Genomic DNA, 230686 nt, shown 5'->3' on the forward strand with positions numbered 1-230686 from the left:
ACTCGATTTCGCTGCATACCAACATTTGGTAAGATATGTTTCTCGTTCAGAGTTAGAACCGATTATTAACTACCAATTACCAGCATACTACTTTGACATTCGCCGCGTGTTAGAAGAAGAAGGAAACAGCATCACTAAAGGAGCGTTTTTTGTTGCAGGAGTAGGAATTATAACCTCTGCACGTAGAGATTGTTTGCCTATGCTTGCTGACGAACGCGTACGTATGGAAGGCATTTCTACTGCTATTATTTTTGCTGTGGTTGACAATTGCGTTGAAGCAAGTGTACGTAGTAGCAATCCTGCTGTCGATGTTAATTCTTTTTGTAAAAAAGTTTTTGGGCGCGACTATGCTGGTGGAAAACTAGGAGCAGGAGCCGCTAAAATTCCAATGGGAATACTCGCCATCGATTCATTACCAATAGAAATGAAAGAAGAAGCTTGGGAAACGTACCGCAAAATTATTATGACTAAGGTTTTTCGAGTTTGTGAAAGCGAATAGATGCGTTAATGTGAGGAAAAAGATATGAGTTTAGAGGAAAAATGGCAAAAAGCTGCTAAAGAAACGCGTGTTATTCGTTCGCGATTACAAAAGTTATCAAATACAGAAGCAACAACTTTAAGTTATATATTTTTAGCTCCATCGGAAATAAACGCTGGAGATACCGTTGTACGCGAAGGTAAAATAGTTGTTGACAAACCCGCAATTATACTCCCTAAAAACCTACCACAGTTTTTTGGTTTTGATTTTCAAGATGAATTGGGAGCTAATGATGATAGCGTACGTTCATTTTTAATTATAAGAGGGATTCAGTATCCTTCTTTGAAATATCAAAACGAAATCTCGACAATTGATGTGTTTGAAGGTAGCGTTGATACAGCAATTTCTCATTTTGGAAATGACTTAGAACGCAAAGAAGATATAGAGACAGCTCTTTTAATTGGAAACTCAGAAAGTTGGCAATTTTCACTGCTTATATATGTTTCGGTGTTGATACAACGCTCATTGCCAAGAGACTTAGATAATTTGTTTGATCAATTCAAGGAGTTTTAGTTAAGGATTTAACTGCGAACGAAAAACGTCTTCAATTTGATCCCCATCCCCCATTTTAGCTTTATCAGCTGTTCTTTTAGATGGTGCCTTTGTAATAATAGCACGTAGAGGCGCTTTTTGTGGATGTCCGCGAAAAGAAAAATCAAAACATTTGTTTTGTGTTTATTATATTGATTGTCACGGACATCCACAAGATTGTTCCTACTTGTCGAGACCACCGATTTTTTCGTATCTTCCAATAACTCAGCCACGTTTATAAGCATTGTGTTCTCTTCGTCGTTGGCTTACCGATTCTTCCGATGTACCCTCTGTTACCACCTCATACAAAATAGCTTTTTTGTCACCGTGTTTGCGCAAAATACGTCCTAAACGTTGCACATGCTCGCGAACACTTGCACTTCCCGATAAAATAATGCCGATACTTGCCGAAGGTATATCAACTCCCTCATTTAGAACCTTTGATGTCGCAATGATGCTATAGATACCCTCGCTAAATTTTTTCAAAATATCTTTTCGTTCTTTGATTTTCGTTTGGTGAGTAATAACTGGTACAAGAAAACGCAGTGATATTTTATATGCTGTTGCATTGTCATGAGTAAAAATTAGAATGCGCTCTTTATGATGCTTTCGTATTAGATATTCTAACGTTTTCAATTTTGAAGGCGTTGCTTGCGCTATTTGCTTTTGCCTACGATAAGCAACAAACGCTCTTCTTCCTTCTTCCGTGCGATGTGTAATTTGGATAAATTTTTGCCAACTATTTCTACCCATTTGAATATAATTACGCCTTAAAAAACTCAAATATAGAGTTCGGTTCTTTTGATATTCTTCGCGTTCCTGCGCTGAAAGACGTGCTGTGACTTCGACAACGTCGTAGTCTGCAAGATATGGACCTGCCATCTCATTAATTTCTTTACGAAATACACATGGGCCAATAAGGTAGTTTAAATCGTTGTGTCCACCATCAAGTCTTTCTGGAGTAGCACTTAGACCTAGGCGGTATGGTGCAAGTATAAATTCCGCACCTAGGCGATATGTTCGGCCAGGTAAGTGGTGGCATTCGTCAAAAATCACTAAACCAAATAAATTACCTATCTTGTCAAAGTGAATGTAGGCCGAGTCGTATGTGGTAATTGTGATAGATGCTGGCTCATAGTTGCCACCTCCTATGAGACCAACTGGTATATTGGGAAAACTGTTTTTGACGTTATCGTGCCACTGGTGCATTAAATCAATGGTAGGAACAACAATGGCTGTACTACGCTTTACGTGAAGCATTGCTAAAATTGCCACAAAAGATTTTCCTGTTCCTGTTGGTAGAACTACGTAACCACGTTTGCGAAATTTTTCCCATGATTCTATTGCTTGTTGTTGATGGATAAAAGGTGTACGATCTAATTTGAGATCCATCGGTAAAATTTCGTATTGTCGTGCTTTGTCTTCATAGGGTATTTTCTCATTATAAAGGATTGTAATTAGTTCATGGTATTTGAATGCAGGCAAGCGAAAACAATCTGTACGATGATCCCATTTGCATCCCGGAATAGATTGCACAATAAAAGAACTCTCCGAATTCACAGCAATAGAAAGCGTTCCTTGGTAAAAAGAAATCGTGATCATAAAGCACCATATAGAGGAAAAGAATTTTGTGTTGTATTATAAAGTAGTAGATGTATAATCTACCAAAATTTGACTTAATTGACAACCAAAGTAACTTGGGTTAATAACTATGATACGTTTAATAATATGTAGTTTCATCGTTGTTTGTAGTTGCGCAACTACCAAAGACATCAATCAGCAAGGCATTACTTTAGCAAATGAAAAAAAATACCCGCAAGCACTGCAAAAGTTTTTAAAGGCACATGAACAGCAACCTGATAGATTTGAAACCTGTCTAAATGTTGCTCAAATGTATATTATGCTTCAGGACACTAAACAAGCAATTGTTTACATTGATAAAGCTCTAGATTTAAATGCACAACTTTTGGATATCCATCTTCTTAAAATGCAAGTTCTTTTTATACAAGGCGAAAAAGTACGAGCAATAGAAATTTTAGATACTTTAGCGAAAAAACACCGTGATAGTCCTCGCTTATATACATTATTATTGTCTATGGGTGATGAGGCTCTTAAACAAAAAAAGTGGAAAGATAGCTATAAATGGTATCAAAAAGCAATTGATATAAATCCACAGCAAAGTAAAGGATATATAGCTCTTAGTCGCGCTTTGATTTTTAAAGGATCTGACTCTGAAGAAAGTTACGGAAACTTTGTTACATCAATAGACAGTCGCAATGAACAGTTTAATAAAGCTAAGTCTACTTTGCGAAAAGCAGTGTATGTGAATAATGATGATTTTGATGCCCACTTGATGTTAGCCATGATTGCTATGCAAATGAAGGACTATAGTGAGGCGCAAATTGAATTTGCCGAAGCATTGCGTGTTGAGCCAAACAATATTATTGCACTTACCTCTAATAGCTTTAATGAAAATCAAATGGGAAATATTTCAAAAAGTATGGAATATTTAAAGCGCGCAAAGCAACTATATCCTGAAAGAGTAGAACCGTTGTTCTTAGAAGCAACTTTGTTTATTCAGCAAAGTGAATTTTCGCAAGCAGTTTTAGTATACATTGGAATTTGGACGAAACATCCACGATTACGTAATAACGTGGTACAAAACTTTCAAGTAAATATGAGTAGTTACTTTCCGTGGATAGTTGAGTTACTAAATCATAGTAATCAAAAAATTGCGAATTTTAGTTTGGATATTTTAAAAGAAATAACTAAACAAGATTTTGCACGAGATACTACAAAATGGCAGGTGTGGTACAAAGAGAAAGGGAAATATGAAAACCAAAAAAATTAAAATCATGGCTTCATATGATTGGAGCATGTGTTATGCGGTATCTGAATTTTTTAAATTTTTAGATCCGGTAGTTCATTACAAAGGTGAAAAGTATCGTTTAGAGTTAGGCCGTGTTATTGCAAAACCACTTCTTTGTGGAAAAAATTTAAACGAGGAAGTTGATTTTGTTGTGGATCGTACGATCCACTGGAATGACTATTACAAATGTTGGGCACAACAAGCTATTAATTCACAGATGAGCATTGTAAACCATAGCAATACGTTTCAAAATCACGATAAGCACAGCACTTATGATCTTATGGCACGTGCTATGCATCCCAAGGATAGTTTTCCTACTACTGTTCTACTTCCACAATTTTATCCATACACCGAAGAGCTTGAAAAACACGATCAATGGAAAGATCTTCAAGAGTATATAATGAAATACACAAAGTTTGGCCATGATGAAAATCTACGCGAAACAGACTGGGATAAAATTCATAGTCAAATGGAGAGAGCAAATCATTTCAGAAACCAAGGGAAAATTGTTCGCGCTCAATATTATGACAAAGGCAACTACCTGAAAGATGCGATGGAGACATATTTTGATAATAAATTTCCTATTTATTTAAAGAAGGCTTTTGGTGGTGGTGGAAGCGATGTTTTTAAAATAAATAGTATGGATGAACTGTATCAAAAATATGATGAAACAGATGGACGCACATTTCATCTTCAAGAAGCGATAGAGGACTATGATTTGTTTGTACGCTGTATTGCTGCTGGTCCACAAGTTTTACCAATGCGCTTCCAACCAGAGCACCCTCATCACCAACACTACAGCGAAGAAAAAATACAAATGGAAAAAGAAATGTACAAACGTCTTCGTAACTATGTACTTTTTATCAATTCTTACCATCGTTGGACATACAATTCTTATGAAGCATTAGTTAAAAATGGCAAAATACACCCTATTGATTTTGCAAATGCATGTCCAGATAGCCATTTCACATCGCTTCATGTGCACTTTCCTTGGGCTGTTTGCGCATGTTTGAAATGGTTTTCTTATTGTGCTGTTACTGGAAAAGATATGCGTATTGATCTAGAACAAAAGAAATATCTTTCTGTTTTGAATGATCCAGGGAAAAGTGGTGAAGAGAAGTATGAATTTTACTCTAAAATAAACGAAGAGTATTTTGAAACAGAAGATTTTGAAAAATTTTGCAATGAAAACTTTTCCGATATGGATGAGAAAATGTTGCAGTTTTATGATCAAAGAATCGATGATGTCATACGCTACGCGATTTACTACAGCGATTTTCCGAAGAATGAGCACGAACAATTTTTTAACTACTATAAGCAAATGATGGAAGAAAATTTTCGCGCTAATCCTAAAGAATATTTGACAACAGTGATGTATAGCTAGGTTTTGTTGCGCGAAAGAAATATTGTCTTTTTGCGATGCCGCCTTTGCAAGGTATCGCAGAAAGACAGATTACTTTTGCGCAAGATTTTACATACTAAATTCGTTAGGACATTGATTGCGAAAATGTCCTTGGTAGGCAGCTTTGCCCAATGTACGTTGGAAAATAAATTGGCAAATACGTACTCCGGGAACAATTTCTAAAGGAACGGGACCAAAGTTACTCATTTCTAAAACTTGGTGGTTGTCAATGCCTGGTTGCATGAAGCTTGCCGAGATGTGTATAAGCAGACCTATTCTAGCAAATTTACTTCTTCCTTCTAACCAACCACATATATGATCGCACAGTTTAATGCGTTCAACCGTTATACCTAAAATGGTTTCTCCAGGCATCAACAAAAAAGTCTCTCCTTCGTCAAGCAAAACGCCTTTTGTTGCTTTGCGATAGTCGACTTCGTTTACAACGCGAATTACTTTTTTTGGTTTGTCAAAGACGCGAAAAGAATTACTTAAATGTAGATCGACAGATGCTGGCCCGACAAAATCCTCATTAAACGGTGAAATTTCGATATTTTTTGCTGCAACCTCTTTTAATATTTCGTCGCGTGTTAAAATACTCATTTTTTAGAATTATCCTAAAGTAAGGGGCGCCCCAAGAAGGTCATGCCTTTTAAAGCAATCGTTTGTCTAAATTTTTTGAACGATGAAACGCAAGTTTCTTTATCATAAAATATAGAATAAATAATGTGCGATTGCAAGAACAAAGGGAGAGACAAGGGAGTGGACTTGTGAAAAGGGTGTTGATTTTTAGGTGTAAGACATAACTTAGTTATTGTAGTTATTGATTAATAGTGGTATAAGCAAACAGTTCTACTTATACCACTTAGTTTTATCCAAAACTATTCCGCTGAGCTAGGCACTTGTGATACGTGCGAGGTTTGAGCAGTATTTATTGTTTGTTCTTTGTTTGTAGAGGCAACAATTATTTCGTCTATTTTTTTACTTAGTTCATCAACTTTTTTACTTAAATTTTCTACATCGTTCTTACTCGGTATGTTCATTTTTTTTAACAAGTTAGAAACCTCTAAAGTTTTTTCAACGTCACTGATGGTTTCTTTTGTTTCGCGATAGCCTTTTTTTAGCATGTGATTTGTCCACTCGCTAAGATCTTTTTCTGTTTCGGAACCTTTGTTTATAAATTGTTTCATTTTCTGTTGAGCTTGTTCTTGGCATATACTAAGTGCTCCAAGGGTGGCTAATCCTAAATGTTTTAACTGTCTCTTAAAATTTTGTTGGACCTCGCAAGATTTTTGTAGTAATTTTTGCGATATATTCTGTTTATTTTGTGTTATATTATGGGTAGTGTTCATAGTACGATTCCTATCAAATTAATCTAATAACTTATGTTTTACGTTGATAATAAAATTATAACGCAATGCGTCATGGAATGCAAGAAAAAAATATAGACTTTAATTTATCTTGACACTAAATTGACCTCTATTTTATAATTTAGTTAAAATAAAGGTGTATAATGAACCCAATTTATTCTGTGTAGTAGTATTTAGAACATTCTTTCACACAATATCCTGATACACCAAATACTATTTCTTCAATTTTATTGGCCTCTAGAGGCACAATTTATTTAGTACTATCTTGCTTTTGAGGAATATATAACTCATGTTCAGACGAAAAAATACTATACTGGGCCTCGATATCGGTACTTCAAGCATAAAAGCAATTGAAATGACTTCCGCAGGTGGCGGTGATTTTTGTATTACAGGTTACGGTCAAGTAGCTGTCACTGATGTAGAAAATCCACTCAATGATATTAAAGAACTTCTGCATACAAGTGGCATTAAATCTAAACGTGCCATCACGGGAGTTTCAGGACGAGAAGTTATCGTTCGCTACATATCCATGCAGCCAGTGGACAAGGAAAACTTAGCTGAGGCTGTACGCTTTGAAGCCGACAAATACATACCTTATGATTTGGAAGAGGTTGTTCTTGATTCACAGAGATTGGACGACGACACGACGATAAATGTAAGTACTTCAGGGGAAATGAAGGTACTTCTTGTGGCTGCAAAGCGCAGTCTTATCGAAGGGCGTGTTGGTTTACTACGTAGTTCAGAGCTTCATCCATCAGTTATTGATGTAGACTCTTTTGCTTTAGGGAATGCCTTTGTATTAAAAAGTATGCTCTCTCCAAGAGCAGAGGTTGAAGGAAAAATTGTTTCACTTGTTGATATTGGATGTACGAAAACAAATATCAATATTATGATTGGCAATACTTCTTTTTTTACGCGAGAAATTTATCTTGCAGGGAACGAATTTACAGAAGAAATTCAGAAAAGACTAGAGGTAACAACAGAAGAGGCAGAGGGTTTAAAAAGAGAACCTGGTATCTTTGCTCTTGAAGTGCAAGAAGCTGTTGCTCCTGTAATTGAGGACCTTGCAAATGAAATTACCCTTTCATTCGAATATTTCGAAGGACAATTTGAACGAGAGGTTGAAGAAATATTTGTATCTGGAGGTGGAAGCCAGTTATTTTCCCTTGAACCAGATTTTGAAAGAATTTTTGGAAAAAGAATTAACCGTTGGGATCCAACAGAAAACTTTGAGATTAGAGAAGATCAAGTCGATATAGATGCTTTACGAGCGAATTCTTCGCAATTAGCTATCGCCATAGGCTTAGCTTCACGAATTTATCAAAATAAGGTGTAAGTTATGATTACAATCAATCTACTTCCTCCAGAAGAGAGAGAAGCTCCCCCAACATCGGCAGCGCGTTTATTAGTAGTTGCTGCAAGTGTTCTTATTGCACTAGTGGCAGTAGTTTTTTATGGGATGACTCACTACATAGATTTACCAAATATGCAAACGGCTCTTGGTAACAGTCAAAAAGAATTTAGAGAGTGGAATGCCAAACAAATTCCACAACGCCATACCGAAGCTTTTCAAGTAGCTGGTGTATTAAAAAAGCGCGAAGATACTATTGAGAACATTCGCTTACTCAAAAGTGAAATGGCGCGCAAGTTAACAGAGTATGCAGAAATTATAGATACTCACGGGCGGTCTTGGTCTGGAGATTTGCACGTAAAAAAAGACGATGTTGCTGGTGTAAGGCGACAGCCACTACGTGGTCCTATTATTCCAACTTCGACTGTAACTATTCCTACATACCAGTGGGCGTATAAGGCCGGAACTGCGAGTGACAATTTTCAAATTGCTATTGACTACTACAAAGCTATTCAGAATCACACATCTTTTTGGCGCGATTTTGTGGGTATTAAAACGCCTGAATACGATTTACAAGAAGAGGACGCTAAAATATTCAAGCCTCATTTATGGTATCAGTTTAATATTCAGATGACGATGAAGATGGATAGGAAACAAAAATGAATAAACTAAGCGAAAAGCAAATCAACCTAGTTATTGTAGGTGCCGGCGTTTTGGTTGCTATCATTTTCTTTACTATGCGACACTTCGACCAAAACGAAATAGAAAGATTAAAAGTTGAGAAGCAAAATGTAGATTCGCAAACACTACAACTAAAAAACAAAGAGCGCCAAATAGAAACAAAAAAACAAGAACTTTATTTAATGCGCGCAAACACCGATGCCGTAAAAAGACTCTTGCCACAGGACAAGAAAGTAACGGAATTCTTCGAACTTATGGAGCAATTTCGCGTTCAAAATGAAATACAGGCTTTTGAAAAAGTAAAAAAAGTGGCTTCTTTTTTTGAAATAAACGATGACAAAGAAGATTCCGCTGGGCAAGCTGCCGTACAACAACCAGTGCGACGTATTGTAGCTCCTACAGCGTCTAATCCATTTGTAGAAGATGCTTATCACGTTGAATTTCAAGGGTCATTTAATGATCTCGGAGAGCTAATTAGTAAAGTTGAGTCGCACGAACGTTTCTTTAGTGTTAAAGAACTCAAAATCGAATTTGCCGATGGTAAGTTAGAGGTAGACCAAAACGAGAAAGAAATGACTGGTAAAGTACAACTGGTTGTGACCACTTTTACCTTTGAAAACCCGGATCAAACTCTTGACGAAAAACTCGCGAGAATTTTGGACAAGTACGAGCCATCAACTTTACTTAAACAAAAAGTAAGCGAGCGTCGTGAAGAACTTCTCAAACGCTATGTGTATCAGTGGGGTACTTTTGAACTTATTCGAGACCCATTTTACCCTTTTCGTGCTATAGAAGTTGTTCCAGAACCAGTAGAAGGTGGTGGAGAGATTGATGGTGGACCTATCGATGTTAGCGAAGGAGAGGAATTAACTGAAGCGTATAATAAAGTGAATAATTTATACAATGACATTTTAAATCCGCTTTCGTTGGAAGGTGATTGGATAAAACTACATCAAACACTCGAAGAAAATAATTTTGAAATAAATTTGAAAAGATTAAATCTCGCAACATTTCCTGGTGATTTTGATCCCGATGGACAAAAACACAAAAAATTAACCAAAATCGCCGAAGATCTTGGTGTTTGGAAAACATATATCGATGAAAGAATTGAAGATGCCAAGATAAAACAACTTATTGCTACAATTAGTGATAATGTAAAAGCTGTTGCCGTTGTGTATAAAAAAGCGCGAAAAAAAGGCGACTCAGTTGAACTTCTTCAAGAAGTTGTTAAAAGGCACCAAAAATTAATGCCAGACCTTCTTGAACACCGTGACAAAGAAAACCAATACAAAATATTGGCCACTGCGCGCAAGAAACTGGAGTTTTACTACAAAAAAGCTAAAATTCAACTTGAACTTATCGATAAAGTTAAAAAACTTGAACTAACAGGGGTTATCTATCAGCCAAGTAAGAATAGACCTTCTGTTGCTTTTATCAACAAAAAGCCAGTAAGAGTTAAAAATCTTTTGAGCTCCGGTTTTGTTGTCAAAAAGATCAATAATGGTTGGGTTGTTTTAGATTACAAAGGTGAAACAGTTCCGTTGAGAATGAAATCTTTGGGGAAGCAAAACTAAGGAAATCTTAGAACATGTTCTATTTGGGTATGGTTTTACAATGAACAATGTGTATCCGAAAACGCGAACATCTGGCTTTGTTTGTTATGTGAGGAGTAGAAGCATTTAAAATACTTCTACTCCTCACTTACTACAAGCAAAAACGTTGATAGTTCATAAATGCTTCTTGGAAAGAAACCTTGACGACTATATGGTTTTTTGTATAATCTTTAGTTATAAATATTTATTCCTAATTCAAAAAAGCGGTTATGTTAACAGATTACTTTTGATATTTCTGACAAAATTCGTTGAATTTTAATTTTTTTGAAATAAGTTTTTCTGTTTTTACAACCTAAATAATATGGGTTTGACTGTCGAAGCATTTGTGTCTTCAGCAAAAACTTCAAATAATAAGTATTAAGTTTCTTTGAAGGTTTACTCCTGGCAAATTTCTGGGATAGAAATTATAAATTATACTGATAAAAACAGTGGGAGAAACTTAAAACATTTATACCTTAGAAAGGCAGGAAATAGTTCATGCGTTTTTGCTATATTTTTGCGATCATAATGAGCAGCTTACTTACTCTCCCGATACAAGCACAAAGTGCACCCCCTCAAGCTCGTAGTGAACTTATTTCAATAGACGTGCGAGATAAGCCATTTTCGGACATAATCGAAGGGATAAGAGAGCAAACAAATAAAAATATCATATACGATGATGAAATTAAAGATGTCTATGTTACTATTAAGCTCGTGCAACTACCGTGGTTAATGGTATTAAATACAATTGCCAAAAGGCATAACTGTCTTGTAGAGGAATTAGATCTACAGGTAATCAAAGTATCAAAACCTGCTGTTGTCAGAATGGAATTTAGTGGGGCTGACATTCGCGATGTTATCGATCAAATAGCAGGGTTAGCGAATAAAAATATTATTATATCAGAGGCAGTAAAAGGCCCAGTAAATCTTCGACTACATGATGTGGCATGGAGAGACGCGCTTAACGCTATTGTAAAAAATAGTGGTTATGTAATTGTAGAAGAAAATAATATTTTACGTGTAGTTCGTCCAGAAGATATTGAAACACAAACAGAAACAGCTATTTTTAAATTGCGTTATATTCGTCCTAAATCTCCTTTTGTTGCGCAGATGCAAACTAATTTTTTGAGACAAGAAAATACTGAAATTGGCGAAGGTACTGGAGTTCAATTAAGTAACTTTAGTTTACTAAACGCTTTGCAAACAGTAATTACTGCAAACAAGGGAAAAATAACATATGACAGTGGTACGAATACACTTGTTATTACAGATACAAAGCCAAAACTTGACAAAATGGCCGAAATAATAAAGCAACTTGATAAAGAACCAAAACAAATCTTCATTGACGTAAAATTTGTACAAACACAAAACAGCGATGTATTTAACTTTGGTTTGGGATTTGGTGACACTGGTATTGAAATTACCCACACATTTCCTGATTTATTAAGCCGTTTACCATTTACTAATGGTGACAGTGGTTTTGAAGATGTCATTGCTTTTGCAACAGATGCTCAGCGTGATGAAGGAATTCCTAACGACGCAAACATTGAAGCTCTTCAAGCAAATGGCGGTCCTATCAATGAAGTAGGACAGCTTGATTTTAAAAATACTCAATTTGTTTTCAAATTATTTAAACAAGATGTAAAAACGAAAGTAATTCAAGCACCAAAGTTAATCACTCTTGATCATCATGAAGCGACTATTTTTGTTGGTGATACTATTTCCTTTGCCAAAACAGAATTTGTTGAAAATGACAATGGAAACTTATCTGTTCAGCTGGTAGAGGCTGATGATTCACCAGTTACCGAAGGTTTCCAGCTTCTTGTGGTGCCTCACGTAATACCTGATACAAACAAAGTACAATTGACAGTTGTACTATCAAATACTCTTCTAAGTGGACAAGACGACAACGCAGGTATCGCTGGTTTTAACCTTTTTGCTGCAGGTGATGTTGAGATTCTTCTCCCGCAATTGACAGAGCAAGTAGTTGTTACTCACATGATTTTGGAATCCACTCAAACAGCAATCGTTGGGGGTTTATTACAAATCACCGAAACAGAAAATGTGAACAAAGTTCCTTTTCTCGGCGACCTACCAATGCTTGGTTACTTCTTTAAACGCAAAGATATCAATAAACAAAAAGATGATTTATTTATTTTTATAACACCTCGTATAGTTGAAAGTGCCCAAAACACACAACAAAAATTGCGAGTTGATATAAACGATTATCGAAAACGAGATGAACAAAAGTTCAATAATATTTGGGGTGGTGGTAATAAGTAGATATAGCTTCTAAATTTTATATTATGCATAACCACCAATGAGAAAATATATAACTAAGTGGCCTGACAAAAATAAGTGATCTGACAAAATGTAGTGGTAAATATTTTTTGTCAGGTTACTTATTAGTCTGTTTTTAGGTATAACAAACTATAATGCTAAAAATAACTATTATTTTTGACAGGTCACAACTTAATAAGTAAATACTGAAACTTTATTTTCAATTTTGTAAAGTATTGTCGCTTAAGATAGAACTGAAAATAAAAGCTACTTGACCAGTCACTAGTTACATATTTAGACTACTTCGTTTTGCAGTTCTACATTTCTTGAAGGCAAACCAAGAAATCCTTTCCTAATGAATGCAAAATTTACAACATCTTTCTTATCTCACACCCAAATAGCATTTCTTTAATAACTAGAACTAAGGAAAAAATATGACCAAACGCATTATGCTCATAAATGTAAATGAACCAGAAGAAAACAGAATTGCCGTTATTGATAATGATCGCCTAGAGGAATTGTACATAGAGAGAGCCTCATCTTTAGGTCATGTAGGCAACATATACAAAGGAAAAGTAGTAAATATAGAGCCTTCTATTCAAGCTGCTTTTGTAGACATAGGTGAGGGACGTAATGGTTTTTTGCACGTCTCTGATGTCATGCCTATTTATGGGCACATGAACAATAAAAATAGACAGTACGGAAGAAATCCTCGCCGTAGACGCGAAAAAAAGATTCAAGACCTACTAACGAAAAATGCAGAAGTATTAGTGCAAATTACCAAAGAAGGAATAGGGACAAAAGCTCCCACATTAACAACGTATCTCTCTCTCCCAGGAAGATATATTGTTTTAATGCCTTCCATAAAAAGATCTGGTGTTTCACGTAAAATAATCGATGAAAAAGTACGCCGACGTTTGAAAAAAGCTTTAACCGAACTAGAACCACCAAAAGGCATGGGGTACATTATTCGTACAGCTGGATCTGATAAAACAAAACACGAATTGGGTAGAGATTTGAATTACTTGTTAGATCTGTGGAAAGTTATTACGCGCAGAGCTAAGCATTCCACAAGCCCAGCAACAATCTATCAAGAAAGTGACCTTGTAACGAGAACACTACGCGATATCTTTACCGATGATGTAGAAGAGATTATTGTCGATAGTGAAGAGGACTACCAAAAAGCACTCGACTTCATGAGTTTAATTTCTCCTGACGATGAAGATCGCGTCCAACTTTACAAAAGTCATACCCCTCTTTTTCATGAATATCGAATCGAAGCAGAAATCGAAAAAATCTATAAAAAACATGTCCCGCTTAAATCTGGTGGCCACCTAGCTATTGAACAAACTGAGGCGCTAGTCGCTATAGATGTTAACTCAGGAAAATATACAGGTGAAGAGGACATTGAAGAGACTGCATTACAAATTAACTTAGAAGCAGCAGTCGAAATTCCACGTCAATTGCGTTTGCGCGATTTAGGTGGTGTTATTATCAATGATTTTATTGATATGAAAGACGAAAAAAACAAAGAAATAGTAGAAAGAGTTTTTCGCGACGAAGTACGTAAAGATCGAGCGCGAAATCGTGTCGCAAATATTAGTCCTTTTGGTATTATTGAAATGACACGCCAAAGACTAGGCCCTTCATTAAAGAGCTATACGCATAATGTTTGTCCTTATTGTGATGGACATGGATGGATTAAAAACTTGGAAAGCATGAGTTTACTGATTATGCGTAAAATCAAACTGGGCGCTTTATCTGGAAATATTCATAAAATTGTTGCAACAATGAATCCCGAAGTTGCTCTAGATTTAGCCAATAGAAAACGCAAAACTCTTCACGAACTAGAGGAAGAAACTCGAATCTCTATTGTTATAAACCCGTGTGATTCGTTTTCAATTGAGAACTCAAAAGTAGAATATTTTAATCGCACAGGATTGCCAATTCAATTATAAGCTAAATGCTATTTCGACATGTTTAGATAACAAAACAGCAGATACAAAGATGGGCTCAACTGAGAAGTATTAAGCCCAAATAAAAAGCCCGCTTTTTTTAAGCGGGCTTTTTATTTGGGTATCTTTTTTACTATTTTTCTTCAATAAAATACACAAAACCATTATCGCTAATCACAGCTATTTTTTGGTTAATAATAAATGGTGAGCAGTTGATAGCACCAATAATGTTAACTTGCCAAACTAATTTGCCTTCTTTTGAAAAGGCCAAGACTTCTCCCGCCACTGAGGTAAAATAGACCTTTTCTTTCGTAATCAAAGGAGAGGAGGTAACTTTACCAGTTATTTTTTTTCGCCATTTTGTTTTACCAGATAGAATGTCTACTGCATATATTTGGCGCTCACTGTTTCCAAAGTAGAGAATGTTGTTATCAATGACAGGTTGGCTGTAGATTTTTCCTGAAGTTTTTATTGACCATTTAAGACGCCGGCGTAATAAATCAATAGCATATAGATGATGATCAGCGAAATATAAAGTGTTTTTAAAATATAAAGGGGTTGTTGTTACAGCGCCTTCTGTTGCGAATGACCATTTTTTTTGTAAAAAAGAGATGTTGTCTTGTTTTGCTAATCCCAGTTCGTAGACATACCCATCTTTACTACCAATAAAAATACTATTCTCGTGGAAATATGGGTTAGAGGAAAATGAGTTTCCTTTAAATTCAGAATATTCTAAGTATGATTTCTTTCCTGTTTTTATGTCTAAAGCAAATATCGTTTTTCCATAACTAAAGAAAATAGATCCCTTACCAACACATGCTCCTATATATTTTTGGTGATTGTTTATTTTGTCCGATTTCCAGATAGGCCAACCTGTTATATTGTTAATTAGCTGTGCTTGTCCGTTGTTTATTGAAAAGAAATGTTGTTTATCAACAGCGACAAGAGGTGTGTGTGCAGTGTTATAAGCAGCAATACGATAATTGATTTTATTATCTTTTGAAAATAGCTCGTGAATAGAACCATCTGTTGTTGTTATAAATGTGCGTTTGTCTTTGGTTTGTAAAACTTTATTATGTGACGCGAAGGCAAACCTTTTCTCCCATAATTGTGTTGGCGTTTCTTTCTCTAGTGTAAAGCAGTGGGCGATATAACTATTATTGTCTGAAGTCACTGTAAAGAGTGTATCCCTAGTTTTTTGAATAGGCATTGCAACATTTTTATTTTTGTAAGTGAGTTGCCATTTCTTTTGTATGACGTCAATACGCTTACTGAAGAGCTGAATATCCACAGCAAAAAGTTTTTGCGATGAAATTGTTAGCGACCTTCCTAAATTAGAAAATTGCATGAATGTTTTAGAATCGTTCAATAAAATAGATGAGGTTCGATTTAACGGAAAAATAGATTCTTGTACATTTTTGGGATTTAGTGCAAATAATTTGAGATGCTTATTCGTCGCTACAGCTAAATTCCCGCAAGACATTGCTGCTGGAGTTGTCATTTCTCCTTCTACCTCAATGGTTTTTAACAATTGTGCACTTTGTGGTGTGATTTTGTAGGTATTTATATAACTACGAGAGTTTTCCGTGGTAAAGGTACAGAGATATGGAGAAACAGCAATTGTAGAAGCACATGGCTTTTTTTCATAGGGAATAGTGTAAGTAAGCTGTCCAGTATTTTTATTGTAAACATAAATGTTTTTATGGCAGGGAATAAAAATCAAATTTAATTTTTTGTCTATTGTCGGTGCATATACAGGAGTTTCTCCTGTACGATATCCTCCGAGTATGTTTCCGTTTTGTACATCTATTTCTAAGCAGTGGTTGTCGTAAGTGCCTAAGTAAATTCGTTGTTTGTGTAAAGTCAATTGAGAACTAACAATTCCTGGAATTTTTAGTTCCCATAATACTGTACCATCATTTGTTTTGAGCATAGAGAGTATGCTTGGCGTTTTTAGTAGTAGTACGCGGTCAGCTATTTTCATGTTGAAGTTTTGCTTCGGCCCTGCAAGAAATATTGGTTGAATAGAATTGTTTATACAGCTTGTTACCCATTTTGTTTTTCCATTTTGACCATCAAAACAATACATATGGTTTTTAGCAATAGCAAAAAAATTTGTTTGCGTTAGAGAATTACTTTGTTTGTTTACTTCTCCGAGTGAAAGAATTTGTATATCTAGTTTTTTGGACAATTTAGGAAGTTGTGTTTGTTTGTAATCGGGTAATTTGTCTATGTATTTGTACGTTTCTTGTGCGAATTTGTGTTTACTTAAATTGAGCTTATCTTGTAATATTTCGATATCCTTTTTCGCCCAATTTTTTTGAAAGCGTATTTTTATATTGTCGATCGTCAACTGTGCGCTCTCAAAATCATTACTTGCAATTGATTTTTGAGCTTTTTGTAATGCGTTATCGAAAGTATTTTTACGTGCAGTGATTTGTTGTTGCTGTACTATTTTTTCTTGCAATGTAGAAATGCGTTTGTCTTTGTAGTCACCTAAAAGATTTGCTTCCTCTAACCAAGAAGCCGATTCTTCTATTTTTTCTTGGTTGAGAGAAATTTGTGCTTTTCGTATTAGAATATCTTGTAAACTTTTTTTGACACTAGTGACATGCTTACTTTCTGGATAATTTTGTAAAAATACGCGGCTTTTTTTCTCAGCTTCTACATTTTCTTGACGTTCAATTAATTGCAATATGACAGAAAAATCTTTTTTGTCTGTGCTATTGTTTAAATACAGTATAGTAAAAATACCTACTAGCACAATGGTTGCGATAATAAAACTTTTAATAACTAGTTGATTCTGCTGTTTATCTTGATCGATATCAAAATTTTGTTGAGGTTGCGTTGTTGATAATGGTGGTGGTGGACTTAATTTACTCGGTGGAGTTTCGTTTTCTGTTATTTTGCTAGGAGGTATTGACAATTCTTTGGGAGAGGAACTTTGTGGCTGATGCTTATGTATATTTTTTTTTGTGTCTTTATTTTTTTCTAAAGAGAAAGTTGTGATGTCTTTTTCTAGCTTAGTTGGTGGGGGAGTATTTTCTTCTAACTTACTTGGTGGGGGAGTATTTTCTTCTAACTTACTTGGTGGGGGAGTATTTTCTTCTAATTTACTTGGTGGAGGGGTATTTTCTTCTAATTTACTTGGTGGAGAAGTGTTTTCAGTGTTTTGTGGAATATCTTTTCCTAAATGTATTCTTCGCCATTTTAGAGCATTTGTGTCTTCTTTTGTGATTTCAGATTCTTGCTTTTTCCATTTTTTGGCAAAATCTTCTTTGGACAAAGAACTTAGTTTACTTTCTACTTTTTCCCACGCACCTTTTTCGCCTTTTAGAAAAAAAATTTCTTTTAAGGGTAAAATTGTCTCTTTCACTGAATAAATAGCTCTTTGTGTGATTAAGCTTTTTTCATATAGTTCCTGCGACACTATTTTTTCGTCAATTGCTATTTGACAAATTAAACTATCGTTGACCCTAGTATTAAAAAATTCAACTAGAGATAATAGCTGGCTCAAACGATTTTCACTAAAAACTTTTTTGTATTGAAATATTTCGAGCAACGTTTTTGGGAGCTTATTGTTTTTTAACTTCTCTTGTAATTCACAAAGAGATTTTAGTTTTACTTGAGTTAAGAATTCATGTCGAATAATGAGGTCTTTTAAAAAACTTTCTGTTATTTGCATAAGTAGCCTTGCTCCATATTTCAAGTCTTTCGATTATTTTTTCTTTTCTAACTTTAGCTTGACGTCTTCTATTCCTGAGCCTTTGATTTCATCTAGTACAGACATAATAAGTCCCCAATCAACAGATCTATCAGCAGCAAGAAGAACATCTTGTTGTACGCTTTGCGAAACTTTTTGTTGTAGGACTGTTTTTAACTCGGACAAAGAGACTTGTTGTTTGCCGACAAAGATCTGCCGCTTTCTATCAATAGAAACAGTCATCTTTTTTTCTTGGTACTTTTTGGTATTTTTTGCATCCGGAACTTTGATATTTGCGATTTCGTGGACCGCAAAGGTTGCTGTTACCATAAAAAATATAAGCAATAAAAATGTAACATCAATCATTGGTGTTAAGTCTACATGAGTGTCTTCGTCATCATCAGTGCTCCAACCAAAGCTTAAATCGCGACTGGAAATAACATCCGAACCTGTAGATGATGGCGCAAAATAAGACTCGAAAATGCTCAGAGAAGACGCCTTTACCCATTTTTTAAGTTCTGCACTGCTTACATAATCATCTGCTTCAATGCGCGCTTCTAGAATCCACGTTTTGATGGTAGCTAGAGGTAGATCTTTATATATTTTTTGTGAATCGCGCTTTTTTAAATTCCACTTTACTTCGGCCATTTACGAGGAAACCTCCTTGCGTCTACGTACTAAACGAATAAACTTTGTAAGGCAATTGTAAGTGTCGCGTTCAAAACTACGGATACGGGTTTTAAAGTAAGCGTGCACAAAAATAATAGGAATAGCAACCATCATACCTGCAGCAGTGGTGAAAAGCGCTAATCTAATTCCATTTGCCATTGCTTTAGGATTACCTAAGCCTGCGCCTGCTATGACTTCGAACATCTCAATCATTCCAAGAACAGTACCAAGAAGGCCAAGCATTGGAGTACCTTTAGCGATTGTTGAAAGAATATTTAAATTTTTGTTTAAAGTAGGAAGTGCGTTTATTTGTACTTCGTCAATTAATATCAAACGAATATCCTCAACACTTTCTTCTTTGTGTTTTATCCCTACTCCAAGAATGCGCGGAATAAGCCCCGATGTTTTTTGGCAGTGTTGTTGTGCTTCGTCCCATTTTCCAAGTTTAAGAGAATTTTCTAGGTTAGGAAGAAATGTGTTTAAGTTACACTTTGCTTGGTTAAAACTAATTAATCTTTCGATGGTAAAACCTAGTGCGACAACAGAACAAAAAATAATCACATAAAGAGTGACACCCCCTGCTGCTAATACTTCATTCATGATATTTCCTTAACGTTTGTAGTAGTTTCCATTGTTTTGTGCTGCAAGCGATTCTAAAAAATCTTCCGCTTGGTGCGACCCTAAACCTATAGTATGAATAGTTATATTTTTCTCTTGGTTCCAATGATCAACAGTTTGCAAAATTCTTTTTGGATCTACAATTTCTCCTTTAGTAGGATGACCATCAGTAATAAAAAATATGGTATCCCTATGAGCGCGAGCAATTTTAAAAGCGATGCGTAGACCATCGTACATATTTGTTGCGCCGCCGCTTTTCGCGTCGTTTAGCCATCCATCAGCTTGCTGTTTATTTTCTTCTGTAGCTGCTTGTCCACTATTTTGCCACTGATTTGCCTTATCTGAATAAAGAATAATGTTAAAACTCTCACCGGACTTTAAGCTATGGTAAGCATTTTTGAGTTGTAATCTAGCCTCTCTAATATCCATGCTACCGGAAACATCTAAAACAAAAATTATGTTTTTCGCAAAAATACGTACTCCGTAAAACATTCGTGGTGTTAGTGGACCATACTTACTACGCTTAACTAAATTATTGCCAATATTTTGCTTCTCTTTGTTTGCTTTTGTATTTTTGTCACGTATTTTATCGTACTGTTCTTTTATATATTCAGATTCATCATAGCCGTCTTCGACAATGTTATCCAAATCGTTTTCGATATCTTCAATATTTTCAGACAGATCAGGCTGGTAATTTTCAGGAGTATCTTCCGAATTTTCAGTGCTTTGGGAAGGAGCACTTTCAAAAGATACTTCGATAATATCTTCTCCCTCACTTCCACTAGCGGGCATCATTGCAATATAAATAGCGATTAGAAAAAAAATATGAGCGACTGTTGAAATCCCCATACATCTCAGCGATTTTTGATCCCAAAACTTACCTTTAGTAGGTTTATCTTTTTCACTCATTAGTGGCTCCTTAGATATATGTGGGTATAAAATTTATTCGACTTTGATTGTGCAAAAGAAATATTCTTTTTATGTGATGTTCGACTACGAAAGAGCTGCTAAGTCAATTGTACGAGGTTTTAGGAGAGCGAAGCTCTCTTACTATTAACTTAAGAAAAAAGTATTCTTTTCTGTTATTCCTGTTTTTACACATGTGCGAAAACAGAGGATTCCTTGGGTTAACAGTAGTTGAGTTTCGCTGTTCGGATCGAGATCAGGATCAACTTTACTATTTTCGTAAAATTTAAATGTCGACACGCCCACTTTACGTTAAAAAAACCTTATTAGAAGCTAAAGTGTCCGAAATTTTCATTCTTAATTAATTTTGTAACAGGCTCTAAGCTTTAACCTTCTTTGGGGTAATAAATACAAAAATCAAAATACTAAGTAACATAATATACGAAACCAGTAGCCAATCGCTTGTTTGCATTTTTTGGGAATATCCGTATTTAGGCCTTGGGTATGTAAAAACTGCTGCAGTGGTAACATATTCTTTTGCTTGAGGTTGTAAGGCTTCTACTATGCTTTTTTCTGCTACCCAAGACTTATCTTTTTTCACGAGAAGCTTTAATTGTAGCGACTTATCTTTTGCTATTTTGGCAATGGGATCACCTTTTTTAACGGCGTCTCCTAGAGCCCAATAACGTTTTTCTGCTGGATGTTTTTGTGCAGAAACATTGTAATAACCCCACGCTTGTTTACCACGCACATTTTGTACAATAATAAAACCTGGTTCATCCATGCAGCTTTGAATTGCAACAATTACACCATCCTCAATACTAACTACTGATTGTTGAGCGCTGCCTTTAATTAATAATGATTTTTCTGCGGTATTGAAAGTGATCTCTGGAATTTCACTTTGTGGAAGCAGTGGCCAGTTACCAACTCCTTGGCTCTTTTCAATTATTTTAATTGTACCTAATAAAGTTTTGCTCATTACATTACCTGCAAGGTCTTGCAAATTTTCCATGTATACAGAATAGTCACCTGCTGAAAAATCTTCGGTAATTAGTAGTTCTGCAGAACAGTTTTTATCTTTGTGTTCTATAATCTCAAAAACATGAGAAGTACTTTCGATATAGATTTTTGGTGTTACATTTTGAGAGATTCCCGAAATAGAGTCTTCATAAGTCGCAACAATACTTACAATTCCAATTTGTAATTCTTGAGGAGTGATTTGAATATTTTTAACGACAGGTGGAGTATTGTCAAAGATAAATTTACGAATGTTACTTTTGCCTTCATTTCCCAGTACATCTTTGCTTACAACATGAAGACTATGTACCCCTTCTTCGGAAATTGTTCCTTGCCACTGCCATTTATTATCTTTGTTTTGTAGATTGGCAATTTGTTTGTCTCCGTCATACAAAACAGCGCTTTCTATTGCTGAGGAGTCTTCTATTTTTGCATCGATAACTATAAGGTTTTTATTGGTAATACTTTCATTTTCTGAAATGGTTATTTGCGGAGGATTTGTGTCAATGCGTATGGCAAACTCTTCTTCTTTAGCTTGACCATTTTCTGATTCTAAGAGTAAAGTAAGAGTGTAAAGACCATCATCTTCTGGACGCCAAGAGATTTCATAGTGATCTCCTTTGTCTTCGACGTCGGCACGAACATCTGGATTGTCCGAAAGATAGCACACTATGTTTGCTGCATTTGTCTTTATTTTACAAACAACTTCATCGTTACTCGTTGGTGGAAATGATTGTAGTATTTCCAGTGTAATCTCTTCGGCTTTTGTTTCTAATGTGATTTGCTTTTGAGATACATTTTCTGCAGTATCTACCGCTTCAATATCAATAACATAAGACTCTCCGGTTTGTATGGTCCATGTGAATGGACTTCCTGAGTTATATGTTTGTACTTCATCGTTGATTTTTAAGTGAATACTATACTCAAATTGATCTTTTACACTTAGAGTGATTTGTCCTTGGTCTGTTGAAATTTGTTTTGCACTCGCGACTATTTCAGGAGCGTTATTATCTACTTTACATACCAATACTTCGCTAATGGTTTTTTGCTCTTTGTTTAAAAGAGTAGCTGTTAACTCATGTGCACCATCATCGACTAACACTGAGTCCCATTCACACTGCCATTTTTCTTCAGAAAGGATACCCTCTCCTATTTTTTGACCATCACAAAGAAATTCTACTGCTTCGGCTTTGCCTTCTACTTGTAATAGTACTTTGCTTTTTGTAAAAGCATTTGCAGGGGTCATGATTACTACTACACTTTGTTGTTTTTCTTCTACTGTTTCTTTTACTTCTTGCGCGTAAAGTGCGCTTAAAAACAGTAGTGATACCAATATGTATTTCACCTCTATCTCCTAAATTTTCAAAAGTGGGGCAGTCTTTATCTTTTGTTATTGCAATTCTGTCGTGCCCTACTCTTTTGTAAACTCACGCGCATTAATCGCTAGTTCACGTAGTTTTTGTTGTAAGCTTTGCCTAGGAATACCTAGAGTATTTGCTGTTTGAGTAATGTTTCCTTGGTGCTTTTTTAGTTTTTCAACGATAAAAACTTTTTCAAATTCTCTTACAAATGCTCTTTTGGCATTTTTAAAGGAGCATTTGTTTGTATCTATATAGTTTTGCCACAAATTAAGAATAGTATCGCTAGATGGGGAACTATAGCTTTTTTTGAAGTTTCCTTGCGTTATATTTTCTGGTAAATCCTGTTCTGTGATTTTGTTACTATCAGCCAAAACCACCATTTTTTCGATAGTATTTTTTAATTCTCTAACATTTCCTGGCCAACAATAATCTATTAAAAACTGTAAGCCTTTCGGAGATATATTTTCAATGTTCTTTTTATGCTTTTTGCAAAAAAGTCGCAAAAAATGTTCTGCTAGTAGAGGAATGTCAGTAGATCTTTCTCGAAGAGGAGGCATGACAACATCCACTACTTTTATGCGGTAGTATAGGTCTTCTCTAAAGTTTTCTTCTTCAATTTCAATATCAAGATCTTTGTTGGTTGCTGAAATAAATCGTACGTCAGCTTCGACGCTGATATTTCCGCCTAATCGTTCAAATATACGATCATTGAGAACACGCAACACTTTTGCTTGCATGTTGACTCCCATGTCGCCTATTTCATCTAGAAATAATGTTCCTTTATTGGCTTCTTCTAGTTTCCCTTTACGTTCTCGCGCATCGGTAAAAGCCCCTTTTTCAGTACCAAACAATTCACTTTCAATTAAATTTTCAGGAACAGAGGCACAGTTGACGGGCACAAATTTTCCCTTGACGCGTGAACTGCGTTTATGAATTTCGCGTGCAACAAGTTCTTTTCCCGTACCGTTTTCTCCGGTGATAAGTACTGTAACATCAGTATTTGCTACTTTTTGAATCATGTCATACACACGTTGCATCGCTTTTGACTCTCCGATGAGCTCGCCAAAAGAGTCTTGTAGATTAATTTTTTCTTTAAGTTGTATATTCTCGCGAAGTAATGATAGTTTTTCCAATGCATTACGAGTTATAATACGTAATTCTTCTACATCGTATGGTTTGGCGATGTAATCGTAAGCCCCTTTTTTCATAGAATCTACAGCTATTTTTTCTGATCCGTGAGCAGTAACAACTATTACAAGAGGTGGATTTTCTAATTCGTTTATTTTTTGTAAAGTTGTTATGCCGTTCATTTGTGGCATATTCAAGTCTAAAAAAGCGATATCGGGAGCAAAAACGGGAATTTTTTCTAAGGCAACAATGCCATTCTCTGCTTCTTCTATTTCATATTTTTCTTTACTTAGTGCTTTTTTCATTCCGAAGCGAGCGTTGTATTCATCATCTATTATAATTATCTTGGGGTTCATGAATAACTCTTTGCAAGTTTCGCCATGAGTGATTTTTCTACACGCCTATACCACTGAGCCATTCGAAAATTAGACCAAACATTGAGACGCGTGTATTTTACGATAGCAATAACTTCATTTCTCGATATTTTTACAGGATTATCTTTGTCAAATAGTTGTTCGTTTGCTGTTGCTTGCTCTAAGGTTTTGATGGCCATCATTAGTGGTAGAAAACAAAAAACGCGCGCCTTTAATGCTCGCTTTGGTAGAGCACAAGAGTAAAGCAAAGCATTATCCAGGTGCGATTTTGCACGCTCTATGATGGTATTCATTAATTTATAAGCATTTTCGCGGGATGACTTCTTGAGTAAATTTCCATCAGTTAATGATAACTCTGCTAAAAGATCTCCAGGTAAATAACACCATCCTCGTTGATAATCTACAACTGAATCTTTGATAATATTTGTCAGCTGTAATCCTAGACCAAAAGAAGTGGCTTTTTTTTCCATAAAAGCATATTTTTTCTTTGATATACACGAGTAATGATTGGCAAACAAACCATTGAGAAGATGTCCTACAGTCCCTGCGACATAGTAACAGTATGTTTCTAAATCTTCTACTGATTGCAGAAATGTGACAGAGCTTTTTTGCAATTTTCGCGCTGAGTACTCCCCCATTCCCTTAGTCATCTCATTTACCCATTTTCGAATATTACTGCGCACAGTTTCTGAGAATTCCCAAAAACACTGCAAAACATACAGTGAATAGTGCAGTAGTGTTATATCTACTTCATTTCCGAGTACCTCTTTGCGACAATCTTTCTCGAATTTAGAATAGATAGACTCTTGCCAGTTAGCTACTGTAACTAGTTTGGAGAAGTCATCTAGTAATTCTTTTTTTCGTATTGCTGGCAAGTCGGCGTTGTCTTCAATAGTGTCAGCTATACGGCACAGTAAATACGCAATGAGAACTTCAAATTGTAGAGGTTGCGGAAGACGAACAACATTTACAGCAAATGTTCGTGAAACTTGAGGGAAAATGAGCTTGCAAAAAACGTATTTATCCACTTCTTTATTTTGTTGCAAGTGTTGTTCCAGGGTGTTAAAGTCCACGAATTATAGCCTTTCTAAATATGATCCAGGAAAGTCCTCTTTTATTTTTTCGAAGAGTTGCTCCTGTTTTTGTTCATCCTCTAACATTGCATATGCACTTCTAGCAAAGAAAATTTTGTTCTGCTTTTCGGCGTTTTCTGCTAAGTTTTTCCATTCTTCTTTTGTCAAAGGAGAGAACTCATCTATTTTTTTTGCGAAAAAGAAATCTCCCATTTCAACCATTTGTGGTGTAAGTTTTTTTAATTCTTCTGTATCTTTTATCTTACGAAAACAATCAATTGCATCGTTTAAGTCGCCATTTGCCAAGAACTGTAGGCCAACAGCTTTTACCTTGTCTTCTGCTGTTTGTTTACCATAAATTATTGGTCGCTTGTCGAGAACGCTTGGTAGCTTTGCCATATTAATTTCCTTTTGAAAATTCGCGTAATGTAGGAGTTTGTAATACAATTTATGATTATAGCAGTCTGAAGGATTACGGTCAAGTTTTACACTGGTGTTTCGTGTTTTAGTGGGTTACTTATTTGCGCTTTTTTCTCCAACATACCAATCTTTCGTGGTTTGATACTTTCCGCGTTGATCGCGTCGCCATGGAATGCTTTTTGGTGGAGTTTTTTTCTTTTTGGTATTGATACCTTTGTATTTTTTACGATCCCAGTCTTCCATGTTTTGTGTGTTGTAGGTGCGTGCCATTGTTCGCCATGGAAGTCTTTCTCTTGTTGGTAATTGTGATATATCTGGAAGACCATAGTGTTGTGGGTTAGCAATCTTCCATTTGTTTTGCTCTTTCATTAACAAAAAAGCGGCTTCTAATTTTTGTAGTTTCACCGATACTTTTGCTAAATCCTGGCGTTGTGGTAAATCAGGGGTAGGTGTTTCTACTTTCTCGATCTCTACTTGTCCAACTAAACTAAAAAGGTTTCCTGCAAGTGCCCATGCAAATATAAATTGATCAAATGAAAACTGTGCTTTTATATAGTCAGCAAAACAAAAGTAAAATGCATCGGGGTCATCCGCCTTGACGGCTTTTTTTAGAAAATCGAATGTTTGTTGTGGAGTTTCTAGTTGTGAATAGTCTTCTTTGGCAATTTTTGTTGCCCCACAACCGACCATAAAAATTAAAGATAGTAAAATCAGTACTCTCATCTTTTTCTCCTACGCTTTTTTTGGCGCTTGTTCTTTGTCCCACCACTACCCTCTTTTAAAGATAATAGTTGGTCGCGTAATTTTGCTGCCAATTCGAAATTGAGTTCTTGGGCAGCGAGCATCATTTGTTGTTCTAACTCATTTATTTGTTCTTGTGTATTATAGCCACTTGTTGACTCGCGTACAAGGTTATCTAGCTCTGATTGTGTTTCTTGGATTTCTTCGATACCAGATAAAATTTCTTTGTGGATATCCCGAGGAGTAATACCATGTTTTTTGTTGTATGCTTCTTGTATTTTTCTTCTACGCCCTGTTTCTTCCATGGCATTTTTCATTGCAGAGGTAATTTTATCCCCATAAAGAATAACTTTTGCACGAGCATTGCGTGCAGCACGTCCCATTGTCTGAATAAGCGCTGTTTCTGAACGTAAGAAACCTTGGCGGTCTGCATCGAGAATCGCAACAAGAGATACTTCTGGTAAATCAAGACCTTCTCGTAATAAGTTAATTCCTATGACCACATCGTACTTTCCTTTGCGCAAATCTTGTAAAATAGTAACGCGTTCAAAAGCATCGATATCACAGTGTAAATAAGCTACCTTGATGCCTGCATCTTTCATGTAGTCTGTTAAATCTTCAGAAAGACTCTTTGTTAAAGTAGTTACTAAGACGCGTTCGTTTGATTTGGCTTTTTCTTGGATGCGGGCAATGATATCTTGAACTTGGTTTTCTGTAGGTATAACTTCTACCACTGGATCGAGAAGCCCTGTGGGTCGAATAATCAGCTCTATTGGTTGGTGTTGGCTTTTTTCTAGTTCATAGTCGTTAGGAGTAGCCGATACAAAAACCGTTTGCCCAGTTACTGCTTCCCATTCGTCTAATTTTAAAGGTCGATTATCAAGTGCAGATGGTAAGCGAAAACCGTGGTTGACAAGATTTTCTTTACGAGCGCGGTCTCCGCGATACATACCTCGTATTTGTGGAAGAGTAACGTGTGACTCGTCGATAAAAGTTAAAAATCCTTGTGGTGCATAATCAAGTAAGCACGCTGGCCTATCTCCAGCTTTACGACTAGAAAAATGTCGCGAATAATTCTCAACACCAGAACAATAACCCACCTCGCGAAGCATCTCTAGGTCATGCAAAGTTCGTGTTTCTAAACGACTAGCTTCTAAAAGTTTTTGCTGATCTTTTAAAATTTTTAGCTGATGTTTAAGTTCTGTTTGTATACGATCTATAGCTTTTTCTACTTTTTCAGCAGGGGTAACAAAGTGTTTGGCTGGAAATATGCTGACTGATGTCACTTCCTTGAGTACTTCTTTGCTAACGGGTTCTATATACACGATCTTTTCAATAGTATCGCCAAACATTTCAACGCGTATAGCTGTGTTTTCATCGCTTGGGTATATTTCAATAGTATCTCCGCGAACGCGGAAAGTCCCCCGTGAAGTTTCAATATCGTTACGCTCATACTGTATATCAACTAGTTGTCTCAATAGAAGATCGCGTTCTATATCGCTGTTTTTCTCAATACGCACAACCATACTACGATAGTCTTCAGGATCTCCTAATCCATATATACAAGAAACAGATGCCACAATAATCGTGTCAGGGCGTGATAGTAAAGAGGATGTTGAAGATAAGCGCAGTTTATCTAGTTGCTCGTTAATAGACGATTCTTTTTCGATATAGATATCGCGTTGGGCGATATATGCTTCTGGTTGATAAAAATCATAGTACGATACAAAATACTCCACAGCATTTTTTGGGAAAAAACTTTTAAATTCAGAATACAATTGAGCAGCCAGGGTTTTATTGTGCGACATGATAATCGTAGGGCGTTGTAATTTTTGAATTACATTAGCCATCACAAAGGTTTTGCCGCTCCCTGTAACTCCCAATAACGTTTGGTATTGTTTTTTTTCCTCTATACTTTTTGCCAGTTTCTCAATGGCTTTAGGTTGGTCTCCCTGAGGAAGCCAATCACAGCATAATTCAAACATATTTTTATCCTTAGTGACCACTTATCGATTATGTATCGCAAATATAATACAATATTTTAATCCAAGTTGCGACCTATAAAGTTGTTGTACTCTTGCTCTTGCAAACTCGATGCGCGCGATTCGAATCTCGTGAGACGTAGTCGTAGGAGACACAAAGTAAAAAGAAGTGCAGTGGTTTAAAACTTTAACGTGGAACACAACTACGGATTTCAAAAATCGAATTAGATACATCGATTTTTTGTATATTTTGCTGACAGAAAAAATGCAATTTTAGTTGAATAAAACAATAGTTATAACTTAAGTTGCGACCTAAAAATAACAAGAAAAAGTGAAAGCGAGAACAAAAAGGACAACTTTTAACTCAAATCCATAAGAGGTAACAGCATAAATTTTCTTTGGAAAAAAAGAAGTGATCTGACTAAAAGTAGTTTCAATCCTTTTACGGGTAACCTTTTGAATAAACTCAGTAGCCCCGGAAAAAGCCCTTTTAGAATTTTTCTTTCTCTGAGGTAAGATAGAGACATTAAGAGCTTCAGAAACAATATCTTCGAAAGAGTAATCATTGTAAGATTTATCAACAAAAACAAAAGAGTTTTCAGGGATATCTTGAGTGCTTGTGTTATCTCATCACAGATACAGAAAACAATTATAATTTCTTTTTCCATGACTTTCTCCTTCTTGTTTTTCCTACTTTAAGAGAAGAGTCGTTATAACAGTATAAAAAAACGATGTGTGCAATTCGATTTTTGAGGTTCGTGGTCGTGGATCGATATTCCATGTGCGAAAATTAGACTATTAACTTTGAAAGTATACAAATTATTCTATAGAGTAGTTTTTTGATTTTCTCTTTTTCTTTTGAGTCTATTATTTGGGCTATCTTAGCAACATCGAATACTGCACTACATTCATTTGCTGATGCTCTTGCTATAGAGAAAACCTTGCTTTCTCTTTTTTGCTAAATTTGGCATTGCCTTCTGCTATATTAAGAGGGACTCAAGGCGATGCTCTTTTTAGCTGATCCTTTAAATAGCTGTAACCTGATGGCATTTTCTCCATCACATTAAATGTTTCTTTTGTATATTCTAGTGATACTTGATATACATCTAATTTTTCATGATTAAAATTCATTGCATTACCCTTACTTCGTGCCATGTGCCACGACTGCGTCTCACGAGATTCGAACCGCGCACATCGAATTTGTAAGAGTAATTATACCAGACTGTACGATAACTTTTATAGGTCGCAACTTGGGTTAGTTATAACAATTGACTACTTGTTCTCTTATTTTATATTTGTAATTGACTACATGCTCTTGTTAAGATTTGCAAGTAAGAGACCTGAATTTAAAATTTGAGTTTTAAGTGGTCTGACAAAATTAGTTCTCCGCTTGGTGCAGGGCTTTTGTGGGGTTACTTAGTATATTGATTTCTTAATTATATGGGGTTTTGATGAAAATACTCATAACCGGAACAGCCGGCTTTATTGGTATGCATCTTGCGCGTTTTTTATTAGAACGCGGTGAACAAGTTTATGGTATAGATAACCTAAATGACTACTATGATGTTTCGTTAAAAAAAGCACGTAATAATGTTTTACAGCAATATGATAATTATCATTTTTTTGAAATATCCCTTGAGGATAAAGTAAGTGTTGATAAAGTTTTTTGCGATCAGGATATCGATTGTATCGTACATCTCGCTGCTCAAGCAGGAGTTCGCTATTCTCTAGAGAATCCGCAATCTTATATAGACACAAATATTACAGGATTTTTGAATTTATTAGAAGCTTGTCGTCATAATAACATTCCTAGAATTGTTTACGCTTCATCATCAAATGTGTATGGTAAAAATGAAACGTATCCTTTTTCCGAAAAACAACGTGTGGATGAGCCTCTTAGTTTATACGCGGTGAGTAAGCGTTGTTCTGAATTAATGGCCTATTCGTATAGTGAACTATTTGATATACAGACTATTGGTTTGCGTTTTTTTTCGGTGTACGGTCCATGGGGACGACCAGATATGGCTTTGTACATTTTTACCAAGGCAATTTTTGAAGATCGAGAAATATCTATATTTAATCATGGGAATATGGAAAGAGATTTTACATTTGTAGATGATATTGTAAAAGGTGTTTCCGCGTGTCTTTATGTTGACGATATTCAGAAATATGAAATTTTTAATCTCGGAAATCATCGCTGCGAAAAACTCATGGACATGATTTCCATGATCGAAAAATTTATTGGTAAAGAAGCACAGAAAAAGTTTTTGCCAATGCAGCCTGGTGACTCAAGGAAAAGTTATGCTGAGATTGATAAAGCTAAAGAAAAATTAGGGTTTGAGCCTTCAACAACTATTGAAGAAGGTATTCCTCAATTTATTGACTGGTATTGTAAATATCACAACATAACACGTTGATCTTTAGGTTTAATATAATATATTGCTAGTCTTACTCTTTAAAAACAGGGTTTAAAATAATAAAGAACTTAGGTCTAGCACACGTTTTCAAGGTTTCCTCGCTCTAAATATCACAATAGGATTATCGACATGTTATTTAATGATTTGCGTTTTTTTCTGTTTCTACTTGTATTTTTTTCCTTGTACTTTGTACTTCGAAGTAAGAGGGATAAGAAAATTGTGTTATTAATAGCCAGTTACACCTTTTATGGTTTGTGGGATTGGCGGTTTAATTTTCTGTTGCTGTGGTCCACTATTATTGATTTTTATTGCGGTAAGTATATGGATAGTCAGAATAAAAAGAAATTGCTATGGTTTAGCATTTGCAATAATCTTATTATCCTTGGCTTTTTCAAGTACTATAATTTTTTTCTAGATTCTTTTATTCAGCTAAGCCATCAGTTTGGTTTTGATGCTTCTCCACATACTTTAAAAATTATTTTACCTGTTGGAATTTCCTTTTATACTTTTCAAACAATGTCCTATACGATAGATATATATCGCGAAAAAATGAAGCCAACCGAGAGCTTACTAGATTTTTCATTGTTTGTTTCTTTTTTCCCCCAACTAGTTGCCGGACCTATCGAAAGAGCCTCTAAATTATTACCCCAAATTGAAAAGCTTATTTCTCCAACACGAGAGCATCTTATTGCTGGTAGTATTCTGATTTTTACTGGTTATATTCGCAAAGTTCTTATTTCTGATAATATAGCACCTATTGTTGATGATTATTTTAAAAACTACGAAACGTTGTCTTCGATTTATTTACTTGCAGGTTTAATATTGTTTTCTTTTCAAATCTACTTCGACTTTTCAGGTTATAGCAGTATTGCTAGAGGTCTTGCAAAAATATTGGGAATAGATCTGATGATTAATTTTAATCAACCTTATTTTTCGCAAAATATTTCAGAGTTTTGGAACAGATGGCATATTTCTCTCTCTAGTTGGTTACGAGACTATGTTTATATACCACTAGGCGGCAATCGCAGTGGAGAAACAAGAACATATATAAATTTGATGATCACTATGATGGTTGGTGGCTTGTGGCATGGACCAAGTTGGAATTTTGTCTATTGGGGAGCTTTGCACGGTTGCTACCTTGTTGTGTACAAAATGATGTTTCGTCCAAAAGAGAACGAACAACGCCGGTCACTATTGTTTTCAGTTCTTTGCGCGGTATTTATTTATTGTCTAGTTCTTATTACTTGGCTGCCATTTCGTGCACCAGATATAAAAACAACACACCATTTCTTATATAATATGGTAATGTGGTCAGGAGAGATAGATATAAACATTATCTGGTTATTGTCACTACTTTTTAGCGTACTCATTCTGATAGATTTACCTATATACATAACAAAAGACCATACTTGTATTCGTCGCCTTCCTATTTGGTTTTTAGGAGCGGTTCTTTTTCTTGGAAGTATTGCTGTTCTTATTACTATGGTGCTTAACGTTAATTCGGTTCGTCCTTTTATTTATTTCCAGTTCTAGGGATAAAAATGAATTCACAAAAGAAGAAAGCTATTCTTAAACATTTTATGTTATTTTGTATAACACTCTCAGTTACTTTTGTTGTTTTAGAATTTGTGTTTCGCAAGTATACACAGACAAAAATGATTCCTTACATTGAAATGCGTAAATATTCAGAAATGCTTTTACAAAAAGCGCAAAATTATTCTCACGAGCATATTCCCAATAAAAAAGCAAGTCTCATGGGGGTTGAAATTGCCACCAATAATTTAGGCTTTCGCGGAAAGAACTTTACTTTAGAAAAAGGGATTGAGAAGCGTGTTTTTCTCTTGGGTAGCTCAATTACCATGGGATGGGGAGTTAAAAATGAAAATACCTGTGCTTCGCAACTGCAGAACTTGCTAAATAAAGATAAAGAGTCTTATCTTGTCGTAAATGGTGGAGTTGCGAATTACAACACTGTAAGAGAATCTTTATTTTTGAAAGCAAAAATAAAACAAATAAAACCTGATATTGTCGTATTGCATTATTTTGTGAATGATGCTGAAAAGCTAAAAGATACCGCAAATAGCGCACTGAGTAGAAATTCGTATCTTTTTGCTTATATCGCAATGCGCATTGAGGAAGCTTTAGTTTTTAATAAGCAAAAGTTTAAAACACTAGAAGATTATTACACTAGTTTATATAGTGACGATTCTACTGGATGGAAAGCTGCACAACAGGCGATACAACAAATAAAACAAACTACTGATTTAAACAACGCAAAATTGATTGTTGCTCTGCAGCCAGATTTGAGAGATCTTTCTCTGGACAACAAAAAATATCTACAAAAAATAATTAGTTTTTTGAAAAAGGAAAATATTGCATTTGTTAATTTATTTCCGGCATATCACAAAAATTTTTCAGAAAACGCCAAAAGTATATGGATTAGTAAAGACGATGCCCATCCTAATAAAGAAGGTCATAGAGTAATTGCCGAAGAATTATTTTCGGCTATACGATAGTATTGTAAAGGAATATATATGCAATTTTTATTACGTAATATGTGGTGGATTTTACCTATAGTTATCGCTGTTGTTTTAGTTCTTCTTATTTTTACTGATGCTGGATCAATGCTACCTTTTAAATATGATTTTTTTTAAATAGGAACTGTTAATGAAAAGAAAAAAGATTTTCTTAGTGCTTTCAGTATGGTTAGGTATTTTCGCGCTCGCTGAAATAAGCGTACGTATATATTGTTACGCTAAAGGTCGCTTGATGCCTGTTGTCAATTCATTAGAAAATGAATGGGAGTGGGTTGAAAAGCATTTAGACCCAGATGCTGAGTTTTCAAGTTCACTTGTTTTCGATTCGAGTATTGGTTGGCAGAATAAACCAAAATACAAGAGTGAAGATGGCAAAATACAGTTAAACTCACGTGGAATGCGTAGTACAAAAGAATACGCGAAAAAAAAATCTACACTAAAAAGAATTTTAATTCTCGGAGATAGCTATACATTCGGAAGTCATGTTGCTAATAACGAGATATACTCTCATTACCTGGATGAAAAACTTCCTGATTATGAAGTACTAAACATGGCTATCCAAGGAAGTGGTAATGATCAACACCTTTTAGCATACCAAAAATATGGAAAAGAATACCAAGCCGATGTTGTTGTTTTTGGTTTTTTTGTGCTGTCTTATTTTCGAAATTTTCTTTCTTTTAGAGGATATGCGAAACCGCATTTTACTATTGAAAACAATAGTTTAGTATTGCAGAATTCACATATAATTCCACCTGAAGAACTCATTTCTCAATACCGGTCAGGACAGAAAACTTTTGGCAAGTGGTATGATAGTTATTTGTACAATGGGCTTTATCGTGCTATTTATAAGGCAAGTACCAGAAGATTAAATGAAAAGGCTTATGGCTGGAAAGTTCTTTCACTGATCATGGAAGCGTACTACAAAGAAGTGACTGAATCGGGAGCACGACCTTTATGGTTGATTATTCCCAATAGAGATGTATATAAAGAAAACTATCGTTATGAAGCAATACAAGATCTTTGTGAACAAAAGTGTATAAAGATGAATATGCCATATATTCGATTAGATAAGAAATTTTTAACCGTAGATAAAAAAATTGTTTTTCGTCCTAAAAATGTAGGTGGGCATTTTACTCCAGAAGGTCACGAAATGGTAGCAGATGCTATTCGCGATTGGGTAAAAAAATAGTATCCTTGTTTAGGTATGAATAAATGAAAGATCTACTTATTAACAAAATAAAGAATCGTGAAGCGTCTATTGGAGTTGTTGGTCTGGGTTATGTCGGTTTGCCTTTGGTTCTTAGGTATTTAGATGCTGATTTTTCTGTCGTTGGCTTTGATATTGATGAAGAAAAAAATAAAGCACTGCAAAGTGGAAAAAGCTACATCAATCATATTGATGCTGAAGGAATATTAGAAAAATACAAACAAAAAAAATTCTACGCTACTAGCGATTTTTCTTGCATCAAAGATGTTGATGCTATTGTGATTTGTTTACCAACACCTTTGTCTAAACACCGCGAACCAGATTTGTCGTACATTGTGAATTCTGCTGATGTGATTATTTCTCATATGAGACCAGGACAAGTTTTATCACTAGAAAGTACCACTTATCCAGGAACAACAGACGAAGTACTTGTGCCCAAGTTACAATCAGCAGGCTACACAATAGGTGAAGATACATTTCTAGTGTATTCTCCCGAACGTGAAGACCCAGGAAATCCGAAATATAATACACGCACAATACCTAAAATTTGTGGTGGAACAACTTCAAGTTGCTTGGAAGTGGGGGTCACTCTTTACAATGTTGTTATCGATCAAGTTGTTCCTGTGTCGTCGACACAAGTTGCAGAGTTTGTCAAAATTTTAGAAAACACTTATCGCGCTGTGAATATTGCTTTAGTCAATGAATTAAAAGTATTAACAGATCGTATGGGCCTTGATATCTTTGAAATTATCAAAGCGGCCTCTACTAAACCCTTTGGTTTTAGCCCTTTTTATCCTGGACCAGGATTAGGAGGACATTGTTTACCGATTGATCCTTTTTATTTGACGTGGAAAGCAAAAGAGTTTGAATTTAATACGCGTTTTATCGAGTTGGCAGGAGAAGTAAATTCATCAATGCCTGATTATGTTGTTCAAAAAGTAGGGCTCGCACTTAATAGCCATGAAAAATCTATCAAAAGTTCTCACATTTTAATTTTAGGAATTGCTTACAAAAAGAATGTCGACGACACACGCGAATCTCCTGCAGTGGTATTGATTGATAAATTAAGTGAACTAGGAGCGAATGTACAGTACTCTGATCCATATGTTCCCGATTTTCCGAAGTTACGTAAATATCACTTTGATATGAAAAGTGTTGCGCTTACACATGAGAATGTTCAAAAATTTGATTGTGTGCTTATTGTGACCGATCACGATAAATTTGATTGGCAACTTATCGAAAAGTCCGCAAAACTCATTGTCGATACGCGCGGAGTTTTAAAATATAACAATAAAAATATATTTTTAGCGTAAAAACAACAAATACTTTTAAGTGGCCTGACAAATTTGAGTGAGTAATCCTCCAGCAGGTCACTTAGTCCAAACAATTCATTTTTCAATCCAAGAGGTTTTCCATGGAACATTCGTTTGCACAAAATCTAAAAAGATTTTTTACTAATTCAGGTTTTATCGCATTTTTTATAGCAGTGCTTTTATCTCTTTATGTTGGTCAAACTATATCTCCAACATGGACAACAACGAAGGTCGAGATTGATGCCAAAGAAGACGGAGATGGTAATTTTTATTACATTTACCGTGAAAAGAAACAGCTTTTGTTGCCCCCGAGTGATGAACCTATTTTAAGCAAAGAGAATCTTGCACGATTGAATGCAGAAGGTAAAGAGCCTTCAAAGAAAGAAGAAGTTGTGACTGAAAAAGATGCTTCTGGTAAACTCTTATATTATAAAGTTACAGCTAAACGTCATTGGCAAATATGGTCGCTTCTTCCGGCTTTTATTGCCATTATTTTGTGTTGGTGGACAAGAGAACCAATAACAGCTCTTGGTAGTGGTATTATTTGCGGAGTGCTACTTGTAGGTGATATCAATATTTTTACCAGCGCCTTGCTTCCCAATATAGGGAGTAAAGATGCGGCCGCTATTTTGATTCTTTACCTATGGTTTTTGGGAGGGCTTCTTGGTATATGGGCGAAAACTGGAGCATCGCTTGCTTTTGCGGAATATGTCACTCATAAATTTGTGCGTGGTCCAAAATCTGCAAAGCTCGTGGCATGGTTTTTAGGTGTTATTTTTTTTCAAGGAGGCACTATTAGTGCTGTTCTAGTAGGAACCACTGTTAAACCAATCGCTGATAAAGAAAGAGTTAGCCATGAAGAACTTTCACTTATTGTCGACTCGACCTCGTCGCCCATAGCAGCGCTCCTCGCTTTTAATGCTTGGCCTGGTTACGTGCAGGCATTTATATATGTATCGGGTGTGTCATGGTTGGCAACAGAACAAGACCGCATTGCCTTTTTTTTCCGTAGTATTCCTTACAGCTTTTATGCCATTTTCGCGGTAATTTCGACTTTTCTCATCAGTATAGATAAGTTTCCAAGTAAAAAGTTGCGTTTAGCAAGAGAGCGTGCTAAAGAGACAGGAGAACTTGATGCTCCGGGAGCAGAGCCACTTAGCTCTAAAGAGCTAGAACTAACAGAAGTGCCTGAAAATTATACTCCACATCTCGTCGATTTTATGCTACCTCTATTTACAATACTTGGTATTGCAGTTGGTTCTTACATATACACAGGGACACCAGAAATCTTATCGGCATTTGGTATTTCGCTAGTTTTAGCAATGTTTTTGGCATGCTTTCGCGGTATGAAACTTCGCGATGTAGTTGAAGGCATGGCTAGCGGTTGGAAAGGTGTCGTTCTTGGAAGCATTATTTTATTACTCGCCATTTGTATTGGTAATGTAAGCAAAAACGCTGGTGGAGGCGCATATCTTGTAGATCTACTTGGCTCTGGCGTTCCTTATTACTTACTTCCTGGAATATTACTTGTGATTTGTATTGTCATTTCTTTTTCAACAGGAACAAGTTGGGGGACAATGGCGGTAACTTTTCCACTCGGAATGCCATTATCTTATGCGGTTGCACTTAGTAATGGTTTAGCGAATCCTGAATTTTACATGATGATTTGTTTCGCCACCGTATTAAACGGCTCTATATTTGGTGACCAATGTTCACCGATTTCTGATACTACGATTCTGAGCTCAATGTGTACAGGATGCGATCTTATGGATCATGTAAAGTCTCAAATCCCTGTAGCAGTGACTTCTGTACTTTTGGCTTTGATTTGTTGGACAGTTTGCGTCGTACTATACGCTTAGTACAGAGCTTTATAAAAAAAATCTATATTATACATCAGAAAGGACATCATTGATGGAACAGGCACTAGCACAACTTTTAGATGAAATTTGGGAATGGGAAATAAAGAATGATCCTCTAAGCGCTACTTTTTATGGAGATCATCGCTATAATAATGTGCTTCCGTCTTTTAAACTAGAGGCTATTGAAAAACAAGCAAATGAAAACAAAGATTTTTTGGATAGGCTACAACAAATTGACGCAGAAAATTTAAGTCATTCAGACGAAGTGAACCGCAAAATTATGGAGCAACTTCTCGACGAAAAGTTACAAAGTTTTTCTTTTCAGATGCATTTGATGCCAATAAGCCAGATTCATGGTTTCCATGTTTATCTACCAGAACTTCCCAATTATACACCATTTGAAACAGAGCAAGATTACGATATATATATCGAACGTCTTCGGAATATTCCGCAGTTTATAAATGAGCATATAGAGCTTATGCGTATAGGTTTAGAAAAAGGTTATAGCATACCTAAAGTTGCATTGTCTTCTTGTTTGAAAAGTGTCACCACTCAAATGAATCAGGATGTTGCTGAAAGCCCTTTATTTCGTCCTTTTTTGCAAATGCCTGAGACTGTAAAACAATCCCAAAATATGACGTCTAATGCAGAGAAAGCGATAAGCGATATTCAAAGTAGTTATGAGGGTTTTGTACAGTTCTTGACAAATGAATATATGACAAATACGCGAGAGACAATTGGAATTTCAGACATTCCGGATGGAAAAGCTTGTTATGAATTTTTGGTGAAATCGCAAACGACCTTGGATGTGACACCGCAAGAAGTGCATGATATTGGTTTACAGGAAGTTGCGCGAATCCAAAGCGAAATGCTTGGGATTGTTGAAAAAGTTAATTTCGATGGTAACTTAGAGCAGTTTTCGAAGTACTTGCACAACGAAGAACGTTTTTATGCTAAAACGGAAAAAGAATTATTAGCAGAAGTGAGTCTTATCCTAAAAACAATGGATGGAAAACTGCCGCAATTATTTCATCATTTGCCTCGGACGCCTTACGGAATTAAGAAAGTTCCAGAGCAAATTGCACAAAGAATGCCAACAGCGTACTATATGCCAGCACCAGGAGATGGAAATGGAGCGGGTTTTTATTTTGTCAATACTTACAATTTAAAATCGAGACCTCTTTACGAATTAGAAGCGCTATCTTTACATGAAGCGGTTCCTGGGCATCATTTGCAGATTGCTATCCAGCAAGAGTTAACTAATTTACCAAAGTTTCGCCGCTTTGCAAGATTTTTGGGATTTTTAGAGGGTTGGGCGCTGTATAGTGAAAAACTCGGAAAAGAAGTAGGCTTTTATGAAGATCCTTATAGTGATTTTGGGCGATTGTCTTTTGAAATGTGGCGCGCATGCCGTTTAGTTGTCGACACTGGTTTGCACTATTTGGGATGGAGTAGACAACAAGCTATTGATTATTTGTCCGGTTATTCTTCTTTAACAAAACACAATATTGAAGTAGAAGTTGATAGATATATTTCACTTCCTGGACAGGCTGTTTCATATAAAATGGGGGAGCTCAAGGTAAGTGCTTTACGCAAGTTAGCAGAAAACGAATTGCAAGAAAATTTTTGTGTACGAGAATTTCATCATATTTTCTTAAAGGAAGGTGCTATTCCGCTCAATATTTTAGAAGATAATGTGAAACAATATATTGCAGATAATAAGTAACTCTAGTTGGTAAAACATTTGTTTTACCAACTAGGGCTATTTTTATAAGAATAGGTGTAGTGCGTACGAACTACTGGTAATTCACGATCATAGATAGTTTTTATTGCTTTGCTTTGTTGCTCGTGCGGGTGAACCTGTATGAAATAACAATCTTTGTTACTATGGTTTCGTACTTTAATATCTGTGTATTCTTGCGCTTGCAAATCAAGATTTGTAAATATAGTAAATATAAGACTTGTTAAAGAAAAGATTGCCAATGCTCGTAACATCTGGAGCCTCCTATTTTTTATGGGTTAATTTTAGCAGTCTAGTGGTGACAAGATTAAGTTTCAATTTGTAAGTTCTTGTCGCCTCACTTAGATACTTCGACATGTTTTAATAAATGTCAAATTTTTTATTGGAAAACATATGTTCACTCTTTTTATTCGTAACTTGTTAATGGTTTTTGCGTCTGTATTTGGAAGTGTTTGCGCAATATTTGTTGCCATGGCTTTTTCTGAAGCAACAAATATTTTTCCGCAACAAAATTTATATGTATCCCTTTCTGTTTGTATTTTCTTAACATTGATATCTCTTATTGCGCTTTACGTAATGGCAAAAAGAAGTAGCTCCCCCAATGATATGGAACTTTTAAAATGGTTGCTCAGTGGTCTTGCTACCACTTTTTTTCTTGTGGCAATGCTAACATATATGCTTATTACTACTTTCAAGGAGGAGCTTCTGTGAAATATCCCAAATTATTATTATTGTATTTACTTCCTAAAAACCTACTGAGCTACATAGTTGGTGTTTTCATGAGTTTAAAGTTGCCACAATTTATTCTAAAACCGATTATTAAAACTTTTTGCCGTGCATATCGAGTGAACATAGAAGAGGCTCAGCCAGCAAAATATCGTTCTTTTAACGAATTCTTTACACGTGCACTCCGTGCTGAATGTCGACCGATAGACCAGCATGTTGAGAATATTGTTTCCCCTGTTGATGGTATTATTGGTTGTGGTGGAGAAATTACTGATGAAACTTTAATCCAAGCAAAAGGTAGAAATTACTCTTTAGGTGCGTTTGTTGCCAATGAAGAGTATCGCAATTTGTTTCTCGGAGGTACTTATTTGACTATATACCTCAGTCCTAGTCACTATCATCGTATTCATACACCTATTGCAGGGACAGTGGAGTCTTTAAACTATATACCTGGAAAATTGTATCCTGTAAATCCTTTTGCTATTAATAATATTGACCATATTTTCTCTAAAAATGAGCGCCTTATCTCATTAATGGATTCTCCTACAAGTGGCAAAGTAGCTGTAGTAAAAGTAGGTGCAACAAATGTGGGAAAAATAAAAGTGGTTTATGATACTATTACTTCCAATAACTTTTGGCGTAAAGGTGTATACAAAACATATGAAAATGTCCATTTAGAAAAATGCGAAGAACTAGGACGATTTGAACTAGGATCTACAGTTGTTTTACTTTTTCAAAAAGGAAAAGTAAAATTAACATGCACAGAACCAGATAGTAGCGTGCGTCTAGGGGAAAAAATAGCAGAAATTTGTAAGTAAAAAATGATTTCAATTATTTTACCAGTGTACAACGCGGCAGAATTCATTTGCGATGCCGTTGGTAGTATACAAGACCAAACGTATCGTGATTATGAGCTTATTATAATAGATGATGGCTCTACTGATACCACAGCGAATCTTTTGCAACAATTGCAAAAACGAGATACACGTATTCGTATAATCACATCTAAAAAAAATAAAGGTATTGTTGATGCCCTAAACACTGGAATAAGAAATGCTTGTTATCCTTATATAGCGCGTATGGATGCTGATGATTTTTGTTACCCTCAGCGTTTAGAACTTCAATATCAATTTTTGCAAGATAATCCTCAAGTTGGGGCGGTCTCGTGTTTGGTTAAATGTGAAATGTTATCTGAAAATAAGGGAATGCAGAACTTTGTTGCGTGGACAAATACTTTGCTGAGCGACAATGATATATACCGCTATCGTTTTGTAGAAACACCGGTTATTCACCCAAGTGTAATGTTTCGCAAACAATTGATAGACAAATACGGTTACTATAATGATAACTCTTTTCCTGAAGATTATGAACTATGGCTGCGATGGTTACATCATGGTGTGCGAATTCAAAAAATAGCGCAATGTCTTTTTGTATGGAATGATCCACCAACAAGACTTACGCGAACCGACGCGCGTTACAAAGAGCAGGCATTTTACGCATGTAAAACTCATTACCTTGCGAAGTGGTTATCTAGAAAAAATATCAACAATATTGTGATTTGGGGAGCAGGTAAAAAAGCGCGACAGTATATAAAACTGCTTAATAACTACGCGGTCACTATTGAAGCCTATATCGATGTCGATGCTAAAAAAATAGGCAAATTGATACAAGGAAAACCAGTTTATCACTACAAAGAAAATTTTTGCGAATATAAAAACCACTTTATACTTTCTTATGTAGGGAATAGAGGCATTCGCAACAAAATTACTGATTATTTGGAGCAGCATGAACTGGTAAATGGTAAAAATTTCTTACTTATGGCATAGGAAAAATATGAGCGCACATATTGAAACACTGGTTATTCATACTACAGGAAAAGCCACATATGAAATCACTAGCAAAGTACAAGACGTAGTTAAACGCAGCAATATAAAAAAAGGTGTCGCGACGGTTTTCATTCAACACACAAGCGCTAGTTTAATTATATATGAAAATGCCGATCCAACAGCTCGCGTGGATTTGGAAAATTATTTTGATAAACTAGTGCCTGAAAATTTACCATACTTTACTCATACTTACGAAGGCAGTGATGATATGCCGAGCCATATACGTATGGTATTAACAAGAACTTCCGAAACTATTCCTATCGAAAATGGCCGTTTGTGTTTAGGAACTTGGCAGGGAATTTTTGTTTTCGAACATCGTCGTCGCGAACATGAACGCAGTGTTGTAGTCTGTGTTCATTAGCATGTATCCTTATTTCAAAAGAGAATAAATTATGATACCTTTTTCTGAAGCTTCAGAACGATCCCAAGCATATAGACTCCGCAAACTAGCGATGGAAGCTCTTAAACATTATCCCTTAGCAATTCAAAAAGTGCATTTCATTCAAAATGGTGAGAACGCTACTTTTCAGGTGCTAGATAAGAGTAATAATAAATATCTTTTGCGTATATTCCGTTATGGCTATCACACAACAGAAGCAATTAAAGAGGAACTTGATTGGTTAATCGCTATTGGAAATACCACAAATATAAAAGTGCCGCAACCCATAAAAACAATAAAAGAAAAGTGCTTTGTTACTATAAAACATCCTGCGATGACCTACGCAAGACACTGTGCTATTTTTAAATGGGTAGAAGGGCGTTTTTTGTGGAAGTATACAAATACTTCTTACATGAAAAAACTTGGGCGGCTTATTGGCAAATTGCAACAGACAGGCAGAAAACAAAAAATACACCATCGCAATTATTGGACAGTGGACGGATTAATTGGGAAAAATGCTAAGTTTGGAAATCTTGAAGATGTCATTGGTATTCCTAAAAAACAACACGATGAGCTTCTCAGGGCGCGCAATGACATGTATAAAAAGCTAAAAGAATACGAAATAAATAATCCACAGCAATCTGGCTTTATGCATGGAGATCTCCACTTTGGAAATTTTGTGGTGCACAAAGGAGAATTAGGCGCAATTGATTTTGATGATAGTGGTGTTGGTCTTCATCATTATGATTTGGCTATACCAATGCGTTCACTAGCTTACTTTACAGAACATGAAAAACGCGATGATATAGAGCTACTCTCCTCAGCGTTATTTGAAGGGTATGCGGAGTTTATGCCATTTACTGAAAATGACGTCCAAAACGTTGTTGTTTTTCAGGCCGTTAGGCAATTAGTTATGCTACCTTGGCTACATTCGCGTTCAGATGTTGCAAGATTGCGAAAACGTATTCCAAAGGCAGCGAAAAACGCTCTTGACTATATAAAAAAGAATCTCTAGGGCAAGAGATTCTTTGAAAATTTATTTCGTAATTATTCACGCATTTGCTATGATAAAAGTGCATCGAGTAATTTTTTAGATAAAAGGTCAGAATTATGCTTTCAGAAAACGAACAAGTAGAGTTACCTCCCGGGTACGAATTTGTTAAACAAATAGGACAAGGAGGACAAGCAATTGTATGGATGGTACGCAATGATAATGCGCCGAAAAATAGGCGATATGAAGCTCTTAAATTGTTAGATTCTCGTAGCGAAAAAGCAAGCATTCGTTTTGATAAAGAGATGGAAATTCTCTCTGGGCTAAAGCATAAAAATATTGTTCGCGTTTTGAAAATGAATCCTAAAAGTCATTATTTTATCATGGATTACTATTCTAATTCTCTCGATCGCTACATGAATAAAGCAAATTATTCTTTATATACCGCTGTAGAAATTTTGCAACAAGTTACTGAAGGCGTTGCTTTTGCCCATAAATATAATATTATACACCGCGATTTGAAGCCAAGTAATATACTCCTATCCAAAAAACTCACACCAAAAATAGCCGATTTTGGCGTTGTTAAGATTATAGAGGAAAATGCAGAGCCGTTTACCGCCACAGAAGATGTTATTGGTAGTGCTCCGTACATGTCACCAGAACAGTGGGAACAAGATATGATAGACGAGCGTACCGATATTTGGGCGTTAGGTGTCATACTTTATCAAATGATAACAAGGCAATTACCTTTTCCTAACGTGTCAGGGTACCGCTTAGCAAAAGCAATTATTATGGAGCCAATTGTTATCCCTGATAATATGCAAAAAGATCTCAACAGATTAGAACATATGCTTATTCCCATATATCAAAAAGCAGTAATGAAAAAACCCAACGATCGCTATCAAAGTGCTAAAGAAATGGCAAGTGAGATTCGTAAAGCTTTACGGAAATACTCAACAACTAAACTCAATGAAGTACAAGAAGGCTATGTTTTTGTTGCTGATACAAGTATGAAGTATGTAAAACACTACGAAAATATGTTTGCCAAAATGCACCTGAAGATCATTATCGTAAAAGGATGCCGCGATTTGGTTGAAAAACTAAAAGACATCCCACACCCCAACTTTTTACTACTTGATAGTAAGATACCCAAAAGCTCTGTACTAAAAATGATTGCTATTTTTCGTAAAAAAAATCTATTTATTCCGATCATTATTAGTCGTAAGATTCAAGTAGAGCGAAAAATTCGCCTTAGTTTAAGTGATTGTCTAACATACCAAAAAGTGCAAGAGTTATATCGCGCTAAAAGCTAAAGATTCCAACATTTACTTCCTCTAAACATTAAAAAATATGCACACAAAATATCACTGTCATGGCGTGTCTATTTTTGGACTGACGAAATCGATATTATTTTATATAATTATATATCTGTCGTGAATTCCGTAGATGGAATTTACAATGGTCTGTAGTTGTTTTATGTATTTCAAATACAAGTAAATTATAGGGGAAGAGTATGCGTTATTTTGCTATATTGTTAATCGCGATGTGCAGCTTTTTATATGCAGATGCTGTAGTTTCTTACGCGTGGGAAAAAGATGTTGCGCAGTCGCAAATAGGTCCACAAGCAATAGTTGTTGACGACAACGGAATATATGTGCTGTGTAATTTTTCGCAAAATGTGTTATTGTTTTCACACCAAGGAACATTAGTGGAACAAATTCCTTACAAAGCCGAAGGATGCGGACTTGCAGTCGGCCCAGATGGTGAGCTTGCCGTATTTTCGCCACTCACCAAAACAATTACTTGGATACGTGGTGAACTAACAGGTTTGACGAAAACAGTAGATGAGTTACCTGCTGTTAGCGAAGTGTGGAACGAGAACGGAAGTTGGTGGGCGCGTTGTGGATGGCAGGTTGTTGCTGTAGATGCACAAGGTATGACAACTTCTTTGTGCCAAAAATCTTTTGTTAGCGAGCAAAAAGTAATTATGCAACAAGGAGCAGACGTCGATCTAGTATTCACATTTGCAGAGAACGCCACAAATGTAAAACCAATTGCTCATGCTTCAGCGGGCACTTTGTACGTTGATGTTTTAGTAGATGGCCAACACCAAATATTTCTATGCGGTTCTCAAGCAGAAATGTTTAAAAGTAACACAATTAAGTCATCACAACCAAGTATTTTTAGCCATTATTATGTATATAATAATCATTTGTATCAATTGTTTTCTACGAAAAATGGATTTCAAATTACCTGTAAGCAAATGTCAAAAAATACTTGTAGTGGTGTGACAACTCAAAGACACCAAGAACAAATCACACCAAATGAAACCATTTCCGCAACCGACGCACCAACATACATAGATGTTCTTTTTCAAAATGAAGGTGTAGTAAAACGCGTTAAACTACAAGACTATCTAAAAAATGTAGTTTCTGCAGAAATCTATGGAAGTTGGTCACTAGAAGCACATCGTGCAATGGCAGTTACCGCACGTACTTACGCTATAGGACGTAAAAGACACTCCAACGCAAATGTTTGCACCACAACCCATTGCCAAGCTTGGAAAGCAGACGTAACAAGTAAGGCAACTCAAGGTGTAAATGACACTAACGGGGTTCTTATCTACCACAAAGGACGCGTAATTTCCGAAGCGTTGTATTTTGCACATTGTAATGGCAAAACGCGCAACAGCGAAGAAAAATGGAATTATAATCCTTACTTACGTAGTAAAAACTGCGCCTGCGGCAAAAAATCATACTACGGCCACGGAGTTGGAGCTTGCCAATACGGCTTACAAGCTTACTCTCAGCAAGGTTGGTCATATAGTCGAATTTTGGAACACTACTTTACCAACAGTGTTGTGAAATAGAAACCTGTCGTAAGACAGTGTATAATGAATCTTGGTTGTTTTGCCAAGATTTATTATACCGTGGTAGGAATCTTTAGCTGTTGAAGTTGGATAAGCGCTATTATCCTAATTTCAAATAAGAATAACTTAGTTTTAAAATCTATCTAAGGAGAGCTATAATGAAAAGTTGTAAGCAGAAAATACTGTTTTTTGTTCTTTTCTCTTTTTGGGCTAATATTTTTGCTCAATCTCCTCTTCAATTAAAAAAGGATGCTTTTGCAACTTTAACAAATATTTTGACCACTGATCCGATTGTTCAAAAGGCAATAAATACAGCACGTCTCTCTATTCAGAAAAGCTTGACATTTAAAGAACAACCGCTCTTCATTGACAGTTTTAGAATTTCTGCTAAAGATGGTCCAAAAGTTTTTTCAAATAGCAAAAGAGCAGCTACCACACTAGTAAATGCAATCGCTAAAAATACTACTCCACAAGACATCAAAGATTCTTTTCAACAAATAGTTGATTCTTTAGTTTTATCGGACAAACAAATAGCTGATCTTTCGTTAAAAACGGCGCAGGCAATGATAGGCGTTTTCGAAGTAAAATCGAATCTTTTTGGTCAGTCCGTAGGAAAATTTACAAGCGGAGAACAGGAAACTAACGCACCAAAAGCAATAGCGTTTTTTGACCAATCATGGCGGCTTTCGCAGAAAGCGGTATTTAATAAGCTTAAAAATATAACAATCACTAGTTTTAGTGATTCTCCAGACCCTTTTGATCCAACAAGCGAGCAAAATATATTGGATGTAACTATTCGTATCGAGAAACTTGCTCCTAAACAATTTCTTAGCATTACTCAAGTAATCAAAGATTCCTCGAATAACATTGTCCACACCATAGTTACAAAGAATCAGGTTTTTAGTCGCTCTGTAGATATTCAAGCAAAAAGTATTTGGGATGGACGTGATAATCAGGGAAATATTGTAACTCCAGGTGATTATACTTACGTTGCATATGGACAATTATTTGTTTTTAGGAATGGGTTGCCTGTAAACAAAGAACTTTCTTTTCCTGTTATCGGGAAAATTAAGGTTGCAAGTGGGACTACACTTCCTGTTGATGAGCATACAGTCGCATTATGGAGGTTTGATGATGAGGGAGGAACAACAATAAGTGATATTAGTGGGAATGGTCATACTGGCACAATTGTTGGACCTACTTTTGTAACAGGAAAAGATGGAGGAGCATTAAGTTTTGACGGAGTAGACGACCATGTGATTGTTGCTCATAGCAACAAGCTTAACTTTTTTGATAGTGATGATTTTACTCTTGAGTGTTGGATAAAACCTGGCGATGCTAAAGATGGAACATGGTTTGTTAAAGGAAGAATTGGCATCGACTTTAATTGGGGGCTAAGAGATCGTGGTAATGGCGATTTAGTTTTTAGAAAAACTCCAGAAGATCCAATTATTGGTATAGAACCAATAGTAAATGATAGTAGAGGAAAATTTACATACTTTGCTATAGTCCAAAAAGAGGGTCAAATTATTTGTTTTGTTAACGGTGAACTATACCAAACAAATAATTTTACAGTTGCCAACGCAGATGTGAACAACGAGCCGCTATTTTTTGGTGGTAGTAGTCCAACAACAAATTTTGGAAGATTTACCTTCGATGAATTTAGAATATCTAATATTGCTCGTACAGCTTCTGAGATTGCAGATCACTTCGAAATAAATAAACCTTTGCTACAAAAAAAATAAATCAATGAGTATGTAAGTAAACAAAATAACCTATGCATTGAAACCTGCCTATACAACCTATTTACAATAAAAGAGTACATGGTCTAAATAAAAAATAAAATGTATTGCCGTTTTTTCTCCGCGAAAAGTATTATTATGTAAATAATAATACTTTTGTGAAGGAGATAAAAATCATACTATGGCCGACGGAGTCGGAGCTTGCCAATACGGCTTACAAGCTTACTCTCAATAAGGTTGGTCATATAGTCGAATTTTGGAACACTACTTTACCAACTGTGTTGTAAAATAGAAACCTGTCGTAAGATAGTGTATAATAAATCTTGGTTGCGTTTCGCCAAGATTTGTTATTGTTCTATGTGTCTCTTCTTGCAGTTTACTCCACATATATTTGATTTTGGTAAGCCAAGTCCATTTCCGAAAACTTTCTAGTATAAAAATAGAACTTTTGTGAATTGTAACAATATTAAAAGCTTTGAAATGAGTTCAGGCTCGAAAAAACATTTTGACCTAATCTAAAAAAAATACCACATCTGCCATTCTTTTTGCCATCCAGTAAAAAATACGCCGAACATGCTTCTCTGATCAAGATAAGGAATAATACCGTTTAGTTTTTAGTATTTTGCCAAAGAAGTCATCAATCGCTTGAATCGCATTAAAATTATCAAAATAAAGTTAGAAATTTTTTAGAAATTATTGCCGCTTTTAACATGAAATGAGTATATAAAACAAATATGTTTGCAAACATATTTCACAAATAGAAGAATTACTATTATTTTTGAAGTCAACCCACTATTTATTGTCTAATAGTTTTAAGAGGAAAAAATGGTAATAAGAAAATGTGTTGTAGTTGTACTGTTATTAATTTTAATGGTTGAAGGCGTTTATTTATATCAACAACAGCAAGAAATAAATGTTTTATCTGAACAAGAAAAATAACTACAAGCAGAGAAAGGGTTCTATGAATCAGCAAAAAAAAGTAGTTATTTACAACATAGTAATCGCTGTTCTATTGGTGATTTATATAGTATTAACTACCTTGATATTTATCAATCATAAAAAAATAGCAATACTCAAACAAAAGATTGTGCAAACGAAAAATAAAACCAAAATACAAAATAATGAATCTAGCACTTATATAAAAAATAATAAAACTGTACACAGTAAGAAAAACAGTGGAAATATTAATACAACGATCAAAAAACATCAACAAAAAATGCAAGAACAAAAACCAGATAGTGAAGCCTATTTTAAATTAGGTGTTCTATATTTCGCAAAAGCAGGTAAAGAACAACAAGCGATCGATTGTTTTCGCAAAACACTTAATCTAAAACCTAATCATTCAAAAAAAGCAGCAATACAACTGTGGATAAACTTATTACAAAAAAAGCTGAATAAGGGGAATAAAAATTGAAAAAATGGCTAGTAGCAATAGTTATATCACAACTCCTGCTGGGAGGATTATCAGCACAAGCATTAAGTTCGATAGAAGTTTCGGACATTGATGTAAAACGCGACGGTTTTTTCAGTCCAGTAATTACCTTAATTTTCGATGATGACACAACAGATACGATTTCAGCCCGAGAAATCAATCTAGTGAGTTTACAACCAAGTGGTTTTGTTGAGTTTGTAACGACTCCATTCTCTGGAGGAGGGCTACGTAGAGAAAACAATGTTGCTGATACAACAGTAACAGCAAATTGGACAGTGACTATAGGAGGAGTCACGGAGACAGCAAGTTCAAATGTAAACGTGTTAGGGGAACTAAGTGAAATTGAAGTCCCTGATATTTCATTGAATAGAAGTGACATTAAACTTCCATTTTTGATACTAAAATATACAGATGAAACGGAAGACATAGAGAATCCTCTTGCAGTCGGTTCTTTTGGAGGTCGTCTTTATTTTGATTCGTTTGCAGAGCCAAATATTGTGAGAATAATTGAAGATCCATTTAGTCTCGATGGTTTTGGAAGAAGCTCAAATGTACCCGACACCTTAGTAACAGTAAATTGGAGTCACACAGATGGTGTGTTTAAAGAAACAACATCAACTATTGATGTCAAAGGCCAACTTGATGAAATAGAAGTAACCGATATTAATATAAATCGTGATGATATCTTACTTCCAACTCTTACTTTAAAATATACAGATCAAACAGAAGAAAACGGTCAGCCATTGCAAACAGGTTCAACAGGAGGACGACTGTTTTTTGGTTCGTTTGCTGAGCCAGATATTATAAGCATACTTGAAAATCCATTTGGAGCAAGTGGTTTTAGAAGAAATGCCAATGTACCTGATACCTTAGTAACGGTAAACTGGAGATACACAGATGGTGTATTTAAGGAAACAACTTCAACAGTTGATGTTAAAGGACAAGTGCGCAAGATTTTTGTCGATGATGCTCGTTTGGTACACGGGGAGAGACTAAAACCTTCTATGGAGGTTGAATTTACCGACAATACTGGAACAACAGTGAACAATGCACTTAATAATTTAGCAAGTTTATTACCAGATAATATTGTACGTGTTGTGAGTAGTCCTTTTGATGGAAGTGCAATTGTAACTGTTTCATCTTCATCGCGCGGGAATGTCAAAGCAACTTGGAATTTTACTGATGGTGTTCTTGCTACAGTACAATCAACTATCCGCGTTACAGGAAAAAGAGACAATCTTGTCCAAGAGAACAAAGACGAAGACAATGGTAACAATGGCGATGATGACCAGTCAGTAGTTACTACTGAAACCAGTGAAAATAATCGTAGCACAAGTAGTGGAAACCCGGCAACACTAGTACAAGGAAAAGCTTCGACAGCAAGTAGAAAAGGTTGCGGAGATTGCGATACAAAATGTACAACAAAAGAAGCTATAACGCAGCTCCCTTCGCAAAAGAATACAGGTGATCCAATACATATCAATTCTTTGGAATTTTTTCTTGAAGCAGTTGATTTACAAATACCAGGACGTGGCATGGATTTTGTTATGCGTCGCACTTATCACAGCCGCAGTAACTTTGATGGACCACTCGGATTTAATTGGGATTTCGAGTTTAATCGACGCTTTGTGCCTGATCCACAAGATCCAAATATTTTAGTACTATACGATGGACAAATGCGTGGTAATCCTTATGTAATTTCTGGCGATGATGTTATTTCCCCAGACTATCATTTTAATAAGGTTGTGAAAGAAGATGATGGGCGGCTATCTCTACGTAATCGCACAGGGACAATTACTCGGTTTTTGCCCATAGGTAACAGTGTGACCTCTGGAAAAATAGACGAGATCGTTACGCGTTGTGGTAATCGCCATAAATATACTTATGACTCTAACGGCGATTTAGAAAAGATAATTGATTCGCTAAGCAGAGAAATTGAGTTCTTTTTTAATAATGATGGGCGTTTAATTCGCATCAGAGATTTTTCAGGTCGCGAAGTAATTTATACTTACAGTAGTGAAGGTGACTTAATTTCTGTTCGTAGTCCTGTCGTTACGGGAACATCAACGGGAAATGACTTTGCTCAAGGAAAACTTTGGCAATATACATACTCCACAGGTTTCGATGATCCTAAAATGAATCATAATCTTTTAACCATAACTGCCCCAAATGAACAAGGAACAAATATAAAACGCACTACAAATTTTTATTCATCTGATGATCGCATCATTATGCAAGAATGGGGTGGAACAGTTAACGGTGTGCCAGCAGGTGGAAGTGTTACTTATGCAAGAGAAATTCTTAACGAAGGAATAGATCCTGCAAACCCTGATCTTGAAAGAGAAAAAGTTACTTGTATAGATCGCAATTCTAACGAAAGAATCTATTTTTACAACAATGCAAAACTACTTATTCGCAAAGAAGTAAAAACAAGAGGTGTACGCGAAAACGAACCGCAAGCGTTTATAACGCAGCACAAATATTCTGACACAGGTTTACTCCTCGAAACGATTTTTCCAGAAGGGAATAAAACCGTATATGAATATTCGAATAGTACCGATAAATTTCAACAAAGCAATATGATTTCAGTAACACAAATTCCAGACGCTGCACGTGGTGGTGACCAAGCATCCATTAAAGTAGAATATGAATATGACCCTGTTTACAATCAAGCGATAAAAGTAGTTTCGCCAAGGGGTTTGGATAATAACTACATTCCACAAAATGGTGGCGTAACAAGCAAAGAACGTTACACAACCGAAATGATTCCTGATTACTTTGAAGCAAACCTTGATGATCAGGTATGTTTTTGTGGATTAACATTACAGCAAATCATTGACAAATACGATATTGATATTAGTAGTGTGCAAGATAGGATCAATCAAGGCGACTTAAATGGAAATCTTCGTATAGATGGAATATGTGGCAATATGATTGTCAAGCGCTTACCAAATGTAAATTTACGTAGTGAATCTCTACAAAGCGTAGAAGAAGGATCATTAGTTCAAGAAATAGAATATCGCTATAGTTTTAACCGCTTTGGCCAATTAGAATCAGAAGAAACGCCAGAAGGTGAAGTAACTCTGAGTATCTTTTATCCAGAAACAAATCCAAGCGGAATTCCAGGTGTCAATCGTACAGGCAACAATAATGCTGGCGAACCTTTTGATACAGGTACTGGGGGTTACCTACAAAAAATTATTGTGGATCAGTCCCATTCAGCACGTTATAGAGGGAATTCTTTACCAACTCAACTTACTTCTGAATTTGCGTACAACGAAGTCGGAAATATGATTTCAATACTCGATGCACGCGGTGTAAAATCGGTGATGGAGGTAAATCAATTAAACCAAACTGTTGAAGTTATATCCGCTTCTGACGTATCAGCATCTACCGAAGATTTAACAGCTTTTGCCTACAAAACAAGATTTTTTTATGACAGTAATAATAATGTGATTGAATCGCAAATCGAAATACGTGATTCTAATAACCCCGATTTACCAAATTTTTTACCAACGAAATATAAATATGACATTTTAGATAACGTAATTGAAACAGAAGAAACAATAAGTAACAGTGAAACACGTATCACTCAAATGCGTTATGATGCCAACGAAAATGTTAACGAAATAATATCCTCGGAGGCAGTAAATGGTAACCAACCTAATAACATCACTAAATTTATTTATGATGAAAGGGATATTGTTTTTTCAACAACATCGGGTGTTAACTCTTTAGAGGAGAGAACTTTAATATTTAATGTTGATAATAATGGAAATGTAACAACAACGATTGACGCCGAGGACAATAACGGTGATGGTGAAGGAGATGCATCAACAATTATTCTAGATGGATTTGACCGTGCAAAACGAGTGATTGATGCGGTTGGCAACGAATCCATTATGACATATGATCCAGATAGTAATATAATTATGACCGAAGTTTTTGGACCAACATCTGGACCAAGTCGTAGCGACAATGATACTTCAGGCAATGTTCTTCTTGCAAAAACAGAAGCACTATACGATGAAATATCGCGCGTATTCCAAAGCGATGCTCATTTGTTTGTTTCCGATAACGTAAGTACTGTTCGTCCTGTAGTTTTAAATGATAACGATGTCTCTCCAGGAGATGGCAAAGTAACATCATTTATCGATTATGATCGTAATTCGCGAGTCACATTTACTACAAGTCCAAGTCCACAAAATGAAGCTGAAATAACAACGATAAAATACGATGGGGCGCAACGCCGAATTCAAGTAATCGACGCTGAAAATAATGAGCAACTCATTGAGTACGACAAAAACAGTAATCCGATACGCATTACAAGTATAGATGTAAACCCTACAGGGCGCGTTACGAATGAAACATTTACAAATATCAATGTATATGATTCTTTGAACCGTATCGCAAGAACGACAGACAATATTGGGCAAACGAATTATTTTACTTACTCAAGCCGTAATCTTCTTATTCGTACTGCCGATGCTCAAGGTCCACAAATTGCTGACCCACTGGGTTTATTTGCTGGCAATATCAACGATGAAGGTAACATTAGTGAAACCAAGTATGATGGTTTAGCCAGAGCTTTTGAAAGTATTCGTGAATTACGTATAGATGGCGAAGGAGGCAATCCTCTTGATTTATCCAATCCATCAAATACTGATGGTAAAATTACAGAAACCACCACTTACGATCAAAATTCAAGAGTACTCAGTGTAACAGACGACAATGGCAACACTACTGGTTATCAATATGATAACTTAAATCGTTTAATCAAAACAGTTTATGCTGATATACGGGAAACAACAATAGAGTATGATAAAGACAGTAATATCATTCGTACTACTGATAACAATAATAATGTCTGTGATTATACGTTTGACGCTATTAACCGTACAATTGAAAAAAACATTTCTCGTTCTGTAAGTAATAATATAGAAGGAACAACGCTACAAACTTTCGAATATGATGGTCTTTCGCGTTTAGTTACCGCAACGGACAATAACGACCCTAATGATGTAAACGATAACAGCACTGTTCTACGCAAGTATGATTCACTAAGTCGTTTGGTGGAAGAACAGCAAAATGGCAAAGTCATTTCAATGAACTGGCGTGAAGGCGGTGACTTGGCTGATTGCACCTATCCAAATGAAAGAGTAATTTCTTATACACAAGACAAACTAAATCGCACGAAAACTATTGGCGATACAGGCGAAAATCCTATCGCTACTTACGATTACATTGGTGGTCGTGTTTTAGAACGCGTATATAAAAACAATACCAGATTAACCATGCTCAATGATACAAATGATACCAATATTGGTTATGACAACTTACCACGATTAGCACAAATGCGTCATTTAAAAAATGGTAACAACGAACTCATTACTGGTTATGCTTATGGTTACAATCGCGTCAATTTCAAAGAACATAAAGTAAACTTAAAAAATCCACAATTTAGTGAATTATATAAGCTTGATTCGCTTTATCGCGTTGTTGATTTTAAGCGCGGAACTCTTGCTGCTGGAAATGACTCAATAAATGGAACTGCATCTCAAACCCAGGACTGGCAATTAGACGGTGTTGGTAACTGGGCAAATACCACTGTTGATGGCACAGCACAAACGCAAACAGTAAACGAAGTGAACGAATACGATTCTTTTAATGGAGTTACTTTTGTTCACGATGATAATGGAAATCTTACCGATGATGGCGAAAGGCTCTTTACTTATGACGCTTTAAACAGAATAATTGAAATAAATAGCAAAGAGGACAATCGTGTAATCGCTACATATAAATATGATTTCTCGAATCGTCGTATTGAAAAGAATTTCCAAACAAAGACTGCAGGAGAATGTAATACAAATCAAGGTGAATCAACACCTGATGCAAATACACTTCTTTTGTATCATTACAACAACGAAACAGGACCAATAGTCGATAGCTCTGACAACGGCTTAAATATTACTAATACCAGAAATACCAGTCGCGATGATGGGTTATTTAACACAAGAGCTTTACGTTTTAATGGTAAACGTTTGACTGTTCCATTATCAAATGCAATTGATAATATTCAAGATCAACTAACTGTAGAAACGTTTGTTTTTCTCGATCCAACAACTCCAGAAGAAGAACTAGAGTTAGGTGGACCGTTAGTAAAACGCAAGCAAAGTTACCGTTTGAAGATAAACAAAACCTCACGTAAACCAGTATTTGTAATCGATACTGTCAATTCAGATGGAACTACCACAACAAGAACAAGGGTGCGTGGAGATATTGAAATTCCGCTGCGAACTTGGGTACATCTTGCTGGCATTTATGATGGACAGACTGTAAAATTGTTTGTAAACGGTGTTGAGCAGCAGAAGGTGAAAAACGTTAGCGGAAACATTGCTATTGATCCAACAGTGAAAACGCGTTTAGGTAATGGTCAGTTTTTTGGCTTACTAGAAGAAACGCGCATTTCAAATGTTGCTCGTATTGGCTGTGATCCGGGTGAAATTGTTACGCAAGATATTCGGCGTAATTTCTTTTACAGTGGTTGGCGTGTAATTGAAGAAAGACAACAGACAGGAGAAGCTGGACAACAACTCGGAGACGAAATTGTGTCGAGGCAGTTTGTTGATGGTAACGGAATAGATGAACACCTCCAATTACGGGTTTTTAACGGCGAGAATTTGGGGGAATTCGAAGAACTATATTTTCATGAAAACGCGCGCGGGGACGTTGTTGCTTTGACGAACGACATTGGCGATGTTGCACTGTCGTTAGAATACAGTAGCTATGGCGTACCGTATGTTGTCGATGATGCTGGAGAGCTGGAGGAATTTGGTGATTTTGAGAGTGTAGTTTATGGTTTTCAAGGGCGAAGAATCGACCAAGAGACTTCGCTGATGTATTACCGTAATAGGTATTATAATCAAGAGCTTGGTAGATTTCTTCAGCGTGATCCACTAGGATATGTTGATAGTTTTGGGCTTTATGAGGCTTTTGGTGGTAATCCTTTCAACTACTCTGATCCATTTGGTAAAGAAGATAGTTGGCTTGGTAGTTTGTGGAGCGGAGTAAAAACAGCAACTTCTTTCGTTGGAAGAACGCTTCTTGGTGCTGGAGCAGCTCCTACAGCTTACGTAATGGATTCACTTGGCTTCAAAGAATCGGCAGAACTAGTATACGACAATCTCACTATACGATCTGAGTATAACGCTGCAATGAGTAGTGATTATGTTGCATATATGGCAAATTATTTTAATGACGAGCAGGCTAATGCAATAAATGCAACATTCACGACAGCAGGAGCTGCATGGGGAGGTTGGACTGCTGAAGGCCTATCAATTGGTGGAGCAGGACCTACAGGTGGGGTTAGCCTTGCTTTATCTCCAGCTTTTGTTGCTGGAGGAACTGCTGCTGGAGCTGGTATCGGTTATGGAGCAGGGCTAATATTCAATACTATCTGGGGTTCTATAAACTATATGATGGGTGAAGGTAGTGGAGGTTCAAACAATAGTACAAGTCCTCATAATCCTTGTCCTGATATTTCTTTTACACGAAGACAATTGCAAAAGAAATTTGATAAACATGCTAGTGATTTTCTTGATTCGAAAAAATACCCACTGAATTCAAATGGAACTATAAGAATGAACAATCAGTCCTTAAGCGATTTTGAAAAGGCAATTGTAGATCATATGAAAGATAAAGATACAATACAGCAAGGTGTATATGGACTTAATAGAGATCCTGTTTTCTATAATAAAAAAACGCGTAACATAATTGTTAAGAATAAAAATAACGATTTTGTAACCGGATTTAAGTTAGACAAGAGAACTAAACAGTATAAAAACTATGTTAAGAATGGATTCTTAAAGTAAAGATCAGTAGTAGCTGAATCATATGATTCAGCTACTACTAATTGCCTACTGTTAAATATCAGCTTTTTGAAAAAAATTAGAAAGACTACTTTATTTACAAATGAAAAAAATAAAATCTAAAACACTCAATAAAATAAAAAGTAACACAGAATATTTTTGTTGTGCTTTTTTCTTAGACAACAAAATAGAGCATAAGTTGAACAATAGTCATTTTTATAACTGTAGTTTTCGCCAGGATGTTTACTTTGGAAATTTAGAAAATTGCTCATTTAATAATTGTAATTTTTCAAATAATGTTCAAATAAATTTTGAAAATATACATTTAGTCCGAATTCCTTGTTGGGTATATTCTCTTCCTGTAACATTTTTAAATTTAAACGGTTGTGGATTACCAAATTTAAAATTAGAGAGTTTAAAAACACTAACGAGTTTAACTTTAGCTAGTAATTGTTTAGAAAAAATTTATCCAGAACTGATGGAGTTAAAGCAATTGCAATATATAAACTTAGATTATAACAAAATCGTAGATATTCCATCTCAGATCAAGAATCTTAAAAATATTAAATCTATATCTCTTAGCTACAACGATATTGGTAGGATTTCTTCAGATTTCATGACACTAAAAAAAATAAATTACTTAAATTTAGCGGTTAATGATCTTAGAAGGTTTCCATTAGAAATTACAGATTTTCCTAAATTGACTTATCTGGATATCGGCAGTAATGAAATTAAAGAAATACCTAAAGAAATTGGACAATTGAAAAATTTAACGCATCTAGATCTTTATGAAAATGATATAGAAAAATTACCAGAGACACTAAGAAATTTAAAAAAATTAATTTTTTTGAACCTTGGGAAGAATAAATTTACTACTACATCTAAAGATAAAGTAATGTCTTATGTTCATCCAAAATGTAAAGTATTATTTTAGCCAGAATTGTCTATTCTGGTGCCAGACTCAGAATAGATTGATGTTAATTCTTTATTTTGCAACTACTTATAGTTACAATTGTAGCAAATGGATTTCTTAAAATACAATTTTTTTTAAAAACTTGAAATTACAAATAGCAAACAAAAGCGCACATTAAATCGTGCGCTTTTTTTATTATATTCAAGAATTACGAACCAGTCCTATTTTTTCCCTAATCTCATTTATAGCATTCCATATTTTTTGGTTTTCATCTTCTTTTTTTGGTTTTGGATAACCAAACAATTCTTCAACAATATCTAACTTTTTAGCCAATAAAATCAAGACATGTGCAGGGGGAGAAGTTTTATTTCTTTCCCAAGCAGATATAGCAGCAGGAGTAACATTATATTCATCAGCAAGTTGTCGCTGAGAGATATTTTGATTTATCCGACCTTCTCTTATTATCTTTCCGATATTTATTTTTTCCATAGCAGCACCAAATAAATAATTTATATTTATCAATTTATTATTGACTACAGTAAATTATTTGTTACCATAAAACAATATTTTATTTACATTAATCAATTTTAAATTGCCATACAGGCAAAAAATAAACCTTTTCAATCTGGGAAATCTTGGCGGATTACAGAAAGAAAAGGTTCTTAAACAAGGAGCAAAGGAAATGTCAGAGACATTAACCACTTGCGACCTTTGGCTAGGAGGCTATATTCTGAGTGAATCAGACGCCGAGCTAAAGGACGTACAAGTATCATTTGAAGGCAGAAAAAGTATCCTTTTTAGTATAAAAGGAGAAGATTTAAATGAGCTAGCAAAGTCATATTACAAACAAGAAGCATTAGCAAATGTAGCAGAATTAAGAGCTAAACTCAATTTCCTTCGTGACATAATATTCGAATCCCGTAGACAAAGAAAATCAGGGAGATAGAATAATGTCAGAGATAAAGAAATTATACAGCCAAAAAGATAAAAAATCAACAAAAAGTTTAGTTGCAAAAAGAGAGAAGCGTCGAAAAGCAGCATTAAGTTTTTTTACAATAGAAGAGCTTCTGCAACATTTAAAATTGCAACAGAACAACAAGGCAATCTGTCCTAAATGCAAAAAAGAGCACACTCTTGAGAGAAATAAGCATGAATTCAAATGCAAATCCTGTAAACAAAAAGGCCACACAATAAAGCTGGTCAAACTTGCACTCGGTATTTCCGATTGGAAAGCGATTGCTTACATTGAAAACCTAGCAAAAGAAAAAATAGCGAAACCAAAGCCACAATCAAAAGCAAAACCAAAGCTCGAAACAAAACCAACTCCAATCTCAATTCCAAAAACAAACATCCCAATTCAATCAAGCAACAAAGAACGCATACAAAAAATCAAACAACAAAACAAAATAAGCGATATCGTAACCAAATATACAAATGCGTCATTCAAAAAAACAGGAAACGCAATACTCTGTCGTTGTCCATTTGCAGACCACGAAGACAAGACACCTTCGTTTAGTGTCAACGATAAAAAAGGCGTATTCAACTGCTTTGGTTGTAGTAAAAACGGGGATGTAATTAGTTTCGTACAACAATACAAAAACTGTTCGTTCAAAGAAGCACTAAACCTACTAGATCCAATTCCTCTAGCTCAAAAAACAACCGTTTCTCGTACAATAAGCAAATCACAATTAATAAAACGCTGCGTAAGTATCTTCGAGCAAACCCTACAACAAAATCAGCAAGCGCAAACTTTCTTGCGTGACAGAGGAATATTCGATGGCAACATGGCGCAATATAAATAAGAGTGTCAGACCTTTTTTGCTGAGACAAACTTATACAAAAAAATGAAGGTTTTATCGGTTTGATAATTTACAAGACACAGAATAAGAGTGTCAGACCTTTTTTGCTGAGACAAACTTATACAAAAAAATGAAGGTTTTATCGGTTTGATAATTTACAAGACACAGGAAAAAGAGAACAACAGAGAAAATAGTAATTGAATAAAAATTCAATTATAAAGAAAATTGTGTGCATAAAATGGCACATAGAAGAGTTGTAGACAGACTTTGAGCATTGTAAATTTTCGCAGACATTTTGCTTTGAGTTACAGTAGAATATTTTTTTTAGCTACTATCTATATTGGTTTTGGCTTTCCTTAGAGTATATACTTCTTTTTCCTGTGTTTTGTAATTTTTACGTTTTTCGTAGTATTTATGATTGGCATGTTTTTGAATGATATTTTGTACAAATTGCTTCGAGCCGTATATAATACCATAAGTGAGTGGTTGTTGTTTTTTCAGTAAGCCTTTTTCTTCCATCGCTGATTGCATTATTTGGCGGTATTTTTTTTGCCTTTGTTTTGGTGAAGAGCCTAACTGTAAATATTGATCATGGTAATCTATTTTAAAAATACCTTTTCCGTAAGCATGTTGTCTGTAGCTAGAGTATCGCCAGTTTTTAGGATGTTTAGTTACACCATTGCGCGTCATATTTAGTTCAACGTAAAAAAGACAGTTCATGTAATATTCTTCTGATTCTATAATAGTTGAATGATATCTTCCTGTCCAAAAGTGCCCTGTTTTTTTATACTTTTTGTTATATGCTTTTGCAAAATGACCTTGGCTGTACTGCATAAAAAGAGACAAGTTTTTATTTTTTGGCGTGCCTAAAATTAAATGGATGTGATTATTTGTCATACAAAATCCATAAATACTTACATCGTACTTATCTCGCGCTTTATTTAGCATTGTTAGATAGAGATCAAAGTCTTCATTGTCATTGAAAAAATACTGGCGATTATTACATCGTGCCACAACATGATACACTCCACCAACATAAATTAATCTCGGAGCACGCATCTCTTCTCCTTTTTTAGTTATCGAAAGTTTTATTTCTTATTGTATCGCCTTGTTCGACAATTTAAGAAATGACACAATTTTGCTCTGACACAATTTTATAAATTTTTGGTCGACCAGGTACCGATTTTGTTAATGTAGAATTGACGAGAAAAACCTCAAAACCCTTTGAGTCGAGAACTTAAAAAAGAGGAACCCAGTAAATTCCTGTAGACTCCATTGCAACGGTTGTTATTTGGCATTTTTTTAACCAATCCGCTATCTCATGCAAATCACATGTGAAGGTAGGAAACTTTCTAATATTTTTTGAATCTCGGTCTGAGGATACGCATACCCAGTGTTCTTTTGATCCTATGTCTATTCCTGCCGTATCAGGATTAATAATATCAAATGTCTCTATGCTTTTAGCTTTTTTCTCTCTTACTTTTTTTGTAGGATTCATAGTTGTACCTCGCTTATATTTTATGGGTTAAAATTTAAATTTTAACAATACAGCGAGGTACTTTGCACTAACTATTCTATTGTGATTCAGTTTCATGTCAAAAAAAACTAATGCCTCATTAGCTACCGCTGACACTAAAATTCCTAATGCTCAAAAAAACAAGGCCGTTAGGTTCTAGTGCTAGACTCAGTGACGAAATTTAGTGCGATTATTTCTGAAAAAAAAGCTTTAGAAAAAGATACAGAAAGAAATATGAATACATGGAAAAACTATCAATAATTTGCGAGACTATTATGGAAATCAGTATACTTGTATTTTACGGTGATTATATCGTTGATGAGATAAAGTTACAAAATTTTGAGGAAAATAGGTTTAAAAAAAATTTTTCAAAGATGAACATTGATAATATGAGAATTGAAATGGAACATTTCTCTTTTTTAGAGAAATATCTTTCACCTAGTACAAGCTGGGATTTCAATGAGTATCAATATTACTTGACCCGTGGAAAAGTATTGCTCTAAATACTTGAAGTTATATCGTCAGGCTCAGAAAAAATTAACGTTAATGTCTTGTTTATTAACGTGATATTAGATTGTAAAAATTTAATGTATTTTTCTCTAGAATTTTTTGAATTTCTTCTTGGAGAAACGGCAAAAAATAGAAAAATTAAAATTACAAATGTGCATGGAAACGTTCAAGAATTTTTGGAAATGCTGTCTTATGAGTCATTTTTAAAAAAAATTAAGCTAGATATTAATAATAAAAATAATGTATATGTAGAAGCATATATCGAAGTAGATTAAAACGGGCGCTATGTACAACATAGCGAAATTCTGGTGCCAGAGAGCGTCCAGCAAGCCGTACCTAGTGCGACATCACTATGCGCAATCAGCAATAGAAGAAGGATGGCTTGAGCAGCGTGGAAAGGAAGAGGTGCCCATTATTTATATATTGAGTAACAAAAAAAATTGTGTAAAAGGAAAGCGATGTGCAAAACCGAATAAACGTACTCCAAAAAAGTAATATACTCTATCCATGATTTCGGAGAAAAAAATGAGCGAATTTCGCAATAAAAAAGTTTTGATCACTGGTGGGACTAAAGGTCTTGGATTTGCGATTGCCAAGGCTTTTTGTAAACAACAAACAGAAGTTTTTTTAACATATAGGTCGGATGAAGAGACAGCTAACAACGCTTGTAAACAAATTGTCGATGCTGGAGGCAAATGCACACTTTTTAAATGTGATTTGGCTTTTTCCAATGCGAGTGAAGAGCTTTTTACACAAATTAAAGATTATACTCAAACTCTCGATTTTTATATTCATAACGCGGCCGCAACAGCATTTAAGAGTTTGCTACAAATGAAAGAGCATCATATTGATAAAACGTTCAATATCACTGTAAAATCGTTTATTTTAAATATGAAGCATGTTGTAGAAATGATGGATGGTGGCGGAGCAGTCGTAACTATTAGTGGAATGGATACTCTAAAAGCAGTTCCTTTTCATGGACTTTTAGCAGCAGCTAAATCATCTTTAGAAACTCTTACTGCATATTATGCTCACGAAGTTGCAGCAAAAAATATCGCAGTGAATGGCATTAATCCTGGTTTTTTCCGCACAGAATCGACGCAAAAATACTTAGGTAAGATGTTTGACGCAGTAAATGATAAAGTTAGTAATTCTGTCCCTCTCAAGCGAGAAGCAACCCTACAAGAAATTTCAGAATTGGTATTGTTTTTGTGTTCGCATAAAGCTAGTTGGGTTGTGGGACAAACAATTAAGGTTGATGGTGGTTTAGATTTTGTTTCTCCTTTTCAAATTTAGAGTGTAAAAGCAACATTCTTCGATTTAAAATATACAAACCCAAGCATTGTAAATAGAAGAATTGCGTATGTTGATGGCTCTGGAACAGCAGTAGTAACAGTCACAACATCTGGATCTAGGCCCAAAACAATCGAGGTTATGGTATCAGAGCCATTGTTACCTAAAACGCCAGCTTGTAATATGCCTACCCCGACAAAATCATTTGTAAATGTATTTCCTGTACGTACTAAATACTCGGAAAAAGATTCATTGAGTAAACCAGGACCAAGTTCGTTATTATCAAGAGATCCTCCCCCATACAAAAATCCATCAGTGTTGTTTTCAAATAGCATATCAAATCTAGCTCCAATACTAGAATCAACAAGAGTGTCAACGCTAAATGTACCAAATGTGCTAAAATCAAATTCTACAGAAATTGGAACACCAATATCAAATACACCTGCTCCATCAAATGTTATACCGTCGTTGATCTCAATAGTTATAGTCACTGATTATAATAATAATAATAATAATAAGAGTGTCAGACCTTTTTTGCTGAGACAAACTTATACAAAAAAATGAAGGTTTTATCGGTTTGATAATTTACAAGACACAGGAAAAAGAGAACAACAGAGAAAATAGTAATTGAATAAAAATTCAATTATAAAGAAAATTGTGTGCATAAAATGGCACATAGAAGAGTTGTAGACAGACTTTGAGCATTGTAAATTTTCGTAGACATTTTGCTTTGAGTTACAGTAGAATATTTTTTTTAGCTACTATCTATATTGGTTTTGGCTTTCCTTAGAGTATATACTTCTTTTTCCTGTGTTTTGTAATTTTTACGTTTTTCGTAGTATTTATGATTGGCATGTTTTTGAATGATATTTTGTACAAATTGCTTCGAGCCGTATATAATACCATAAGTGAGTGGTTGTTGTTTTTTCAGTAAGCCTTTTTCTTCCATCGCTGATTGCATTATTTGGCGGTATTTTTTTTGCCTTTGTTTTGGTGAAGAGCCTAACTGTAAATATTGATCATGGTAATCTATTTTAAAAATACCTTTTCCGTAAGCATGTTGTCTGTAGCTAGAGTATCGCCAGTTTTTAGGATGTTTAGTTACACCATTGCGCGTCATATTTAGTTCAACGTAAAAAAGACAGTTCATGTAATATTCTTCTGATTCTATAATAGTTGAATGGTATCTTCCTGTCCAAAAGTGCCCTGTTTTTTTATACTTTTTGTTATATGCTTTTGCAAAATGACCTTGGCTGTACTGCATAAAAAGAGACAAGTTTTTATTTTTTGGCGTGCCTAAAATTAAATGGATGTGATTATTTGTCATACAAAATCCATAAATACTTACATCGTACTTATCTCGCGCTTTATTTAGCATTGTTAGATAGAGATCAAAGTCTTCATTGTCATTGAAAAAATACTGGCGATTATTACATCGTGCCACAACATGATACACTCCACCAACATAAATTAATCTCGGAGCACGCATCTCTTCTCCTTTTTTAGTTATCGAAAGTTTTATTTCTTATTGTATCGCCTTGTTCGACAATTTAAGAAATGACACAATTTTGCTCCACAATTTTGCTCTGACACAATTTTACACTTATTCCCGTGAAGAAGTAAATCCAAATGGCAACCCCAACGATGTTGATCTGCCTCGTGAAGTAACAACAATCGTAGATCGCAATCAAAATATTACCATTATGTCGTACAACATCAACGGTAACCTTGTAAAAAAAGAAGAAAAAACACGTGGGATAAGACCTTCTGATCCACAAAGTTTTATAACTATGTACAAATATACAGCAACAGGTTTGCTAAAAGAGACAATTCATCCCGAAGGAAACCGCGTAGTTCGTGAATATGACGAAAACAATCCCGATCAATTCCAACGTGGAAACCTTATATCAGTGACCCATTTTCCTGACGCTGCGCGCGGCGGAGATCAACAATTTCACAAAGTAAGTTATACTTATGAACCGTTTTACAATCAGTTAATTTCTGTAACAGAGCAACGCGGTAATGACCCGTCTTTCCAACCGCAAAATGGTGGAATAGCAAGTTCAGAACGATACACATCACAAATGATCCCAGATTATTTTGAGGCAAATCTTGACACCGTGGGCTGTACATGTGGTTTTACTCTTCAAGATTTGATTGACAAATTTGGTATCGATGCCAGCTCTGTACTTAGTAAAATAGGTAGTAATGATTTAAATGGTGATGGAATTACAAATAACGTTTGTGGAAATATCATTGTTGAGAAATCTCCTATTGTCAATTTAAGAACGAACTCTCCTCAAACGATCATCGAAGGTGGAACACAACAGTTTATTGAAATCCGCAAATCATACAATAAGTTCGGTCAATTGAGCACCGTTGAAACACCAGAAGGCGAAGTTTCATTAATGGTTTACAATCCTGAAACTGATCCTGATGGGGATGGTGTAGATGTTCAGTCGGGAAATAAACCAAATGGCGATGAATTTGATATTGCAACTGGTGGGTATTTACAAAAAACAATTGTTGACCATTCGCATTCGACTAGATATCGTGGAAATTCACTTCCAACGCAAATTTCTTCAGAATATGGATATGACTCTGTTGGTAATGTAGTTTTTACGATAAATCCGCGTGGTGTAAAAACTCTCATCGAAGTAAACGCTCTCAATCAGATTGTAGAAACAACTGTCGCCGCAGATGTAAGTGCTGCCACAGAGCCAAATTTGACAGCTTTTGCTTATAAAACGCGTTTATTCTATGATGCGAATAACAACCTTATAAAATCGGAGGTGGAATATCGCGATGGAAATAATCCTGATTTACCTAATTTCATCGAAACAACAACCACTTATGATATTTTAGATAAACCGCTAAGTATTACTCAAAGAGTAGACAATAATAAAACTTTAACAACGGAAATGCGTTATGATGCAAACGAAAATTTAGTTGAGGTAAAAAGTCCTTTGGCCGTTTCAGGTATCGATCCTGACAATATTACTCGTACCGAGTATGATGAACGTGACCTCGTGCATAAAGTAATCCAAGCTCCAGGAACAACAAACGAAAGCATTGTAACATCCAATTACAATCTCAATGGCAATCCACTAGAAATTATTGATGCTGAAGACACAGATGGTGATGGACAAAATGAAAAAACATTGTTTGTGTATGATGGATTTAATCGTCGCATTCGCACAATCGATTCTGTGGGAAATGTTGTTGAGCAAAAATTTGATCCGGCGTCAAATATAATAGAAGTATCGTCTTTTGGTCCTATTGGTGAAGAAAGTAAAAGTGCAAACGATACTACTGGAAACGTTCTCCTAAGTCGCTCACACGTATTTCACGATGAACTCTCGCGCGTTTTTAAAACAGAAGATGAGTTATTCATCTCTCAAGGAGTAAATCTACAAAGAGTTGCGAATTTAGACGAAAACGATGCGACTCCTGGTGATGGTCTTATAACAAGCTTTGTAGACTATGATCGTAACTCGCGCACAGTATTTACCACATCAGCAAGTCCTAATACTGAGCAAGAAATCACCAAAATAGAATATGACGGTGCCAGCCGTGTTATTCGTGTGGAAGATGCACTATCAAATACTGTAACAACGCAGTACGATCAAAGTAGTAATCCATTAGAGATAACCGTTACTGAAGTACATTCTACAGGGCGCATTGCTTCAGAAAGCTTTACCACAATCAACGTTTTCGATTCCCTAAATCGCAAAATCCGTACTACCAATAATATTGGCCAAACCAACTACTTTTTCTACGACAGTAGAAATATGCTTACAAGAGCAGCTGATTCTGAAGGAACAGAGATAGCCGATTCACTTGGGCTATTTGCTGGAAACATTAACGATTTAGGTAATATCAGTGAAGTTGTACAAGATGGTTTAGGACGAACGATTAAAACAATCAAGGAATTGACTGTTGATGGTGAAGGAGGGAACCCTCTAGATCTGAGTAATCCAAGTAATATTGATGGTAATATCACAGAAACAAGTATTTGGGACGATAATTCACGATTGTTAACTGTTCAAGACGATAATTCGAACACCACGACTTATGAATACGACAACTTAAATCGCCCGACAAAAACAATTTTTGCTGACGGTAAATCTGTAACAAATACCTATAGTAAAGACCACAATATCATAAGCCACACGGATAACAATGGGAATGTTTGTACGTATGTTTATGATGGAATAAATCGTATAGTTGAAAAAAACATCGCACGTTCCGTCACAAATAACATAGTAGGTACTACCCAACAAACATTTCAGTTCGATGGTTTATCTCGATTAACTGTTGCAACAGACAATAATAATCCGAGCGATACCACGGATGACAGCATTGTAGTACGCAACTATGATTCTTTGAGTCGTATGCTTGAAGAAATACAAAACGGTAAAACTGTGTCAATGAACTGGCGCGAAAAGGGTGACCTTACCGAATGCATTTATCCAAACGATCGCAAGATTACTTATAACTACGATAAAATAGATCGTTTAACAACAATCAACGAAAATAGCACTGCGATTGCCTCGTATGACTATATCGGAAGCCGCGTAATCGAGCGAATATACAAAAATGGTACAAAACTTACAATGCTCAATGATGCTGGCGATGCCAATGTTGGCTATGATAATGCACGACGATTAGTCCATATGCGTCATTTACGACCAAATAATAATCGTATTCAAGAATATGAATACACCTACAACCGCGTAAACTTTAAAACGCAAAAGAAAAATCTACACAGAAACAAATTTAGCGAACGATATCAATTAGACTCGCTATATAGAGTAACAGACTTCAAACGTGGAAGAATAAAAGAGGACGGCTCACTAGGTGGCGTTTCGCAAACCCAAGACTGGCAATTTGATGGTGTCGGTAACTGGGCAAAAACGACAGTTAATGGCCAAGAAAAAACACAAACCATTAACAACATGAATGAATACGATTCATTTGATGGTACTACTTTTGTTCATGACGATAATGGAAATTTAACAGATGATAGTGAAAGGCTTTTTGCTTACGATGCTTTAAATCGCATTACTGAAATCAAAAATAAAGCAAGTGACGAAGTAATCGCAACTTACAAATATGACTTCATGAATCGTAGAATAAACAAACAATTTCGCGAACAACATGTCGAAGAGTGCAGTATCGCTGACGGAGAAGCAATACCTGATGCTAACACTTTAGCCCTATACTACTACAACAATACTGATGGCCCAATTGTCGACAGTTCTGGTAATGGAAGTGATATTAGCAATCCTAAAAATACCAGCCGAGAAGACGGTCTTTTCAATACAAGATCTGTGCGCTTCAACGGACAAAGACTTAAGATTCCACTTGCAACCACCTTGGACAACATTCAAGATCAATTATCTGTAGAAACTTTCGTATTTCTAAATCCACAAAGCACAGACAATCTTCAAGATGTAGGTGGTGCCTTAATAAAAAGAAAAGATAGCTTTACCTTAAAACTGTCACGCGGAAGACTCAAGCCTGTATTTATTCTCAACACTTTAGATGTAAATAACGAAGTTGTGGAAACTAAAGTAAGAGGAAATGTGGCGATACCTTTAGCAACATGGGTACATATCGCCGGAGTATACGACGGACAAAGCCTCAAGATATTTGTCAATGGCACTCTATTGGATGAAAAACCACTTATTGGTAATGTTGTTATAAACGTTGCAGAGCATACTTTTCTTGGGAGCACTAGCTTAGCTGGAAATTTAGAAGAAACCAGAATTTCTAATATTGCTCGCGTTGGCTGCGCTCCAGGTGGTTTAGTTACCAAAGATGTGCGCCGCAGTTTTTTTTATTCGGGGTGGCGAACTATAGAAGAAAGAGAGCAAGCTGCCGAAATAGGACAAGCGTTTGGACAAGAAATCGTTTCGCGGCAATTTGTTGACGGTTCGGGAATTGACGAGCATTTGCAAATTACTTTGTATGACGAAACTGGCACGTCTATTACCGAAGAAAAATATCTTCACCAAAATAGCCGTGGCGATGTGGTTGGTGTTAGCGATATTGGTGGTAATATTGTTTACCGCTTTGAACATAGTAGCTATGGTCTGACTTATCTTGTGAATTCTGATAACGAGTTAGAGGAATTTACCGATTTTGAGGAAATGGTGTATTCGTTCCAAGGAAGGCGCGCTGAGGTTGAAACTGGTGGAGATACTTATTACTATCGCAATCGTTATTACAATCCTACTTTGGGGAGATTTTTACAGAGAGATGGTGAAGGCTATGTTGATGGATTAGGTTTGTATCAGGCTTTTGCTGGAAATCCTTATACTTTTACTGACCCGAAAGGTAAATTTGCTGTTTTTGGTGCAGTTTTAGGTGCGACAATTGATCTTGGAGTTCAAGTATTTTTACAAGGGCGAAGTTTTTCGCAGGTCAACTGGAAACAAACAGCTTTAGCGGGGGGAGCAGGATTTTTCTCTGGAGGAGTTACTGGTTTAACAACAAGAGCTGTAGCCAATGGTTCTATGTCGTTATCTCGGGCCTTAACTATCGATTTTCTTGCTGATATGGCAATAGGTACGGTACAAACTATAGGTGAGTATTTTCTTGACCCTCAACAGGGATGTTGTGGTAATTTGTGGGATAATATCTTTAAAAATGCTATTATTACATCTCTATTCCACAGTTATAGTTTGTTTAAAGGTATAAGACGTTACAGTGGTGAAAAGGATTTTTCTAAATCTCATGGTCGTGGTTCAGCACGTTGGTATAAACGCTTATCAGGCGTGACTAGAAAAAGCATGGAATATCGTGCTGGGCAAGTTAAAGCAGAACGTTTAGTAAGACAATTTGCAAATCTTGCTAAAGATGCCTTAGGAGTAGAGCAAAAACAGGTAGTCGATAAAGTGTTATATGTTCCATACGCAAAAATGTCTCATTTTGTTGGAAAACTACTTTGGAAAAAGAAACGGCAAATAAGATTAAACAAAAATGATTTGTATGGGGGGGATGAATCTTCTGCATTGGTTACCGCGGGGCATGAGTATATGCATTCGTATTTTTATTCTAACGGCGAAAGTGCGATAGATCAACTCGGTAAGTGGAGAGAAGAAATCAATGTAGAATATTTTGCTATGAAAATTTTAGATTTCAACGGCCTTCTTTCCGATTTTGCAAAGAATAAATCTAACAATTATATTAAACATTACCAAGATTTATTAAGAAACTCTGGCGAAGAATATGATGTTACTACCATGTTTAAGTAGTAAATTGTAATTTCTGATAACCATAAACGCGATAAAAAATTACAGGCAAAAAACACGGGTCAGCCTAGTTGTATTAAAGCTGATCCACGTTTATGAACCAACCATGCTTATCGTTATTACTCGAATTTATCTTTGGTTAAGTATATTATATCTTTTGAGAAGAATATAACTTTCAAATAAACGCTCACTACATTTAAGGATGGAGAAATAACCATTGAATGAGATAAAAGATAAACAACTAAATTGTATACATAGTCATGTTTCTTATTATAATTGTAAGTTTTCTCTAGCATTAGGAAAATGTCGTATAGAAAAAACACATTTCCATAATTGTACATTCCAAACTGATGTTGTTTTCGAATATCCTAGAAATTGTAAATTTATCAAATGCTGTTTTGATGGCAAATTAGGCTTTGATTTATCTTTTATTCCTTGGAGTGAAATTTTACCTTATATTTTTGATTTACATTCTGTTACTGATTTAAATTTAATGGCAAATGGCATGAAAGAACTTCCCTCAGAAATAAAAAAATTAAAAATGTTAGAGCGTTTAAGTTTATACTGCAATCAGCTAGATTCTCTTCCCGAAGAAATATGGGATCTTAAAAATCTACGTTTTTTAAATTTATCATTAAACCAATTAGAGTACTTACCTGAAGAAATAACAAAGTTGTCACATTTGACTCAATTATTCATTTCTAGAAATAGGTTAACAAGTATATCAAAAAAAATAAAGTTACCGATGTTAAAAACTTTAAATCTACATATTAACAATTTGTCTAAATTTCCAACTGCTTTTTTGGAAAGTCCGCTAACTGAATTAGATATTAGCCAGAACAAATTAATATCAATCCCAGAAGAAGTTGAAAAATTTAAAAATTTAACTCTCTTTAATTTATGTTCTAACAAGTTAAAGACTTTACCAAAAAAAATACAAAGCCTTACAAATTTAAAACACTTACTTTTATTAGAAAACTCAATAAATATAAGCGAAAGAACATGGATTACAGATAGTTTACCAAATTGCAAAGTTGTTTTTTAAATTGCATTGACATTCGTGCCAGACTCGCAATAAATATGCTTTTGCAAAATGACCTTGGCTGTACTGCATTGACATTCGTGCCAGACTCGCAATAGACATTCGTGCCAGACTCGCAATAAATATGCTTTTGCAAAATGACCTTGGCTGTACTGCATTGACATTCGTGCCAGACTCGCAATAGACATTCGTGCCAGACTCGCAATAAATATGCTTTTGCAAAATGACCTTGGCTGTACTGCATTGACATTCGTGCCAGACTCGCAATAGACATTCGTGCCAGACTCGCAATAAATATGCTTTTGCAAAATGACCTTGGCTGTACTGCATTGACATTCGTGCCAGACTCGCAATAGACATTCGTGCGGACATTCGTGCCAGACTCGCAATAAGAGTGTCAGACCTTTTTTGCTGAGATAAACTTATACAAAAAAATGAAGGTTTTATCGGTTTGATAATTTACAAGATACAGGAAAAAGAGAACAACAGAGAAAATAGTAATTGAATAAAAATTCAATTATAAAGAAAATTGTGTGCATAAAATGGCACATAGAAGAGTTGTAGACAGACTTTGAGCATTGTAAATTTTCGTAGACATTTTGCTTTGAGTTACAGTAGAATATTTTTTTTAGCTACTATCTATATTGGTTTTGGCTTTCCTTAGAGTATATACTTCTTTTTCCTGTGTTTTGTAATTTTTACGTTTTTCGTAGTATTTATGATTGGCATGTTTTTGAATGATATTTTGTACAAATTGCTTCGAGCCGTATATAATACCATAAGTGAGTGGTTGTTGTTTTTTCAGTAAGCCTTTTTCTTCCATCGCTGATTGCATTATTTGGCGGTATTTTTTTTGCCTTTGTTTTGGTGAAGAGCCTAACTGTAAATATTGATCATGGTAATCTATTTTAAAAATACCTTTTCCGTAAGCATGTTGTCTGTAGCTAGAGTATCGCCAGTTTTTAGGATGTTTAGTTACACCATTGCGCGTCATATTTAGTTCAACGTAAAAAAGACAGTTCATGTAATATTCTTCTGATTCTATAATAGTTGAATGGTATCTTCCTGTCCAAAAGTGCCCTGTTTTTTTATACTTTTTGTTATATGCTTTTGCAAAATGACCTTGGCTGTACTGCATAAAAAGAGACAAGTTTTTATTTTTTGGCGTGCCTAAAATTAAATGGATGTGATTATTTGTCATACAAAATCCATAAATACTTACATCGTACTTATCTCGCGCTTTATTTAGCATTGTTAGATAGAGATCAAAGTCTTCATTGTCATTGAAAAAATACTGGCGATTATTACATCGTGCCACAACATGATACACTCCACCAACATAAATTAATCTCGGAGCACGCATCTCTTCTCCTTTTTTAGTTATCGAAAGTTTTATTTCTTATTGTATCGCCTTGTTCGACAATTTAAGAAATGACACAATTTTGCTCTGACACAATTTTATAAAAGAGCAATTAAAGAAAAAATAAGACTCAGCGAATTTTACTTCGCGAGCCTTTTACTGTTTTCTCAATTTTTTTTGCGTAAGATGAACGTCTTGGATTTGCGCCCAATCTATATGGATTTTATCTGAACTATTTGATGATTTCTTGATTTTTTTGTAGTTTTAGAGGTCATTTGTCTTTATTTTGCTTTTTTTGCAAGGTTTCTCGGAGTATGGGAAGAGTTAGGTGATCTTTATCTCTGCCGATTTCTTTTTTTGTTAGAATTAAACTTTCTAAATTCTGTACTCAAATGTGAAACTCTCCAGCCTTCATGATATTTGACTCTTTAAAAATATCGCTATAATCTAATCGATTTCCTATAATTCCAAGGATATCTAAAGGTCCAAAATCTGTTACAAGTAAATGATGTCCTTGAGAAGATAGAGCTTCAATTTCAGGAACTATCTTGATGTCTCTTCTTTTGAATAATAAGAGTGTCAGACCTTTTTTGCTGAGACAAACTTATACAAAAAAATGAAGGTTTTATCGGTTTGATAATTTACAAGGCACAGGAAAAAGAGAACAACAGAGAAAATAGTAATTGAATAAAAATTCAATTATAAAGAAAATTGTGTGCATAAAATGGCACATAGAAGAGTTGTAGACAGACTTTGAGCATTGTAAATTTTCGTAGACATTTTGCTTTGAGTTACAGTAGAATATTTTTTTTAGCTACTATCTATATTGGTTTTGGCTTTCCTTAGAGTATATACTTCTTTTTCCTGTGTTTTGTAATTTTTACGTTTTTCGTAGTATTTATGATTGGCATGTTTTTGAATGATATTTTGTACAAATTGCTTCGAGCCGTATATAATACCATAAGTGAGTGGTTGTTGTTTTTTCAGTAAGCCTTTTTCTTCCATCGCTGATTGCATTATTTGGCGGTATTTTTTTTGCCTTTGTTTTGGTGAAGAGCCTAACTGTAAATATTGATCGTGGTAATCTATTTTAAAAATACCTTTTCCGTAAGCATGTTGTCTGTAGCTAGAGTATCGCCAGTTTTTAGGATGTTTAGTTACACCATTGCGCGTCATATTTAGTTCAACGTAAAAAAGACAGTTCATGTAATATTCTTCTGATTCTATAATAGTTGAATGGTATCTTCCTGTCCAAAAGTGCCCTGTTTTTTTATACTTTTTGTTATATGCTTTTGCAAAATGACCTTGGCTGTACTGCATAAAAAGAGACAAGTTTTTATTTTTTGGCGTGCCTAAAATTAAATGGATGTGATTATTTGTCATACAAAATCCATAAATACTTACATCGTACTTATCTCGCGCTTTATTTAGCATTGTTAGATAGAGATCAAAGTCTTCATTGTCATTGAAAAAATACTGGCGATTATTACATCGTGCCACAACATGATACACTCCACCAACATAAATTAATCTCGGAGCACGCATCTCTTCTCCTTTTTTAGTTATCGAAAGTTTTATTTCTTATTGTATCGCCTTGTTCGACAATTTAAGAAATGACACAATTTTGCTCTGACACAATTTTATAAAAGAGTAATTAAAGAAAAAATAAGACTCAGCGAATTTTACTTCGCGAGCCTTTTACTGTTTTCTCAATTTTTTTTGCGTAAGATGAACGTCTTGGATTTGCGCCCAATCTATATGGATTTTATCTGAACTATTTGATGATTTCTTGATTTTTTTGTAGTTTTAGAGGTTATTTGTCTTTATTTTGCTTTTTTTGCAAGCAAGACAAAGACTTCCCAAGAATTTGATATCAAAACTAGTGAACAAAGTTGTAATAGAAACAAGAAGGAAATTACCATTTGACATTCGTGTCAGACCTTTTTTGCTGAGATTTCAATGTACTTTTTTTGCCTTTGCTTCATGGTTTTACCAAGATTCATATAAACTTCATGATAGTCAAGGCATTCGAGTCTGACACTAAAATTCCGGTCGCTGAAGCAGGAGAACGAGCAGAAAAAGGTCGATTGCAAAGGAGAGAAGAACGAAAATATCAACTAGGTTTTGGGCACTATCACCTTTCGTTAAAGGACGCAGAACACGCTCTTTTTTCAGCTCGGAATATTGATAGCATTTTTGGTCCTGGAATAGTTATTGCAACTGCTGGTTATGAAGCATTAAAAGTAGTATCTGAAACGTTAGGTGTTAAATTCTTTCAAGTAGATAAACAAAAAAAGACTTTGCTTGTATCGGAAGAGGAGGTAATGGCCGATCAAACTATATTTTCGAAAACTGATAAAGAAAGAATACTAAACTTATCAGCGATAATAAAAATGGATAGAATTAAAGACTTTAATTCATTTGTAAAAGAGTATAAAAAACATGAAAATATTCCATGTATAGATATACAAACAAGGGAACAACTCACAACTATAATGCTAGCTGATTTGCTCTATCGAGCCAAATCTCAACTCGGAAAAAATGCAAGCACTAAAGAAATTTTGGATCAAGCTTTTGATATTTCTAAAGAAGAAAGAAAATATTTAAGTGTAGAACCTTCTTTAGCGGAATACAGCTCGCTTTACTGGGGACTAGTAGGCAAAACCCTTGATGATCAAGAAGTAAATAAATTTATTTTAGCTGCTGAAAATTCTATTAATGGCAAGTGCTGTCCAGAAAGGAATAAATAATGAAATTTCGACTGTTTTTATTCTTTTTAATCTCGGCGACTCTATTGTCTGTTTTGGCTTGGCATCTTTGGATGGATAACGTAAGTGTTACAAATAAGGTATCTTTGAATTCTGATTTTAAGATGCTGCACCTTGCAATTAAGCATTACTACGCAAATTTTAAAACATTACCTACAAGTATAGATGAGCTATGTAAGAAAAGTACTTTGAAATTAATAAATAATGTTCAAAAGTACAGGGATCCTTGGGGAAAAAAGTACTTTTACAAAATAATTAGTTCATACAAGTGTAAAGTATATTCTCTTGGGATTGATCATAAAGTAGGCGGAAAAGGATTTGCAAAAGATTTTATCTATATTATAAACTTAAAAGACAAATCTTTTTAAATGGAGAACATAAAAACTTTCGGACAATATCGGATCCAGGCTGAGTAAATAAAGAAGTAGACAAAGAAGTAGACATTTGTGTCAGACCTTTTTTGCTGAGAATCTTGAAAAAAAGAACCAACAGTTCATTCTCAAAAAACTAAAAAAACAAGCTCTCTCTTTCGGTTTTTCTCTTGAGGAATTAAAAACTCAGTTACCAAAGCCAGAACAAATTGCAAAATTACTCAAGGGAATAGAAAAAGAAAAGAAAATAACTAATCAAAAATCTCTAGAATATAACAATAGATTATTACTTAAAGTTTGAAAAAAAGTGACAGGATACTTCAAACAACACAACTCTATAACAAATCAAGAATATCAAAAACTAGCCAAAGTCTCAAAACGACAAGCAAGTAAAGAGCTAAAGATATTGGTAGAAGAAGGTATATTATCAAAAGTGGGAAAAAGAGGACCTGGAACTTACTATATTTTAGCAAAAGACTAATTTGTTTTGGCTAAAATTTATGCTAGAGAGCGTACAGTAAAGCTCTAATTATCTAGAAAGTGAAAGTCCTTCCATAGTAAAAATTAGACTGTAGCTACTCCACTTCCACTCTTTTGGATGTTTGGTAACGTTGTTCCTTGTCATGTTAAGTTCAATGTAAAATATGGAATTAAGTAGCTGAGTCTCCGAGTCAATAATTGTTGAATAAAACCTTCCACCCCAAAAATGCCCTGTACGCTTGTGTCTACGGTTATAGTTTTTTGCGTATTCACCATTGATAAACTGCATCAATCTGGATAAATTATCATCTGTAGGTGTCGATATTAGTAGATGGACGTGATTGCTGGTAATACAGTAAACGTGTAGCTTAAAAGAGTATTTTTCGCGCGCTTTTTCTATGACTTTTAAGTATTCTATAAAATCCTCATCTTGTCGAAAATAAAAGTTCTTATTATCACACCTTGTTGTTATATGAAATAAACCGTTGACCATAGATATACGAATCGGACGCATTTGTTCTCCTTTGTAAAATGACTTTTGATCCTATCATTTTACCGATTCTTTTGACAAAACATTTAATCTATGCTATTTATTAGCTTGTAAGGATCTGCTATAAAACAACTTGTGTTATTCTTGCTTGAGTCTGACACTAATTTGAATAGCTGGGGCGACTTATCCAAGAACGTGCGCTCTGCGTACCGTGACAGGGACGTGCCCGGCTTCCGCAGCGGCGACATTGGTTTTCGGTTTTGCCTGAGGTCACAGTAGAGAGCGGAGCTCTGCAAGAGAAATGTATAGGAGACGGTGGAACCGTCGACAAGACATTTCGAAGATGAGTATAAAAGTGTAATTTTGTGAATGAGTTTTGGAGTTTGCGATGAAAAAACGCGTAAAAGGCAAGTCGTTGAAGGAAATACAGCCCAATACGACGTACATAGGTTGTACGTTTTATTTAGATTGTGTCGATGGCGAAGACTTTGTAGGAACAGAGTTTGACAACTGCTCTTTTCGCGGAATTTTTTGCGATTGGGGCCGAGATGAGTATGGCTTGTGGATGGGTTTTACTTATAAAGATGTGTATCAAGTAATGAGGTGGATCAGGCCAGGAACGTTTATGATAGGTTCCCCGGAAACAGAAGAAGGTAGATACGCAACCGAAGTTCAACATCAAGTAACGATTAGCAAAGGGTTTTGGTTGGCAGAAACAGCATGTAGTCAAGCATTGTGGAAAGCAGTGATCGGAGATAACCCAAGTCAATTTAAGGGGAAGAGGTTTCCAGTAGAAATGGTAAGTTGGGATGATTGCAAGGCGTTTACTGAAAAACTAAACGAGCAAATGACAGAATGGCAATGTTGCCTGCCAACGGAAGCGCAGTGGGAATATGCATGTCGTGCAGGAACAACAACAGCGTTTAGTTTTGGTAACAGGATTACTAAAGATCAAGTAAACTATAGTGAGGATGGGGCAGTAGAAATTAAATCGCTACCATGCAACAATTGGGGACTATATGAGATGCATGGCAATGTATTTGAGTGGTGTAGTGATTGGTATCGCGAATATGATATTTCCATAACAGTAGATCCTGTTGGTCGTAATGGTGGTACTGACCGTGTCATACGTGGTGGTTGCTGGGGCGACTCATCCTGGAGCGTACGCTCTGCGTATCGCAACAGGAGCGGGCCCGACTTTCGCATCCAAGACATTGGTTTTCGGTTTTGCCTGAGGTCACAGTAGAGAGTGGAGCTCTGCGAGAGAAATGTATAGGAGACGGTGGAACCGTCGACAAGACATTTCGAAGATGAATATAAAAATGCGATTTTGTGAATGAATTTTGGAGTTTGCGATGAAAAAACGTGTAAAAGGCAAGTCGTTGAAGGAAATAGAGCCCAATACGACGTACATGGGTTGTACGTTTTATTTAGATTGTGTCGATGGCGAAGACTTTGCGGGAACAGAATTCGACAACTGCTCTTTTCGCGGAAGTTTTTGCGATTGGGGCCGAGATGAATGTGGCTTGTGGATGGGTTTTACTTATAAAGATGTGCATCAAGTAATGAGATGGATCAGACCAGGAACGTTTATGATGGGTTCTCCAGAAACGGAAGAAGGTAGATTCGCAAATGAAGTTCAACATCAAGTAACGATTAGCAAAGGGTTTTGGTTGGCAGAAACAGCGTGTACTCAGGAATTGTGGCAAGCAGTGATCGGAGATAACCCAAGTTATTTTAAGGGGAAGAGGTTTCCAGTAGAAATGGTAAGTTGGGATGATTGCAAGGCGTTTACTGAGAAACTAAACGAACAAATGAAAGAATGGCAATGTTGTTTGCCAACGGAAGCGCAGTGGGAATATGCATGTCGTGCAGGAACAACAACAGCGTTTAATTTGGGTGACAGTATTACTAAAAATCAAGTACACTATGATGAAAATAAGACAGTAGAAATAAAATCGCTACCGCGCAACAATTGGGGACTATATGAGATGCATGGCAATGTATATGAGTGGTGTAGTGATTGGTATGGCGAATATGATATTTCCATAACAGTAGATTCTATTGGTCCTAATGATGGCACTTTCCGGGTCATACGCGGTGGTTGCTGGGGCCTCTCGTCTGGGCTCGTGCGCTCTGCGTACCGTAACGAGTACGTGCCCGACAACCGCTACGGCTTCATTGGTTTTCGGTTTTGCCTGAGGTCACAGTAGAGAGCGGAGCTCTGCAAGAGAAATGTATACGCTGTTTCCAAACGTTTGTGTGTGACTTTTAGCTCTATAAAAATTAACGGAAGTCCATTGATAAATCCCACTAAATCAGCACGACACCTATAAATATCCCCAGAGATCCAAAACTGCGATGCAAGAAAAAAATCATTATTGTTTGGTTCATTCCAATCAATTACTTTGATAGAGTGTGTTTCTTGCCCGTCTTTACACTTACTTTTATACCGTTCCTAATAAATCGATATATTTCGCGATTCGTAATTACAGGGTGTAAAGTACTTCGGTCTTTTGCGAGTTCTTCTAGAGCTTGCTCTATTGCTTCACCAATTACTTTTTTGTTTAAGGCTGTTAGTGCTTTTTTTAGTTTGGGAAACAAAACAACATCTTGAAACGTTTGCTGACCAAGAGAAGTGTTGTCTCCTACCTGCCATAAAAGCAATTTTTTGCTTGCCAACCTAACTTTTCAAAGAGTTCAATGACTGGTTTTTCGACCAAAACATCTTCGCTATACTCCTGCATGTTCGAACCCCTTTAGCTTTAAATTTTCAACATTGATTTCTCAAGATATAAGCTTGGGCAGTAATATATCGCGAGTTTTGCGAAGTTTTTCTATAGTGCTCCTTAAAAGAACAATCTTATCAAATATTGGACTGATATTATTTTTGAACAATACAGTGAGACTCTTTGGCGGAAGTATTGATATAAGTTCTTTTACTGAAGATTGTGTGAACAAAGGCTGCGCTGAGCCTCCAGCGTACCGTTTAAGGCTCTTCTCCTGTAATATAAAATATATATATTCAATATTCACGTGGTTTTGGTCTAAAGTTTGAGCCACTGATAGTATTATCAGATGCCCAAAATCCTAACTTGCAATACAACACATTTCCGCAATAAACACCTACACGCTCTATTATAACCCCATCATTGAATCTTGCTTTTTCTGTTTTCCAATAATACCATTTGATCCATATAAAGGCACACTGCCAGTTATACAATTCTTAATTGCTTTGCCATTTTAAAAGAATTAACACCACAGGTTAAACAGGTTAGAATTTTTATCCATAAAGGAGATGATTTCCCATAGAAATACACTTTCTCCTAATAAATAAGAAGCCTTCGTTACTAGGCCAAACTCGCGCCAGACACTCATTACTAACGTTTAATTAGTGGTACACCAAGTCTGGCATAATGTTCCTTGAATCGCGAATGTCTATTGGAATGCTAAGTCTTATTCTAGATGCCCGTCTAGTAATAATCTCTTACAGAAAGCTATAAGAATCTTTGTAATTATATTTCTAATAGGATAGAATAGAATACCAAATTCTTCTATTAGAGGTACAAAATTTGAATAACGATTTTTTGCAAAAACATGCTTCAAATATTGTTGAAAAAATTTTAAACCCGCTATTGATACTTAATACTCAGCTAAAAGTATTATTTGCAAATCAATCCTTTTACAACATTTTCCCCATAACATCAGACCAATTACAAGAAAAGTTTATTTCTGACTTGGGTGATAATCCTGAGCTGTTAGAACTCTTACAAAAAACTATTTTACAAAATAGTTGCGAAAGTTTTGAAGTTGACTGTCAGTTTTTGAAGTCTAGTGAAAAAAAGATGATTATTAGTGTTCAAAAACTTTGCAGCGAAGGTGTAAATAGTAAGCTACTCATCCTTTCTATCGAAGGTATTACTAGGCGAAGAGAGAATACTACTAGAGAAAGTCATGATAAACTGGAATTACAAGTAAAAGAGCATACGAAAGAACTTCGTATTGCTCTTTCTAAAATTAGTACACTAAAGAATCAATTAGAATTAGAACAAGCTTATTTACAAGAGGAAATAAAGTCGCAATATAACTACGAAAACATTATTGGACACAGCGATGAAATCAATTACGTGTTCTATAAGATGGAGCAAATTGCAGGTACTGATAGTAACGTTCTGATTCTCGGTGAAACGGGAACGGGTAAAGAGCTTATTGCCCGAGCAATTCACAATTTGAGTAAGTGTAAAAATAGACCACTGGTAAAGATAAATTGTGCCACATTACCACCAACTCTCATAGAGAGCGAACTATTTGGCCATGAAAAAGGAGCTTTTACCAGTGCAAATAAAAGGCAGCTTGGACGATTTGAGATAGCCAATGGAACTACTCTGTTTTTAGATGAAATTGGAGAATTACCACTTGAGCTACAGTCCAAGTTACTCAGAGTGATTCAAGATGGTGAATTTGAACGTTTAGGAAGTTCTCAGACTATTAAAGTGAATGTAAGGCTTATTGCAGCTACTAATCGTAATTTAAAAAAAGAAATCGCAAGAGGACGTTTTAGAGAAGATCTCTGGTATCGATTGAACGTTTTCCCTATTATACTACCACCTCTAAGAGATAGAAAGGGAGATATCCCCTTACTTGTTTATTTCTACGTACGGAAAATATCGAGAAAACTGGGGAAATCTATTAAGATTATTCCTACTAATGTTATGAATGCATTGCAAAATTATCAATGGTTAGGAAATATTCGCGAATTAGAAAATGTTATTGAAAGGGCGGTACTAAACTCTTTTGGAACAAAGTTGTGCCTGGCAGAAAAACTGGAAAGTTCACAAACTATTTTGGCAGCCCCTAAAACGTTAAAAGATGTTGAACGAGAGCATATTTTATTAGTTTTAGAACAGACAAAATGGAAAGTAAGTGGAAAAGAAGGCGCAGCTGAAATTCTGGGGCTTAATCGTAGCACTTTGCGAGCTAAAATGCGAAAACTCGGCATTGATAGACCATAGCATCGATGTAAAATTCACGTGGTTATATTTGATCATCTCTTCTTGCCTATTATTACTACATTTCTCTCCATTCGTTAACCTAGATTATTTAATAAACCTCTATTCTACCTGTAAAAAAGCAAAGTGCATTGGTGGTTATATTTGACCACTTTGTTCATATTTGACCATTGTTTAGAATGTATATTTTGTCAACATTTTATTGTAGAAGCAATGTTCTTGGTTATTTCCTCATTCTAAATATATGTGGCACGATATTTGATTAGATAGAGATGTAGACTTAAATAAAACCAAATGGTAGGAAGTAACCATGCAAAATGATGGTAGAGAATTTCTTATAGAAAAAATAAATAACTCTGTAGATCAAAAAAACGAAGATGAACATGAAAAAGAGCACCAAAAACAATCAGAAATGTTTGTCGCAAATATTGTTTATACATTTCTGATTATTTTGGGCATCATTTTGATCTTATGTCTAATACCCATTTTAAAAAATTAAATTAAAGGAATAAAAATGAAAGAAAATAAAACAAAAGCCAAACCGAAGCAGAAAAATTTAAAAGAGAAAAGAAAAGATAAAAAAAAGAAAAAAGAAGATAAAAAAATTATTTCCGAGTAATCATAAAGATCAATTACAATGTCTTTGAACAAAATTTTACTAAAACTAACAGCAGAGCGTGATGGTAATATTGGAAGGCCTCATTATTTTGCCATGATTTAGACAAGATTCTTCGCTATTAAAAGAAGAGTTCAGTAATATTGACAGTAAGTGCTAAATGGATTTGCCAAGAATAAAATCATAAAACAAATCCATAAAAAGAAGGAATTAATTGCATGCTCGACTATCAACGTGACCACGGTCTACGGATGATAATCTCTATCGTTAATTCTGTCCGTTAACTGTTGTCATGTAGTAGTTTATATTTTCCGAGTGATCTCTCTTGATCAAGAAATTCTTCCTTCCCATAGTGGAAGGAGCTACTTTTGAATAAGTTTTATGACAATTGCGAAAAATAAAACATTTAGAGTTTTGATTGATCACTTTTCAGGAGCAAGAAATGAGAATTGCGCGAGTATTTTATTTAGTTTTGCTTGTTTTACCTGCTATATTTCCACAAGATTTTTTTTCTATGGAAGAAGCATTATTCAACTATAGAGAAGTGAAAACATTAGATTTAAGTGGTACAGATCTTGGAGAAAATATTAACCAAATTACCAGACTTACCAACTTACGCGTTCTTTATTTAAGAAACTGTAATCTGAAAGAATTACCATCAATTATATTTAAAATTAGGCACTTAAAAGAACTTTATCTCAGTAATAATAGATTGTCTAAAATATCAAATAAAATTAGCCGGTTGATAAAACTCGAAATTTTGGAGTTAAATGAGAACGAACTTATTACAATTCCAGATGAAATAGGAGAATTGATAAACTTAAATGAACTCTATGTTAACGAGAATAAATTAACTCAATTACCTAGAGCTATAAGTTTTTTAACGCAATTGAAAGTTTTAGAATTAAATAGCAATCAACTAGAAAAATTCCCTTGGGAAATAAAATCACTTACGAATTTAGAGATTTTGAAACTAGAAGATAATAAAATTTACGAGATTCCTTCTATTATTGAGAGATTGCAAAAGTTAAAAACATTGATTATTGCTTCTAATAAGTTGTCGCAGTTACCAGTAAAGTTTGCAAAATTGAAAAACTTATTGCTTTTAGATCTTAGCCATAATGAATTTCAAGATTTTCCAAAAATTATAACAGACCTTTCTAAATTACAAGTTTTGGTTTTTAACAACAATCAATTATTTATACTACCTAAAGAAATAGAAAATTTCAAACAACTACACTCCTTAGAGATAGGAATGAATCAATTGAGTATCCTTCCTTTTGAAATTGGCAAACTTACTCGATTGAAGATACTCGAAGTTCATAGTAATCATCTTAAGGAACTCCCCATAGAAATAGGGTATCTTGTTGAATTAGAAGTACTGCACCTTCGCCATAATTTATTAGAAAAGATACCAAAAGAGATTAGCAATCTTCAAAAATTAAAGAATATAAATCTTAAAAACAATAATATCTCAAATGAGGAAAAAGAAAAAATTCGATTGTTATTTCCCAAAGTGATTATATCTTTATAATGCTGCAACAATTTCGTACTGAGAAATCGCATATCTATAAGTTTCAACATGCGATTCTTTACAAGTTTCAAAGAAAAAAATTATTCTTGATTATTTGGAGGAGAAATTATTTCGGTGTTTTGCTGCCTAGGAGTTGTTTTTTCAGAGGAATATTGTTCTTGAGTTCCTAATGAATGAGTTAGTGTACTGGGTTTATACAAACTCATTATTTTAACAAGTATACTTGTATAGCCTTTGATGATTTCTTCTGGAGATTTTTTGGCTTCAATTGGTATATTCCATATTTGATTCTCGATTATTGCTCCTTTAAACTTTTGCAAATTTAGCCCATTTGGATTGTGAGGCTGAAATTTTATCCAGTATGGAGTTGAATGTTCTTCCCAATTTTGAAAATCAATAAAAAATAGTATCGGAGATTGATCAACCTCTAGACAGTAAGTGGTCATATGTCCAGAATTACTCCAATTACCTTTCTTGAGTAACTTGCTTCCTGGAATTTGTATACATTTTAAACCATCAACAACATGTGGCATAACTTGCATGGCATTGGCGAGAGGAGTTAATTTGGAAACATGAGAAGGTAATAAACTATCAAGTTTCTCCTCAAAAGCTTCCCATACTTGTTCATTGCGAATTATTTCTATAGATTTAGAAAGTTTTATTTCATGATTCTCTAAGTTTCCAATTTGTTTTTTATTTTCGTTAAGAAATCTGACTTTGATGCGAAATGGACTTTCTCTTCTATCCCATTCAGAAAAATAAACTCCGCAATAAACCTCAATAAAAAAAGCTGTTTGATCAACAGATGGAGGCAATTCACTTGATATCGAAAAAGAATAACTATTTGGTGAAAATCTTGCGCTTCCCACTGACCAGCTTCCCATTTCATATGTTTCTTTTGCTTTAGATCGCAGTTCTTGAACGATAGAAATCAACCAGTTTAATTTTTCTCCTTGAGTATTCCTGCGCAATTCTGCTCTTTGGGTATCTATCTCATGTTCCAGCATTATTTTTTCGAAAAATTTTTCAAACCAATCATCTAAATTAGGGTCTTTAGGATTATAGTCTGCTATTTTTACTTGTGACCAATCAGATGGAGGACTTATAGGTTTTCTTGAAATGATGTAAGGATTATTACCTTTTCCTAGTGCAAATCCTGCTTCTGTCATAACATTAGGGTTTGGACAATTTCTATAACGAGGATCTAAACTAAAATCAGCAATTACAAAAGAAGCTGTTGCTATTTTTTCTTTTATTTCTTGGAATAATTGCCCTTTGCTAGGTATTGAAGTATCACTATGATCGATTGTCAAATATTTAAATCTTTTTCCTGCTTTTTTAATCGCATCCCACACAACCTGAAAATCTTTATGAAACGGCATGATGATAAAACAACGATCTTTCCTCGCCATTTATACTCTCCTATAAGGAATACTGCACCTATTATAATCTTTAGCTATTATAAATAGCTTGAAATTTTAAAATAACAATTGTATATAAAAAAAATACCTTCTGCAAGTCTATATTTTTAGCGTATTAAAGTAGGTTTTTCTGTATGCGCAAAAGAATCGGAGCCAAGAAGCAACTTAGTGCATTATCTTAATTCTGAAGAATTGGTACTAGCTAGAATACGATTCAGGGATCATTTAAATCGGTGCTAGACTGAAGTTTTTAAGAACGTATCGTTCATATCTATAATTTGCTTGGCGACATCCAAATAAATTGCTGTCCATAAAAACAAATACAATTTTACTTGTGCTCAGTAAATTATAGTTTGCGAACTCAATTATAAACTAGACTCCAAATAATTTTTTACAAAGTACCTGATAGCTTCATCGCTATTTGGGAATATTGAAAAAATAGTAGTCATACCAAGCATTTCTAATATTGGCATCAGGTAGTTTGAAACATTACATAATACTAGATTACCACCTTTACTTGTGCACTTCTCGTAAATCTCGACCATTAATCCCAAAAATTTACTGTTAACATGCCCAAGTTGAATATCGAAAACGATAAAATAGTTTTTGTTTTTTAACAACTCATTAGAATATTGTTGAAATGCTTGATACTCGTGGTCTCGATCATTTCCGATAAATCCAGTTATTTTCACAATTGTAATATTTAGTTCATTAATTACGATACATTTGTCTACATAGTTCATTACTTTTCTCTTTAGTTGATTAGTTTACATTAGTGCCTTACATAGTGTCAGACTGCGATGAACCGGCCCACTACATTGACGAGTCTGGCTAGAATACCATACTAAAATTCCAACTGAAAACGGTTGTAAAATTTACTCTGTTGGTTTGTATTTTTCATTTGTAAAAAATGATGCTGAGCTTTGGTTGTGTTTTGGAGATTTTTGTACGATAGATATAAACCTCGGTGCGCTTCATAGGGATGAACTGTAAGTACTCTCTCAAAATCTTTAATTGTGTTGGCATTGCTTCATATTGAAATATGCAGCACCACGTCTTAAATATATGGCATTCGTGTTAGATTTAAGCGCAAATAACGTAAAGTACTCCATGGTAACATCTTATAGGCTAACCGACAACATGGTTAGACAAATACTTTTTTATCACAATTCCAAAATTTCACGCATATCGAAATATCATTGCTTTTTAGACAGTAATGAATCTGTCACTGAATACTCCTGTACTCCTGAGCTATAAAATTGTTAGTGACTCAATCCCGCACTTGTTTACTTTATTTTTTTTATGGTATTATATGGTAAAAAAAAATACCATAATTTAAGAAGACGAGAAAAGTTATGTTTTATAACATTTGGGAAGAATATGGTTTTAAGGGAAATCCATATAGTACAAAAACTCTATCTTTGCATAAAGATTCTGATTGACATGTTGAAAAGGCATTTATTGAAAGACAAAATTCACAAGAATTGACAAATTGAGTCTGGCTTTTCAAATAAACCGAACTTATTCGTTTTGTTGTTCGAACCACTTTCCATATTTTTCTTTGGTTATCGATTCGTGTTTATCGATTCCAGCGATTACTTTTTGTGTAAATTGAGCTCGGTCTTCTTTCTTTTCCCAATCAACTACTTTTTTTAAGTGTTGTTCCACTTCATCTCGACTAAAAAATTGCATGTTGTATAAATGCATTCCTAAAGAGTAATTATTTATTTCTTTGTCAATTTCAACTAACATACCTATAAAACCTAATCCTCTAGGAGGAAATAGATACATTCCTTCAAGTGATGGTTTTTGTTGGCTATACTTGCTTTTTATACAGCATATTGGAAAATCATTTTTTATGCGAAATGAACTACGTGGAATACCTAAAAAATCTATCATTGTTTCTTTCGTTTCGCTTATTACGGAATGTACAACTGCTTGTTTTGGAAAACGAAAAATTGAATTTTCGGCATCAGCGTTTTGCTGCTTTCTTTTTCGTAAATCGCTAGTTTGTTGTACCATTAGGTATTGCAAATCACCATTCTCATTTACTTTAAAGGGGATTGTTAAGACTGTTGGACGAAAGCCCATCCAATGATAAAAAGCCACTTTATTACGCCCAAAAGCGTGTATGCCACAAAAATCTTTACCAATTTCCCAAAATACATATACGACAGCAACAGGCGAAGCCACAAGCCACAATACACTTAACAAATACTCCGTATCATACATTGCCGAAATAACTATGCCTATAGCAACAAACAACAAAATGACTATTCTCATTTGAATTTTGCCTTTCAATCAATAAAAGAAGAAAATTAGGAAAATTTTACCGTGACGCAATTTTGGTTTGCTCACAATAAAGTAAAAGAACATTTTATTTGCGATTAACTAAACAGCGTGTTCTTATATGAAAAGAACTACTAAGCCTTGTATTTTTTATTATTGGTGCTATTCTCTCATTCTTGTCGGGCCTTCACTTGAATTTTTCCTTTTACATCGCGACGGGTTTTCAAGTTCCGTATAAAAACCTAAATCAAGTTCATGTGACCTATATGCCGGATGCCATCAATATAGTAAACAGGTTTCTTATTGATTTTTCCTGGCTTGGACTCACACACTTTCGACATGTCTTCAGTCGCTTTTGCTCATCTCCTTGATTCTTGTCTGACATATTCTTTATGCCTTTTCCTTACGCTCACTACCATAACTCTTTATCACAGCAGTTTAAGGTGATTTGGAACTTTCTCCTGTAAGTTGGTTCCGAGAGCCTCATCTTTTATCAGCATCTTTATCATACCAAAAAAGCATCATAAAGTTCATGGTACTCTTCACCCAATTCAATGTCTATCCCTACGCATTAGAATATAATAATATCAAATGTCTCTATGCTTTTAGCTACTTTTTTTTGTAGGATTATAGTTGCGCTTTGCATATATTTTATGGGTTAAAATTTAAATTTTAGCAATACAGTGAGGTACTTGCACTAACTATTCTATTATTAATTCAGTTTCATACCAAAAAAACTAATGCCTTATTAGCTACCGCTGGCACAAGACTAATATTTCTCATCTTTTTGGAAATAGTTTTGCTAAACGGTAAGTTTTTGTAAAATATATGGAAGAAAACTTGGATTTTTAGGGCGTAAAACGTCCTAGGTGTACAACTCAGATGCTCTTACGAGGAACCTATGGAATTATCAATACCTGAATCTTTAGAAAACCATAAATGGTATATCAAGCGAGATAAAAAGGCAGTAAACGGGCAAGGTCCCTTTACTACTCAAGAACTTACTTACTATATTCAGAGAGGTAGGTTAAAAGCACATAACTGTATATCATTTGATCTAGAATCTTGGCAAGAAGTAGCTACTGTCTTTCCCAATATTCTCTCGTCGACGCAAGTCTTGCAAACTTTACAGCAAAACTTTGCGTGTACAGATGTAAAAAACGCATCTTGGTATGTAAAAACGCCTAAGAAACCCGCACGTGTTCAAGGCCCGCTTAATACATCGCTCATTGTAAAGTATATTCAAAACGGCCGTTTAAAAGATCACCATTTTTTATCTTATAATAAAGAAAAGTGGTTTGATACAGCGGCTTTATTTCCTCATAGGTTGTCTATTGCTCAAATTGAAGAGACTCTCGCGGAGCACTTTGATAATCGCGATATGTTAGAATTAGCTAAGTCGCAAATCCAGACGCGTAATAGTTCTTATAGTATACGACAGGTAAAGTATGCTGCTCTAAGATTTCAGGATGTTCTCGATAAAATTCCAGGAAAAATGTTTTTACTTACTGCGGTAATTATTTTGGCCTCTTCAAATGCCATAGTAAAAAAGCTTATTGAAATTGGAGAGCAAAACTTAATTGCTGGTCATAACCCCATTACGTTTTGCAATGTGCTTTTTGCTGGAAACTTTTGCGCACTCATTGCTCTCATGTGTGTTTATCGTCGTGAAATGAAGTGGTCCTCGTTTCGATCTCTGACGCGAAAAGATTGGGTCAGTATAGGTGTGGTTTCTACTCTTTCTGTTGCAATTGCACCTACGGTGATTGTCATTGCTCTTGGACAGACAACTGTGACAAATGTTGTACTTATTGGACGAATAGAGCCACCTTTACTTCTCATACTATCTATATTGTTTCTGAAAGAGAAAAGTAATTTTTGGCAAATCACAGGATCATTTATTGCGTTTGGTGGCGTAATTATTACTGTTGTGATTCAACAAAATACAGATGTTAGTCTAGGAAAAGGTGAAATCTTAGCTGCAATAGGAGCTGTCTCTTTTACCCTTTCTACGATTGTAACTAAGCGTTATTTGATGGAAATTCCTTTGGGAGTTCTTACTGTGTTGCGTTTGTTTATTGGAACATTACTATTTTTTGCGATTGCTATGTATATGTTGGGCCCATCGCACTTTTCTGATTTAGTTTCTCCATTTTTGTGGAAATGGATGTTGTTTTATGGCTCCATTATCATTGTATTTGGACAGTTGTGCTGGTTTCATGGTTTGAGAAAAACTACCGCATCTGACGCTTCACTGATGACTTCATTTACTCCCATCGCCGGTGTTCTTGCTGCGTTAATTATTTTGACAGAAATTCCTACTGCGGCACAACTCATTGGTGGAGTTGCCATTCTCGGAGGAATTTTCTTTGCTCAGTATGGAGCAGCGCTGCAACCACGTAAAACTTCACCGTCAGAGATGCATCCTCAAGAACTAATGGACTCTGGCATTGGATTTAAAGGACTCTAATGAAAATAGAATAAAAAGGGGAGAGACCTTTATCACGAAGATAGACAGATTGAGCAACCTCCCTTCGAACCATGTTAGGGAAGAATAGGGACAAAAGAGTTGGTCCTACTGCGCTGTTGTCCATAAAATTTGCAAAAGCTCAGAATCTTATTCTAACAGAATTGCCCCCTTTAATTCCGCATACTAGTGACGATGTTGAAGATTCCTAGAAATGAAATTAACAATCGTTTGAAAGCTTTGAGGACGATTAGAAGGCTCTTTTGACATCATACGTAAAACCATTCTCTCTGTCTGTTCGGATACATCTGGTGATGCCTCGCGAATAGATGGAATTTCGTTTTTTATTTTTTGGTAAAAAATCTTATCTAGATACTCTCTGTCATAAGGATTTTTACCGGTTAGTAATTGATGCCATATAACGCCTAAAGTATAAATGTTAGAAGTAAGAGTCACATGGTTATTTTTTTGTAGTGATTCTAGAGATAGATAGCTAAATAATTTTATTGTTTTTTTATCAGGGGCTGTTTTTGTTTCATGCTCTACTACTGCTTTAGGAATGCCAGCCCAATAAATCTTAGGTTTCATTTTATCGTTGATAGATATGTATTTGGGATTGAAACAATGGTGAAATAGATCATTCTCTTCAAGAAAATATAACGTTTTTGCAACTTCTAGTATAAATTTGTTGGCTAGCTCTTCTTCTTTTATCGTCATAAAATTGTCTAGTGTTTTATTGATTTCCTCCATGACAATAACTAAATTTTCTTTGTGAAGGATAAGGTCATAAACTTTAACTAAGCCTGGGTTTTGTAGGTTTTCAAGTACTTTCCAGCAAGGCATTAGCACTTTTATTATTGCATCTCTACCGCTTATTGCAATTGTTGCACGTCTATTTTTAATGATATCTCTTGCTTGATAGAATGAGAAGTCAATAGAACTTTCGTATGAAAGTTTTTCTAATATTTCCCAGCGATCTTTAATCAATTTTTTTTGAGTAGCTGTCACTTTTTGAGGCATTGATTTCGAGATAGGTTTTTGTAGATTAGAGGAAGAGTTTGTGTTTGGTATAGAATTAGAACCTTGAGGTTGGGAATCACTGGGAGAATTAAATGCTGCCAAAATAGATTCATGGGAGTGCTTTTTATTAGATTCATTAAATGCTGATAAGATAGATTCACGGGAATGCGTTGGTTTTTTTTGCACGGCTTTATCGTTTACTTGGTTATTATTAGACTTGAAAGTTTCTAGTTTTGAGTTGGGCTCTTTACTTTTTACAGATGGCCCTGGCTTTGTCTCTTTTTTCTCAAGTTTATCTTGCTGGAAATCTTTACTCGTTGTTTCTTCCTTAATCGTAGCTTCCACAATTTTCATTACCCTATTTTGCGCATGGCGATATATTTTTTGTGATTTTTTGTGAATATAAGATTTCCCATAAATGGATACGATAAAAAATAGAACCAAAGATAAGAACGCTATTGCAATGTCAATTTCGCATAAGTGCAAAAAGATAAAGACGAGAGAACTAACAATACCCACACCACATAATTGCTGAGAGAAGTCTTTATACACAACCCCGCTAGAGTAGAAATTACGTAAAATCATTGTTACTTTTTCGGCATCATTGGCATTATCTGCTCCAGAGAGAAAACGATTCAAACAGATATTTGAATACATAGATAAGATAACAGCGCTAAAAAAGGCAAAAGAGGCTGTTGCAACGAGAAAAAGTATGATTCTGTATAATAGGCCTTGTGATTCCCAAGGGGCAACGACAATATTTGTACTAATACCTCCCAAAAAAGTAGCCAATAATATCAAGTTGTTATTTACGCTTTTATAGCGTTCGCAAGTAGTAGCATATTTTTTTACTAGTTTTTGCATTTTTTCCTCTAATCCGAATTTTTGATCTCTATGTTTGAAGTAAAAGAATTAAACACAACTTACGTTACTAAAATCTGAATATAAAAATTTCAAATGATTGTATCATTTTTTAAATTTATTAGAAATAATTTTGCCTACAAGTGATTGGTTTAAGTGACATTCGCTTACTGAAAAAAACTTAACTTTTACTATTTTGGTGTTTAGAAAACAATACGTTAAAACTCATCCTAATAATTCGGTACTAAACTCAACAAGTAACGAGAAATAAAAAACAGCAAGTTGGAATTTCATTAGTGACTTACGGCAAATAAAGATAGTGAGAGAAAGAGGTTTACTCGTCAAACAACCACATGAATACCTGACTATTTATCCTTTTTTAAAAAAAGATTAAAACCTTATCACTTTCTTTTTATTTTTTCTTTTCCAAAAGATTTTGAATAGGAATTGCAATCTCTTCTAACGTTGCAAAGATAATCGGCCATTTCGTTTGTGCATAATTAGATAAGTTTTCTGTATTACGCTGTGTATTGTAAGCATTCGTTGCTTGTTTTTGTACTTGCTGCAAAGAGTTATTTAGGTCTTTTAGATCTTGCATCGTTTTGTTATATAAACTCTTTTGGGTAAGATTTTTTTCTAAAACTGCTATGTATTGCTTTATTAGTGGATTCAATTTTTTGAGATTTGTGGTGCTTGTCATATACTCGTAAAATCTTTGTGAGTTTTTGATTTTGTCGATAGTGCGAATGTACTCTTGTTTTCCTAACTTTACCCATTGTGGATTGATTTTCGCGAATATTTCAGACAATCCTTTTTTGGAGTACTCGCTTAAATAAATATAATCGACCACTGCAGGTGCCAATCCCTTTTGTGCACCAAGCGATTGTGTCCAATTTGGATCTAATTCTCGAAGAAATTCTAGTGTTTTTTTACGCCTGTATGAATTTGCTTGGGCAATTCCAGGTACAAGTTTAGGAATAACTTGTTTGACTATTTCAGGTGTGTTCCAATTTGGGCAAATTTTACTTAGAGCTTTATCAGCTTGTCTGCCAAGACCAGAGTCCTGAGTTTTAATTACAATGAGTGGGACTGTCGCATATTTTTTTGCAGAGGGACCGAAATTTCCAATGGCGTCAATTGCTCTGGAACGTGTAGAATAATCATCTACATTTAAACAAGAAACTATTTTGAGAAGAGATTTGTGATCTCTTACCTTGCCTAGATACTCTACGATCATATTACGGTTGCTTATTTGTGGATTGTTGAGTGCGTTTCTCATAAAGGCGCGCGCTTCCTTTGTATTTACTTTTCTAGATGAAAACCAGAAGGCGATTTCTGAGATTGATTGTGTGTCTGTTGCCATTTCTATAAGAGGTGCAATGGGGATTTTTTGCATACTTTGTAATGTGAGAATGACTTGATGCTTTAAATCCCAAGGAGTGTCACTTGCTATACTTGCTAGTAGTGGAACAATCGTAACCGCATCGGTATCTATAGCTGTCAAGACTTGGCGTATATTTTTCTGTTTTTGTGAAAACAAATCCATAAGATGCAGTGCAATTTCATCGCTATGCGGTTCCAAATCGATTTTACGTATATTCGCTGTCGCGATTTCAGCGACAACACCTTTCGCATTTCTAATAACTTCAATAAAATGAATAATAATTTGCGCGTCAGAAAGTGATTGATGCCAATTCGGGGTCATTTTTTGCACTGCTTCAAGGGCAGCGTCGCGGATGATCCAATTATTATGCGTTGTATTCATTAAAATAGGTACTAGTGTGCTCTCTGCACCTTTGCGTAAATTTGCCAAAGTCTTTATGATATAAGCGCGTATTTGCGGTTCGGAGTTTAATTGCAAAACGAAATCATCTACAAATTCTTTTGTAATACCAATATTATAAGCCATCTTTGCTGCCTTAAAGCGAACAAACCAATTTGGATGTTGCTCTAACACTTGGAGTAGAGACCTGATTACCTGTGTTCGTTTTTCTGTACTCCATAGCGAAAAGTCTATTTTCAGATTTGGCAATGATTTACAAGCTGTGTAACAAATCGGAGCAGGCTGCATAAGATTATGAACGGTAGCAAGAGCTATCTCCAATTGTGAGATTCTAGCCATGGGAGAGTTTTTATTTCGAGAAAAGTGTTGTGGATTACTTTGGGTTTTTTGGGGCGCTACTTTTTTCTGACGATGCTCAATGATTTGTTGTGATTTCTCTTTGTTTTTGTATTGCGTAGAATCGCGGCGAATTTTTGTTAAAGCGTCGATCATGCTTTGTCTACGCCATTTATTTTCGTCGGTTTGGATAACTTTTTCAATAATAGGAATTGCTTTTTTAGGAACAATACCAAATCCTGTTAAAGTGGTAACTACTTCGAAACGAAAGCGCGCATCTTTGGCTTTGAGAGCTTTGATTAGAAAGGGAATTGCTTTAGGGTTTTTAGTCTGTTGTAGAGCTCCTAAAACTCTATAACCGACAAAATTTGTGTTTTTTAGCTTACTCATCACTTCCATAAAAATTTCATGGGGAACTTCTTTTATTGAAGTCAAGCCTACTAAAGCAGCGTTTTGCAGATTATTGTCCTCGCTATGAAAGGCATTAACTAAAAGAGGTACGATTTCTTTTGAGTGCGACTTCATATTGCCAAGCGTTGCAATAATATCGTAGTTCGGTTGATTTTTACATATGCGAATCAAAGTAGGAGTATGCCTTTCATCTACCGCGTTTCCCATATTTTCGGCGACAGCAGCAGCCGCTTTTCCATAGTAGTCGAGGTTTTTTCGCAGAAGACTGTCTAAAGCATTTTGAACAACGGGCAACTGCGCCCAGTTAGGCTCTATTTTTCTTAGAATTTTGATAGATGTCTGGGCAACAGACGCATGCCCACTTTCAAAACCAGCGACAATATTTGGAATGGCCTTCCGCACTTCAGGTAAACTAGTCCAGTTTGGATCAATAGACCTAATGGTGCTTATTATTTTTTCAGCAGAAGCATAAATCGAATATGGTGTTGATTTTAAAATCACAAGTATCGTGCGATGAGCAATAAGTGAATCTTTCCACTGTGGCATAATCTTATTAAGTGTTTTTCTATAAGGTCCATCGAAGATACTTCCTGTTCTATAAGCATCAGCTGCTATTAACATTGGAATAGCTTCATAGGCGGTCTCCCCGAGTTCTCCCAAAGATTGACAAATTAAAGCTCGTTCCTGCCAGCGCTGACTATGTTTGTATTTTTCTATCAATTGCGAAACAATGTCCCTCGCCGCATTGGTTTTGTTCCAATAATGGTCTATTTTTTTTAGAAGACGTATCGCTTTTTTTGCCTTCTTTTCTTGTAGAAGTAATTTTATAAGGTACGGTTTTGTCTCTGTAAAACCAGGATCTCTTTTTTCGAGATCCATTAACAATTGTTGTTCAATGTTGTTGGAAATAATTAGTTTCTCAATTATCTCTGTTGTGCTCTCTTGGGAAAAGAGAGGAACAATTACAAGAAACAATCCGCAAATAAAAGTTTTATTCATATATATTCCGTTCATTGTAGGGCTTTAATGCATTTAGTTCCTTCATCTTTTATATTCTATCACCCACCAATTTTTTTTACTAAAAATTTACATAAATTCTTGGTAGTCCATATCATGTAGTGATTAGATGCTGTTGACGAATTGCTGTTATTAAGATAAAGTGTATCTTCCAAAGAGTGTATTGAGGGAGAGATAGAAATGTCAAAGGCAAAAGCGAAAAGAAATACAAGAAGAAGTAAGCTGGTACTAACAGAACAGGCATGGAAAGAAATAGAGTATAAGTGAGTAATCTGTAGGTTCAAGAAATCTTAATCTTAACTCTTAATCCTTTAAAAACACGGTCTTTGGAAGTTCTTTTGATCAAAAGAACCAGCATTGAGACAATTGACCGCAGCATATTTTTTCCCAAATTAATTTGTTCTTTAGGGTAGTATCCTTTGGTAATTATTATAGCAAAAATCTCTTTTTGAAATTTAAGATAAATTGAAGACAAATAAAAAATCTCAATTATAAGCTGCTACCTTCGTAACATCGAAGAAAAAAAATGAATGTAAATTATCAAGAAAAAAAGAATTAAATGACCTTGACCCTTTTCTCAACTCAGTACTTTTGCCAAGTCACTTAGAAAGGAATTTGTTATGAAAACAAAGTCAATTATCTTGTTGTTATTGATTCTTTTATCTACAAGTGTTTACAGTGATAATAAGTGTCAGGTGTCTGGCACTTTATAAATTCGAATAAGTGTCAGGTGTCTGGCACTTTATAAATTCGAGAGGTAAATCTCATTTTCTGAGTTGAATACTTTTTTGGACTCCGATATATTAGTCGTCGCGGTGCCCTTTTTTTTGTGATAGAATTTTTTGGGTATTATTTTCTTCTTATATTAACGACTTTCGATTTTCGTTAATTTAACAATGCTGAGTTAAGGGATTTGATGTGTATAAAAATGAAAATGTTGCCTTTGGCCAAGCTGGCATTCATAATGGAATTCTACAAGAACGCTATTTTAAAGAGTACATTGCTGAATGCCCAGAGCATTCAATGATGTTTTCACAATGGCTTCTTTATAAAAAATATATTGACCAGGACCAAGTAAATATAATTTCAAGCTACACAAAACAAGCATTAAATTCCCCTTCCATATCAGTTCACGATTTGACAACAAACAACAATAGCCACACAAACCACCAAAAGCGCACATTGCAAGCTACAAACCAAACTCAATCTAAAAATCCCGACTACATAGGTCGCTATAAAATTATTTCGGTGTTAGGACAAGGCGGAATGGGAAAAGTCTACAAAGTTTTTGATCCTGATATGCAAAAAGAATTAGCACTAAAGGTTAACTTTTCTAGAGAGGTTAGTTCCCAAGCGGCTAAGAGATTTCGTCGCGAAGCACAAACAATGAGCAAACTGGACCACCCTGGAATTGTAAAAGCTTACGATATTGGTTGCGAAAATAATCAAATGTTTTTTACGATGGACTTAGTACCAGGTGTATCTCTAAAAGAATTACAATTATCAACTCCAATGAGTATAAAACAAAGCGTAGATTTCATCATCAAAGTATGCGAAATCATGGATTATGCTCATCGCAGTGGTGTTGTGCATCGCGACTTAAAACCAGCAAATATCATGGTGCACAAAGGTAAACCAATCATCATGGATTTTGGTTTGGCTAAAGTAGAGGAAGCCAGTCAAAAACTTTCGAAGACAGGTATGATGATGGGAACTTTGCGTTATATGACACCTGAGCAAGCAGAAGGCCGCCATTCCGCGACAACCGCACAGAGTGACCAGTACTCTATAGGTGCTATTCTTTATGAATTATTAGCAAAACGACCTATTTTTACGGCGAAAACTCACTTGTCACTTTTGAAATGCATTTTAATAAAAGAGCCTATTCCTTTATGCGAAATCAATTCAAAAATTCCTAAAGAATTAGAACAAATTTGCAACAAGGCACTTTCTAAATCAAAAAAACATCGTTACCAAAGCTGTTCCACAATGTCCAATCATTTGCGAAAAGTACACAACAAAGATACAAGAAATCGAGCTACGCGCCGAACAAGCGCGCGCTTAGTTACGCCAAAAAGAAAAACAATAAGTTATAAAAATATTATTATTATTTGTACTATAGCTTTTATTACTTTACTGTTATTTATCGGTATCGGTAATAAAAAGCTACCAAAGCCTAGGAAAAATAATAAAGCTACCGCGCTGGCAAATCAAAAAGCGCATTCTAAAAAACAATCCCAAAACGATAAAATCAAAAACAAACTACAAAATAAAAATCAAAGTACTCAATTATCAAAGTCTGAAAAAAATGAGCTACAAAATAAAGACCGAAACACTCAAATTCCAAAACCCAAAAAAAGCAAGTCTCAAAATCAAAGCATCCAATTAGTAAAACCACAAGAAAAAATTCCTCATCCCAAACAAGATTGGTCCCAAGCAGTTGTTGGTTTTAGCATTAAAAATAGAAAAATTGTTTCTCACGCTGGAGCAAATCTATATAAATTAATAGGAGAAGATAGAACATGGACTGTTAAACGCGCTCCAAGAAAAAGTCTTATGGTAATTCCTGCGCGAGTAGGAGGTTTGCAGATAAATTTTAATTTGGATCGTAAATATGAAGCATTACTAGTGGGTATTAGTCATTTATCGACGCTTGCAAAAACAAATTATTCTCCTATAGATATCTATGTCAACGGTCGATTAACCGTTAAGAAATTAGAACCTGGTAGGAGCCGACCTCATTATTACGAGTTTGAAATTGCAAATAGAGTTAAGCAAGGAAAAAACAACATTCTTATTCGCTCATCTTCGGACGCAATTACACACCATTGGCTATTTAGTTTTGGTATTTTTACAGAAAAACAAGAATAGTTGATGATTATTTAATTAGGATTCGCACGGATTTTGAGTCCAGCGATGGATAAACGAAACTCTATTCACTATAAATAGTTGATTCAATATTGCAGCTGTTATCAGAAGTAATAATTTCTAATCTCTATTTGCTGAACCTAGCACTCAGCAAATAAAAAATCACAAGGAATAAACTTCCTTGTGATTAATAAGTACTGCCAGTTAGAGAAAAGTACTCATTTATTTAATTACTTTTCCATCTCTTCGATTTTTTTCTTTGCATCAGCAATCAAATTCAAGGTGCCGAAGCAATTACTACTAAAAAAGGCAAGGTATTCTTTCACAATACATTAAAAAATAAAAAATGTCTTATCAGTTGGAGTCCTAAAAAAAAATACGCGATATTGGGGATTTTTGATGGTTGGTTACGAGGATTAGAGAATGGTACCTTTTTACATGTCGATCCAATAAACTCATGTTACAGTATAGTATTTCCACAGTGAATTGATTTTTTGGAAATTTTTTGTCCACTCTCTGGCTGCAAAACAAGAAATGAGATCAAAAGAGGAGAGGCAGTTTAGGACGGTTGATTCTTTGATTTTAGCACTTTTTACTAGGTTGTTTGTATTTCATATATTGGAGTTATTTAAGTAAATATTGCGTAATTATACAATACTTTGTATAATTATCTCATAAACTTTTTGCTATATTAGACAAAATCAAATTGTGTGAGTTGAGAAACTTTCTAGCAATTATATTTTACGTCTTAACTACTCGTTTTACTCATAATTTTTAGAGTATAACGATATACGATTCTCGTACAAAATGATTTAGATGTAGCAAAGGTTTGGTAATATAATTTTTTCAACTCACACGAGTCGTAATTTATAAACAACTTCTGAAAAAGAGGAAAAAAATGTATTGTAAGAATCATATCTATTTGCTACTTATTATTGGGAGTTTAATTGTCTGTTCTTTCGCAGATAATGCACGCCTCGATGACCATTTTGCCGAAAATGGCATTCTTGTTTTAGACACGAAAGAAGGCGACGATTCTGTAAGTTCTGTTGCCACCAAACATGATACTATTGTTTATGCTGGGCGAACAAATAGCGTAGCTGTTAGCAAAGTATTTGTGGCTGTTTCTAATCAAGACGGTATTTTAGACACCACATTTGGTACCGATGGTCGTGTTGTTATAGATATTGGCGCTCCTAGTATTGATAGTATTGCTGTCAATGGTGTTGCTATCGATAATAACCAGAATATTGTTGTTGTTGGTACTTTGCAATTAAATAGTCGTAGTGCGATATTTGCAGTGCGACTTCTCCCTAGTGGTATTTTAGACACCAGTTTTAGTAATAATGGTATAATATTGTTGGCTAAACTTGAAGGCGAGGAGTTCAACATGCACCATGGCAATGATGTTATCATTGCTGATATAAACAAAACTTCTCTAGGCCAAGAAATTATCATTGCGCGAACTTCATATAGTGGCGCAAGAACAATTGCTGGTGTTGCGGTTCTATCACAAGAGGGATATTTGCTACAAGATCTATCAACCTTTACTGAAAATACAGAATGCTTATCAATTGCTATTGATAAGAAGAAAAATATCTTTGGTGTAGGTAGTCGTGCTAGCGGTTCGTTTATTTTTAAAATGGATCGTCATGGAGTTTTGGATGGTAGATTTAATGGCGATGGTACAATAGATATTGCTAACGTGCGATTATTAAGTATCACTACTGAAAGCGATAAAGTTTTAGTTTGCGGGTTAGATGTGGCAACTAGTTCTGCTATCGTTCAAAGATTTTCAGGAGTTCATGGTACAAGAGATCCGCATTTTAATAACGACAAACCTCTTATTTTTACATCAAAAAAAGGGAACTATCAACAAACTGGTTCTCATGTATTTACAAGAGGAACAGAGATCGTTGTTATTGGAAGTTTTGCTAATAAAGGTGATGTTGCAGGATTTATTGTGATTCTCGATTATTTTGGTAATATCCGCACCACTTTTAACACTAAAAGATTAATCGATAGTGGCAAAAATACTATAAATGAATCTCTAACTACTGGTATCGTCGATACAGCAACAAATTGTATAATAGCTGCTGGTATAGGGTTAAACAACAAAAGATTTAGTGGAGTGGCTATTCGTATTATAGAAGAGTAATCGTTACTTTCCATTAACAAATTTAAGCTATATTAGATCACCGTTATCTTGTAATGAGTAGCGGTGATCTTTAATTATACAAGTTGCTTTTTTCTCCGCCTAACTTCGTTTCATTGATTATACAAACTCCTTTCCTGCTTTTTTCTTCCCGTTTTCGTTTTCAAAACAAGATAGCATTTCTTATTTGAAACAGCCAAAATCCCGCGATTTCTTTACTTTTTTGTTAAATTATAGGAGTATTTTTAATGAAATCCCCGAAAACATTACAACAGTTGGTAACTGTTATGTGGAGTATGATTTTGTTTACTTTTGCCCTTTACTGCTTGCTTTGTAGTCGAGAACCTTTTTCTTTGGCACAGCGGCTTGGTCCTAAATTACCTGCTACTACACCAGAATATTTTCGGTTTGCCGTATTAGCGATTCGCATTCTGGTGGTGCCAGGTTCAGCACTCAGCAAATAAAAAATCACAAGGAATAAACTTCCTTGTGATCTTTAATAAGTGCTGCCAGTTAGAGAAAAGTACTCATTTATTTAATTACTTTTCCATCTCTTCGATTTTTTTCTTTGCATCAGCAATCACTTTGTCAGCTTTTTCTTTTGCATCAGTCATTATTTTAGCAGCTTTTGCTTCTGCGTCAGCCATTATTTTTTTGGCCATTGTTTTTATATCTACGGTCTCATTTTTTACTTCAGAAGTTGTGTTAGGTGTCTTTGGTTTCTGTATGTCGTCAACAACTTCTACTTTTGGTTGCACTTGTACAGGAACTTTTGTTTCTACCTTTGGTGTTTTTATGTGTACTGTCGCAATCTTAGTACATTCGATATGTACTTTTTTTATCTTTAACTCTTCTTTTTCCTTTTGATTGTATAATTGAAATATATACTTATTGGGGCTTATGATTCCTGTGTCATATGTAACAATTGCGGGTTTTCCTGTTGAGTAATCGATGCTATCACCAGATAGTAAAAATTGACTTGGACCAGTAACTTGGCCTTCACTAAAATAAATGCCTGTTCCAAAGTTATCTATGTATAGAGTTGTGTATTTTTGCTTAATATTATCAAAACCCATGATTCCAATACTTTGATAATCGTCAAGTTTATAATGTAACAAAGCAAAACGGCCACCTAAAATACTTCTGTTAAAGGCTTTTCCTTCAGGAGCTCTAATAATATTTCCTGCTTCATCATATACTAAAAAAGAAACTTTCCAGTTTCCAATGAGAGGATATAATGCTTGATGGTGTTTATTTGGAGTTGAATATTTATTCCAGTTTTGTTCATCTTTTTTAGATACATCTTTTGATTTTTCGGTCCAGTATTTGTTGTTGTCTACCAAACTACTTTTGGTATAAGTGATATCAATTATTTTTAAAGCTTTTTCTGACGAAGAAACGTTAAAAAGAGTAAACGTATAGCTATTATCTCCTGTTATTGTATAAACATACTTAGCTTTTATTGGTTTACCAGTGAAGTAACTGATACTCTCTCCCATTAAAACAATGCTTTTATCAGCTTGTATTGTACCTTTGCTAAGATATGTTCCTGTACCTTGATTATCAAAATACCCGGCAACAAATTTGTTAGAGTAATTGTCGTATCCCATTACGCCTATGGCTTGGTATTGAGTAAAGCGATGATTGATAAGCAAAAATCGTCCACCTAATATCCAACTATTATTACAAGTTCCAGCATCTTGACGGAAAACTTGTCCTTTATCATCATAAATATTGGAGATCGTCTTCCAATCACCTGCCATAAAACTTAGTGACTGATGATTTGAATTAGGAGAGGCGTAATGTTGCCATTCTTGTTGAGTTTTTTGCTCTTTTTGTTTTTGTTCTTGGTCTCTTTGTTCTGTTGTTTTGTTACTTTGAGCCATTACTAATGAAAAGCTCAAAAATATTAAGAAAAAGATGTTTCTCATAAAATGTGTCCTTAAACATAGTATTCATTTTACTCTATTTGAGTAAGAGTAAACATTCTAAAATTTTTGGTAGCTCTATACAAGTTAGGAGTATTGTCTAGGTCTGTCATTTTGTATGAACGATCTAATAAAATAAAATGATTCGCATGTGTTTGTAAATTCTAAATAATCATACTTGTAAAAGAGTTCCAATTTTACTGTTGTTTGCTTTGGGGTATACGCAAGGTTGTTCTTCTCTAAACAAAAACGTTAGTAACTTTTATTGTGATGTAAGAATATCTAGTAGGCAAGTACAAAAATTTAAAGAACTTGTAAAGGCTACTTAAATTAGTCGTTTAGAGTGTCACTTGGAAATAATAAGTGTATGTATCTTTTGCTATATGAGATGAAGTTAAATTGTGTGAGTTGAGAAACTTCTAGCAACTATATTTTATGTCTTACTACTCGTTTTACTCATAATTTTTAGAGTATAACGATATACGATTCTCGTACAAGATGATTTAGATGTATCAAATATTTGGCAACATAATTTTTTCAACTTACATGAGTTAAAAAAGAGGAAAAAATATAGTGGAAGAATCATATCTATTTGCTACTTATGATTGGAAATTTAATTGTCTGTTCTTTTGCCGATAACTCACGCCTCGATGACCAATTCGTCCAAGATGGCATTCTTATTCTAGACATGGAAGAAGGCGACGATTTTGTAAGTGTTGTTGCCCAGCATGACGCTATTGTTTATGCTGGACAAACAAATAGTGCAGCTGTTAGCAACATTTATGTACCTACTCTCTTTTAACAAAGAGAGGTTATCTCCGACACTCGTTTAAATTACGAATTACCTGTAATATCACTGTGTTTTATTGCGCTCTTCAATTGAAGTGGCACTTTGATTTTGTAAATATTACTAGAGCTTGTCATCATTCAAAATATTTTTCCAAGTCCGTTTCCGAGCCCGAGCCCGATTTCAAGGCTTTTGATTAAATAAAAAAGTATTTGTTACAACTCACAAAAAGCTCTATTTTTCTACCGCCTTTAGAATGTTTCGGAAGCGGGCTCGGGCTAAGAAACGGGCTCGATACTACTCGCAGTGTCATAATATAAGATAATATTTCAACGACATCTGTTATTCCTGTGAATGATAACACACGTCTAACAACAGAGTGTCATCATTAGGCCACTTTAATTGGGCACCGCAATAAATTGCAACAAGTGTACTTTTGCGAATGGCAACGATTATTTTTTATTTACAGAATATACTTTTATGTAATCAACGAACGAAAACCCTTTTTCTTTTGTATTATCTGAATCAATCATAATTGCGATTTTAGCTCTTTTCGGAGGTTTTTTACTGAAAGCTTTTTTGTAGTCATCTATCAAATTAACTTTTTTTGTTACCCATGTTTTCGCATTTTTACTCCCGCTAGATGCTACAATCATTTTGATATTGTCAACATACGGACTGGTTATAACTTTAGTTCGATGATATCGGTTAGCCCAAATATAACTCAAGGTACTATGAGGTGGATATCTTCCATGAATAGCTTTGATCGCTTTATATTTTAGTATTTGTGTAAAAGAGGCTTTTTCGGGATTAAATTCAAACATTACAAAAACCCTAATTGGATAGTCATCACCTGTTTTTTTAAAAGCATTACCTCTTTGGAAAATATTGTTTATTTTCCATCGCCATTCTAAATTTGGGTATTTATATACATTGAAAACTTTTTCATGAATAATACCAGAAGCAGAAGAATTCGACTTTGCTTTTAAATAAGATTTTCGGTTTTGTTTTACTATGGAGTATTTGGAGGGAGAGATACTTGAAAATTTAAGTTCACTCCAATGATCTAAATTGTGAAAATTTTCAGAGATGAAGGTTTGAGATAACATATGTGTACAACATGCTAAAAATAATACTAATACAATATATTTTGTCATGAAAAATTCCTTAAAGGATATTAGGCAACGATTTTTGCCAGGTCAACTTTTCGTGAATTAATAGATTCATAACATAGTAGTCGTATTGTTTGGGATATTTTGTAAAAAATCTTTGATTTTTTTTGAATAAATTTTGGATTGAAGTGCGAATGGAATATTAATTTGAGAGAGTTTATTCCTGTAAGAGGAAAATAGGGAGTTTTTGCAAGAAGAATTTGGAAGGGGAAGTTCATGGAAATTATATTAAAAAGCAAATGTTCTAAGTTATGTTTGAACTGGATGAACAAAGTTTAAAAAAGTGCCTAGAATTGTACAAAAGTCATGCTACAAGCCTGTTACAAAATTGCGTTAAACTAGCAATTTGTAACAGACTCTTAGTCAACTCTGACTTCACTTAAATATTATTTTTCTGAAAGAGTTGCTTGTAGTACATGTGAAAAACCTTTGGTAGAATCTTGGGCTTCATCTTTTGTTATCTCAAAAGCTAATTTTTTCTGTTTTGCATATTTTTTCAATTCAGAATTTGCTTTAGCTTTTGCTCTTCTTTTTGATTTACTATGAATACAAGTAACTGTAATATTGTTGTTGAATACTTTTATATCAACATGTACAAATGCATTTGTTTCAATGTCTGAAGAAGATCGTTCGCTAAGAGTATTTGCTTCTACTAGATAAGAAAATCCCTGTTCTACACGACCTAGATCTTGTTCTTGTACAACAGAGAATTTTTTTCCTTTTAAATACTTTTTCAATTCAGAATTTGCTTTAGCTTTTGCACTTCTTTTTGATCTACTATGGATACAAGTCAATCGGACAAAATTACCCAGTTGTTCAATGTCAATACTAACAAAAGCTCTGTCAAGAGATGAACGTTGTTTTTGAGAAAGAGTAGCTTCCAAGACATGAGAAAAACCTCCCTGAACAGGGCCTTGTGCTTCATCTTTTGTTATTTCAAAATCTAAACTCAGCTCTTTTGTGTATTTTTTTAACTCAGATGTAGCGCCAGATTTTGCTCTTCTTTTTGATCTACTATGAATACAAGTAACTCGAATCTGATCATTGAATCGTTGTATCTCAATACGCTCAGATACGTTTAAATCAGCTAGAAGAGATCTACTCTTGCTCTGAGTTTGTCCCACAATAAAGTAAGCGAAATGATTATTTACAGGATCTAAATGATCCTCTTGTGTTATTTGAATTTCAAGCTTCTTCGCCTTGAGGTATTTCTTTAATTCTTTATGAGTATAAGCTTTTACAGCTCTTTTTGATCTACTATGAACAGCTATAATTTGAAGTTGACCGTTCACGATTTTTACTTCGTAACTTTTAGCGCGATTGCTTGTTTCGGCTGTTACAAAAGGTCCAGTAAATAATACTATTAAAGCTAAGATTAAAAAATTTCTACAAAAATCCATTTTTACTCCTGTTTAAATTTTCAAAAGTTATACAACATTGTAGTAAGGAGTTTTTTTACAAGTACTTTGAAGCACTTAGTATCAAAGAAATTTATTTATATTTCTTTGATCTATCTCCCCTTTAACTTGCTAGTAATCTATAATTTGTTCAATAATCCCTATAACTAATGATAACGATATTAAATTTTCAAAAACTCGTTTGGGTTTTGTTAGCATTGTAAAGTGATTATTCTAGTAGTAATAGACGCTAAAAAATTAAAAATGGAAATTTTTTTTATTTTTTTCTTTAGGCCTGTTATCAATTAAACGAATGAAGCAAAATAACAGAAGTAGCCAATGCTTATCATATTCAGAGGTTCTTTGTGTTATCAGGAAGGCGTTGTTTTAATTTTGGAGGATTTAAAGGATAAGTATAATTTGAATTGGAGCCTGTAGGATTTGAACCTACGGCCTAACGCTTATCAAGCGTTTGCTCTATCCAGACTGAGCTAAGGCTCCTGTTTTACTCAAGCTAATATAATTTAAATTGGAGCCTGTAGGATTTGAACCTACGGCCTAACGCTTATCAAGCGTTTGCTCTATCCAGACTAAGCTAAGGCTCCTATTTTACTCAAGTGCTAAATTTTTTCTTTAAACGATGTAATCGCGTATCTACTGTTCCTGAAGAAATATTTAATATATTTGCGATTTCTTTTCGTTCATAACCTTGTAACAACAAACAAACAATATCTCTTTCTTTTTGCGATAATTTTTGTAAAAAATTTGTCCACCACTCTTGTTTTTCTACAAGATCAGAGTGGAGAATAGTGCTATCAAGTTTTTCACAAGCCAGATAGTGCGTTCGTTTTTTACGAAAGAAATCAATGCACTTACGTTTGGCAATTGTCCAAATAATCGCATGAGAGTGGATGGATTTCTTTTTCCGCCATACATCGGCAAAAATATCCTGAACAATTTCTTGTACATCGTCTTTGTTCTTTGTTTTGCGATATACATAACTTTGTACATTTTTAACATAAGCACAATACATTTTTGTAAATTCTGTATGATCGCCATTTTGAATCTTAGTAATATTTAGGTAATTCCCAACATGTTGTTCTCCTTTTTTTGCGTTTGCTATTTTAGATCGTAATCTATGCAATAAATCTTTCATAAAAATAAAAAATATTGAAAAATTTTTGTTTTGCTTTTCGATGATGTGAATTAGACGTTATTAATTATAGTTTGTTTGATAGTTGTTATGTCTTTGTTGATGTGTCAGTTGGAAGGAACCAATAGTTTTTTGTGGAGGATATATTGCACAAGATTTCGTTAACTATGATTACTTCATGTTGTGTTAGAGAACAAAAATGAAGCTGATTGAAAAAGATATCTTGAAGAGGTCATCGAATATTCAAAGAAATTGATAACCTCATTTTTTGTCAAAAAATCTGTATAGTTCTTAAACCACGAAGTTAAGTTTTTGGTAAATATTTAACCTTGTTTTCATTTTTGCTTTTGAGAAAAAGTCTTTTTTAAACCAAGAACAAAAAGATCTTTTTCTTCTGTGTTTAATACCGCTTCCGGATGCATTTTAGTATATTCCTCGGGTGGCATGTGGCCATTTTGTATCTCTAGAGCAGCTTCTTTACTTCTACCCATGTTAGCAATAGAAATATTAAAACGTTTGCGCCCAGAGTCTACATGATCGATGATCATTTGTGAGACAGGAGCAAAATGAGAATACCATGGCCATTTTGTTTCGTGGCTATGGCAATCAGCGCATGCAGCATAAAAATATTTCTTTGTTTCTGCTGAATCCCATTTTACAGAATTTGTAATTTTTGGGTTGGTGTGTTCACCTGCAGAAAAGTAAGAAATGATTATGATAACAACAAATGCAATAAGTAAAATAATAGAAATTCTTTTAATTTTTTCTATAACAACTTGCATTATTTTGTTAATCCCTGGAAGAGTTGTTGAAAATTGTATTGCAACATTTCAATATAAGAATTAGTGCCATCTAACGCTTTTACTTGATGTGCCATATTAACAACAATTGCCCCACTTTTCTCTGCAACAAACTTCACATGGCGTTTGTCAAAATATGGACATGTTAGCAAAATTTTAACGTTGTTATTTTGCATTTTTTCAATTAATTTTTTTAGGTGTTTTGTTGTCGGTGGGACCCCTGGTTTAGGCTCTAGATAACCAAGGATTGCCAGGCCATAAGTTCTCGCCATATAAGGCCATAAGTCATGATCACCAACAAAAGAACGGTCACGTAAAGAGTGTAATTTTTTGAACCAGCCAGTTAATTTTTCTTTATCACCATTTTTAACAAGAAATTGTTCGAGTTTGTTTTCTGAATACATTACAGCTAACTTTTCGACGCTGTATTTTTGTGCCAATTGTTCACCAACTAGTAAAGTAGCGATTTTTTGACGAAATGTTTGATAATTCTTATTAAAGAAATCTTTTTGCAAAGGCAATAATTGACTTAATTTTTCGCTAATAAGTTTTGCGGTTTTAATTCCTTCGATAGGATCTAAGAGAAAATGAGGGTTTCCATCGGCATGTAAACTATCAGTAAATGCATATTTCTCTGGATTATGTAAATGACGCACAACGTCAGCAACAGACAAATGTTTTTCTTTCCCAGGAAACATATCTGGACGTTGCGCTGATTTTAGTAAGTCGGGTAACCAACCTCCTGCCATTCCAATTCCAACGTCTATTAATATATCTGCTTGACTAAGTTGTTTCACAAAATTTGGTTTTATTTCAACAACATGAGGATCTTCCGCGCCTTTTCCAAAACAATATACGGTAACATATTCTCCTCCAATGTTATTTGTAATATCTTCCAAATCTGTGGTTGTAACACATATAGTTAGTGGATTTTTTTTATGTGTAGATTTTGAATCGCATCCCAAGAATACAATAACGATTAACATAACTAGAAAAATTGGTATTTTCAAACCTTAATCTCCTTAATGAAAATTGATGTTTTTCATAATGTTTGCGACTTACAAGTGAAGATAGATAATCAAGTAAGAAACAACATGATATGCAAAATAAAGGAAGTACATAACAAACGAGGTAAAGAATAATCCCTAAAAGAAAAATAGCTACTGGGAGAGTTATTACACAAACTCGCATGAACTAACAACAATAAAATAATTTTGAAGTTTTAGGGCGCGTCATCATTCAATACAGATAAAAATATAACGGATTCATTTAATGATACGCCAGTAGTATTGAGCCCGAGCCCGCGCCCGAAAACCTTTTGAGAGCGACAGAAAGTGATTTATTGGTTCAATACTAGTTTTTTGCGATGGAAAAAGAAACTTTGCTTCTTTGATAAATTGTTAGTGAAAGTTTCGGAAACGGGTTCGCAAACGGGCTCGCAAACGGGCTCGGGCTCGAAAAAACACACAATATTTTGAATGATGACACGCCCTAAATTTTTAGATATATTTAAAGTATATTAATTTCGTTAAATTATCACCTTGTCATAAAAGTGTCAAATTAAAAATGCAATCAAGATGCATTTTTTTTGAGAAATAGGTAGTTTTTATGCATGAAAAAGCAATGTAGTTGCAATTCTAGGTTTGTGATATTGATAGGTAATGCCTGAGAATATATTATTACGTTAGCAGAAGGATTGTAAAGTGTCGAGGTTCGCGCCGAAGAGGATAAAATGAGGGAATAACTTAGCCTTAATTTTCTGGTATAATATCACATTTGGGAAGATGGTACGGGTGATAGGATTCGAACCTACGACTTCTAGCGCCACAAGCTAGCGTTCTACCAACTGAACTACACCCGCTCTATATTGGTTAAAATATTTTTCCACATTTTATCAATGTTTAGATAATTCTCTTTATCCTCGTTACAAACTATGCGCTTTTCTAAAAATTTTTGTGCTTCTACAGTAAGAAGCGAATTATATTTGTTGTGATGCTTATCTACACAAGTACGAAAGTCAAGATCCGTATTGTATTGCTTCAGCAATTCTTTTTGTTCTTCACCGCTTAGCTCTTCCTGAAGAAATTGCGTTATTTTTCGTGCATGATCACTTTCATCATTCGTATGTCCTTCTTCATCCATTTTATTCTCTCCGTAGTTTACAGCGAATACGATTAAGTCTTGAATCAATAGTTCCCAGAGGTATTTCTAAAATTGTGGCCATTTCGTTTCGCGATGAACCTTTTAGCGCGAGTAAAATGACTTCTCTGTCTACCATTGAAAGTTTATTTATCATTACTTGCTGTTCGTCTTGACAAATAATTTCTTTCTCACTAGAACACATCTGATACAATGAGGCCCATTCTTGCGGACAAAGAAAAAATAGCTTTCTTTTTCTCATATAATCAATGCATTTTCTCTTTGCCATAATCCACACCACTTTTTCAGACTGAATTATCGCACGTTTTTGCCATAAATTAATAAATACTTCTTGTACAATCTCTTCTGCATCGGCTGTATTTTTTAACATTTTGAACACGTAACTGTAGACCGACTTGACATATTTCCTATACATTTTTTCGAATTCAGTTAAACTGTCTGTTTGGATTTGTTGTATATCCACTTCCTCGTTCATGGTTATCTCCTCATTTTCAGGAGAACTAAGCTGTGATATTGTTATGACGAAATGAAAAACAAAAAGCTTCACAAAAAAAAATTTTTTAGTCGAATTTTCAAAATCGATTCTTTTTGAATGGTGACAGGCTTTAATTGATTTGTAATTATATGTTTTTGCAACTATAACTTAATAGGTAGTAAAAATATGATCGTTGTTTTATTCTTCGCTTTTGCAATAGCTGGTTTTTGTATATTTTGTTACAAAAAACGAAATAAGTCCTGGTCTCTTTTTTTGGTTCTACTGCTTCCTCTTTGTTTCTCCTTTTTTTATTGGCAAGTATCGGAAATGGACAGTTCTCACTATCGGAGTGCTAAAGGAATTGGCTTGGGAAATTGGATTGTTTTTTCTTATACTTACGCATTGAAGGCAGTTGATTTTACCGATTTGTTAAAAGAAGAGCATATTATAATTTTGTATATAGAAGTAAAAAGTCATTTTGCAAGGATATCTCTTATTGTTATGCACTGGCTAATAAGTATTTTGTTGTTAACTTCTACGTCTAAGTCGTGGGAAAGTTTAAATTTAATACTTGATGCAATAAAAAATTATATTCTTCGTTACGCGGTCTTTGGAATGGCTCCGATTATCGCGCTCATTGCGGTTGTTGCGATTGGAGTTGGTGGTATACGCGGTACATGTAGTTTTTTGGTGGATATAAATAACTACATAATTTTATTAGATAACTTTATTCGCATAATAGATATTGGAGATACTTTTCAGATATATCAAACGCAATTGTATTCTAATAAGTTGAATATTTTCATCATAATCTTGATAAGAATACCTCTAATATTTCTTGTTGCTTACGTTTTTCAAATTATTTGTATGAATATTCGAGTTAAAGCAAAGAAGAGAGCTACACTTAGAAAAGAACCTAGAAAAATATGTCCTATTTGTAAAAAGAGACGTTTGCTTCGACACTTCTATCAGGTCGATAACATTGCTACTAAAGTGTGCGCTTTGTGTTTTAAGAATAGACCTGGCGTTGAGCTAGATAGCTGAGTAGACTAATGGAACAAGCTGCAAAAGAGGTGATATTTCTTTTGTCTCGTTTGTTTCAACCATTACCATATTTTGCATTAACACCTAACTATTCTAATGCGCATGATTCTGCCATACGGCGAGCTTCTTCACCTGAACCGACATTGATGTTGTGGTTACAAGCGGCATCGATATTTGTACTTGTTTTTAGATCGATGACTACCCACCACCAGGAATAATCCTGACATTCCTCCGCTCTAAGTAGCAAACCTGCCCATTCTGCGTTGCAATCATCGTCTAAGTTTCCGTACCATTGCGGTTTTTTTTGTTTAGCCTTTGTTCTTTGCCATTTATAAACTTGCACGCTATTGTTTTCGTTGTGAATTATAGTTATGTAATTCTTTTAACCACAAGCGGCGAATTTCATGTGCTGCTATGACACCTGGTTCAATAGTTGCATAAAACCAATTTTTCTCTCCTGCTGAGTATCCATGACCATAGCAGAGTTTGTGAATATCTGCAAGGATGTAATTTTTGCGCTTTTCGCAAATTTCGCGCACAATATCATTGTAACGATAAAACCATATATGGTCGCGTTTATAGTTGCGCCACATTATATCTGGGCAGTTGTCACTTGGGTCATAGACTGTACCGAGAATGAGTATATTGTTTGGAAATAACAGATTTATTTTCTGCAAAATCTGTTCTAAGTTCTCAATAAGCTTTTTAAATAAATCATCGCCTTGTGCTTGGCTTTTGCCCATCATAAATAGTAAATTATTGCCGCCAACAGTCATGGTAATGATTGTTTGTTCTTTGCTCCCCGCTGATAACTCAGGTAATTGATTATCTAAAACTGTGGTTGTTGTTGCCCCATCACTTGCATGATAGCAAAGTTGTAACTGCGGGTAAAGGCTACTCAAATCTCGTTGCTTAAATTTGGGCCATACTTCGTCATTGTTTTTATAAAAAAGCATTGCTGCTCCAAGTCCATCTGGTGGATTTGATACTTGGTGTTTTTCCATGTAGTCCATGCTTGCGTAAAAACTAATAGAAATACTATCTCCTAGAGCAATGTATTGTTGAAAAACAGTCATTGTTTGTCCCTTAACAAAATCGAATTTTTAACTAGCACAGATTACTTGTTTTGGTTATAATAACTATGTGGAGTATGTTTACAAACACACTCCTACAGCGTTTTGCCACATAATTTGTACTGTAAGTAGGAAATATTGTTTATGATGAAAAAATATATAACATTCACATTGCTAATATTTTTAACTATTCCTATATATTCCCAAAATTCGCAGGTCGCTTTCAAGCGCAAAGTTAATAAGCTTTGTCAACTGTTAGGGCATTCGTTTTCGCATAAAAGAAAATTGGCTGCTGAGCAATTGGTGTCCTTAGGAAAAGATGTTTCTCCCTACTTGGCAAAAAAATATTCACGGAGTAATTACTTAGCTAAACGCACTATTGTTGATATTTGGCAGAGAATAGGTGATAAGCGCTCTATTGAGTATATTCTTTCTGCTGTCAACGATAAAGATGAAGGTGTGCGCATGTGTGTCGCTAGTTCTTTGCTTGAGCTATCGGATAGTCAGCCATATCTTGTTAAGCGTTTGAAAAATATTGTTCCACGTACGCGTAAAGAAAAAAACACCATACAAGAAATCGTAGACACACTGTCGTATAAACAAGTAGAAAGTGAGCTAGCGAAACTCATTTCACCTTATGGTGGCCATTCACTATGCTACTCACAATATACTCCTATTGCCAAAATGGGGAATCGAGTTATTAAGCCTCTTCTTGCTATGTATAGCGAAGACAATTATCGTTTTATTCACCTAGAATTTTCAAATGACCGTTCTAGAGGGCAAACGATGAAAACTCTTGCTGGTTATGCATTAACACAAATGCAAGATAGTATGACTGAGCAACAAAGAGTTATGATACTAACTCGTTTACGCAAGGTTCGTTTTCACAAAAACCCAGATATGCGTCGTTCTGTTGCATGTGTTCTTAAAAAGTTTCGCCTTGGAAAGTGGTGGGACCAAATTATAGATCACGATAAAAAACTCGTAGCTAAAGATCCAGGCGAAAATAATATTAGTTACCATTTGGGACTTATGTTATTACGCGTCGGTCGCGATTACCAGGCTATCCGCTATTTCAAAAAAGCTATCTCTTGTAACTCAGATGATAGTCTTGCTCATTATTATTTAGCGTGTGCGCATGCAAGGCGCAATTCAAGAAAACAAGCACTTGCCTCCTTAAGAAGTGCTTTTGATAAAGGCTTTCGTGACTATGAATGGATTGCCAACGACGGAGATCTAAAAAACTTAAGCGGAAGTAGTGGATTTAAAGAACTTCTTGAGCAGATACAACAAGCTTACCTTCGTGATTTGCTAAAACATCGGCACCACTCTCACAATTAGAAAGATATAACAGTGGAAATTACAAAACTAAGTGCATATGAAACAGTAAAATTAATTCGCCAAAAAGAACTTTCTCCTATGGAAGTTATACAAGCGTATATGGACGTTTACACTAAATACAATCCGAAAATAAATGCTGTTTGTTCACTTAGTGACGATGTTTTACAACAAGCGGAAAAATGGGAGCAGGAAGCCAAAAACGGTAATTTCTATCCTTTGCACGGCTTGCCTGTAGGTATAAAGGATATTACACCTACAGCTAATCTTAGAACAACATACGGTAGCAAACTTTATAAAGATAATATTCCACAAGAAGATGCTCTTGTAGTACAGCGATTGAGAGAAAATGGTGCTATTATTTTCGGAAAGACAAATACTCCTGAATTTGCTACGGGAGGAAATACGTTTAACGAAGTATTTGGCACTACTTTCAATCCTTGGAATACTGAACTTAGTGCAGGTGGTTCTACGGGTGGAGGGGCTGCAGCCTTGGCAAGCGGTATGATAGCTATTGCTGAAGGAACAGATCTCGGTGGTTCACTTCGTATTCCTGCATCATTTTGCGGGATAGTTGGTTTAAGACCAACCCCAGGACTTATTCCTACATATCCATCTGAGTATTTGTGGGATGATATGCAAGTAACAGGTCCTATGGCTCGTACTGCTGAGGACATTGCGATTGTTCTCGATGCGATTGCCGGTGAAAGTTCTTTATCTCCTATGAGACAACCAACTCATGGCAGAGAGTTTTTAGAAACGGTTTTAAGAGGTATTCCTGCAGGAACACGCGTTGCATATTGTCCAGATATTGCCGATATAGGTGTTGAGGAAGAAGTAGAAAAACTTTGCCGCGAAGCAGTTTTTGCTCTTAAAGATAAAGGTGTTCATGTCGAAGAAATCTCGTTTGATCTTTCTTTTGCCCGAAAAGCGTTTTTACATTTACGCGGCGAGTGGATGTTAATCCAACAGTATCAAAATTTAGAAAGACGCAATGAGTTTGGGAGTAATCTAGCGGGTAATATTGAAGCCGGATTAAAAATATCGGCAAAAGATTTAGCAATGGCACACCACGATCGCGCGAAAACTTGGTATAAATTTAACGATTTTTTCCAAAAATATGATTATTTACTTACACCATGTATGGCTGTTCCTCCTTTTCCTGCAAGCCAAAATTATCCCTTAACTATTGCTGGTAAAGAAATGAAAACATATATTGATTGGGTAGCGCCTACATTTTTATTGAGTTTAACAAGCCTTCCTGTTGGGTGTGTTCCTTGTGGTTTAACTGAACAGAAATTACCTGTTGGTCTTCAAATAGTAGGCAAACCTACAGGGGAAGAACATGTGCTAGCATTAGCCAAGTTAATACAAGAGACTTCTCCCATTGGACTCCCTTCTTTAGAAGGTATCTAGCAGTTATTGTTGCATTAATTTTTGTGCATTGTAGTGTGTAAAAATAATGCAACATTGTAGAATTTTGTTTCGATATCGAGATAGTATGAAAAAAAGAAAAAAACAACGAAAAATTTTTTTTGATTTTCCTAAATCACTCCTCCTATGCATTGTTGGTATTATTGTTGCTTATCTATCACTCCGAATTTTAGTGCCGCTAACATCATCTCTGCTTGTTGTTATATTTTTTAATGTATTTCTTCTTGGTAGTACGATGGGAAGTTATCGCTTAAAAGACAATGATCTTTTCTGGTTCCTAGCAGGAAGTTTCTCTTTAGTTACTTTTCTACTATTGCGAGCCGTATTTATCACAAACCATTATTATTCTCATTATTAGTATCGTGTTAACAAATGTTTTATTCTCAAATATCTTGATTAATCATCAAGAACTACTTTGTAAGAAAAATTTATGCAACTAATATATTATCTTCCTATTATCACAACGATTGTTGCTATCTGTTTTAGTTGGGAAGTAGCAAATCGTTATCGCCAACGCCAAGGACTACATTTACTATGGTGGTGTATTGGTATTGTTTGTTTTGGTCTAGGGACACTTGTTGAAAGTTGTGTTACCTTGTTTGGTTGGCATCCTCTTTTATTTCGTTTCTGGTATATTGCAGGTGCGTTACTTGGTGCAGCTCCTTTAGCGCAAGGAACTGTTTATTTATTGATCAACAAAAAACTTGCACATATTCTTGCCGTTTTTCTATTACTATTCGTAATAATAGCATCTACATTTGTTTTTCTTACCCCACTAGATATCTCCTTGGTAGAGAATGGTGAACTATCAGGTAAAGTAATTGAATGGGAAAAAGTACGACTATTTAGTATTTTTCTAAATGTATATGCTGTGTTTTTTCTTGGTGGTGGTGCATTTATTTCTGCGTGGCGGTTCTACAAACAAGGAAAAGAGCACTATCATCGTTTTATAGGAAACGTTCTCATTGTTATTGGGACTTTTTGTGCGGCAGCAGGTGGAGCTTCAGCAAGAATGGGGCACACTGAAGTTTTGTATGTTGCTGAGTTATTTGCTCTACTCATTATTTATTTAGGGTATCGCGTAAATATAAAACAAATAAAATAGATTTTTAATACTTTGATCCAAACTACAAAATTACTATAATAATTCAAGTTGTGGTCTATAAATAACGCAAAAAATCTTAAAAGTAATTTACATTATTCCATTTTTGAGATTAGTGATCATGGATCGATGATCTAAGTGGCTGGCCAATGAACTTTGTCAGGTTACTTATTATAGTTCACCACTTAAGTTATAATAAATTTTATTAACATAAACACATAATTAACGAAAGGTTCATCATATGTGGGACTTAGACGAAAGCACCGGAGCAATAGTTGACAAATTTATGATCGGCTTAAAACGACGTAACCCTGGAGAAAATGAATTCCATCAAGCCGTTTACGAAGTTGCGGGTAGTGTGATGCCTTATATCTTGGATCACAAGCAATATCGTGATGCCTATATTCTAGAAAGAATGACCGAGCCAGATCGCGTAATTTCTTTTCGCGTATGTTGGGAAGATGACAAAGGCCATATTCGCGCCAACCGTGGTTATCGTGTTCAGTTTAACAATGCTATTGGTCCATACAAAGGAGGATTGCGTTTTCATCCTTCGGTAAACTTGAGTATTCTTAAGTTTTTAGGATTTGAGCAAACTTTTAAAAATAGTTTGACAACTTTACCAATGGGTGGAGGTAAAGGTGGTTCTGATTTCAATCCTAAAGGAAAATCTAGTCGCGAAGTTATGCGTTTTTGCCAATCTTTTATGGCAACTTTGTATAACCACATTGGTGCGAAGAGAGATGTTCCTGCTGGAGATATAGGTGTAGGCGGAAGAGAAATTGGTTATTTGTTTGGTCAATATAAGAGACTTGCGAACGAGTTTACAGGTGTTCTTACAGGTAAGGGTCTTTCTTACGGTGGAAGCTTGATTCGTCCAGAAGCAACAGGATACGGTTGTGTGTACTTTGCGAATGAAATGATGAAGCACAAAGGTGAAGACATCAGTGGCAAAGTATGTGTTGTATCTGGTTCTGGTAACGTTGCTCAATTTACTGTTGAAAAACTTTTACATTTAGGTGCAAAACCAGTAAGTATGTCTGACTCTGGTGGCTCTATTTACGATGAAAACGGTATTACCGAAGAGAAACTTGCCTTCATCAAAGATCTAAAGAATAACCGCCGTGGACGTATCAAAGAGTATGCTGATAAATATGGATGCCAGTATCTAGAAGGTCAACGGCCTTGGGGAATTAAGTGTGATGCTGCTTTCCCATGTGCTACTCAAAATGAAATCTGCGGAGATGATGCACAAACGCTAGTCAATAATGGTTGCCGTATGGTATCAGAGGGTGCAAATATGCCAACTGACATGCCTGGTGTTAATGTGTTTATGAAAGCACAGATATTGTATGCTCCAAGTAAAGCAGCAAATGCTGGTGGTGTTGCTACATCTGGTTTAGAGATGACGCAAAATGCTACAGCTTTACCGTGGACAAGAGAAGAAGTTGATCAAAAATTACTTGGTATCATGAAAAATATTCATGGACAGTGCGTTAAGTATGGAGAGTCTGGCAGCGGCGTTGATTATGTAAAAGGCGCTAATGTTGCAGGCTTTGTAAAAGTTGCTGATGCTATGCTTGCTCACGGAGCAGTATAAAAGTCATCACTTTACTGTAGTATAAAATAGGGAGCTCTCTTTCTTTAAAAAAAGAGAGCTCCTAAAATTTTATTTGCTTTTATAAGCAAACTTCGTAATGAACATATTTTTTACAAGCAAATCAATTATTGTGAGTCTTTTCCTAAAACACGAATAGAGATCACAACCGCTGCAATACCAAGTATGAGACATAGCCATACTGGCGCCCCAAACCCAATAGGTAGATAACCAAATACACACGAAATAACACCGCATGTCAATGCATAAGGGCTTTGTGTTTTAACGTGATCAATATGATCGCAAGAGCTTGCCATTGATGACATTACTGTTGTATCTGAAATTGGAGAACAGTGATCACCCAATGTTGCTCCAGCTAGAACGCTTCCAAGAGTACCAAGTAGGATATAGTTATTTAAATCTAGAGGAAGTCCTAGTTGTTGTTGTGATAAATCTACACCTAGAGGTATTAGCAGTGGAAATAATAGGCCCATAGTTCCCCATGATGTACCCGTTGCAAATGCAACTACCGCTGAAGTTAAAAAACCTATGACAGGTAAGAATTTCACTGATATAATATCTTTAATGTTATAGTAGATATATTTGTTCGTTCCTAGTTCTGAGCACGCATCTTTTAATGTCCATGCTAAAACTAATACAAGAACAGCTAATAACATAGATTTTGCACCACTTACCCATGCCTCTACAAGTTCTTTGGCGCTCAAAATCTTTTGCACTAAGATAAGAGTAAAAGCCGATAGTGATCCCCAAAAGGCAGCCCATAATAAAACTAAATAAGAATCTGCGGCACTAACTATATCCATCAAACGTGCATTTTTGGCTTCTTCACCTAAACTTTCAGAACCATTGAGATATAAACCAAATATTGTTGCAAAAATAACAATAGCGATAGGAAGTATTGCATTTATCCAACGATGAGGTTTGCCTTCTGGCGCTTCAATGGTCTCAGCAGTACTTAGTGGAACAGCTCCAGGAGCAAGAACTTGTCCTGTAGAACGCGCTCGTTTTTCTGCTTGTAGCATCGGTCCATAGTCTTTTTGCGAGGAGGCAATATAGTACACGAAAAATATAGTGTAAATACTATAGAAGTGAAATGGGATCGAGTTATAGAAATAATCAAAAGCTCTTTTTGCTTGTCCGTATTCATCAAGAGCACCACCAATGTAGCCTAGCTCTGTTCCAATCCATGTAGAAATGAGTACGATACTACAAACTGGCGCTGCAGTTGAGTCGACAATATAGGCTAGTTTTTCGCGCGAAATTCTCAATTTATCGGTAATAGAACGCATGCTATTACCAACGATTAAAGTATTAGCGTAGTCATCGAAAAAGATTACAATTCCCATAAGCCAAGTTGAAATCATCCCACTTCGTGGTGAGGTAGCCCAAAGAGAAATTTTTTCAACTAAATTGTGAATCCCTCCTGATTTCGAGACAATGCCGATCATACCACCAATCGTACAGGTAAAAACAATTACTTGTACATACTCACCCTCCGATAGTGTTGCAATTAAATTGTGACTAAAAGTATTGAGTAGACTATCTATCGGATGAAAGCCACTCATAATAAAAACAGCACTCCACACGCCGATGAATAGGGATAAAAGCACTTCTTTGGTTATAATTGCAAGAAGGATTGCGAGGAGTGGAGGTACAAGTGTCCAAAAAGGGCTAAAAGCAGAATACTTGGTATCAAACTCTTTGTCCAATTGCTCTTTTGGTTTTATAATTAATTTATCACCAATAATTTTACAACTAGAAAGTTCTAGTAGGCCTTTATTAAACTTAAATTCTGTTTGTTTGTATACCTTGTCTTTTTTGCCACGCAATTCTAAGTTTTCAATAATAACAACCTCATTATAATTGAAAACGTTTCCGTTCTTGTCTAATGCTTTAATAACAATATCGCGAGGGAGGTTATCCGCAAAACGTCCATCTACAACAAAGCGATTTAAGGTAGGAAATTCAACCATATAATGAGTATCACCCTCACTAAAATGAATATTCTTACCAACTACTTTTGCGCGATCAATTGTGAGCATACCACTAGAGAACATTACTTTATTATCAATTGCTTCGTAAGATGCGTTTAGAATTTGAATGCCATTTACGGTAATTTTTTTTGTGTAGTCAATAATTTTACCTTTGTTATCTACTACTTGAAAAGATAGTGTTTGTGGAATACTTTTTTCAAATAGTTCGTTGCATTCAAAGTGAGAGATCTTGGGGAAGATTACTGGAAATTTTTGGTCGCCAACAATGACAAGTATTTTGTCTTGTTGTTTTTCTACCTGTTCTATAGAGAGCTCGCCTTTTACAAAAATAAGCTTCATTTCTTGCGAAACTTTTAGCCCTTCAATAGATACTTGTTTGGCAAAATCTACTGATTGACCGTTGCTATCCACAGCACGAATAACAACATCCGTCGGTATATTATTTGCAAAAACTTTGTCTATTCTAAACTCATGAACATCTTCAGCGAATAAAGAGAACGAGAGCACAAACAACAAAGTTGTACATACAAGATTTTTCAACATTCTACAACAGACCTTTCTAAAACAAGTTTGGGCGCACTTGTCCGAGACAGTGCGCCCAAAAACGTAGGTAAGAGAGATAGTGAATTATTTTCGACCATCTCCTTTAAGGTGCGTCGACATTTATCTTTCTTATAATTTGGCTTTTTTAGAAATTCGCTTCGTTACTTTTTAGTTACAGAGTAGAACTTTGCGTCCTCAAAGTGCCTTGCTATTTTCTAAAATAACTAAATGTCTACACGCCCTAGTTAAAATATAAATGTAGGAGCGTTTTCTCGCCATCTAAAGCAATCTAGAGTTTATATACTGTTCTAAAACCAATCACATTCCACCACTGGTCAGCTTCCATCCACCCGCGAAAAGTTGTGGATACTAGTTTAGGGTCGCTATTCCATGCTCCACCACGTATTACTTTGCCATTTCCGGCTCTTGGGCCAGACGGGTCTTCGCTTGCTGCTGTTTGGTAATAGCTTTCATCAAACCAATCATTACACCACTCCCAAACATTACCAACCATATCAAGGCATCCGTATGGTGATGCACCTTTTGGATAGTGACCAACAGGAGATGTACTTCTTCCTCCAAATTCAGGTTCGTGCTGACAATTCGCTTTCCAGCCGCCGAAACTAGGAATATCATCACCCCAAGGATATTTGCGTTTATGGTTTGAATTGGAACGTGTACCATTGTTTCCATCGAAATAAAAACCACCTTTGGCAGCTTTTTCCCATTGTGCTTCTGAAGGTAAATCTTTGCCTGTCCACTGCGAATATGCTAGCGCGTCTTCCCAGGTAATATTTACTACAGGTTCTGTGTCATCAAGTTCCCAACTGGGCTTTCGTGGTTTTTCTCTATTAGTTGCATCGCAAAAGTGATTGTATTGTAGCCAACTAACAGGACACTGATCGATTAGAAATCCACCTAAAGCAACTTCATGCTCTCCTCTTTCGCATTCAAATTCTGCGCCATTGAACCCCATAAGAAAAGTACCTGCAGGAATATATATCATTACTGAACCGTCTTTTTCACAAATAATTTCACTTGCTTCTTCATCAAGAGAAAATCCATTTGGGAGGTTTAATGTTGAGAGTAAATCCATTGTTTGGGCTTCTTCTTCTACTGCTCCTCTTTCAGCTTGAATTCCCATTTGACTGTCGATAAAGGTGCCATCATCATCATCTAAATCCGAAAATTCAGGAGTATCAAGACTAATACCAGCATCTACTGGTAAAAGTTCTGGTGAGTCAAGACTGAGCCCTATATCCATTGGTAATGGATTTAAATCTTGTTCCGCTGGCATAGATGACAAATCTATAGGATTAGCGTCTATAGACATTGGTGTAATTTCAGGTTCAACATCAACAGGGATACTTGGTATATCAGCTTCTGTATCGGTAATATGAGATGTTTTTTCTTCTTCGCTCTTTATATCAAAATTCTCAGGAGAGATGACAACGGAATCAAAATTATTAGCCATTGTTGGTTGTTCAGGTTCAGGATTTGTAGAATCGGTAGATTCTTCTTGGTATGGCTCTATCACGAAAGAATCGAACATGTTAGGTGATTCTAGTTTGGGTTCTGAAGTTGGTTGTGGAGTATTCTCTTCGTTGTCTTCTGTATTCTCTATTTCCTCAATATCTTCCACTTCTTCTATTTCCTCTATTTCCTCTATTTCTTCGATATTTTCCACTTCCGGAATCTCTTCTTCTGGTGGACTTGTATATTGTTGAGAATCCTGATTGTAACTAAATGGATCTTGTTCAAATCCATCTTCATCAAAGCCACCTATTTCATCCTCTAAAGCTATTGCTGCAACAACTGGGGCAGCTGGAGCTTGCGCAGGCATAGCATATCCATGTTTTTCTACATGGTTTTTAATTTCTTGGATTTTTTGCACTACTTGCTCTGTACCATATCTTCTCTCAGATTCAGGCATAAGACAGTGCCCTACAAGGTCAGATATTAAGTTGCGAATGCCTGCGTCATTAATCGCTAGAATATTTTCCGTTGGCGGTGTTTTTGCTGTGAGTAAAAACATCAACGTTTTACCTAAACTAAAAATATCAGCTTTAGTGTCTATTTGCCGATCTCCGCGCTGTTGTTCTGGAGCCATATAACCAAGTGTACCAAGCATTTTTTTGGCAATGACACTATTTGAGTTTACGGTAACAGTACGATGAATTTCTTTTGCATCTGGTAACATACATGCAATTCCAAAATCAATAATACGTATTTGTTTTGTTTGGGGATCGTATAATATGTTACTTGGCTTTATATCTCGGTGAATTACAGGTGTCGATAAGTTGTGCGCCGCTTGCATTCCTTTCGCAATTTCAAGGATAATATGTAGCGTTTCTTCAAATCCAAGAGGTTTGTTGTCGTTATTGTTTACAACATATTTATATAAGTCTACACCTTCAAAGTATTCCATAACAATGTAAGGACGACTTCCTTTGTGCCGACGTATTTCATATATTGACAAAACGCGGGGATCATTAATTTTTTTAGATATTAACGCTTCAGAAAAAACCTCTTTGATGGTACCGCTTGCATTACGCCACAATGTTTTTACTACAACTTCGCGTTCTTCGTACACATCGTTACATAGAAAGGTAACCCCCATACCGCCAGCTCCAAGTATTTTTTGAGGCTCATATCTTTCTACATCAAATAAATCGCATTCTTCGTTGCCAACCTCTAATGATTGCATCATGTAGCTTAAAGCAGCTTCATAACTTTCTTTGTTTAAAAGAGCGTGGAATAAATTGCTTTCTATATTCGCTCGTTGTTCGTGATTTGTTCCAGATAAAACAAGAGCTCTTCGAAAATATTCCGATGCTTTTTCAGGCGAACCAATTGCAAATAAAATGACTCCTATTCTATTTGCAAGAATAGGCTTATTGGGATTAGAGTTCGGAATCTTATCAAACAAAGTTCTAGCTTTTTCTATATTTAGCTTTTCGTTCTCCAGTTTACTAGCAAGGAATGCATGCGCGTATTCTACTTTATCTTGCCCAATAACTTCCATAGCTGGTCTTATTAAATTTTCGATTTCTAATGCTTCATGACCAACACTATCCACCTTTTCACCTCCAGCTTGAACTTAATATTTAAGTAATGATTTACAGTACAACTCTAGTTCGTAACTAACAACTAGAGCAATGTTTATATTATAGCAATTTTTTAAATGAATTCAAATGAATCTTAGGGCCTCTATATCTGAAAAAGCAACTTTGATTTACCTATTTCAATTGTATCTTCGTCTTTTAAGAGAATTTCATATACAGGCTTGGCATTCACTTTTGTGCCATTTTGACTTTGTAGATCAATTAAGACAAAGTCTTTGTTTACGCGAATGATTTCGCAGTGAATACGCGAAAGCTTTGGGTCTTTCAAAGTTATAGAACATCGCGAAGCTCTTCCTAGATTTACATATGTATCAAATGATACAACATTACTCGTATTTAAATTTGTAATTTTTGCCATTGGCTATCCATTTATTAGTAGGACGTTATATATGGATTAAAAAATTCAATCGTTTTTAGATATTGGTATTTATACTTTTTACTTATCCATTTATCAATAAAACACTGCTATGTTGGTCGCCAGCTGCGATTTCTGTAAGTAGTACTTCTCTTTTTGGTATTTTTACTTTAAGCTTGCATCGTGGACATTTGGCTGTTTTGTTTGCCATAGGTAAAAAGCAGTGAATGTTTGTACCACAGTGCGGACATGTTGCACGAATTTTAACGTGATCAAAAGGGCTTTTCTGGTCTTTGCCACTTTCAGTATGGCTATCTTCTTGTATTTCTTCGGCAACACTAGCTTCCTCAACATTTTCTTCAGCGACGGCTTCAGCCATTTGATAGTATTCTTCCTCTGAATCGTCATCAGCAAGATATGTTCCAGTAAGACCAACTCCTGTACAATAAAAGGCACCCCAGTAGAAAGGATGTGAAAAAGGACGGAAATTTTTCTCTTCGAATTCTTTTTCTCCTGGAATTGAACCGTTTGCGTCTGAAATGAAATCGCTTAATTGTACTTTGATCGGCTTACCTTCGAATTGAATCATGTTGCGATTTGTTTGTAGAGTTGCAATTGCATTTTTCTTTTCGTCAAAAGTGACTTTACCCGAATCTATAAGAAAATCGCATAAATTAGATAGCCAAGTAGCTCCTCGTTCATTGGATAATTTTTGCTGCATTTTGATACGTTCAATAATATCATTGATTGTCATTGTGCGGAGTTCGTTTTGCGCTTCTTGGAGTGCCATTGCTGGGCTCAAGCCTTGGCCAAGTCCGTGGTAAAATTTTTCTGTCACGAAAAATGTTGCTATATCAGGAACAGTCCACATCGGTGCAACTACATTTTTGACACCTATTTTTAGTAATGCCCAGTGCAGCCCCATTAGGTCGCCAAAATCATCTAAATTATCTATGTTGCGTTCGTTTGCTGAAAAAGTGATTGCATTGATATTACTTTTTGAAATATAGCCAAGAATATCGTGGATAAATACTTGACGGTCAGCTAAAAGAATACTGGAGTTTTGCACCTTGGGGTATACATTTTTACTATGGACTGCTAAGTGGATATGTGAGGCCTGTTCTAAATTGCTTTTGAAGTTTTCTAACGTGCTATTGGCACCTAATTGAAAATTAATTTCTCCTGGCCAAATTCGATTCATGATACGAATTTCTTCGCGCATAAAAGGAATATTTTGTTGTGTACAGTGGGCTATAACTATTTTATATTCTTGATTAACAGTACCATGTGCACACTCGCTAAATGTTAAAGCTGTTGGTGCGTAGATTACTTCGTAACGATCTTGCAAGTATACTTGAAAATTAGCCCCTTCGATTTGCATTAAATGGAGAGGATATAATTGCAAAATACCTTCAGGAACTAAAATTAGACGATTGATTGTTTGTGTTCGCGATTCAATACGAGATACCAATTCAGGTAATATTGCTTCTGCAATTTTTTTGGTAGCTAAACCGAGTTGTACTTTCCAGGAATTTTGTGCTTCGTAAGCGTTCTTCCAGCCATAGCCTGCTATTTCGTCGCTGATTGCTTGGAAAGATTCTTGTGAACCATAGCTTTTTTCTATACACCATTTCGACCACAACTGTAAAAACTTTTCGATCGTTAATATTGGTTCGTATAGGTCTGTTAAATATTGATGTGTCAACTCTGGTATCAAGAAAGCGTCTACACTATTTCCATCTACTATGAAGACATACATTCCTTTGTCTGTAATTAGAAATTCGACTAAGACAGTTGAGCTGTCTATTTTTTGTTGCAGTTTTGCTATATCAAAATCAAAGCCACGTCCAAATTTTTCATCCCATTGTGGATCTTGTTGACCAATATCATGTCGTAGTTTTTTTAGAATAGGCAGATTTTTCTTTAAACTTTCAACATGGTGGGTAAAATTTTCGTCCATTCTCAGTAGTTCTTGGTATAGAGCATGATTTTGTTGCAATAGTTGTATATAATTGCTTTTTAGGTCAGCAGGAGCTTTACTATGCTCGATAACGACACTTTCCTCAATATTCGCTGAGTACAACCATTTCCTTGCATATTCAGTATAATACAATGCTTTTTCAAAGTCACTTTTTGATAAACAGCTAGTGACAACACTGTGAAAAATATCTTTGTATTTTTTGGTGTCGTTGATTTGAGGAATACAATCCTTCAAGCTTTTTAGGCCATCAATAGCAAAAGATAACAGACTCGAAGCTTCCTCTATTTCGCGGTGGTCTATAGCTACTCTACCGAGATTACCATAGCTTTGAATAATATTTTCAATGTACTCTGTTTCTTTTGAGATCATCAAGCACTCATGCCAAATATTACTAGCCTTGTCAAGGTTTTTTTGGCGATAATGATATTCACCTATTTTGATAAGTATATCGTTTTGGGTGATTTTATCGTGGTGCTGTCGAGCCTGTTGCAATTCTTCTTCTAAACGATCGAGAACTAAGCTATCATCAGTAGATGTTTGATTTAATTTTACCGGAGGAAGAGCCATTTTTGAAATAGGAGAACTCATATCTGTGTCTTCTATGGCAATGCCATCTTCAGAGGGAACAAAGCTCACTTCTTCATCGGAATTTAACAATTCTTCGTCAAGTAATTGTAGCATTCTACGCGAACTTTCAAAATACGGAATTGCTTTTTCAAAATTGCCGGTGTCGCGGTGTAAATTACCTATGGTCGTCGCTAGTGACGAAAGTCCTTGGTACACATTACTATTTTGTATTTGATTGTAGATAAGTTCTAATTTTTCTAAGCGTTCTGTTTTTTCTAGAATCTCAGAATGTTTTTGAATAACAAATAATAAATTATTGCCAAAACTTTTTTGTTGGCATTGTTGTTCGATTTCACTAGCAACTTCATTCCAATCTAAAGACTCTTGAGAAGATATAATTTTTTCATTTGCTTCGTCTTGGGTGATTTCATATTGAGTTAATTGCTTTGCCAGTTGATAAAGTATCTCTTTCATCATTTTTCCCTACTTCATAATTTCCTTCGGCATATTTCTCCGAACACCATAGAATATGTTATTATAGCAATCTTTATAAACTAGTTCGTAGTTTATATCTTGCGATTGCATAGGAATGTTTATTTTTCCTACTGAGAAATCAACAAAGTGATATCTTTTCAAAAACTTAGGTACAAAAGATTGTAGTGCTTTACACCAACCAATATGAGTAATAGAAGTATCTATGGAACAATTCCAAGAAATGGCCAGTGTGTTTTCTGATACCTGTTTCTGATTTATACTAAGCCTATTTTCATCAAAGTCTTCTAAGTATACATCTATTTTTTTTAATGTTTGGTGGTTTTTATATTTTAATTTTACTATATATTGATAATTTTTTTGCGATTCTAACCCGTAACCGTCATTATCATCAACAATGGACACATCTTCATTTATTCCACTGTATATAACTCGATTGTCACTCAAACGCTCCAAAACAACTTCTTCCAAAAGTTGTGTAGGCATTTTTTCCCATTGGAAGTAAATACTTGAATATTCTCTAAATACATTAAATTGATATGGAAGATTACTATAATAACATTTAATTCCTTTAATCGAAAGAGTCCATTTCTTTTTGCATTTGCGTTTTATTGGAGCAATTCCTACAACTGCTAGTTCAAAGCTCATCGATTTTTCTGGTAAGCCAATTTTCTTATCAACATTGAGACTCTGTCCCCAATCTTCAAATACTAAGGAGTTTTCACTGTTCTCTTGGTGAAATAGAGTATTATTGTTGAAAAATAATTCAACACTTTGAAAAAAAGTATATTTCTTGAGTTCATTAAAATCCCAACATATCGCACCTGTTTTGGGTTTTATGTTGATAGCAGAGAATAAGTCTTTCATACTCAATGATTGTACTTTTTTTTCGGTCGCAAGTAATTTTCGACCATCAGACATTACATAAAAAAATCGATAAGTGATTTCCTTGCCACCTTTAAAATCACTATCGTAGAGTTCATCTTCATCCGTCTCAATAAGAGGTAAGTCGTTTCGGTGAACTTCTATTTTTAAGATAGCTGGAGTTTTTTTATAATGCCATTTTATATGATGAATGAGCCCTACTTCTACATCTATATGCAGTTCTGGTGTTTCAGTTGTTGCGTCACCGTTTGCGAGAAGACAAACTTTTCCAGATTTGAGTTTGCCGTGTATTGTCCACTGATAGGTTGTGCACGGAAGAAGTTGTTTGAGTTGAACGCTACGTGTTGAGGGACTAAGTTCGTGTTCGCCTACGTTGGCAGAAACTTTAAGAAATAAACTTTTTAACTTCATTGCAAAAGTCGTGTCGTTAATATCCCATTTCAGGCGAAAAGAGTCTGTCGCAAAGTCAGTAGTCTCTGCCTCAATTTCGTATGGTTTTGTTTTAAACTTTATTGATGTTCCGTCTTGTACATGACCAGATAAATATTTGTATTTTAGTGGAAAGATATATTCTCGTTCTGGTTCAAGGTTCTCCAAGGTAATTGAATCACTTTTTGTCGTTGTTAATAGTCGATTATCTTGGCTATGCACTTGGATACACTCTATTTGACCATGAGGTGATGGTTTCCAGCTAATACAGCTACTATTGTAAGTTGCTTGAGCGTCGACCTCTAAATTAAATTTATTTGTTGTTACATTGCCTAAAAAATACTCGTGGCGCTGCTTTTCTTCTAAGTACAAGTACAAGTAATACTCAAACTGTTCACCAGGAATTAAGAATTTGTCGGTAAATTGTAAACTAGTTTTACTTTTATTCCAGTCGATTTTGTGGATCTTTTGCTTTTTACCTAAACGATGAATTTCTATATTTGAATTCATGCATTGTAGTGTTTGCTGATCTATACGAATGAGCCACGAACAAGTTTCATAACCTACCTTTTCAAGAGAACAGCTAATTCCTATTTCTGGAATTTTAGGTGTCTCGTCAAAAATTTTGTAATCAATACCTTCTACTTTAGCAAAGTAATTATATGTTTCACCAGGGAGTACTTTTTCATCCTTGATTTTAGTATTACTACGCAGGATCGACTTTGAGACTAAGGATGTTTCTCCTTTGTTATCCTGACGGTAAAAATACAAGTAAAAAAACTCTTCGACGATATGGAAATGTTTAAAGTGTAGATCAAAAGATACTGATTTTGGAGAAATAGATCGTTTTATATTACACTGCAAAATATTTTCAATTGTGGGAAGTATATATTCTTTACTATATGGTTGTGATTGTTTTGTTGTGCCTTGTGATTCGTAATAGGTTACCACTGCAATAACTAAGCTTTTACCGATTTCTTTCATAATTGTGGCTTTATCAAAATCAAAATCGTAATCGCATTCTGTTGTTCTTGCTATTTCTTTTCCGTCAAGAATGACTCCATAGTCACGCAGGTACTGGCTAGGATAGCTCTGCCAACTTAAACGTAATTTTCCCAACTGTGGTTCTTCTATTGATAAAGTTTGAATACCAGGAGGAGCAATGTCTACTTGCCAATTAGGTCCTTTTTTCCAACCAATGGAGTCGACTAAAATGCGGCAAGAAAAGATATGTTTATCAAACATTTGTAAATTGCGTTTGTTCAGTTTAAAAACGACTTTGTTTTCCTGTATTTGTTGTACGAAATCTTCTTTAATTTGCGTGCGATAAGGAACACCGTTGTGCAACAGTTCTATTTGTGAAAAGATTTTGTGTTGCTCTTTGCTTAGAACCATTTCAAAAAATATTTGATTTAGTTTATTGTAAACAACTGGTGTTTTCATTGTTGGAACTAGACATACTTCGTGAATGATTTGTACAGAACTTTGCTCTTGACTATAAAAATTAGGTTGGCAAACGATCTTGATTTTTTTATTTTGTGGTATCGAAGGGCCACCTGCTATTGGAAAAATAATTTTGTCGTTTGCATCGCATAATTTTGTTAAGCGATTGTTTTCTTGGATAAAAAAAGATACGTTTTTTAAATTAGGTACTTCTGGCCACTGAAAACCGATTTGATCTGTAGGTAAATCGGTAATTTCGTTTAACGGAAATTTAATTGCTGTCAACGCGCTTTTGTATTTCCACCATGTGAATACATTACCACTAACAACACGTAGCGCACAGGTAATTTCGCCACTCCATTTTCCTGAAATATTAATAGTTTTACCAAAAGCTACGTTTTTCTCTATAATTGTGCCTTTTTCGTGGTCTTCGATTCTAAATTCTAAATTCTTAGCCCATTTGGGAGCATTTGTGATTTTTATCTCAATGTTAGAACGCGAAGCTTTGACAATTTCGAAATCAACTTCTTCTTGTGGAGGGTTATGCAAGTAATGAGCTATACAACTCACCGAATGTAAACGTTGATGAATGGATTCGCATAATAATTGCTCTAGCAACTTTATTATCCAAGAATGATTTGAACTGAGGCGTTCAATTGCTTTTCGGGTTTCAGATAGGTCAGTGCTTTGGTCATAGTCTTGTAGAGTTAATAAATAGCGCAGTATTAATCCTAGTTGGCGGATATCTGTACGAACATCCGGACGATATTTTTGAGGAGTTTTTTGACCAGAAAGAAGCAATGATCTTTTGTAACGGCCCGTGTTTTCTGTAGATTTAAGTGGACAGCTGTAGTGTAAGCCGACAATGTTGATGTTATCACTGTGTTCAGGATTAGTAATAATATGCTCAGGATGTAAGCTCTGTAAAATAAAGCCTCGCTTGTGGATATAGGATATTAATTTTATAAGTTTATGAAATATATTTAAGCGCTGTTTTAAAGAAAAAAGTTGAATTTGATCTTGTAATATCGGTAGAGGATTTCCTGCTAAATACTCTTGCACTAGCACTAATTCTTCTGTTTTTAGATGCTTCCAGTCAGGAAAATTTTGAAATAATTTTGTGTCCTCGTCGCAATCATTATTCACTGTCATCATTGCTAATGGTTCAGGAAGAGAGGGGTGCGATATTGCAAGTACACGATGCTCTGTAAATAACATTTGTCTACGGTATTTAATGTAGTCAATTGCGGAATCGAAGATGTTTTTTCTTTCGCTACGATAGCGAATTACTTTTACACATACATGATCTCCGTTGCAATTGACAGCCTTGTAAAAATTAAAATGATTTCCTTGATATATTAAATCAATCACTTTAACTTTATAAGCTATATTGGAACGGTTTTTATTGAAATACAAATACCCGTTTATTGTTTGACCTGGAGAAAACTTCATAACTACCCCTGGAACCTGCTCAATTCATTTAGTGCTTCATATAACATAGTACTACTATCTTGATAGCGTTCTTGTCGTTGATGCATGGTTGATTTTTTTATAATGTTTTTTACATTTTTAGTGATGTTATCGTAACTAGCTAAATCAAAGTTATGTTGTGGAGGAGTTGTATTTATTAAAAAATCCCTTGGTTTCTTTCCGGTGAGACAATAAGCCATCAAAGCACCAAGAGTAAATAAATCAAATCTCTCATCTATGCGCGGATTATCTATAAACTCTAAACTTCCAGAGTATACTTCAGGGGCGGCATAGCCGTCCGTAACAAAAATAGGAATATTTACCTCGCCTCGACTACTTGAATACACTTTAACAGCTCCAAAATCAATTAAGCTGATATGCATGTCGTCGGTGACAATAATGTTTTCCGCTTTTAAATCACACAATAAATAATAGTGTTCTTTTCCCTTACTCGATACACGACGTTTATGCATATATTTCATTAGTGAAAGAATTTGTTTCGCGATTGTTAATGTTTTATAGTTTCCTAAAGGTTTTTCTTGGATAATTTTTCCCAGTGTGTTTCCGCGAATATATTTCATTACGATGAAAGGAGCATTTTCACGATATTCTTCTGAAACTTGATATTTGACACGTGCTGCGTTGTGGAAAGATCTACAAAGATCCACACTACGATCGAAAAAAAAGCCGTTTAGATTCACTACACTGTCGAATCCAGCATTAGAAAGTTCTGCAAGATACTTTTTTTCATCGCGATATATTTTATTTAAACAATCAATTTGGCGTTCAAAAACTCCTTTTCCTCTTGATATATAAGGAAAACAATAGTCTCCCATATAATAAGGTGTTTTGATAACAACCATATTGTCGCAGTTCCAGCGATCGTAAGCTGTAAAAACACAGCCAAGACCACCGGTTCCAAGAAATCCGCATATTTGGTAACGATCATTGTTTAAATAGCGTTTAATCCAATGCTCTTTCCCTTCAAAAGCAAAGCACAATGCTTCTTCTGTTCCATGTGCGGTATCATATGTTTTGATTTGTCCAAGTGTTTGTGGCATAGTTTTATCGCCCTATTTAACTTCCTTGAAGCGCATAATAATATAATTTTTATGATTACCCATTGAAATTAAACTACCAGGTTCTAAATATATAGGGTTACGATTTTTAGGAGCGCGCTCTCTTTTTTCACCTTGCTGTGTTTTTACAATTGTGTAGTTTTTATCTGATAAGTGAAAAAATACGTAGCTTTTTTTACTTTTATCATAACGAACAAGAGCATGTTTTCGTGAAATTCCTTTTACCATTTTCATTTTATCTTGGAAAGCGTTGCTACCTGCCTTGTCTTTATACGCATATTTCCAGGCCATAGTTAGGTCTATATCATTTTGAGAACCTCTTTCGCTGGAACGTCCTATAATGATAGAACCGACTTCGTCTATTTTAAAATAAGCAATAGCTTTTTTTTCAGCATTGTACAAAATCAAGTAACAGCCTTTTGGAAACCCCGTTTCCTTATCTGGTAGAACTTCCAATGAACTAGCGCCTGTTTTTTGCGGTATTGATGGTTTCGAAGGTAACTTCTCTTTTTCTAGCGCCGGATCATCAAAAACAACATCAGGTGTATCGTCGAAAACGACGTCTGATGCCACATCATCATCAAAAACAACGTTTTCTTTAACATCTATTAGTGAAATATTTTCTTTAAAGATAATTCCATCGTCGCTCTCATCATCATAGCAAACAATATCACTAATTGGATCTTGCTCCTCTACAACAACAGCAGGCATATTATTACTGAAAGCTTCTACTTGTGTAACATGAGATTCTTTTTTATTATCGTTTGTCTCTGATGGTTCTACTATTTGTGGATCGCTTATTATTTGCGAATCTACTACTTGCGGTTCGCTTGTTATCTCTAATTCAGTGATTGGATTTTCCGCTATTGTTGTAATTATTTCAATTTGCGGAGTTTGTATTTGGTTGTTTGTTTCTTCCGTTTCCTCTAAGCTTTTTATTTCTTGTATAATTTCGTATTTACGCGTATCACAAATAGGACATTTATCTGGTAAATTATCTACTGTGTCTGCAAGCTCTTCATCGCATATATGGCAAAAAATTGTATTCATTACTTACCCTTACATCAACGTAAAAGTTATTTTCTTTTTCTTTTCCGGTTGCAACCTACCATGCTAACTCATCGTCGTAGTGGTCGTCCATAATGTCTGGAGGTGGTAAAGCTGAATATGCTGCACTTGTTTTAGACTTAGAAACGGCAACACTATTATACTCTTCTAATGAAAATTGACCTTTACTGATATAGCTGTTGCGAACAGCTTCCCAGCGTGCCATTGTTTCCATATCTCCGATTTTCTTCAACCTGTTGATAATAAGCTTCAAATTACGCATAATTAAATCTTTGTTTTCGCTATTGTCTTGGATTTCTTGAGCGCGAATTGCAATAGTGTAGTATGTCGAAGCATGGATAACTTCGCTATGCGGAGGCTCGGCAAGACGTGCTTGATCGCTGGTAAAATTAACAACAACTATTCTTTCGATAACTTCATCAAACACATTTTGTTTTGGTACATCGAATCCTAATATTGCGGTCATGATAGCTTTTTCGCCAATGAGACCTGGATCAATAAGGGTTCTGACAACAGCTGCGTAGCGACGGTTACGATCGACATTTTCAAAAGAGATTGTATTTGACTGGTAGTTTACCATTTTTATATCAGGTGATATTTTAGCAATACCTCGAATTTCAACACCGTGCGTTGTTTCTAGCTCTACTTTTACCTTTGTTGCTACCGTATTTTGTAAAATGCGTAAACTACGTTCAAAAACAGCCATCGTTTGCGCTGCGTTTTCGAGCTTTTCCATGAAACCACTTGTCAAAAGCTCCATTTCTTCTCCGCGAAAGTCAGCGCCAATTCCCAGTGTGTCTATATCAATGCCTTGCTCGTGAAAGTGCCGTGCTTCTGGTTCGCAAGTTTCAACATCGTGAATCATTCCATCTGTCAATATAAGAAGTTTTGTTGCTACATTGTGAGAGCTATTTTTCATCTTTTGTAGTTTTTGCTGCGCCAACTTTAACGCAGGATAAAGATTTGTTGAGCCGCGAGGGTATTCATATATTTCGGTAATTTTATTGCGTAATTTTTCTTTGTTGTTAACGGGTTCTGCCCAACAAAATAGTTTTTCTTCTGTTGTAAAGGTAATAATTGAAATCAAGTCATGATCTTGAAGTTGGTTGATAACATGACAAGCGGCTTCGATAACAGCTTCTAGTTTAGTTTTATTTTCTTCAAGAATATCATCCATTGATCCACTAATGTCTAACATTAATATAAAATGCGTGTTACAAAGTAACTCTGGTTTTACACGCAATTCATCTTGAAGATATGCTTCGATGAGTATATCTTTTTCTAGGGGATCTGGTGCATCGCTTCGCAGATAAACTTGCTCGATTGCACACTTAAAACTAAAAATGCTTTCTGCATCTAACATCTACAATTCCTCAATCTATATCCTGGGTAATAGACAGTCTGCGCGTTACTTTTGCTGTTTCGTCTGCGTTTGCTCTTTGGAGTTTTTTTTGTCTCACAAACGACAGCAACCGTAACCTATTATACGATTCTATTTTTGGTTGAAAAGATTTTGGTAAAGTGCGTAACACAATGGCAGATAAATTATCTTTTCCCCCGCTAATTCGATTCGCACTAGAAATTAATATACTTGACAATGCTTTTGCGTTTACAAGAGAATCTCCGTTGTACGAGGAAAAAATAGAGGCTAACCTCATCATTCGATAGTTTTCTTGTAGTGATAAATCGGACTCTGGCTCTATGTAGTCTGGTATACCATCAGAACAAATAAGCAAATTTTCGTTGGCACTTAAATATGTATGAGCAAAATGCATATCAACATGAGCTTTATCGTAGTAGTTGGCTCCGATACAACGAGTAATTGCATTTCCGCCATCAATAAACGCTTCTTCTAGTGGTCTACCCGAAAGAATTTTAATGTTTCTTTCATTATCTTCAAAATTAAGACGTTCCCATCCATATTTACTAAAACGAAAAATAGGACTGTCTCCGACCCATGAAAAAAGTATCATATCCTTGTGTACTAGTCCTGCAGTGACAGTGCTTCCCATTATGGAAGAGAAGTCGACATTTCCAGTGTGCTCTATTACTTTTTTACGTATTTTACTATTAGCAGTGTTTACTAGGGAGCTTAAAAAATTACAACCTTGTTGTTGATTATCACTAGCATAAGCACAAACCTCTTCGCGCCTTTTCTCATCGTTATTTTGCCACCATTCTCGGAAAGTATCAGTAGTAATTTGACTTGCATCTGCTCCAGAGCCGAAACTACAAGTGGAAATTCCATCGCAAAGAACAAAAAGTCCCCAACCATTTTGTGTAAGAGTATGTTGGGTAACAAATAGTGAATCTTGGTTCTTTGTGAAATCACTTTTGTGTTTTTCATCACCAACATCTAGATCACTACCTATTTCAAGAGTAAATTTTTCATTATCACTTTCTGATGTTAAATAGAGTGATTCTAAAGCGTCTTGAAAGTATTTAATTTTTTGGTAACCTCGTTCCTCTGGGTGTGAAACAAGTGCTTGGTTCAAAATAGATTCGAAATATTTATCTTGGACATTTTTAATAGAAGATAAGTCGTTATCAGCTTTAAAAAGTTTTAAGCTAGGTAATCCGTAGTGATATGAAATAGGATTGTACTGTAAAAGATTAGGTGATTTTGCTTTGAGTAGATAGAGTGCTGCCGCTATGATATATACTTCTGAAGTTTGAGTTATGCGTTTTCCCGAAGAATCATCCCAGTACAACTCCCACGGTATTAGACTATTATCTACTAATTTTTGTGATGGATTTTCCTGCCAGCTGATGTCTCTTGTACGTAGATATATAGTTACTGGGTATTTGGTTTTAGGTTTACGTTGAAGAACCAAATCCGCAAGGCGCAAACTACACCAATGTTGATTATAGGAGTATATTGTTCTTGCGATAATACACAACTGAATACCAATACCTATTATTTCTTTTGTGGTTAAAGGTTCATTTACTTTGGAAGTAATATAATCATAAGCTGAAATACTAGGAAATTCGTTTTCTTTTAATTTTTGGTAAATCCATAGTATACGATTAAAGTCTTTTTGGAAGCTTACAAGAGGTGGCTGCCAATACTGGTTAAGAAGATCACTATTTTCAAGTATTTTGTACAGTTGTAAAAACTTTACATTTACTTCTTCTGAGAATTGTTCTTCTAGAATATCAACATTTTTTTTAGGAGAATCACCCGCTTGATATAAGCCCACTGAATATACAGAGTTATCGTGCTCATGCTGTTCTTTCGACTTCCACAGAGTACCTTGTTCTCCGTCAGAGAGTGTGACATTTATACAACTAATCCCCAGTTTAGGAAATCCAGTTGTGTATAAATGCTTTTTGACTCTTCTTCCGCAGTGCTTACAATATCCATCATCTTTTACATGTCCCCATAAATTGCAATCGTCGTGAGGGCATTTTTGGATTTTTATTGGCTGAGAGACAATATCCGCTGCTATAGCAATTATCTCTAACTCTTTTTCTGTTATTTGCGAAAAGTTTAAATCTTCAAGGCGAATATTGATTTTGTTTTGCTTTTCTACATCCAAAGAGTAAAGGATTATTTGTTTATCTTTATTGGAACATACAGTAATTCTTTCACAAGGAAAGTCCCATAGTATCTCCAAAGTATCTTTTAATTTGCCTCTTAGTAACAAAGGCATAGTGTGTTCCTTACTTATCATCAAATATCATCAAGGTTTTTCAAGCCGAGTTTTGCGCGCCACTCATCTACAGCTTGTGAGCGTTCATAATTTCTTTTGCTCGTCCACAGTTTTTCTACTTTTATACTCGGTTTCTTTGATTCTTTCAAGTCTTCAATATCTGGCAATTGACTAAGTATATTATTGACTTTTTTTTGAAATATTACTGAATTTATTTCTTCATCACTATCATCACTATCATCATTATAATTGAGTGTTGATGGTTGAGGTTGGCTCTGACCGTTATACTGTTCTTTGATTTGATTTACTTCTTTTAACAGTTCATCAATTCCCAATGAAGCTAGTATATCTTGTTCCTTTTCTTTGCTTGTTTCAACCACAGACTCCCCTTTTGCAAAATAGCGACCTGTCGATGATTTTCTTTGTGGTTGACCTAAAAATTCATCATCCGTTTTCTTTCGCTGTAATTCTTCTTCTAAGTGCACTTGTTCTAATGCTTCAACTAAATCTTTATCAATACGATTTTGGTTTTGGGGTGGAACAAACGAGTCTATTTCTTTTTTTGATAGTTTTTCTTGGGCTAGTATTTCGCGAACTAAATCATCTGACTTTTCATCGTCTATAGAAAAAAAATCGTTATTGTTTATTTTTTCTGGTGGTTGTTCTTTTTCTGATAGTTGTTCTTTTTCTAATGGATTTAAACAACTATCTAGCTGTTTATTTTTCTTGTCGGTGTTGTATGGTTCTGTTACCGGTACCACTTCAAATTCTGGTTCAAGTTTTTCAGAAAGCACTGCTCCTGCGATTTCGCCTGTTATATAGAATTCTTTTGGTTTTTTATTTTTTTTAATTTTACGAGAACGAAATACACCATTTCCTACACCGCGACCAATTCCTGTCATAGCAAATGCATCGTAAGGGTTACTTGGTTTGCTTTTTCCACGTCCAGAAAAAACAACAAAGTATATGAAAGCTAGTAGTATCAAACAAACAATAATGTATTCCATTTCACCACACTTTTTAGTAATGCTTTCGTTTTCGCGAATTTATATGTCAATTTTACAAAGTTATTAGCCACAGACCATTATTTTTATCTTGGATGGCTCAATAAATATGTGAATAACCAGAGATTTATCTCGGACGTTTGTATGTTGTTAGAACAATATTTCCGTGGGGTTTCCACGAATGTTTTTGGGTTGAGTTTTGCTCAACGAATTACATAACATCTTCTATAAAAATGTAACTATATTCCAGAATACAGATCTCAAAAATAAAAGGCTGTTGTGTCTAGGGATCTTCTATATTATCTTATACGTTGATGCTAAAATCAACATTTTTATCTTTTAAGCTCTGGAATAATTACTACATGTGTAGAAGCGAAGTAACTTATAAATGCAACTTCAAAATTGTTGCACAACCGCAGACTGCGGGAGAAGAAAGCTTTTGTCCGTTATACGTAGTAAAGCCTACTTTGCGATAAAAAGCCTGTGCACGGTGATTACTTTCTTTTACTCCAGCAAGAAGTACTTGAGCACCACTTATGGTAGACCACATTTTTACTTGGTCTAAGATAAGTGTTGCCGTATCTGTTCCTCGATAATTGGAATTTACCCACATGGCAACTAAAAAAGATAGAGATGGATTTTCTAAATCTGCAAGGCCAGTAGCCATACCAACTCCAACACCGTTATCTATAGCAATAGTGGAAAAAGACTTTTCTCCTTTAGCACCATCTTCAGCTCTTTTTTGCCAGTGTTCGTCAGGCATTACTTGCGCTTCTTCAAATATAGTGGAAAATGCTTGAGGAGAATCACAAAGAGCATCTAAACGTACTTGTTTCGCCAATTTCCATTCATTGCTTTTTATCTGTCTTACAACAACAGTCATGGTCTTGAGCCTTTCCCTTGTTTTAGAGTAAAAATTGTGTTAAAAATATATTATGGTGCCCTAGAACTTATGTTTAGGTACTCTATTATAGACTAATTATAGTTGAAAGGGAAAGAAATGCGTAGTAAAAATTTTGTTTGGCAAGTGATACTTGCATGTACCGCAATGTGCGTTATTCATGCTGATTGGCCGCGTTATTTGGGAAATAATTATGGACAGGCAGATGTCAAAATCGCACGTAGTTGGCCAAGTAATGGACCAAAAGTTTTATGGCAACAGAAATTGGGTGTAGGTTATGGCGGAGCATGCATCCATAACAAGGAAGTTTTTCTATTAGATCGAGTGAATAACGAAAAAGATGTTTTGCGTTGTTTTGCTTTGGGTAGTGGTAAGGAATTGTGGTCTGTTTCTTTTGTTGCGCGTGGTCGTCTCTCCTACGATGGATCACGGTCAACACCTGCGGTAAATGATACTCATGTTTATGCATTTGGTCCCTTTGGTGATATATATTGTGTGGACCGTAAGTCGCACAAAGTAGCGTGGACAAAAAGCTTAACTAAAACATATGGTTTTAAGATTCAATCTATACCTCACCGCTGGGGGTTTTCTCAATCGCCTTTACTTCATGATGGTAAGGTTATCCTTTCACCATGTATTTCAAGACGTGTAGGACTTGTGGCTCTTGATGCTAAAACAGGCAAAGAAGTGTGGAATAATAAAGAATTTCGCGGACAAACATATGTATCTCCTATGGTCTATAATATTGGAGGTGTTGAGCAGGTAGTGGTAATGGTTCCGCGCACAATAGCAGGTGTAGATCCTAAAACAGGTAAAACTTTATGGGCATACAAAGAATATAAGAATCCAATACCGATTCCAACAATAACTCCTTTAGGAAATGATCGTTTTTTTATTACAGGAGGTTATAATAGTGGTTCTGTTGTTGTGACGATTAGCAAACAAAATAGTTTGTATAAAGTTAAAACGGAAAAACGTCTTAAAAAAGGCGCACAAATACATCCAGGTGTTTTTATTAACAATCATATATATGTGAACTTAAATGAAAATGCTAATTTAGGAAGTTCACCACCAAATCTTGCCTGTTTAAATTCCCAAGGAAAAATACTATGGGAAAGTAAAAAAGGCTTAGCAATTGGGCGCGGAGGAATGATTACCATTAATGGTTTATTACTTATTTTAGCTGGACAAAGTGGTAAACTACACTTACTGGAACCAAGTCCTGCTGGTGCAAAAGAGTTAGCAACAGCTCAAATTTTTGAACCTAGCCGCCAAAATTATATTTGGGCTCCTATTGCGTTTTCCGACGGAAAATTAGTTATACGCGACCAAACAAATCTCAAATGTCTGGATCTTAAATAGCATATTGTTAGATTAGAATTTGCGATAGGCTATTGTCAGATCACTTATTTGAAAGATAATGACTTTCTTCCAACATCTGCAGGTATTCAATCTGTGGATGTTGGAATTATAAGGAATACGCCTTGTGCGAGTTCAAAATACAAAACCTTTAACCTGTAGAACAGGGAGGTCCGATAAATAATTAAGAAAATTAGCTAAATTGAAAGCAGCAATTTTGTTACTAATAGAATTAGCTAATCCTTTTATAGATCGCCTTTTAGTTGCGGAAAGAGAAAATTCGTTAACTAGAAGATTAATGGTAGTTTCAATAATTTTTCGAGCTTTTTGGAGAAGTTGATTAAGAGCACTTCCACGATTATTATATTCGCGCTGCATGGAAAGAAGTTCAACTCCATATTGTTTCTGAATAAATTTCTGAAACTCTTTACCAACGTAACCTTTATCGCTAATACAGAGAGAATGAGTTTTTATAACACGATGTTCTAGCATCTGTTGAACAACAAATTCAAAAGCTTTAACATCAGACATATTTGCTCCAGTAAGACAAGCAAATATAGGAATGCCTCTGAGATCAGAAACAAGATGACATTTGTAGCCATAATAGTTTGACTTTTTAGAGGCACAATGCCCAAAGTTAGCCCCATAATACTCAAATGGTTGCGATGAACTTTTAAGTCTTTGTAGATTACACAAGGAAATTGGAAAAGAATCTACCAAATAGTACTTTCCTGTGTTAGCACCTACTAAATTACAAAGATGCTGCTGAAAAAAACAAATAATTTCGTGCAAGCGAAATGTTCTTTTTACATACTGCGGACGGCAAATAAATTCTGGAAAAAGATACAGGTAATTTTTACGAATATATCTGTGCCAAGCATTTTGTGAATCTTGTTGACATAGCTCTTTGACTATATTGAGTGTTATTATTTCATCATCTGTGAATTTGGGATTATTGTTGTTACTTCTGCGTAATTGTTTTTGGCCGCCAATGCAATTTAAAAAGTTGTTTACTATGAAGTACACGATTATAAATAACTCTTCAACATTTAGTTTTTCTTTTTCTGAAAACTGGCCTAAAGTTGCCTTTACATCATCAATATTAACTTCAACATTTTTTACTAATTCTAATAGACTCTTTTGTTTCTCTTTACTCTGTGGTATCTTTGACATATAGGTATCCTTTAAATTTGTTTTTTTTATTTGGTATATATAGGATACCTTTTTTCTTACTGCATACTACAAATCAAATTTTCTTTACTATTTTGTATTTTTCAACTCGCACAAGGCGTAAGGAATGGTAAATGTTGGCGAGTTTTGTGAGCGAATTTGAAGTTTGTAAAGTCATGTTAATATGTTAAACAATGATCTTGTCGGCTACCGCGATCAACACGAGAAGCAAAAAAGTACTCATATCTAAATCCTCAATAATTTTTCATCATATTCTAGTTCCTTGAGCGATAAATTAGGGTCTGTTATTAGTTAGAGCGTGTCGACATTTAACTTTCCAGCAAATTCGGCACTTTCGAATACTACCTTCGTTGTTTTTTCGTTATATAACGAAAACTATGCGCCTTAAAAACGCCTCGCTATTACTCGAATTTCAAAAAAACCTAAATGTCGACACGGTCTATTCAAAGTATTTGTCTATTTTTTTCTTCGAACCTGCTTGCCGTTGACTTAAGTTTTAAAACTTTTCAAATAAATAGCTTAGCGATTGCGTTATTTCGGTTAAAGTTGGAAAATTCAGTAAGAAAAAATCAATTTCCCATAGTGGATTTCGAGTCAAGTTTGAATGACAAGATTTGTAAGTCTTTTAATTTTTAGACCTTAGGTTGTAAATATTTTCATCGCATAAATTTATCTTCTTTACAATATAATTATATTGAGTACAGTGGTTTTCAATTGTAGCAAGACCTCGCAAATTGTTAAAACTTGCGTATACAAGTTCACATTTTCTTGTCGATAGGTAGAAGTAACATGAATAAAGTTATGTTTAATTCGGAATTAACAAGTGTTCACAATGATAGTACACCGTTTACAGATTCTTCACTTGCTCGGTCGTATATGCACTTTTATGGTTTAGCAAACGAGAAAGACAACATGTTTTTTGCAAGTGCAGAAGACTATAACGAGGGAAAAATTTGCGGTTATTGGATGCCACAGGGAGAAAAATGGATTCCTGTGGTCGAAGAGGTTGCTGTAAATTTTGTTTTTAATAAACTTGATTGTTTTGATGATACGCATGCACGAGTACTTAATGATTTGCGTGAACGGGGTGTTCTTATTTATGGTGATTGTAGATTAGGGGAGTTTGTTGCTGATAAATGGAAATGTTACGAAGAGTTTGCTGACTATTTTTCCTTAACAGAACGCATTCACAAAAAAGAAAGTGCACAAGAACAAATACAAAAGTTTTTTGAACGTATGGATTCTTTTTATGCTGAGCACAATAACGCGGTTATTTTAAAACCAATTAGTGGTTGGCAAGCGCGAGGAATTCACTTAGTTACTCGTGAAAACGGTAAGCTACAGTTACGTCATTTATTTGGACAACTCATAGAAGAAGAAAACTTAATTGCGCATATTTTTGAATTGTTTACAGAAGTTCCCTACATCATTCAAGCATATGTTGATACCAAAGGTGGTATTCCTGAAATAGGTTTGGGAGAGGTGGCATTTCACGACGTTCGTTTTGTTTTTTATATTAAAGAGTCTGGCGTTGCTCAATTTGTTCAACTTTATTTGAAAACACCGCAAGGCATGGTTTATTATCCTGTGGAGCAATTTCCACAAGAGGTTTTTTCCGTAGTTGAACCTGTGGCGACTAAAATAGCAACAATGTTTTCCTTTGGGGTTTTCTCTGTAGACGTTATGCGTGATCGTGGTGGAAATTGGTACTTAACAGAACTCAACGATCAAATAGGTTTTAACATCAACTGGCAAAAAACTAGTGATGTGCAAAATGTAACTCATTTAATGATGACTTTTTTGGAAGATATGTCGCGATTACAGCGAAGTTTCTCCCAGTGATGCGATGATTATCGAATGATTATTTTGTGGTTGTTTCCTTTTTCAAAGATTTTAGGAAAATAAAATGGATATTATACAAGTAAAACCTATTGGTTGGATTGAAAACTCCGTAAAGCAAATTCGAGATGATCATTGGGGGAGCATAGAATCTACTATATGTTTAGATGATAAACAATTTACAAGTGCATCTTTAGCTACCCTTGATAGTTTTTCTCACGTCGTCGTTCTTTTTTATATGCACAAAGTTAGCGAAGAAAAAATTCAGTATCTTGCTCGACATCCTCGAAATCAAAAGCACTGGCCTAAAGTTGGTATTTTTGCACAAAGAGCTAAGAGCCGTCCAAATAAAATAGGTGTATCTGTTTGTAAAATTGTTTGTGTAAAGGATCTTAAAGTTATTGTTGTTGGGCTTGATGCTATTGATAAAACACCTGTTTTAGATATAAAACCGTATATGGAAGAATTTGCGCCAAAAAGTTCTATTGAGCAACCGTCTTGGAGTCGCGAACTTATGAAAAATTACTATTTGTGATAAATAAGTGCAGATTAAAATCTATTCTAGACTATTGAAAATACTAGAATTTTGTTATTACTTTTTTGAAACAGTTCGAAGAAGAACTTAAGTATGTAGTGGTGTGGTTAATTTGTAGTTATTGGGTTGTAGACGATCAAATCTGTTAGAGTAGGAATATTTGCGAATATAGTTGAAAGTTCAATGCTACTATCGCTTTTTTAATGTTTAATGATTTTAAGTATGTTACAATATTTGTTTTAAGTGACCTGTTAAAAGTATTTATCTATTCAACTTTATTCTTTTATTTTCTGGTTTGGTTGTGTGATTACAGCTGTGCGTTCTTGTTGTCGCGCTAGAAAATGGATCTTCGTATTGAATTATGTAACTACTTTTGTTAGGTGACTTAGATGTAAATTTCTCTTAATTTTTGTACCTTAAGAACTTAAATTTTACAGGTATTTAAAATATGTAACTTGAATATAACGGAGGCAAACTTGAAGAAAATAGCATTTTTGATAATAGTTGTGTGTACTTGTACTGTTCTTTTCTTTTGGCAAGATGTTTCCGCGTATTTAGCAAAATATAGTGCATTTCTCAACCAAGATAATACTACAAATTTTGTTGCCAAAAAAGATAATGATGTATTGATGAACACTGAGAAAAACACTAGTAAACAAGATACAGCGGCTAATAAAAAGAATAACGATTTGTTTACAAAAGACCGAAAGAATATTGAAGTTACAGAGAACAATGAGGAAGTGTCGTATCCTGTATCAGACTTGGTAAAAAGGGAAGAAAACCCAAAACCAAATGTAAAAAAGATAGAAGAGCAAGTACAAGAAAGTCCTAACGAAAAATTCATAGATAAAACTATAAATGATGAGCGTAATCATGAAAAATTTGAACAAAAAGTCGAAGTTGAAAAAAAGGACATTTATGATAGAGAAAACAATGATCAAGATGATGCTGTAGTCCAAAATAACAACCCTGAGGACAAAAGTTCAAATGGCGATGAAGACGATGAAGTTGCAGATAATGATTTTGAGGATAAAAGTTCAAATGGCGATGAAGACGATGAAGTCGCAGATAATGATTTTGAGGACAGAAGCTCAAATGGCAATGAAAACGATGAAGTTGCAGATAATGATTTTGAAGACAGAAGCTCAAACGACGATGATGATTTTGATGATAGAGGTTTAGACGTCAATGAAAATGACGAGGTTGTAGATACTGACTTTGATGATAAGGGTTCAGGCGATAATAAAAGTGATGAAATTGCAGATGACTTTGACGGGAAAAACTCAAGCGATGATGAAAGCGACCAGGTTGTAGATAACGATTTTAATGAGGGTGTAGACGATAATTTTGAAAGCGATTTTGAAAAAGAATTTGCACAGATAGAAGAAGACGAAGCGGTTGAAGATGGTGGTGTTGTTGAAGATAATCGCGATAGAGAAACGAATAATGAGGAATTAGCTGTTTCTCAAAAAACTTATGAAATGATTAAAAATGCGTATGCAAAAAATAATTTATATTTAGTTCACAAGTTGATTAAGAGCCTGAAAAATAAAAGAGATCCTCGTTTTAAAACTTTATACAATGAAATAAAGTTGTACCGTAAAAGTTTGCGCAAGAAAGAAGTAAGTGATCAAATAAAAAATTGGTCGCGATTTACTAAAGAGTATCCACAAAGTGTCCATATTAAGTTTGCTGAAAGTAAGTTGTTATTTGCTCTCGGAAGACATTTGCACAAGATGTCTAAAAAAGAGCGCCATGCAAGTGAAATACTCCAAGATTTACCTCAAAATACCAAAGATTTGATCGATCTAGCCATTTTGGTATGGAAAAATAGTAGCAATAAATCTTATTTGATGTTGAAGTCTGCGCAAGAAAAAATTGAGGAATCTGATGGGGCTTTACATCAGGGAATACGAGGATTACAATACTATTTTTATTTGCGTGACATCCGACGTAATTTACGAGATGGTGATTATAAAGTGGCGATGGTACTTAAGTTTGGTGTTAGTGAAGATGCACAGTTAGATGCACACTTTTTGCTTCAATCTTTGGAAAATAAGATTCTTATTCAAAAAGAAAAAGAAGAGTATGAAAAAGCTTTAAAGTATAGGAAAGATGAACAGTATCGCAAAGCATTTTCTATACTCAATAAAATTAAGACACAAGCAAGTGGTTATTATAGAGACAAAGCAGACTATCAAATTTCCCAGATAACGGCTATTATTATAAAAAATGGACTAGTCATTGCAGAAAAGTTAGCTGAAGAGAAAAAGTTTTCTGCCGCTGTGGAAGAATACAAATCGCTGCAAAAGTATGCTTTGAGTTATGAGCAAAAACAGCTTTTAGATGAAAAAATATCGCGCGGTCAGAAAAACGAGTTCCAGTTTCACTATGAGGCTGCTCAACAAGCATTTAGCGATAAAAAATATAGACTATGTTTGACTGAAATTGTAAAAGCAGAAAATCTTTCTAAGGATAAATCAGATATTTATTTACAAGAACTTAGGAAGTTGATTGAAAAACGCGTATTTCAAGCACATGAAAAGACCATTCGTGTGCTTATAGATGAAGAGAAACTTACTGACGCAGAAGCCTATATATACAAAATATACAGCCAACATTCTCCTAGCACTGAACATCGAAATCAAATCGCAAAATATACTGAATTTATGACAATTTATCCTAAGATCATTGAAGCTTTTAAGAAAAAAGAATATGCAAAGTGTGTTGAGTTTTGCCAAAGAGCACTCAAGTATTATGAAAGCAATCCACGAATAAATAGGGTGCATAATTTTGCTATAGAAGAAACAAATGCCGTTACGCGCCATATTCAAGAAGCCAGGGATGCTATTTATCGCGGTGATATTGTTCGCGCTCTAAAAGAGCTTAACTACTGCAAAAAAATCTCTCGTGTCGAAATAGGTGAACTAGACGAACTTCGGGATACTTGGTTTTTGAACCTAGCAGAAAAATACGATGAAGACCTTATTCGCAATTTAATGTTTTTTGTTAAGAAAAAAGACACATGGATTCTTGATATGACAAGCACTGCTTGGGAGAAATTATCTTTTGATGATAAGGTAAAACTAAGCAGTGACTACCAAAAAGCATATGCTGTGCAAGATAATGTCCCAGTTGAAAATACATTCACTATTGAAAAAGTTGATTTTGAAATGGTGTTTATTCCTCCGGCAAGGTTCTTCATGGGTTCTCCAAGTGATGAAGTAGATCGTTTTACTGATGAGTTACGTCGTACTATAACGATTGACACTGCTTATTGGATGGGAAAGACAGAAGTTTCTGTAGAGCAGTGGTATGGAGTTACTGGAAGAAAAATACATCATTTGGAAGTTTCGGACAAAGAAGCTGCGAGTACACCTGCTTCTCATGTGAGTTGGGAAGATATTCAGCGCTATTTCTTGAGTAAAGCTCATGAGTCTTTTCGGTTACCAACAGAGGCAGAATGGGAGTATACTTGTAGAGCAGGAACACAAACGCGTTTTTATTGGGGAAAAGACCCTAATTATAAAAAGATAAACGATTACGCTTGGTATAACGAAAATACTGAAAAAGCAGGTGAAGCATTTGTTCATAAAATTGCCACTAAAAAACCAAATCATTGGGGTTTACATGATATGAGTGGTAATTTATATGAGTGGTGTAACGATTGGAGCGCTCCTTACTCAAAAACAAATGTCGTGAATCCTCAAGGACCAAATAAAGGCAAGATGAAGGTTTACCGTGGAGGGCTGTGGTTTCATCATGGCAAATATTGTCGTTCTGCGGCGAGAGTGAGCTATTATCCAGACTATAGAGGTTATTATATTGGGTTTCGTTTATTTAGACGTCATACAGACCATAAAATTGTTGTCGCTAAAATGGATTGGGTGGCTTCTTCTGTTGTTGAAAAAGTATTGAAAAACACAATTGAAAAAGAGTTTAATATTCCCGTTGAATTTTTACCTGTATCTCAATTGGAAGTTTGGCAAAAATTAGAAACAGGCATTGTCGATATACACCCTGATGTGTGGTTACCGAACCACCAAGAAAAATTTGAGGAGTATGTTGAAAAAAAGAAGAGTATACATGCAAGATTAAGTTATCGCAACGCTTTTCAAGGGTTTTACATTCCTGAGTACATTGCTGACAAACACAACATCTACCATGTGCGCGATTTACAAGGAAAAGAACATTTATTCGATATTAATAATGATGATGTTGGAGATATTTGGGTAGGGGAACCCAAGTGGCTAACTAGTAAAATTAACGAGGTAAAAGTCAAAAGCTATCAACTAAATCTTAATCCACTTACTCTTTATGAATCAGAAATTGTGGATATCGTTCGCGATAGAGTTCTCAATAGAAAACCTGTTCTGTTCTATAGCTGGGAACCAAACCCTATTGTCGAATGGTCAACTCTGAGACGTTTAGAAGAACCAGAATACGATGTCGAAAAGTGGAGTTTTAATCAAGATGATATTGAGAATTCAAAAATAAGTTGCGGGTATCCCAGAGCCTCTGTTTATATGCTTGCTTCTTCTCATTTAAAAGAAAGACATCCTCAAGTATTCAAATTTCTAATGAATTGGTACTTTCCTATCGAAGAATTAAAGGGTTTAATGTTGAAAGTGGAAAGTATTACTAAAACAGCTTCAGGTCCAGAAATTACTGAGATTATTACCACATGGATAGAAGAAAATCCTAGTATCATACGTGACTGGCTAAGAGGTGTTCGTTAAAGGTTAGTATTATGGATATACAAAAAAAATTACTCGAAGAATGTTACACGATGATTTCTTATTTGCAAAAACATCAAAAGGAATTACCGTCTCAAGTAAGTATACAAATGGAAATAGCTTTTTCGCAAAAACATGTAAGTAGTTTGCAAAAATTACACTCTGAATTACAAAAACTTATTTCTCCAGCATTGTTAGAAAACCTTGTAAAAGAGACATCGTTTTTTTCTTTGACACTTACACGTTTTTCATTAGTCATTTTTACCACTGGTTTTATTGGATTTTTAGTATTTAGTATTCTAGCCTCTTTTAATTTGAGTTCAGTGTCCATTACTCATCATGGTATTTTATTGAGCTCTGTTTTTGTTGCAAATAGTCTTTATTTGTTATATGAATTAAAAGATCTTGTTGATGATTACGCCTTAACAACGGCTATAAAAACGAATTTGTGGCTTAGGTTTTGCGTAGGTATCTTTCCCTCTGTTGTATTAGTAGAGCTTATTTTTACAGATGTAAAAATTATGCAACAACCACTACTTGTAACAACATTGTTTGTGTTTTTGTTTCCATTTGCAATATTTCATATTTGGGATATTAGTTTTGCATTTATAAATAAGATCTTTTTTGCAGAAAAAACAGACGTAAAAAAACAATTGATGAGAGAAATAATGGTTCTACATCGTTACTTTCCTAACTCAGAAGAAGCTTATTTTCAGTGTTATAATATTCAAAATTTTTTACGCGAGCACGGTTTGCTAGATGAAATAGAATTTCTTGATGAGTACGCAAAGAAAGACACTGATGTATATCTAAAACTATTATTATCCACTCACATTGTTGAAAATAAGGTCGCCAGTAATAATGATGATAAAGATACTAATATAGACGCTATTGTTGATGTTCATATACAAAAAACTTTGCGGAATTTGCGAGAAAATAAAGTAGAGCAAAATATCGAAAAATACGAGGATGTTAAACCAAAAAAACAAAGTAATGAAATTTTCGAAAAAGAATTTGTGCGAATTAGGAATAAGAAAAATGCCAAATCTTGTCGTTTATGAATCTAACTATCAATGTATTCGCGATCATTTACAACACCTAAATTTAGTGTTAGCAAAAATGCTGTTAGTGCGCGAGAAAAATTCAAAAGAGCTATATATTTCTCAAGAAGAAGTGTGGGAGGTTATGGATCATATTGAAGAATTCGTTCAATGTGATAATGAGCAGCTTATTTCTAGTATCGAAGAAGCCAAAAAAATCATTTCTACTCGTAGACAAATGTCAATAGAGAAGCACCAAGATTTTCCATTTTTGAAGTTACATTCCCTCTTTGAGCTAAACGAAGATGAGATTTTTATCGTGTCTATGTTGTTATCTTGTTTCATAAATCCTAAATATAAAACAATATACGCATACTTAAATAATGATATTACTCAAAAAATTCCTACTGTTGATTTGGTATTAGATACAATCTCTAGAAGTAGTGAGGAACGTTTTACAAAACAACGTTATTTTCATAGTTCATCTCCACTGATTCGCAATCAGATACTACATGTGGATAATAATAATTTATCCTTAGATTCTAGGTTTAAGGATTGGTTATTTTGTATTGATTGTATTGATATGAGAGTTAAAAAATTTATAGAAATTTATCAACCAAAATATCTCAATATTTCTCCTCAAGAACTTATAAATATACCAACGAACCAAATTACATGGTTGACTGGTATATGTTTGCAAGAAAAGGTTCGTTGGATACATCATTTGACCCAAAGAGAAGTTATTGTGTGTTATCTAGATGAAATTTTATTACAAAATGATTTTTATAGTACTCTTGATTTAGTATTTAGAGAAGTACGATTGCGAAAAGCCTGTGTATTTTTTGGTAATGGAAGTGCTGTTTCTAACCACGCGCTACGTGATATGTTGATGCGTTATTTTAGAAATCAATTGGTTCCGATGTATTTTTGTGGAGAGAATCTTTGTGGACCTGAATACGAAGTGTACCACGTATCTATTCCAAAATATAAAGAGCGTTTGCAAATATGGAATCTTTTTGTAAAGAACTCTTTAAAAGATACTGAAGTAGATTCGCTTGCTAAAAAATACTCGCTGTCTTTTTCGCAAATTAAGATGTGTTTTGATAAGTGGAAGACTAAAAACAAAACCTTGGCTGAAATATGCAAAGAATTTGTGGCACCTAAAAAATCAAATCTAATTGAGTATGTTGCACCTCATTATAAATGGAAAGATGCTGTTTTTTCTAAAAGCAAGAAGCAAGAGTTAAAAGAAATTAGTTACTGCATTGAACACAAAGACTTTGTACTTAATAATTGGAATTTTCAAAGCAAGTTAGCTGGCAAACAAGGAATAAATGTCGTTTTTAGTGGTGGTCCAGGAACAGGAAAAACGATGACCGCAAATATTTTAGCCGGTAGTAACAAGATGAGTTTATACAAAATAGACACTGCTAGTATTGTTGATAAATATATTGGTGAGACGGAAAAAAAATTAAAAGTGGTTTTTGAACAAGTAGAAAATACTAATAGTATTTTGTTTTTTGACGAAGCCGATTCTTTATTTGGCAAAAGAGGAGAAGTTCAACGTGCTCAAGATCGTTATGCTAACGTAACAGTTAGTTATCTACTACAAAAAATAGAAGAGCATAGCGGCGTCATTATTTTAGCAACTAATTTAGTTGAAAATTTAGATAAGGCATTTGTTCGTCGAATGAATTTTGTTGTACAGTTTCCTCACCCAAATACAAAACAACGAGTGGGAATATGGAAAAAAATATTTCCTGAAGAAGTGCCTAAAAAAAATATAGATTATGCTTTTTTGGCTGATAAAGTGAATCTTTCAGGTGGCTACATAAAGAATATTGCTTGGTTAGCTTGTTTTTATGCTGCAAAGCAAGACAAAGTTTTACAAATGTCTCATATTATCCAGTCAATTCGCCGCGAGTATCAAAAAATAGGAAAAGCATTTTTAGATTCAGATTTTGCCCCTTATGTGTAGGAATAGGAATACTAATATTTGTAACATTTGTTTTAACTGTGCATGTGAATTTCTTTTTTCATTTTCTTAATTTTTTGGAATTATTATGTCCACTGTTTTTCGAGATATTAATACAACATTAAAAAAATTATTGTCAAAAAACTTATCGAGTTTGGTAGATGAGAATTCGATTATTTTTAGTCAACCCGACCAAGTTGAATCTTCAGGAAGCACACAAATATGTATGTTTCTTTATCGGTTTCAACCAAATGTTCATATGCGCAATGTACCACCAAGGTACGAGAAAAACAAAATGATTGATCCACCTTTAATTATGGATCTTCACTATATGGTGATTCCGTATGCAAAGGATTATGAAACGGAGTTAATGCTACTCGAAAGAATTATGGCAACACTTCACGATTACTCAAATTTAAAAGGTGATATGCTTGAAGGTGATCTTGAGACGACAGGAAATACACGCGTAAAGGTTTTGCAAAATTTGAAAGGCACAGAGGAAACACAGCCACTACTTGGTTCAGTAATGAAAGAAAAATTTAAATTGGCTGCCCATTATGTAATAACTCCAGTGCAAATTCCTTCAAGTAAAGCTGCTGAAGCTAAGTTAGTAGCAAAAAGAATTATTGATGTTAAAGATATTGAAGAGTTAAAAAAAGAAGAAGAAAAAATAAAAGAAGCGAAGAAAAAAGCGCGTACTGAACACATGAAAAAATTATGGGAAGAGCAGCGAAAAGCCTATATAGAAGAAGATGAGGACGAGGACGAAGATTACGACGAAGATGAAGATGAAGATGAAGACGAAGACGAAGACGATTACGACGAGGATGAAGACGGTGACGACGACGATGACGATGACGATGACGATGAAGACGACGACGATGATGATGAAGACGACGACGATGATGATGAAGACGACGACGATGATGATGAAGACGACGACGATGATGATGAAGACGACGAAGATGAAGATGAAGATGAAGATGAAGATGAAGATGAAGATGACGATGATGAAGACGGCGACGATGATGAAGACGGCGACGATGAAGACGATGAAGAAGACGATGAAGATGATAGCGAAAACACTAAGTCATAATGGGAAGAGTTTGGCTATCTACAGAAATGATCTTGACAATAAGCATTAGTTGAATCTACAATAATTTGTGTCTTACAGACACACTAACATATTTAGAGTTTATTTTATAAGTGGCCTGACAAAAGGAGAACACAATTGAGATATTTTGTTATATTACTAAGTTTAGCGCTTGCTAACTTTGTTGTATGTGCTGAGTACGATTATGAGTTTGAGGACAAAACAGATGCAAATGGCATTTATAGCTCAGAAGGCGAATTTGATGGTTATAATGTTAAAATTCGCAAAATTAAGTTAATAGATACAGATGCAGATAATTTACTAATCACTAATGGTAAAGGTGTTCAGTATTGGAATGGTCCTCTAAAAGCTGGTGTAATGCAGAGCACTCAAAATACAAATACCAAGACAAAATACATGACCATGAAACTTACAGGGAAAAGCAATACTTCATTTAAATGCTTGATTGTAGTTGAATGGCGATGGGGCTGGTTGCAAAAACCTATGATGATGAAAATGACTATCAGGTCTTCTGGAAAAGTAAGTAGCAAAGATTCAAAAATGCTAGGAACTGTTCGCAATACAGAAGAAAAGATCAGTCCACTTGCAGAAGCTTTGATTGGTGGGGATGATGGTACATTTAGACTAAATTTTAAAGACAATACAGATGATAGTGGTTATGTAAGTACTAAGCCGCAAAGTATTAATCCAAAAGGTCTGAGTCCACAAATCGCCCTTCTTATTGTTGACCATGAGTTTAGAAATGTTGAGTTGTTAGTAAATGATACAGTCTTCCATCCTGAATTTTCTATTAAATTCAATGGTCGCTACATTTATAAAATCAATTTACCTGTACAAAGCAACACTGAGTTAAAGCTTAATCTTACTGCAGAAGGTGGTAAGCCTGCTTCCGTAACCAACTTTATATTGATTTACAAAGACACAAAGTAAGTAGACGATAACCAGACAATATGTCTGGTTATCGTTCAAACTCTATTTATTTTGTTTTAACTGTAAAACATATAAATTATTATTATTGTAACCGATTACACAATCATCTACTAACTGCGTATCTTTTAATAAAATAGGAAAATAAGCACTAAGTCCATTGTATTTTATACACATAAATTCTCCAGAATTATCTATGTCAAACGAATGTTTCTCTTGTACTGTATCACATTTTTGTCCTGTAAAAGTCCACGCTTGAGAAGCTTCTTCTACTTGACAAACGACGTACGTGGCATAAGCAATCATTTTATCGACTGGATTAGACGTCGAAACCTCATGTAATAATGCGAGTGTTGTGGTATCCCAAAAACGTAAAAAACCGTCGCTACCGCTTGAAACAATTTTTTGTCCACTATGTTCCACTGCAATTGATTTTATATAACCACTATGTGCTTTTATTCGCTTTATTTTATCATCGCGTAGCCAAATAGTACCATCCATATGCCCAGCAACAATAGTGTTTGCGTTATGATTTGCAGCTACACACATAATGCGACTCTTTTCGCTATCTAAGTTCTCAATGCATTTGCCTGTTGTAGTATCCCAAACTTCTATGGTAGTTCCTTCACTTCCTCCTGCAGAAATAAATCTTTTTGTGTCAGGAGTAATTGCAATACTCTCTAGATGACCTTTTTGCCTAGGAATAGAATGCATCAATGTTCCTTTTTTAAGATCCCAAATCTTTGCAAAGTGATCTTTTCCCCAAGATAATATTTTGTTTATCTGAACTTACAGAATAGCTTTCTATATCGTTGCTATGTCCTTTAAGTGCATAAAGTGGATTATTAATATTATTGAGGTTCCAAACGCGTATCGATGAATCCCAGGAAGCAGTATAAAGTGTATTATTATCTAAACACATTGCGCTTACCCAGCCATCGTAAATTGGTTATCGTTTTGATCTTCTAAACCCCAAATACCAACAGTTTTATCAAACGAACATGAAAGCAAAGTATCGTTGTGGAGACATAGATCGCTAATAATATCGGTATGCCTTTCTAAAGTAAACGTAGGTGAAGATTTTATAGATAGCTTTTCTGGACAAATATTCCATTTTGATATTGTCTTGTTTTCTAAAGAGCAATAAATACCGACATACCTAAATACGACAAAGTATTATTCTTTGTTTGACTGATATGTTATAGCGAGGAGGACTAGAGTAATTCCTAAACTTACTAGCATAGCAATGCTAGAAGAAACGCTAGGGTTTTTAACTCCCCAATAGAGGTTTAGAAATAAATGTCCACCTACTCCTATTGTCGCAGCGAGCCATACAATAAACGTTGGTATTTTTCTTTTTAGTAATACACCCATTAGAATAGGGACAAAGCTTGCTGCGGCTAATCCATAAACACCTTGTTGAGCAAATATTCCTAAGAGAAGTGGAGGCTTAATTGCAAGAGCAAATGCGACTAAACCTATAGCAATGAGCACATAACGCGAAAGAGCAAGACCAAAAGCCGACATTTCACCGTCATCTTTATTGGTTAGTGGTAAATAGATATCGTTTACTACCATTGCTGATAACGAAACTAGGATTCCATCGAGAGTTGACATCCCTGCCGCAAGTAGCGTTACTGCGATAAATGCGAGCATACATTGCCCACCAATACTACTACTATATATGTGTTTGATGTAGTCATTGACTACTCTGTCTTGACGACCAATTTCTAATCCTTCAAAACGAGCATAGAATCCAACAAATAACATTAAAGTAAATATCGAACCGACAATAAGAGTTGTTACTAAGAATCTATTGACATCTTTTTCTTCTTTGATATATAGAACTTTCGTTAATATATGAGGTTGGAACATTAGAGCAAATGAAATTAAAAAACCACTTGCAAATACAGAGAAAAAACTGTAGTAGAGTGGTGTAGTCTTACTAAACGGAACAGAATTATACATGCTCGCAAAATTGTCGCTAATATTTTGCATTTCACTAAAAAAACCATTTTGCCAGTATTCCCAGCCACTAAAAAATAGTATAATAGCAACTAAGATCATTAAAATACCTTGCAGAGAGTTTGTGTAAGCGTGGGCATATGTTCCACCCATTAGCACATAAGAAAAAGTAAACAGTAAGCCTATTGCAAGTGCCAAAGTTTCTGAGATTCCGAATAAATCGGAGGTTAGAATAGCGCAACCGGACAAAATGAGAACAATAAAAGCGATACTGAATAAATTAATTACGGCAAAAAAAAGACCAAGCATCTTACTGCCGTAACGGTGGCGAATCCAGTGTGGAATCGTTAAGCTCCCATGCTCAGCACCCAATTTACGAAATCCTTTACTTAAGGTAACAAGTGCAGTGATAATGCCTAGTGTTGCTGCTACGGCGTAATGCAGATATGCTGAAAAGCCATGATTATAAACAAAGCCTGGATTAATAACAAAAGTTGCTGTTGAAGATATTGATGCAGCCATTGTAATTCCAACAAGAATTGGGCTCATGTCTTTGTTGCCAATAGAAAAACCTTTGAGGTCTTTGGTTTTTTTCATACCAATGTAGGATAAGAAAAACGTTGATCCTACATAAAGCAGGGTGATAAAATATTTAAAAATAACAGGTATTATTTCCATAACATGTTCCTTAAATTTAAAAATTCACAGATGAGTTTTCATCATTTTATTGCAAATCAATCCATGCGCCAAGCTTAAATTTGGCAAAAACAGTAAAGCGAGTAATCTTATGAAATATGCATGTGTTAAAAGTTCAGGGGTCTATGTTCCAGAAGAAGAATTGCCAAATTCTGTTTTACAACAAAGATTCTCTGACAATCCTGATTTTGTTGAAAAAATGGCTCAAAAAAGCGGGATTTATACTAGGTGGCGTGCCCCTAAGAATTTTGCAACTTCTGATATGGCAGCAAAGGCTGGAGAGAAAGCCATTGCCGCAGCCGGTTTAAAACCAGAAGATATTAGTATTGTGATTGTGGGAACTGACTCACCAGATTATATAACGCCTTCGACAAGTGTGATTACTGCTCACAAGTTAGGAGCAAAAAATGCCGGAACGTTTGATGTAGGATGTGCTTGCTCCTCGTTTCCCAGTGCTTTTTCTATAGCAAGTGGTTTAATGGCAGCAAATACAAGCTACAAATATATTTTAGTAATAGGTGCATATTTAATGAGCCGTTTTGCTGACGAAAAAGACATAATGTCCTTTTTTTATGGAGATGGAGCTGGAGCTGTTGTTTTAGAAGCAAAAGACACTCCTGGCTTTATCGCTTCATCGTTTCTCTCAGATGGAAGTTATGCGATGGACTGGGGAATTTATGCCGGAGGTACTGTAGAGCCAGCAAGTAGTGAAGCAATCGCAGCAGGGCGTACACAAGTAAAAATGCTCAATAAATATCCACCATCTGTCAATGAAGATGGCTGGCCTAAAATTGTTAACGAACTCGCAGAGCGCGGCAATTTTGAGTTATCTGATGTGTCATTATTTATTTTTACCCAAGTACGTAAGAGAACAATCGAAAAAGTAATGCAAAAACTAGAAATTCCGTGGGAAAAAACTCACTGTGTTATGGAGAAATGGGGATACACAGGTTCAGCGTGTATTCCAATGGCTTTGCACGACGCTTTAGAAGAGAAAAAAGCCAAGACGGGAGATCTTGTAGTGCTTGTTGGTTCAGGTGTAGGTTATAATCAAGCAGGAACTGCTTTTCGTTTATAAACTGTAGGTAACCATTACTTGTAATTACTATGGACAAACTACGGTTGGAAGTAGCAAAGAAACGGAAGTATGACAAGTTTAAGTTATAAGACTTAAACTTGTTGTGTACGATTTGCATTACTTTACATCCACATACTTAAAAAAGTTATTTAGTATTTCGCTTGTAGGATAAGCAATAACATTTTTATGCCAAGCAGTCAATCTCATTCGTGAAAATCCAAAGATGCCAACGCATTCTTCTAGCAAGATTTCTGTCATGAGCTTATAGAGTTTTGTACGCTCAGGACTATTAGGCATTAGTGAAGCTTTTTCGAATAAACGATTGAATTCTGGATGATTAAAGTTAGCGGCGTTAGCTCCAGGAGAAGCATTAGGTCCATAAAACAACATCATAGTATTTTCCGCATCGGGATAATCCAGTCCCCACCCATAAGCATTCATCGAATTTTTTCTCAATTTCATTGCTTTATTTAAATCGCCAAAAGTAGAAAATTCGCGGTGTAAGATTTTATTCTTTGGGTAGCCAATATCGATTAACCAACCTTGTATCTGCTTAAAAAATCGATTACTAGTTATACTAGCCACACTCGGATAAACAAACAAAGGTAGGTTTTCTGATGTCCATCCAGCGTCCTTTAAAAGTTTTTTTGCTCCTCCAACATCGCGAGTAATCGAATCCTTAGGGAATTCGCTATAGCCCACTATTCCTGGAGGAATTACTCCTACAAATGGCTCGCCAATTCCATAATAAAAAGTATCTATGCGCTCACGCCAGTCAAAAGTTTTGCGAATTGCTTTGCGCAAGGCTTTATTCATCTTATTACGCTTCTTATCTGGGTGATAACCAAAACTAGGGTCCTCCATGTTAAACACTAAAAATACGAGCCCTGCTTCCCTATGTGGATGTAGGTGAAACTTTTTTGCATAGTGCTTTTTTAGACGCGGAGATCGTTTACTCGCTAAAGTACTGTCAAGAGCAAATTTAGGTATATCAGAGAGTTGAATACCATCTTTCTTGTTAAAACTAAGCCATCTTTGTTCTCTGCTTCCAAAATGAATCTCAACTCTATCTAGAATAGGTAAAGTTTTTCCGTAGAGTTTTTTAATGCCTGTAAATCCGTGTAAATTTTCGTCGTAGCCATCACCATAAATATCAAAAGTCTCTTTACGGTAGTTGGGATTTTTCTCTAAAACAGCTTTACTACGATTAAAAGATGTTAAGCGAAAAGGGCCAGAGCCTACAGGATGAGTACGAAGTCTTTGTTTATGTTTCATCACAGCTTCGCGAGAAACAATGCTAGAAAAGCCAGTAGCAAATGTATATATAATTTGTGGATAAGGTTTTGTTAACTTGATTTGAATCGTATACTTATCTATAGTTTTTAAGCCTTCGATTACCTCATTGTAATTAGTATATCTTTTACTTTTTGATTTGTGTGCCCATTCATCTAAACCGACGATGCGGCCTCGCCACAACCATGAACCTTGTGAAGAATTGCGAAAGTCAAAATGACGTTTAATAGAATACACAAAATCCTGAGCTATAACTTCTCTTCCGTTGCCTTGCGGATTTCGAAAGCTTTGAAAGGCAACATCGTTAGCAAAGTAAATTCCTTTTTTTATCTTAATTGTATAGGTTAAACCATCAGCGCTTATCTTTGGCATTTTCTTTGCTAAACAAGGTTTTAATTCATACGGTGTGCGCTGTAGATATTTATATTCAAATAGTCTGTCGTAAACAGCTGTTACAATACGGTTCGCATATGTTGTCGCACTTTGTAAGGGATCTAGGCTAGTAGGATAACCATCCTCAGAATGATGATACACTTTGGCGTTCAAAGTGGTGTTCTGCGCATGCAACAAGCATAAACTGCATAATAATAAAACGTATTTTTTCATGTCACTATCCATTCAGATAAAAGTATGAAATTTGTCCTGTATATGAAAACGTGATCTAGTTTACTTTTCGCAAAAATAAACAAACAATCTTTCTCATAAAAAATAAATACAATAAAATAGAAATTAACTAGGACGTGATTATTACTGAATATTCTAGGCACTTCGTGTAAAATATATGGTGTTTTTTTTGTAATTACCTTTATAAACAGGGTCAAAGTTAATTGTTTTTAGTTGGTGTCACATCTTAACTAGAGTTTGATGTTGTTTGTAGTATTGCGTGCAGAATGATGACATGCCCTAATCTAGTTAAAAAATTAAATTCTATTCTTTACTAATAATATTTATACTAAATACGTTGCAAATATCAAAAAACGTAAAAAAAAATTATTTATATTACTGTATTTCTCATTTACAGTTATTAGGAGAGCAAAATGAAAAAAAATTTTTTTATTGTTTGTTGTATAGCACTTTTCCTCGAATCTCCGTTATATGCAGGAATGCCAGCAATTAGGCTTGGCTATCTAAGTTCTTTGCGTGTTGAAGCGTTATCTTTCTTTCTATTTATTTTTCTGGTCGCAACTTGGATTTTTAAATCTTTGTGGAATAAAGTACTCATTGAAATTGTAAATCTGCCAAAAGTAACTTATAAACGAGCTCTTGGTATTATGATTTTGTGGGCCATGGTATTTAATTTAATTTTAACGATGATTTCTGGAGCAAGAGAACTGATGACTCCTGGAGCATGGGTTTCGCAAGGCGCAACTTATCGTTTAAAAAGCAGTATTTCCGATATAACACAGCGGAAAGTTCATATAGAAGCGTTGAGTACAGCTCTTGTTGAATATGCAAAAAAACATGAAAATACTTTTCCATTAAACAACTACAGTAACGCTATTTCTCAAGATTTATGGAAAATGCCAGGAAATAAAGAGCGTTATCATTATATTACTGGAGTTTTGCTAGACCAAGAAAAGAAATGGATTCTTCTTTACGAACCCGCTACTGTTGGTAGTCGTCGATATGTGATGTTTAGCGATGGTAGTATCAAGCGTTTACTTATTCGTGAGATAGAACAAATTCTTCGACAAGAATTAAGCGCACATAACAAAAAGAAAGCCGAGGAAAATGACTAAAATACACAAAAAAAAGATCCCTATATTTAAAATTATCGCAGGAATTTTTCTGTTTTTTATTGTAGACATTATCACTTTTGTAAATTTTCCTCTTTTAAATACATTGTTTTTAAAAATCACTTTTGGATGGATACCTTTTCTAAAGAATAATTTATCGCAAGCCAATGTTGATTTAGAAATTATACTACAAGCTATCATTGCAATACTTTTTTTATTAAGCGGCGGGCATTTTTTCTGTGCATGGATTTATAAATATCGCACAGGAAAAAACTGGAAAAAATCATGGACTTTTGGTGGCACTATTTCGATTATAATTTTATTTTGTGTAGGTGTTGCTAGCGCTGGTATTTTATATTTTACTGAAGAAATAGGTGAAAAAGGTGTATCCATAGGAGGATTTAGTTATCGGTATATTCCTATATATACTAATGAAAATCTTTTACAGGAATCGGATAAAGATTTAAGGCAACTGTTCTATTATTCACAAAGATCACAATTGCTCGCAAAACATTTGAAAGGTGAATTTACAGGGCTTTTAAATTACTATAGTGCGAATTTCAAATATCTTACCGTTCTTTCTGAAGATAAGTCTCTTTTCGCTGTTATTCGCTACCCGTCTTCGAACGGAGAGGTTTTATCATATCACAAAGGTGTATTTTTACGATTTTGGACACCAGGCCAACATCACTATGAAATGCGAGATTACAGAGTTCTGTCTTTAAATGAAATCATACAGAGCATTGAGAAAGGCATTGTTCCCGATGACAAAACCTAAAAAAGGCTCCTCTATAGGAGAGAAAATTGTTGTTATATTCTTGTTATTTGGAATTATGGCGATTCTTGACGGACCTATTTCTAGCTTTTTCATATATTTACTAACCGGTTGGTCGCTATACCTAGGTGACTTAGGCATTAATATAAATCTTTTTTCTTACAGGAATATTAAGATTTTGTTTTTGTTTTTAGGTACTGTTGTTGGTTTTCGTTATACGCTGCGTTGGATACACAGCCACAGAGAGACAGATAGCCATCTTTTTTATTCGTGGCGACGCTCTTTTGCTCTTGTCTGTATTATGGTTGTTATTGTTATTGCGAGTACTGCGACTATTGGAATTATTCATCAAATTGGTTGGTTATCGCGCGATGGAATTGAGATGACAAACTCTTCTAATATGATTATAAATTCTAGAGTTAGATCATTTCTTCATAACGAAGATAGAAAATCAAAAATAAATCATTTGCGGGAGATACAAAAAAAATGGACGCAGTACAATTTTGTATGGATTGACAATGAGAAATTAGAAACTGTTACTGTTATTCCTGTTCCTAGTAGCAAACACTATCCTCAAAGTTTATCTATTCGTGTTCATACAAAAATGGATACATTTAGTTACTATAAACTCACTGCAGAAGAGATTATTGATAGTTTAAAGCAACAAATTATCCCGAAGGAGGAGAATGAGTAATTGGTGTTAGACTACAATACTATTGAAAATTTCTTAAAATATCAGAAAAGTAATAATATTTTGAAAAAAATTTCAATAGCATAACTTAAGATTCTTACAAGCTTTGGAGAGTACTTAAAAGATTAGAGCAATCAAATTCATCAAGTGATACGATTGATTCAATATAAGAATCTGGTCTTACTAAAATTACCTGATTTAAATAAGGAGAGCTGATTGTCCAGTGGTTCTCCTTATTCTCGCTTGGGTAAATTCGAATAACTTTCACAAACTCAGGGATATTCAATTCTAATTCTGTGTCACCAAAAATTAATAAAGAAAACTTAGTGTAATCAAGAAGAGAATAAAGTCGCGTTTTGGTAACTCCACTATAGACTTCAAAGTCAAATAATCGAGTACCTCTCAATCCATTTTCACTGTAGCAAATTCCCATCCCTGTTATATTTCCAGCGCGCTTTTGTACAATCTTTACATAATCCTCAGCATGTGTCCCCTGCTGTGAATATTTAGTGGAACGAACAAGTTCACCTGAAGTATTAATCACACTTTGTGCAACTGATTTGCGTTCTACTTCGTAGCTGTGTAAAAGATCTTTTGTCGCTCCCCAGTTTACAGTCATATTCAATTTCCACATAAGATTGAATGCGTCGGCAAGACCTGTGTTGAGGCCTTGTCCTCCGTTTACAGAATGAATATGACATGCATCTCCTGCGAGAAAAACACGATCTTGTATAAAGAATTTTTCTGCCACAGACTCTTTTACCGAAAATTGCGAAAACCATACAATTTTTTTGAAGCTTAAGGTGTGAGGTTTCATAGCGCGATTTATTTTCTCAATGGCTTCTTCTAAGGTAAACTCTTTGGTATCCATTCTGATATAAAATCTATCGATTTCACCTTCTCTTGGGATCCACGCCACATCTGATGTTTCTGCTTGAAAAACGATAATTTCAGGTACTTTTTCAAAATCAGTGTCTATGATTCCATCAATAACCGCCCATACAATTTGTGGCCGTACAATTTCAAAAGGTATTTGTAAGTGTTGTCGAACAAAAGAGTGAGAGCCATCTGCTCCAATCACATATTTCGATTGGATTTTCTCTTTGTTTGAAAGAGTTGTCAAACATCCTTCTTTGTTCATTTCAATATTCTCAATTGTTGTTGAACGTCGTACTGCGGCTTCAATATCTTTGAGCCTATTATCTAGAAGCTTTTCAACATAGGATTGGCCAATCATAAGAAAATGTTTATGCAAGCAACCTTCAAGTGCATCCCACCACGAAGACTGACGCGAGACAAACTTTCCATCCGCCCATACAGAACTTGTATTACATATTTTTCCTAAAGGATAAATTTTATCAAATAAATCAACTAACTCGAAAAGTTGCAAAGTACGAGCATTAAGAGCGTCGGCCCTGCCGACTTTTAATGGACCATCAGATTTATCAAAAATAACAGTACGCATACCACAAAGCTGACCAAGATAAGAACACATAAGTCCTACAGGGCCTGCTCCAACTATGAGAATATCAGTTTGTATTGTCATTGGTAAGACTCTAAACCAGGATTATCAAAAGGAGGGCTACTCAAAACTTGAACGCGTCTAATATGACGAGGGGATTTTGAGGTAAATTCTTCTCTTCCATGTAAAAGTGTAAAGTTGTCTGTAACAACAACATCTCCCTCTTGCCATTCATGTGCATAGAAATTGCGTGAGTCGCAAAGAGCTTGTTTTAAACCACGATGAAAATCACCCACTTCTTCGCTATTAATGCCTGTAAATTCAAGGTCGACAGGATTAACCAAATGGCCTTGCTCTTCAAAGTGAGGTTCATTATAACGAATAACGGAAAAATCTCTTTGTGGGTGTTTAGTAATAATCGGTGACACCGTTTTGCTATTATAAAATTCCATTTTTCTTTGGTAAACGCCTGTTACTTTACCCCACAGGTCTTTTAGTTCAGGAGAAGCGTGTTCTAAAGCTAAAACAGTATTTGAGAAAGTTGTTCTTCCTCCTTGCCCTGATAATGGAGCCTTTACACAATGAAAAATTTGATATTCAGGAACTTGAGGGCGGTACATACCATCCCAATGCATAGGAACATAACTGTGATCAAAAATATGATCTTTTGGATCGTCTTGCTGAATTAATTCGAGCACTCTTCCAAATGGCCAAATACTAACTTCTCCCCATCGTTCACAATAATCAGGAAACTCCTCTGAGCCTTCAAAAGTATCAAATCCTCTTAATAAAACGAGATGCTCTTGGCGAAATAATTTGCGCAAGCTCTCTATACCCAGGTCTTTCACATTAATGTTTTTACCATTAGGTTCTACAATTACACCAAATGGTTTAAGAGAAGTGACCTTATAATTCATGCTATATTCCTTACATAGATAAGTTTTGATCTGCCTTTAGTTTGTAATGGCTAGGACGTCCATCAGAAAAATAAATTAACTCTGCACCTAAATCTTCTGCTTCAGAACGTTTAAGTAAAACAAAACCTTCGTTAGTTTCTACAGCGACCCCATGCCAAGGTGTCATCCAACTCTCGTTGCCGATTAGACGAATACCTAACTTCTTTGAACCACAAGTTTGAGGGTGGATAGACAATCTAACTGCTTCAGGGAAGTATTCTGCGATAAGCTCAGTCCACGCATTGCTTCTTCTTATAACCTCATAAGTCTTAGCACGAGCTTCTTTTTGAATCGAGGCTCGGCTTTTTGTTTGCCCTGGATGCATCGCATCTTCAAATAAAAAGCGAGTAATTCCGCAGTACATGCGGTTTGCTTCTTTTTCTTCTAAATTTCCAGAAGGTTTTGAACCATTGCGAACATTTTCTCTGAGAGAATCTAATGATTTTCCATAAACTCCCATTAATTCATCACGCATTTGTACAAAATCAAGTTCTTTGTAGTAGTCATCAAGATTGAAAGTCGATATATCTGAAAGAGCCATTTCGTTAATAAGTCTGTCTAGTTCGACTTGGTATGCAGTTACATCACTTTCTTTCATTCCAACGACATCGCTAAAAACTCTTCCATCTGAACATATAATAATTTTAATCCCAGGTAAATAATATTTTTTAATTCGTTTACAAAGATCTCCAAGGAAATCAAGTGAAAGCTCTTCTGCACGATCAGGTAAAGTTCCTAGTACTTTTTTAAGATTTGGAGACTTCCCGGGAAAAGCAGGTAAAACAAAAGTAACTGGTTTATTGTTTTTTACAGCCGAAATAATATTTGGTAAATGAGAGGAAGAACACTTTTGACACTCTGAATCGCCACATGATTCACTTGATTTTGGAACACGGCGAAAACGCATAACCTCGGCCAGTATTTTAATAGCTATTTCTCTAACAGAATCGCGATTTTGTGATTTTTTAGAATAGAGGCTTTCAGCAGAGATATTCGGAACTGTAATTAAATCTAAACTGGATTCTGTATTTTGCATTTTTCTCTCCTGAGTGAAAATTGACTCTGACTCATAATTTTATAGTAAGGTTTACAAAGACCTTACTGCCTCTGAATAGTTATTATATTTTTATTATAGATGATTCCCCTTTATAAAACAAATCAAGCGTCCCTATATTTATCATAAATAAAATTTATAAAAGGAAATGCGAAGTTTTTGAAATAAACGTATGTATTTTTTGGGAAGAGAGGCAATACTTGGAGAAGCCTGTGAATGCTCTTACTTGTCCTCTAGAGTGTAACTCTCTAGCGGTAATCGATCGCAGCACTGTTTGGTGATCGTCTTAGATTTTTTAGATTTTTATGTTTTAATAGGTATCGTGCTTGGAAACTAACGCCATTCAATTAAGAATACAAGTTATATTTTGTAAGTGTTTGCTGTGCGCTATTCGATTTTCGCGATTCGCGGTCGAATATCGGCTATCAATCCACGATTATGAACCTCAAATATCGAAAATGGACCATCGTTCTTCATAATGCAAGTTATTTTATAAACTTACGTTTTAACTTAATGGACCGATATTACTTGCCTTATCATAAATGTAAGGCAGTGATATTTTAACGACAACTTATATCGAAAGGCACTCTGTATTCCAGTGTTCTAGTCGGGTGTACTTTCGTGTACTATATTTCCCCAAGGTGAAAAGTACCAATAGTAATAGTCAAGGCTAGCGCGTTTTTTATCTTCCTTCTTGTACGCAAAAATTAATATATGATTAATGGATGTACGGCATTCCATATAACTAATATCATTGTTGCCAAGATATTCTTTTATATCAATAAACGATTTGTATTTTATCAACTTAAAACTTGTATAGAATATCGCGAAAATACCTAAAATTGTTGCGATTGTAACAATATAAAAAGTTTTGTTTTTACTCATGTTATCTTTCATTTCTCAGCTCAAGGGTAACGCCGAGTTACTGTTGAATCAAGGATAACTTTTTGGACTGAAATACTAATTTTGTAACAGTCCTAAGTCAAGTTCAAAAGCGAGTTTTGTCATTAACGATAGATACGAAATAAAGTCTTCACTCAGTAGAAATAAGAACTAGGAGAGGAAGCTCGACTACTGTTGAATTAAGAGTTGAATTCTTATTTTATTATTCTTGCTTTTGCAGAGGAAAAAACAATGATTTTTTTGTTGGTTATTAGCGATTTCAATTGGAAAAATTTTACAGGGATTTCTTTACATTGTGAAATAACTTTTTTAAACTAAAGGCTTAGGTTAAAAGTCTTTAAGTCTATCAATCTTGCAATTGCATTGCTAAATCTAGGAGCAGTAATGTCGGGTTTAAATTTTTCAAAAATGTGGAATAATTATGAAATTCTGCACGAAATTGGGCGCGGCGGAATGGGGGTTGTTTATAAGGCACAACAAAAGTCTCCGTCGCGAATGGTGGCAATCAAATTTTCACAAGCCTGTTCTCAAGTTAGTAATGAACGTTTTTTACGAGAGATGAAAATCGCAGCAAACCTCGATCATCTAAATATCCCAAAGGTTTACGATGCAGGTGTTGAACACGACTACAAATACTTAGTTATGGACTATATTTCAGGTATTCCTATAGATCACTATGTACAAAAAAATCGCTTATCTGTAAAGAAAAAAATTGCTCTATTTTACGACGTTTGCTTAGCTGTTGACTATGCTCACAGTAATAAAATCGTTCATCGAGATTTAAAACCGAACAATATTCTAGTTAATGAAGAAGGAAAACCATTTGTTATTGATTTTGGTTTAGCAAAACATATAGAAAAAGAAGAATTTGATTTGACTAAAAGTGGAGAGCTTTTAGGAACACCAAACTATATGGCTCCTGAACAAATAACTGGTAAACGTTCTGCTATCGATGAACAAGCAGATATTTATGCATTAGGTACTCTTTTTTATAAAATACTCACAGGAAGGAACATGGTAGAAGGGAATCATTTTTTTGAAATAATATGCAAAATCCAAGATTCCGACTTTATTCCTTTGTTAAAAGCAAAACCACAGTTGAATAGGAACTTGGGAATTATTTGGAAAAGGGCCACTCATTTTAAGAAATGTTATCGTTATCCAAGTATTCAGAAGTTGATTAACGATTTAGATTCTTTTTCAAAAGGAAAGAGTATAAAAAAGTATTATTTCGCGCCGCAAATTTTGTATACAGTGTTTTGTTGTACGATATTTTTGTTTATAGGGTATCATATACAACCACAGGTTTCGGATGAAATCCAGCTCAGTCAAAAGGATATAAAGCAACAGAAATTGTTTGAACAACTAATTGCCGATATAAAAAATCGTTCTACAAAAAATATTCAAATCACCACACTCACTGTCTTAACAACTGTTCAACAACTTCAAATCGCAAAAAAATTATACCAACACCAGTATTACCAGGAAGCCTTGCAAGTACTAAACAGTTTGCCCGAAACGATAGAAAAATCATATTACCAAGGATTGATTTTTTATCACCAAAACCAATATTCAAAAGCCCAGAAAAAATTAGAACGACTAGTATTATCAGACCAAAGTAATACAAAGGTCAACTACTATTTAGGCATGTGTTACTTGCAACAACAAAATTTAGAAAAAGCCTTAAAGCATCTTTTATTAGCTGAAAAAAGTTTTAGCGATATTCAACTATTGGAAACTATTGCTAAAATTTATCTTCGTTATCCTTGTCGTAATACAAAAAAAGCCGAGGAGTATTTTACTAGATGTATGAATGAAGCGCCTCTCATAGCTAAGTATTCTACTGCATTAGGTAAAATTAATCTTGAGAATAAAAAGTACTACCAAGCATTTGTATATCTAAAGCAGGCACTTCGTCTTGAAGATAAATTTGAGGCAATAACGTTAATTCATAAAATACCTTACTATGCACCAGAATTAAAAAGAATGTGTTATCACGCTCTAATCCATGAAAGCCTTATTGAAAGGCAAATAGAGTGCCCAGATTTATTTCGTGATATGTGGAAATTGATAGAAGATCGTTATCGTGATGATTCGATTGAGTGGAAAGAGGGGGTAAAAAAAATAAACTCTTCAATTGTCTCCTTTTTAATACCTATCAAAAATGATCTATCTATTGCCCAAACAGTCAAAAGAGCGTTGTTTAGTTTAAGATACAGTAAAACCTTTGATATCGATATGGCAAATTTTTTGCAAAATAGTAGTTTGTCTTTCAAAGAGAAAGCATTTTTTCTTGAAATACAGAAAGATGTCAGACAGATACGAAAACGCGAACAGCGAAGTAGGATATATTATCTATTAACACACATGTATCGCAATAATAGTTGGCAAGAAAAACGCTTTTTAAAGATAAAAGACCTAGAACTACTCGATATACTACGCGAAGAGCGCAACCCTATTTTGAAATATCTTGTGGCAAAAGGATACTTAAATACATTTGGTTTTAAACCAATGATAAGAATAGTAACAAACAATAAAGAAAAAGTTATGACACGTATTATTTGTTGTGCAGTACTACGGGAAAGTTTTTTAGCCTCTAGAATAGATATATTTCAAGAATTACCTAACATCAAAAAATACTCAGGAGAGCAATTAGAATTTTTACAAACACTAGTAGCGCGAACAATATATGTTCGTCACAATGCAAGAGTAAAAGACATTTTTTATCGTCAGAGAAAAGCAAATAAAATTGATCCCGAAGAGAAAAAATTGTTATATTACCTATTAAAGCAAAAATCTCAGAAGGTATCGATATCAGCAGCAAGTAGCTTGCACGCACTACTTGGTGATGCTGAATTTAAAAACACGCAAAAAATGAGAACAGTTATCTTTCAAGCAATGAAATCATCAGATAGTCTAATTAGTAGCTATGCTTATTACATGTTTTGGGGAAATTTAACGATAGGAAAAAATGACGAATATTTTGCTATGTATAAAAAAGCATTGCAACACACTAATCACCAGATTCGTAAGATTACTCTTTCATATGCTATGGTTTTTCGAAAAAAGATACCAGAGCTCGAACAAGAAATAAAAAATTGCCTTGTATCTCCATTACCAAGGGTGCGTTTGTCAGCAATTTTTCTCTGGAGTCTTTCCCCAGAAAGTAATATTATTTTTGATGACCCGTTGTTCAAGGAAAGAAAAGAATTTTTTAGCGATATCGAAATTAGTTATTCGATTATTTTATTTTTCTCTAAAATTTTGAGAGAAATGCGAGCGGATCAATCGAAGATTTTAAATATGATTTCCTTTTTACAACGGCTAAAAATAGAGATATATACATTACCTTCTATTTCGCAATGTATGATAGCTTATTTGCTCGCAATATCAAATAATCATCCATCCACAAAACAGCTCGAAAAAATAAAAGATCCGCAACTACTTTCTTATTTATTATTTCATTTACACCAAGGTATTTACTCAGACTCGCAACAATCAGTGTTTTTTTTAAAAACAAGAAGCTCTAAACAAAAAAAATATACTGCAAGACACTTCCTGCAACACAAAAATGAAAAAATACGTTTATCTGCTACAACGAGTTTTGTGGCATTTGCTTCCAAAGAACAAAAGCAAAAATATTATAATCAAGCAAGGTTATCTGAAAATAATTCTTTGAAAAAAGCAGTGGCCCAAGGGTTATATTTTGCTTTGCAAAATGCATGGATTAAAGGCTCAAAAAGAAGTAAAAGTTTGAATATGCTTGATTTTATCTCGCATCACTCTATAGAGTTTTTATTGAATAAGGATCTCTCCAATATAAAAAGCTTCATTAGCAGAACGAAACAACAATCGCCAGAAAAATACATTCAATACAAAAAATGGATTGAACATGCAGTCGAATTAAGTCCTTCTAATGATCAGTTGTGGTTTATACGAGCTTTTTTTTCGTCAGATGATGAGTCAATAAAGAATATAAAAAAAGCAATTTACCTAAATAAAAAATTTCGAGCTGGTCATGTCGAGGACATATATTACTTATGGCTATTTGAATCTTTGATAAAAAAAAGCCGCTATGCTGATGTAGAGATTCACCTAGCTAAAAAGAAACAAATTTCTCTTTTTTTATTAAGTGATATAGCTCAAATCTACTATAGATTGAATAATTTTCCTTTAGCTCTAAAGACATATGAAAAAAACTTTTTGACTAAATCAACAGAATATTCGCCTTTTCGACAAACATTTTCAGACCACTTGTTTATGGTCCAAATTTATATCAAACAAGGTGATATTGAGGAAGCAAAAACGTTGTTAGAATATCTTTATCAATTAGATAGACGTGACCAAGAGAAATTCAAGGATGTAACTAAAGAACACTTTTTACAAAAAGTACGGACATGGCATCCTGAAATTGATATAAATTGGTGATGTTTTGTAAAAGGAATATTCGCAACTCAATCATTTTTTTATAAAAGAGATGTAAGCTTTCCTCTTCTATAGAGGAAAGCTTGTGAAGCAAACGAGGAGATTGCAGAAAGGTGATATTTTTTTAAGTTCGTTAGAGTAGCTTTTTTCGTGTTACCAGCCTAAAACCTTAATAAGTTTTTTTTCTTTTGAAGAACTCAACATCGTGTAAAAACTAAAAGTATTCGCTTGGGATGAACCAGAATTTAGTGAAACGGTTGTTTCGACAAAGGTGATATCACTGATGCGGTTTTGGTTGCCACGAAAATATTGCACGTATATTTTGTATTTACCTTGCGTGGCTTTCTTTAAAGTGTAGCGCTCGGGACCATAACCTTGGGTTACGTCGGCTAGAAGTTTACCTCCAGAGCGTGTTTGTAGGTTCTCGTAGTAGCATTTTTCACCACTTGGCTCTACTACCCTCAAATCTACATCGGTGTCATTGGTACTCCAGGTAATTGTCACTGTAATATCGTTAGTTGATGCCGGTGTTAACTTTTGTATTTTTTGCAAACGTTGCTGGGAAAATATTTTGATTTTACTGTTGTCACTAACAGCTATTCTACGCAGTATTTGTAGGTATTCTTCCTGGGCGATAGTTTTAATTTGGCGAAAACGTTGGTCCCAATTTCCGGCGAGTAAGATTTCGTAGTATAAAGCAGCTACTTCATTTTTTCCTAAGGTCGCGTAGCTTTTTGCTAAATCTCTATAAGCTTGAGGTTCAAAAGGACGCTTGTCGCGTACTCTGCGAAAAACAGAAACAGCATGAGAAGCAATTTTTTCTTTTAGTAATAAATATCCCGCGACTCGTAAAGCTGTGCTTTCCTGTGGTTGAAGTTCTACCACTGAACTGAGCGCACGCATATACCCAGTTAAATTATCTTGGGCACTATACTTTTGGGCTTTTTTTAAATACCAAGTGTAGTTTTCTTTTGCAGGTTGTTTTCCTGGAAATGTATATGGAAGTTGTTGCAGAGAAAATGAAAAATTTGATTCATCGAGTTGTGTGAGAAGGGTATCTATTTGTTTTGACTCTATTTTTACCAATTCGTTTTCTTGCAGTGTTTTCCAAAAATGTAAAAAGCTTTGTTTTTCTGAGGAAACACTGTTACTTAATGACATTTCTGCTTGAGAAAATAGCTGTATTACGCGAGTGTTTTCTATTTTTTGACTATCTTTTTGTAGGTTGATTTCAAATTCATCGTAATCATCTTGTGATTCTAACATTAATAAAGAACATGTTTTGCCAGGGATAGAAAAATAACGTGAGTAGGCGATAATTGCTTCTTCTAAGCTTGGATCATCCAAACTCTCCATTTGTCTTACTGCTAATTCGGCAAAAGCGCGCGGTGCCAGTGAACCAGAGTTCTTTACTGGTATTTCGAAAGACAGGGTTTTTTGTATTCCTGCAACGCGCCCGGTAATATTTATCATTGGTTTATCGTTAATCACTTTGCCTGCAACAATAATTTGCTGTCCAGGATAGATATTTTTTATATTTCCAGCGATCATAACATCTTCAATTCCTATACCAGAAATCTCTTCGACAAACAATGTACTCCTGCGATGCGCTACTGCCAATTTATCAAGTTGCATACTACTTGCAAAACTACCTCCTCCAAATTCGTTTAGTAAATGGAATAACTCGAGATTTGCTGTTCCTAATCCTAAGTTATAGCAGTAAAAATGAGGAGAAAACTGTAGCACTTGGCGAAATCTTTTAACACTTTTTCGTAGAGAAACTTCACCCCAGTTGTGTTGCCCGTTACTGAGAAAAAATACATCGATGTTGGTATTTATTTGGTTAATCCAAGGAGTTGTAACGAGGCGTTGTAAAGCTTGATCAATATTTGTTGCACCTTCTAAAGCAACCATTTGTGTTTTATTTTTAAACAAAGATAGCCCACTTGAATTGTTAGGGATCCAACCTTGTTGTAACCATCCACTGCTAACATCAAAAAATAAAACGTTAAACTCTTTAATATCTTCGTTTTTTTCCAATATGTTTTCTAATAGAGAAATATACATTCCAAATTCTTTTTTTTCCTGACTTAGAGAAGTGTCCAACATGAAAACGGCTTTACCACTACGCGATGCGCGATATTCCGAGGTGAACTGTGGAGATATACTTCCATAAGTGTAGGTAATTCCTTGTTTGGGGTCTTTATTGGTAATGAAATCACTAACTAAAGAAGCGCGAAATGTTATTTGTTGATCGTTTGCCGTAGTTTTATATGAGATCCAGTGGGTATTTTGTTCTATAGAGCTTTTTATATTTAGTTGCGGATTTTCGACATAGTGTTTGTCGGCTACTAACATAAATTCACTGGCAACTTTAGCGAAAGAAAAGTTATAGGTAATAATATTATCAATGCTTGGCAATGTTTGTTCATAAGCAATAACAATGCGATAAGATTTATTAGGCAGTAGCGGGAAAACGCGTGTTGTAAAGTTATTACCTCCTGCCCATTCGACTAAGGCAGGATCGACACCGCGCCTGACGACCGCTTCGTATGCAGCAAGCGCTTTTTGCTGCGGAACAGCATGTGCGATTTTAGCGCGTCCAAAAACGCTATTTTCTTCTAAGAAATAATCAGTAACAGGTCTATTATAGACTTGAGCAGCACTAGGTAAGTCAGGAAGTTCGTGGTTTTTTTCTAAACGCTGTGGTACAACACCATCTGGGTAAAATGCGAAGTAACAAATAGAAGCGTGGTCTGGTAATTTATAACGAAAGTCTCCTTCTAGAGTTCGTTGATAGGGATTGTGAAATACATGGTCAACAACTGTTCGCGCGCGGATTCCTTCCACTGAAACAACTGCACGTACAGATTGAAGTTCCAAAAATTCATCTTGCCCTACACGTACTTGTGCAACGTTTGTCTCTTGTGGTGAGCGTATCCAGGTTTTTTCTTTGCCTTTCTTGGACTCAGATTTTTCCTGTTCAGCTATATTATCGTTAATGACTGAGGTTTCTTCGTTTTGAGAATTGCTAACAAGAAGATCACTGTCTGTTGAATCTTCCCTAGCACTAATGTCTTTCCACTGATCATGACTAGGATATGTCAGAACATTTGTAACGGGAGTATTGCTTTGCGATAGTGCTTTTTCCGTAACTCCAACTCCAGAATTACAACTTATAATACAAACATGTATAAATACCACAGCGAATATTCTAAACAACATTATATTTCTCCTTGCTTGTAAGTAATAATCTTATCAATGGTTATACTATAACAAAGAAATGTCATGCGTTTGTCATCGTTCAATCATATTACTGAAATATTTATATTTGGATGAGTTGATGCACTGGGTTAGAAAATACCAGATTGAGTTGGGTAATTGTTTTTGTCGGGTCACTTATTGCGGTGTCCGATTAAAGTGGCCTAGTGATAACTAGGCGCGTCATCATTTAGAGTAACAGATGTCGTTAAAATATCATTGTTTTATATTATGATACTGCGAATAGTGTCAGGCTCAGAAATAATAATAGGCCTAGTAATATCTATAAAATCAAAGTGTCACTTCAATGGAAGTGCGCAATAGTTCTAAAAAAACTTGTAAAGAAAAGTGATTTATTTTGCATCTTTGCCTTTGTATATCTTAGAATTATAAAAAGCGTGTACGTCTCTAACAACAACCAATGTTTAATAAGATATGATTAATATAAATGGTTATTAATAGAAGAGAAACAAATAGTCTTATACTAGATGTGTACAGATCTATGCGTGTTGCAGGTACAATTACCGCAAATCAGTACGATTACTATCGCGATGTTGATATGCCAGTGTCGCAAACTCTTATAAGACGCAGTGGTAAAAAATGGAGCGAGATACTTAGTGAGGTAAATCTTCCGCAACCGCTAGATCGTTATACTCTTGCAATGTTTAGTCGTTCACTCCATTTGCTCGAAAAAAAAATCAAAGATATTTTTGCTGTTGGCTGGCAAGAAAAAAGTTTCAAGGTATCTGGTAAAACTTTGCGTCCAGATTCCTTTTATCTCGAGAGATCTCTCATTGAAAATGGACGTTTTTTTCTACTCGATATAAAATTATGTGTATCTGCTGCTCCTATTACTATCTATAAATACTTACCACTATTTTCCGAAAATCTATCAGCGGATAGTGATCATCAAGTCACTTTTTTTGATGATTGGTTACCTGAAGCAGCCACCCAAAAACCGTTTTTACACTACGATGAAGATGGACAAGCCAATATGGCTCTAAAAAACAATGTTTTATACATTTGTTACCTGTTGGGTAAACCTAAAAAAGATATCATCCCTCTTTCAGTAATTGCCAGTCGTAAATCGAGCAAGAAAATCCCGCGCAATATGGAAGTGCGCTATATCGATTTTCTTGAGCTTTCTAAATTTTACTGCGATCTTGCTAATATCAAGTACGAGGCAGAAAAAGTTAAAGCTATAAATAAATGGGCGAAAGAAATTAAAAACTTAATCATGAAACCACCGCACAACGTTCGTTCCTTAGTAAAAGAAATGTACCAAGAAATAAAGAGCTATTGCGCTAAAGTCTAGATTCTGTTGTAGATGTGAAGAATTTTATGAACAATGATGTGAAAGACGTGTGCATCTAACTAATGTTAATTAGTTAGATACTGCGTTTAAGTCATAAACTTGGAGCGTGACTTTCGCCAATATTTGTGACCCGTTGTTCTTTGATATACTCTCTGTGTTTATTTGAACCAAAAAATTTCTCAGTATTTTTATTCAACTTTATTAGTCGCGGAACACTCAAAAACAAAATGCACGGTGCTAAATAGAACTAAGACTTTATTTGGTGTAGCGAGTGGATATATTGTAACTTAATTTGCGAATTAATTTTGATATATTAAATTCCATGTACGCGTAGAAAATGGACATTGCCAGTACCGACACCTCCAAAAAATAAATTTCCAGACACAAAAGCGTGATTCAAGCCTTCAGCAAAATAACAAATAGGCTTATTGCTCTTCTCAATTACCATTTCCATTCCATTATTAAAAACATGGATTACATTCTTTTTTGCTATAGCTTCTGCTTTAGCATAGCCTGGTTTTACATGTTGCGTTTTACCTGTTGCTATGTCCCAAACGCGCGTTGTACGGTCCCACGAAACGGTAGCTAACTTTGTTCCATCTTCGTTATAGGCAATTTCGATAACGTAGCCGCTGTGCCCTTCGAGAACTTTCGTACACAGTCCTGTTTTCATATCCCAAATGCGTACTGTATGATCGTCGGAGGCAGAGGCTAAGTATTGGTTATCTGGTCGAAAAGCGAGTGCTGTTATTCCTGATGTGTGGCCTTCTAATGTATATATGCTTTGGTCATTGAACCCTGCATCTGTATATTTCCATACTTTGGTAATGCCATCGCGTGCACCTGAAGCTATATAAATATTATCATGAGAACAAGCGACACATTGTAAATGACTTTGGTGTTCAGTGAGAATTTTTATGTTCTCGCCGGTAAAGGAGTTCCATACGCGTACTGTCGAATCTCTTGAAACAGAAACGATGTATTTGTCATTAGGTGTCCATGCAAAATCGCGTACAAAATCGCTGTGCCCTTCTAAAGTGCAGATTATTTGATTATCATCCCAAATTTTTAAAGTTTTGTCATGTGATCCAGAGGCTAATCTATCATCGTTATGAGCAAAAATAACATTACTTACATTATCTTTGTGGCCTTGTAAAATATGTTTGCATAGGCCGCTTTGAATATCCCATATACGAATATTGGTGTCTCTAGAACAAGAAGCTATTTTGTTAGCTCGCTTATTTATGGAGAGATTACGCACGTAGTCACTGTGAGAAATCAATTTAAAAGGCAAAGGATCTACAGCGCTGTTCCATATGCGAATTGTGCGATCCATTGCGGCTGAGGCGATGCGACCATTTTTTCCGCAAATAACCGAACGTAGTTCGCCTTCGTGTCCTGTAAAAATACCTAAATTTTTGCCTGTTTGGGCTTCAAAGCATCTTAGAGTTTGGTCTTTCGAGGCTGAAAAGATTTTATTACCATCATGACTATACGTTACGGAGCGCACTCCTTCTTCGTGATCGCGAATTGTGTATTCTTTATTTCCAGTTGTTAAGTTCCAGATGCAAATTGTTTTGTCGCCGGAAGACGATGTCAAAAAGTTTTTGGTTGGGTGAAATGATAATCCGCGTACTTCTTTGCTATGTCCACCTAGTTTCCACAAACATTTGCCGCTTGTATCCCACACGCAAATTTCTCCATCTTTTGCACCAGAAGCAAAAAAACTTCCGTTAGGGTGAAACACAACACAACGTATAGAAGTTTTGTGGTCGTCCAAAATTTTGATGCACTGTTTTGTCGAAATTTGCCACATACGCACTTCGCGATCTTTAGAAACAGAAACTAGTATATCTTTGAAAACAGCAATGTCTTGTACTGAGTTTTTATGTCCTGTAAGTTTATATAGTTCTTCTCCACTACGACTATTAAAAACGCGTATCATGCGATCGCGGCCTGCGGTAAAAATTTGTTGCCCGTCTTCACTAAATTGCACACTATTGACCCAATCAGAGTGTGGCATAGTAAAAAGGCATTGCCTTGTGGATATATCCCAAATTTTTGCTGTATTATCTCCCGAAGCTGAAGCGATTTGGTCGTGATTATGTGGATGAAAAGCAATAGCTCTGACCCAACCTTCGTGACCTTTTAAGGTTGAAATTAAAGGAGAATCAAGACTTGGCTCTAGAGGTCTTAAACTTTCAACCCAAACAGTATCTGGACTTTTGTGTTGCCAATATTTTGCTAAACAAGATAGTTTTTCTATTTCGTGGTTATCCCACGGAGGGATTACCTGTGTATCCGCGACAACCTTGTAATGTTTTTTGGTTGCTGGTGAATCATGCCAGTAACAGCGGTTCCACAGACATTGAAACAACAGTTGTGGATGACGTTGAATGAATTGTAAATCTAGTTGCAGGGCATGTAATAACAGCTTTATTGTTTTACGCGATATAACAATTGTATCTGTTATTTTAATTTTAATATCTGGTAGAGTTACTTCTGGTTGTTCGAGAAGTCGTGAAAGATCTTCAACAACGGAGTGAGTCATACGCTCCAAACTTTTGGCACGTAAAAAATCGATATCAGTTAGCAATTGAACTGCTTTGGGAAACTGTTCGCTCCACTGTAAATGAAAAGGTAAATCAGCAAGTGCTCGTGTATAAATCCACCCTTTTGACGATAAATATTCGGCAATAATAAAGTGCATGTCGCGCATATCTTGTTTGCCCAGTCGCTGCTTAATATTACGCTCAAATTCGGCATGAAAAAAGGATAAAACGCCTGAACGTTTGACAATAAAATTGTCCAAGGCTCTTTGCACTATCAATAAAAAATTATCGGTTATTTTGGCTTTTTGACTTAATATTTCCCACAGTTCTTCCTCGCTAATTCCATTGCGACTAGCAGCAATAATTCCTAAATATTGTTGGACGATATCAACACTGTACGTTTTCTGCAAGCGTTCTAGTATTTGTGAGAATAAAGCTTCTACTGACAACGCTAATTGGCCGACTGCTATTCCTGAAGAAACAATTTCATCTAGTGCTACTTTTAAATACAGTGGATTTCCAGCAGCACGTTTGCACAATAACGTGACATCTTCTTCGGAAAAACTCAAATGTTTAGTTTTCTCATACCAATTGATAATGGATTGTATAGCTTGTGATGTTAATGGAGAAAGTTCTTGAGTTTGACTTTGTGAAAAGTTTTTTAATATTTGCCATGTTCCTACTGGACGAGTGGTAATAATAATGCGAATATTCGCAGATAAATTTTGCGGTAACCATTGTAGATCGCGCCCAGATTCGTAAATCTCATCAATGCCATCAATAAGTATTACTAAAGATTCAGAATACTCTTCGAGAAATCTCTGAACTTGTTTGCGTATTTGTGTAGGAGAAGACTGTGGTTTCGGTTCGAAACCTACACTGCGTAATTGTTCACCAATAGAAATCATAATTCCATTAATGTCGCGATTTTCACCGCCTAAACTCAAGAAATGTGCGACTATTTTTTGCGGATTTGTTTGCTGCCATCGCCAATAAAATTGACTTAGAAGAGCTGACTTTCCTGTACCAGCGACAGCACCGATAATGAGATAATTCTGTTTATTCTTTGCCAGTGCGAACTCTTCTAGTGTTTTTAGAGAGTCTATACGTCCAACAAAACCGTTTCTTTTTTCTTGTATCCATTCACCAAAAATTTGTTGCTGGGTTAACTGGTAAAAATCGACTTTTTCATTGGAAGGATACTCTTCGTCAATTATCTTTTGAAGATGTTTAACAATAATACCAAGTGCTTCGCTAATGTCTTGGTATTCAAAAATAGTTTCTCCTTCAGAACGTAAACGTTCTTTTAAAAGATTTAGACTATTTAGGTCGTTCTTATCCTCCTTCGAAATAGCTTCTGATGGATATTGATTTATATCTCCGAAGCAGAAAAAACGCTTTTCGCGAGGAATACACTCTAAAGCATAGTTGATCTCCATTTCAGTGATCGATAAAAGATCCGTGTTGGTATTTCCTTTGTAGTCAAAAGGAGGCCGCCATCCATAACGATATCCCAAAATACCTACAAAATATTGACACTGTCCAACCATCTTTAAACACCATTTAACAATATCTTCTTCATGGTGACGTTCTCGCCATCTTAAGTCATAAGGGATAAGAGTTAGTCTGCGGCTTAAGATATTCTGCTTTATAGAATCGAATGAATTTGTCAGTAAATCTCGTTCTAGTTCGAGATCTTTGAAGGTGGAACTAATAAATATTTTTAATGTTTTCCAGAGATTCATTGTTACCTCACTATAAAATAAATTTGGTCGTACCCAAATTTATTATATCGATTAATGACGGTTAAGCAAAAAAATACTAGTGGCAGCAATACCTCTGTGATTTGTCACAACAATTTCAAACGATACAGTGTCGTTAGGATAACTTCCTGTTAACCAAATAGTAACATCGTTGACGCCTGCGGCATTTGAAGATGAAATATATTTTCGAGGCTTACCTTCGCGCAGTGCATACAAAGTTATGGTATCAGCGCCAAAAACAATCACTTTACATTTTACCTCAACAGACTGAGTATAAAAAAAAATTAACCCAAAACAAATTAAAGTCGGAAATTTTGCAATATAAGGATCTTCTCAAACAGCTCAATGAGCTATTAGAAAAAGAACAGAACGAAAATAAAGTAAAGCAACAAAAACTAAAAAAACAAATCTCTCAATACAAAGAACTTATAGATAGGGTGTGCGGGAACAAATAGTGTTATAATTCTCTATTTGTGATAATAAACTGAAAAGTGTTAAGGAGCAATATGTGTTTAATTTTGACAATACTTACGCGCAACTACCAGAAAAATTCTTTGCTTCCGCTAGTGCTCTAACTATTCCCAAGCCACGGTTACTAAAATTTAATCATGAATTTGCAGAACAACTTGGTGTTCAAACGCTCGATTCTTCAGATGAACTAGCGAGTATTTTCTCAGGACAAACTATTTTAAAAGGTTCGCAACCTATTGCTCTTGCATATGCTGGGCATCAATTTGGTCATTTTGTACCAAAACTAGGAGATGGACGGGCTATTCTACTTGGAGAAATTGTTGGTAGAAACAAACAAAGGTATGATATTCAACTAAAAGGTGCTGGACGGACACCTTTTTCTAGAGGCGGTGATGGACGATGTCCTTTAGGACCCGCTATACGAGAATATATTATTAGTGAAGCAATGTATGCGCTTGGAGTACCAACCACTCGTGCTCTTGCACTAGTCACAACAGGAGATTTTGTTCATCGCAATAGTGCACTTCCTGGAGCTGTTTTTACACGCGTCGCTTCGAGTCATATTCGTATAGGAACATTTGAATACTTCGCATTGCAAGGAGATAATGAAGCGGTAAAAATTTTAGCAGATTATGCTATTGACCGTCATTATCCGCAAGCAAAATCAGATGCTAATCCGTATCTTGCTTTTTTTAAAGAAGTCATTTGTGCACAAACAACACTGATTACCAAATGGATGTCACTGGGATTTATTCATGGGGTAATGAATACCGACAACACTTCTATTAGTGGCGAAACAATAGATTACGGTCCATGTGCTTTTATGGATGAATTCAACTTTCAACAAGTATTTAGTTCTATCGATTATCATGGACGATATTCTTATTCTAATCAAGCGGCAATAATTCTGTGGAATTTGAGTCGGCTTGGAGATTGCTTGGTACCACTTGTTGATTCTGATTCAAAAAAAGCAATTACTGTCTTAGAAGAAGAGCTTTCTGCAGCTCATAACAAAATAGAGAGTAATTTTGTCATGGAAATAGCTGCAAAAATAGGTATTGAACGGCCAGAAATGAAGGATGAAACGCTGGTCACTACGTGGTTGCAGTACTTGCAAACTCAGAAATATGACTATACTCTTAGCTTTCGAGAACTAGCAACTTTAGTGTCCACAAAGAGTGTTAATCGTTTTTTTGAGAAGACTTCACAATTCAACGATTTTTTGGATATGTGGCGTATAAGAATCAAAGAGCAAACTACTGATGACACTCAGGAAAAAATGAATAATGTTAATCCAGTGTTTATTCCGCGAAATCATCAGGTTGAACGAGCGATTACACAAGCTATAAACAATGATTTTTCTGTTTTCGAAGAGTTAAACCAAGTTTTACAAAACCCGTACAAAGAGCAATCAGAATTTTCTTTGTATAAACAGGCACCACAAGCTAATGAGAAAATAACAGCTACGTTTTGCGGGACTTAGAGCCTGTTATGAAATTATTTTAAGGTACAAATTAATTTTGTAACAGGCTTTTAGGGTATGTGTACTCTAGAAAGTTAAAAAACGATAAAGGCTAACAGTTGGGATTTAATTTGGATTTTGGTGAACGAATAGCTAGGGCATAAAAAAACGGCGTATCCAAAATTGCAATACAAACTTTAATTATATAATCACCAATAATAAGTTTTACAATACTTATGCCAGGCATCACAAAAGCAAATGCAAGTGTAAAAAAAATTGCTGTATCAAGGAGTTGAGAAATCATAGTACTACAATTGTTACGTAGCCACCATAGCGAATGATACTTTTCTTTTAAACGGTGGAAAATATGAATATCAATATTTTGTGAAATAATAAAAGTCAAAATAGAGGCCGTTGCTATTCGTATGTCTGCGGCAAAAGCAGAAGGGATAATAGCAATAATAACGCCGCATTTGACAACTTTTTGAACGTCTTCTTTTGCAAATCTTTCAGAGAGTATGTCTGTAAGCAGGAATGTAAATGGATAGATAACTGCTCCGTAGGTTAACCATTCGTTTATTGGTATTTGCACTGTGTAGTTTGCAATGGTAATAAGGGTGGCAAAAATAATAGCAAAAAACCATACTGATTTGTTGTTCATCTTGTTGTACTTTCAAAAGTATGTTTATAGCGCCTAAAAGGCGCTATTTTATTTCAATTACTTAGTTATAACCAAAAATATCACCTCTGTTTATTGGATTAAATGGTGGATCCACAGGAGGAGCTGATGGAGGTGCTGGTGTTGTCGTTGTTGGAGGTGTAGGTGCTGTTGGTGCTGGAGGTGTAGGTGCTGTAGGTGCTGTAGGTGCTGTTGGTGCTGTTGGCGCTGTTGGCACTGGAGGAACAGGTATTGTTGGCTCTGTAGGAGCAGGTGCTGTTGGCTCTGTAGGTGTAGGTTCTAAAAAAGGCCCTGTTGGAGTTGTATCTTGTGGTTGTGGCGGAGTTGTAGCGATATCAATTTGATCTTGTATCGAGCTCAACTCTGACTCTAAATCAGATATTTGACTCTCTAATTGGTCGCGTTGTGTTTTTAGTTTTTTTAACTCAGACCAATAGTTTGGGTGCGCTTTATCTGAAAATTGTCCAAGATCGCTAAGAGCACTTTGAATTAGGCTTTCTGTCTCTGAAATTTGGCTATTCACCTCTGACAAATTGCTCAAAGCACCACTGAGTTGAGCAGATGTTTCCAAGAAAGATTGTTGTAATGACTCTAAACTTTGAGCAACACAACAACACATAACAATAAGAAAAGTTATAATATATTTCATGTTTATCCCCTATTAAGATTTATTTTTTGTCTACACATTACAAAGAAGGTAACGTACAATATAGTACAAAATTATACGTTATAGCGTAAGGTAAAATAAGAAAAAAACAAAAAAGTTATTTTGGAAGAGATTATGTTAAATAGAATTTTTTTGCTCGTTGTTTGTTGCCTGTCTGTTTCGTTAATGGCAGACTCCAAAAAAGAATATGACTTGACCTGGCAGTTCCGCAAGGGGTTAGTAAACATCATGCCAGAAAAAAGTTCTATTCTTTCAGAGACGTTTATCCTTGAAAATGGCAAAGAAACGAAAATAAACTCTCTAGAAGTTAATTTTCAGCGTACAGCGCACTGGACAGTTGAAAACGTAATAAATAAGAGCCAAGCAGCGGTTTTGAATATTATTGAAGGCCATAAACTGGAAGTAATTGAGAATGGAAAAAGATTCAAGTATGATCCAAATAAAAGTTGGAGTGAGCAGGATTCGATTATTCAGCAGTACAAAGAACGATTAGGTTCTGGGGTAGCATTTCTTCTTGATATTCAAACGCAAAAAGTGCTTGTAACTTGGGATATCAATAAGCAAGGTGATGGTACATACAAAAGAGAAATGTATCGTGGTAAAAAAGATCCTTATGAGCTAGGAGCTGCCTACAAACAACTTGTAAATAAAAAAGTTGCGGTTGGTCATACATGGACACTACAAAGAACTACAGGCCAAGGATTTTTGTATAACTACAACTATACTTTTTCGGATGTTGTACGCTACAAAAAAAAGCTCGTTGCAAAAATTGAAGTGCAAGGGGACATTTTGTGGAATAACCTAAAGTTAGGAACAATCACTGGTGAAATGCTTCATGACTTTAAAACAAGACTGATGAAAAAATACAAAATAACCGAGAAAGTCGAACAAGTGAGTGAAAAGGGCGGAAAAAAATATATACGTCGTTTTGTGGTAAACACTGAATGGTATTTAAGTAAAACGAATTCAGAAAAGAAATGATATTTTGTAAGTTAGACTACAAATACCAGCCTTTTTTTTGTGAAGAAAATATTTGGTGGCTTGGTAAATCATTGCAAGTTAAAGGTTTATCATTAGAAAAACAATACGCATTATTTTTTTCTAATGATAAACAACAAATACCACTATTTTTTCAAGACCAAGGAGAAGGTTTAGTTGTTTGGGATTATCATGTTGTTTTATATTACAAAGATGAAATATCAATGATATTTGATTTCAACACTCTTTTGCCTTTCCCATGTAATGCACAACACTATTGTGCATATACTTTCCCCAAAAAACTTCCTAAAGAACACCAAATATACACTCGCCAAATCCCTATGAAAGACTATCACCAAAAATTCTACAGTGATCGTTCTCATATGTTAGACAAAAACCAAAAGCCGCTACAACCATTTCCAAATTGGCCAGCAATTACTGGCAAAAAACCGCACTATACTCTTGACGAGTACGTAGATTTCAAACAACAAAAAATAAGTAAAGTCTTACCTTTGGACAAATTTTTCACAAACCTTCAAATTACCATTTGAAAATGAACTATGATCTCTATTCTCAACAAAGTTATTTTGAAAAATATAGTTTTAGCTTTTTTTGACTTTTTACTTGATTAGTGGTGGGTAATGATTTGTTTTTTATTTTGGAAATGTATTTAAGGATAGAATCAAAATCATTTTCCATATTTAATATTTGGCACATTATTTTTAATACATGCCGGTTTGGTGATGCGCAAGGACGTACCTGTAGAAGTTCGTCAACAGCAGACATATAGCAACTTCGATTTGATAATAAATATCCTAAGCCAACAGCAGTCGAACGACTTACTCCTGCATCGCAGTGAATTAAAATAGGACCACCTTTTTGTAAAAATTCTAGAGCGTTTTGGCAATCATTTTTTGTAGCTAATTTAAACTTTATATCTATTTTCTTGCATAGTTCAGCCGTAGCATCATCAAATTGAAGTCGCAAAATTTCTTTTGATTGTGAAATTTTATCAGCGTGCGGTATTCTCATAATATATGCACTGCTTATGGAAACAACTCTATAATAATTTGGTCGCTTATCGATCATAGAAACAGCATCAAATACATCGGCAATACAAAAAGAATCTCCTTGGTTCATGTAATCTCCCTAACAGTACTTTGGTTTTTGTGTACTTTATCTTTATTACTAGACATTAATAGTACGCAAACATTCATTGAGATGTTCTTTATTTGCCAGATTTAAGACAGGAATATTTTTTTCTTTTGCTAATATAATACCTATGGCTGTTCCACCAACTTCTTTTGCTTCATGAGTCCAGCAGATTACAAAATCTGAAGGCGTTTGCAGGTCGTACCCAAGTATCATTTGGACACTACGGCCATGGAAAATTTTCCCCATTTTACTAAGATTGCTCCATCGCAAATGAATTTGACTTGCGATTACTAATGCTTCTTTAAAGTGCTTTTGATCGTAAACAATTCTATTGCCTTTGACTTGTTTTTTTTTGTTGTAGTTTTTATTGGGTAAAAATAGCTCTATAAGATGTGGCTCAACTATATTTACACCGTGTTGAAAGGCTTGGTCTGCCCCTTGGCAATTACCAGATCGGAGTAAGTATTTATTATTTGCATAGTGTGTTCCTAACCGCTTCATGACTTTCAAAATCTCATTAGGAGTATTACGACTACCAATTCCCGCATATTTTTTTGGTTGCATTTCGTTCTTCCTAATCAAATTTTTTCTGTAATTTTAAGTCCCACTCGCAAATATAAACTCTCTTATCATGTAGTAGTAAATCATTCCATAGCAATGTACCATTAAGCATTTCAGCATAGTCTTCTTTATTTTTAGTATTGTTCGGCTCTTTGTTTTTTATATTCCATTTTGTGTAAGTCGTTGGTTTAGTTGTGTCTGTTAACCAAAACCACTTACCAATTTTGGTTTTTTGTCCGTCTTTTTCAACCTCTTTCATGTTGTCTTCATATAGTCCTATCCAAAAAGATTCCCATTGTGGGAGAGCCTTTATAAACTTCGTTACATTATCATGCTCTTTTATTGTTTCAAGAGTAATCAAATGTCCTCCTATTTCTTCACATTTTTTCTTGGCTTCTTTCCATGTTACTTTTCCTGCTTTTTTTCCGTTTATTCCTTTTTCTATATAAAAAGCGTAGTAAGAATTGTTGAAGTAGTGCGCAGCGAAAATACTTATTCTCTCCAAAGGATTTTTTTGTAGCTCTAAATAATATCTATTTAAGGGCAATTGTTTTTTTTTCCATCTTTCCTGGGCAATTAATTTTAGAATTGTCATATTTAAACTTTTAGGATTTGATGATCTATAGTCTTTCCACAATTTATTTACCACTATATTTTCTTCTTGTTTTCTTTCTTTGCGCATTATTTTAAGAGGTAGCATTATGTGTTCCAACTTTTTATCTAATTCTACTTGAAGCTCAAATAGTTCTTTTTGCTGTGTTTGCTTTAGTATTTGTTGCTTTTGTTGCCATTCTTCTTGCCATTTTGGATTATTTTGCTGTGCTAATTTGTATCGCAAATGTAAATTCTGCCATACCAAAACAACAAATGCTATAACGGCAACTAAACCAATCCAAGAAAGTTGTCTCCACGAAAATGGCTGTTTACTACTTTTGCCTTCCAAGAATAAATTAATTTCTTCTATCATTTTTTCAACAGAAGAGTAACGTTTATCTCTGTCTTTCTCTAAGGATTTTAAGCAAATTCTTTCAATTTCTCTTGGAATAGTTGGGTTAATTAAATGAGGAGCAATCGGCGTTTTGCGCATAATATCAATTAAAATTTTTGTGGGATTATTGCCTGCAAAAGGTACTTGACCCGTAAGAAGTTCATACAATGTTGCTCCTAAACCATAAACATCACTTCTTTTATCAATTTTTTTTCCACGTGCTTGTTCTGGAGACATGTACGCAGGAGTTCCAATAATTAAACCTGTTTGTGATAATTTTGACCCTCTAGTACTTTTTGCTAATCCAAAATCTGTTAAATATACTCTATTTTGTTCATCGATCATTATATTTTCAGGTTTGATATCACGGTGGAGAACATTACATCCATGAGCATGCTGGATTACTTCAGCAACGCCGCGAATTAAGCGGGCGGCCTTACGTGATGGCATACGCTTCTCTTCTTTTAAAATGTCAGCAAGAGATTTTCCTTCAATGTAGGTCATGGTATAAAAACTTTGGTTTTGATACTTTCCTCGCTCGTAGACTTTTACAACTCCAGGGTGATCCAATTGACTTATTGCTTGGGCTTCTCTTTTAAAGCGTTTTTCTGAAGTTTCATCATCGTCGCGTCCCGATTTTAGTATTTTGATTGCAACTTGGCGATCCCATTCATTGTCAAATGCCAAAAACACAGTACCAAATTGTCCTTCTCCTAGCTTTTTTTCTATGGTGTAGCGATCAAATTTGTTTTTTTTGTTGGGGTCATTACTATTTCGCTTTGTATTTTTTATGTCAAGTAACTGCTCATTTTTTATGAAACCTAATTCAAGAATAATACTTTCATAGCTACGTCCAGTTGTTTTTTTTATTTGTTGGACTTTTTTTAGTTGTTCAGGACTAATTAAATTTTGTGAAACTAATTGCACTATAAGCCACTCATTTTCTTTCATTTTCCATACCTATTCTAAAATGACCATTCGCAAATATAATGCTTAGAAGCTGATTTTTCTTTATCATTTAGCCAGCGAAATTTTACTATTTCAACTCCGTTTTCATTTCCACCATGGTTATTAGGTTCACTTTTGTTCCACCGAAGATAACTCATTTCTTTTTTGTTTATCCATACCCAGCGTCTTTTGTTAAAGGGAGCTCTTTCTAAACCAATCCAGCAAGCTTCCCAACTCAGTTCGTACAAAAACAAAGAAATAAAGTCAAACTCTTTCTCCGTTTCTAAAACAACAAGCTGACCACCCATTTTTTCTTTACATGTATATCTTGCTTTTGTCCAAGATTCTCCATTTTCGATCGCAGCATAATAGTGATTTCGAAAATAATAAACAGCTTTTATCTTCATAGGAAGTGTTTTATATATTGTCTTTTGCAGTTCTTGTGTGGCTTTTTTTTCGTTGGGGGATATTTTTAATATTGCTTTTAAAATAACTTTTTTGATGTAATTCGTATCTAGCTCAGAGCTATCATCACTTGTCTTCTTGATACTTTTGTAGTTTTTCCAATGTTCTATTTTCTCTTGCGATATTTTTTTCTCCCAGTTTTCACTTTCTTTAGCAATAGTTTCTTGTGTCTTTTTTTGTGATCTGAAAAATTGTGCATTTTTTTGTTGTTTTTTATTTTGAAATTTCTCTTTTGTCGCTTGTTGTTGTCGGTAGGGTTTTTGTATTTCGTAACGTAACTCAATATTCTTTACATATATATAGATAAAAATGATCACTGATAATATAAAACTAACAGCTACAGTTATTACCGATTTCCAAGGAACTGATTTTTTTTCAGAAGGATTTCGCGTTAAAAATAGCTCTATATCTTTTAGGATTTCGTCGAACGATGTATAGCGTTGTTCTTTTTCTTTTTCTAAACACTTCATGCATATTTTTTCAATCGCTATCGGAATACTTGCATTAATAGAATGGGGAGTTATTGGTGTACGCCGAGGAATTTCTTCGAAAAGATTTGCAAAAGTTTTTCCAGAAAAAGGGGCTTGTCCAGTTAACATAGTGTAAAGAGTTGCTCCCCAACTGTAGATATCACTAGAACGATCGATTTGCTTATTTTTGATCTGCTCTGGAGATTTATAGATAACCATTGCCATAGGAATTTGATCTAATTTAATTTTCATTTCGTACAAACTTTTATGTAAAACAAAATCTTTTAAATGCACTTTATCGTTTTCGCCAAGAACGATGTTGTCAGGATTCACACCACCATGAAGAATACCTTCCTTGTGGATATGTTGTATAATCTCAGCAGTATTGCGCATAAGTCGTATGGTTTTACGAGGTGAAATTCGCTGCTTTTCTTTTAAGGTCTCAGCAATTGATAAACCGCTAATGTAGTCTGTAGTATAAAATGTTTGATTTTGATGGACTGCAAATTCTTTTGCTTTGACAATTCCTGGATGACTTAATGCTTTTGCTAATTGTGCGTTTTCTTGAAATTTTTTGATAAAAGATTGGTTATTTGCATATATTCCCTGCCAAAGATGGATCATTACTTGTTCGTCTTTAACAGGATCAAATGCGAGAAAAAGATGACGAAAGTGATCAGAAGGCCACCTTTGTTCTAAATCATAACGCCCTAGCTTTACTATTTTTTGCTGTTGAAAGCTAGCTGTGGAGGAATAATGTTGCAATGGACTATTTTTAATCATTAGTAATTGTGTTCGTTTTAGAAGTCCCAAATCAGTAATGATTTTTTCATAACTTTGCAGTGTTTGTTTATTTATATGTTTTACTTTTTTAAGTTGCTCACTATCCAACAAGCGATGTTTAATAACTTGTTTTATTAACCATTCATCGTCCGTCATATTACATCTTTCTTATTCCAATACTCAGATATTATTTTTTTACAAATGTAACTTTTGTATCGACGTGTCTGAGCACATCTAATATTTACCTCTATATTTAAATTTACAGCAATATAGAAATTATAACATCTTCAATAATTGATGACAACGGCGAACAAAATCTAAAGATTGATGGGCTTATTAGAGTCTGTCATCAATTATTGCGCTCTTCAATTGATGTGATACTTTGATTTTATGGATATTACTAAGACACGTCTTAAGATTTTTTTTATTTTTATGGAAGTTTTTCGGGATAATTTTCGTCGTAAGAGGTGAATACAGTTACTAAACCAAAAAGGAGAATATACATGGTGGGGATAACTTAAATATTGTCAAGATTCAAAGAGGTGATCGCGTTGAATTTACCAAAATGTACAACACATATTTGAAATATGTGCGTAGTTATGTCTATCGAAAGATCAGAGACAAGCACGACGCGGAAGAAATTATACAAGATATTTTTACTGATGTGTGGTTGAAGAGAAGTGCTATTCGTTCTCATGCTGTAGTGTGGGCAATTGCAAAGCATAAATGCATTGATTTTTTTCGTAAAAAACGTATTCGCTTTAAAAGTTATGAGGAATATATTGATATGTTTATCTGTCAAGATAAACAACAAGAACAACAAACAGATTTTTTACAAAAACTGTCTTGTAAAGAAAAACAGATGGTTTCTTTGTTTGTAGATGGATATGAGCGCAAAGAAGTAGCAAAAATCCTAGGAGTTGCATTAGGTACTGTAGACTCTCGTTTGCATCGTCTCAGAGAAAAACTTCAAAAATAAAATTTTTGGGCAAAAAATGATATAAATTCACTTCGATAATATAAATTTCTTTGCCTAAATTTAGGAGCCTTAGCTCAGTCTGGTTAGAGCAATTGCCTCATAAGCGAAAGGTCGTAGGTTCAAGTCCTACAGGCTCCATTTGATATAAAATTTGTACTTCATTTTATGACAGTTACGAGGTTTCTCACCTTGTAACTGTCATAAAGGTATTCTAGTTTACTTAATTTTTAATTAGCTAGTACGTCCAACTGTTTTTTCAAATCACCATGAAAATTTAAATTTTCACGATCGTGATCTACATGACCATCCAAGAATAAAAAATTGATCACCGTTCCATTCTCATGATTGTGTGATTCACCAATGTCATCAGAAGCAATTGGTGTAGTTGTTACATCTTCAAGTAGGTTGAAAATACCTGGGTAAACGTTTTGATTTGCATTTTTACGTCCGGCATAACTCACAGGTCCGTTAGCATCACCTTTATCGGGGTAACTAGTAAATTCTTCTTTTATTTCTTCGAGGGATAGATGATGTTCTTCCGCTGATGGACAAATGTAAACCTCAGGTTCTATTAGTATCTTGCTATTGTACAAGGAAAGAATAAATCCCTGTCCACTTTTTTCGGGATACTGAACTTGTTTACCAATATCTAATAAGTAAATTGTATATCCTTTACCAAACTGGCTAAGGTTGGCTTTGCATTTTGACTGCTTTGCCTTTTCACTCACTCAGCTAAGTGCAGGAAGAAACATTGCTCCAGCTATCATCGTAATCAGTATAAGTACAATCACACCGATCAAAGTAATTCCTTGATTTCTTTTATACATAAGCATTTCCTTAATTTAGAATTGCGATATTTTATTTCTCAATTATAACATTGAAGATAGATCATAGTACAAAATAAACCAAATTTACCTGTTCTACAGGCCAAAGGCTTTGTATTTTGAACTCGCATAAGGTGTGAGCAGCTTGTATAATTGCGAATAGCACTTGTTGAGCAAAACAATTATTCTTGGGAAGGACAAGGAGAGCATCTGTTATTTGCAGAGCATATCTTTATGGCAATACAATGAAAAAAATATTAGTGGTTGAGGATGAGAGTGTTATTAGAATGGTACTCAAAATTCTTTTGAAAGAAAAAGGTCATATGGTTCACGAAGCGAGCAATGGTGAAATAGCATTGTCTCTTGTTGAAAAGAATCAATTCGATTTGATTTTGATGGACTTGCATATGCCTGTGATGAGTGGATATAAAACTATTAAAACTCTTCGCGAAAAAAAAATGGACATGTTTGTGGTTGCTATTACCGCTTCTATGACTGAAGAAGACAAGAATGAAGCTCTTGAACTTGGGTTTGATGATTGTATTTTGAAAAATTTTGATGATAATTTTAATAATCAAATAGACCAATTTTTAGGGCGAGCACTCCCTGGATAAAACAGAGTTTCTTAAGAAACTCTGTTTTGGTGAGAAATAGAGTACTATTCTAAGTAAGTAATTTTTATTTTAGTTACTAATTGCTCGTTATAGTAGGATATTGGTTTGCTATATATATGGCCAAGGTGTTTTTTTAGGCTTAAAACATCTTGTACATCTTCTGAACTACCTACAAAATCATTTTCGGTAAGTTTTTCGATATTTTGCACTTGAATGTCTGAAATCTTGATTTTTAGTTTAATATTATTGAAAGTAGGTGGTATTTGTTTTGTATCATCTCCTACTTTTTCAATGACACGCAATGTAACAACTTCTCCTTGCTTATAGCCTCGCCAATTAGGAAAAACTCTATTTCCTGGACGAAAAATAGTAGTAAGTTCTCTTTTGAGAACTAAATTCTCATATTGTTTACGAAAAGCCATTTCATCGCGCGGAAGATTAAGTTTTATTGCAACGCTGATCTCATTATCCTTTCTAATTCCTCATCCGCTTTGTCCAGCTTTGTCATAATTTTGAAGGCTGGGACTGCTTGATACAAGTTCATATGTTGGCCATTATGTACTCGATTACCGTGCTCTTTTGCCATTTTTAAACTTAGAGTTTCATCTTCTAGGAGAATATCAGCAATTATTGCTGTGGTTGGAAGGTTCCCTAAGTTGCTTAAGCTAACTTCCATATCTTTTTCAGGGTCGCCGGTCATCGGCCCAAATGCAGAGTACTTTTCATTTGGTTGCGCACCTTTGTTAGATGTATTGATAACAAGATCAGCATCTTTGAATTCTTTGCCTATTTCTTGTTCTCCTGCACCGTAAGCAGCACAATATCTACCTATTAGGTTAGCTATGTTTTGAGCTTTTGCAACAGTACGGTTACAAATGACAAGTACACTAGGTTTCTTTTTCGCTAACTCATACGCTATTGGTAAAGCTGTACCACCTGCTCCAAGAATAACTATCTTCTTACCTTCAATGGAACCAGGATATTCAGCGAGTAGCCCGTTAGCAAAACCAATACCATCGGTATTATAGCCAATTAGTTTTCCATCTTCTTTTGCAACAACGTTAACACTTCCAATAACCTTGGCTGAATCATCTAGGCCATCCAGAAAAGGCGCGACTTTGTCTTTGAAACCTGAACCAACACCACCGCCAACATAACGCGGATCTTCGCGAAAAGCAGACATCACAGTTTCTGCGTTTGCAGGGTCTCCAACAACAAAGCTTGTACGATATGGTAAATTGTGATGTTCAAAAACAGCATTGTGCATTGCTGCAGAACCACCTGGATAATCATGATCTATAGGAATTAGTAGTAAGTTTTGCCCTTCACAATTGTTGATATCTAGGGCGTTGTTTTTTGGTTGTTCAGCTATTTTTACGGTTTTATTATCGAATAACTGATCAATGGCCCCTTTAGCAGATTCTTTCGGGCCGTAGAGAGCATCACGCATGATGTTTTCTATATCTTTATCAGGTGTATCAATACCGGTCATTATTTTGATTGCTGGTATTGCTTGATATAAGTTCATATGACGTCCACTGTGAGTACGATTACCATGGTCGCGAGCCATTTTTAGAGTTAATGTATCATTTTCAAGTAGAATGTCTGCGACTATAGCACTTTGAGGCAATCGTCCGATATTTGCTAAACCTACCTGCATGTCTTGTTCTGGGTTTTTGGTCATAGGAGCATAGGCAGAATACATTTCGTTAGGTTGTGCACCTTTATTAGAGGTATTGATAACTACATCTGCATCTTGCAGTTCTTTACCAATAACATCTTCACCACCTGCACGCGAATTAGCATAACGCGCGATAAGTTTTGCAATTTTTTCCGCTTTAGCAACTGTACGGTTAAGGATAACAACTTCTCCTGTATCTACGATTTCGGTAGAACTGTGTTGAGAAATTTCGTAAGCGATAGGTAGTGCTGTACCACCTGCCCCAAGAATAACCACTTTTTTTTCTGAGATACAGTCTGGATATTCGTTGAGTAAACCATTTACAAAACCAACGCCGTCAGTGTTGTAACCTATAAGTTTACCATCTCTTTTCGCAACAACATTGACACTGCCAATTGCCTTAGCAGATTCGTCTAGTTCATCTAAAAAAGGAGCCACTTTATCTTTGAAACCAGAACCCATACCACCACCGACATACAATGGGTCTTCGCGAAATGCTTTGACTATTGATTCCGCATTTGCTGGGTCAGCAACGACAAAGCTACTTCGAAAAGGTAAATCGAATTTGGAAAATACAGCATTGTGCATAGATGCAGAACCACCTGGATAGTCGTGATCTATAGGTAAAAGAAGAACGCGTTTGCCTCCCAAGTTATCGATGTCAAGTGCGTTGTCTTTTGGCTGTGAAGCTACTTTTATAATACCTTGAGAAAACAATTCTTTTATCATCATGGATCATTTTTCCTTTCTGAAATTGTATGTGTAGGCGAGTTTTAATTAACTCACCTACAAAGAACCTGTAGCTCAAAATTGTAACAGTATTTTATATAACAATCAAATTTCAAATATTTAAATATTTAAAAGAGCGGTGAAAAATTTTAAGGTGCGCAGTAGAATTTGAGTTCTAGAGTAAGAACAACCTGGGAAGCAAGTTGTCCTTACTCTAGTCGAACACTTGATACCGCTACGATATTCAAAGGCAAGTTGTATGCCTCAAAAGTTTTGTCTCTCTAAAACTTATTACAAGTCCTTTGTTCAATTTAAAAATGCTGGACTATTTACAATAATGAAGATTATGCTATGATAGTTGAAACTGGTACGTTAAGTGAGTTACAAAACTTTTGTAACTCACTCAGATGACAATTATTAAGGCACACTTTGCCACCACTTAGATATTCTACAGGAATTTATGATGAAGATACTTAGATATATATCTCTTGCTTTGTTAGGTGTTGTTAGTCTTAGCGCGGGAACAGAAAAATACCGCCTAGTATGGAGCGGCGATCCAGCAACAACAATGACAATCGCCTGGAACCAAATTAGCGGAGACACAGCTACCGTTTATTACGGACAAAAAAAAGATCCATCAGATTGGCTAAAGCAAAACGTCGATCGCGAAATAAAATATCGCGGTATGAGTAATAAATTTGTACGTCTTAAAAATTTACAGCCTAATACTCCTTATTACTTTCGCATAAAAGACAACGATAGTGAAAGTAGTATAATGTGGTTTCAAACGGCTCCTAATACTCCGCAACCTTTTACATTTATTGCAGGAGGAGATTCGCGTACCAATAAGGAACCACGTATAAATGGTAACAAGCTGATCGCAAAAATACGCCCACTTTTCATTGCCCACGGTGGAGATTATTTGAATGATGGAACTGCTGAAGAATGGCAAATGTGGCTTGATGAATGGCAACTCACGAAGAGCGAAGACGGACGAATGTATCCCATTATTCCTGCTCACGGTAATCATGAGAATGACGATCGCGACATGATATATAATCTTTTTGATATTCCAAACAAAGATGCTTATTTCTCATGTAATATTGCTGGTGATTTACTTCGCCTATACACTCTAAATACTGAGCTAGAGCCTGGCGTTGGCTATGGAGCATTTAAGGATCAGGATGATCGAAAGTGGAAAGAGCAAAATGAGTGGTTTGTAGAAGATTTGAAAAACAACCATGATAAGGCAAAATGGAAAATTGTGAACTATCATCGTCCTCTTCGTCCACATACAAGCGCTAAATCAGAAGGGTTAGGTCGTATAACGGCTTGGGCTGAAAGTTTTTATAAATATGGCGTTAACGTTGCTGTAGAATGTGATACTCATATGGTTAAGTATACTTATCCTTTACGACCTTCAATAAAAGGTTTTGAAAGCTTTGCACGCGACGACAAAAAAGGAACGGTATTTATTGGCGAAGGAAGTTGGGGAGCGCCTACGAGATCTACAGACGATGATAAACCTTGGACTTTAGCTAGCGATTCTTTTTGGCAGTATAAATTACTTCATGTTACTCCAAAAACAATAAAAATTCGTACTGTTAGATTTGGTCAGTTAGAAGAGGTCGAACGTGGTATTCACTATGATGGTAGTGAAGTAAAGAGCTTGACACAAGAACAACAGAACAAAAATCCACTGATTATACCTGAAGGATTAACCCTGTGGAACCCTCTTAGTGGTAAAACTTTGGAATTACCTTTTACGGCACAAAATATAGATCACAATACTTATATTCATTTTGGTGATGAATGGAAATATTTAGCACAACAAGAAGTACTTGAGGGTTGGCAACAGCTAAATTTTGATGACCAAAATTGGCAAACGATGACCACAGATACTGTTCCACAAAAGAAAGTTCTCTTTTTACGCAAAAAATTTACAGTGTCTCATGAAAAACTTCGTACTTTACGTTTAAACTTAAGAACACAATGTAGCGATGGGGTTGTTATATTTTGTAACGGTAAGGAAATTGCTCGTTATAACACCACAGAAGAGGATCCTGTTACTGCTTTAAGGCAAGTAGAAGATATTAATACGATTGATATTCCTTTGCCAGTTAGTACGTTGCAGCCAGGTGAAAATTGTTTAAGCGCTATGCTCGTCCAGTATGGAGAGCCTAACGCCAACTGGAATATTGATCTAAGTTCGATAGTGACGTTAAAAGATTTGAATCCACCGCAAATGCCAGGAAGTTTTTCTGCAAATGTTCTGTCTGATAAAGAAACAAATTTAAGTTGGGAAGGTTCAGCAAATTATTTTCAGCTTGAGAGAAGAAAAGAAAATGGGATTTGGAAAGTTATTAAGCAACGCATTTATATAAAAAATTACCAAGATCGAGCGCTTGCAGGAAATACTTCATATCAGTATCGCATATTTGCTATTAGTGGTAACGGTGTTTCTAATCCTAATTATATAAAAGTCGCTACCTACAAAACCCCTGCAAATGTTATTTTACAAGAAAATTTTACTAAAGGACTAGGACAATTTAATTCAATAAGCGCTGCTAGCAATGCAAATTGGGAAGCGAAACTAAAAGCTGATCGTCTTTGTGCTCTTATTTCTGGATATGGTGCAGATGCCGATAGCAACGACTGGTTAGTTTCTCCGGAAATTGATTTGCGCAAATATAAATCTCCAAAGATTACTTTCGATATATACACAAAGTATGCTGGTGGCAAACTTCAAATCGAGAAAACTTGTAATTACAATGATAAAAAACCTCAGGACTCTATATGGAAGAATTTAGCTGTAAATTTACCTGGCGAAGATTCGCGTAAGTGGACGACTTGTTCTGTGGATTTAGCAGAGTTTAATGATAGTAAGATTCGTATCGCTTTTCACTATACTTCTGGAACAACAGGAGGAAATGCTGCAAGATGGTGTATTACAAATATCGAAGTTCGCGATGGTGAAAAGCACAAGTTTTCGCCTAAGACAGTAATTCCTCAACAATCATCTGTATCTCCAAAGAGTAAAGATGATCTGCGTGTAGCAACATTTAATGCGTCTTTATATCGCAATACAAAGAATCAGCTTAGTAAAGATTTGCAAGCATCTTACGATCCGCAGATTAAAAATATTGCTGAAACGATTCAACGTGTAAAAGCAGACATTCTTTTGATAAATGAATTTGATTATGTTGCTGATGGTTCAGCAGTTGAACATTTTAAAAAAAATTACTTACAAGTCTCGCACAATGGTTCGGAAATAATCGATTATCCTTACTACTATATCGCTGAATCAAATACTGGGATTGATTCGGGCTACGATTTAAATAACGATGGGCATTTAGGAGGTCCTGATGACGCTTTTGGTTATGGGGCTTACCCAGGACAGTATAGTTTTGTTGTTCTTTCAAAATATCCTATTGATAACAATCAGATAAGAACTTTCCAAAAATTTTTATGGAAAGATATGCCTGAAGCACTTTTGCCTAAGAATCCTCAAACAAATAAACCTTGGTATAGTAGTGAAGAGATGGATGTTTTTCGATTGTCTTCTAAAAACCATTGTGATGTTCCTATTAATGTAAATGGACAAATCATTCATATTTTAGCCAGCCACCCAACACCTCCTGTGTTTGATGGAGAGGAAGATCGCAATGGTAAGCGTAACCATGATGAAATACGCTTTTGGTATGATTATATAAATCCTAAATTATCATCGTATATATATGATGATAAGGGGAAAAAGGGAGGGTTTTCTGGAAAACAATTTGTTGTGGCAGGGGATTTGAATGCAAGTCCCACAGAACGAGAAGCGATTAAAACAGCTATTAACAAATTAATTTCTAGTCATAAAACTCATAATCATGTACCGCAAAGTGAAGGTGGTAAAGAAAATGATCAGGGAAATATATACTCTCCAGCACATACTGCAGGATGGAAATTAAGAGTAGACTATGTTATTCCTTCATCTTTAGGTTTTAAAGTAAAGGGAGGGCAGGTTTTTTGGCCTACTTTAGAAGATAAATATTATCGTTTAGTAAGCACACCTGAAGAAAATTCAGACCACCGTTTAGTGTATGTAGATTTAGAAGTAGAGGTCACAGAGTAAAGATTACTTTTTCTTAATTCAACAGTAGTGGGGCATCGCACAAAGATTATTCTTTTGCGCAATTATGGCCTTAATCCTCTGATAATTATGATTAAGGTCATGCTCACGCTAATTGATGACAATCCCTACACTTGATTGAAATTGGAAGTTATTGATGTCTAATCAAAAACAAATTGAAAATAATCGATTGTTATATGATTACTTGCAAAACCGTAAACTGATTGATGAGCAGGTGTTGCTTAATTATTTTCAAAAATGCAATGAACAAGGCATTAACTTTGGACATACTCTCGTTCAAAGTCATTTATTGTCCGTTAACGAACTTTCTCATTTTTTCAAACAGTATGCAAGTAAAACGTTGCAGGCAGATATGTCTTTGCAATTAAAATTGGGAGTTAAAAACTCTGATTTTGGTAAATATGTGTTAGTAGAAGAAATTGCTCGTGGTGGCATGGGGATAGTTTACAAGGCTATTCAGAAAGACATAAAAAGAGTTGTAGCTCTTAAGGTGATTATAGATAGTGAAAAAACACAATTGCGGTTTTTTCGTGAAGCAAAAGCAACAGCAGCTTTAAATCATCCTCACATTGTTCGTGTATACGAAATTGGAACGTTTGATAATGTGCATTTTTTTTCTATGCAATATGTTGAAGGCACAACTTTAGCAGATAAACTGCAACAAGACGACTTTCTTGAGCACAAAACGCGGAATATCGAATGGTTAATTAAAATTGCAGAAGCTTTACATTATTCGCATGAAAAAGGGATTATTCATCGCGATATTAAACCTTCCAATATTCTAATTGACACAAAAGGAAATCCTTTTCTTGCTGATTTTGGTTTAGCAAAACTAAATAATAGTAGTCATGCGCTGACAAAAACAGGAGAGGTAATAGGCACGCCGTTTTTTATGTCTCCTGAACAAGTACTCGGCAGAAAAATAGACTTACGAACAGATGTTTACTCCTTGGGCGTAATTTTATACCAAATGCTCACAAAAAAATTACCTTTCTCTAGTAAAAATATCTCGCAGTTATATCAAAAAATATTACGTGAAGTACCACTTCCTCTGTTACACTACCAAACAAACCTTGCCATTTCTTTTAACAGTGTATGTTTAAAATGTTTAGAAAAGAAGCCCTACCTTCGTTATCAAAATGCGCAAGCGTTAGCAAAAGATTTGCGGCTTGCGTTACAGGGAAGTTATAAAAAATCAAAAACCGACAGACTAAAAAAAATATATTACTCAATTAAAAATAATGCTATTTTTTTACTAATAACAATGTTTTCTCTTGTTGTTATTAGTACAGTATTTTTTTTATGGAATACTTTTCAAACGCAGTTACAACATCAATTACAAGATGTAGAGGTATTAATTGCTCAGCATCAATATAATCATGCTAAAATGAGTTTGACAGAACTATTAAATAAATACCCTAAGCGCGCAGAATTATACGCTAAACGCGCTCGCACTTATTACTTTCTAAAAAACACCTCTCAAGCATTTAAAGATATATCAACTGCTATTGGACTGCAGCGAGATAAAGATTACTTACTACTAAAGGCGCGTTGGTTGCGAGAACAGCAGCTTTATTCTGATTCACTTGTTATCTATAAAGCCTTATCCAGCGAATACAAATCTAAGAACCAACAATTTGATTTTGAAATTGCTGAAACTTTACTTTTGATGAAGAGATATAATGAAGCTTTGAGCATTTACAATATTTTGTTGATTAAATCTGTACGCAATATAGAAACAAAGCTGCAAATCAGTAAAATTTATTTTTTTCAAAATGAATTTCACAAAAGCTTGCAGTTTTTAGATGAACTAAGTGTATTGAAAAATATACCCGATAAAATATCAGAAGAGATATTTTATTATTTGGGACGAATACACGACAAGCAAAACAATACGTCTTTAGCAATTACTGCATATAAGAAAGCTTTAAAGAACCAAAAGAAGTTTATGGATATAAAAAAATTTCTTGGTCTAGCTTTCGCAAAAAAAGGAGAATTTTCGAAAGCAATTTCATATTTGAAGCAAGTAGGTAAAGAGAATCGAAATCTAACTATTAATCATACCTTAGCAAGATGTTACCAGGGGATAAGTAAATACCAAGAAGCAGTTATTTACTACAGCAAGAGTATTAATAGCGAGCCTTGGCAATATAAATTTTATGCTGCTCGTGCTATTTGTTATGAAAAACTAGGCAACTTTGACGATAGTGGCGAAGATTTTCTAAAAGCCAGTGAATTGGGATCAAATAGTGTCGAGAGTTTAGCGCATTTGTACGAGAACTTATTTCATTATCGCTCTTTAGAAAAACGTTATGAGATTGAGAAACGTATTGCTAATTTGTTGTTGATTCGTTACCAAAATCAACCGAAGAATCTGTTTGATAATGAATATCAAAAATTAGGGCAAAAATGTATGGATGAATATAACAACATTGCTCTTGCCCCCATACCTAATGAACAACAATTAAACCATTTTATTTCTATTCTCTCAGAAGAATCCTCCTCTGCAGTTCGGCAAATAGCTGTCTCGGCACTAATGAAGTTCTATCATAGTAAAGTTGTTTTAGAAAAAGTATCGAGCAATCCTTATAACGTTTCGCTGCGTAAATTACACAAAGAGATGCAAAACAAATATAATGAATTACAAAGAAAATATGCGCGACAACTTTTGGTTCGTTACTATATTATTAGGGATACTAGCGCTTTATATGAATTATACAACAAGTATACTTTAGCTTTGAAAGATATCGTTGAGCGCGAACAAGAAAATAACATCTTGCGATTTTTTGCTATTAAAATTTTGGTACATATGCGTCAAGTAGACACGCACAATTTTGCTCTACGTAAATTGTCTTCGGAATCCACCGCTTTAATCACAAGCGCTGCTTTAGTTAGCGAAAATATTGCTAGCGTTTCTTTTTCAAAAGATTTAAATTATCGAGATAGCGCTTTTTTACGTATGTTACAAGCGAAGTATTTGTGTACTAGCTCTCAAGAATTATTATCTTTTTTAGATGATGATGATATACGTGTGCGTATGGTTGTTGCTGATAAGTTGTGGCACCAAGGTTATGTAAAGGCAGAAAAAGTATTTATCGAAGGTTTTAAACACAAAATGGCTGTTGTTAGAGCTTTTGCGTGTGATTACTTTTGGAGCTTTGCGCCAAGAGAAAACGAATTGATGGAATATACCGTACGAAAATATTTACCTTTACTAATTAAGTTGCTCGATGATCCTGATCCAACGGTTCAACGCATTGCGATATTGCGTATTTCAAAATTGCCGAATATAAAAGTAATTGATTTTTTAAGACCATTGTTGAAGAGCCCTCATTCTTTTGTAAAATTACAAGCGCTTATTGCTATTGGTATACGTGGTGACCTTGCTGTAATTGCTGATTTTATTCAAAACACCACCGAGTCTTACTTGCAAGCTTCTTTGTTTGTTGTTACGAAAATGACATCGGAGAAAAACCTACGAAGTTTGAGCTTAATTCCTATACTTAGTAATGCCATAGAAAATAGTAATCCTCATTTTTCTATTTTTGTTCTCAAAACGATAGGTAGAACAAAAGAAATAGGAGCACGCTATATATTAAAGTACTTAAAGCATCCAAGAGAACAAGTGCGTCTAGGAGCGGTACTTGGTTTGTGTCGCTATGGTACAGTTGATATGTTACCTAAATTAGCGCCATTTTTAGATAGTAAAAATAATGTTATCCAAGATGCTGCCGCCTTTACTATTATGTCCATTGCTTCTCGCACCAACAAACTTAAATTAATAGACAAGTACCACAAGATGGTTGTCAAAAAAAATTTACAGCTCAATGGAGCTTATGCCTACGTTCGTGATTTTCATAGGGAAACATCTCTTGGTAAGTTGATACGTCGTAAGAAGTCTATTGATTGGAACGTATTGTACCCTCGTTACTTTCAAAATGTTTACAGTGCTGTTTTACAACTAGCCTCAGAGCGTAAAAACTTCTTTGAGTGGCAAATTTACCGAATGAACAAGGCAATAGAATTGATGCCTAATAACGAACGTTATTTTTTTTATACAAGTTTGATTCACTATTTTGTTCAAGACTATTCTCAAGCGCGAAAGTTTTTAGAAAAAGCAATTGCGATTAAACCTCTTACCGCTTATTACTATTGGCTAGCAGATATTTATTATAATGAAAAAGAATATGTAAAGGCGTTAGAAGCATTGCAAAAATATCAAAATGATTATTTTTTACATCTAAAAGGAGAGCAATTGAAATGGTATATTTACAAAGCGATGAATAACGTAGAGGAAATGCAGAAAACGCAGCAGAGGCTGCAAATTTTAGAGTTGAAATAAATGAAAAAAATAATACGTATAATTGATCGATTAAATATTGGTGGTCCAACAATTCATGTTTCCATTTTAGCCTCGCAGTTAGATCGCGAAAGTTACGATACGATGCTTGTCAGTGGTTTGGTTTGCGAAGAAGAAGGAGATATGAGCTACACAGTAGCGAAATATGGTGTAAAGCCTTTCTATGTTCCGCAACTAGGTCGTGAGATCCACCCAATAAAAGATCTCATTGCTTTATGGAAAATATACTGTATTTTACGCCGTGAACGACCACGTATTGTTCATACTCATAAATCAAAGGCTGGATTTATTGGGCGTTTAGCTGCTGTTTTAGCAGGTGTTCCTGTTATAATTCATACATTCCACGGTCATGTATTTCATGGATATTTTTCGCCTCAAAAAACGCGGCTCTTTTTAAGAATAGAACGATTTTTAGCACGCTTTACTACCAGAATTATTACGATAAGTAAACAACAACAACAAGACATTTGTCATAAGTATCGCATTGGAAGATCCAATAAACATGAAATAATACCTTTAGGTTTTGATTTTTTACCTTTAGATGAAAGCAAACGCGGCTGGCTTCGCGAAAAATATGGTTGGTGTTCACAAGATATTGTTGTTGGGATTGTCGGGCGGTTAGCGGCGATAAAAAACCACCAAATGTTTTTAGAAGTAGCGCGACTTATGCACAGTTATCCACATATTAAATTTGTGATTATTGGCGACGGGGAACTGCGCGAAGATTTGGAACAAACTGTTTGCAAGTACAATCTAACAGATACAGTGGCTTTTACAGGGTGGGTTACCGAAACTGCGCAGATTTATAGCGATCTTGACATTATAGCTCTTACATCAATAAACGAAGGAACTCCGGTGGTGGTTATTGAGGGTATGTATTATCATAAACCGGTAGTGGCAACAAATGTAGGAGGTGTTGCTGATGTTGTTGACGAAGAATGTGGTTTTCTTTGCGATACTAATGATAATCAAGCGTTTCATTGTCATCTTTTAAATTTAGCCAATGATAAGGAATTACGCAAGAGAATGGGACGACACGCCCATGAAAAAGCCAAAAAAATGTTTTCTCATAAACGTTTAATTCAAGATATTGAGTATTTGTATTCCTCCCTAAAATGAAAAAATCTCAAACTTGTATTTTTGTGACCTTCAAGCTGAAGGTCACAAAAGTCTTTTGTTATCAGTTGCTTACAGAAAAATCCTCTTTTAGTTTTTCGCCTCAAAACCATTTTTTGGTCTGTAAGTACTGTAAATACTCACTTTTTTGTGACCTTCAAGCTGAAGGTCACAAAAGTCTTTTTATATCAATGATTTATGACTGGTGTGTTTTTTTGCCTATTACAATGATGTGATTTTTCACTTGAGTAGATAAAAGTGTATTATGGGCGCATGTAACAAAAGATGGAGACGCTATTCAGTGGTTTCAGTTTGCTCGACATTTCTTACGTCGTTGATACTTCTATTGGTTGCTTTATCTTGACTCTATATGGAAAGAAAAATATTATGAAGTTTTTGTTGTTAATTTTTTTATCGGTAATGGTGTGCGTCGCAACGCGAGGAGACATAATATCTTCGGCTCGCGAAGGAGATTTACATAAAATTAAATCCCTTATTGCTGCTAAAGTTAATGTCGATATAAAAAGCAAACTTGATAGTAAAACAGCTTTGATAGTAGCTGCAGAGAGAGGGCATCAAGAGATAATTTCTGTTCTTATTGCTGCTAAAGCCAATGTTAATGCCAAAGATAATAATGACAATACCGCTTTGATAGAGGCTGCAAAGGGAGGATACAAGGAAATTGTCACCACTCTCATTGCTGCTAAAGCCAATATCAATATAACAAATAAGAGTAGCCAAACAGCTTTAATATGGGCGATAATGAAAGGATACAAGGATATCGTTACCGTTCTCGTTGCTGCCAAAGCTGATGTTAGCATAAAAAATTATAGTTATACAGCCTTGATGTTGGCTGCAGCACGAGGACATAAGGAAATTGTCACCACTCTCATTGCTGCTAAAGCCGATGTTAATGTAAAAAATTATGATGGTGCTACAGCTTTAATATTGGCTACAACAGGAGGGCATCAGGAAATCGTTAGTACCCTCATTGCTGCTAAAGCCGATGTTAACGTAAAAGATCAATATGATAGTACAGCCTTGATTTTAGCTGTAGCAAGAGGACATAAGGAAATTGTTACCACTCTCATTGCTGCTAAAGCTGATGTTAGCATAAAAAATTATAATTATACAGCTTTGATGTTGGCTGCAGAGAAAGGACACAAGGAGATTGTTGCTACTCTCATTGCTTCTAAAGCCAATGTTAATGTAAAAGATGATAATGGTGAGACAGCTTTAATAAAGGCTGTAGAGGGAGGACATCAAGAGATTGTTGCCGCTCTCATTGCTTCTAAAGCCGATACTAATGTAAAAAATAATAATGGTGAGACAGCTTTGATAGTAGCCGCAGAGAGAGGACATCAAGAGATAATCTCTGTGTTAATTACCGCTAAAGCCGACGTTAATGCAAAAGATAATAATGGTGAAACAGCTTTGGTAAAGTCTGCGAAGGGGGGATACAAAGAAATTGTCTCTGCTCTAATTACCGCTAAAGCTAATATTAACGCAAAAAGCAGATTTAATCGAACCGCTTTAATAGAAGCTGCGATTAGAGGGCACAAGGATATCGTCTCTAGTCTAATTACAGTTAAAGTCGATGTTAATACAAAAGATAACAATGGCAATACAGCTTTGATGAAGGCTGCAGAGGGAGGATTCAATGAGATAGTATCTAATCTTATTGATGCTAATGCTGATGTCAATGTAAAAAATTATGATTATCAAACAGCTTTGATAAAGGCCGCAATCGGAAAACACAAGGGGATTGTTGCAGTTCTCATTACTGCTGGGGCTGATATTAATGTAAAAGATCATTACGACCATACCGCTTTAATGTGGGCCGCTGAGATAGGACATCGAGAGGTAGTTGCTACTCTTATTACTGCTGGAGCCAATGTTAATATTAAAAGCAGATTTAATCGAACTGCTTTGACACAAGCTGTAGAGGCAGGGCATCAAGATATAGTTTCTGCTCTTATTATCGCTAAAGCTGATGTTAACATAAAAGATAATAATAGCCAAACCGCTTTGATGTTGGCTACAATTGGAGGATATGATGAAGTCGTTTCTTTTCTCATTGCTGCTAAAGCGGATGTTAACGTAAAAGATAATAATGGTCAGACAGCTTTGATAGAAGCTGTAAACAGAGGACACAAGGAAATCGTTTCTTCTCTTATTGCTGCTAAAACGAATGTTAATGTAAAAGATAATAATGGCCAGACGGCCCTGATAAGAGCTGCGGAGGGAGGACACAAGGAAATCGTTTCTTCTCTTATTGCTGCTAAAACGAATATTAATATAAAAGATAATAATGGTCAAACAGCTTTGATAAGGGCTGCAGAGGGAGGATACAAAGAGATCATCTCTGCTCTCATTGTTGCTAAAGCCAATGTTCATATAAAGGACAATAATGGTCGGACAGCCTTAATGTTGGCTGCAAATAAAGGATACGAAGAGATAGTAACTACTTTTATTGCTGCTAAAGCCGATATTCACATAAAAGATGAATATGACAGTAATGTTTTGATGATGGCTGTAATCGGAGGATGCAAAGAAATAGTATTTGCTCTCATTGCTGCTAAAGTCGATGTCAATAGCAAAAATAAATTTAATCGAACAGCTTTGATAGAAGCAGCAATGAGAGGACATAGAGATGTAGTCTCTGCTCTTATCGTTGCTAAAGCTGATGTTAATGCAAAAGATAATGACGGTCATACAGCTTTAATTTTTGCTGCAATTGAAGGACACGAGGAGATTGTAACTAGTCTTATTTCTGCTAAAGCTGATGTTAACGCAAAAGATAATTATACTTGCACAAGTTTGATTTATGCAGCAATGAAGGGACATAAAAATATAGTATCTCGTCTTATTGCTGCTAAAGCCGATGTTAACATTCAAAATTATAGTAGTGAAACTGCCTTGATGTCTGCTATCGGAGGAGGACACCATGATATAGTCTCTGTTCTTATTAATGCTAAAACTGATGTTAATATAAAAGAGAAAAGTCATTTTACAGCTTTGATGTTAGCGGTAATCAGAGGGCAGAAGAAGACAGTTTCAGCTCTCATTGATGCTAAAGCTGATGTTAACGTAAAAAATTATTATGGCTATACAGCTTTGATGCTTGCTGTAGACAGAGGATATAAGGAGATAGTCTCTACTTTAAAAAAAGCTGGCGCAAAATAATATTTCATTAAACGTGGCCTCGTAAAGTTTGTTATTACTTGTTTGGTAATATTTTGAAACGGAGTTTTACGGACGAGTCGAGAAACTCTTTGCCGAAGGGTATTATTAAAACGTTCAATGTAAGCTGTTTTACCAGTATGCTTGCCAACAGCTTTGTGACGATAAGTGACCTGCCAAAAGTATTTACCCATTGGCATTTTGTTCTTTAATTTTCTAGCTTTGTTGCTCCTCAGTTACGCAGCTACGGCTGTGCGCCATCGTCGCGCCTCGCTATAAAAATAAAGACCTGCACTGAGTGGGTAACTACTTTGTCAAGTCACTTACTAAAAAGGCGCGCTAGAAACTTTAATTTTCTGGCGCGCCTTTTTTATTGGCTAATATGTTGTAGGGGTTCTAACGATCCTACCATATTCAGTATATAGTTGTTTTGAGAATGATTTTGAAATTACATGTTCTTAACTTGGTATGAGTACCAAACTTATTTTAGTTTCTTTTTTGTTATATCACTTTGTAATTTCTATTGTTATATAAACATTATAGCATATGATAAATGCTAGTCAATATAAAATTACGGAAAACTTGCGGTTTTTTTTGTTTTTGTAAATAAGTTATTGCTATAAAATAGCTTATGGTTTATATTTTTTTATAAAAAATTTGGATAAGGAAGTGTTGTAAATGGCATTCCTTTTTGTGACCTTCAAGCTGAAGGTCACAAAAGTCTTTTTATAACAGATACTTACAGTAAATTCGCATTTGGAATATCGCGAGAAAATGCAGTTTTTCGCTTCTAAGCATCATAAACACTGACTTTTTTGTGACCTTCAAGCTGAAGGTCACAAAAGTCTTTTTATAACAGATACTTACAGTAAATTCGCATTTGGAATATCGCGAGAAAATGCAGTTTTTCGCTTCTAAGCATCATAAACACTGACTTTTTTGTGACCTTCAAGCTGAAGGTCACAAAAGTCTTTTTATATCAATGGTTTACGTTACCACTGTTTTATCATTGAATTTGCGGTTTATTCTTCTATTGTTTCCAAAATACTTTGAATTCTAAAATGATTACGCATACTGCTATTTAGTTTTTCTAATAAAGGCTTGGCGAAAAACGCTCTCTTACCTAGTTGTTCTAAAATTCGCAGCGCGTAATTGCGTCTAAAACTACTTTGTGACTTTAGATTTTTGATGATGTAAGGTTGGCCAATTTCTGGTTTACCGTAACGAATTAATGCGTATGCAATTGACATTTTTTGCGGCACAAGTAACATTCTCGTTTGCTGTAGCTCTTGCCATTTATTAAGTAAAATAGGTACTACCAATTCTGGTTGTTTGCCTATATCTCCTAGTGCTATGTAAATGTTCTCTTGAAAACGATTATTTCGATCTTCTAGATTTTTTAGAAGAGGAGATATCGCCTGGATCTGGCCAATTTTACCGAGAGCATATATCGCCTCCTCACTATTTGTATCTTGATTTATAAGCTTGATTAACTGAGGAACAGATTGTTTAGCTTGTGCTCTAATAGTTCCAAGTGTTTTAATAATACAACTCTGTGTAAAACCTTCGGTCTTGGATAAAAATTCCAGGGCAAAATCAGTAACTATATCGTATTGCACAAATCTTGGTAGGGAATAGGCAATAGTGTTTTGTGAACGATCGCTGCAGTTGGAAAAAATTTCCAAAAGATATGGTAATCCTTCGCCTACTTCACACAACATGCGAACAGTGAGGTGGTCTATTTTGTTAGTGTTTTTTAACTTTTGTAATAGTGGAGACGCAATGCTTTTTGCTAGTTTTTGATTACGGAATAGTCCGCGTTGTCTGATATGATGTAGGGCTTTGTATACATTTTCTCTGACGGATTTTTGTTGATGGTTAATGGCTGACAATAAGATATCGACATGTTGTTTCTCTCCTGAAATGACAAGACCATAAGCAGCCGGAATTTTTATTTTATAGGATTTGTGTTTAACAAATCTTTCGAATAGTATTTTTGTGTCTGTATATTTCAAGTCAGCCAATATCCACAATATATCACCTACAATTTTATCATCGTTATTCAGCATTGACAATAAGCTTGTTTTGACAGATTTTGTAGCAAATTTGTGTACATACAATAACTTATTTGAACATAAACGAGTTAGTAATTCGCAAGCGTGTAATCGAATTTCTTGCCGCGAGTTTTCTAAGTTCTTAGCGATGGCAGGGAGATATTTTTCATTGTAGTAAATAGGAGCATATTGTTTGTATTTGATTAGATCATCAATGTACTCTATATCAATCCCTATATTTTCTAGCGCGATTCTTACATAGGTGTCTTCTCTGCTACCCAGTAAAGGAATAATTTGTGGAACGGCTTGTTTGGCTTTTGTGCCAATCCTTCCTAAAGCCTCAATCAAACGCAGTCGTTGATGATGATCATTTGTTATTTGCAATATCTCTAATATCAATGGTATTGCTGGCGCTGCGGTATCGCCTATTTCCCCCAAAGTCTGGCATGCTCTAACTTTTAAACTTAAAGAAGTAGAATTGTTGTTTTTATTTGATTTTATAAATGTAATTAAGTCAGGTACTGCTTGGTGTGCAGTATGCTCAAAATTACCTAGAGAAGACAATGCTGAATCTTGAATGTAAGAATCTGTGTCTTTTAGACATCTTAGATAAACTTTTACTATTTGTGCAGTCTGTTGTTCGTTTGCAATTCTTGGCAGTTCTTGGATAGCCATTATGCGTAAATGTTTATCTTTTTTTGGATTAGTAATAATGTTAATTAAGTGAGGGACTGCATTGCTAGCCTTTAGTCCTAACATTCCAATTTTTTGCAAAGGTGCTTGTATGTCTTTATCAGGATCTTCTAAGGCATTTAATAAAATAGGTAACGCCCTTTTATCATCAACTTGCCACAAAATGTTAATAGCTTCACTACGTACAAACGAATCTTTAGATTTGTAGGCTTCTTTTGAGAACTCAATAGTTCTTTGCGGAAAGTTAGACTTAATATGTTCTAGTAACCTTCGAACTTTAATATTATTATCTCCACCGTTTTCAATTGCTAAAATCTGTAATTTTAGAGAAGATAAATATTCACCATTTTTGAGTTTTTGATCTGCTTGTAATTCTAGTTTTTGTATGTATTGTTTTACTTGGTAATTTTTCCATGCTAAGATCGAGAAAATTATAGCAATAACTATTACTATAATAAATAACCATTTTTTCATTGTATTCCTTTATAAATATAAGTGACCTGCCAAAAGTATTTACCCATTGGCATTTTGTTCTTTAATTTTCTAGCTTTGTTGCTCCTTTGTTACGCAGCTACGCTACGCGCCTTCGTCGCGCCGCGCTATAAAAATAAAGCCCTACTTTTGTCAAGCCACTTAGTTTTCCGCTTGTGTGGGATTCTGCGGTAACTATTTGTGACTTATTTCGTTTGAATTTACGTTTTTTCTTTTTCTAAATCCGCTAGACGCCATAGATACCAAGATGCGATTGTACGGTATGGTTGCCACTTTTTAGCTGCTTCTCTCATTTCTTTTGGTTTAGGTAAGTTTTTTAGTTCATAGAGAACCGCAAAACCTTTACTAATACCATAATCATCTTCAGGAAAAACATCTAGGCGCTGTAAAAAAAACATTAGTAACATTTGCACTGTCCAGTTTCCAATTCCACGAACTTGGGTTAAATCTTTTATTATCTCTTTGTCGCTCATATTGGCGAGCTGTTTTATGTCAGTGGTAATTTCTTTGTTAGATGTTTTTTGGGCTAAATCGCGAATGGCGAGCATTTTATTACGCGAAAGTCCGACAGAACGTAGAACTTCATCAGATATACGTATTAATTTTTTTGCTGTTGGAATTTCGCGAGGAAATAATTGACAAAATCGTTGCCAAATAGCTCGCGCCGCTGCTCCTGCTAGTTGTTGAAAAACAATAGACATTGCAAGTGATTCAAAAATAGAATGTGCGGAAGATTTTTCTAGATGAAAAGTACCAATCTTGCGCATCGATTTACCTAGTTTTTTATCTTTGTTGGCTAGTATTTCCATGGCGTTCAGCCACTCAGGTATTTTTGAAGGAACATTATTTACTTTGGCTTTTTCAATCTCTAGTATACGATATTTTGTAGATATAGTTCCTTCAGCAGAAAAGCCACCTATTTTCCTTCCTGAAGCTAATACTCTATGGCAAGGAATGACTATAGGGAAAAGATTTTTTCCTAAAGCAGTCCCTACAGCTCTTGCAGCTCTAGGTCTTCCTATTATTTCTGCCAATTCCCCATAGCTCATTGTACTGCCAACAGCGATATTTTGACATCCATCGTATACGAGTTTTTGAAATTCGGTAAAGCTAGAGAAATCTAGAGGTATGTTTTCAAAATCACAATACTTTCCCTGTAGATGTTTTTGAATTTGTTGCGCAGACTCTTTTACCCATTTGGGAGGTTTGCTTTTCGAGTTTCTCATACCACGTTCTGGTAAAGAAATAAGTTGGATTTTATCTTTTTCCCATGAAATGGTCATTTTTCCAATTTCAGTATCGAATGTATAGTTTAGCATGGTGATTCCTTAGCATTGTAGGGAAGATAAATGTCATTTAAAGTTTGTTTCATAGATAAGTCATTGTAAAATAGCTGAGTTTCAAGAGTTGTTAGGTTGTAAATTCTTGATATTACTCGATTGTACATGCCCTAATAAATTTTAGTGGTTTTTAGGTGTTGTAGTCAAACAATTATTTTGGAGCTTACTGTGGGGTATATATTTGTTATCTGTGCTTATTTGTTGTGGGGAGTTTTTCCTCTTTTTTGGAAACAACTTTCGCATATACCAGTGATAGAAATTATTTTTCATCGTATGTTCTGGTCTTGCATTACAATGATCTTTTTTTTAACTGCTTTACGTAATTGGCAGTGGGTTTCATTGTTGCGCAAATCACCTAAAACAATTTTACTGGGATTACTATCGTCGATATTAATTACTAGTAATTGGATAATTTTTGTTTGGTCGGTAAATAACGGATATTTAGTGGAGGCAAGTTTAGGGTATTTTATTAATCCTCTTCTTTACATCGTAGTCGGCGTTTGCGTTTTTAAGGAAAAGGTGCGGCGCGGGCAAATAGCGGCTGTGGCTATTGCTGCGATAGGGGTTTTTTATTTGACATTTGTTTACGGACACTTTCCTTTTATTGCCTTTACTTTGGCTGGAACCTTTACTCTCTACGGTTTGATTCGTAAAGTCGTTCCTCTTGGAGCATTTGCTGGGCTATTTCTTGAAACGGCTTTTATGATTTTGCCAGCTATTTTTTATATACTTTATATTGAGGTGCAAAAAGACGGTAATTTCTATTACAGTGGATTTTCAACGCAGATTTTGTTTATTTCTACTGGAGTTGTTACAGTGGCGCCACTGCTTTTTTTTGCTGCTGGAATCAGGAGAATTGAATTGTATGCTGTGGGGTTTTTACAATATATAGCACCGACACTACAGTTCTTATTGGGGGTGTTTTTATACAAAGAAGCCTTTTCTTTTTCGCAACTTATAGGGTTTTCTTTTATTTGGTTGGCTATATTGGTCTTTTGTATCGAGAGCTACATATTTTTTAAACAATCAAAAATGACGAAGGTCTTAGAGGAAACCTAACCAATTCAACTTGATTTTTGTTTAATGGTTGTGTTATGATTCGAGTATCGCCTCAAAAAAATTTTGTGACACTTAACTTGGTCTGAGGAAAATTTATGGAAACGATCTTAGTTGTAGAAGATGATCCTGCGATATTGCTTGGTTTGACAAAAAACTTGCAATTCGAAGGGTTTAATGTTTTGTGTGCAGAAGACGGGGAAGAAGCATTAGAAATAATATTTAATAAGCCTATAGATTTACTTCTTCTTGATGTGATGTTACCAAAACTAAATGGTTTTGAAGTTTGCAAAACTGTTCGCAAAAAAAATCTTCCCTTGCCTGTTATAATGTTAACGGCGAAAGACAAAGAAATAGATAAGATTATGGGTTTAGACTTAGGAGCTGATGATTACATCGCAAAACCATTTTCTATTAGAGAACTCATCGCCAGAATAAATGCTGTTTTAAGACGCAAAAGAAAATTTGAAGATAAAGTGAATGATATTTTGCAGTTCGGTGATATTAAGGTAAACTTCCAAGGACGAACTGTTCACAAAGGGGAAGAGAAAATTGAGTTGTCTCCTAAAGAATTTGATGTTTTGACTTTACTTGTTCAAAACAAGGGTAAGGTTTTATCGCGTGAAGAGATATTGAACAAGGTCTGGGGATTTGACTATTTTGGAACAGCGCGTACCGTCGATAATTTTATCAACAAATTACGCCAAAAAATAGAAAAAGAAGCGACACAGCCAAACCATATTCTAACGGTACGTGGGATAGGCTATAAGTTTCAGATACAAGAAGCAAGCTAACAATATGATAAAAGTTATATTTGTTGCCGATTTACATATTGATATCGGAGAAGTTGGACGATTACAAGCGCTCGAATTATTTATTGCTTCGCAACAAGTTCCCATTTTTATTATGGGAGATTTATTTAACTTTTGGGCTGGAAACGCACAGGGAAATTTGGGATATGTGCGCCATTTTTTGCGATTCCTAAGAAAGGAATGCAAACAAAAGCCTATTTTTTTCTTAGCAGGAAATCGCGACTTTTTGTTCTCGCCGCTGTTTCAAAAACGCTTGGGTGGTAAGGTAATTGAGGATGGTTATAGTCTTGAATTAGGTAAAAACCGCGTGGTCTTATACCATGGTGATGCATTATGCACGGGAGATAAAAGCTATCTTGCTATGAAAAAATGGCTACAAAGTCAATTCGTTTATTATTTGTCTCGATTAATACCTAGTAATCTTTGCGTTAAAATAGGCCGGAAATTTCGACAACAGAGTAAAAAGGCCACCAAGAACAAAGATAAAACAGACATGAGCCTGGATTATAACCATATCTCAAATATCCTCGATAATGCCAACCACGATATTTTAATTTGCGGACATACGCATGAACCTCACCACAAAATATTAAATGAAACTGACCAAAAACAACTTTACGTTTTACCTGAATGCAAAAATATGTGTATTTCCTATTTGGAATGGTCTAATAATCAGTTTGTATACAAAGAGAAATCGTATGACTAATTTTGCTCGTGGCTATCTTCGCGTAGCTGCTGCTAGTCCGAAGTTAAAAGTAGCAGATGTCACTTATAATACTCAGGAAATCATGAGCACAATTGATACGGCGTGTAAAGAACATTGTCATATTGTCGTATTTCCAGAGTTATGTATTAGTGGCTACAGTTGTGGTGATTTGTTTTATCAAGAAATTCTTATTGAAAAGTCGCGTTTAGCTGTGCACGAAATAGCATGTTCTACAAAAAAAAATGATATTTTCATTGTTGTTGGACTTCCTGTTCTAGTACAAAATAAGTTATTTAATTGTTTAGTTGCCATTTTTCGCGGAAAAATATTGGGCGCAGTACCAAAAACACATTTGCCTAATACTAACGAATTTTATGAGAAAAGGTGGTTTTGCTCTGCAAGTGATCATCCTTATCATACATTGTACTGGGATGGGGTAGCTATTCCGTTTGGAACGGATCTGTTATTTTGTGCCGCCAATTTTCGCAAGTGTATTATTGGTTTAGAAATTTGTGAAGATTTGTGGGCTGTAGCTCCGCCAAGTGGAGAAATGGCCATAAATGGTGCTACTATTATTTGTAATGGGTCAGCTAGCAATGAATATATTGAAAAAGTAGACCTAAGAAAATCTCTAGTTACAGTCCAGTCTGCACGCTGTATCTCTGGTTATATCTATGCTTCATGTGGACCAGGTGAGTCGACAACAGACCTTGTTTACGCTGGGCATTCTCTTATTGTTGAGAGTGGTACTGTGCTTGAGGAATCTTCTCGTTTTTGCAATGAGACAAATATTATTATTTCTGATCTCGATGTAGAAAAATTAACATGTCAACGTCTTAAGAATAGTACTTTTTTTACAAGTAATTCACCAAAAAAAATGCGCTTTATTGAATTTTGTTTTCAAGGAAGTAACGGAGCAAGAAAACTCAAACGACCGCTGTCTCGATTTCCTTTTTTGCCATTAGAGAACAAAGAAAAATCTTATAGTGAAATCCTTGAATTGCAATCTATCGCTCTTGCAAAGAGAATGGAGCATATCGGCAAATGTAAACTTGTTATCGGAGTTTCTGGTGGCTTAGATTCTACACTCGCTTTGTTGGTTTGTGTCAAAGCAATAAAACGCCTTAAGCGTAAATGTGTAGATATTGTAGCGATTACTATGCCAGGAATGGGAACCACATCGCAAACGAAGAGTAATGCGGAAAAATTAGCTGAAAATTTGCAAGTTACTTTACGAACGATATCTATAAAAGAGGCTGTGCTTCAGCACTTTTCTGATATCGACCATAACCCGCAACAACATAATATTACTTTTGAAAATGCACAAGCACGTGAGCGTACACAAATACTTATGGATGTTGCAAATCAGGTAGGTGGTTTTGTTGTTGGAACAGGCGATTTGTCAGAGTTAGCTCTTGGTTGGTGTACTTATAATGCTGATCATATGTCGATGTACTCTGTTAATGTTGGAATCCCAAAAACGCTTATTATTCACTTGCTTGAATGGTATGCGGCTACTGTAGATAAAAAACTTGGAAAAATATTGAATGGTATTTTGGCAACGCCTATCTCACCAGAACTTCTTCCTCATAACAATGATGAAATTGAGCAAAAAACGGAAGACACAGTTGGCCCTTATATTCTTCACGATTTTTTCTTGTACCACCATTTGTATTTTCAATTTGCCCCGCAAAAAATATTCTACCTTGCACAACAAACATTTTATAAAGAGTATAGTCCTGAAGAAATTAGTAAATGGCTGCGTATTTTTTATAAACGCTTTTTTCAACAACAGTATAAACGTTCTTGTTTACCTGATGGGCCGAAAATTCTTGCTGTATCTTTGTCACCACGTGGAGATTGGCGTATGCCTAGTGATGCAGAAAGTAAGCTGTGGTTGAAAGATTGTCCTTAGAGCCTACGATCTCGCAGCTCTTTGGTGCTATTTGTTAAATATTTGATTTAGATAATTTTTTATTTGGCTATTGTCGTTCTCTAATTGCTTCATCTTGTTATTCATGCTTGAAAGAGTAACGTTCAGTGCTTGTGTTAAATTGTCTTGTTTTTGTTCAAGGATAGCTAGTTTTTTTGTTAGGCTATCGAGTTTGGCTTCCCAAATACTTAATCGCGAATCACTAATATTATTTGTTGTAGCAACTTTTATAGGTGTGTAAGCGCTGTATATCTTTTGTAGTTCTACTATTAATTCTCCATAACTTGTAAAGCGTTTTTGTGGGTCGCGGTGGAGCATTTTTTGTAAAGTGTTCTGCGCACTATAATTATCTAGAGGTATTTGCATTATATCGAAATCAAATAAATCTTCCAATGACTCTATTGGCATTTTTCTTTGTAACATGTATAAAAATATTAGCCCTAGGGAATACATATCACTTTGAATAGAATAATCAAATTGTTCTGAGCAAATTTCGGGGGCAGTAAAAAGTATAGCACCTTTTACACCTCCCTGAGAAGTGATTGTTGCAACATCAGCATTTTTTATTGATTGTAAGTTGCAAATTTTAGGCTGTAAATCTTGCGTAAGGTATATGTTATCTGGTGATAAATCTCGATGTAGTATTGAATATTCTCTATGTAAAACTTCTAAACCTTGTGCAAGTTGCAAGGTAATTCGCGTTGCGATTTCACAAGGGATTTCTTGCTCGAGTATACTCTCTTCTAGTGTTATACCATCCGTTCCTTCCATCATATAAAACCGTGGACACATGCCATGTTCTACATAAATAATGCGAGGTACACATGGGTGAGCTAACGAAGACATTTTTTTAGCTAGGCGGCATTCTCTACGAAACTCATTGGTAATAAAAATATCTTGGCCACCTTCAGCGGTAAGTGCTTTAATAAATACAAATTGCTGGATATCTTGGTTTTTCGCAAATAAAATTTTATAGTATTTATGTGATTTTATTACTTTTTGTATTTCGAATTGTTTTGGAATAAAAGTAAATTCTTTTGCTATCAAAGAAAGCTCCTAGACAAAATTGATTAAAAATGTTACCAAAGCCGGATAGAACGCAACCAAAAAATTCTTACCAAAAATAGCACACAACACATATAGTATATAAAAACTCTATTTATTGCCAGTGTTTTTCAATAGACAACAGGGAATGAATATGTTTATTCGTGTTGGTCTCAATTATGAGAGGTTTGTTTTTATGGATATGTTGCCTTTTGCATAGGTGATATAAGAAGGCAAGGTAAATTCTCGCAAAAAATACAAACTATCAAGGTCAACCATGGTAATATTTTTATGTGCACAAGCAAACATTGCGGCGCTTTCTATAGATTTAGGCCCTTCCATCATGCATCCTAACATACACGCTATTCCAGCACTTTCTGCGGCATGAACAATCTTCGTAGCGCTAAAAATACCACCACATTTAAGTAGTTTTATGTTAATAAAATCTGCCGCTTGTTGCTGCACAACGGCCATCGCATCGTAGTAATTAAAAACACTTTCGTCGGCCATAATTGGGATATCTACGCGATCTTTAATCCATTTCATGCCACAAAGATCATGTGCTTTTACTGGTTGTTCGATAAAATCTATGTTACCAACGCTACTGAGCGCATGAATGGCTCGTACTGCTTCGCGTTTTTGCCATCCCTGGTTTGCATCAATACGCAAAGAAATGTTCTTCCCTACTACGTTGCGAATTTCGCGAATAGCTTTTATATCTTCATCAACGTTTTTACCCGCTTTAATTTTCAGAGCAGTGAAACCTGTATCAACGGCTTCCTGAGCATTGCTACACATCTCGGGAATATTACCTAAGCTAATAGTCATACTCGATGAAAGTTGAGAGCGAAAAATGCCAAGATGATTGTGCAATTTTATCCCAAGTGATTTACAATACAGATCGTAAACCGCCATATCAATACCTGCCTTGGCACCATAGTTATTTGGTAAACTATCTTGAATTTTTTGTAGTATATTGTTTAAGTTTCGGACATTGTTACCAACAATAGCTGGGAATATGAACTGTTTTATAGCAGCGCAAATAGAGGAAATTGTTTCACCAGTAACTTTTGTCGTTGCGCATGTAGAGGCAAAACCACTTTTTCCACTATCGGAAATAAGCTCTATATCTACAAGGGGGATTTCCGTTGCCGTACGTAGTGCAGTACGGAATTCTTTTTCTAGCGGTAGGTGAGTGTGGGTTACTTTAATGTCGATAATTTGCATCTTCTCTTGCTTCCTTGTTGTAAAAAATGACTAAAGATTCTCGTCGCAGATCTATTGAAAACGGTTTTCTAATTCGCGAATTATATTCTTAAGTGAAAGCGCGTTTTGTTGTTCTAGTAGAGGGTAATTTAAACTGTGATCACCTTGCGGAATAATTTGCAAAGAGACTTTTGTTTTTTCTACGAGTTTTTTGCTATCTTCGATAGAAACAACTTTGTCATTCTCTCCATGAACTATATGTACTAAGGAAGATATTTGTTTTGTTTTTTCACAAATATTTTCCCAGTTTTGTCCACTAAAATCAACTTTATTCAAGACCATTTTAACTGGAGGGGCAATAAGAACAACAGGACAATTGTAAATTTTTTGGGTAATGCAGTTTAAGGCAATAAGCCCTCCCCAACTAGAGCCAACGACGAGATCTGGTTTGAAATCTTGCAGAGCTTTGCTTTGTATACTTGTACATTGTTGTAAGGACATACTAAGAGCCGATTGGAATATTCGTTTTTTTATCAGAAAAAAACTAACAAAAGAAAAGAACAAAGAAGCTAAACTTTGCCAATCGTAAGATAGTCGAAAAAGAACAATAATAATAAAAAAAGTCCACATACGGAAAATCCATGTTCTTGTAACGTTGCGAATGATGCTATTTTTTTTCTTAAGGTTTAGCATCGACATTTGCATATCGGGTGTATATACATTTTCAAAGTTTTCACGTAAATATTGACTTTTTTTGCCTAGTATTCCCGATTCTAGACCATGCATAAATATTATTTTTTGTGGCATAAAAGGCCTTTCGTTTTTTTGCTAACGTTTACTTTGATAGCGATAATTATGATTTGTTCAGAAAAATTACCAAGATTAAGTTGTAATCTCAACCAAAAAGATATGTTTATTATTCACTTAAATTAAAATTTTTAGGCTAGAAAAATTAGGATTGATATGAAAAATATCAGTTGCAAGATATTATGTAAACTGCTAATATTTTATACTTTGCGAAAATAAGATAGCCATTTGATTATCACTGTGCAATAAAAGCTCATAAAGAAATGGATTCAAATGATAAAAAGAAGTAAGAGAGTGTGGTCGTTGCGTAGTAAAATTTTACTATTAAAAATAGGCGATGTGTTACTTCTTGTTTTATCAGGATTTTTATCATTTTTTGTATTACCAGTGTATGCAAATTTTCATTATTCTGTGCAAGAATATTGGACTATTCTTTTTTTGACAATCTTGTGGGTTTTTATATCAGTTATTTCTGATTCGTACAATCATAAAAACTTACAAAAAATTTTTCGATCTTTGCAGGAACCAATAAGAATAACTATCTTTTGTTGGATAGTTTATGTTGTTTTCTATTTTTTTTCTCCCCGTAATTCTCTTCCTCGTAGTACAGTTCTCATATATTGTTTTGTCTCTTGTTTGTTAACGATGGTTTGGCGTTTTGCACATTTTGCTATATTTTCTCTGGAAAAAATGCGGCAAAAAATTATTATTCTCAGTAAAGAAAAATTATTCGATTTTGATCAAGTTATGAGTAGTAATTATTTTGAAGTTACAGAGGTTCTTTCATCCACAAATGTGAATAAAGTTATAAAGTTGACATCGACACAACAAATACATCGTGTAATATACAATCCTAAAGAAATGACAGAGAATGAAATTATTCAGTTGAATATGTTAAATGATAGAGGAGTTCAGATTACCTCAATTTATTTATTTTATGAAGAGTTTTATTCGCGCGTGTCGTTAAAATGTCCTGATTTATTTGAATTACTCAATACACAGAGGGATATGGTACTTTATAAATTTTTAAAGAGATGTTTGAATTTGAGTGGGGCGCTGATTGGTCTCATGATTTGGATGCCACTCTTTCCTATAATTGCACTATTTATAAAAATTGATTCACCGGGCCCGATATTTTTTTCACAAATACGTAGAGGAAAGAATGGTAAAGATTTTCGGCTTTGGAAACTGCGTACAATGTTTGTTGTCCACGAAACAAATGAAACCTGGACACAAAGCAAAGATCCACGCATCACTAGAGTTGGTAAATTACTACGTAAAACGCGAATAGACGAATTACCTCAGTTGTGGAATGTGTTGTGCGGAAATCTTTCTCTTGTCGGTGTAAGACCTCTTAGTGCGGATCAATGCGAAAGATTTGCTCGTAAAATCCCATATCATAATTTACGTCATCATACAACTCCGGGAATTACAGGATGGGCGGTTATCAATCAAGGTTATGTTAATAGTGATGATGGAGCAATCATTCGTTTAGAATATGATCTTTTTTACATTAAAAATTGTAGTATCTGGTTGGATATCCTAATCCTATTACGCACAATTTCGATTGTAATAACTTTGAAGGGCTTGTAACTATATTATAGCTACTCTATTTCAAACTCAGAGATCAATTCTTTAAAAAACGAAATTATTTCTTTTTTGTCGTTGTTATCTCGGAGTTGTGTAAACTTCTCAATAGTTTTACTTATATTAGAGAAAGGAAGCTCTGTATTTGTTACATGCAATATTTTTTCGTAAGTAGTGCGGTCACACGTTTCTTTGTCGTAGCTTAAGGATTCTTGAAGTTTTTCTCCCTTCCGCATACCAATAAATTCTATTTTTATATGATCAGTTGATAAACCATACAAAGTGATTAAGTCTGTAGCTAAATCAACTATTTTTATTGGTTTTCCCATGTCTAAAATAAAAATATCTCCTGCTTTTCCCAATGAAAATGCTTGTAGTACTAGTTGGACAGCTTCGGGTATTGTCATAAAAAAGCGTTCCATATCTGGATGAGTAATTGTAATTGGACCTCCTGATACGATTTGTTGTTCAAACGTTTGCACAACACTACCACGACTGTTAAGGATATTACCGAATCTTACACAAACATAAGGAACATTGTGTTTTTTGGCTATATTATTAACTAAAAACTCTGTAATTCTTTTTGTAGCTCCCATTATACTGCTTGGATTTACCGCTTTGTCTGTTGAGATTAAGATAAACTTAGAGACCTTGTTTTTAATACAAGCTTGTAAGAGATTATAAGATCCTAGAATATTGTTACCAATAGCTTCTCCTGGATTGTCCTCCATTAGTGGCACATGTTTGTGAGCTGCTGCGTGAAAAACTATATCAGGTGTATATTTTTGTAGTATACATTCCATTCGCTTTTTGAAGCGAATATCAGCAATAACAGAATCAATGATGATGGATGTTTGCTCTTTTAGTTTTTTATGAATCTTAAATATCGAGTTTTCGCCATGTCCAAGTAAAATAATTCTCTGGGGATGTAGCGCGAGTAATTGCTGGCATAATTCACTACCAATAGATCCTCCAGCTCCTGTAACTAAGATGACCTTGTTATACACAGCTTGTTTCACATCTGTCATATCAAATTCAATGGATTTTCTTCGCAATAAATCCTCTACGTTAATTTTACGAATTTCATATGTTGGCGTTTTATTACTATCAATTATTTTATAAGTATCCACTGCTATTTTGACTTTCGCACCGCTGTTTTTAGATAAACGAATAATGTTTTGTATTAGAATGCCTGTTGCATTTGGGATGCAAATGATAACCTCTTTGATATTATATTTACTTATGATGTTGTTTATTTCGCTTATTTTACCTAAAACAGGTTTGCCACTTATACGCATTTTCGCTTTATGTGTATTATCATCTAAAAAGCCACATATAAAATTTGTATGAATAGTTTTTTTGATAATTATGCGAGCAATATCACCAGATCCAACTAAAAGTGTAGGAGTACCAGAAAAATTAGATGAATTGTAAATAGAGATATGTTGCCAAGAGCGTAAACTAAAGCGAATTATCATGAAAAGCAAGAGGAATAGTATGCCATGAATAAAAGGAACTGATCTTGGAAATTTTTTGAGATGTGTAAAAGGAAATAACTCACTATTTACAAAGTAAGTGTGAGATATCAAACATATTATTATTAGAATAATATTGCAAAGTAAAATGGTGAAACAAGAAGACAGTAATTCGTGAACACTTGCTTCTTGCCAGTAACGATGGTATATACCCGAAATATAAAACCCTGAGAAGTGTATAATTAATGAACAAGCAATATAAGTGTATAATGGCAAAAGGAACGATTTATTTGGATAAAAAGTTTCTAACCTTAGAACTAATGATAAAAAAGGAGCAATAAGTAAAATAAGTATATCTAAGAAAAAAAAATGCCTGTTTCTCATGGAATGTCTTTTCGATTAATTATGAAAAATAGGAACTCTGTGGGCAAGAGCTTGTGAATATCGATTTTACACATATCAATATTTCTTTACAATCAGTTTAGCGAGTCCTATTGTTGGTACGTTATCACAAAATTGTGGATTATTCTAGCAGAATAAGTCTTAGAAAAAAAGTTTTATCTCAGAAGAGTTACTCTAAACGTTAGTCGTATTCAATACAACAATTAGGCAAAAGTGTTTTGATTTTCTCTATTTCCTCAGAGGAAATAGGATTTATTGAAATGGATAAATGTTTTAGAGATGTTAATTTTGAGATTTGTTGAGGTATGCTCGTCAATTTGTTGTTAGCAAGATAAAGATACTGCAAATTTTGTAAGTTGCCAATTTCTGGTGGTATATTTTCCAGTTGATTGTTAGACAAACATAGCTTGACTAAGGAAGTAAGCTTTCCAATTTCTTTTGGAAGAGTAATCAATTGATTTCCATCGAGGATAAGTTCCTTTAAAAATGTGAGTTGCGCTATTTCTGGAGGGAGTTGTTGTAAAAAGTTCCGTAATACCATTGCCATTCCCATATCATGTGCTCCCATATTTAAAGAGGTTATAGGCAAGGATAGTATTTCTTTTGGTACTTGTCTTTTGTAGTTGAAAAGTGCTTTTACATCTCTAAAACTACAGTTATTAAATGTGCAATTATCTATGTCATCGAAAAACAGATCACTACGAAAACTACAATTATCAAAACTGCAATTTTTAAGATATAACGAAGGATAGCTACCTTCTAGGTAAAATGTACACCCGTAGTATTTGGTGTTATTTTCTATTTTACTTAAAGACTTTCCTTTAATTATCATTACTTTCTAGGAAAGATTACTCGAAAAGCTACTTGAGTACTTTCTTGTGCATCGGATAACAATCTTGGCTTTTGTTCATTGTGATAAATAACATGTGCATTTGGTCTTTTATATGAGCTGCGTGTCCATTCCCAATTTTCTGTCATCATACCCGGTGGCAGCTTTTTTAGTTGGGTGTAAGTCATTAACGTTCCTCCTGCCCAGCGCGCGTATTCTTGTGCATCTTCAAAGCTAATTTGAGTGACAGGCAATTTACTTTCACTAGAGTTATAATACATGCCGCGAAATTTTTGCCAGTACTGTTCGTTGGTCACTGGTTTTTCGTAAATCCACGCTCCTGCGACTAGAATCATTGGAGCACCGTCTTTTGCGTTTGGTTTACGATTACTTGATTGTTGTTTTTTGCGAGAGCTGTCGTCATTGTCAATATCGATTTGACTTGCTACACCGAGAAGTAGTAGTATTTCTTCTTCGGGATCGGGAATTTCCCTGACGCGATTCCTGCGTCTTCCTTGGGCATTGTTTTGTGCAGCCTTGTTTTTGGCAGCCTCTCTATTTTTTGCAATGTAAGCAGCGGCTATTTTGCGCTTTTTTTCTTTCTTTTTCTTGTTCTCTATGTGCTGTAGTAAAACAAAACGTATTTTTTTCTGATATACTGATACATTTCTTTTGAGTATTTGACGCTCTTTTGCTTTTTTGGCGAGAACTACTTTATAGAGTTCAATTTTTTTTGATAATTGAGTTGCTTGTTTTTTGTGTTGCACGAATACCTTTTGACGGTCGAGCACTTGTAAATTAATTTGTTTTTTCGCTTGTATAAGTCGCTGCATTTTTTTAGACTCGATTTGTAGTTCTTGGATGTATATTTTTAGCTGATTATCAGAACTTTTTTCCATCGCAGATGTTAGCTTTTGTAAAGTGTAAATTTTAGCGTTTATTTGTTTAGATACTGAACTACTATTGGTTTTTTTTATCGATTGTTGCCATTTTGTCATCGCAGCAATTAAACGCGTTTTCTCTTGCTGTAATTTTTTAATTTTGGAAGTTAATGTTATTATATCACCATCTATTTTTTTTATAGATTTTTGGGTTGAATATAAATCTTGCTGGTAGCGCTTAATTACTCGCTTTTCTTGTTGTTGAGCAAAAGTATTCGATAATAAAATGAAAAAAAATATAGATATTAAAAGTGGATTGTGAGCGCGCATTTTTCTTCCTCACCAAAAGAGCCAAGTGTATTAGAACAATCGATTTATGACATATTTTACCAAGCATTCTATAAATAGTAAAGCATTCTCTATAACACAAAGGAATTACTGTGAATAAATCAACGGTCAAATGGATGGCTTTGTTTTTGTTTTTTTCTGGTGGATGTAGCCTGTCTTATCAGATTTTATGGCGAAAGTTACTTATGCCGTCTATGGGAGGGTCTACTTGGGCCACAACCACAATTGTCGCGACATTTATGTCTGGTTTAGCGCTAGGTAGTTTTTATGCAAAGAGAATCCATACACAAACGCCGCTGCGTTTTTATGCGTATTTAGAATGGGGAGTTGCTGTTTATAGTGTTGTTGCGCTATGGATTTTTCCGCATGCAGATATAGTGCTGTCACCTTTGTATTCATTATCGAGCGTTAACTTTACTGTTTTTATTTTTTTACAGTTTATTATTGCGTTTTTTCTATTTTTAGTTCCTAGTTTTCTGATGGGAATTACTTTACCACTGCTTATTTTCCATTTTTCTGAACAAAAAACGCTATTTCTAAACACAGCAGTACTGTATGCTGCAAATACTTTTGGCGCAGCATTTGGAGTTGTTGTTACGACGTTTTGTTTGTTGCCTTTTTTTGGTATCTCTTACAGCGCTTATATTATTAGCTTCCTTAGCGTTATTATTGGAATTTGTGCGTTTAGAATGGACAAAAACTACCCTTGTCAATCTAGAGAAATTGAAAAGCAACAAAAGCAAAAGTGGCCCCTCGATTCTTTGTGCTTGTGGGCGTTTATGTGTGGTGCTTTGGGACTATTTTTAGAGATTAGTTGGACGAGAATTTTAGTAGTTGTTTTCGGATCTTCTACCTATGCGTTTTCTATTATTTTACTTTCAATTCTTTTGAGCATAGCTTTGGGAAGTTGGTGGGGGCGCAAGTTTATTTTACTGAAGAACAATAGCCAATCATTTTTATATACTTTACTTTGTTGTAATATCTTTGTGATTGCGATTAGTTTGTGGGTGATAAACTTTCTACCTAATTTTTTTGTGTCGCTTACTTATCTTTGTAATGAAAATCTTGTGATGTTTTTATTATTACAGGGATTAACTACAGCGCTCGTCGTTTTTATTCCAATGACTCTTCTCGGAATGACTCTTCCAGTAATTGTCGAAAATTATAAACTAAAAACAAACATGGCTGCGGTGGCGACTGTGTATGGTTATAACACTCTTGGTGCTATTGCTGGATGCCTACTCGCGGGTTTTTTATGTATACCAATGCTGGGAGTTTATCTTTCTCTGAAAGTTTGCTTATATGTTTGTTCGGGAGTTCTTATCGTTACTTTGTTACTTGATTCTTCGTCTCTACCTCAAAACTGGCCTAAAATATTGGGCGCTATTTGCGCTGCGCTTTTAGTTTTTGTGTCGCCGGCAATGAATGTCGAAGAATTTCATAAAAGCTTGTTTCGCAAAGCTCTAGTGAATAAGAAAAAATCAACTTACGACGCTAAACTTATCTATGCAAAAGATGGAATCAATAGCTCGGTTACTGTGTATCGAGATTTTTATCATACCTCACTCAATATCAATGGAAAAACGGATGCATCGACTGCTGGAGATTTAGACACGCAGTATTTGCTAGGGCATATTCCAATGTTTTTAACTTCAAAAACAAAGGATGTTTTTGTTCTTGGGTTGGGGAGTGGTGCGACAGTGCATGCAGTCGCTACTCACGCAAATGTAAATGTTGATGTTGTCGAGATGGAACCAGCGGTTGTTGAAGCTAGTAAATATTTTCGCGGTATTAATGGTGATGTTCTCAAGAATCCAAAAGTTAACATTTTTGTTGAAGATGGACGCACTTTTTTAAAGTATCGAAATAAAACCTATGATGTGATGATTTCCGAACCTTCAAACCCTTGGATGGAAGGTTCTGGAAGTGTTTTTACTAAAGAGTTTTATGACATTGTCAAAAGTAAACTGAATAAAAACGGTGTTTTTTGTCAATGGATTCAGGGTTATGAAATTTCTAAACAGACATTTGATATTATTATTACTACATTAAAAACGGCATTTCCACATGTGTTGATATTTCGCCAAGATTTGGATTTTTTGTGTATAGCGACTACAAATCCACTGCAACTGTCTCATCAAGAGCTTACGAATAAATTTATAGGTGAAGATTTAAAGAAAACTTTACGACGTATTAATATAAATAGTCCATGTGAATTGTTGTGCGGTTTTCATGGTTTGGCAGAGCGCAATTATATGTCGCAAGTAAATAGTGATGATGACGTTTTATTGGAGTATCGTGCTCCTATTGAAATGTATCGTGGAGTAAAACTTACCCTTAAAGATGTCAAAGCAAAAGAATATCTAGATTTATTACATTCTTATTTCTTGAAAGATCTAAGTAAAAATGAAGCACTAGAAAAGCTTATTTCAGCACTGCGTACTCGTATGCCACAGAAATGGGAATTTATCAAAGAGTTAGCTCAATATGCCGAGAATAAAGCCCACATGGAGGCGATAGCATCTATTGCTCGCGAGCGTTATAAAATGTTACAAAATCATCATGAAATGGTTAGGCAAGCTGCCGTTCTTGTCTCGGATGGAAAAGTACAACCTGCGTTATTGAAATTAGAAGAAATTATATCACTAGATCCACTAGACCCTAGTGGTTATCGTTTACTCGCCAAAATTTATACACGTTTGCAAAAAGTACAGTATGCTATGAAATGCTACGAACAGATTACGTGGCTTGCTCCTGAAGACTATGTTTCTTGTTTGAATGTAGGGCTGCTTTCTTATCAACATGGGGACAAGGATGTGGCAATAAAATATAGAGAGCAAACATTTGACATTTATCCCTCTTATGTTGACGGACGTTTAGCGTGGATTGCTCTTTTTGTAAACAATAAAGAATTTGACAAAGCCAGAGATTTCTATCAGAAATCACTGCCTTTTATTAAAAAAGAGGACTTTGATAAATTTAAGCAGAAGTATATTGCTATGACTGATAAAAAATAGGAGAAATTATGTATAGGGAGCATCAAGCTTTTACTACACCAGATGATAATGTTAAGGTCTGGCGTTACCTCGATTTAGCTAAATTTGTATCTATTTTAGACCGGAAGTCCTTGTTTTTTGTGAGGTCAGATCGACTACAGGATCCTTTTGAGGGAACATATCCCAAAGTCGATTTGCAAAAGTACAGCGATAAATATGGAGACTATGTCCAGGATATAGATAAGCTTATACATTTACTTGAAAAAACAACAAACGAAAGAAAAAAATATACTTTAGTAAGTAGTTGGAATATTAGCAATTATGAATCAGCAGCGCTGTGGAAGGTATTTCTCAAAAGCGATGAAGGTGTTGCAATTCAATCTACTTTTGGAAAATTAAAGGATAGCTTCGCGTCTTTTGAAAAAGATATATATATTGGTAAAGTAAAATATATTGATTACGAAGTTGAAGGTATACCAAAAGAGGCAGCGCTCTCGCCTTTAAACCCGTTTGTTCTTAAACGCAAGAGTTTTGAGTACGAGCAAGAAATACGCTTGATATATCGCGATGTTAGTTTTGAAGATAAGGAAAATGTAAGTGGCGCGTATGTTGATGTTGATCTGAGTTGTTTGATAGACCAAATATTCGTAGCTCCTACAGCACCTAAGTGGTACAAAGAAGTTATTGAGTCTTTAGTAACGAAGTATGAAGTAGGTGATAAAGAGGTGATCCAATCGAATCTATGGCAAGGAAAGATATACTAGAATGTTTAGTATTTTAGTTCTACTTGCAGCGCGAACTTCTGGAGAAAAATTGACTCAGAGCGCAATTGGATGGGTAATTATTTTATTAATATGTGTTTACTTGTTCAAAAAAGAGGAGCCTGAAAACGAGCGGCGTAGAAAACAACCCAAAAAAAAGGAACGTATTGTTAAATCTTGGGTATATACTGTATTTTTTTCTTTGATTATGCTTACTAGTTTTAGTGCTATTTTTTCATCCTTTCAAAAAGGAAAACTTTCATTATTCTCTTTTATAGTGCTATTTACTATTTTTTATAGTTCTGCTGTTGGTGTTCGAAAACTGACTAATTTTCGCTTATTATTTCGCAAAAAATCTGTTGCTGTAAAAAATCATGTGGCTGAACGGTCTTGACCAGAAATAGTATTTTTTTCATGTAGAACAAGTAAAATAAGTATAAGTATTACCCGTATAGTGTCGGCAAATATCATAATTGTTTTGTCAAAAACAACGCTACCAAAAATGCCAATACTAAATAAATAAACCATAGCAGGGATAAGCCATGCGAGATATGCTCGGTTATTTTGAAGAATATAAAAAACGGAGATTATTTGCGAGACAGCAAAAATAAAAGCTGCGTTTAAACCGTAATAGTGATCTATTAATATTGATTTATTATTATGGGCTTCTATTAATACGGGGCGAAGTTGGAATAAGATATATTCTAAACCCATCGCTGCCGATAATAAAATGCTGAAAATAAGTAACTTAGAAAAAATATGAATCTTTGACATTTGATCTTTTTTGAAAAACCAAATTATTGTTGTAATTAGTACAGTTATGATAATAATGCGCGTTATAGAGATTATCATGAGCACTCTCTTTCAGTGGGTTGTAAAGTGAGTAATTAGCTCTAAACCCTTTGTTAATAACAAAAGGTTTAGAGCTAATTACATTACTAAGCGCTTTCTTGTTTTTCAGCCTCATCTTCTAAAGCTAACTTTATACGGGATTTTTTTTGTGGGTAGCGTGGAGTTATGTCTTTGTAAAATTTTCGAAGATAATCCATATCTTTTTTTACGTCACTAGGAATAAAGGACTCTCCAAAACCTGCAACCCGCGTTTTGTAATTAAGGTATCCTGGAACAATAGGAACACCAGCTTCTTTTGCAATTACATAAAAACCTGATTTCCAGTAGTCACGATAACTGCGTGTTCCTGCGGGAGGAATTGCTAAAATAAATTCCTCTTTCTCAGCAAATTTTTGTATCATCTGCTGAACAAGACCTTGTTTTGCAGTACGATTAATAGCGACAGCTCCTGTTGATTTCAATAACCAGCCAAATATGGGTATCTTAAGCATTGTGTGCTTAATCATCCATGATATTTTCATGCGAAAAAAACCAGCAGCGGCAAGAAGTAGTAATCCATCCATATTTGTTGTATGAGGGGCAGCAATCATCACATATTTTTTATGTGGTGATTTGTTTCCTTCTGTTTTCCAGCCTAGAATCCATAGCGTAAAACGTGCCAATAAGTTACTAATCATCGTTTTTCCTTATTTTAACTTCTCAATATTTCCTTGATAACTAGTCATGACTTGCTTTTCTTCGCTGCGCATGATTGGAGTGTCAATATACAAATCTGACTCCCATAAACCACGACCAAAAGTTCCTGCACGTAATTTACGCGCTTCACTGTGAATACGTAGGTCTTTAACTATAATTTTTGGTAAACCGTTGCTGAAAGGAATCCATTTTTGCAGTGTATCGTTGTGGTAGTATATGCCAACGTCTGTTCCAATATAGA

At 35.0% G+C, this 230686-nt stretch carries 168 protein-coding genes, 4 tRNA genes and 2 pseudogenes (2 of these 174 cut by a window edge); 86 read left to right on the plus strand and 88 right to left on the minus strand.

Annotated elements, in window-relative coordinates:
* Both UABHE_RS15810 and UABHE_RS15815 read left to right on the plus strand, forming a co-directional pair.
* Positions 1-499, plus strand: the end of a protein-coding gene (locus UABHE_RS15810) for a bifunctional oligoribonuclease/PAP phosphatase NrnA (protein WP_372371303.1). 581 nt of this gene lie to the left of the window's left edge; 499 of the gene's 1080 nt are visible here — the last part of the coding sequence; its start codon lies beyond the left edge, outside the window; it ends in the stop codon at positions 497-499.
* Positions 500-523: 24 nt separating this feature from the next.
* Positions 524-1051 (plus strand): hypothetical protein, encoded by a 528-nt coding sequence (locus tag UABHE_RS15815; protein ID WP_372371304.1) that lies wholly within the window; start codon positions 524-526, stop codon positions 1049-1051.
* Positions 1052-1294: 243 nt separating this feature from the next.
* Here UABHE_RS15815 and UABHE_RS15820 read toward each other — a convergent pair whose 3' ends face one another.
* A complete protein-coding gene (locus UABHE_RS15820; protein ID WP_372371305.1) occupies positions 1295-2671 on the minus strand; it encodes a DEAD/DEAH box helicase family protein in 1377 nt (458 codons plus the stop codon).
* A 109-nt stretch (positions 2672-2780) separates the two neighbouring features.
* On the opposite strand from UABHE_RS15820, the gene UABHE_RS15825 reads away from it, so the two are divergent.
* Entirely contained in the window at positions 2781-3920 is a 1140-nt protein-coding gene (locus tag UABHE_RS15825; protein WP_372371306.1) for a tetratricopeptide repeat protein, read from the plus strand.
* Positions 3901-5322 carry a hypothetical protein gene (locus tag UABHE_RS15830; RefSeq protein ID WP_372371307.1) on the plus strand — a complete coding sequence of 474 codons (1422 nt, stop codon included), beginning with the start codon at positions 3901-3903 and terminating at the stop codon, positions 5320-5322. The genes UABHE_RS15825 and UABHE_RS15830 overlap by 20 nt, the downstream gene beginning before the upstream one ends.
* A gap of 87 nt (positions 5323-5409) precedes the next feature.
* Here the strand turns inward: UABHE_RS15830 and dcd are convergent, their stop codons facing one another.
* Both dcd and UABHE_RS15840 read right to left on the minus strand, forming a co-directional pair.
* Positions 5410-5940, minus strand: a complete 531-nt coding sequence (gene dcd / locus UABHE_RS15835) for a dCTP deaminase (RefSeq protein ID WP_372371308.1) — start codon at positions 5938-5940, stop codon at positions 5410-5412.
* Positions 5941-6218: 278 nt separating this feature from the next.
* Positions 6219-6689: a phasin family protein gene (locus tag UABHE_RS15840; RefSeq protein ID WP_372371309.1), complete on the minus strand. Its 471-nt coding sequence runs from the start codon at positions 6687-6689 to the stop codon at positions 6219-6221.
* Positions 6690-6996: 307 nt separating this feature from the next.
* Here UABHE_RS15840 and pilM point away from each other — a divergent pair, with 307 nt between their 5' ends.
* The 5 genes from pilM to UABHE_RS15865 all read left to right on the plus strand — a co-directional run bounded on the left by pilM (position 6997) and on the right by UABHE_RS15865 (position 14569).
* Positions 6997-8043, plus strand: coding sequence for a type IV pilus assembly protein PilM (gene pilM / locus UABHE_RS15845; RefSeq protein ID WP_372371310.1), 1047 nt, complete (start codon positions 6997-6999; stop codon positions 8041-8043).
* A 3-nt stretch (positions 8044-8046) separates the two neighbouring features.
* Entirely contained in the window at positions 8047-8721 is a 675-nt protein-coding gene (locus tag UABHE_RS15850; protein ID WP_372371311.1) for a hypothetical protein, read from the plus strand.
* The gene (locus UABHE_RS15855; protein ID WP_372371312.1) at positions 8718-10313 is read left to right on the plus strand and encodes a hypothetical protein; all 1596 of its coding nucleotides are present in this window, start codon (positions 8718-8720) and stop codon (positions 10311-10313) included. Before UABHE_RS15850 ends, UABHE_RS15855 begins: the two co-directional genes overlap by 4 nt.
* A gap of 516 nt (positions 10314-10829) precedes the next feature.
* Entirely contained in the window at positions 10830-12614 is a 1785-nt protein-coding gene (locus tag UABHE_RS15860; protein WP_372371313.1) for a secretin N-terminal domain-containing protein, read from the plus strand.
* Positions 12615-13045: 431 nt separating this feature from the next.
* Positions 13046-14569: a ribonuclease E/G gene (locus tag UABHE_RS15865; RefSeq protein WP_372371314.1), complete on the plus strand. Its 1524-nt coding sequence runs from the start codon at positions 13046-13048 to the stop codon at positions 14567-14569.
* 130 nt (positions 14570-14699) lie between these two features.
* Here UABHE_RS15865 and UABHE_RS15870 read toward each other — a convergent pair whose 3' ends face one another.
* The 12 genes and pseudogenes from UABHE_RS15870 to UABHE_RS15925 form a co-directional block, all read right to left on the minus strand.
* On the minus strand, positions 14700-18251 hold the full coding sequence (locus UABHE_RS15870) for a PQQ-binding-like beta-propeller repeat protein (protein ID WP_372371315.1): 3552 nt from the start codon (positions 18249-18251) through the stop codon (positions 14700-14702).
* Positions 18252-18284: 33 nt separating this feature from the next.
* Positions 18285-18917, minus strand: coding sequence for an ExbD/TolR family protein (locus tag UABHE_RS15875; RefSeq protein WP_372371316.1), 633 nt, complete (start codon positions 18915-18917; stop codon positions 18285-18287).
* Complete coding sequence (locus tag UABHE_RS15880; protein ID WP_372371317.1) at positions 18918-19538, minus strand: MotA/TolQ/ExbB proton channel family protein; 621 nt, start codon at positions 19536-19538, stop codon at positions 18918-18920.
* A 9-nt stretch (positions 19539-19547) separates the two neighbouring features.
* Positions 19548-20465 (minus strand): VWA domain-containing protein, encoded by a 918-nt coding sequence (locus UABHE_RS15885; protein ID WP_372371318.1) that lies wholly within the window; start codon positions 20463-20465, stop codon positions 19548-19550.
* Positions 20466-20841: 376 nt separating this feature from the next.
* Positions 20842-22824: a hypothetical protein gene (locus UABHE_RS15890; RefSeq protein ID WP_372371319.1), complete on the minus strand. Its 1983-nt coding sequence runs from the start codon at positions 22822-22824 to the stop codon at positions 20842-20844.
* A gap of 66 nt (positions 22825-22890) precedes the next feature.
* Entirely contained in the window at positions 22891-24324 is a 1434-nt protein-coding gene (locus tag UABHE_RS15895) for a sigma-54-dependent transcriptional regulator (protein WP_372371320.1), read from the minus strand.
* Positions 24321-25415, minus strand: coding sequence for a phytoene/squalene synthase family protein (locus tag UABHE_RS15900; RefSeq protein ID WP_372371321.1), 1095 nt, complete (start codon positions 25413-25415; stop codon positions 24321-24323). Before UABHE_RS15900 ends, UABHE_RS15895 begins: the two co-directional genes overlap by 4 nt.
* Before the next feature lie 3 nt (positions 25416-25418).
* Positions 25419-25814 (minus strand): hypothetical protein, encoded by a 396-nt coding sequence (locus UABHE_RS15905; protein ID WP_372371322.1) that lies wholly within the window; start codon positions 25812-25814, stop codon positions 25419-25421.
* A gap of 114 nt (positions 25815-25928) precedes the next feature.
* Entirely contained in the window at positions 25929-26558 is a 630-nt protein-coding gene (locus UABHE_RS15910; RefSeq protein WP_372371323.1) for a hypothetical protein, read from the minus strand.
* Positions 26555-28561 carry an excinuclease ABC subunit UvrB gene (gene uvrB / locus UABHE_RS15915; RefSeq protein ID WP_372371324.1) on the minus strand — a complete coding sequence of 669 codons (2007 nt, stop codon included), beginning with the start codon at positions 28559-28561 and terminating at the stop codon, positions 26555-26557. Before uvrB ends, UABHE_RS15910 begins: the two co-directional genes overlap by 4 nt.
* 787 nt (positions 28562-29348) lie before the next feature.
* Positions 29349-29495 (minus strand): annotated as a pseudogene (locus tag UABHE_RS15920) (hypothetical protein); the annotation flags it as partial.
* A gap of 59 nt (positions 29496-29554) precedes the next feature.
* Positions 29555-29689: a hypothetical protein gene (locus tag UABHE_RS15925; RefSeq protein ID WP_372364459.1), complete on the minus strand. Its 135-nt coding sequence runs from the start codon at positions 29687-29689 to the stop codon at positions 29555-29557.
* A gap of 320 nt (positions 29690-30009) precedes the next feature.
* Here UABHE_RS15925 and UABHE_RS15930 point away from each other — a divergent pair, with 320 nt between their 5' ends.
* From UABHE_RS15930 to UABHE_RS15960, 7 genes are all read left to right on the plus strand, one after another.
* Complete coding sequence (locus tag UABHE_RS15930; RefSeq protein WP_372371325.1) at positions 30010-30975, plus strand: GDP-mannose 4,6-dehydratase; 966 nt, start codon at positions 30010-30012, stop codon at positions 30973-30975.
* A gap of 321 nt (positions 30976-31296) precedes the next feature.
* Positions 31297-32508, plus strand: a complete 1212-nt coding sequence (locus UABHE_RS15935; RefSeq protein WP_372371326.1) for an MBOAT family protein — start codon at positions 31297-31299, stop codon at positions 32506-32508.
* A gap of 8 nt (positions 32509-32516) precedes the next feature.
* Entirely contained in the window at positions 32517-33491 is a 975-nt protein-coding gene (locus UABHE_RS15940) for an SGNH/GDSL hydrolase family protein (protein WP_372371327.1), read from the plus strand.
* A 151-nt stretch (positions 33492-33642) separates the two neighbouring features.
* Entirely contained in the window at positions 33643-34701 is a 1059-nt protein-coding gene (locus UABHE_RS15945; protein WP_372371328.1) for a hypothetical protein, read from the plus strand.
* Between the two features lie 23 nt (positions 34702-34724).
* The gene (locus UABHE_RS15950) at positions 34725-36032 is read left to right on the plus strand and encodes a nucleotide sugar dehydrogenase (protein ID WP_372371329.1); all 1308 of its coding nucleotides are present in this window, start codon (positions 34725-34727) and stop codon (positions 36030-36032) included.
* Positions 36033-36133: 101 nt separating this feature from the next.
* Positions 36134-37891, plus strand: coding sequence for a Na+/H+ antiporter NhaC family protein (locus UABHE_RS15955; protein WP_372371330.1), 1758 nt, complete (start codon positions 36134-36136; stop codon positions 37889-37891).
* A 52-nt stretch (positions 37892-37943) separates the two neighbouring features.
* Positions 37944-39617 carry a DUF885 family protein gene (locus tag UABHE_RS15960; protein WP_372371331.1) on the plus strand — a complete coding sequence of 558 codons (1674 nt, stop codon included), beginning with the start codon at positions 37944-37946 and terminating at the stop codon, positions 39615-39617.
* A gap of 23 nt (positions 39618-39640) precedes the next feature.
* Here the strand turns inward: UABHE_RS15960 and UABHE_RS15965 are convergent, their stop codons facing one another.
* Complete coding sequence (locus tag UABHE_RS15965) at positions 39641-39886, minus strand: hypothetical protein (RefSeq protein WP_372371332.1); 246 nt, start codon at positions 39884-39886, stop codon at positions 39641-39643.
* Positions 39887-40025: 139 nt separating this feature from the next.
* On the opposite strand from UABHE_RS15965, the gene UABHE_RS15970 reads away from it, so the two are divergent.
* The 11 genes from UABHE_RS15970 to UABHE_RS16020 all read left to right on the plus strand — a co-directional run bounded on the left by UABHE_RS15970 (position 40026) and on the right by UABHE_RS16020 (position 58459).
* The gene (locus UABHE_RS15970) at positions 40026-40343 is read left to right on the plus strand and encodes a hypothetical protein (RefSeq protein WP_372371333.1); all 318 of its coding nucleotides are present in this window, start codon (positions 40026-40028) and stop codon (positions 40341-40343) included.
* Complete coding sequence (gene asd, locus UABHE_RS15975; RefSeq protein WP_372371334.1) at positions 40340-41176, plus strand: archaetidylserine decarboxylase; 837 nt, start codon at positions 40340-40342, stop codon at positions 41174-41176. Before UABHE_RS15970 ends, asd begins: the two co-directional genes overlap by 4 nt.
* Before the next feature lie 3 nt (positions 41177-41179).
* Positions 41180-42184, plus strand: coding sequence for a glycosyltransferase (locus UABHE_RS15980; RefSeq protein WP_372371335.1), 1005 nt, complete (start codon positions 41180-41182; stop codon positions 42182-42184).
* A gap of 7 nt (positions 42185-42191) precedes the next feature.
* Positions 42192-42605 (plus strand): secondary thiamine-phosphate synthase enzyme YjbQ, encoded by a 414-nt coding sequence (locus tag UABHE_RS15985; RefSeq protein WP_372371336.1) that lies wholly within the window; start codon positions 42192-42194, stop codon positions 42603-42605.
* Between the two features lie 31 nt (positions 42606-42636).
* Positions 42637-43638: a phosphotransferase enzyme family protein gene (locus UABHE_RS15990; protein ID WP_372371337.1), complete on the plus strand. Its 1002-nt coding sequence runs from the start codon at positions 42637-42639 to the stop codon at positions 43636-43638.
* A gap of 95 nt (positions 43639-43733) precedes the next feature.
* Positions 43734-44927 carry a serine/threonine protein kinase gene (locus UABHE_RS15995; RefSeq protein WP_372371338.1) on the plus strand — a complete coding sequence of 398 codons (1194 nt, stop codon included), beginning with the start codon at positions 43734-43736 and terminating at the stop codon, positions 44925-44927.
* A gap of 200 nt (positions 44928-45127) precedes the next feature.
* Complete coding sequence (locus tag UABHE_RS16000; protein WP_372371339.1) at positions 45128-46483, plus strand: SpoIID/LytB domain-containing protein; 1356 nt, start codon at positions 45128-45130, stop codon at positions 46481-46483.
* Between the two features lie 158 nt (positions 46484-46641).
* Entirely contained in the window at positions 46642-48228 is a 1587-nt protein-coding gene (locus UABHE_RS16005; protein ID WP_372371340.1) for a LamG-like jellyroll fold domain-containing protein, read from the plus strand.
* A gap of 958 nt (positions 48229-49186) precedes the next feature.
* Positions 49187-49639, plus strand: coding sequence for a hypothetical protein (locus UABHE_RS16010; protein WP_372371341.1), 453 nt, complete (start codon positions 49187-49189; stop codon positions 49637-49639).
* On the plus strand, positions 49636-57528 hold the full coding sequence (locus UABHE_RS16015; RefSeq protein ID WP_372371342.1) for an RHS repeat-associated core domain-containing protein: 7893 nt from the start codon (positions 49636-49638) through the stop codon (positions 57526-57528). The genes UABHE_RS16010 and UABHE_RS16015 overlap by 4 nt, the downstream gene beginning before the upstream one ends.
* Before the next feature lie 100 nt (positions 57529-57628).
* A complete protein-coding gene (locus UABHE_RS16020) occupies positions 57629-58459 on the plus strand; it encodes a leucine-rich repeat domain-containing protein (RefSeq protein WP_372371343.1) in 831 nt (276 codons plus the stop codon).
* Positions 58460-58639: 180 nt separating this feature from the next.
* Here UABHE_RS16020 and UABHE_RS16025 read toward each other — a convergent pair whose 3' ends face one another.
* Positions 58640-58927, minus strand: a complete 288-nt coding sequence (locus UABHE_RS16025; protein WP_372371344.1) for a helix-turn-helix domain-containing protein — start codon at positions 58925-58927, stop codon at positions 58640-58642.
* 193 nt (positions 58928-59120) lie between these two features.
* On the opposite strand from UABHE_RS16025, the gene UABHE_RS16030 reads away from it, so the two are divergent.
* Positions 59121-59384 carry a hypothetical protein gene (locus UABHE_RS16030; RefSeq protein ID WP_372371345.1) on the plus strand — a complete coding sequence of 88 codons (264 nt, stop codon included), beginning with the start codon at positions 59121-59123 and terminating at the stop codon, positions 59382-59384.
* Between the two features lie 4 nt (positions 59385-59388).
* On the plus strand, positions 59389-60240 hold the full coding sequence (locus UABHE_RS16035; RefSeq protein WP_372371346.1) for a CHC2 zinc finger domain-containing protein: 852 nt from the start codon (positions 59389-59391) through the stop codon (positions 60238-60240).
* A 321-nt stretch (positions 60241-60561) separates the two neighbouring features.
* Here UABHE_RS16035 and UABHE_RS16040 read toward each other — a convergent pair whose 3' ends face one another.
* Both UABHE_RS16040 and UABHE_RS16045 read right to left on the minus strand, forming a co-directional pair.
* Positions 60562-61296 carry a transposase gene (locus UABHE_RS16040; RefSeq protein ID WP_372371347.1) on the minus strand — a complete coding sequence of 245 codons (735 nt, stop codon included), beginning with the start codon at positions 61294-61296 and terminating at the stop codon, positions 60562-60564.
* A gap of 178 nt (positions 61297-61474) precedes the next feature.
* Complete coding sequence (locus tag UABHE_RS16045; protein ID WP_372371348.1) at positions 61475-61735, minus strand: transposase; 261 nt, start codon at positions 61733-61735, stop codon at positions 61475-61477.
* A 293-nt stretch (positions 61736-62028) separates the two neighbouring features.
* Here UABHE_RS16045 and UABHE_RS16050 point away from each other — a divergent pair, with 293 nt between their 5' ends.
* From UABHE_RS16050 to UABHE_RS16060, 3 genes are all read left to right on the plus strand, one after another.
* Entirely contained in the window at positions 62029-62256 is a 228-nt protein-coding gene (locus UABHE_RS16050; protein WP_372371349.1) for a hypothetical protein, read from the plus strand.
* A gap of 84 nt (positions 62257-62340) precedes the next feature.
* Positions 62341-62538, plus strand: coding sequence for a hypothetical protein (locus tag UABHE_RS16055; RefSeq protein WP_372371350.1), 198 nt, complete (start codon positions 62341-62343; stop codon positions 62536-62538).
* A gap of 250 nt (positions 62539-62788) precedes the next feature.
* Positions 62789-63559: an SDR family NAD(P)-dependent oxidoreductase gene (locus tag UABHE_RS16060; protein ID WP_372371351.1), complete on the plus strand. Its 771-nt coding sequence runs from the start codon at positions 62789-62791 to the stop codon at positions 63557-63559.
* On the opposite strand, the gene UABHE_RS16065 is transcribed toward UABHE_RS16060, so the two are convergent.
* Both UABHE_RS16065 and UABHE_RS16070 read right to left on the minus strand, forming a co-directional pair.
* On the minus strand, positions 63556-64047 hold the full coding sequence (locus tag UABHE_RS16065) for a PEP-CTERM sorting domain-containing protein (protein WP_372371352.1): 492 nt from the start codon (positions 64045-64047) through the stop codon (positions 63556-63558). The two genes, UABHE_RS16060 and UABHE_RS16065, sit on opposite strands and share 4 nt — an antisense overlap.
* A gap of 263 nt (positions 64048-64310) precedes the next feature.
* The gene (locus UABHE_RS16070; protein WP_372371347.1) at positions 64311-65045 is read right to left on the minus strand and encodes a transposase; all 735 of its coding nucleotides are present in this window, start codon (positions 65043-65045) and stop codon (positions 64311-64313) included.
* 79 nt (positions 65046-65124) lie between these two features.
* On the opposite strand from UABHE_RS16070, the gene UABHE_RS16075 reads away from it, so the two are divergent.
* Both UABHE_RS16075 and UABHE_RS16080 read left to right on the plus strand, forming a co-directional pair.
* Positions 65125-70818, plus strand: coding sequence for an RHS repeat-associated core domain-containing protein (locus tag UABHE_RS16075; protein ID WP_372371353.1), 5694 nt, complete (start codon positions 65125-65127; stop codon positions 70816-70818).
* Positions 70819-71032: 214 nt separating this feature from the next.
* Positions 71033-71860, plus strand: a complete 828-nt coding sequence (locus UABHE_RS16080; RefSeq protein ID WP_372371354.1) for a leucine-rich repeat domain-containing protein — start codon at positions 71033-71035, stop codon at positions 71858-71860.
* Positions 71861-72485: 625 nt separating this feature from the next.
* Here the strand turns inward: UABHE_RS16080 and UABHE_RS16085 are convergent.
* Positions 72486-73220 (minus strand): transposase, encoded by a 735-nt coding sequence (locus tag UABHE_RS16085; protein ID WP_372371347.1) that lies wholly within the window; start codon positions 73218-73220, stop codon positions 72486-72488.
* A gap of 807 nt (positions 73221-74027) precedes the next feature.
* Positions 74028-74762, minus strand: a complete 735-nt coding sequence (locus UABHE_RS16090) for a transposase (RefSeq protein ID WP_372371347.1) — start codon at positions 74760-74762, stop codon at positions 74028-74030.
* 467 nt (positions 74763-75229) lie between these two features.
* Here UABHE_RS16090 and UABHE_RS16095 point away from each other — a divergent pair, with 467 nt between their 5' ends.
* The 4 genes from UABHE_RS16095 to UABHE_RS16110 all read left to right on the plus strand — a co-directional run bounded on the left by UABHE_RS16095 (position 75230) and on the right by UABHE_RS16110 (position 76837).
* Positions 75230-75967 (plus strand): hypothetical protein, encoded by a 738-nt coding sequence (locus UABHE_RS16095; RefSeq protein WP_372371355.1) that lies wholly within the window; start codon positions 75230-75232, stop codon positions 75965-75967.
* The gene (locus UABHE_RS16100) at positions 75967-76353 is read left to right on the plus strand and encodes a type II secretion system protein GspG (protein ID WP_372371356.1); all 387 of its coding nucleotides are present in this window, start codon (positions 75967-75969) and stop codon (positions 76351-76353) included. The genes UABHE_RS16095 and UABHE_RS16100 overlap by 1 nt, the downstream gene beginning before the upstream one ends.
* Positions 76354-76429: 76 nt before the next feature.
* A complete protein-coding gene (locus UABHE_RS16105) occupies positions 76430-76657 on the plus strand; it encodes a hypothetical protein (protein ID WP_372371357.1) in 228 nt (75 codons plus the stop codon).
* Between the two features lie 6 nt (positions 76658-76663).
* On the plus strand, positions 76664-76837 hold the full coding sequence (locus tag UABHE_RS16110; RefSeq protein ID WP_372371358.1) for a hypothetical protein: 174 nt from the start codon (positions 76664-76666) through the stop codon (positions 76835-76837).
* 48 nt (positions 76838-76885) lie between these two features.
* Here the strand turns inward: UABHE_RS16110 and UABHE_RS16115 are convergent, their stop codons facing one another.
* The gene (locus tag UABHE_RS16115; RefSeq protein ID WP_372371359.1) at positions 76886-77350 is read right to left on the minus strand and encodes a transposase; all 465 of its coding nucleotides are present in this window, start codon (positions 77348-77350) and stop codon (positions 76886-76888) included.
* A 364-nt stretch (positions 77351-77714) separates the two neighbouring features.
* On the opposite strand from UABHE_RS16115, the gene UABHE_RS16120 reads away from it, so the two are divergent.
* Both UABHE_RS16120 and UABHE_RS16125 read left to right on the plus strand, forming a co-directional pair.
* Entirely contained in the window at positions 77715-78572 is an 858-nt protein-coding gene (locus UABHE_RS16120; RefSeq protein WP_372371360.1) for a formylglycine-generating enzyme family protein, read from the plus strand.
* 109 nt (positions 78573-78681) lie between these two features.
* Complete coding sequence (locus tag UABHE_RS16125) at positions 78682-79539, plus strand: formylglycine-generating enzyme family protein (RefSeq protein ID WP_372371361.1); 858 nt, start codon at positions 78682-78684, stop codon at positions 79537-79539.
* Here the strand turns inward: UABHE_RS16125 and UABHE_RS16130 are convergent.
* Together UABHE_RS16130 and UABHE_RS16135 are read right to left on the minus strand one after the other, a co-directional pair.
* Positions 79497-79739: a type I restriction endonuclease gene (locus UABHE_RS16130; RefSeq protein ID WP_372371622.1), complete on the minus strand. Its 243-nt coding sequence runs from the start codon at positions 79737-79739 to the stop codon at positions 79497-79499. The two genes, UABHE_RS16125 and UABHE_RS16130, sit on opposite strands and share 43 nt — an antisense overlap.
* Complete coding sequence (locus UABHE_RS16135) at positions 79730-80008, minus strand: hypothetical protein (protein ID WP_372371362.1); 279 nt, start codon at positions 80006-80008, stop codon at positions 79730-79732. The genes UABHE_RS16130 and UABHE_RS16135 overlap by 10 nt, the downstream gene beginning before the upstream one ends.
* 890 nt (positions 80009-80898) lie before the next feature.
* Between UABHE_RS16135 and UABHE_RS16140 the strand changes: the two genes are divergently transcribed.
* From UABHE_RS16140 to UABHE_RS16150, 3 genes are all read left to right on the plus strand, one after another.
* A complete protein-coding gene (locus tag UABHE_RS16140) occupies positions 80899-82338 on the plus strand; it encodes a sigma-54 interaction domain-containing protein (protein ID WP_372371363.1) in 1440 nt (479 codons plus the stop codon).
* A 307-nt stretch (positions 82339-82645) separates the two neighbouring features.
* Positions 82646-82834, plus strand: a complete 189-nt coding sequence (locus tag UABHE_RS16145) for a hypothetical protein (protein ID WP_372371364.1) — start codon at positions 82646-82648, stop codon at positions 82832-82834.
* A gap of 559 nt (positions 82835-83393) precedes the next feature.
* A complete protein-coding gene (locus tag UABHE_RS16150; protein WP_372371365.1) occupies positions 83394-84485 on the plus strand; it encodes a leucine-rich repeat domain-containing protein in 1092 nt (363 codons plus the stop codon).
* 80 nt (positions 84486-84565) lie between these two features.
* Here UABHE_RS16150 and UABHE_RS16155 read toward each other — a convergent pair whose 3' ends face one another.
* From UABHE_RS16155 to UABHE_RS16165, 3 genes are all read right to left on the minus strand, one after another.
* Positions 84566-85897 carry a hypothetical protein gene (locus tag UABHE_RS16155; RefSeq protein WP_372371366.1) on the minus strand — a complete coding sequence of 444 codons (1332 nt, stop codon included), beginning with the start codon at positions 85895-85897 and terminating at the stop codon, positions 84566-84568.
* A gap of 374 nt (positions 85898-86271) precedes the next feature.
* Positions 86272-86649 carry an STAS domain-containing protein gene (locus UABHE_RS16160; RefSeq protein ID WP_372371367.1) on the minus strand — a complete coding sequence of 126 codons (378 nt, stop codon included), beginning with the start codon at positions 86647-86649 and terminating at the stop codon, positions 86272-86274.
* 778 nt (positions 86650-87427) lie between these two features.
* On the minus strand, positions 87428-88189 hold the full coding sequence (locus UABHE_RS16165) for a hypothetical protein (protein ID WP_372371368.1): 762 nt from the start codon (positions 88187-88189) through the stop codon (positions 87428-87430).
* Between the two features lie 907 nt (positions 88190-89096).
* Between UABHE_RS16165 and UABHE_RS16170 the strand changes: the two genes are divergently transcribed.
* On the plus strand, positions 89097-90665 hold the full coding sequence (locus UABHE_RS16170; RefSeq protein WP_372371369.1) for a DMT family transporter: 1569 nt from the start codon (positions 89097-89099) through the stop codon (positions 90663-90665).
* 183 nt (positions 90666-90848) lie between these two features.
* Here the strand turns inward: UABHE_RS16170 and UABHE_RS16175 are convergent, their stop codons facing one another.
* Together UABHE_RS16175 and UABHE_RS16180 are read right to left on the minus strand one after the other, a co-directional pair.
* Positions 90849-92546, minus strand: coding sequence for a protein kinase (locus UABHE_RS16175; protein ID WP_372371370.1), 1698 nt, complete (start codon positions 92544-92546; stop codon positions 90849-90851).
* 409 nt (positions 92547-92955) lie between these two features.
* The gene (locus UABHE_RS16180) at positions 92956-96072 is read right to left on the minus strand and encodes a HEAT repeat domain-containing protein (protein WP_372371371.1); all 3117 of its coding nucleotides are present in this window, start codon (positions 96070-96072) and stop codon (positions 92956-92958) included.
* A 936-nt stretch (positions 96073-97008) separates the two neighbouring features.
* Here UABHE_RS16180 and UABHE_RS16185 point away from each other — a divergent pair.
* The 3 genes from UABHE_RS16185 to UABHE_RS16195 all read left to right on the plus strand — a co-directional run bounded on the left by UABHE_RS16185 (position 97009) and on the right by UABHE_RS16195 (position 101577).
* Positions 97009-98961, plus strand: a complete 1953-nt coding sequence (locus UABHE_RS16185) for a serine/threonine protein kinase (protein ID WP_372371372.1) — start codon at positions 97009-97011, stop codon at positions 98959-98961.
* Positions 98962-99856: 895 nt separating this feature from the next.
* A complete protein-coding gene (locus UABHE_RS16190) occupies positions 99857-101116 on the plus strand; it encodes a hypothetical protein (RefSeq protein ID WP_372371373.1) in 1260 nt (419 codons plus the stop codon).
* A 245-nt stretch (positions 101117-101361) separates the two neighbouring features.
* On the plus strand, positions 101362-101577 hold the full coding sequence (locus UABHE_RS16195) for a hypothetical protein (protein ID WP_372371374.1): 216 nt from the start codon (positions 101362-101364) through the stop codon (positions 101575-101577).
* 75 nt (positions 101578-101652) lie between these two features.
* Here UABHE_RS16195 and UABHE_RS16200 read toward each other — a convergent pair whose 3' ends face one another.
* Entirely contained in the window at positions 101653-103044 is a 1392-nt protein-coding gene (locus UABHE_RS16200; RefSeq protein ID WP_372371375.1) for a DUF1579 family protein, read from the minus strand.
* 589 nt (positions 103045-103633) lie between these two features.
* Between UABHE_RS16200 and UABHE_RS16205 the strand changes: the two genes are divergently transcribed.
* Entirely contained in the window at positions 103634-103843 is a 210-nt protein-coding gene (locus tag UABHE_RS16205) for a hypothetical protein (RefSeq protein ID WP_372371376.1), read from the plus strand.
* 437 nt (positions 103844-104280) lie between these two features.
* On the opposite strand, the gene UABHE_RS16210 is transcribed toward UABHE_RS16205, so the two are convergent.
* From UABHE_RS16210 to UABHE_RS16255, 10 genes are all read right to left on the minus strand, one after another.
* Positions 104281-104985 (minus strand): DUF3047 domain-containing protein, encoded by a 705-nt coding sequence (locus tag UABHE_RS16210; protein WP_372371377.1) that lies wholly within the window; start codon positions 104983-104985, stop codon positions 104281-104283.
* Positions 104986-105386: 401 nt separating this feature from the next.
* Positions 105387-106400, minus strand: coding sequence for a hypothetical protein (locus UABHE_RS16215; RefSeq protein WP_372371378.1), 1014 nt, complete (start codon positions 106398-106400; stop codon positions 105387-105389).
* A gap of 423 nt (positions 106401-106823) precedes the next feature.
* A tRNA-Ile gene (locus UABHE_RS16220) sits at positions 106824-106898 on the minus strand.
* 29 nt (positions 106899-106927) lie between these two features.
* Positions 106928-107002: transfer RNA gene (locus tag UABHE_RS16225), tRNA-Ile, on the minus strand.
* 8 nt (positions 107003-107010) lie between these two features.
* Complete coding sequence (locus tag UABHE_RS16230; RefSeq protein WP_372371379.1) at positions 107011-107541, minus strand: RNA polymerase sigma factor; 531 nt, start codon at positions 107539-107541, stop codon at positions 107011-107013.
* 344 nt (positions 107542-107885) lie between these two features.
* The gene (locus tag UABHE_RS16235; RefSeq protein ID WP_372371380.1) at positions 107886-108332 is read right to left on the minus strand and encodes a heme-binding domain-containing protein; all 447 of its coding nucleotides are present in this window, start codon (positions 108330-108332) and stop codon (positions 107886-107888) included.
* Positions 108332-109360: a metal ABC transporter substrate-binding protein gene (locus tag UABHE_RS16240; protein ID WP_372371381.1), complete on the minus strand. Its 1029-nt coding sequence runs from the start codon at positions 109358-109360 to the stop codon at positions 108332-108334. The genes UABHE_RS16235 and UABHE_RS16240 overlap by 1 nt, the downstream gene beginning before the upstream one ends.
* A gap of 775 nt (positions 109361-110135) precedes the next feature.
* Positions 110136-110211 (minus strand) — tRNA-His (locus UABHE_RS16245).
* Positions 110202-110492 (minus strand): hypothetical protein, encoded by a 291-nt coding sequence (locus tag UABHE_RS16250; RefSeq protein ID WP_372371382.1) that lies wholly within the window; start codon positions 110490-110492, stop codon positions 110202-110204. Before UABHE_RS16250 ends, UABHE_RS16245 begins: the two co-directional genes overlap by 10 nt.
* A gap of 1 nt (position 110493) precedes the next feature.
* A complete protein-coding gene (locus UABHE_RS16255) occupies positions 110494-110985 on the minus strand; it encodes an RNA polymerase sigma factor (RefSeq protein ID WP_372371383.1) in 492 nt (163 codons plus the stop codon).
* Positions 110986-111312: 327 nt separating this feature from the next.
* On the opposite strand from UABHE_RS16255, the gene UABHE_RS16260 reads away from it, so the two are divergent.
* Entirely contained in the window at positions 111313-112029 is a 717-nt protein-coding gene (locus UABHE_RS16260; RefSeq protein ID WP_372371384.1) for a hypothetical protein, read from the plus strand.
* Between the two features lie 88 nt (positions 112030-112117).
* Here UABHE_RS16260 and UABHE_RS16265 read toward each other — a convergent pair whose 3' ends face one another.
* Complete coding sequence (locus UABHE_RS16265; RefSeq protein WP_372371385.1) at positions 112118-112372, minus strand: hypothetical protein; 255 nt, start codon at positions 112370-112372, stop codon at positions 112118-112120.
* A gap of 1 nt (position 112373) precedes the next feature.
* Positions 112374-113105: an SGNH/GDSL hydrolase family protein gene (locus UABHE_RS16270; protein ID WP_372371386.1), complete on the minus strand. Its 732-nt coding sequence runs from the start codon at positions 113103-113105 to the stop codon at positions 112374-112376.
* A 141-nt stretch (positions 113106-113246) separates the two neighbouring features.
* Between UABHE_RS16270 and UABHE_RS16275 the strand changes: the two genes are divergently transcribed.
* The 5 genes from UABHE_RS16275 to gdhA all read left to right on the plus strand — a co-directional run bounded on the left by UABHE_RS16275 (position 113247) and on the right by gdhA (position 118576).
* On the plus strand, positions 113247-114443 hold the full coding sequence (locus UABHE_RS16275; RefSeq protein WP_372371387.1) for a hypothetical protein: 1197 nt from the start codon (positions 113247-113249) through the stop codon (positions 114441-114443).
* A gap of 12 nt (positions 114444-114455) precedes the next feature.
* Positions 114456-115856: an amidase gene (locus UABHE_RS16280; RefSeq protein WP_372371388.1), complete on the plus strand. Its 1401-nt coding sequence runs from the start codon at positions 114456-114458 to the stop codon at positions 115854-115856.
* Between the two features lie 85 nt (positions 115857-115941).
* Positions 115942-116232, plus strand: coding sequence for a hypothetical protein (locus tag UABHE_RS16285; RefSeq protein ID WP_372371389.1), 291 nt, complete (start codon positions 115942-115944; stop codon positions 116230-116232).
* 72 nt (positions 116233-116304) lie between these two features.
* Positions 116305-116979 carry a hypothetical protein gene (locus tag UABHE_RS16290; RefSeq protein WP_372371390.1) on the plus strand — a complete coding sequence of 225 codons (675 nt, stop codon included), beginning with the start codon at positions 116305-116307 and terminating at the stop codon, positions 116977-116979.
* Between the two features lie 238 nt (positions 116980-117217).
* Positions 117218-118576, plus strand: a complete 1359-nt coding sequence (gdhA, locus tag UABHE_RS16295) for an NADP-specific glutamate dehydrogenase (protein WP_372371391.1) — start codon at positions 117218-117220, stop codon at positions 118574-118576.
* Positions 118577-118701: 125 nt separating this feature from the next.
* On the opposite strand, the gene UABHE_RS16300 is transcribed toward gdhA, so the two are convergent.
* The 11 genes from UABHE_RS16300 to UABHE_RS16350 all read right to left on the minus strand — a co-directional run bounded on the left by UABHE_RS16300 (position 118702) and on the right by UABHE_RS16350 (position 139565).
* Positions 118702-121131, minus strand: coding sequence for a Na+/H+ antiporter NhaC family protein (locus UABHE_RS16300; RefSeq protein ID WP_372371392.1), 2430 nt, complete (start codon positions 121129-121131; stop codon positions 118702-118704).
* Between the two features lie 289 nt (positions 121132-121420).
* Positions 121421-124210: an SUMF1/EgtB/PvdO family nonheme iron enzyme gene (locus tag UABHE_RS16305; protein WP_372371393.1), complete on the minus strand. Its 2790-nt coding sequence runs from the start codon at positions 124208-124210 to the stop codon at positions 121421-121423.
* Between the two features lie 131 nt (positions 124211-124341).
* On the minus strand, positions 124342-124614 hold the full coding sequence (locus tag UABHE_RS16310; RefSeq protein ID WP_372371394.1) for an FHA domain-containing protein: 273 nt from the start codon (positions 124612-124614) through the stop codon (positions 124342-124344).
* 82 nt (positions 124615-124696) lie between these two features.
* Positions 124697-127636, minus strand: a complete 2940-nt coding sequence (locus UABHE_RS16315) for a CHAT domain-containing protein (RefSeq protein ID WP_372371395.1) — start codon at positions 127634-127636, stop codon at positions 124697-124699.
* Positions 127637-127642: 6 nt separating this feature from the next.
* Positions 127643-131860: a hypothetical protein gene (locus tag UABHE_RS16320; RefSeq protein ID WP_372371396.1), complete on the minus strand. Its 4218-nt coding sequence runs from the start codon at positions 131858-131860 to the stop codon at positions 127643-127645.
* A gap of 2 nt (positions 131861-131862) precedes the next feature.
* Positions 131863-132939, minus strand: a complete 1077-nt coding sequence (locus UABHE_RS16325; protein ID WP_372371397.1) for a protein kinase — start codon at positions 132937-132939, stop codon at positions 131863-131865.
* A gap of 12 nt (positions 132940-132951) precedes the next feature.
* The gene (locus tag UABHE_RS16330; protein ID WP_372371398.1) at positions 132952-134007 is read right to left on the minus strand and encodes an FHA domain-containing protein; all 1056 of its coding nucleotides are present in this window, start codon (positions 134005-134007) and stop codon (positions 132952-132954) included.
* A gap of 55 nt (positions 134008-134062) precedes the next feature.
* Positions 134063-135388 (minus strand): VWA domain-containing protein, encoded by a 1326-nt coding sequence (locus UABHE_RS16335; protein ID WP_372371399.1) that lies wholly within the window; start codon positions 135386-135388, stop codon positions 134063-134065.
* A gap of 10 nt (positions 135389-135398) precedes the next feature.
* A complete protein-coding gene (locus tag UABHE_RS16340; RefSeq protein WP_372371400.1) occupies positions 135399-137678 on the minus strand; it encodes a PP2C family serine/threonine-protein phosphatase in 2280 nt (759 codons plus the stop codon).
* Between the two features lie 20 nt (positions 137679-137698).
* Positions 137699-138685, minus strand: a complete 987-nt coding sequence (locus UABHE_RS16345; RefSeq protein WP_372371401.1) for a hypothetical protein — start codon at positions 138683-138685, stop codon at positions 137699-137701.
* Between the two features lie 379 nt (positions 138686-139064).
* Positions 139065-139565 carry a GNAT family N-acetyltransferase gene (locus UABHE_RS16350; protein WP_372371402.1) on the minus strand — a complete coding sequence of 167 codons (501 nt, stop codon included), beginning with the start codon at positions 139563-139565 and terminating at the stop codon, positions 139065-139067.
* A 117-nt stretch (positions 139566-139682) separates the two neighbouring features.
* On the opposite strand from UABHE_RS16350, the gene UABHE_RS16355 reads away from it, so the two are divergent.
* Entirely contained in the window at positions 139683-140945 is a 1263-nt protein-coding gene (locus UABHE_RS16355; protein ID WP_372371403.1) for a PQQ-binding-like beta-propeller repeat protein, read from the plus strand.
* Positions 140946-141077: 132 nt separating this feature from the next.
* On the opposite strand, the gene UABHE_RS16360 is transcribed toward UABHE_RS16355, so the two are convergent.
* Complete coding sequence (locus UABHE_RS16360) at positions 141078-142115, minus strand: IS982 family transposase (protein ID WP_372364909.1); 1038 nt, start codon at positions 142113-142115, stop codon at positions 141078-141080.
* Positions 142116-142922: 807 nt separating this feature from the next.
* Here UABHE_RS16360 and UABHE_RS16365 point away from each other — a divergent pair.
* From UABHE_RS16365 to UABHE_RS16395, 7 genes are all read left to right on the plus strand, one after another.
* On the plus strand, positions 142923-143975 hold the full coding sequence (locus tag UABHE_RS16365) for a hypothetical protein (RefSeq protein WP_372371404.1): 1053 nt from the start codon (positions 142923-142925) through the stop codon (positions 143973-143975).
* Between the two features lie 70 nt (positions 143976-144045).
* Positions 144046-144507: an SAM-dependent methyltransferase gene (locus tag UABHE_RS16370; RefSeq protein ID WP_372371624.1), complete on the plus strand. Its 462-nt coding sequence runs from the start codon at positions 144046-144048 to the stop codon at positions 144505-144507.
* 476 nt (positions 144508-144983) lie between these two features.
* Positions 144984-149246 carry an SUMF1/EgtB/PvdO family nonheme iron enzyme gene (locus UABHE_RS16375; RefSeq protein WP_372371405.1) on the plus strand — a complete coding sequence of 1421 codons (4263 nt, stop codon included), beginning with the start codon at positions 144984-144986 and terminating at the stop codon, positions 149244-149246.
* 11 nt (positions 149247-149257) lie between these two features.
* The gene (locus UABHE_RS16380; RefSeq protein WP_372371406.1) at positions 149258-150304 is read left to right on the plus strand and encodes a hypothetical protein; all 1047 of its coding nucleotides are present in this window, start codon (positions 149258-149260) and stop codon (positions 150302-150304) included.
* Positions 150282-152261, plus strand: a complete 1980-nt coding sequence (locus tag UABHE_RS16385; protein WP_372371407.1) for an ATP-binding protein — start codon at positions 150282-150284, stop codon at positions 152259-152261. Before UABHE_RS16380 ends, UABHE_RS16385 begins: the two co-directional genes overlap by 23 nt.
* Before the next feature lie 85 nt (positions 152262-152346).
* Complete coding sequence (locus UABHE_RS16390) at positions 152347-153354, plus strand: DUF4255 domain-containing protein (RefSeq protein ID WP_372371408.1); 1008 nt, start codon at positions 152347-152349, stop codon at positions 153352-153354.
* Positions 153355-153489: 135 nt separating this feature from the next.
* Positions 153490-154302 carry a hypothetical protein gene (locus tag UABHE_RS16395; RefSeq protein WP_372371409.1) on the plus strand — a complete coding sequence of 271 codons (813 nt, stop codon included), beginning with the start codon at positions 153490-153492 and terminating at the stop codon, positions 154300-154302.
* Between the two features lie 42 nt (positions 154303-154344).
* On the opposite strand, the gene UABHE_RS16400 is transcribed toward UABHE_RS16395, so the two are convergent.
* The 3 genes from UABHE_RS16400 to UABHE_RS16410 all read right to left on the minus strand — a co-directional run bounded on the left by UABHE_RS16400 (position 154345) and on the right by UABHE_RS16410 (position 156942).
* Entirely contained in the window at positions 154345-155013 is a 669-nt protein-coding gene (locus UABHE_RS16400; RefSeq protein ID WP_372371410.1) for a WD40 repeat domain-containing protein, read from the minus strand.
* Between the two features lie 13 nt (positions 155014-155026).
* Positions 155027-155245 carry a hypothetical protein gene (locus tag UABHE_RS16405; protein WP_372371626.1) on the minus strand — a complete coding sequence of 73 codons (219 nt, stop codon included), beginning with the start codon at positions 155243-155245 and terminating at the stop codon, positions 155027-155029.
* A gap of 230 nt (positions 155246-155475) precedes the next feature.
* Positions 155476-156942, minus strand: coding sequence for a sodium:solute symporter family protein (locus UABHE_RS16410; RefSeq protein WP_372371411.1), 1467 nt, complete (start codon positions 156940-156942; stop codon positions 155476-155478).
* A 109-nt stretch (positions 156943-157051) separates the two neighbouring features.
* On the opposite strand from UABHE_RS16410, the gene UABHE_RS16415 reads away from it, so the two are divergent.
* Positions 157052-158038 carry a 3-oxoacyl-ACP synthase III family protein gene (locus tag UABHE_RS16415; protein ID WP_372371412.1) on the plus strand — a complete coding sequence of 329 codons (987 nt, stop codon included), beginning with the start codon at positions 157052-157054 and terminating at the stop codon, positions 158036-158038.
* Between the two features lie 117 nt (positions 158039-158155).
* On the opposite strand, the gene UABHE_RS16420 is transcribed toward UABHE_RS16415, so the two are convergent.
* Entirely contained in the window at positions 158156-159937 is a 1782-nt protein-coding gene (locus tag UABHE_RS16420; protein WP_372371413.1) for an ABC transporter substrate-binding protein, read from the minus strand.
* Between the two features lie 431 nt (positions 159938-160368).
* On the opposite strand from UABHE_RS16420, the gene UABHE_RS16425 reads away from it, so the two are divergent.
* From UABHE_RS16425 to UABHE_RS16435, 3 genes are read left to right on the plus strand one after another with little or no spacing between them, the layout of a single operon-like run.
* On the plus strand, positions 160369-161070 hold the full coding sequence (locus UABHE_RS16425) for a hypothetical protein (protein ID WP_372371414.1): 702 nt from the start codon (positions 160369-160371) through the stop codon (positions 161068-161070).
* Positions 161063-161845, plus strand: coding sequence for a hypothetical protein (locus tag UABHE_RS16430; RefSeq protein ID WP_372371415.1), 783 nt, complete (start codon positions 161063-161065; stop codon positions 161843-161845). Before UABHE_RS16425 ends, UABHE_RS16430 begins: the two co-directional genes overlap by 8 nt.
* Complete coding sequence (locus UABHE_RS16435) at positions 161832-162536, plus strand: hypothetical protein (RefSeq protein WP_372371416.1); 705 nt, start codon at positions 161832-161834, stop codon at positions 162534-162536. The genes UABHE_RS16430 and UABHE_RS16435 overlap by 14 nt, the downstream gene beginning before the upstream one ends.
* Positions 162537-162630: 94 nt before the next feature.
* Here UABHE_RS16435 and UABHE_RS16440 read toward each other — a convergent pair whose 3' ends face one another.
* The 4 genes from UABHE_RS16440 to UABHE_RS16455 all read right to left on the minus strand — a co-directional run bounded on the left by UABHE_RS16440 (position 162631) and on the right by UABHE_RS16455 (position 166890).
* Entirely contained in the window at positions 162631-164079 is a 1449-nt protein-coding gene (locus tag UABHE_RS16440; protein WP_372371417.1) for an FAD-binding protein, read from the minus strand.
* A complete protein-coding gene (locus UABHE_RS16445) occupies positions 164076-164912 on the minus strand; it encodes a TauD/TfdA dioxygenase family protein (RefSeq protein ID WP_372371418.1) in 837 nt (278 codons plus the stop codon). The genes UABHE_RS16440 and UABHE_RS16445 overlap by 4 nt, the downstream gene beginning before the upstream one ends.
* A gap of 10 nt (positions 164913-164922) precedes the next feature.
* Complete coding sequence (locus UABHE_RS16450; protein WP_372371627.1) at positions 164923-165858, minus strand: L-tyrosine/L-tryptophan isonitrile synthase family protein; 936 nt, start codon at positions 165856-165858, stop codon at positions 164923-164925.
* Between the two features lie 750 nt (positions 165859-166608).
* The gene (locus UABHE_RS16455; RefSeq protein ID WP_372371419.1) at positions 166609-166890 is read right to left on the minus strand and encodes a hypothetical protein; all 282 of its coding nucleotides are present in this window, start codon (positions 166888-166890) and stop codon (positions 166609-166611) included.
* Positions 166891-167292: 402 nt separating this feature from the next.
* Between UABHE_RS16455 and UABHE_RS16460 the strand changes: the two genes are divergently transcribed.
* Positions 167293-171336: a protein kinase gene (locus UABHE_RS16460; protein ID WP_372371420.1), complete on the plus strand. Its 4044-nt coding sequence runs from the start codon at positions 167293-167295 to the stop codon at positions 171334-171336.
* Between the two features lie 150 nt (positions 171337-171486).
* Here the strand turns inward: UABHE_RS16460 and UABHE_RS16465 are convergent, their stop codons facing one another.
* Complete coding sequence (locus UABHE_RS16465) at positions 171487-174558, minus strand: hypothetical protein (protein WP_372371421.1); 3072 nt, start codon at positions 174556-174558, stop codon at positions 171487-171489.
* Positions 174559-175042: 484 nt separating this feature from the next.
* Between UABHE_RS16465 and UABHE_RS16470 the strand changes: the two genes are divergently transcribed.
* Complete coding sequence (locus tag UABHE_RS16470) at positions 175043-175909, plus strand: hypothetical protein (RefSeq protein WP_372371422.1); 867 nt, start codon at positions 175043-175045, stop codon at positions 175907-175909.
* 313 nt (positions 175910-176222) lie between these two features.
* Here UABHE_RS16470 and UABHE_RS16475 read toward each other — a convergent pair whose 3' ends face one another.
* Together UABHE_RS16475 and UABHE_RS16480 are read right to left on the minus strand one after the other, a co-directional pair.
* Entirely contained in the window at positions 176223-180206 is a 3984-nt protein-coding gene (locus tag UABHE_RS16475; protein ID WP_372371423.1) for a DUF4062 domain-containing protein, read from the minus strand.
* A 51-nt stretch (positions 180207-180257) separates the two neighbouring features.
* Entirely contained in the window at positions 180258-180470 is a 213-nt protein-coding gene (locus UABHE_RS16480; RefSeq protein ID WP_372371424.1) for a hypothetical protein, read from the minus strand.
* Positions 180471-180693: 223 nt separating this feature from the next.
* On the opposite strand from UABHE_RS16480, the gene UABHE_RS16485 reads away from it, so the two are divergent.
* Positions 180694-182178, plus strand: a complete 1485-nt coding sequence (locus UABHE_RS16485) for a YdiU family protein (RefSeq protein ID WP_372371629.1) — start codon at positions 180694-180696, stop codon at positions 182176-182178.
* Between the two features lie 91 nt (positions 182179-182269).
* On the opposite strand, the gene UABHE_RS16490 is transcribed toward UABHE_RS16485, so the two are convergent.
* Together UABHE_RS16490 and UABHE_RS16495 are read right to left on the minus strand one after the other, a co-directional pair.
* Positions 182270-182818, minus strand: coding sequence for a queuosine precursor transporter (locus UABHE_RS16490; RefSeq protein WP_372371425.1), 549 nt, complete (start codon positions 182816-182818; stop codon positions 182270-182272).
* Positions 182819-182879: 61 nt separating this feature from the next.
* The gene (locus UABHE_RS16495; protein ID WP_372371426.1) at positions 182880-183485 is read right to left on the minus strand and encodes a hypothetical protein; all 606 of its coding nucleotides are present in this window, start codon (positions 183483-183485) and stop codon (positions 182880-182882) included.
* Positions 183486-183617: 132 nt separating this feature from the next.
* On the opposite strand from UABHE_RS16495, the gene UABHE_RS16500 reads away from it, so the two are divergent.
* Both UABHE_RS16500 and UABHE_RS16505 read left to right on the plus strand, forming a co-directional pair.
* The gene (locus tag UABHE_RS16500) at positions 183618-184484 is read left to right on the plus strand and encodes a hypothetical protein (protein WP_372371427.1); all 867 of its coding nucleotides are present in this window, start codon (positions 183618-183620) and stop codon (positions 184482-184484) included.
* Positions 184481-185032 (plus strand): hypothetical protein, encoded by a 552-nt coding sequence (locus tag UABHE_RS16505; RefSeq protein WP_372371428.1) that lies wholly within the window; start codon positions 184481-184483, stop codon positions 185030-185032. Before UABHE_RS16500 ends, UABHE_RS16505 begins: the two co-directional genes overlap by 4 nt.
* A 31-nt stretch (positions 185033-185063) precedes the next feature.
* Here the strand turns inward: UABHE_RS16505 and UABHE_RS16510 are convergent, their stop codons facing one another.
* Genes UABHE_RS16510 through UABHE_RS16525 form a run of 4 tightly spaced genes read right to left on the minus strand, consistent with a single transcriptional unit; the run spans position 185064 to position 190007 of the window.
* The gene (locus UABHE_RS16510; protein ID WP_372371429.1) at positions 185064-185621 is read right to left on the minus strand and encodes a dual specificity protein phosphatase family protein; all 558 of its coding nucleotides are present in this window, start codon (positions 185619-185621) and stop codon (positions 185064-185066) included.
* 48 nt (positions 185622-185669) lie between these two features.
* Positions 185670-186200 (minus strand): hypothetical protein, encoded by a 531-nt coding sequence (locus tag UABHE_RS16515; RefSeq protein ID WP_372371430.1) that lies wholly within the window; start codon positions 186198-186200, stop codon positions 185670-185672.
* 10 nt (positions 186201-186210) lie between these two features.
* Positions 186211-188136 (minus strand): protein kinase, encoded by a 1926-nt coding sequence (locus UABHE_RS16520; protein WP_372371431.1) that lies wholly within the window; start codon positions 188134-188136, stop codon positions 186211-186213.
* 14 nt (positions 188137-188150) lie between these two features.
* A complete protein-coding gene (locus UABHE_RS16525; RefSeq protein WP_372371432.1) occupies positions 188151-190007 on the minus strand; it encodes a protein kinase in 1857 nt (618 codons plus the stop codon).
* 409 nt (positions 190008-190416) lie between these two features.
* Here UABHE_RS16525 and UABHE_RS16530 point away from each other — a divergent pair, with 409 nt between their 5' ends.
* Positions 190417-190830: an RNA polymerase sigma factor gene (locus UABHE_RS16530; protein ID WP_372371433.1), complete on the plus strand. Its 414-nt coding sequence runs from the start codon at positions 190417-190419 to the stop codon at positions 190828-190830.
* A 63-nt stretch (positions 190831-190893) separates the two neighbouring features.
* Positions 190894-190968: transfer RNA gene (locus tag UABHE_RS16535), tRNA-Ile, on the plus strand.
* A gap of 89 nt (positions 190969-191057) precedes the next feature.
* Here UABHE_RS16535 and UABHE_RS16540 read toward each other — a convergent pair.
* Positions 191058-191558, minus strand: coding sequence for a hypothetical protein (locus UABHE_RS16540; RefSeq protein ID WP_372371434.1), 501 nt, complete (start codon positions 191556-191558; stop codon positions 191058-191060).
* A gap of 341 nt (positions 191559-191899) precedes the next feature.
* Between UABHE_RS16540 and UABHE_RS16545 the strand changes: the two genes are divergently transcribed.
* Positions 191900-192268, plus strand: coding sequence for a response regulator transcription factor (locus UABHE_RS16545; protein WP_372371435.1), 369 nt, complete (start codon positions 191900-191902; stop codon positions 192266-192268).
* Positions 192269-192312: 44 nt separating this feature from the next.
* On the opposite strand, the gene UABHE_RS16550 is transcribed toward UABHE_RS16545, so the two are convergent.
* Complete coding sequence (locus UABHE_RS16550) at positions 192313-192690, minus strand: hypothetical protein (protein WP_372371436.1); 378 nt, start codon at positions 192688-192690, stop codon at positions 192313-192315.
* 23 nt (positions 192691-192713) lie between these two features.
* Positions 192714-194681 (minus strand): shikimate dehydrogenase, encoded by a 1968-nt coding sequence (locus tag UABHE_RS16555; protein ID WP_372371437.1) that lies wholly within the window; start codon positions 194679-194681, stop codon positions 192714-192716.
* 457 nt (positions 194682-195138) lie between these two features.
* Between UABHE_RS16555 and UABHE_RS16560 the strand changes: the two genes are divergently transcribed.
* From UABHE_RS16560 to UABHE_RS16575, 4 genes are all read left to right on the plus strand, one after another.
* Positions 195139-198798: an endonuclease/exonuclease/phosphatase family protein gene (locus tag UABHE_RS16560; RefSeq protein WP_372371438.1), complete on the plus strand. Its 3660-nt coding sequence runs from the start codon at positions 195139-195141 to the stop codon at positions 198796-198798.
* Positions 198799-198952: 154 nt separating this feature from the next.
* The gene (locus tag UABHE_RS16565) at positions 198953-203158 is read left to right on the plus strand and encodes a protein kinase (RefSeq protein WP_372371439.1); all 4206 of its coding nucleotides are present in this window, start codon (positions 198953-198955) and stop codon (positions 203156-203158) included.
* Complete coding sequence (locus UABHE_RS16570; protein WP_372371440.1) at positions 203159-204295, plus strand: glycosyltransferase family 4 protein; 1137 nt, start codon at positions 203159-203161, stop codon at positions 204293-204295.
* A gap of 384 nt (positions 204296-204679) precedes the next feature.
* Positions 204680-207478 carry an ankyrin repeat domain-containing protein gene (locus tag UABHE_RS16575; protein WP_372371441.1) on the plus strand — a complete coding sequence of 933 codons (2799 nt, stop codon included), beginning with the start codon at positions 204680-204682 and terminating at the stop codon, positions 207476-207478.
* A gap of 62 nt (positions 207479-207540) precedes the next feature.
* Here UABHE_RS16575 and UABHE_RS16580 read toward each other — a convergent pair.
* The 3 genes and pseudogenes from UABHE_RS16580 to UABHE_RS16590 all read right to left on the minus strand — a co-directional run.
* Positions 207541-207639 (minus strand): annotated as a pseudogene (locus tag UABHE_RS16580) (IS1 family transposase); the annotation flags it as partial.
* Between the two features lie 858 nt (positions 207640-208497).
* On the minus strand, positions 208498-210696 hold the full coding sequence (locus tag UABHE_RS16585; protein WP_372371442.1) for a HEAT repeat domain-containing protein: 2199 nt from the start codon (positions 210694-210696) through the stop codon (positions 208498-208500).
* A gap of 218 nt (positions 210697-210914) precedes the next feature.
* Positions 210915-212033 (minus strand): methylated-DNA--[protein]-cysteine S-methyltransferase, encoded by a 1119-nt coding sequence (locus UABHE_RS16590; RefSeq protein WP_372371443.1) that lies wholly within the window; start codon positions 212031-212033, stop codon positions 210915-210917.
* Positions 212034-212222: 189 nt separating this feature from the next.
* On the opposite strand from UABHE_RS16590, the gene rarD reads away from it, so the two are divergent.
* From rarD to UABHE_RS16610, 4 genes are all read left to right on the plus strand, one after another.
* Positions 212223-213113, plus strand: a complete 891-nt coding sequence (gene rarD / locus UABHE_RS16595) for an EamA family transporter RarD (protein ID WP_372371444.1) — start codon at positions 212223-212225, stop codon at positions 213111-213113.
* Between the two features lie 95 nt (positions 213114-213208).
* Positions 213209-213904, plus strand: a complete 696-nt coding sequence (locus UABHE_RS16600; protein WP_372371445.1) for a response regulator transcription factor — start codon at positions 213209-213211, stop codon at positions 213902-213904.
* Positions 213905-213908: 4 nt separating this feature from the next.
* The gene (locus UABHE_RS16605) at positions 213909-214628 is read left to right on the plus strand and encodes a UDP-2,3-diacylglucosamine diphosphatase (protein ID WP_372371446.1); all 720 of its coding nucleotides are present in this window, start codon (positions 213909-213911) and stop codon (positions 214626-214628) included.
* On the plus strand, positions 214621-216543 hold the full coding sequence (locus UABHE_RS16610; protein ID WP_372371447.1) for an NAD(+) synthase: 1923 nt from the start codon (positions 214621-214623) through the stop codon (positions 216541-216543). Before UABHE_RS16605 ends, UABHE_RS16610 begins: the two co-directional genes overlap by 8 nt.
* A gap of 27 nt (positions 216544-216570) precedes the next feature.
* Here UABHE_RS16610 and UABHE_RS16615 read toward each other — a convergent pair whose 3' ends face one another.
* The 3 genes from UABHE_RS16615 to UABHE_RS16625 form a co-directional block, all read right to left on the minus strand.
* Entirely contained in the window at positions 216571-217608 is a 1038-nt protein-coding gene (locus UABHE_RS16615) for a serine/threonine-protein kinase (protein ID WP_372371448.1), read from the minus strand.
* 174 nt (positions 217609-217782) lie between these two features.
* Entirely contained in the window at positions 217783-218832 is a 1050-nt protein-coding gene (locus UABHE_RS16620) for a dipeptide epimerase (RefSeq protein ID WP_372371449.1), read from the minus strand.
* A gap of 51 nt (positions 218833-218883) precedes the next feature.
* The gene (locus UABHE_RS16625) at positions 218884-219618 is read right to left on the minus strand and encodes an alpha/beta hydrolase (RefSeq protein WP_372371450.1); all 735 of its coding nucleotides are present in this window, start codon (positions 219616-219618) and stop codon (positions 218884-218886) included.
* Between the two features lie 273 nt (positions 219619-219891).
* Between UABHE_RS16625 and UABHE_RS16630 the strand changes: the two genes are divergently transcribed.
* Positions 219892-221211 carry an exopolysaccharide biosynthesis polyprenyl glycosylphosphotransferase gene (locus tag UABHE_RS16630; RefSeq protein ID WP_372371451.1) on the plus strand — a complete coding sequence of 440 codons (1320 nt, stop codon included), beginning with the start codon at positions 219892-219894 and terminating at the stop codon, positions 221209-221211.
* An 11-nt stretch (positions 221212-221222) separates the two neighbouring features.
* Here the strand turns inward: UABHE_RS16630 and UABHE_RS16635 are convergent, their stop codons facing one another.
* The 3 genes from UABHE_RS16635 to UABHE_RS16645 all read right to left on the minus strand — a co-directional run bounded on the left by UABHE_RS16635 (position 221223) and on the right by UABHE_RS16645 (position 225122).
* The gene (locus UABHE_RS16635; RefSeq protein WP_372371452.1) at positions 221223-223064 is read right to left on the minus strand and encodes a polysaccharide biosynthesis protein; all 1842 of its coding nucleotides are present in this window, start codon (positions 223062-223064) and stop codon (positions 221223-221225) included.
* 199 nt (positions 223065-223263) lie between these two features.
* Positions 223264-223914 (minus strand): leucine-rich repeat domain-containing protein, encoded by a 651-nt coding sequence (locus UABHE_RS16640; RefSeq protein WP_372371453.1) that lies wholly within the window; start codon positions 223912-223914, stop codon positions 223264-223266.
* A complete protein-coding gene (locus tag UABHE_RS16645; protein ID WP_372371454.1) occupies positions 223914-225122 on the minus strand; it encodes an SUMF1/EgtB/PvdO family nonheme iron enzyme in 1209 nt (402 codons plus the stop codon). Before UABHE_RS16645 ends, UABHE_RS16640 begins: the two co-directional genes overlap by 1 nt.
* 110 nt (positions 225123-225232) lie before the next feature.
* On the opposite strand from UABHE_RS16645, the gene UABHE_RS16650 reads away from it, so the two are divergent.
* Genes UABHE_RS16650 through UABHE_RS16660 form a run of 3 tightly spaced genes read left to right on the plus strand, consistent with a single transcriptional unit; the run spans position 225233 to position 229291 of the window.
* Positions 225233-228157, plus strand: coding sequence for a fused MFS/spermidine synthase (locus UABHE_RS16650; protein ID WP_372371455.1), 2925 nt, complete (start codon positions 225233-225235; stop codon positions 228155-228157).
* Positions 228158-228165: 8 nt separating this feature from the next.
* Complete coding sequence (locus UABHE_RS16655; protein ID WP_372371456.1) at positions 228166-228900, plus strand: hypothetical protein; 735 nt, start codon at positions 228166-228168, stop codon at positions 228898-228900.
* 1 nt (position 228901) lies between these two features.
* The gene (locus UABHE_RS16660; RefSeq protein WP_372371457.1) at positions 228902-229291 is read left to right on the plus strand and encodes a hypothetical protein; all 390 of its coding nucleotides are present in this window, start codon (positions 228902-228904) and stop codon (positions 229289-229291) included.
* Here UABHE_RS16660 and UABHE_RS16665 read toward each other — a convergent pair.
* The 3 genes from UABHE_RS16665 to UABHE_RS16675 all read right to left on the minus strand — a co-directional run.
* Complete coding sequence (locus UABHE_RS16665; protein WP_372371458.1) at positions 229270-229749, minus strand: hypothetical protein; 480 nt, start codon at positions 229747-229749, stop codon at positions 229270-229272. The two genes, UABHE_RS16660 and UABHE_RS16665, sit on opposite strands and share 22 nt — an antisense overlap.
* 86 nt (positions 229750-229835) lie before the next feature.
* A complete protein-coding gene (locus tag UABHE_RS16670; protein ID WP_372371459.1) occupies positions 229836-230426 on the minus strand; it encodes a 1-acyl-sn-glycerol-3-phosphate acyltransferase in 591 nt (196 codons plus the stop codon).
* Positions 230427-230435: 9 nt separating this feature from the next.
* Positions 230436-230686: the final stretch of a WD40/YVTN/BNR-like repeat-containing protein gene (locus UABHE_RS16675; RefSeq protein WP_372371460.1), read on the minus strand. 2095 nt of this gene lie beyond the right edge of the window; 251 of the gene's 2346 nt are visible here — the last part of the coding sequence; its start codon lies beyond the right edge, outside the window; it ends in the stop codon at positions 230436-230438.

The sequence above is a fragment of the Candidatus Uabimicrobium helgolandensis genome (assembly GCF_041508025.1).
Classification (GTDB): domain Bacteria; phylum Planctomycetota; class Uabimicrobiia; order Uabimicrobiales; family Uabimicrobiaceae; genus Uabimicrobium; species Uabimicrobium helgolandensis.

What these genes read in the sequence shown, in the direction of transcription:
- UABHE_RS15815 (WP_372371304.1), top strand. Translation starts at nt 524, where the DNA reads ATGAGTTTAGAGGAAAAATGGCAAAAAGCTGCTAAAGAAACGCGTGTT.
- UABHE_RS15820 (WP_372371305.1), bottom strand. Translation starts at nt 2,671, where the DNA reads ATGATCACGATTTCTTTTTACCAAGGAACGCTTTCTATTGCTGTGAAT.
- UABHE_RS15825 (WP_372371306.1), top strand. Translation starts at nt 2,781, where the DNA reads ATGATACGTTTAATAATATGTAGTTTCATCGTTGTTTGTAGTTGCGCA.
- UABHE_RS15830 (WP_372371307.1), top strand. Translation starts at nt 3,901, where the DNA reads ATGAAAACCAAAAAAATTAAAATCATGGCTTCATATGATTGGAGCATG.
- dcd (WP_372371308.1), bottom strand. Translation starts at nt 5,940, where the DNA reads ATGAGTATTTTAACACGCGACGAAATATTAAAAGAGGTTGCAGCAAAA.
- UABHE_RS15840 (WP_372371309.1), bottom strand. Translation starts at nt 6,689, where the DNA reads ATGAACACTACCCATAATATAACACAAAATAAACAGAATATATCGCAA.
- pilM (WP_372371310.1), top strand. Translation starts at nt 6,997, where the DNA reads ATGTTCAGACGAAAAAATACTATACTGGGCCTCGATATCGGTACTTCA.
- UABHE_RS15850 (WP_372371311.1), top strand. Translation starts at nt 8,047, where the DNA reads ATGATTACAATCAATCTACTTCCTCCAGAAGAGAGAGAAGCTCCCCCA.
- UABHE_RS15855 (WP_372371312.1), top strand. Translation starts at nt 8,718, where the DNA reads ATGAATAAACTAAGCGAAAAGCAAATCAACCTAGTTATTGTAGGTGCC.
- UABHE_RS15860 (WP_372371313.1), top strand. Translation starts at nt 10,830, where the DNA reads ATGCGTTTTTGCTATATTTTTGCGATCATAATGAGCAGCTTACTTACT.
- UABHE_RS15865 (WP_372371314.1), top strand. Translation starts at nt 13,046, where the DNA reads ATGACCAAACGCATTATGCTCATAAATGTAAATGAACCAGAAGAAAAC.
- UABHE_RS15870 (WP_372371315.1), bottom strand. Translation starts at nt 18,251, where the DNA reads ATGCAAATAACAGAAAGTTTTTTAAAAGACCTCATTATTCGACATGAA.
- UABHE_RS15875 (WP_372371316.1), bottom strand. Translation starts at nt 18,917, where the DNA reads ATGGCCGAAGTAAAGTGGAATTTAAAAAAGCGCGATTCACAAAAAATA.
- UABHE_RS15880 (WP_372371317.1), bottom strand. Translation starts at nt 19,538, where the DNA reads ATGAATGAAGTATTAGCAGCAGGGGGTGTCACTCTTTATGTGATTATT.
- UABHE_RS15885 (WP_372371318.1), bottom strand. Translation starts at nt 20,465, where the DNA reads ATGAGTGAAAAAGATAAACCTACTAAAGGTAAGTTTTGGGATCAAAAA.
- UABHE_RS15895 (WP_372371320.1), bottom strand. Translation starts at nt 24,324, where the DNA reads ATGAACCCCAAGATAATTATAATAGATGATGAATACAACGCTCGCTTC.
- UABHE_RS15905 (WP_372371322.1), bottom strand. Translation starts at nt 25,814, where the DNA reads ATGGCAAAGCTACCAAGCGTTCTCGACAAGCGACCAATAATTTATGGT.
- UABHE_RS15910 (WP_372371323.1), bottom strand. Translation starts at nt 26,558, where the DNA reads ATGAGAGTACTGATTTTACTATCTTTAATTTTTATGGTCGGTTGTGGG.
- uvrB (WP_372371324.1), bottom strand. Translation starts at nt 28,561, where the DNA reads ATGTTTGAATTATGCTGTGATTGGCTTCCTCAGGGAGACCAACCTAAA.
- UABHE_RS15925 (WP_372364459.1), bottom strand. Translation starts at nt 29,689, where the DNA reads ATGAATTTTAATCATGAAAAATTAGATGTATATCAAGTATCACTAGAA.
- UABHE_RS15930 (WP_372371325.1), top strand. Translation starts at nt 30,010, where the DNA reads ATGAAAATACTCATAACCGGAACAGCCGGCTTTATTGGTATGCATCTT.
- UABHE_RS15935 (WP_372371326.1), top strand. Translation starts at nt 31,297, where the DNA reads ATGGATAGTCAGAATAAAAAGAAATTGCTATGGTTTAGCATTTGCAAT.
- UABHE_RS15940 (WP_372371327.1), top strand. Translation starts at nt 32,517, where the DNA reads ATGAATTCACAAAAGAAGAAAGCTATTCTTAAACATTTTATGTTATTT.
- UABHE_RS15945 (WP_372371328.1), top strand. Translation starts at nt 33,643, where the DNA reads ATGAAAAGAAAAAAGATTTTCTTAGTGCTTTCAGTATGGTTAGGTATT.
- UABHE_RS15950 (WP_372371329.1), top strand. Translation starts at nt 34,725, where the DNA reads ATGAAAGATCTACTTATTAACAAAATAAAGAATCGTGAAGCGTCTATT.
- UABHE_RS15955 (WP_372371330.1), top strand. Translation starts at nt 36,134, where the DNA reads ATGGAACATTCGTTTGCACAAAATCTAAAAAGATTTTTTACTAATTCA.
- UABHE_RS15960 (WP_372371331.1), top strand. Translation starts at nt 37,944, where the DNA reads ATGGAACAGGCACTAGCACAACTTTTAGATGAAATTTGGGAATGGGAA.
- UABHE_RS15965 (WP_372371332.1), bottom strand. Translation starts at nt 39,886, where the DNA reads ATGTTACGAGCATTGGCAATCTTTTCTTTAACAAGTCTTATATTTACT.
- UABHE_RS15970 (WP_372371333.1), top strand. Translation starts at nt 40,026, where the DNA reads ATGTTCACTCTTTTTATTCGTAACTTGTTAATGGTTTTTGCGTCTGTA.
- UABHE_RS15980 (WP_372371335.1), top strand. Translation starts at nt 41,180, where the DNA reads ATGATTTCAATTATTTTACCAGTGTACAACGCGGCAGAATTCATTTGC.
- UABHE_RS15985 (WP_372371336.1), top strand. Translation starts at nt 42,192, where the DNA reads ATGAGCGCACATATTGAAACACTGGTTATTCATACTACAGGAAAAGCC.
- UABHE_RS15990 (WP_372371337.1), top strand. Translation starts at nt 42,637, where the DNA reads ATGATACCTTTTTCTGAAGCTTCAGAACGATCCCAAGCATATAGACTC.
- UABHE_RS15995 (WP_372371338.1), top strand. Translation starts at nt 43,734, where the DNA reads ATGCTTTCAGAAAACGAACAAGTAGAGTTACCTCCCGGGTACGAATTT.
- UABHE_RS16000 (WP_372371339.1), top strand. Translation starts at nt 45,128, where the DNA reads ATGCGTTATTTTGCTATATTGTTAATCGCGATGTGCAGCTTTTTATAT.
- UABHE_RS16005 (WP_372371340.1), top strand. Translation starts at nt 46,642, where the DNA reads ATGAAAAGTTGTAAGCAGAAAATACTGTTTTTTGTTCTTTTCTCTTTT.
- UABHE_RS16010 (WP_372371341.1), top strand. Translation starts at nt 49,187, where the DNA reads ATGAATCAGCAAAAAAAAGTAGTTATTTACAACATAGTAATCGCTGTT.
- UABHE_RS16020 (WP_372371343.1), top strand. Translation starts at nt 57,629, where the DNA reads ATGAAAAAAATAAAATCTAAAACACTCAATAAAATAAAAAGTAACACA.
- UABHE_RS16025 (WP_372371344.1), bottom strand. Translation starts at nt 58,927, where the DNA reads ATGGAAAAAATAAATATCGGAAAGATAATAAGAGAAGGTCGGATAAAT.
- UABHE_RS16030 (WP_372371345.1), top strand. Translation starts at nt 59,121, where the DNA reads ATGTCAGAGACATTAACCACTTGCGACCTTTGGCTAGGAGGCTATATT.
- UABHE_RS16035 (WP_372371346.1), top strand. Translation starts at nt 59,389, where the DNA reads ATGTCAGAGATAAAGAAATTATACAGCCAAAAAGATAAAAAATCAACA.
- UABHE_RS16040 (WP_372371347.1), bottom strand. Translation starts at nt 61,296, where the DNA reads ATGCGTGCTCCGAGATTAATTTATGTTGGTGGAGTGTATCATGTTGTG.
- UABHE_RS16045 (WP_372371348.1), bottom strand. Translation starts at nt 61,735, where the DNA reads ATGAATCCTACAAAAAAAGTAAGAGAGAAAAAAGCTAAAAGCATAGAG.
- UABHE_RS16050 (WP_372371349.1), top strand. Translation starts at nt 62,029, where the DNA reads ATGGAAATCAGTATACTTGTATTTTACGGTGATTATATCGTTGATGAG.
- UABHE_RS16055 (WP_372371350.1), top strand. Translation starts at nt 62,341, where the DNA reads ATGTATTTTTCTCTAGAATTTTTTGAATTTCTTCTTGGAGAAACGGCA.
- UABHE_RS16060 (WP_372371351.1), top strand. Translation starts at nt 62,789, where the DNA reads ATGAGCGAATTTCGCAATAAAAAAGTTTTGATCACTGGTGGGACTAAA.
- UABHE_RS16070 (WP_372371347.1), bottom strand. Translation starts at nt 65,045, where the DNA reads ATGCGTGCTCCGAGATTAATTTATGTTGGTGGAGTGTATCATGTTGTG.
- UABHE_RS16085 (WP_372371347.1), bottom strand. Translation starts at nt 73,220, where the DNA reads ATGCGTGCTCCGAGATTAATTTATGTTGGTGGAGTGTATCATGTTGTG.
- UABHE_RS16090 (WP_372371347.1), bottom strand. Translation starts at nt 74,762, where the DNA reads ATGCGTGCTCCGAGATTAATTTATGTTGGTGGAGTGTATCATGTTGTG.
- UABHE_RS16095 (WP_372371355.1), top strand. Translation starts at nt 75,230, where the DNA reads ATGATAGTCAAGGCATTCGAGTCTGACACTAAAATTCCGGTCGCTGAA.
- UABHE_RS16100 (WP_372371356.1), top strand. Translation starts at nt 75,967, where the DNA reads ATGAAATTTCGACTGTTTTTATTCTTTTTAATCTCGGCGACTCTATTG.
- UABHE_RS16115 (WP_372371359.1), bottom strand. Translation starts at nt 77,350, where the DNA reads ATGCGTCCGATTCGTATATCTATGGTCAACGGTTTATTTCATATAACA.
- UABHE_RS16120 (WP_372371360.1), top strand. Translation starts at nt 77,715, where the DNA reads ATGAAAAAACGCGTAAAAGGCAAGTCGTTGAAGGAAATACAGCCCAAT.
- UABHE_RS16125 (WP_372371361.1), top strand. Translation starts at nt 78,682, where the DNA reads ATGAAAAAACGTGTAAAAGGCAAGTCGTTGAAGGAAATAGAGCCCAAT.
- UABHE_RS16145 (WP_372371364.1), top strand. Translation starts at nt 82,646, where the DNA reads ATGCAAAATGATGGTAGAGAATTTCTTATAGAAAAAATAAATAACTCT.
- UABHE_RS16150 (WP_372371365.1), top strand. Translation starts at nt 83,394, where the DNA reads ATGAGAATTGCGCGAGTATTTTATTTAGTTTTGCTTGTTTTACCTGCT.
- UABHE_RS16155 (WP_372371366.1), bottom strand. Translation starts at nt 85,897, where the DNA reads ATGGCGAGGAAAGATCGTTGTTTTATCATCATGCCGTTTCATAAAGAT.
- UABHE_RS16160 (WP_372371367.1), bottom strand. Translation starts at nt 86,649, where the DNA reads ATGAACTATGTAGACAAATGTATCGTAATTAATGAACTAAATATTACA.
- UABHE_RS16165 (WP_372371368.1), bottom strand. Translation starts at nt 88,189, where the DNA reads ATGAGAATAGTCATTTTGTTGTTTGTTGCTATAGGCATAGTTATTTCG.
- UABHE_RS16170 (WP_372371369.1), top strand. Translation starts at nt 89,097, where the DNA reads ATGGAATTATCAATACCTGAATCTTTAGAAAACCATAAATGGTATATC.
- UABHE_RS16175 (WP_372371370.1), bottom strand. Translation starts at nt 92,546, where the DNA reads ATGCAAAAACTAGTAAAAAAATATGCTACTACTTGCGAACGCTATAAA.
- UABHE_RS16180 (WP_372371371.1), bottom strand. Translation starts at nt 96,072, where the DNA reads ATGAATAAAACTTTTATTTGCGGATTGTTTCTTGTAATTGTTCCTCTC.
- UABHE_RS16190 (WP_372371373.1), top strand. Translation starts at nt 99,857, where the DNA reads ATGTATTGTAAGAATCATATCTATTTGCTACTTATTATTGGGAGTTTA.
- UABHE_RS16195 (WP_372371374.1), top strand. Translation starts at nt 101,362, where the DNA reads ATGAAATCCCCGAAAACATTACAACAGTTGGTAACTGTTATGTGGAGT.
- UABHE_RS16200 (WP_372371375.1), bottom strand. Translation starts at nt 103,044, where the DNA reads ATGAGAAACATCTTTTTCTTAATATTTTTGAGCTTTTCATTAGTAATG.
- UABHE_RS16210 (WP_372371377.1), bottom strand. Translation starts at nt 104,985, where the DNA reads ATGACAAAATATATTGTATTAGTATTATTTTTAGCATGTTGTACACAT.
- UABHE_RS16215 (WP_372371378.1), bottom strand. Translation starts at nt 106,400, where the DNA reads ATGGATTTTTGTAGAAATTTTTTAATCTTAGCTTTAATAGTATTATTT.
- UABHE_RS16235 (WP_372371380.1), bottom strand. Translation starts at nt 108,332, where the DNA reads ATGCAAGTTGTTATAGAAAAAATTAAAAGAATTTCTATTATTTTACTT.
- UABHE_RS16250 (WP_372371382.1), bottom strand. Translation starts at nt 110,492, where the DNA reads ATGGATGAAGAAGGACATACGAATGATGAAAGTGATCATGCACGAAAA.
- UABHE_RS16255 (WP_372371383.1), bottom strand. Translation starts at nt 110,985, where the DNA reads ATGAACGAGGAAGTGGATATACAACAAATCCAAACAGACAGTTTAACT.
- UABHE_RS16260 (WP_372371384.1), top strand. Translation starts at nt 111,313, where the DNA reads ATGGACAGTTCTCACTATCGGAGTGCTAAAGGAATTGGCTTGGGAAAT.
- UABHE_RS16270 (WP_372371386.1), bottom strand. Translation starts at nt 113,105, where the DNA reads ATGACTGTTTTTCAACAATACATTGCTCTAGGAGATAGTATTTCTATT.
- UABHE_RS16275 (WP_372371387.1), top strand. Translation starts at nt 113,247, where the DNA reads ATGATGAAAAAATATATAACATTCACATTGCTAATATTTTTAACTATT.
- UABHE_RS16285 (WP_372371389.1), top strand. Translation starts at nt 115,942, where the DNA reads ATGAAAAAAAGAAAAAAACAACGAAAAATTTTTTTTGATTTTCCTAAA.
- UABHE_RS16290 (WP_372371390.1), top strand. Translation starts at nt 116,305, where the DNA reads ATGCAACTAATATATTATCTTCCTATTATCACAACGATTGTTGCTATC.
- gdhA (WP_372371391.1), top strand. Translation starts at nt 117,218, where the DNA reads ATGTGGGACTTAGACGAAAGCACCGGAGCAATAGTTGACAAATTTATG.
- UABHE_RS16300 (WP_372371392.1), bottom strand. Translation starts at nt 121,131, where the DNA reads ATGTTGAAAAATCTTGTATGTACAACTTTGTTGTTTGTGCTCTCGTTC.
- UABHE_RS16310 (WP_372371394.1), bottom strand. Translation starts at nt 124,614, where the DNA reads ATGGCAAAAATTACAAATTTAAATACGAGTAATGTTGTATCATTTGAT.
- UABHE_RS16315 (WP_372371395.1), bottom strand. Translation starts at nt 127,636, where the DNA reads ATGATGAAAGAGATACTTTATCAACTGGCAAAGCAATTAACTCAATAT.
- UABHE_RS16320 (WP_372371396.1), bottom strand. Translation starts at nt 131,860, where the DNA reads ATGAAGTTTTCTCCAGGTCAAACAATAAACGGGTATTTGTATTTCAAT.
- UABHE_RS16325 (WP_372371397.1), bottom strand. Translation starts at nt 132,939, where the DNA reads ATGCCACAAACACTTGGACAAATCAAAACATATGATACCGCACATGGA.
- UABHE_RS16330 (WP_372371398.1), bottom strand. Translation starts at nt 134,007, where the DNA reads ATGAATACAATTTTTTGCCATATATGCGATGAAGAGCTTGCAGACACA.
- UABHE_RS16335 (WP_372371399.1), bottom strand. Translation starts at nt 135,388, where the DNA reads ATGTTAGATGCAGAAAGCATTTTTAGTTTTAAGTGTGCAATCGAGCAA.
- UABHE_RS16340 (WP_372371400.1), bottom strand. Translation starts at nt 137,678, where the DNA reads ATGCCTTTGTTACTAAGAGGCAAATTAAAAGATACTTTGGAGATACTA.
- UABHE_RS16345 (WP_372371401.1), bottom strand. Translation starts at nt 138,685, where the DNA reads ATGGAATACATTATTGTTTGTTTGATACTACTAGCTTTCATATACTTT.
- UABHE_RS16350 (WP_372371402.1), bottom strand. Translation starts at nt 139,565, where the DNA reads ATGACTGTTGTTGTAAGACAGATAAAAAGCAATGAATGGAAATTGGCG.
- UABHE_RS16355 (WP_372371403.1), top strand. Translation starts at nt 139,683, where the DNA reads ATGCGTAGTAAAAATTTTGTTTGGCAAGTGATACTTGCATGTACCGCA.
- UABHE_RS16360 (WP_372364909.1), bottom strand. Translation starts at nt 142,115, where the DNA reads ATGTCAAAGATACCACAGAGTAAAGAGAAACAAAAGAGTCTATTAGAA.
- UABHE_RS16365 (WP_372371404.1), top strand. Translation starts at nt 142,923, where the DNA reads ATGAATAAAGTTATGTTTAATTCGGAATTAACAAGTGTTCACAATGAT.
- UABHE_RS16380 (WP_372371406.1), top strand. Translation starts at nt 149,258, where the DNA reads ATGGATATACAAAAAAAATTACTCGAAGAATGTTACACGATGATTTCT.
- UABHE_RS16385 (WP_372371407.1), top strand. Translation starts at nt 150,282, where the DNA reads ATGCCAAATCTTGTCGTTTATGAATCTAACTATCAATGTATTCGCGAT.
- UABHE_RS16390 (WP_372371408.1), top strand. Translation starts at nt 152,347, where the DNA reads ATGTCCACTGTTTTTCGAGATATTAATACAACATTAAAAAAATTATTG.
- UABHE_RS16400 (WP_372371410.1), bottom strand. Translation starts at nt 155,013, where the DNA reads ATGCATTCTATTCCTAGGCAAAAAGGTCATCTAGAGAGTATTGCAATT.
- UABHE_RS16410 (WP_372371411.1), bottom strand. Translation starts at nt 156,942, where the DNA reads ATGGAAATAATACCTGTTATTTTTAAATATTTTATCACCCTGCTTTAT.
- UABHE_RS16415 (WP_372371412.1), top strand. Translation starts at nt 157,052, where the DNA reads ATGAAATATGCATGTGTTAAAAGTTCAGGGGTCTATGTTCCAGAAGAA.
- UABHE_RS16420 (WP_372371413.1), bottom strand. Translation starts at nt 159,937, where the DNA reads ATGAAAAAATACGTTTTATTATTATGCAGTTTATGCTTGTTGCATGCG.
- UABHE_RS16425 (WP_372371414.1), top strand. Translation starts at nt 160,369, where the DNA reads ATGAAAAAAAATTTTTTTATTGTTTGTTGTATAGCACTTTTCCTCGAA.
- UABHE_RS16430 (WP_372371415.1), top strand. Translation starts at nt 161,063, where the DNA reads ATGACTAAAATACACAAAAAAAAGATCCCTATATTTAAAATTATCGCA.
- UABHE_RS16435 (WP_372371416.1), top strand. Translation starts at nt 161,832, where the DNA reads ATGACAAAACCTAAAAAAGGCTCCTCTATAGGAGAGAAAATTGTTGTT.
- UABHE_RS16440 (WP_372371417.1), bottom strand. Translation starts at nt 164,079, where the DNA reads ATGACAATACAAACTGATATTCTCATAGTTGGAGCAGGCCCTGTAGGA.
- UABHE_RS16445 (WP_372371418.1), bottom strand. Translation starts at nt 164,912, where the DNA reads ATGAATTATAAGGTCACTTCTCTTAAACCATTTGGTGTAATTGTAGAA.
- UABHE_RS16450 (WP_372371627.1), bottom strand. Translation starts at nt 165,858, where the DNA reads ATGCGTTTTCGCCGTGTTCCAAAATCAAGTGAATCATGTGGCGATTCA.
- UABHE_RS16455 (WP_372371419.1), bottom strand. Translation starts at nt 166,890, where the DNA reads ATGAGTAAAAACAAAACTTTTTATATTGTTACAATCGCAACAATTTTA.
- UABHE_RS16460 (WP_372371420.1), top strand. Translation starts at nt 167,293, where the DNA reads ATGTCGGGTTTAAATTTTTCAAAAATGTGGAATAATTATGAAATTCTG.
- UABHE_RS16465 (WP_372371421.1), bottom strand. Translation starts at nt 174,558, where the DNA reads ATGTTGTTTAGAATATTCGCTGTGGTATTTATACATGTTTGTATTATA.
- UABHE_RS16470 (WP_372371422.1), top strand. Translation starts at nt 175,043, where the DNA reads ATGGTTATTAATAGAAGAGAAACAAATAGTCTTATACTAGATGTGTAC.
- UABHE_RS16475 (WP_372371423.1), bottom strand. Translation starts at nt 180,206, where the DNA reads ATGAATCTCTGGAAAACATTAAAAATATTTATTAGTTCCACCTTCAAA.
- UABHE_RS16490 (WP_372371425.1), bottom strand. Translation starts at nt 182,818, where the DNA reads ATGAACAACAAATCAGTATGGTTTTTTGCTATTATTTTTGCCACCCTT.
- UABHE_RS16495 (WP_372371426.1), bottom strand. Translation starts at nt 183,485, where the DNA reads ATGAAATATATTATAACTTTTCTTATTGTTATGTGTTGTTGTGTTGCT.
- UABHE_RS16500 (WP_372371427.1), top strand. Translation starts at nt 183,618, where the DNA reads ATGTTAAATAGAATTTTTTTGCTCGTTGTTTGTTGCCTGTCTGTTTCG.
- UABHE_RS16505 (WP_372371428.1), top strand. Translation starts at nt 184,481, where the DNA reads ATGATATTTTGTAAGTTAGACTACAAATACCAGCCTTTTTTTTGTGAA.
- UABHE_RS16510 (WP_372371429.1), bottom strand. Translation starts at nt 185,621, where the DNA reads ATGAACCAAGGAGATTCTTTTTGTATTGCCGATGTATTTGATGCTGTT.
- UABHE_RS16515 (WP_372371430.1), bottom strand. Translation starts at nt 186,200, where the DNA reads ATGCAACCAAAAAAATATGCGGGAATTGGTAGTCGTAATACTCCTAAT.
- UABHE_RS16520 (WP_372371431.1), bottom strand. Translation starts at nt 188,136, where the DNA reads ATGAAAGAAAATGAGTGGCTTATAGTGCAATTAGTTTCACAAAATTTA.
- UABHE_RS16525 (WP_372371432.1), bottom strand. Translation starts at nt 190,007, where the DNA reads ATGACGGACGATGAATGGTTAATAAAACAAGTTATTAAACATCGCTTG.
- UABHE_RS16530 (WP_372371433.1), top strand. Translation starts at nt 190,417, where the DNA reads ATGTACAACACATATTTGAAATATGTGCGTAGTTATGTCTATCGAAAG.
- UABHE_RS16545 (WP_372371435.1), top strand. Translation starts at nt 191,900, where the DNA reads ATGAAAAAAATATTAGTGGTTGAGGATGAGAGTGTTATTAGAATGGTA.
- UABHE_RS16550 (WP_372371436.1), bottom strand. Translation starts at nt 192,690, where the DNA reads ATGGCTTTTCGTAAACAATATGAGAATTTAGTTCTCAAAAGAGAACTT.
- UABHE_RS16555 (WP_372371437.1), bottom strand. Translation starts at nt 194,681, where the DNA reads ATGATGATAAAAGAATTGTTTTCTCAAGGTATTATAAAAGTAGCTTCA.
- UABHE_RS16560 (WP_372371438.1), top strand. Translation starts at nt 195,139, where the DNA reads ATGATGAAGATACTTAGATATATATCTCTTGCTTTGTTAGGTGTTGTT.
- UABHE_RS16565 (WP_372371439.1), top strand. Translation starts at nt 198,953, where the DNA reads ATGTCTAATCAAAAACAAATTGAAAATAATCGATTGTTATATGATTAC.
- UABHE_RS16570 (WP_372371440.1), top strand. Translation starts at nt 203,159, where the DNA reads ATGAAAAAAATAATACGTATAATTGATCGATTAAATATTGGTGGTCCA.
- UABHE_RS16575 (WP_372371441.1), top strand. Translation starts at nt 204,680, where the DNA reads ATGAAGTTTTTGTTGTTAATTTTTTTATCGGTAATGGTGTGCGTCGCA.
- UABHE_RS16585 (WP_372371442.1), bottom strand. Translation starts at nt 210,696, where the DNA reads ATGAAAAAATGGTTATTTATTATAGTAATAGTTATTGCTATAATTTTC.
- UABHE_RS16590 (WP_372371443.1), bottom strand. Translation starts at nt 212,033, where the DNA reads ATGCTAAACTATACATTCGATACTGAAATTGGAAAAATGACCATTTCA.
- UABHE_RS16600 (WP_372371445.1), top strand. Translation starts at nt 213,209, where the DNA reads ATGGAAACGATCTTAGTTGTAGAAGATGATCCTGCGATATTGCTTGGT.
- UABHE_RS16605 (WP_372371446.1), top strand. Translation starts at nt 213,909, where the DNA reads ATGATAAAAGTTATATTTGTTGCCGATTTACATATTGATATCGGAGAA.
- UABHE_RS16610 (WP_372371447.1), top strand. Translation starts at nt 214,621, where the DNA reads ATGACTAATTTTGCTCGTGGCTATCTTCGCGTAGCTGCTGCTAGTCCG.
- UABHE_RS16620 (WP_372371449.1), bottom strand. Translation starts at nt 218,832, where the DNA reads ATGCAAATTATCGACATTAAAGTAACCCACACTCACCTACCGCTAGAA.
- UABHE_RS16625 (WP_372371450.1), bottom strand. Translation starts at nt 219,618, where the DNA reads ATGCCACAAAAAATAATATTTATGCATGGTCTAGAATCGGGAATACTA.
- UABHE_RS16630 (WP_372371451.1), top strand. Translation starts at nt 219,892, where the DNA reads ATGATAAAAAGAAGTAAGAGAGTGTGGTCGTTGCGTAGTAAAATTTTA.
- UABHE_RS16635 (WP_372371452.1), bottom strand. Translation starts at nt 223,064, where the DNA reads ATGAGAAACAGGCATTTTTTTTTCTTAGATATACTTATTTTACTTATT.
- UABHE_RS16640 (WP_372371453.1), bottom strand. Translation starts at nt 223,914, where the DNA reads ATGATAATTAAAGGAAAGTCTTTAAGTAAAATAGAAAATAACACCAAA.
- UABHE_RS16645 (WP_372371454.1), bottom strand. Translation starts at nt 225,122, where the DNA reads ATGCGCGCTCACAATCCACTTTTAATATCTATATTTTTTTTCATTTTA.
- UABHE_RS16655 (WP_372371456.1), top strand. Translation starts at nt 228,166, where the DNA reads ATGTATAGGGAGCATCAAGCTTTTACTACACCAGATGATAATGTTAAG.
- UABHE_RS16660 (WP_372371457.1), top strand. Translation starts at nt 228,902, where the DNA reads ATGTTTAGTATTTTAGTTCTACTTGCAGCGCGAACTTCTGGAGAAAAA.
- UABHE_RS16665 (WP_372371458.1), bottom strand. Translation starts at nt 229,749, where the DNA reads ATGATAATCTCTATAACGCGCATTATTATCATAACTGTACTAATTACA.
- UABHE_RS16670 (WP_372371459.1), bottom strand. Translation starts at nt 230,426, where the DNA reads ATGATTAGTAACTTATTGGCACGTTTTACGCTATGGATTCTAGGCTGG.